Origin of the sequence: Streptomyces ovatisporus (assembly GCF_042653885.1) — a bacterium.
In the GTDB taxonomy this organism is placed as follows: domain Bacteria; phylum Actinomycetota; class Actinomycetes; order Streptomycetales; family Streptomycetaceae; genus Streptomyces; species Streptomyces ovatisporus.
On record NZ_JBHSFH010000004.1, the window covers coordinates 562,160 to 787,641 of the forward strand.

The 225,482-nt window shown below is 69.3% G+C and carries 219 protein-coding genes, 3 tRNA genes and 3 pseudogenes; 117 read left to right on the forward strand and 108 right to left on the reverse strand.

What is annotated here, in order from left to right:
• The first annotated feature begins 145 nt into the window (after nt 1–145).
• The 3 genes from ACFPA8_RS07275 (at nt 146) to cimA (ending at nt 4,743) form a co-directional block, all read left to right on the forward strand.
• Entirely contained in the window at nt 146–1,183 is a 1,038-nt protein-coding gene (locus ACFPA8_RS07275; RefSeq protein WP_386443998.1) for a 3-isopropylmalate dehydrogenase, read from the forward strand.
• A gap of 367 nt (nt 1,184–1,550) precedes the next feature.
• Nucleotides 1,551–2,654, forward strand: coding sequence for a branched-chain amino acid aminotransferase (locus tag ACFPA8_RS07280; RefSeq protein WP_386444000.1), 1,104 nt, complete (start codon nt 1,551–1,553; stop codon nt 2,652–2,654).
• Nucleotides 2,655–3,132: 478 nt separating this feature from the next.
• Nucleotides 3,133–4,743, forward strand: a complete 1,611-nt coding sequence (gene cimA / locus ACFPA8_RS07285) for a citramalate synthase (protein ID WP_386444003.1) — start codon at nt 3,133–3,135, stop codon at nt 4,741–4,743.
• A 70-nt stretch (nt 4,744–4,813) separates the two neighbouring features.
• Here the strand turns inward: cimA and ACFPA8_RS07290 are convergent, their stop codons facing one another.
• On the reverse strand, nt 4,814–6,043 hold the full coding sequence (locus ACFPA8_RS07290; RefSeq protein WP_386444006.1) for a cytochrome P450 family protein: 1,230 nt from the start codon (nt 6,041–6,043) through the stop codon (nt 4,814–4,816).
• Between the two features lie 228 nt (nt 6,044–6,271).
• Here ACFPA8_RS07290 and ACFPA8_RS07295 point away from each other — a divergent pair, with 228 nt between their 5' ends.
• The 3 genes from ACFPA8_RS07295 to ACFPA8_RS07305 all read left to right on the forward strand — a co-directional run bounded on the left by ACFPA8_RS07295 (nt 6,272) and on the right by ACFPA8_RS07305 (nt 10,861).
• Complete coding sequence (locus tag ACFPA8_RS07295) at nt 6,272–8,683, forward strand: polysaccharide lyase 8 family protein (RefSeq protein ID WP_386444009.1); 2,412 nt, start codon at nt 6,272–6,274, stop codon at nt 8,681–8,683.
• Between the two features lie 241 nt (nt 8,684–8,924).
• On the forward strand, nt 8,925–10,550 hold the full coding sequence (locus tag ACFPA8_RS07300; RefSeq protein ID WP_386444012.1) for an acyl-CoA carboxylase subunit beta: 1,626 nt from the start codon (nt 8,925–8,927) through the stop codon (nt 10,548–10,550).
• Between the two features lie 56 nt (nt 10,551–10,606).
• Complete coding sequence (locus ACFPA8_RS07305) at nt 10,607–10,861, forward strand: acyl-CoA carboxylase epsilon subunit (RefSeq protein WP_386444015.1); 255 nt, start codon at nt 10,607–10,609, stop codon at nt 10,859–10,861.
• Nucleotides 10,862–10,990: 129 nt separating this feature from the next.
• Here ACFPA8_RS07305 and ACFPA8_RS07310 read toward each other — a convergent pair whose 3' ends face one another.
• Nucleotides 10,991–11,179: a hypothetical protein gene (locus ACFPA8_RS07310; protein WP_386444018.1), complete on the reverse strand. Its 189-nt coding sequence runs from the start codon at nt 11,177–11,179 to the stop codon at nt 10,991–10,993.
• Between the two features lie 547 nt (nt 11,180–11,726).
• Here ACFPA8_RS07310 and ACFPA8_RS07315 point away from each other — a divergent pair.
• From ACFPA8_RS07315 to gltX, 10 genes are all read left to right on the forward strand, one after another.
• Nucleotides 11,727–15,386 carry a sensor histidine kinase gene (locus ACFPA8_RS07315; RefSeq protein ID WP_417801317.1) on the forward strand — a complete coding sequence of 1,220 codons (3,660 nt, stop codon included), beginning with the start codon at nt 11,727–11,729 and terminating at the stop codon, nt 15,384–15,386.
• A 9-nt stretch (nt 15,387–15,395) separates the two neighbouring features.
• Nucleotides 15,396–15,809 (forward strand): roadblock/LC7 domain-containing protein, encoded by a 414-nt coding sequence (locus ACFPA8_RS07320; RefSeq protein WP_028435354.1) that lies wholly within the window; start codon nt 15,396–15,398, stop codon nt 15,807–15,809.
• Between the two features lie 71 nt (nt 15,810–15,880).
• Complete coding sequence (locus ACFPA8_RS07325) at nt 15,881–16,291, forward strand: DUF742 domain-containing protein (RefSeq protein ID WP_045864934.1); 411 nt, start codon at nt 15,881–15,883, stop codon at nt 16,289–16,291.
• Nucleotides 16,272–16,889: a GTP-binding protein gene (locus ACFPA8_RS07330; RefSeq protein ID WP_386444024.1), complete on the forward strand. Its 618-nt coding sequence runs from the start codon at nt 16,272–16,274 to the stop codon at nt 16,887–16,889. Before ACFPA8_RS07325 ends, ACFPA8_RS07330 begins: the two co-directional genes overlap by 20 nt.
• 375 nt (nt 16,890–17,264) lie before the next feature.
• Entirely contained in the window at nt 17,265–20,327 is a 3,063-nt protein-coding gene (locus tag ACFPA8_RS07335; RefSeq protein ID WP_386444027.1) for a nitrate- and nitrite sensing domain-containing protein, read from the forward strand.
• Between the two features lie 10 nt (nt 20,328–20,337).
• Nucleotides 20,338–20,751 carry a roadblock/LC7 domain-containing protein gene (locus ACFPA8_RS07340; protein ID WP_386444030.1) on the forward strand — a complete coding sequence of 138 codons (414 nt, stop codon included), beginning with the start codon at nt 20,338–20,340 and terminating at the stop codon, nt 20,749–20,751.
• Nucleotides 20,752–20,888: 137 nt separating this feature from the next.
• Nucleotides 20,889–21,551: a DUF742 domain-containing protein gene (locus ACFPA8_RS07345; RefSeq protein WP_386444716.1), complete on the forward strand. Its 663-nt coding sequence runs from the start codon at nt 20,889–20,891 to the stop codon at nt 21,549–21,551.
• Nucleotides 21,532–22,116 carry a GTP-binding protein gene (locus ACFPA8_RS07350; RefSeq protein WP_386444033.1) on the forward strand — a complete coding sequence of 195 codons (585 nt, stop codon included), beginning with the start codon at nt 21,532–21,534 and terminating at the stop codon, nt 22,114–22,116. Before ACFPA8_RS07345 ends, ACFPA8_RS07350 begins: the two co-directional genes overlap by 20 nt.
• A gap of 165 nt (nt 22,117–22,281) precedes the next feature.
• Nucleotides 22,282–23,064, forward strand: a complete 783-nt coding sequence (locus ACFPA8_RS07355) for a fumarylacetoacetate hydrolase family protein (RefSeq protein WP_386444036.1) — start codon at nt 22,282–22,284, stop codon at nt 23,062–23,064.
• 19 nt (nt 23,065–23,083) lie between these two features.
• Nucleotides 23,084–24,589 carry a glutamate--tRNA ligase gene (gltX, locus tag ACFPA8_RS07360; protein ID WP_386444719.1) on the forward strand — a complete coding sequence of 502 codons (1,506 nt, stop codon included), beginning with the start codon at nt 23,084–23,086 and terminating at the stop codon, nt 24,587–24,589.
• 410 nt (nt 24,590–24,999) lie between these two features.
• On the opposite strand, the gene ACFPA8_RS07365 is transcribed toward gltX, so the two are convergent.
• Nucleotides 25,000–25,467: an ATP-binding protein gene (locus tag ACFPA8_RS07365; protein WP_386444039.1), complete on the reverse strand. Its 468-nt coding sequence runs from the start codon at nt 25,465–25,467 to the stop codon at nt 25,000–25,002.
• A 119-nt stretch (nt 25,468–25,586) separates the two neighbouring features.
• Here ACFPA8_RS07365 and ACFPA8_RS07370 point away from each other — a divergent pair, with 119 nt between their 5' ends.
• From ACFPA8_RS07370 to ACFPA8_RS07395, 6 genes are all read left to right on the forward strand, one after another.
• On the forward strand, nt 25,587–26,402 hold the full coding sequence (locus ACFPA8_RS07370) for a helix-turn-helix domain-containing protein (protein ID WP_386444042.1): 816 nt from the start codon (nt 25,587–25,589) through the stop codon (nt 26,400–26,402).
• Nucleotides 26,399–26,617: a DUF397 domain-containing protein gene (locus tag ACFPA8_RS07375; RefSeq protein ID WP_386444045.1), complete on the forward strand. Its 219-nt coding sequence runs from the start codon at nt 26,399–26,401 to the stop codon at nt 26,615–26,617. The genes ACFPA8_RS07370 and ACFPA8_RS07375 overlap by 4 nt, the downstream gene beginning before the upstream one ends.
• Before the next feature lie 177 nt (nt 26,618–26,794).
• A tRNA-Gln gene (locus ACFPA8_RS07380) sits at nt 26,795–26,866 on the forward strand.
• Nucleotides 26,867–26,916: 50 nt separating this feature from the next.
• Nucleotides 26,917–26,989 (forward strand) — tRNA-Glu (locus tag ACFPA8_RS07385).
• Between the two features lie 31 nt (nt 26,990–27,020).
• Nucleotides 27,021–27,093 (forward strand) — tRNA-Glu (locus tag ACFPA8_RS07390).
• 241 nt (nt 27,094–27,334) lie between these two features.
• Nucleotides 27,335–27,499: a monooxygenase family protein gene (locus ACFPA8_RS07395; protein ID WP_386444048.1), complete on the forward strand. Its 165-nt coding sequence runs from the start codon at nt 27,335–27,337 to the stop codon at nt 27,497–27,499.
• 55 nt (nt 27,500–27,554) lie between these two features.
• On the opposite strand, the gene ndgR is transcribed toward ACFPA8_RS07395, so the two are convergent.
• Nucleotides 27,555–28,274 carry an IclR family transcriptional regulator NdgR gene (ndgR, locus tag ACFPA8_RS07400; RefSeq protein ID WP_386444051.1) on the reverse strand — a complete coding sequence of 240 codons (720 nt, stop codon included), beginning with the start codon at nt 28,272–28,274 and terminating at the stop codon, nt 27,555–27,557.
• Between the two features lie 161 nt (nt 28,275–28,435).
• Here ndgR and leuC point away from each other — a divergent pair, with 161 nt between their 5' ends.
• The 4 genes from leuC to ACFPA8_RS07420 all read left to right on the forward strand — a co-directional run bounded on the left by leuC (nt 28,436) and on the right by ACFPA8_RS07420 (nt 31,639).
• Entirely contained in the window at nt 28,436–29,860 is a 1,425-nt protein-coding gene (leuC, locus tag ACFPA8_RS07405; RefSeq protein ID WP_386444054.1) for a 3-isopropylmalate dehydratase large subunit, read from the forward strand.
• Nucleotides 29,861–29,875: 15 nt separating this feature from the next.
• Entirely contained in the window at nt 29,876–30,469 is a 594-nt protein-coding gene (gene leuD / locus ACFPA8_RS07410; RefSeq protein WP_386444057.1) for a 3-isopropylmalate dehydratase small subunit, read from the forward strand.
• A gap of 136 nt (nt 30,470–30,605) precedes the next feature.
• A complete protein-coding gene (locus ACFPA8_RS07415; RefSeq protein WP_386444060.1) occupies nt 30,606–30,860 on the forward strand; it encodes an SCO5555 family protein in 255 nt (84 codons plus the stop codon).
• A 125-nt stretch (nt 30,861–30,985) separates the two neighbouring features.
• Nucleotides 30,986–31,639: an HU family DNA-binding protein gene (locus ACFPA8_RS07420; RefSeq protein ID WP_386444063.1), complete on the forward strand. Its 654-nt coding sequence runs from the start codon at nt 30,986–30,988 to the stop codon at nt 31,637–31,639.
• Between the two features lie 166 nt (nt 31,640–31,805).
• Here the strand turns inward: ACFPA8_RS07420 and ACFPA8_RS07425 are convergent, their stop codons facing one another.
• Nucleotides 31,806–32,009 carry a hypothetical protein gene (locus tag ACFPA8_RS07425; RefSeq protein ID WP_386444066.1) on the reverse strand — a complete coding sequence of 68 codons (204 nt, stop codon included), beginning with the start codon at nt 32,007–32,009 and terminating at the stop codon, nt 31,806–31,808.
• A gap of 132 nt (nt 32,010–32,141) precedes the next feature.
• Nucleotides 32,142–32,813, reverse strand: coding sequence for a 2-phospho-L-lactate guanylyltransferase (gene cofC / locus ACFPA8_RS07430; protein ID WP_386444069.1), 672 nt, complete (start codon nt 32,811–32,813; stop codon nt 32,142–32,144).
• A gap of 265 nt (nt 32,814–33,078) precedes the next feature.
• Here cofC and ACFPA8_RS07435 point away from each other — a divergent pair, with 265 nt between their 5' ends.
• The 3 genes from ACFPA8_RS07435 to ACFPA8_RS07445 all read left to right on the forward strand — a co-directional run bounded on the left by ACFPA8_RS07435 (nt 33,079) and on the right by ACFPA8_RS07445 (nt 36,333).
• A complete protein-coding gene (locus ACFPA8_RS07435; protein WP_386444072.1) occupies nt 33,079–33,984 on the forward strand; it encodes a lysophospholipid acyltransferase family protein in 906 nt (301 codons plus the stop codon).
• Nucleotides 33,981–34,982 (forward strand): NAD(P)H-dependent glycerol-3-phosphate dehydrogenase, encoded by a 1,002-nt coding sequence (locus ACFPA8_RS07440; RefSeq protein ID WP_386444075.1) that lies wholly within the window; start codon nt 33,981–33,983, stop codon nt 34,980–34,982. The genes ACFPA8_RS07435 and ACFPA8_RS07440 overlap by 4 nt, the downstream gene beginning before the upstream one ends.
• Before the next feature lie 214 nt (nt 34,983–35,196).
• Nucleotides 35,197–36,333 carry a D-alanine--D-alanine ligase family protein gene (locus ACFPA8_RS07445; RefSeq protein WP_386444078.1) on the forward strand — a complete coding sequence of 379 codons (1,137 nt, stop codon included), beginning with the start codon at nt 35,197–35,199 and terminating at the stop codon, nt 36,331–36,333.
• A gap of 27 nt (nt 36,334–36,360) precedes the next feature.
• On the opposite strand, the gene ACFPA8_RS07450 is transcribed toward ACFPA8_RS07445, so the two are convergent.
• Nucleotides 36,361–36,837, reverse strand: a complete 477-nt coding sequence (locus tag ACFPA8_RS07450; protein WP_386444081.1) for a DUF3515 domain-containing protein — start codon at nt 36,835–36,837, stop codon at nt 36,361–36,363.
• A 20-nt stretch (nt 36,838–36,857) separates the two neighbouring features.
• Nucleotides 36,858–37,091, reverse strand: a complete 234-nt coding sequence (locus tag ACFPA8_RS07455; RefSeq protein WP_386444084.1) for an Lrp/AsnC family transcriptional regulator — start codon at nt 37,089–37,091, stop codon at nt 36,858–36,860.
• 254 nt (nt 37,092–37,345) lie between these two features.
• Between ACFPA8_RS07455 and ACFPA8_RS07460 the strand changes: the two genes are divergently transcribed.
• Nucleotides 37,346–38,353: a thiamine-phosphate kinase gene (locus ACFPA8_RS07460; protein WP_386444087.1), complete on the forward strand. Its 1,008-nt coding sequence runs from the start codon at nt 37,346–37,348 to the stop codon at nt 38,351–38,353.
• Between the two features lie 96 nt (nt 38,354–38,449).
• Nucleotides 38,450–39,346 carry a bifunctional hydroxymethylpyrimidine kinase/phosphomethylpyrimidine kinase gene (gene thiD / locus ACFPA8_RS07465; RefSeq protein ID WP_386444090.1) on the forward strand — a complete coding sequence of 299 codons (897 nt, stop codon included), beginning with the start codon at nt 38,450–38,452 and terminating at the stop codon, nt 39,344–39,346.
• A gap of 186 nt (nt 39,347–39,532) precedes the next feature.
• On the opposite strand, the gene rpmB is transcribed toward thiD, so the two are convergent.
• On the reverse strand, nt 39,533–39,718 hold the full coding sequence (gene rpmB, locus ACFPA8_RS07470; RefSeq protein ID WP_386444093.1) for a 50S ribosomal protein L28: 186 nt from the start codon (nt 39,716–39,718) through the stop codon (nt 39,533–39,535).
• Nucleotides 39,719–40,010: 292 nt separating this feature from the next.
• Here rpmB and ACFPA8_RS07475 point away from each other — a divergent pair, with 292 nt between their 5' ends.
• The 9 genes from ACFPA8_RS07475 to mutM all read left to right on the forward strand — a co-directional run bounded on the left by ACFPA8_RS07475 (nt 40,011) and on the right by mutM (nt 50,603).
• A complete protein-coding gene (locus ACFPA8_RS07475) occupies nt 40,011–41,867 on the forward strand; it encodes a DAK2 domain-containing protein (protein ID WP_386444096.1) in 1,857 nt (618 codons plus the stop codon).
• 118 nt (nt 41,868–41,985) lie between these two features.
• Nucleotides 41,986–45,213, forward strand: coding sequence for a helicase-related protein (locus ACFPA8_RS07480; RefSeq protein WP_386444099.1), 3,228 nt, complete (start codon nt 41,986–41,988; stop codon nt 45,211–45,213).
• A 209-nt stretch (nt 45,214–45,422) separates the two neighbouring features.
• Nucleotides 45,423–46,022: a 16S rRNA (guanine(966)-N(2))-methyltransferase RsmD gene (rsmD, locus tag ACFPA8_RS07485; protein ID WP_386444102.1), complete on the forward strand. Its 600-nt coding sequence runs from the start codon at nt 45,423–45,425 to the stop codon at nt 46,020–46,022.
• 56 nt (nt 46,023–46,078) lie between these two features.
• Nucleotides 46,079–46,558, forward strand: coding sequence for a pantetheine-phosphate adenylyltransferase (gene coaD / locus ACFPA8_RS07490; protein ID WP_386444104.1), 480 nt, complete (start codon nt 46,079–46,081; stop codon nt 46,556–46,558).
• A 71-nt stretch (nt 46,559–46,629) separates the two neighbouring features.
• Nucleotides 46,630–47,751, forward strand: coding sequence for an ATP synthase F0 subunit B (locus tag ACFPA8_RS07495; protein ID WP_386444106.1), 1,122 nt, complete (start codon nt 46,630–46,632; stop codon nt 47,749–47,751).
• Nucleotides 47,752–47,815: 64 nt separating this feature from the next.
• Nucleotides 47,816–48,499, forward strand: a complete 684-nt coding sequence (locus tag ACFPA8_RS07500) for a YceD family protein (RefSeq protein WP_386444108.1) — start codon at nt 47,816–47,818, stop codon at nt 48,497–48,499.
• Nucleotides 48,500–48,501: 2 nt separating this feature from the next.
• Nucleotides 48,502–48,675: a 50S ribosomal protein L32 gene (gene rpmF, locus ACFPA8_RS07505; RefSeq protein WP_045864962.1), complete on the forward strand. Its 174-nt coding sequence runs from the start codon at nt 48,502–48,504 to the stop codon at nt 48,673–48,675.
• 19 nt (nt 48,676–48,694) lie between these two features.
• Nucleotides 48,695–49,552 carry a ribonuclease III gene (rnc, locus tag ACFPA8_RS07510; protein ID WP_386444112.1) on the forward strand — a complete coding sequence of 286 codons (858 nt, stop codon included), beginning with the start codon at nt 48,695–48,697 and terminating at the stop codon, nt 49,550–49,552.
• A gap of 109 nt (nt 49,553–49,661) precedes the next feature.
• Complete coding sequence (mutM, locus tag ACFPA8_RS07515; RefSeq protein ID WP_386444115.1) at nt 49,662–50,603, forward strand: bifunctional DNA-formamidopyrimidine glycosylase/DNA-(apurinic or apyrimidinic site) lyase; 942 nt, start codon at nt 49,662–49,664, stop codon at nt 50,601–50,603.
• A 292-nt stretch (nt 50,604–50,895) separates the two neighbouring features.
• Here the strand turns inward: mutM and ACFPA8_RS07520 are convergent, their stop codons facing one another.
• Nucleotides 50,896–51,690: a CAP domain-containing protein gene (locus tag ACFPA8_RS07520; RefSeq protein WP_386444117.1), complete on the reverse strand. Its 795-nt coding sequence runs from the start codon at nt 51,688–51,690 to the stop codon at nt 50,896–50,898.
• A 290-nt stretch (nt 51,691–51,980) separates the two neighbouring features.
• Between ACFPA8_RS07520 and ACFPA8_RS07525 the strand changes: the two genes are divergently transcribed.
• The 5 genes from ACFPA8_RS07525 (at nt 51,981) to ftsY (ending at nt 59,689) form a co-directional block, all read left to right on the forward strand.
• A complete protein-coding gene (locus ACFPA8_RS07525; protein WP_386444120.1) occupies nt 51,981–52,304 on the forward strand; it encodes an acylphosphatase in 324 nt (107 codons plus the stop codon).
• 303 nt (nt 52,305–52,607) lie between these two features.
• Nucleotides 52,608–52,820 carry a hypothetical protein gene (locus ACFPA8_RS07530; protein WP_045864967.1) on the forward strand — a complete coding sequence of 71 codons (213 nt, stop codon included), beginning with the start codon at nt 52,608–52,610 and terminating at the stop codon, nt 52,818–52,820.
• Between the two features lie 254 nt (nt 52,821–53,074).
• Nucleotides 53,075–56,665, forward strand: a complete 3,591-nt coding sequence (smc, locus tag ACFPA8_RS07535) for a chromosome segregation protein SMC (protein WP_386444123.1) — start codon at nt 53,075–53,077, stop codon at nt 56,663–56,665.
• A gap of 237 nt (nt 56,666–56,902) precedes the next feature.
• Nucleotides 56,903–58,327 (forward strand): sugar porter family MFS transporter, encoded by a 1,425-nt coding sequence (locus tag ACFPA8_RS07540; protein ID WP_386444125.1) that lies wholly within the window; start codon nt 56,903–56,905, stop codon nt 58,325–58,327.
• A gap of 159 nt (nt 58,328–58,486) precedes the next feature.
• Nucleotides 58,487–59,689, forward strand: a complete 1,203-nt coding sequence (gene ftsY, locus ACFPA8_RS07545) for a signal recognition particle-docking protein FtsY (RefSeq protein ID WP_386444128.1) — start codon at nt 58,487–58,489, stop codon at nt 59,687–59,689.
• 137 nt (nt 59,690–59,826) lie between these two features.
• Here ftsY and ACFPA8_RS07550 read toward each other — a convergent pair whose 3' ends face one another.
• Nucleotides 59,827–60,522: a bifunctional DNA primase/polymerase gene (locus ACFPA8_RS07550; protein WP_386444130.1), complete on the reverse strand. Its 696-nt coding sequence runs from the start codon at nt 60,520–60,522 to the stop codon at nt 59,827–59,829.
• Between the two features lie 284 nt (nt 60,523–60,806).
• Between ACFPA8_RS07550 and ACFPA8_RS07555 the strand changes: the two genes are divergently transcribed.
• From ACFPA8_RS07555 to ACFPA8_RS07580, 6 genes and pseudogenes are all read left to right on the forward strand, one after another.
• Nucleotides 60,807–62,444 (forward strand): hypothetical protein, encoded by a 1,638-nt coding sequence (locus ACFPA8_RS07555; RefSeq protein ID WP_386444133.1) that lies wholly within the window; start codon nt 60,807–60,809, stop codon nt 62,442–62,444.
• 461 nt (nt 62,445–62,905) lie between these two features.
• Nucleotides 62,906–64,210 (forward strand): ammonium transporter, encoded by a 1,305-nt coding sequence (locus ACFPA8_RS07560; protein ID WP_386444136.1) that lies wholly within the window; start codon nt 62,906–62,908, stop codon nt 64,208–64,210.
• Nucleotides 64,207–64,545 (forward strand): P-II family nitrogen regulator, encoded by a 339-nt coding sequence (locus ACFPA8_RS07565; RefSeq protein ID WP_386444139.1) that lies wholly within the window; start codon nt 64,207–64,209, stop codon nt 64,543–64,545. Before ACFPA8_RS07560 ends, ACFPA8_RS07565 begins: the two co-directional genes overlap by 4 nt.
• Before the next feature lie 223 nt (nt 64,546–64,768).
• Nucleotides 64,769–67,666: a bifunctional uridylyltransferase/uridylyl-removing protein GlnD gene (locus tag ACFPA8_RS07570; RefSeq protein ID WP_386444142.1), complete on the forward strand. Its 2,898-nt coding sequence runs from the start codon at nt 64,769–64,771 to the stop codon at nt 67,664–67,666.
• A 91-nt stretch (nt 67,667–67,757) separates the two neighbouring features.
• Nucleotides 67,758–69,311 carry a signal recognition particle protein gene (gene ffh, locus ACFPA8_RS07575; protein WP_386444145.1) on the forward strand — a complete coding sequence of 518 codons (1,554 nt, stop codon included), beginning with the start codon at nt 67,758–67,760 and terminating at the stop codon, nt 69,309–69,311.
• Nucleotides 69,312–69,331: 20 nt separating this feature from the next.
• Nucleotides 69,332–69,847, forward strand: a pseudogene (locus ACFPA8_RS07580) (GNAT family N-acetyltransferase); the annotation flags it as partial.
• Between the two features lie 271 nt (nt 69,848–70,118).
• Here the strand turns inward: ACFPA8_RS07580 and ACFPA8_RS07585 are convergent.
• The 8 genes from ACFPA8_RS07585 to yhfZ all read right to left on the reverse strand — a co-directional run bounded on the left by ACFPA8_RS07585 (nt 70,119) and on the right by yhfZ (nt 78,141).
• On the reverse strand, nt 70,119–71,396 hold the full coding sequence (locus tag ACFPA8_RS07585) for a phosphopentomutase (protein ID WP_386444148.1): 1,278 nt from the start codon (nt 71,394–71,396) through the stop codon (nt 70,119–70,121).
• Entirely contained in the window at nt 71,393–72,583 is a 1,191-nt protein-coding gene (locus ACFPA8_RS07590) for an alanine racemase (RefSeq protein ID WP_386444150.1), read from the reverse strand. Before ACFPA8_RS07590 ends, ACFPA8_RS07585 begins: the two co-directional genes overlap by 4 nt.
• Before the next feature lie 2 nt (nt 72,584–72,585).
• Complete coding sequence (locus tag ACFPA8_RS07595) at nt 72,586–73,719, reverse strand: aminotransferase class V-fold PLP-dependent enzyme (protein ID WP_386444153.1); 1,134 nt, start codon at nt 73,717–73,719, stop codon at nt 72,586–72,588.
• A gap of 1 nt (nt 73,720) precedes the next feature.
• Nucleotides 73,721–74,752 (reverse strand): phosphotriesterase family protein, encoded by a 1,032-nt coding sequence (locus ACFPA8_RS07600; protein ID WP_386444156.1) that lies wholly within the window; start codon nt 74,750–74,752, stop codon nt 73,721–73,723.
• 62 nt (nt 74,753–74,814) lie between these two features.
• Nucleotides 74,815–76,200, reverse strand: coding sequence for a YhfT family protein (locus tag ACFPA8_RS07605; RefSeq protein WP_386444159.1), 1,386 nt, complete (start codon nt 76,198–76,200; stop codon nt 74,815–74,817).
• Between the two features lie 54 nt (nt 76,201–76,254).
• A complete protein-coding gene (locus ACFPA8_RS07610) occupies nt 76,255–76,614 on the reverse strand; it encodes a DUF2620 domain-containing protein (RefSeq protein ID WP_386444162.1) in 360 nt (119 codons plus the stop codon).
• A 97-nt stretch (nt 76,615–76,711) separates the two neighbouring features.
• On the reverse strand, nt 76,712–77,116 hold the full coding sequence (locus tag ACFPA8_RS07615) for a PRD domain-containing protein (protein WP_386444165.1): 405 nt from the start codon (nt 77,114–77,116) through the stop codon (nt 76,712–76,714).
• Nucleotides 77,117–77,199: 83 nt separating this feature from the next.
• Nucleotides 77,200–78,141: a GntR family transcriptional regulator YhfZ gene (yhfZ, locus tag ACFPA8_RS07620; protein ID WP_386444168.1), complete on the reverse strand. Its 942-nt coding sequence runs from the start codon at nt 78,139–78,141 to the stop codon at nt 77,200–77,202.
• 232 nt (nt 78,142–78,373) lie between these two features.
• Here yhfZ and ACFPA8_RS07625 point away from each other — a divergent pair, with 232 nt between their 5' ends.
• The 14 genes and pseudogenes from ACFPA8_RS07625 to ACFPA8_RS07690 all read left to right on the forward strand — a co-directional run bounded on the left by ACFPA8_RS07625 (nt 78,374) and on the right by ACFPA8_RS07690 (nt 89,440).
• Nucleotides 78,374–79,057 (forward strand): hypothetical protein, encoded by a 684-nt coding sequence (locus ACFPA8_RS07625; protein WP_386444171.1) that lies wholly within the window; start codon nt 78,374–78,376, stop codon nt 79,055–79,057.
• Between the two features lie 387 nt (nt 79,058–79,444).
• On the forward strand, nt 79,445–79,888 hold the full coding sequence (gene rpsP, locus ACFPA8_RS07630) for a 30S ribosomal protein S16 (RefSeq protein WP_386444174.1): 444 nt from the start codon (nt 79,445–79,447) through the stop codon (nt 79,886–79,888).
• A gap of 2 nt (nt 79,889–79,890) precedes the next feature.
• Complete coding sequence (locus tag ACFPA8_RS07635; protein WP_028435408.1) at nt 79,891–80,130, forward strand: RNA-binding protein; 240 nt, start codon at nt 79,891–79,893, stop codon at nt 80,128–80,130.
• A 207-nt stretch (nt 80,131–80,337) separates the two neighbouring features.
• Nucleotides 80,338–80,910, forward strand: coding sequence for a ribosome maturation factor RimM (rimM, locus tag ACFPA8_RS07640; protein ID WP_386444177.1), 573 nt, complete (start codon nt 80,338–80,340; stop codon nt 80,908–80,910).
• Nucleotides 80,907–81,725, forward strand: a complete 819-nt coding sequence (gene trmD, locus ACFPA8_RS07645; RefSeq protein WP_386444180.1) for a tRNA (guanosine(37)-N1)-methyltransferase TrmD — start codon at nt 80,907–80,909, stop codon at nt 81,723–81,725. The genes rimM and trmD overlap by 4 nt, the downstream gene beginning before the upstream one ends.
• Nucleotides 81,726–81,856: 131 nt before the next feature.
• Nucleotides 81,857–82,207: a 50S ribosomal protein L19 gene (gene rplS, locus ACFPA8_RS07650; protein WP_386444183.1), complete on the forward strand. Its 351-nt coding sequence runs from the start codon at nt 81,857–81,859 to the stop codon at nt 82,205–82,207.
• Between the two features lie 43 nt (nt 82,208–82,250).
• A complete protein-coding gene (gene lepB / locus ACFPA8_RS07655; RefSeq protein WP_386444186.1) occupies nt 82,251–82,973 on the forward strand; it encodes a signal peptidase I in 723 nt (240 codons plus the stop codon).
• A gap of 409 nt (nt 82,974–83,382) precedes the next feature.
• On the forward strand, nt 83,383–84,414 hold the full coding sequence (gene lepB / locus ACFPA8_RS07660; protein WP_386444722.1) for a signal peptidase I: 1,032 nt from the start codon (nt 83,383–83,385) through the stop codon (nt 84,412–84,414).
• A complete protein-coding gene (gene lepB / locus ACFPA8_RS07665; protein ID WP_386444188.1) occupies nt 84,338–85,369 on the forward strand; it encodes a signal peptidase I in 1,032 nt (343 codons plus the stop codon). The genes lepB (ACFPA8_RS07660) and lepB (ACFPA8_RS07665) overlap by 77 nt, the downstream gene beginning before the upstream one ends.
• 78 nt (nt 85,370–85,447) lie before the next feature.
• Nucleotides 85,448–86,176, forward strand: a complete 729-nt coding sequence (gene lepB, locus ACFPA8_RS07670) for a signal peptidase I (protein WP_386444191.1) — start codon at nt 85,448–85,450, stop codon at nt 86,174–86,176.
• A 42-nt stretch (nt 86,177–86,218) separates the two neighbouring features.
• A complete protein-coding gene (locus ACFPA8_RS07675; RefSeq protein ID WP_181766143.1) occupies nt 86,219–86,542 on the forward strand; it encodes a DUF2469 domain-containing protein in 324 nt (107 codons plus the stop codon).
• 194 nt (nt 86,543–86,736) lie between these two features.
• Complete coding sequence (locus ACFPA8_RS07680; protein WP_386444194.1) at nt 86,737–87,123, forward strand: YraN family protein; 387 nt, start codon at nt 86,737–86,739, stop codon at nt 87,121–87,123.
• Nucleotides 87,123–87,953: pseudogene (locus ACFPA8_RS07685) on the forward strand (magnesium chelatase domain-containing protein); the annotation flags it as partial. The gene ACFPA8_RS07680 and the pseudogene ACFPA8_RS07685, both read left to right, overlap by 1 nt.
• On the forward strand, nt 87,890–89,440 hold the full coding sequence (locus ACFPA8_RS07690; RefSeq protein WP_386444197.1) for a recombinase family protein: 1,551 nt from the start codon (nt 87,890–87,892) through the stop codon (nt 89,438–89,440). The pseudogene ACFPA8_RS07685 and the gene ACFPA8_RS07690, both read left to right, overlap by 64 nt.
• A 165-nt stretch (nt 89,441–89,605) precedes the next feature.
• On the opposite strand, the gene ACFPA8_RS07695 is transcribed toward ACFPA8_RS07690, so the two are convergent.
• Nucleotides 89,606–89,794, reverse strand: coding sequence for a hypothetical protein (locus ACFPA8_RS07695; protein WP_386444200.1), 189 nt, complete (start codon nt 89,792–89,794; stop codon nt 89,606–89,608).
• Between the two features lie 433 nt (nt 89,795–90,227).
• Nucleotides 90,228–90,359: a hypothetical protein gene (locus ACFPA8_RS07700; RefSeq protein WP_386444203.1), complete on the reverse strand. Its 132-nt coding sequence runs from the start codon at nt 90,357–90,359 to the stop codon at nt 90,228–90,230.
• A gap of 157 nt (nt 90,360–90,516) precedes the next feature.
• Between ACFPA8_RS07700 and ACFPA8_RS07705 the strand changes: the two genes are divergently transcribed.
• Nucleotides 90,517–91,239 carry a hypothetical protein gene (locus ACFPA8_RS07705; protein ID WP_386444206.1) on the forward strand — a complete coding sequence of 241 codons (723 nt, stop codon included), beginning with the start codon at nt 90,517–90,519 and terminating at the stop codon, nt 91,237–91,239.
• A gap of 62 nt (nt 91,240–91,301) precedes the next feature.
• Here the strand turns inward: ACFPA8_RS07705 and ACFPA8_RS07710 are convergent, their stop codons facing one another.
• A complete protein-coding gene (locus tag ACFPA8_RS07710) occupies nt 91,302–91,592 on the reverse strand; it encodes a hypothetical protein (protein ID WP_386444209.1) in 291 nt (96 codons plus the stop codon).
• Nucleotides 91,593–91,685: 93 nt separating this feature from the next.
• Between ACFPA8_RS07710 and ACFPA8_RS07715 the strand changes: the two genes are divergently transcribed.
• A complete protein-coding gene (locus ACFPA8_RS07715; RefSeq protein WP_386444212.1) occupies nt 91,686–91,901 on the forward strand; it encodes a winged helix-turn-helix domain-containing protein in 216 nt (71 codons plus the stop codon).
• 54 nt (nt 91,902–91,955) lie between these two features.
• Here ACFPA8_RS07715 and ACFPA8_RS07720 read toward each other — a convergent pair whose 3' ends face one another.
• The 61 genes from ACFPA8_RS07720 to ACFPA8_RS08020 form a co-directional block, all read right to left on the reverse strand.
• The gene (locus ACFPA8_RS07720) at nt 91,956–92,273 is read right to left on the reverse strand and encodes a hypothetical protein (RefSeq protein WP_386444215.1); all 318 of its coding nucleotides are present in this window, start codon (nt 92,271–92,273) and stop codon (nt 91,956–91,958) included.
• Nucleotides 92,270–93,796, reverse strand: a complete 1,527-nt coding sequence (locus tag ACFPA8_RS07725; RefSeq protein ID WP_386444218.1) for an ATP-binding protein — start codon at nt 93,794–93,796, stop codon at nt 92,270–92,272. The genes ACFPA8_RS07720 and ACFPA8_RS07725 overlap by 4 nt, the downstream gene beginning before the upstream one ends.
• 61 nt (nt 93,797–93,857) lie before the next feature.
• Nucleotides 93,858–94,583 carry a hypothetical protein gene (locus ACFPA8_RS07730; protein ID WP_386444220.1) on the reverse strand — a complete coding sequence of 242 codons (726 nt, stop codon included), beginning with the start codon at nt 94,581–94,583 and terminating at the stop codon, nt 93,858–93,860.
• A gap of 171 nt (nt 94,584–94,754) precedes the next feature.
• Nucleotides 94,755–95,489: a helix-turn-helix domain-containing protein gene (locus tag ACFPA8_RS07735; protein ID WP_386444222.1), complete on the reverse strand. Its 735-nt coding sequence runs from the start codon at nt 95,487–95,489 to the stop codon at nt 94,755–94,757.
• Nucleotides 95,490–95,891: 402 nt separating this feature from the next.
• Entirely contained in the window at nt 95,892–96,089 is a 198-nt protein-coding gene (locus tag ACFPA8_RS07740; protein WP_386444225.1) for a hypothetical protein, read from the reverse strand.
• A 23-nt stretch (nt 96,090–96,112) separates the two neighbouring features.
• The gene (locus tag ACFPA8_RS07745) at nt 96,113–96,352 is read right to left on the reverse strand and encodes a hypothetical protein (protein ID WP_386444228.1); all 240 of its coding nucleotides are present in this window, start codon (nt 96,350–96,352) and stop codon (nt 96,113–96,115) included.
• Nucleotides 96,353–96,420: 68 nt separating this feature from the next.
• Nucleotides 96,421–96,621, reverse strand: coding sequence for a hypothetical protein (locus tag ACFPA8_RS07750; protein ID WP_386444231.1), 201 nt, complete (start codon nt 96,619–96,621; stop codon nt 96,421–96,423).
• Nucleotides 96,622–96,696: 75 nt separating this feature from the next.
• The gene (locus ACFPA8_RS07755; RefSeq protein WP_386444233.1) at nt 96,697–96,885 is read right to left on the reverse strand and encodes a hypothetical protein; all 189 of its coding nucleotides are present in this window, start codon (nt 96,883–96,885) and stop codon (nt 96,697–96,699) included.
• Between the two features lie 92 nt (nt 96,886–96,977).
• The gene (locus tag ACFPA8_RS07760) at nt 96,978–97,166 is read right to left on the reverse strand and encodes a hypothetical protein (protein ID WP_386444235.1); all 189 of its coding nucleotides are present in this window, start codon (nt 97,164–97,166) and stop codon (nt 96,978–96,980) included.
• 120 nt (nt 97,167–97,286) lie between these two features.
• Nucleotides 97,287–97,466 carry a hypothetical protein gene (locus tag ACFPA8_RS07765; protein ID WP_386444238.1) on the reverse strand — a complete coding sequence of 60 codons (180 nt, stop codon included), beginning with the start codon at nt 97,464–97,466 and terminating at the stop codon, nt 97,287–97,289.
• Nucleotides 97,467–97,752: 286 nt separating this feature from the next.
• Nucleotides 97,753–97,920, reverse strand: a complete 168-nt coding sequence (locus ACFPA8_RS07770; RefSeq protein WP_386444241.1) for a hypothetical protein — start codon at nt 97,918–97,920, stop codon at nt 97,753–97,755.
• Nucleotides 97,920–98,138 carry a hypothetical protein gene (locus tag ACFPA8_RS07775; protein WP_386444244.1) on the reverse strand — a complete coding sequence of 73 codons (219 nt, stop codon included), beginning with the start codon at nt 98,136–98,138 and terminating at the stop codon, nt 97,920–97,922. Before ACFPA8_RS07775 ends, ACFPA8_RS07770 begins: the two co-directional genes overlap by 1 nt.
• A gap of 5 nt (nt 98,139–98,143) precedes the next feature.
• Nucleotides 98,144–98,329 carry a hypothetical protein gene (locus ACFPA8_RS07780; RefSeq protein ID WP_386444247.1) on the reverse strand — a complete coding sequence of 62 codons (186 nt, stop codon included), beginning with the start codon at nt 98,327–98,329 and terminating at the stop codon, nt 98,144–98,146.
• A 56-nt stretch (nt 98,330–98,385) separates the two neighbouring features.
• Nucleotides 98,386–99,420: a hypothetical protein gene (locus ACFPA8_RS07785; RefSeq protein ID WP_386444249.1), complete on the reverse strand. Its 1,035-nt coding sequence runs from the start codon at nt 99,418–99,420 to the stop codon at nt 98,386–98,388.
• Nucleotides 99,421–99,891: 471 nt separating this feature from the next.
• Nucleotides 99,892–101,763: a DNA polymerase gene (locus ACFPA8_RS07790; protein WP_386444252.1), complete on the reverse strand. Its 1,872-nt coding sequence runs from the start codon at nt 101,761–101,763 to the stop codon at nt 99,892–99,894.
• A gap of 71 nt (nt 101,764–101,834) precedes the next feature.
• Nucleotides 101,835–103,295: a DNA primase family protein gene (locus ACFPA8_RS07795; RefSeq protein ID WP_386444255.1), complete on the reverse strand. Its 1,461-nt coding sequence runs from the start codon at nt 103,293–103,295 to the stop codon at nt 101,835–101,837.
• Nucleotides 103,280–104,332, reverse strand: coding sequence for a toprim domain-containing protein (locus ACFPA8_RS07800; protein ID WP_386444257.1), 1,053 nt, complete (start codon nt 104,330–104,332; stop codon nt 103,280–103,282). The genes ACFPA8_RS07795 and ACFPA8_RS07800 overlap by 16 nt, the downstream gene beginning before the upstream one ends.
• A gap of 90 nt (nt 104,333–104,422) precedes the next feature.
• Nucleotides 104,423–104,752, reverse strand: coding sequence for a hypothetical protein (locus ACFPA8_RS07805; RefSeq protein ID WP_386444260.1), 330 nt, complete (start codon nt 104,750–104,752; stop codon nt 104,423–104,425).
• Nucleotides 104,749–104,895 carry a hypothetical protein gene (locus tag ACFPA8_RS07810; RefSeq protein ID WP_386444263.1) on the reverse strand — a complete coding sequence of 49 codons (147 nt, stop codon included), beginning with the start codon at nt 104,893–104,895 and terminating at the stop codon, nt 104,749–104,751. Before ACFPA8_RS07810 ends, ACFPA8_RS07805 begins: the two co-directional genes overlap by 4 nt.
• A gap of 154 nt (nt 104,896–105,049) precedes the next feature.
• The gene (locus tag ACFPA8_RS07815) at nt 105,050–105,370 is read right to left on the reverse strand and encodes a hypothetical protein (protein WP_386444265.1); all 321 of its coding nucleotides are present in this window, start codon (nt 105,368–105,370) and stop codon (nt 105,050–105,052) included.
• Between the two features lie 112 nt (nt 105,371–105,482).
• On the reverse strand, nt 105,483–105,743 hold the full coding sequence (locus ACFPA8_RS07820; protein ID WP_386444268.1) for a hypothetical protein: 261 nt from the start codon (nt 105,741–105,743) through the stop codon (nt 105,483–105,485).
• A gap of 75 nt (nt 105,744–105,818) precedes the next feature.
• On the reverse strand, nt 105,819–105,986 hold the full coding sequence (locus ACFPA8_RS07825) for a hypothetical protein (RefSeq protein WP_386444270.1): 168 nt from the start codon (nt 105,984–105,986) through the stop codon (nt 105,819–105,821).
• A gap of 108 nt (nt 105,987–106,094) precedes the next feature.
• Nucleotides 106,095–106,250 (reverse strand): hypothetical protein, encoded by a 156-nt coding sequence (locus ACFPA8_RS07830; RefSeq protein ID WP_386444273.1) that lies wholly within the window; start codon nt 106,248–106,250, stop codon nt 106,095–106,097.
• A gap of 2 nt (nt 106,251–106,252) precedes the next feature.
• Nucleotides 106,253–106,579, reverse strand: coding sequence for a hypothetical protein (locus ACFPA8_RS07835; protein WP_386444276.1), 327 nt, complete (start codon nt 106,577–106,579; stop codon nt 106,253–106,255).
• A gap of 74 nt (nt 106,580–106,653) precedes the next feature.
• Entirely contained in the window at nt 106,654–106,827 is a 174-nt protein-coding gene (locus tag ACFPA8_RS07840) for a hypothetical protein (protein WP_386444279.1), read from the reverse strand.
• Between the two features lie 6 nt (nt 106,828–106,833).
• Nucleotides 106,834–107,535: a hypothetical protein gene (locus tag ACFPA8_RS07845; RefSeq protein ID WP_386444282.1), complete on the reverse strand. Its 702-nt coding sequence runs from the start codon at nt 107,533–107,535 to the stop codon at nt 106,834–106,836.
• A 130-nt stretch (nt 107,536–107,665) separates the two neighbouring features.
• A complete protein-coding gene (locus tag ACFPA8_RS07850; protein ID WP_386444285.1) occupies nt 107,666–107,818 on the reverse strand; it encodes an HNH endonuclease in 153 nt (50 codons plus the stop codon).
• 227 nt (nt 107,819–108,045) lie between these two features.
• Nucleotides 108,046–108,312: a hypothetical protein gene (locus ACFPA8_RS07855; RefSeq protein WP_386444288.1), complete on the reverse strand. Its 267-nt coding sequence runs from the start codon at nt 108,310–108,312 to the stop codon at nt 108,046–108,048.
• Nucleotides 108,309–108,542, reverse strand: coding sequence for a hypothetical protein (locus ACFPA8_RS07860; RefSeq protein ID WP_386444291.1), 234 nt, complete (start codon nt 108,540–108,542; stop codon nt 108,309–108,311). The genes ACFPA8_RS07855 and ACFPA8_RS07860 overlap by 4 nt, the downstream gene beginning before the upstream one ends.
• The gene (locus ACFPA8_RS07865; protein WP_386444293.1) at nt 108,539–108,700 is read right to left on the reverse strand and encodes a hypothetical protein; all 162 of its coding nucleotides are present in this window, start codon (nt 108,698–108,700) and stop codon (nt 108,539–108,541) included. The genes ACFPA8_RS07860 and ACFPA8_RS07865 overlap by 4 nt, the downstream gene beginning before the upstream one ends.
• Nucleotides 108,700–108,930, reverse strand: a complete 231-nt coding sequence (locus ACFPA8_RS07870; RefSeq protein ID WP_386444296.1) for a hypothetical protein — start codon at nt 108,928–108,930, stop codon at nt 108,700–108,702. The genes ACFPA8_RS07865 and ACFPA8_RS07870 overlap by 1 nt, the downstream gene beginning before the upstream one ends.
• Complete coding sequence (locus ACFPA8_RS07875; protein WP_386444299.1) at nt 108,927–109,097, reverse strand: DUF7455 domain-containing protein; 171 nt, start codon at nt 109,095–109,097, stop codon at nt 108,927–108,929. Before ACFPA8_RS07875 ends, ACFPA8_RS07870 begins: the two co-directional genes overlap by 4 nt.
• Nucleotides 109,094–109,486: a hypothetical protein gene (locus tag ACFPA8_RS07880; protein ID WP_386444302.1), complete on the reverse strand. Its 393-nt coding sequence runs from the start codon at nt 109,484–109,486 to the stop codon at nt 109,094–109,096. Before ACFPA8_RS07880 ends, ACFPA8_RS07875 begins: the two co-directional genes overlap by 4 nt.
• Nucleotides 109,483–109,662, reverse strand: a complete 180-nt coding sequence (locus ACFPA8_RS07885) for a hypothetical protein (protein WP_386444305.1) — start codon at nt 109,660–109,662, stop codon at nt 109,483–109,485. The genes ACFPA8_RS07880 and ACFPA8_RS07885 overlap by 4 nt, the downstream gene beginning before the upstream one ends.
• A gap of 71 nt (nt 109,663–109,733) precedes the next feature.
• On the reverse strand, nt 109,734–110,384 hold the full coding sequence (locus tag ACFPA8_RS07890) for a hypothetical protein (protein WP_386444308.1): 651 nt from the start codon (nt 110,382–110,384) through the stop codon (nt 109,734–109,736).
• A 61-nt stretch (nt 110,385–110,445) separates the two neighbouring features.
• Nucleotides 110,446–110,958 (reverse strand): DNA cytosine methyltransferase, encoded by a 513-nt coding sequence (locus tag ACFPA8_RS07895; RefSeq protein WP_386444311.1) that lies wholly within the window; start codon nt 110,956–110,958, stop codon nt 110,446–110,448.
• A 101-nt stretch (nt 110,959–111,059) separates the two neighbouring features.
• Nucleotides 111,060–111,944, reverse strand: a complete 885-nt coding sequence (locus ACFPA8_RS07900; protein ID WP_386444313.1) for a hypothetical protein — start codon at nt 111,942–111,944, stop codon at nt 111,060–111,062.
• Nucleotides 111,945–112,182: 238 nt separating this feature from the next.
• Complete coding sequence (locus ACFPA8_RS07905; RefSeq protein WP_386444316.1) at nt 112,183–113,196, reverse strand: hypothetical protein; 1,014 nt, start codon at nt 113,194–113,196, stop codon at nt 112,183–112,185.
• A 131-nt stretch (nt 113,197–113,327) separates the two neighbouring features.
• Complete coding sequence (locus ACFPA8_RS07910) at nt 113,328–113,909, reverse strand: deoxynucleotide monophosphate kinase family protein (RefSeq protein WP_386444319.1); 582 nt, start codon at nt 113,907–113,909, stop codon at nt 113,328–113,330.
• A 3-nt stretch (nt 113,910–113,912) separates the two neighbouring features.
• Nucleotides 113,913–114,182: a hypothetical protein gene (locus ACFPA8_RS07915; protein WP_386444322.1), complete on the reverse strand. Its 270-nt coding sequence runs from the start codon at nt 114,180–114,182 to the stop codon at nt 113,913–113,915.
• Between the two features lie 62 nt (nt 114,183–114,244).
• Nucleotides 114,245–114,448 carry a hypothetical protein gene (locus ACFPA8_RS07920; protein WP_386444324.1) on the reverse strand — a complete coding sequence of 68 codons (204 nt, stop codon included), beginning with the start codon at nt 114,446–114,448 and terminating at the stop codon, nt 114,245–114,247.
• A 273-nt stretch (nt 114,449–114,721) separates the two neighbouring features.
• Complete coding sequence (locus tag ACFPA8_RS07925) at nt 114,722–116,113, reverse strand: N-acetylmuramoyl-L-alanine amidase (RefSeq protein ID WP_386444327.1); 1,392 nt, start codon at nt 116,111–116,113, stop codon at nt 114,722–114,724.
• 205 nt (nt 116,114–116,318) lie between these two features.
• Entirely contained in the window at nt 116,319–116,843 is a 525-nt protein-coding gene (locus ACFPA8_RS07930; protein WP_386444330.1) for a hypothetical protein, read from the reverse strand.
• Nucleotides 116,844–116,852: 9 nt separating this feature from the next.
• Entirely contained in the window at nt 116,853–117,368 is a 516-nt protein-coding gene (locus ACFPA8_RS07935; RefSeq protein WP_386444333.1) for a type 1 periplasmic-binding domain-containing protein, read from the reverse strand.
• Between the two features lie 8 nt (nt 117,369–117,376).
• Nucleotides 117,377–120,118, reverse strand: a complete 2,742-nt coding sequence (locus ACFPA8_RS07940) for a hypothetical protein (RefSeq protein WP_386444336.1) — start codon at nt 120,116–120,118, stop codon at nt 117,377–117,379.
• A gap of 10 nt (nt 120,119–120,128) precedes the next feature.
• A complete protein-coding gene (locus ACFPA8_RS07945; protein ID WP_386444339.1) occupies nt 120,129–121,874 on the reverse strand; it encodes a phage tail protein in 1,746 nt (581 codons plus the stop codon).
• On the reverse strand, nt 121,874–122,161 hold the full coding sequence (locus tag ACFPA8_RS07950) for a phage tail assembly protein T (RefSeq protein ID WP_386444341.1): 288 nt from the start codon (nt 122,159–122,161) through the stop codon (nt 121,874–121,876). Before ACFPA8_RS07950 ends, ACFPA8_RS07945 begins: the two co-directional genes overlap by 1 nt.
• A 50-nt stretch (nt 122,162–122,211) precedes the next feature.
• The gene (locus ACFPA8_RS07955; RefSeq protein WP_386444344.1) at nt 122,212–122,577 is read right to left on the reverse strand and encodes a hypothetical protein; all 366 of its coding nucleotides are present in this window, start codon (nt 122,575–122,577) and stop codon (nt 122,212–122,214) included.
• A gap of 1 nt (nt 122,578) precedes the next feature.
• The gene (locus ACFPA8_RS07960; protein WP_386444346.1) at nt 122,579–122,995 is read right to left on the reverse strand and encodes a phage tail tube protein; all 417 of its coding nucleotides are present in this window, start codon (nt 122,993–122,995) and stop codon (nt 122,579–122,581) included.
• Between the two features lie 9 nt (nt 122,996–123,004).
• Nucleotides 123,005–123,406 (reverse strand): DUF3168 domain-containing protein, encoded by a 402-nt coding sequence (locus ACFPA8_RS07965; protein WP_386444348.1) that lies wholly within the window; start codon nt 123,404–123,406, stop codon nt 123,005–123,007.
• The gene (locus tag ACFPA8_RS07970; RefSeq protein ID WP_386444351.1) at nt 123,406–123,774 is read right to left on the reverse strand and encodes an HK97-gp10 family putative phage morphogenesis protein; all 369 of its coding nucleotides are present in this window, start codon (nt 123,772–123,774) and stop codon (nt 123,406–123,408) included. Before ACFPA8_RS07970 ends, ACFPA8_RS07965 begins: the two co-directional genes overlap by 1 nt.
• The gene (locus tag ACFPA8_RS07975) at nt 123,774–124,130 is read right to left on the reverse strand and encodes a head-tail adaptor protein (RefSeq protein WP_386444354.1); all 357 of its coding nucleotides are present in this window, start codon (nt 124,128–124,130) and stop codon (nt 123,774–123,776) included. Before ACFPA8_RS07975 ends, ACFPA8_RS07970 begins: the two co-directional genes overlap by 1 nt.
• Nucleotides 124,127–124,723: a hypothetical protein gene (locus ACFPA8_RS07980; protein WP_386444357.1), complete on the reverse strand. Its 597-nt coding sequence runs from the start codon at nt 124,721–124,723 to the stop codon at nt 124,127–124,129. Before ACFPA8_RS07980 ends, ACFPA8_RS07975 begins: the two co-directional genes overlap by 4 nt.
• 12 nt (nt 124,724–124,735) lie before the next feature.
• Nucleotides 124,736–124,930, reverse strand: a complete 195-nt coding sequence (locus ACFPA8_RS07985) for a hypothetical protein (RefSeq protein WP_386444359.1) — start codon at nt 124,928–124,930, stop codon at nt 124,736–124,738.
• On the reverse strand, nt 124,930–125,796 hold the full coding sequence (locus tag ACFPA8_RS07990; RefSeq protein ID WP_386444361.1) for a phage major capsid protein: 867 nt from the start codon (nt 125,794–125,796) through the stop codon (nt 124,930–124,932). Before ACFPA8_RS07990 ends, ACFPA8_RS07985 begins: the two co-directional genes overlap by 1 nt.
• A gap of 30 nt (nt 125,797–125,826) precedes the next feature.
• The gene (locus ACFPA8_RS07995) at nt 125,827–126,450 is read right to left on the reverse strand and encodes a phage scaffolding protein (RefSeq protein WP_386444364.1); all 624 of its coding nucleotides are present in this window, start codon (nt 126,448–126,450) and stop codon (nt 125,827–125,829) included.
• Between the two features lie 46 nt (nt 126,451–126,496).
• Nucleotides 126,497–127,399, reverse strand: a complete 903-nt coding sequence (locus ACFPA8_RS08000; protein ID WP_386444367.1) for a hypothetical protein — start codon at nt 127,397–127,399, stop codon at nt 126,497–126,499.
• Nucleotides 127,359–128,825, reverse strand: a complete 1,467-nt coding sequence (locus tag ACFPA8_RS08005; RefSeq protein ID WP_386444725.1) for a phage portal protein — start codon at nt 128,823–128,825, stop codon at nt 127,359–127,361. Before ACFPA8_RS08005 ends, ACFPA8_RS08000 begins: the two co-directional genes overlap by 41 nt.
• A 24-nt stretch (nt 128,826–128,849) precedes the next feature.
• Nucleotides 128,850–130,460, reverse strand: a complete 1,611-nt coding sequence (locus ACFPA8_RS08010) for a hypothetical protein (protein ID WP_386444370.1) — start codon at nt 130,458–130,460, stop codon at nt 128,850–128,852.
• Nucleotides 130,447–130,941, reverse strand: a complete 495-nt coding sequence (locus ACFPA8_RS08015; protein WP_386444373.1) for a phage terminase small subunit — start codon at nt 130,939–130,941, stop codon at nt 130,447–130,449. The genes ACFPA8_RS08010 and ACFPA8_RS08015 overlap by 14 nt, the downstream gene beginning before the upstream one ends.
• Nucleotides 130,942–131,593: 652 nt before the next feature.
• Nucleotides 131,594–131,803, reverse strand: coding sequence for a hypothetical protein (locus ACFPA8_RS08020; RefSeq protein WP_386444376.1), 210 nt, complete (start codon nt 131,801–131,803; stop codon nt 131,594–131,596).
• Between the two features lie 1,000 nt (nt 131,804–132,803).
• On the opposite strand from ACFPA8_RS08020, the pseudogene ACFPA8_RS08025 reads away from it, so the two are divergent.
• The 4 genes and pseudogenes from ACFPA8_RS08025 to ACFPA8_RS08040 all read left to right on the forward strand — a co-directional run.
• A pseudogene (locus tag ACFPA8_RS08025) lies at nt 132,804–133,694 on the forward strand (YifB family Mg chelatase-like AAA ATPase); the annotation flags it as partial.
• A 59-nt stretch (nt 133,695–133,753) separates the two neighbouring features.
• Nucleotides 133,754–135,019, forward strand: coding sequence for a DNA-processing protein DprA (dprA, locus tag ACFPA8_RS08030; RefSeq protein ID WP_386444379.1), 1,266 nt, complete (start codon nt 133,754–133,756; stop codon nt 135,017–135,019).
• Between the two features lie 291 nt (nt 135,020–135,310).
• Nucleotides 135,311–136,159, forward strand: a complete 849-nt coding sequence (gene whiG, locus ACFPA8_RS08035; protein ID WP_386444382.1) for an RNA polymerase sigma factor WhiG — start codon at nt 135,311–135,313, stop codon at nt 136,157–136,159.
• A gap of 72 nt (nt 136,160–136,231) precedes the next feature.
• Complete coding sequence (locus ACFPA8_RS08040) at nt 136,232–136,771, forward strand: TetR/AcrR family transcriptional regulator (protein WP_386444728.1); 540 nt, start codon at nt 136,232–136,234, stop codon at nt 136,769–136,771.
• Between the two features lie 77 nt (nt 136,772–136,848).
• On the opposite strand, the gene ACFPA8_RS08045 is transcribed toward ACFPA8_RS08040, so the two are convergent.
• On the reverse strand, nt 136,849–137,805 hold the full coding sequence (locus tag ACFPA8_RS08045; protein WP_386444385.1) for a murein hydrolase activator EnvC family protein: 957 nt from the start codon (nt 137,803–137,805) through the stop codon (nt 136,849–136,851).
• A gap of 450 nt (nt 137,806–138,255) precedes the next feature.
• On the opposite strand from ACFPA8_RS08045, the gene rpsB reads away from it, so the two are divergent.
• The 5 genes from rpsB (at nt 138,256) to ACFPA8_RS08070 (ending at nt 143,099) form a co-directional block, all read left to right on the forward strand.
• Nucleotides 138,256–139,161: a 30S ribosomal protein S2 gene (rpsB, locus tag ACFPA8_RS08050; protein ID WP_386444388.1), complete on the forward strand. Its 906-nt coding sequence runs from the start codon at nt 138,256–138,258 to the stop codon at nt 139,159–139,161.
• 212 nt (nt 139,162–139,373) lie between these two features.
• Nucleotides 139,374–140,210 (forward strand): translation elongation factor Ts, encoded by an 837-nt coding sequence (gene tsf, locus ACFPA8_RS08055; RefSeq protein WP_386444391.1) that lies wholly within the window; start codon nt 139,374–139,376, stop codon nt 140,208–140,210.
• Between the two features lie 170 nt (nt 140,211–140,380).
• On the forward strand, nt 140,381–141,148 hold the full coding sequence (gene pyrH, locus ACFPA8_RS08060; RefSeq protein ID WP_386444394.1) for a UMP kinase: 768 nt from the start codon (nt 140,381–140,383) through the stop codon (nt 141,146–141,148).
• Nucleotides 141,149–141,307: 159 nt separating this feature from the next.
• Nucleotides 141,308–141,865 (forward strand): ribosome recycling factor, encoded by a 558-nt coding sequence (gene frr / locus ACFPA8_RS08065; RefSeq protein WP_386444397.1) that lies wholly within the window; start codon nt 141,308–141,310, stop codon nt 141,863–141,865.
• 52 nt (nt 141,866–141,917) lie between these two features.
• A complete protein-coding gene (locus tag ACFPA8_RS08070; RefSeq protein ID WP_386444400.1) occupies nt 141,918–143,099 on the forward strand; it encodes a phosphatidate cytidylyltransferase in 1,182 nt (393 codons plus the stop codon).
• Between the two features lie 42 nt (nt 143,100–143,141).
• On the opposite strand, the gene ACFPA8_RS08075 is transcribed toward ACFPA8_RS08070, so the two are convergent.
• From ACFPA8_RS08075 to ACFPA8_RS08085, 3 genes are all read right to left on the reverse strand, one after another.
• Nucleotides 143,142–143,660, reverse strand: coding sequence for an SRPBCC family protein (locus ACFPA8_RS08075; RefSeq protein ID WP_386444403.1), 519 nt, complete (start codon nt 143,658–143,660; stop codon nt 143,142–143,144).
• Nucleotides 143,657–144,013: an ArsR/SmtB family transcription factor gene (locus tag ACFPA8_RS08080; protein WP_386444406.1), complete on the reverse strand. Its 357-nt coding sequence runs from the start codon at nt 144,011–144,013 to the stop codon at nt 143,657–143,659. The genes ACFPA8_RS08075 and ACFPA8_RS08080 overlap by 4 nt, the downstream gene beginning before the upstream one ends.
• Before the next feature lie 291 nt (nt 144,014–144,304).
• On the reverse strand, nt 144,305–145,012 hold the full coding sequence (locus tag ACFPA8_RS08085; protein WP_386444409.1) for an SMODS-associated NUDIX domain-containing protein: 708 nt from the start codon (nt 145,010–145,012) through the stop codon (nt 144,305–144,307).
• Nucleotides 145,013–145,283: 271 nt separating this feature from the next.
• Between ACFPA8_RS08085 and rlmN the strand changes: the two genes are divergently transcribed.
• The 4 genes from rlmN to ACFPA8_RS08105 all read left to right on the forward strand — a co-directional run bounded on the left by rlmN (nt 145,284) and on the right by ACFPA8_RS08105 (nt 150,483).
• Entirely contained in the window at nt 145,284–146,390 is a 1,107-nt protein-coding gene (gene rlmN, locus ACFPA8_RS08090; protein WP_386444412.1) for a dual-specificity RNA methyltransferase RlmN, read from the forward strand.
• A gap of 255 nt (nt 146,391–146,645) precedes the next feature.
• On the forward strand, nt 146,646–147,722 hold the full coding sequence (locus tag ACFPA8_RS08095) for a thiamine ABC transporter substrate-binding protein (RefSeq protein WP_386444415.1): 1,077 nt from the start codon (nt 146,646–146,648) through the stop codon (nt 147,720–147,722).
• Between the two features lie 107 nt (nt 147,723–147,829).
• Nucleotides 147,830–149,455, forward strand: a complete 1,626-nt coding sequence (locus tag ACFPA8_RS08100) for an ABC transporter permease (RefSeq protein ID WP_386444731.1) — start codon at nt 147,830–147,832, stop codon at nt 149,453–149,455.
• Entirely contained in the window at nt 149,455–150,483 is a 1,029-nt protein-coding gene (locus ACFPA8_RS08105; RefSeq protein ID WP_386444418.1) for an ABC transporter ATP-binding protein, read from the forward strand. The genes ACFPA8_RS08100 and ACFPA8_RS08105 overlap by 1 nt, the downstream gene beginning before the upstream one ends.
• Before the next feature lie 29 nt (nt 150,484–150,512).
• Here the strand turns inward: ACFPA8_RS08105 and ACFPA8_RS08110 are convergent, their stop codons facing one another.
• The 5 genes from ACFPA8_RS08110 to ACFPA8_RS08130 all read right to left on the reverse strand — a co-directional run bounded on the left by ACFPA8_RS08110 (nt 150,513) and on the right by ACFPA8_RS08130 (nt 157,393).
• Nucleotides 150,513–151,625: an LOG family protein gene (locus ACFPA8_RS08110; RefSeq protein WP_386444421.1), complete on the reverse strand. Its 1,113-nt coding sequence runs from the start codon at nt 151,623–151,625 to the stop codon at nt 150,513–150,515.
• Nucleotides 151,626–151,724: 99 nt separating this feature from the next.
• Entirely contained in the window at nt 151,725–152,996 is a 1,272-nt protein-coding gene (locus ACFPA8_RS08115) for a hypothetical protein (protein ID WP_386444424.1), read from the reverse strand.
• The gene (locus ACFPA8_RS08120; RefSeq protein ID WP_386444427.1) at nt 152,978–153,838 is read right to left on the reverse strand and encodes an ABC transporter ATP-binding protein; all 861 of its coding nucleotides are present in this window, start codon (nt 153,836–153,838) and stop codon (nt 152,978–152,980) included. Before ACFPA8_RS08120 ends, ACFPA8_RS08115 begins: the two co-directional genes overlap by 19 nt.
• A gap of 223 nt (nt 153,839–154,061) precedes the next feature.
• On the reverse strand, nt 154,062–155,711 hold the full coding sequence (locus ACFPA8_RS08125) for a thiamine pyrophosphate-binding protein (protein ID WP_386444429.1): 1,650 nt from the start codon (nt 155,709–155,711) through the stop codon (nt 154,062–154,064).
• Between the two features lie 164 nt (nt 155,712–155,875).
• The gene (locus ACFPA8_RS08130; RefSeq protein WP_386444432.1) at nt 155,876–157,393 is read right to left on the reverse strand and encodes a sodium:solute symporter family protein; all 1,518 of its coding nucleotides are present in this window, start codon (nt 157,391–157,393) and stop codon (nt 155,876–155,878) included.
• Between the two features lie 169 nt (nt 157,394–157,562).
• On the opposite strand from ACFPA8_RS08130, the gene ACFPA8_RS08135 reads away from it, so the two are divergent.
• Nucleotides 157,563–159,167 carry a PucR family transcriptional regulator gene (locus tag ACFPA8_RS08135; RefSeq protein ID WP_386444435.1) on the forward strand — a complete coding sequence of 535 codons (1,605 nt, stop codon included), beginning with the start codon at nt 157,563–157,565 and terminating at the stop codon, nt 159,165–159,167.
• A 57-nt stretch (nt 159,168–159,224) separates the two neighbouring features.
• On the opposite strand, the gene ACFPA8_RS08140 is transcribed toward ACFPA8_RS08135, so the two are convergent.
• A complete protein-coding gene (locus tag ACFPA8_RS08140) occupies nt 159,225–160,586 on the reverse strand; it encodes an aspartate aminotransferase family protein (protein WP_386444437.1) in 1,362 nt (453 codons plus the stop codon).
• A 2-nt stretch (nt 160,587–160,588) separates the two neighbouring features.
• A complete protein-coding gene (locus ACFPA8_RS08145; RefSeq protein ID WP_386444440.1) occupies nt 160,589–161,077 on the reverse strand; it encodes an Lrp/AsnC family transcriptional regulator in 489 nt (162 codons plus the stop codon).
• A 171-nt stretch (nt 161,078–161,248) separates the two neighbouring features.
• Between ACFPA8_RS08145 and ACFPA8_RS08150 the strand changes: the two genes are divergently transcribed.
• A complete protein-coding gene (locus tag ACFPA8_RS08150) occupies nt 161,249–162,682 on the forward strand; it encodes a gamma-aminobutyraldehyde dehydrogenase (protein WP_386444443.1) in 1,434 nt (477 codons plus the stop codon).
• Between the two features lie 316 nt (nt 162,683–162,998).
• On the forward strand, nt 162,999–163,385 hold the full coding sequence (locus tag ACFPA8_RS08155) for a zinc ribbon domain-containing protein (RefSeq protein WP_386444446.1): 387 nt from the start codon (nt 162,999–163,001) through the stop codon (nt 163,383–163,385).
• Nucleotides 163,386–163,537: 152 nt separating this feature from the next.
• Here ACFPA8_RS08155 and ACFPA8_RS08160 read toward each other — a convergent pair whose 3' ends face one another.
• The gene (locus tag ACFPA8_RS08160; RefSeq protein ID WP_386444734.1) at nt 163,538–164,566 is read right to left on the reverse strand and encodes an adenosine deaminase; all 1,029 of its coding nucleotides are present in this window, start codon (nt 164,564–164,566) and stop codon (nt 163,538–163,540) included.
• Between the two features lie 101 nt (nt 164,567–164,667).
• On the opposite strand from ACFPA8_RS08160, the gene ACFPA8_RS08165 reads away from it, so the two are divergent.
• From ACFPA8_RS08165 to ACFPA8_RS08205, 9 genes are all read left to right on the forward strand, one after another.
• Nucleotides 164,668–165,582, forward strand: a complete 915-nt coding sequence (locus ACFPA8_RS08165; protein ID WP_386444448.1) for a DUF4190 domain-containing protein — start codon at nt 164,668–164,670, stop codon at nt 165,580–165,582.
• 134 nt (nt 165,583–165,716) lie between these two features.
• Nucleotides 165,717–167,231 carry a gamma-aminobutyraldehyde dehydrogenase gene (locus tag ACFPA8_RS08170; RefSeq protein WP_386444451.1) on the forward strand — a complete coding sequence of 505 codons (1,515 nt, stop codon included), beginning with the start codon at nt 165,717–165,719 and terminating at the stop codon, nt 167,229–167,231.
• Nucleotides 167,232–167,388: 157 nt separating this feature from the next.
• The gene (locus ACFPA8_RS08175) at nt 167,389–168,642 is read left to right on the forward strand and encodes a polyamine ABC transporter substrate-binding protein (RefSeq protein ID WP_386444454.1); all 1,254 of its coding nucleotides are present in this window, start codon (nt 167,389–167,391) and stop codon (nt 168,640–168,642) included.
• A gap of 14 nt (nt 168,643–168,656) precedes the next feature.
• Complete coding sequence (locus ACFPA8_RS08180) at nt 168,657–169,808, forward strand: ABC transporter ATP-binding protein (RefSeq protein ID WP_386444457.1); 1,152 nt, start codon at nt 168,657–168,659, stop codon at nt 169,806–169,808.
• Nucleotides 169,805–170,767: an ABC transporter permease gene (locus ACFPA8_RS08185; protein WP_386444460.1), complete on the forward strand. Its 963-nt coding sequence runs from the start codon at nt 169,805–169,807 to the stop codon at nt 170,765–170,767. Before ACFPA8_RS08180 ends, ACFPA8_RS08185 begins: the two co-directional genes overlap by 4 nt.
• Nucleotides 170,767–171,588 carry an ABC transporter permease gene (locus ACFPA8_RS08190; protein WP_386444462.1) on the forward strand — a complete coding sequence of 274 codons (822 nt, stop codon included), beginning with the start codon at nt 170,767–170,769 and terminating at the stop codon, nt 171,586–171,588. The genes ACFPA8_RS08185 and ACFPA8_RS08190 overlap by 1 nt, the downstream gene beginning before the upstream one ends.
• Nucleotides 171,585–173,066, forward strand: coding sequence for an NAD(P)/FAD-dependent oxidoreductase (locus ACFPA8_RS08195; RefSeq protein ID WP_386444465.1), 1,482 nt, complete (start codon nt 171,585–171,587; stop codon nt 173,064–173,066). The genes ACFPA8_RS08190 and ACFPA8_RS08195 overlap by 4 nt, the downstream gene beginning before the upstream one ends.
• A 210-nt stretch (nt 173,067–173,276) precedes the next feature.
• The gene (locus ACFPA8_RS08200) at nt 173,277–173,990 is read left to right on the forward strand and encodes a C39 family peptidase (protein WP_386444468.1); all 714 of its coding nucleotides are present in this window, start codon (nt 173,277–173,279) and stop codon (nt 173,988–173,990) included.
• A 530-nt stretch (nt 173,991–174,520) separates the two neighbouring features.
• Complete coding sequence (locus ACFPA8_RS08205; RefSeq protein ID WP_386444470.1) at nt 174,521–174,985, forward strand: hypothetical protein; 465 nt, start codon at nt 174,521–174,523, stop codon at nt 174,983–174,985.
• 33 nt (nt 174,986–175,018) lie between these two features.
• Here ACFPA8_RS08205 and ACFPA8_RS08210 read toward each other — a convergent pair whose 3' ends face one another.
• A complete protein-coding gene (locus ACFPA8_RS08210; RefSeq protein WP_386444473.1) occupies nt 175,019–175,570 on the reverse strand; it encodes a phosphatase PAP2 family protein in 552 nt (183 codons plus the stop codon).
• Between the two features lie 440 nt (nt 175,571–176,010).
• Nucleotides 176,011–177,360: a 4-aminobutyrate--2-oxoglutarate transaminase gene (gene gabT / locus ACFPA8_RS08215; RefSeq protein ID WP_386444476.1), complete on the reverse strand. Its 1,350-nt coding sequence runs from the start codon at nt 177,358–177,360 to the stop codon at nt 176,011–176,013.
• 528 nt (nt 177,361–177,888) lie between these two features.
• On the opposite strand from gabT, the gene ACFPA8_RS08220 reads away from it, so the two are divergent.
• The 3 genes from ACFPA8_RS08220 (at nt 177,889) to ACFPA8_RS08230 (ending at nt 183,697) form a co-directional block, all read left to right on the forward strand.
• Complete coding sequence (locus ACFPA8_RS08220; RefSeq protein WP_386444737.1) at nt 177,889–180,063, forward strand: type IV secretory system conjugative DNA transfer family protein; 2,175 nt, start codon at nt 177,889–177,891, stop codon at nt 180,061–180,063.
• 61 nt (nt 180,064–180,124) lie between these two features.
• On the forward strand, nt 180,125–181,924 hold the full coding sequence (locus tag ACFPA8_RS08225) for a PucR family transcriptional regulator (RefSeq protein ID WP_386444479.1): 1,800 nt from the start codon (nt 180,125–180,127) through the stop codon (nt 181,922–181,924).
• Nucleotides 181,925–182,242: 318 nt separating this feature from the next.
• On the forward strand, nt 182,243–183,697 hold the full coding sequence (locus ACFPA8_RS08230; protein WP_386444482.1) for an aldehyde dehydrogenase family protein: 1,455 nt from the start codon (nt 182,243–182,245) through the stop codon (nt 183,695–183,697).
• A gap of 85 nt (nt 183,698–183,782) precedes the next feature.
• On the opposite strand, the gene ACFPA8_RS08235 is transcribed toward ACFPA8_RS08230, so the two are convergent.
• Nucleotides 183,783–184,154: a nuclear transport factor 2 family protein gene (locus ACFPA8_RS08235; RefSeq protein ID WP_386444485.1), complete on the reverse strand. Its 372-nt coding sequence runs from the start codon at nt 184,152–184,154 to the stop codon at nt 183,783–183,785.
• A gap of 130 nt (nt 184,155–184,284) precedes the next feature.
• On the opposite strand from ACFPA8_RS08235, the gene ACFPA8_RS08240 reads away from it, so the two are divergent.
• From ACFPA8_RS08240 to ACFPA8_RS08275, 8 genes are all read left to right on the forward strand, one after another.
• Nucleotides 184,285–185,052: a metallophosphoesterase gene (locus tag ACFPA8_RS08240; protein WP_386444488.1), complete on the forward strand. Its 768-nt coding sequence runs from the start codon at nt 184,285–184,287 to the stop codon at nt 185,050–185,052.
• Between the two features lie 509 nt (nt 185,053–185,561).
• A complete protein-coding gene (locus tag ACFPA8_RS08245) occupies nt 185,562–187,478 on the forward strand; it encodes an acyl-CoA dehydrogenase family protein (RefSeq protein WP_386444740.1) in 1,917 nt (638 codons plus the stop codon).
• Between the two features lie 148 nt (nt 187,479–187,626).
• Nucleotides 187,627–188,883 carry a 1-deoxy-D-xylulose-5-phosphate reductoisomerase gene (dxr, locus tag ACFPA8_RS08250; protein ID WP_386444491.1) on the forward strand — a complete coding sequence of 419 codons (1,257 nt, stop codon included), beginning with the start codon at nt 187,627–187,629 and terminating at the stop codon, nt 188,881–188,883.
• Nucleotides 188,880–190,184, forward strand: a complete 1,305-nt coding sequence (locus tag ACFPA8_RS08255) for a M50 family metallopeptidase (protein WP_386444494.1) — start codon at nt 188,880–188,882, stop codon at nt 190,182–190,184. The genes dxr and ACFPA8_RS08255 overlap by 4 nt, the downstream gene beginning before the upstream one ends.
• 187 nt (nt 190,185–190,371) lie before the next feature.
• Nucleotides 190,372–191,535, forward strand: a complete 1,164-nt coding sequence (gene ispG, locus ACFPA8_RS08260) for a flavodoxin-dependent (E)-4-hydroxy-3-methylbut-2-enyl-diphosphate synthase (RefSeq protein ID WP_386444497.1) — start codon at nt 190,372–190,374, stop codon at nt 191,533–191,535.
• Between the two features lie 152 nt (nt 191,536–191,687).
• Nucleotides 191,688–192,533 (forward strand): GNAT family N-acetyltransferase, encoded by an 846-nt coding sequence (locus ACFPA8_RS08265; RefSeq protein WP_386444500.1) that lies wholly within the window; start codon nt 191,688–191,690, stop codon nt 192,531–192,533.
• Between the two features lie 70 nt (nt 192,534–192,603).
• The gene (locus tag ACFPA8_RS08270) at nt 192,604–193,176 is read left to right on the forward strand and encodes a GNAT family N-acetyltransferase (RefSeq protein WP_386444503.1); all 573 of its coding nucleotides are present in this window, start codon (nt 192,604–192,606) and stop codon (nt 193,174–193,176) included.
• Nucleotides 193,177–193,253: 77 nt separating this feature from the next.
• The gene (locus ACFPA8_RS08275) at nt 193,254–194,963 is read left to right on the forward strand and encodes a proline--tRNA ligase (RefSeq protein WP_386444506.1); all 1,710 of its coding nucleotides are present in this window, start codon (nt 193,254–193,256) and stop codon (nt 194,961–194,963) included.
• Nucleotides 194,964–195,061: 98 nt separating this feature from the next.
• On the opposite strand, the gene ACFPA8_RS08280 is transcribed toward ACFPA8_RS08275, so the two are convergent.
• The 3 genes from ACFPA8_RS08280 to ACFPA8_RS08290 form a co-directional block, all read right to left on the reverse strand.
• Nucleotides 195,062–196,033 carry an HpcH/HpaI aldolase/citrate lyase family protein gene (locus ACFPA8_RS08280; protein WP_386444509.1) on the reverse strand — a complete coding sequence of 324 codons (972 nt, stop codon included), beginning with the start codon at nt 196,031–196,033 and terminating at the stop codon, nt 195,062–195,064.
• The gene (locus ACFPA8_RS08285; RefSeq protein ID WP_386444743.1) at nt 196,023–197,234 is read right to left on the reverse strand and encodes a CaiB/BaiF CoA transferase family protein; all 1,212 of its coding nucleotides are present in this window, start codon (nt 197,232–197,234) and stop codon (nt 196,023–196,025) included. Before ACFPA8_RS08285 ends, ACFPA8_RS08280 begins: the two co-directional genes overlap by 11 nt.
• 186 nt (nt 197,235–197,420) lie before the next feature.
• Nucleotides 197,421–198,344, reverse strand: a complete 924-nt coding sequence (locus ACFPA8_RS08290) for a LysR family transcriptional regulator (RefSeq protein ID WP_386444512.1) — start codon at nt 198,342–198,344, stop codon at nt 197,421–197,423.
• A gap of 170 nt (nt 198,345–198,514) precedes the next feature.
• On the opposite strand from ACFPA8_RS08290, the gene ACFPA8_RS08295 reads away from it, so the two are divergent.
• Nucleotides 198,515–199,921: a CitMHS family transporter gene (locus tag ACFPA8_RS08295; RefSeq protein ID WP_386444515.1), complete on the forward strand. Its 1,407-nt coding sequence runs from the start codon at nt 198,515–198,517 to the stop codon at nt 199,919–199,921.
• Nucleotides 199,922–199,969: 48 nt separating this feature from the next.
• Here ACFPA8_RS08295 and ACFPA8_RS08300 read toward each other — a convergent pair whose 3' ends face one another.
• The 3 genes from ACFPA8_RS08300 to ACFPA8_RS08310 form a co-directional block, all read right to left on the reverse strand.
• The gene (locus tag ACFPA8_RS08300) at nt 199,970–200,962 is read right to left on the reverse strand and encodes an aminoglycoside phosphotransferase family protein (protein WP_386444518.1); all 993 of its coding nucleotides are present in this window, start codon (nt 200,960–200,962) and stop codon (nt 199,970–199,972) included.
• 70 nt (nt 200,963–201,032) lie between these two features.
• Nucleotides 201,033–201,512 (reverse strand): ferritin-like domain-containing protein, encoded by a 480-nt coding sequence (locus ACFPA8_RS08305; RefSeq protein ID WP_386444520.1) that lies wholly within the window; start codon nt 201,510–201,512, stop codon nt 201,033–201,035.
• A complete protein-coding gene (locus tag ACFPA8_RS08310; protein ID WP_386444523.1) occupies nt 201,509–202,114 on the reverse strand; it encodes a hypothetical protein in 606 nt (201 codons plus the stop codon). The genes ACFPA8_RS08305 and ACFPA8_RS08310 overlap by 4 nt, the downstream gene beginning before the upstream one ends.
• Nucleotides 202,115–202,382: 268 nt before the next feature.
• Here ACFPA8_RS08310 and rimP point away from each other — a divergent pair, with 268 nt between their 5' ends.
• The 9 genes from rimP (at nt 202,383) to ACFPA8_RS08355 (ending at nt 214,347) form a co-directional block, all read left to right on the forward strand.
• On the forward strand, nt 202,383–202,931 hold the full coding sequence (gene rimP, locus ACFPA8_RS08315) for a ribosome maturation factor RimP (protein ID WP_386444524.1): 549 nt from the start codon (nt 202,383–202,385) through the stop codon (nt 202,929–202,931).
• A 2-nt stretch (nt 202,932–202,933) separates the two neighbouring features.
• Complete coding sequence (gene nusA, locus ACFPA8_RS08320) at nt 202,934–203,980, forward strand: transcription termination factor NusA (protein ID WP_386444527.1); 1,047 nt, start codon at nt 202,934–202,936, stop codon at nt 203,978–203,980.
• Nucleotides 203,981–204,041: 61 nt separating this feature from the next.
• Nucleotides 204,042–204,329 (forward strand): YlxR family protein, encoded by a 288-nt coding sequence (locus ACFPA8_RS08325; RefSeq protein WP_386444746.1) that lies wholly within the window; start codon nt 204,042–204,044, stop codon nt 204,327–204,329.
• Between the two features lie 153 nt (nt 204,330–204,482).
• On the forward strand, nt 204,483–207,539 hold the full coding sequence (gene infB, locus ACFPA8_RS08330; protein ID WP_386444530.1) for a translation initiation factor IF-2: 3,057 nt from the start codon (nt 204,483–204,485) through the stop codon (nt 207,537–207,539).
• A 113-nt stretch (nt 207,540–207,652) separates the two neighbouring features.
• On the forward strand, nt 207,653–207,949 hold the full coding sequence (locus tag ACFPA8_RS08335; protein ID WP_386444533.1) for a DUF503 domain-containing protein: 297 nt from the start codon (nt 207,653–207,655) through the stop codon (nt 207,947–207,949).
• 15 nt (nt 207,950–207,964) lie between these two features.
• Entirely contained in the window at nt 207,965–208,426 is a 462-nt protein-coding gene (rbfA, locus tag ACFPA8_RS08340; protein WP_386444536.1) for a 30S ribosome-binding factor RbfA, read from the forward strand.
• 3 nt (nt 208,427–208,429) lie between these two features.
• On the forward strand, nt 208,430–209,371 hold the full coding sequence (gene truB / locus ACFPA8_RS08345) for a tRNA pseudouridine(55) synthase TruB (protein WP_386444539.1): 942 nt from the start codon (nt 208,430–208,432) through the stop codon (nt 209,369–209,371).
• A 221-nt stretch (nt 209,372–209,592) separates the two neighbouring features.
• Complete coding sequence (locus tag ACFPA8_RS08350; protein WP_386444542.1) at nt 209,593–213,297, forward strand: trypsin-like peptidase domain-containing protein; 3,705 nt, start codon at nt 209,593–209,595, stop codon at nt 213,295–213,297.
• A gap of 81 nt (nt 213,298–213,378) precedes the next feature.
• On the forward strand, nt 213,379–214,347 hold the full coding sequence (locus tag ACFPA8_RS08355; RefSeq protein ID WP_386444545.1) for a bifunctional riboflavin kinase/FAD synthetase: 969 nt from the start codon (nt 213,379–213,381) through the stop codon (nt 214,345–214,347).
• 209 nt (nt 214,348–214,556) lie between these two features.
• On the opposite strand, the gene ACFPA8_RS08360 is transcribed toward ACFPA8_RS08355, so the two are convergent.
• From ACFPA8_RS08360 to eccE, 3 genes are all read right to left on the reverse strand, one after another.
• Nucleotides 214,557–217,643 (reverse strand): SCO5717 family growth-regulating ATPase, encoded by a 3,087-nt coding sequence (locus ACFPA8_RS08360; RefSeq protein ID WP_386444548.1) that lies wholly within the window; start codon nt 217,641–217,643, stop codon nt 214,557–214,559.
• A gap of 348 nt (nt 217,644–217,991) precedes the next feature.
• The gene (locus tag ACFPA8_RS08365; protein WP_386444749.1) at nt 217,992–218,849 is read right to left on the reverse strand and encodes a hypothetical protein; all 858 of its coding nucleotides are present in this window, start codon (nt 218,847–218,849) and stop codon (nt 217,992–217,994) included.
• A gap of 32 nt (nt 218,850–218,881) precedes the next feature.
• Entirely contained in the window at nt 218,882–220,207 is a 1,326-nt protein-coding gene (eccE, locus tag ACFPA8_RS08370) for a type VII secretion protein EccE (RefSeq protein ID WP_386444551.1), read from the reverse strand.
• Between the two features lie 557 nt (nt 220,208–220,764).
• Between eccE and eccB the strand changes: the two genes are divergently transcribed.
• The 4 genes from eccB (at nt 220,765) to mycP (ending at nt 224,831) form a co-directional block, all read left to right on the forward strand.
• Complete coding sequence (gene eccB / locus ACFPA8_RS08375; RefSeq protein ID WP_386444554.1) at nt 220,765–222,297, forward strand: type VII secretion protein EccB; 1,533 nt, start codon at nt 220,765–220,767, stop codon at nt 222,295–222,297.
• 349 nt (nt 222,298–222,646) lie between these two features.
• Nucleotides 222,647–222,958, forward strand: a complete 312-nt coding sequence (locus ACFPA8_RS08380; RefSeq protein WP_070018068.1) for a WXG100 family type VII secretion target — start codon at nt 222,647–222,649, stop codon at nt 222,956–222,958.
• Between the two features lie 89 nt (nt 222,959–223,047).
• Entirely contained in the window at nt 223,048–223,338 is a 291-nt protein-coding gene (locus tag ACFPA8_RS08385) for a WXG100 family type VII secretion target (protein WP_070010651.1), read from the forward strand.
• A gap of 221 nt (nt 223,339–223,559) precedes the next feature.
• Entirely contained in the window at nt 223,560–224,831 is a 1,272-nt protein-coding gene (gene mycP, locus ACFPA8_RS08390) for a type VII secretion-associated serine protease mycosin (RefSeq protein ID WP_386444559.1), read from the forward strand.
• Between the two features lie 102 nt (nt 224,832–224,933).
• Here mycP and ACFPA8_RS08395 read toward each other — a convergent pair whose 3' ends face one another.
• Nucleotides 224,934–225,269: a hypothetical protein gene (locus tag ACFPA8_RS08395; protein ID WP_386444562.1), complete on the reverse strand. Its 336-nt coding sequence runs from the start codon at nt 225,267–225,269 to the stop codon at nt 224,934–224,936.
• Nucleotides 225,270–225,482: the final 213 nt, after the last annotated feature.

Here is a 225,482-nt window from a genome sequence, read left to right on the forward strand (position 1 = left end):
CGCGGCTTCCCGCCGTACCGCTGACGTGTACGGCCTCTCCTCCCGCCGCCCCCTCTTCCGCCCGGGCGACGAGCCGCAGACGCCCCTCCGTCCGTGATGTGGACGGCACGTGTCATCCCCTGGGACAGCAAGTAGGGTCGCTGCCATGTCTCGCACCATCAGCCTCGCAGTGATCCCCGGTGACGGAATCGGCCAGGAAGTCGTGGCACAGGGCCTGAAGGTCCTGACGGCCGTGCTCCCTCAGGACGTGAAGCTCGAGACCAAGCAGTACGACCTGGGTGCGAAGCGCTGGCACGCCACGGGCGAGACGCTCACGGACGCCGAGCTGGAGCAGCTGCGGCAGCACGACGCGATCCTCCTCGGCGCCATCGGCGACCCGAGCGTGCCGTCCGGAGTGCTGGAGCGCGGGCTTCTCCTCAAGTTGCGCTTCGCCTTCGACCACTACGTCAACCTGCGCCCCTCCAAGCTCTTCCCGAACACGGAGACGCCGCTGGCCGGGCGTCCGGACATCGACTTCGTGGTCGTCCGTGAGGGCACGGAGGGCCCGTACGTCGGCAACGGCGGAAGCATCCGTACCGGCACTCCCGCCGAGGTCGCCAACGAGGTCAGCGTGAACACCGCGTACGGGGTCGAGCGCGTCGTGCGCGACGCCTACGCGCGGGCGCAGGCACGTCCCCGCAAGAAGCTGACGCTGGTGCACAAGAACAACGTCCTCGTGCACGCCGGGCACCTGTGGAAGAACACCTTCGACAGGGTCGGCGAGGAGTACCCCGAGGTCACCACCGACTATCTGCACGTCGACGCCGCCACGATCTTCCTCGTGAACGACCCGGCGCGCTTCGACGTGATCGTCACCGACAACCTCTTCGGCGACATCATCACCGACCTCGCCGCCGCCGTGAGCGGTGGCATCGGTCTCGCCGCCTCCGGGAACATCAACCCGGCCGGCGACTTCCCGTCCATGTTCGAGCCCGTGCACGGCTCCGCCCCCGACATCGCGGGGACCGGCAAGGCCGACCCCACGGCCACGGTGCTCTCGGTGGCCCTGCTGCTGCGGCACCTCGGTCTGGAGGCGGAGGCCGTCCGCGTCGAGGACGCCGTCACGGCTGACCTGGCCGGACGCGCGGCCGCCCGTACGACGGACGAGATCGGCGACGCACTGACCGTACGAGTAGCCGGCTAGCGCGCGTCGTTTGGATCTTCGCCAGCCCGCGAAGATCCAAACGACGTGCCCTAGAAGACCGACGAACGGCGCCGGCCGCCATGGGCGGTGCTCGCGGCGCACCGTCCCCGTCGGCGGTGCCCGTCCGAAGCGGGTGCCTGCGCGCGGCAGTGACAATCGGCCGGCCGTCGTTGCCCGGCCGCTGTGCTACGCGGGGGTCGGGGTGCCACCATCCATCCAGGGGCCGCCCACCCGGACTCTCCCTCGGGCCTCCGCGTGATAATCGAAACGTGGGGGCCGGCACAACAGGGAAAGCTCGGACGTCCTGGCAACTGAGGGCGAACGGGAGCGCGGTCCGCCACGACACACAGTGAAGGACGCGCTCATCATGACGACGCCTCGAATCGACTTCGACCTCAAGCCCTCCTCGCAGCCGCTGCCCGACGCGGAGCGCGAGGCGGTGCTGAAGAACCCGGGCTTCGGCCGTCATTTCACGGACCACATGGTCACGATCAAGTGGACCGAGGGCCGGGGGTGGCACGACGCACAGCTCCAGCCGTACGCGGCGCTGCAGCTGGACCCGGCCAACATGACGCTGCACTACGCCCAGTCCATCTTCGAAGGGCTGAAGGCATACCGGCAGCCGGACGGTTCCGTCTCCGCCTTCCGTCCGGACGCCAACGCCCGCCGCTTCCGCCGCAGCGCCCGCCGCCTGGCGATGCCGGAGCTGCCGGAGGAGACCTTCATCGAGGCGTGCGAGGTGCTCGTGCGCCAGGACAAGGCGTGGGTGCCGGGCAGCGGCGAGGAGTCGCTGTACCTGCGTCCCTTCATGATCGCCACCGAGGTCGGACTCGGCGTGCGGCCGGCCAACGAGTACCTGTTCATGCTCATCGCCTCGCCTGCCGGTTCGTACTTCCCCGGCGGCGTCCAGCCCGTGTCCGTCTGGCTCTCCCAGGAGTACGTGCGGGCCGCGCCCGGAGGCACGGGCGAGGCCAAGTGCGCGGGGAACTACGCCGCCTCCCTGGTCGCCCAGGCCGAGGCCGCCAAGCAGGGCTGCGACCAGGTGGTCTGGCTGGACGCCACCGAGCGCCGCTACATCGAGGAGATGGGCGGCATGAACCTCTACTTCGTGCACGGCTCCGGGAAGGACGCGAAGATCGTCACGCCGTCCCTCACCGGCACGCTGCTGCCCGGCATCACCCGCGACTCGCTGCTCACGCTCGCAGCCGACCTCGGGTACGGGACGGAGGAGACCCGTCTGACCGTGGACGACTGGCGGGAGGGCAACGCGGAGGGCACCATCACCGAGGTCTTCGCCTGCGGTACGGCCGCTGTGATCACTCCGGTCGGTGAGGCGAAGTGCGCGACCGGGGCCTGGAAGGTCGGCGATGGTCAGCCCGGCGCCATCACCATGCAGTTGCGCGAGGCGCTGCTCGCGGTCCAGACCGGGCACGCGGAGGACCTGCACGGCTGGATGCGGGCGCTGGCCTGACGCTGTGACGACTGTCACCGGCCCGGATGCTGTGAAGGCTGCGGCGCTGCCCCTGTTCAGGAGGGGCACGGCGCCTCGGGGGCGGCCGGGGCGGCAGTGACGGGGGGCCGGGACGGGGCGGCGGCGGGCCACGCCTGCCGCCGCCCCTGGGACACCGGGGCCGTCCGCTTTCCGCATGGTGAGACGCTTTACGTCCTCAGGGCGGGTCTGTGCAAGACTCCCCGTCGTGTCCTCGTTCGCCATGATTATCGGCAGCAGGCGCGCCGGTCCTCAGTGACCGACTGCCGCAGGCAGACACCCTCTGCGGCAGCGGCCACCGTGTCCCAGACCCGCGCGCAGACCTCTCGCACCCGCGAGGGGTTTTTTCGTTTTCCGGACCACCCCGCCGGAAACGGGCAGCGCGGAGAACCAGGAGTAACGCGGGACAAGTGGAGCCAGGCATTTCGGATCTCGCTCATCCTCAGGAGCCACAACAGCCATGACCACCGACGCCCCGGCCACACCGGACGACAGTTTCCACCTCTTCGACACCACCCTCCGCGACGGCGCCCAGCGGGAGGGCATCAACCTCACCGTCGCCGACAAGCTGACGATCGCCCGTCACCTCGACGAGTTCGGCGTCGGCTTCATCGAGGGCGGATGGCCGGGTGCGAACCCGCGCGACACCGAGTTCTTCGAGCGGGCCCGCCGGGAGATCGACTTCCGGAACGCGCAGCTCGTGGCCTTCGGCTCCACCCGCAAGGCAGGCGTGCGGGCAGCGGACGACCCGCAGGTCAGGGCGCTGCTGGAGTCGGGAGCGCCCGTGGTGACGCTCGTCGCCAAGTCGCACGACCGGCACGTCGAGCTGGCCCTGCGCACCACGCTGGAGGAGAACCTGGAGATGGTCCGCGACACCGTGACGTACCTGCGTGAGCAGGGGCGCCGCGTCTTCGTGGACTGCGAGCACTTCTTCGACGGCTACCACGCCGACGCCCGCTACGCGAAGCAGGTCGTGACCGCGGCCCACGAGGCGGGCGCCGACGTCGTCGTCCTGTGCGACACCAACGGCGGGATGCTGCCCGCACAGATCCACGCGGTCGTACGGACCGTGCTCGCCGACACGGGGGCGCGCCTGGGCATCCACGCGCAGGACGACACGGGCTGCGCCGTCGCCAACACGCTCGCCGCGGTGGACGCGGGCGCCACGCACGTGCAGTGCACCGCCAACGGCTACGGAGAGCGCGTGGGCAACGCGAATCTCTTCCCCGTCACCGCCGCCCTCCAGCTCAAGTACGGCAAGCAGGTCGTGCCGGCCGGCGCGCTGGAGGAGATGACGCGCATCTCGCACGCGATCGCCGAGGTCGTCAATCTCACCCCTTCCACGCACCAGCCGTACGTCGGTACGTCCGCCTTCGCGCACAAGGCGGGGCTGCACGCCTCCGCGATCAAGGTCGACCCGGATCTGTACCAGCACATCGACCCGGAACGCGTGGGCAACACCATGCGGATGCTCGTCTCGGACATGGCGGGCCGCGCCTCGGTGGAGCTGAAGGGCAGAGAGCTCGGCTACGACCTGGAGGGCGACCGCGATCTCGTCGGCCGCATCGTCGAGCGCGTCAAGCAGCAGGAGCTGAAGGGCTACACGTACGAGGCCGCCGACGCCTCGTTCGAGCTGCTGCTCCGCGACGAGGTGGACGGCCGCTCCCGGCGCTTCTTCCGTCTCGAATCCTGGCGCACCATCGTCGAACAGCGCCCCGACGGCGACCAGGCCAACGAGGCGACGGTCAAGCTCTGGGCGAAGGGCGAGCGGATCATCGCCACGGGTGAGGGCAACGGGCCTGTCAACGCACTGGACCGCGCGCTCCGCCGCGGGCTGGAGCGGCTCCACCCGGAACTGGCCAAGCTCTCCCTCGTCGACTACAAGGTCCGCATCCTGGAGGGCGCGCACGGCACCGACTCGACGACCCGGGTGCTGGTCTCGATGAGCGACGGCGGCGCGGAGTGGTCCACGGTCGGTGTCGCGGGCAACATCATCGCGGCCTCCTGGCAGGCGCTGGACGACGCTTACACGTACGGCCTGCTGCGGGCCGGGGTGGAGCCGCACGAGTAGTACGCCGGGGTGGCCGGTCCGCCCGGAGACGCGCCGCGCGGCCAGGACGGCGGCCACGCCTCGCCTCGTCTCAGCCTCGCAGCCGCACCGGCAGCACGCTTCTGCTGTTGCCCACGAAGCTGGGGCGGGGCGGCAACTCCTCGTCGGGGACGGCCAGTTCCAGGTGGGGATGGTGCTCGAAGAGGGCTTCGAGGGCGATCGCCGCCTCCATCCTGGCCATGGGCGCGCCCAGGCAGAAGTGCGGGCCGTGCCCGAAGGAGAGGTGCTGCCCGGGCGGGCGGGTGACGTCGAAACGGTCCGCGTCCGCGCCGTGCGCGCGGGGGTCGCGTCCGGCGCCCAGGTAGCCGGCGAGGACCGGCGTCCCCTGGCGGACGACGGTGCCGGCCAGGGAGATGTCCCGGGTGGGGTAGCGGAAGGGGAAGAAGCCGATCGGTCCGTCGTAGCGGAGCGTCTCCTCGACGACGGCTTCCCACGTGACCGTGCCCGCGAGCACCGCCTCCAGCTGCGCGCGGTGGCCGCACAGGGCCCGCACGGCATTGGTGATCAGGCTCATCGTCGTCTCGTGGCCCGCGACCGTCAACAGCAGCAGTGTGCCGGTCAGTTCCTGCTCGCTCAGCCGGTCTCCGTCCTCGTCGCGGGCGGCGACGAGGGCGCTCGTCAGGTCGTCCCGCGGATCGGCCCGGCGCGCCGCCACGACGCGTGCGAGGACCCCGGCGGTCTCCCGGTTCGCGTCGACGACCTGGGCAGGCGTCGACCTCGTGCTGAGCAGCACGCGGAAGAGCTGGTGCAGCCGGTCGCGTAACCCGACTTCCACGCCCAGGAGTTCGCAGACGACGTTCATGGGCAGCGGATACGCGAAATGCTCCCGCAAGTCGACGGTGCCGTCTTCGCCGGTGAACTCCGCGAGCCCGTCGAGCAGTTCGGCGGTCAGCCGGCGCACCCGCGGGCGCAGGCTCTCCACCCGCCGCGGGGTGAAGGCCCCGGCGACGAGGCCGCGCAACCGCCGGTGGTCCGGGCCGTCCGCCGTCGTCATCCCCTCGATGGTGGCGTAGACGGCGAGCGGCCAGCCCCGCGGTACACGGCCCTCCCGCAGGGCCTTGAAGTGACGTGCGTTCTTGGCGACTTCGGCGTGGGCCAGCAGCTCCTTGAGCTCCTCGTGCCCGGTGACGGCCACCGCCTCGACGTCTCCCGGCAGGAGGACGGGTGCCGCGGGACACCGGTCCCGCAGTTGCCTGCTGACCGCGTGCTGCGCCGCCCCCGAGGGATCCAGACGCCGCGGTGCCTCGGGTACGTCGGTCATCGTGCAACTCCTGTCGGGCTGCCGGCACGGGGTGGCCGGGATGAAGAATCCGCTCTGCGGCCTTGCGCCGCAAGGGAGTTCAGAGCCAATGCCCGCTCACCCAGGTAACCGTCGGACGGCCTCGCACGAGCCTGTGGCGGCCATTGCCGCCGCGTCCCCGCGCTGCTACACACCCCAAGACGCTCAAAGAGGTCTACGCCACTTCGAGAGGGGTCCTCAGTGCCGCACATGCCGACCTGGCCCAGACGCACGTTTCTGGCCGCCTCCGCCGCGAGTGCCCTCACCCTCGCCACGGAGGGCACCGCCTCAGCCCTCACAGCAGGCTCGTCCGCGCAACCGGCCGCCGCGGCGGACGACTTCGCCGCACTCCGGCGGCGCTGGCTCGATCTCGCGCTCGGCACCGGCTTCGACCCGGGCGCCGAGCCGTATGCCTCGCGGCTCGCCGAGACCGGCGAACAGGCCCTCGCGCTGCTGGCGGAGATGAAGCCCACCGGCGACTCGCTCTTCCCCGGCTACCCGTTCGACCCGCCTTCCGGCATCACGCAGTCCTACCAGCGGCTTGGGACGATGGCGCTGGGCTACGTGCAGCCCGGCACCGGCTGCACCGGCGACGCCCGGCTCCTCGACGCCGTCACGGCGGGCTTGGCCCACGTGCATGAGCGCGTCTACCACTCGGGCACCGAGCCGTACGGCAACTGGTGGGAGTGGCAGATCGGGAGCCCCCGCCTGCTCCTGGACATCGTCGCGATGCTCCACGACGAGATCGACGAGGCAGTACGCGCCGAATACCTCGCGGCCGTCGACCACTTCCTTCCCGAGTCCGTCTTCGACGACTACACCGGCACCTCCACCGGCGCCAACCGCGTCGACTTCTGCCGCGTCTACGCGGTCCGCGGCGTTCTCGGCGAGGCCCCCGAGAAGATCGCGCTGGCCTCCGCCTCCCTCTCGCCGGTCTTCCCCTACGTCACGGAGGGGGACGGTCTCTACGCCGACGGCTCCTTCGTGCAGCACACCTGGGTCGCGTACTCCGGTACGTACGGCTATGTGCTGCTGGACGGGCTGGGGCGGCTCTTCACGCTGCTGGACGGCACGAGCTGGGAAGTCACCGACCCCGCGCGGCAGATCATCCTCGACAGCGTGGAAAACGCGTACGCCCCGCTGCTGCACGACGGGCTGATGATGGACAGCGTCAGCGGGCGGGCGATCTCCCGCGGGGTCCTCAAGCAGGACACGAAGGGCATCAGGCAGAGCGACCATACGCGGGGCCATCAACTCATCGCCGCCGTCGCGTTGTTGGGCGGGGGAGCGAGCGAGGCCGAGCGGCGCCGCTGGAACGCGATGGTCCGGGGCTGGATCGAGCGGGACACCGAACTACCCGTGCTGACCGACCCGCAGTTCGACGTGGCCGACCTCGCCCGGCTGCACGCGGTGGCCGAGGAGGAGGGCGGTTCGACAGCACCCGAACCCGTGGGGCACCGGCTGTTTCCGGCCATGGCCCGGGCGGTGCACCGCCGGCCGGGCTGGTGCGCGAACCTCTCCATGGCGTCGGACAGGATCGCCTACTACGAGGCGGGCAACGGCGAGAATCCACGCGGCTGGCACACCGGCGCCGGAATGCTCTACTGGTGGAGCGAGCCCCGGACGCTCGGCCAGTACACCGACGACTTCTGGCCGACCGTCGACTGGTACCGCCTGCCCGGCACGACCGTCTCGACGAAGAGGCTGCCGGACAACGCCGGCGGCGAATGGGGCGAACCCAAACCCGACGCGCGCTGGGCAGGCGGCGCGACGGACGGCGAGTACGCGGCTGCCGGGCAGCACGTGCGGGGCCTCGAGAGCACGCTGACCGCCCGCAAGTCGTGGTTCTTCCTGGACGACGCGGTCGTCTGCCTCGGGGCCGGGATCGGCTGCGAGGACGGCACGGAGGTGGAGACCGTCTTCGACAACCGCAATCTGGGGGAAGGCGGCACCGCCGAACTGACCGTCGACGGTGCACGCTTCCCGCCCGCCCCGGGCCGTACGCGCACCGTCCGGCATGCGGGCTGGGCGCATCTGGCGGGCCACGGCGGCTGGATCTGGCCGGAACGGACCGCGCTGCGGCTGAAGTGCGAGGACCGCAGCGGCGCTTGGTCGGACATCAACGAGGGCAGCGTCACCGACCGGCTCACGCGCCGCTACCTGACGCTGTGGACGAGTCACGGCACCGATCCCGAAGACGCCGGGTACGTCTACCTGTTGATGCCCGGCGCGGATGCGCACCGGGTCGCCGCACGGGCTGCGCACCGGCGCTGGCTGACGGTCGACGCCAACTCCGGGGAGCAGCAGGCCGTCACGGTCGGGAGCCTGGGGCTGTCCGCCGTCAACTTCTGGCGGGCGGGCAGGGCCGGCTCGCTGACGTCCGGGGCCCCGTCGAGTGTCCTCGTGCGGCGTACGGGACGGACCGCCCGGCTGCATGTGTCGGAACCCCCCAGAACGGGGGAGCCGTTCGAGCTGACCTGGCACAGGAACGTGCGGGAGGTGCTCTCGGCCGACGAGGGCATCGAGGTGCTGGGGACGTCCCGCGGGGGCGGCGGACTGCGGCTGAGGGTGAGTCCGGGCACGGACGGCGCCACCCTGAGCTGTACGGTGCTGCTGCGCTGAGCTGGGGCGGAGGGGACGGGACGGCCCGGTCGGCCCGGTTCCGAAAAGGCTGACAGGACACCGACAAACCGCTGACGTGTGGCTGTGGGAACCCCACAGCCACACGTGCGCCCGGTGAGAGACTTCCCTGTTTGGCCGTGATGTGAAGGCGCCGTTCTGTCCAGCGCGACCATGAATCGGCCTTGGACACTGTCTGAATCTGACGAGGAAGAATCGGCTCGGCGTTTCGTAGGGTCTATACATGACCGATCAGCCCCAGCCCTCGCAGCAGGCCGTGGATTCCGTACCGGGGGACGCCCCCGCCGAGCAGGCGGCGCAGGACGCCCGCGGGCGAGTGGCCGAGCTGCACGCCCTGCGGGAACGTGCCCTGCAGGGTCCCAGCGAGAGGGCGACCGAGGCTCAGCACGCGAAGGGCAAGCTGACCGTCCGCGAGCGGATCGAACTCCTCCTGGACGAGGGGACCTTCCGCGAGGTGGAGCCGCTCCGCCGGCACCGGGCCACCGGTTTCGGCCTGGAGGAGAAGAAGCCCTACACCGACGGTGTGGTCACCGGCTGGGGCCTCGTGCACGGCCGGACGGTGTTCGTCTACGCACACGACTTCCGCATCTTCGGCGGCGCGCTGGGGGAAGCGCACGCCACGAAGATCCACAAGATCATGGATATGGCGATCTCCGCCGGAGCGCCGCTGATCTCGCTGAACGACGGGGCGGGAGCGCGTATCCAGGAGGGCGTCTCGGCGCTCGCCGGATACGGGGGGATCTTCCAGCGCAACACCAGGGCCTCGGGAGTGATTCCGCAGATCTCGGTGATGCTGGGCCCGTGTGCCGGCGGCGCCGCCTACTCGCCGGCTCTCACCGACTTCGTCTTCATGGTCCGCGACACCTCGCAGATGTTCATCACCGGGCCCGACGTGGTGCAGGCGGTGACCGGCGCGCAGGTCTCCCAGAACGGCCTCGGCGGTGCGGACGTGCACGCCGGGACCTCCGGGGTGGCCCACTTCGCGTACGACGACGAGCAGTCGTGCCTGGAAGAGGTGCGCTACCTGCTGTCGATGCTGCCGAGCAACAACCGTGAGAACCCGCCCGTCGAGGAGTGCCACGACCCGGTCGACCGGCGCGGCGAGGCACTGCTGGACCTGGTTCCCGCGGACGGCAACCGTCCGTACGACATGCGCAAGGTGATCGAGGAACTCGTCGACGACGGCGATCTGCTGGAGATCCACGAACGCTGGGCGACCAACCTCATCGTCTGCCTCGCGCGGATGGACGGACAGGTGGTGGGCGTCATCGCCAACCAGCCGCAGTCGCTGGCGGGCGTGCTGGACATCGAGGCTTCCGAGAAGGGCGCCCGCTTCGTCCAGATGTGCGACGCCTTCAACATCCCCATCCTCACGCTGCTGGACGTTCCGGGCTTCCTGCCGGGAGTGGACCAGGAGCACGGCGGCATCATCCGGCACGGCGCCAAGCTGCTCTACGCGTACTGCAACGCGACCGTGCCGCGGATCTCGGTGGTGCTGCGCAAGGCGTACGGCGGCGCGTACATCGTCATGGACTCCCAGTCCATCGGCGCCGACCTGACGTTCGCCTGGCCGACGAACGAGATCGCGGTGATGGGCGCCGAAGGCGCGGCGAACGTCATCTTCCGCCGGCAGATCAACGGCGCCGACGACCCCGAGGCGATGCGTGCCCGGATGGTCAAGGAGTACAAGGCCGAGCTGATGCACCCGTACTACGCCGCCGAACGCGGCCTGGTCGACGACGTCATCGATCCGGCGGAGACGCGGGAAGTCCTCGTCCGCTCCCTCCAGATGCTCCGCAGCAAGCACGCGGACCTGCCGTCCCGCAAGCACGGCAATCCACCGCAGTGAGTCCGCAGCAAGACCTCGACCTCAGCCGAGCCCGTCAGCAAGGGAAACGACAACTGATGCAGACCAGGGACAGAACCGGCACCACCGAAGCCGCAGTCCGCGCCGACGCCGCCCGGCTCGTGCGCGTCGAGAAGGGGCAGGCGAACGCGGAGGAACTGGCCGCCGTCACGGCCCTGTTGCTCGCCCGTGCCGCCGCCACCGCGCGCCACTCGGCGATCCCGGCCCCGCGCGAGGCGGGCCGGAGCAGGGCCGGCTGGCGGCGCCTGGAGCGCGCCCGCGGGTTCAGGGCCCCGCACAGCTGGCAGGGCTGAGAACCCGCGCGTACGGCCCGTGGAACGCGAAGGACCGGAACGCGAAGGACTGGAACGCGAACGACTGGAACGCGAAGGACGCCCCCCGGTGCACTCACGGGGGGCGTCCTGACGTTCGCTTGCGGCGCCTCAGCCGACGGGGGCGTCCTCCAGTACCGTGCGCTGGGGGTTCGCCGTCTGCGCGGGAAGCTCGTCGACAACGGCGCACAGCGCCTCCACGGCGACTGCCTCGGTGGTCAACTCGTCCGCGTCCTGGAGGTTGGCCAGGGTGGTCCGGCGCGGGTTGGCCGTGTTGCGCATGATAAGGGTGGTCTTCACTCGACCGTGCCTCTCAGTTATCCATGACTTGTCGTTTCAACGCATTCTGTAAACCAGCTTAGATTCCCGATTTCCCTCCAGTGCGTGACGCAGGCAATGCGGAGCGTGTGAGTTTCCTCACCGGAGCAGGGGCAAAAAGGGCGTACGGGACGGAAGTTGAGAACCGCCGAAGCGGACATCGGGGTGGGAAAAGGAGTTACGTGCTCCTCGACCGGTGCAGTCGCGTCGCAGAACCTTCACGATCTCCCGTGGAAAAGTCCGGAATCACGAAAAGTGCGTTCCACATGAAGTGACGGAACATCGGCGCAGCGTCACATCTCCATCCGGGTTTTCCACAGGCCTTGTTGGAGATCCGGCACTGTGCTGGAATTCCACGGACCGCCGCGGGAAACAACCGGCGCGCAGGGGCGCAGAGCAGCGCCGCGCGGCGGTCAGGGGACGCGCGCCGGTCACTCACGACCGCCAGGGGGGCCTTGGGACCCCCACGACTCGATACCGTCCCGCCGTCCCAAGCGGAGGGGCGCCTGGTCCAGAGGTTGCGACGCTAGTGCAGGGACGTTTCAAGAGGGATGGCAGCGCTGCCGGTGACTTGGAGCCGCGCGGAATGACCGACCGCGGCTCCTCGCCCCAGCGCGCCCAGCAGAGCGGCCCCACGGCCGCCGTGCACGAGGACGACGGCGCGGCGATGAACCGTACGGGCAGCGGATCGAGCGGTGAGGGAACCGCCCCCGAGCGCGTCAGAACGCCGCCGGGGCCCGGCTCCCGTGTTGCGCTGCGCAACTGGCGCATCAGCACCCGCCTCGTCTCGCTGCTCGCGCTTCCTGTCGTGGCGGCGACCACCCTGGGAGCCCTGCGTATTCAGGACTCCCTGGGCAACGTCGACCAGCTCGACAACATGAAGCTGCTCACGGAGATGACGGAGCAGGCGACCGAACTCGCCTCCGCGCTCCAGGAGGAGCGTGACCGCTCGGCCGGCCCCCTGATCGCCACGGGCGACCAGAAGGACGACACGGTCGTCGGCCCCCGTCAGAAGACGGACCAGTCCTTCCAGGCGTTCAAGGAAGCGACGTCCGACATCGACGGCAGCGACAAGGTGATGGCGGGCGTCCAGTCCACCGTGCTCGACATCACCCGTCAGGTGACGGCGATCAAGGAGGTCCGCGAGCGGGCGTACGACAACCCCTCGTCGGTCTCCCAGACGGTCAACAGCTACAACCAGCTGATCGATTCGCTGCTCTCCCTGTCCCAGGACATGGCGCAGGCCACCAACAACTCCGAGATGATCCAGAGCACGCGTGCGCTGGCGGCGTTCTCCACCGCCAAGGAGCACGCGTCCATACAGCGGGCGATCATCTCCGCCGGTCTGGCCCGCAAGGGCGGTCCCGATCTCTCCGAGAGCGACCGCCTGTTCGGCAAGACCGCGGCCGAGAGCGAGGACGCCTCCCTCGGCAGCTTCAACCAGATCTACGGCGAGGAGCGTGCCGTCGAGCTGACGAAGCCCCTCGACGGCGGCGTCGTCAACATCACGCTGGCGGACAAGTACCGCGACCGCGTGCTGAACAACCCCGACGGCATCAAGAGCGAGACCCGCTCGTACCCCGACTGGTACGACCAGGACCGCTCCAAGATCGACGAGATGGCCAAGATCGAGTCCGCGCTCCTCTCGCAGATGGAGCAGCAGGCCCGCGAGCTGCGCTCGGACGCGCAGCGCGAAGCCATCCTCAACGGCGCGATCATCCTGCTCGTCCCGGGCATCTCGCTCGTCGGCGCGTTCGTCGTGGCCCGCTCCATGGTCCGCTCGCTGCGCAGGCTCCAGGACACCGCCCAGGACGTCGCCCGCAAGCGGCTCCCCGAGCTGGTCAAGCAGATGTCCGAGGCCGAGCCCCAGGACGTCGACACCTCGGTCGAGTCCGTGGGTGTGCACAGCCGGGACGAGATCGGCCGTGTGGCGTCCGCGTTCGACGACGTCCACCGCGAGGCCGTCCGGCTCGCGGGCGAGCAGGCCCTGCTCCGGGGCAACGTCAACGCGATGTTCACCAACCTCTCGCGCCGCAGCCAGGGCCTCATCCAGCGTCAGCTCTCGCTCATCTCCGAACTGGAGTCCCGCGAGGCCGACCCGGACCAGCTCTCGTCGCTCTTCAAGCTGGACCACCTCGCGACCCGTATGCGGCGCAACGGTGAGAATCTCCTCGTCCTCGCGGGCGAGGAGCCGGGCCGCCGCTGGACCAGGCCCGTTCCGCTCGTGGACGTGCTCCGCGCCGCGGCCTCCGAGGTGGAGCAGTACGAGCGCATCGAGCTGAACTCCGTGCCCGCCACGGAGGTCGCCGGACGCGTCGTCAACGACCTCGTGCACCTGCTGGCCGAGCTGCTGGAGAACGCGACCTCGTTCTCCTCGCCGCAGACGAAGGTCAAGGTCACCGGTCACGCCCTGCCCGACGGACGTGTACTGGTGGAGATCCACGACACCGGCATCGGTCTCTCCCCGGAGGACCTCTCCGCGATCAACGAGCGGCTGGCCAGCCCGCCGACGGTGGACGTCTCGGTCTCCCGCCGCATGGGCCTGTTCGTGGTCGGCCGTCTCTCCCTGCGGCACGGCATCCGCATCCAGCTGCGCCCGTCCGACTCGGGCGGCACGACCGCACTGGTCATGCTCCCCGTCGACGTGGCGCAGGGCGGCGCGCAGCCGCCGCAGCCCGGCAAGGCCAAGTCGACGGCCGGCAACGGGGCGGCCGCGCCGAAGGGCAGCGGTCTCGCCGCGGCCCTGCAGCGCGGCCCCGCGGGCGGTCCCGGCGGTGCGTCCAAGCTGGGTCAGGCGCGTCCGGTCGGCGGCGGCGAGGCCCGTCCCGAACTGCCCGGCGCCGGAACCCCCGCGGGTGCGGGAGCCGGCTCGGGCGACAACGGCACACCGACGACCGACTTCTTCAGCGACAGCGGCGCGGGCAACGGCAAGTCCCGCAGCGGCCCGCCCGCCGCTCCGCCCCTCAACCGCCAGGTTCCGCCGCTGCCCCAACGTCCCGGTCCGGCCGGGCAGTTGACGGGCGGGGGCAACGCCGGAGGCCAAGGCGGCCAGGCGGGTCCGGGCGGCCCCGGTGGTCCGGGCGGTCCGCGCGACACGGGCGAGTTCAGCGGGCCCGACGACTGGAAGAGCTGGGACAGCCAGTCCACGGGCGAGTACGCCGCACCGCAGCCCGGCCAGGACACCGGCGAGCGCCCGCAGCCGCCTTCCGGGGCGGGGCAGTTCGCCCGTCCTCCGCAGCCTTCGGAGACGGGGCAGTTCGCCCGTCCCCCGCAGCCCTCGGACACGGGTGAGTTCCAGCGTCCGCAGCCGGGCGGCCCGGCGGACACCTCGCAGTTCGCCCGTCCCGACGACTGGAACCAGCCGCGTCCCAGCTGGGCGGCCGCTTCGGGCCCCGGCGAGGACGGCCCGCGCGGGCACGACGAGCCCGACGTCGCCGACACCGGCGAGTTCGCCCGCCCCGGGTACACCGGCGCCTCCAGCGGCGGTCAGGGCGCCGCCCCCGGCAGGGAGCGGCAGGAGCAGAACTCGCAGGACACAGGCGAGTACGCACAGCCCGACAGCCCGGCACAGGGCGACCAGGGCCCCGCATACGACCCGGACTTCGGCATACCCGCGGTTCCGCCGGCAGCCGCCGACGCACCGACGCCGATCTTCGAGGCCATCGAGTCCCACTGGTTCCGTGCCGCTTCCTCGACGCCTCCTCCCGCACCCCGCGGGGACAGGCACGAGGGGGCGCCGGAGCCCTCGCACCAGGCACCCGCACCGCGGCCCGGCCAGCCGGCCTCCGCCGTACCGCCGATGCCGCAGCGTCAGACCGCTCGGGGCACCGCCGAGAGCGCGTCTGCGAATTCCGCCCACGCCACCGGGGAGGCGCAGAGCAGCGCCGACCCGGGTGCGCACTGGGGTGCCTCTCCCAACGACGAGCGCTGGCGGAGGGCCGAACAGGTCCGCCAGCCCGCCGCCGGGGGAGTCACCACTTCGGGTCTGCCGCGTCGCGTGCCCCGCGCCAACCTTGTCGCGGGTACCGCGCAGCAGCAGTCCTCCGCCCAATCCGGTCCGCAGGTCTCCCGTGCACCCGACGACGTCCGTGGCCGGCTGACCAACCTACGCCGCGGCATCCAGCAGGGCCGGCAGGCCGGTACGACGAACGGCCGCGGCATTGGCCCCACTTACCAGCAGGAGCGTTAGTTGAGTCCGATGAGCCAGGCGGCGCAGAATCTGAACTGGTTGATCACCAACTTCGTGGACAACACCCCAGGTGTGTCGCACACGGTGGTGGTCTCCGCGGACGGCCTCCTTCTGGCCATGTCCGAGGGCTTCCCGCGCGACCGCGCCGATCAGTTGGCGGCGGTCGCCTCCGGGCTGACCTCACTGACCGCGGGTGCCTCCCGCATCTTCGAAGGGGGCCCCGTCAACCAGACCGTGGTGGAGATGGAGCGGGGGTTCCTCTTCATCATGTCCATCTCGGACGGCTCCTCACTCGCCGTCCTCGCACACCCGGAGGCCGACATCGGTCTCATCGGTTACGAGATGGCACTGCTGGTCGACCGTGCAGGAACCGTCCTCACCCCTGACGTACGCGCTGAACTTCAGGGGAGCATCCTCAACTGATCCGAACAGCCGCCTCATGAGCCACCTCAGACCGTTAGCCGACCCGACCTCATGCCTCGCTCGGAGGAGCCATGACCCCGCCAGCCACGCCCGGCCCGTACGGTGCCCCATACCAGCACGCACCGTACGGAGGTGAGGGCGACCAGCCGCTGGTGCGCCCCTACGCCATGACGGGCGGCCGTACAAGGCCGCGCTACCAGCTTGCGATCGAGGCGCTGGTGAGCACGAGCGCCGACCCGATGCAGCTGCAGGGTCTGCTCCCCGAGCATCAGCGAATCTGCCATCTGTGCCGTGAGGTCAAGTCGGTGGCGGAGGTCTCCGCTCTGCTCGCGATACCGCTGGGTGTGGCCCGGATCCTGGTCGCCGACCTCGCCGAGGCCGGCATGGTGGCCATCCATCAGCCCGGTGGCGGTTCCGAACCCGGTGGTGCTCCAGATGTGACCTTGCTCGAAAGGGTGCTCAGTGGACTTCGCAAGCTCTAGCCCGCAGACGACGGGGCAGACCATGGGTTACGGAGCCCCTGCGGCCGGCCGTTCGACGACTTCCGCGAAAATCGTGGTCGCCGGTGGCTTCGGTGTGGGCAAGACGACCTTCGTGGGTGCCGTGTCGGAGATCAATCCGCTCCGTACGGAAGCGGTGATGACTTCGGCGTCGGCGGGGATCGACGACCTGACCCACACCGGTGGGAAGACCACCACCACGGTGGCCATGGACTTCGGTCGTATCACTCTCGACGACGACCTGATCCTGTACCTGTTCGGTACGCCGGGGCAGGACCGTTTCTGGTTCATGTGGGACGACCTGGTCCGCGGCGCGATCGGTGCCGTCGTGCTGGTCGACACCCGCCGCCTGGCGGACTGCTTCCCCGCGGTCGACTACTTCGAGAACTCCGGACTGCCGTTCATCATCGCGCTGAACGGCTTCGACGGTCACCAGCCCTATGGGCCGGAGGAGGTCCGCGAGGCCCTCCAGATCGGTCCGGACACTCCCATCATCGTCACCGACGCCCGGCACCGCGCCGAGGCGAAGAGCGCCCTGATCACTCTGGTCGAGCACGCCCTGCTCGCCCGCCTGAAGTGAACAGCGGAGCCAACTAGACGTACTGTCCGTCGAGTTGATGGCACAGCCGGTAACGCTGCACGCAGCGTCCGGCTGTGTTCTTCGCCATGCCCTGTCCCGAATTCATAACGTTTCGACAGTGAATTACGGCTTCGTGAACACGGCTGGCGAGCAGAAAACTTCACTCTGCTCACAAAACTTGACCGCAATGTCGCACTCGGCCCTTTATGTCCCATTTTTGGAGCCTGTCGGCGACTCGTACCCGCCTCAACCAACTGTTTGGCTGACTCTCCCCTGACGTGCTGAAATGCGCTGAACTCAGCAGTAGCGAGTGGCACGACGGGACCCGCGTAACGTCCGATGTCGGACAGCGTGGTCCAAGAGGTGAGGAGTCGCGTGAGGCGAAGCAAGACGGGCGCTGCGACACAGGCGAGCCAGGAATCCCGGGGCAACTTCACACCGCCGTCCCGGGGCACGGCTACCTCTGATCTGCCCGCCGGCGGCAACGGAAGCCGCCTGGCGCTGCGGAACTGGCGCGTGAGAACCCGCCTCTACGCGATCCTCCTGATCCCCGTGATCGTCGGTCTGGTCTTCGGCGGCTTCCGGGTGCAGGACTCCGTCGGGACCTGGAGCGAGGCGGACGAGGCCCAGCGCACCGCCGAACTCGTCCGCGCCGCCGCCACCTACGGCAACGCCCTCATCGACGAGCGCGACCGCACCGCCGAACCCCTCCTCGCGGGCCGCCGGAACGATCCGGCAGTCGAGCGCGTGCGCACCGTCACGGACCGCGCCAAGCAGGACTTCGACCGCGCCGTGGCGGCGATGCCCGCCAAGCCCGGACTGAAGCGCCGCCTGGCCACCTTCCGCAAGGAGGAGCCCAAGCTCGGGGAACTGCGCAAGGCGGCCTATACCGACCGCATGGGCGGCGTGCGTACCGAAGAGGGGTACGTCACCATCCAGCACCCGCTGATGGAGTTCGCCAACGAACTCGGCTTCGGTACGGGCAACATCACCTCGTACGGCCGCACCGTCTACTCGATCTCCCTGGGCAAGGCGGCGCAGTCCCTGGAACGCTCCATAGCGATGCACATCCTCGTCAGCCCCGGACCGTCCAAGGAGGACCGGAAGCGGCAGTTCACCGCGCTGACCTCCTACGCCTACCTCGAGCGCATCGCCATGGAGGAGTACGTCGGTGGGGGCCGCCCCGAGGACATCGCACTGCTGAAGCGCGAGAAGGCCGAGGCCGAGGCGGAGGGCAGGAAGCTGGCGGCGGCCGAGAAGGCGAAGGTCCAGGCCGCGGGCGAGCAGTACGTCGCACCGCCCCCCGCGGAGGAGGCGATACCCGCGATCGTCTCCGGCGCCGGCGCGCGGGCGCTGAAGGCGAAGGGCATCACCCCGAAGAGCTGGTTCGCCACCAGCACCGGCAAGTTCGACGCCTACCGCGCCGTGGAGAAGCAGCTCGCGGACCAGGCCGTGGAGGAGACGGAGCAGATCTCCTCGGACGCCCGGCAGGACGCCCTCGTCAACGCTCTCATCGTGCTGGTCTCGCTGCTGCTCGCCTTCGTCGTCGCGGGCATGATGGCCCGCTCGATGAGCCGCAGCATGCGGAACCTGCGCAACGCCGCCTTCGGAGTCGCCGAGCAGCGTCTGCCCTCCCTCGTCGACCAGCTCTCCCGTACGGACCCGGGGCGCGTCGACACGAGGGTCGCCCCCATCCCGATCGACAGCCGCGACGAGATAGGCGAGGTCGCGCGGGCCTTCGACCAGGTGCACCGCGAAGCGGTACGTCTCGCGGCCGAGCAGGCGCTGCTGCGAGGAAACGTCAATGCGATCTTCACGAACCTCTCCAGCCGCAACCAGGGCCTCATCGAGCGCCAACTCGGCCTGATCTCCGACCTGGAGAACAACGAGGCCGACCCGGACCAGCTGGAGAGCCTCTTCCGCCTCGACCACCTGGCCACACGCATGAGGCGCAACGGTGAGAACCTTCTCGTCCTCGCGGGCGAGGAGCCCGGCCGCCGCTGGAACGAGCCGGTGCCGCTCGTCGACATCCTCCGGGCCGCCTCGTCCGAGGTGGAGCACTACGAACGCATCGAGCTCTCCGGCATCCCGGAGAGCGAGATCCACGGTCAGGTAGTCAACGACCTGGTGCATCTGCTGGCCGAACTCCTCGAGAACGCCACCACGTTCTCCTCCCCGCAGAGCAAGGTCCACGTCACCGCGACCCGGCTCCCCGACGGCCGGGTCGTCATCGAGATCCACGACAAGGGCATCGGCCTGACCGCCGAGGACTTCGCCGACATCAACCACAAACTGGCCGACCCGCCGACGGTGGACGCCAGTCTGGCCAAGCGCATGGGCCTGTTCGTCGTCGGCCGTCTCGCCGACCGGCACGGCATCCGCGTGCAGCTGCGTCCTTCCGGCGAACAGGCGGGTACGACCTGCCTGGTGATGCTGCCCGAGGCGATCACCCGCGGCGGCGGAGGCGAGGAGGACGCCTTCGAGGACTTCACCGTCTCCCGCATCATGCCGGAGCAGCCCGGGCCCCCGCAGCAGCAGTACGGACAGCTGGCCGGTGCCCGTTCCGCAGCCGAACTCGGCTTCGACGACGGCAGCTACCGGATCCCCGACGACGTCTCCTCACTCGACCCCGCCGGGCGGCCCCTGCCGGGGGACGACCGCCGCGACGCCCCCCGGGAACAGCCCGGCCGGCACCGGGCCGTCGGCCCGGGGCAGGGCCGCGAGGAGCGTCAGGATGAGCACGCCGCCCCGGACCGTCGGCCGCCGCTGCCGTCCGCGCCCCCCTGGTACGAGCAACAGCCGTACGGGCGGCCCGAGTTCGGTCGGGAGCCCCCTCCCGGGCGCCGGCCTGCCTACGAGCCGTACGAGCAGCCGGAACCCGGCCCGGAACCCGGCCGGCCCGGTGAAGCGCCTTCCCGCGGGGGCCAGTACGCTCCCCCGGAAGCACAAGCGGAATCTGCACCCGGCGTTCACGGGAACGGCCGCAACGGCGTAGGCTTCGACCGGCCGGGTCCCGCCCCGAGTGACTTCCGCTCCACTACCGGCGCAGGTCTTCCGCGTCGTGAGTCGGCGCGGCAGGTGCAAGAGGGCGGACCGGAGGCGCAACACCAGGAGTACCAGCGTCAAACGGAATCCTCCGGGAGTTGGCACTCGGCCAACGACGAGCGCTGGAGCCGGGCGGGCCGGCTGCGCGAACCGCAGTCCGGTGGTACCACTTCATCCGGCCTTCCCAGGCGGGTGCCCAAGGCCAATCTGGTCGAGGGCACCGCCGAAGCACCCACGCAGGGAGGCCCCGCGGTCTCCCGTGCGCCTGAGGACGTCCGTGGCAGGCTGAGTAACCTGCACCGCGGCGTCCGCAGGGGGCGCAATGCGGGTGACGGCCCCCAGAATGACCGACAGGGCTACGGCCCCGGCAGCACCTACGATCAGGAGCGTTAGTGTGAGCCCGATGAGCCAGGCGGCGCAGAACCTGAACTGGTTGATCACCAACTTCGTGGACAACACCCCTGGTGTGTCCCACACGGTGGTGGTCTCCGCGGACGGGCTTCTGCTCGCGATGTCCGAGGGCTTCCCGCGCGACCGCGCCGACCAGTTGGCGGCGGTCGCCTCCGGGCTGACCTCACTCACCGCCGGAGCCTCCCGCATCTTCGAGGGCGGCATGGTGAACCAGACAGTGGTGGAGATGGAGAGAGGGTTCCTTTTCATCATGTCCATCTCCGACGGTTCCGCCCTGGCGGTCCTCGCCCATCCCGACGCCGACATCGGTCTCGTCGGCTATGAGATGGCACTTCTCGTCGATCGCGCGGGTACGGTTCTCACCCCGGATCTCCGTGCTGAACTGCAAGGCAGCCTGCTCAACTAATTCTCAACCAGTAGTCAGGCAGTGCGCGTTGCGCCTCCGCGCCATAAGGTGCTTGTGATGCGGTGCTCACTGATGGAGCTGGAGCAGACGGAATGATGTGGCAAGCACGTCCGTGAGTCGGAGGAGGAAACGTGACAATGCCCCCAGGCGGCCCGTCGTCGTACGGCAGTGGTCATGAGAACGCGCGCCCGAAGCGGTTCAACTTCCCCTCGACGCCCAGCAGGCACGTAGGTGCCCAGTCGCGCGACGAGCCGCAGCAGCCGCCGCGCCAGCAGCAGCCGCCCCAGCCGCCCCCGCAGCGGCAGGAGCCGCCGCAGTTCGACCAGGGACTGTACGGCGGCAGCCGCGACCAGTCGTACGGCAGGGGGCAGTACGACCAGGGCCCGCCGCCCCGCATCCAGCCCGTACAGCCCGCTCCGCGCACCGACGCGGGGAGTTACAACGGTCGCACAGAGCAGCAGCCGCTGGTGCGCCCGTACGCGATGACCGGCGGCCGTACCAGGCCGCGCTACCAGCTCGCCATCGAGGCGCTGGTGCACACTTCTGCCGAACCCGCCCGTCTCCAGGGCCAGTTGCCGGAGCATCAGCGGATCTGCCGGCTGTGCTACGAGATCAAATCGGTAGCTGAGATCTCGGCACTTCTCTCCATCCCCCTGGGCGTCGCCCGTATCCTCGTCGCCGACCTGGCCGAGGCCGGACTCGTCGCCATCCACCAGCCCGGCGGCGAGGACACCAACGCCGACGGCCAGCCAGACGTGACACTGCTCGAAAGGGTGCTCAGTGGACTTCGGAAGCTCTAGCGGCGGCGCTGCTGCCCGTTCCACCACTTCCGCGAAAATCGTGGTCGCCGGTGGCTTCGGTGTGGGCAAGACGACCTTCGTGGGTGCCGTGTCGGAGATCAATCCGCTGCGCACGGAAGCCGTGATGACCTCGGCCTCCGCCGGGATCGACGACCTGACCCACACCGCCGACAAGACCACCACCACGGTGGCCATGGACTTCGGTCGTATCACTCTCGACCAGGACCTGATCCTGTACCTGTTCGGTACGCCGGGGCAGGACCGTTTCTGGTTCATGTGGGACGACCTGGTCCGCGGCGCGATCGGTGCCGTCGTGCTGGTCGACACCCGCCGCCTGGCGGACTGCTTCCCCGCGGTCGACTACTTCGAGAACTCCGGACTGCCCTTCGTCATCGCGCTGAACGGCTTCGACGGCCACCAGCCGTACACCCCCGAAGAGGTACGCGAGGCCCTCCAGATCGGCCCGGACGCCCCGATCATCACCACCGACGCGCGCCACCGCTCGGACGCCAAGAGCGCCCTGATCACGCTGGTCGAGCACGCGCTGATGGCGCGCCTGCGCTAGCGCCCTGCCGGAGAGCACCGGAGGACGACGAGAGCCGGACCTTGCGGTCCGGCTCTCCTCATGCGCACGCCCCACGGGGACGGGCCCGAGGCGGTCTCCGCCTGCCCGCGTGGCATACGCTGGACCGTCGTCACCCACGCCTCACCTGAAGGGCAACCCGAACCCGTGCGCATCGCAAGATTCTCCCTCGACGGAAACGTCGCCTTCGGCGTCGTGGAAGGGGACGCGGAGACCGAAGGCGGCCCCGTCCTCGACATCATCAAGGGCCACCCCTTCGCAGAGTTCGAGCGCTCGGGCCAGAAGCTCCCCATGGACAAGGTGCGGCTGCTGCCGCCCGTGCTGCCCAACAAGATCGTCGCCGTCGGCCGCAACTACGCCGAGCACGTCAAGGAGATGGGCAACGAGGTCCCGGACACGCCGGTGGTCTTCTTCAAGCCCTCCACCTCCGTGTGCGGCCCGCACGACCCGGTCGGATACCCGTCCTTCTCCTCCGAGGTGCACTACGAGGCCGAACTGGCCGTCGTCATCGGCCGGTTGTGCAAGGACGTCCCCCGGGAACGTGTCAAGGACGTCATCCTCGGCTACACCTGCGGCAACGACATCACCGCCCGCGACGTCCAGCGCGCGGAGCCGCAGTGGGCACGTGCGAAGGGCTTCGACGCCTCCTGCCCGCTGGGCCCCTGGGTCGAGACCGAACTGGACGCCTCGGACCTCGGCGTGATGTGCACCGTCAACGGCGAACAGCGGCAGCTCGGCCGTACGAGCGAGATGATCCGTTCCGTCGAGGACCTGGTCGTTCACATCACGGAGGCCATGACGCTGCTCCCCGGCGACGTCATCCTGACCGGCACCCCGGCGGGCGTGGGTCCCCTGAACATCGGCGACGAGGTCGCCGTCACCATCGAAGGCATCGGCACTCTCACCAACAAGGTGGTCAAGCGTGACTGACGCGACCGCGACTCCGTCCATGACCGAGCCGAAGGACGTCCGCGTACGGTTCTGCCCCTCCCCGACGGGCAACCCCCACGTCGGGCTCATCCGTACCGCGCTGTTCAACTGGGCGTTCGCACGCCACCACGGCGGCACCCTCGTCTTCCGTATCGAGGACACCGACGCGGCCCGCGACTCCGAGGAGTCCTACGAGCAGCTGCTGGACGCCATGCGCTGGCTCGGCATCGACTGGGACGAGGGCCCCGCACCGTTCGACGAGGCATCCGGCGGCAGCGGCGGCCCGCACGGCCCGTACCGCCAGTCGCAGCGCACCGAGATCTACGCCGACGTCGCCGCCAGGCTTCAGGAGGCCGGGTTCGCCTACCCGTGCTACTGCACGGCCGACGAGCTGGAGGTACGCCGCGAGGCGGCCCGCAAGGAGGGCCGGCCCTCCGGCTACGACGGCAAGTGCCGCGAGCTGACGCCCGAGCAGATCGCCGCCTTCGAGGCGGAGGGACGCACCCATATCGTGCGCTTCCGCATGCCCGACGAGCCGATCACCTTCACCGACCTCGTGCGCGGCGAGCTGACGTTCGCTCCGGAGAACGTCACCGACTACGGCATCGTGCGGGCCAACGGCGCACCGCTGTACACGCTCGTGAACCCCGTCGACGACGCGCTCATGGAGATCACGCACGTGCTGCGCGGCGAGGACCTGCTCTCCTCCACTCCGCGACAGATCGCCCTCTACCGTGCCCTCGCACAGCTCGGCGTCGGCAACGGCTCGACTCCCGCCTTCGGGCATCTCCCGTACGTCATGGGCGAGGGCAACAAGAAGCTCTCCAAGCGCGACCCGCAGGCATCGCTCAACCTCTACCGCGAGCGTGGCTTCCTGCCCCAGGGCCTGCTCAACTACCTTTCCCTGCTGGGCTGGTCGATCGCCGAGGACCGCGACATCTTCACCCTCGACGAGATGATCGCCGCCTTCGACATCACCGACGTCAACGCCAACCCGGCCCGCTTCGACCTGAAGAAGTGCGAGGCCATCAACGCCACGCATCTGCGCGAGCTTCCTGCGGCGGAGTTCGTCTCGGCCTGCGAGCCGTGGCTGCGCGCGCCGTACGCGCCGTGGCCGCCGGAGTCCTTCGACCGGGCGGCGTTCGAGGAGCTGGCCCCGCTCGCCCAGACCCGCCTCACGGTCCTCTCCGACATCACCGCGAACGTCGACTTCCTCTTCCTGGACGAGCCGGTGGAGGACGAGGCGTCCTGGGCGAAGGCGATGAAGCCGGGCGCGGAGAACGTGCTGCGCTCGGCCCGTACGAAGCTCGCAGAGGCGGTCTGGAAGGCCGAGGCGCTCAAGGAGGCGGTCCTGGCGGCCGGCGAGGAGCACGGCCTGAAGCTCGGCAAGGCCCAGGCACCGGTACGCGTCGCCGTCACGGGACACACGGTCGGCCTCCCGCTCTTCGAGTCCCTCGAACTCCTCGGCCGCGAGCGGACGTTGGCGCGCGTGGACGCGGCGCTGACGAAGCTGGGCGCGGTGTGACGGGAGCCGACTGACACCGCACCAGGAAAAGCCCGGGAGCACCGCTCCCGGGCCCCTCACTCCCTCGGCGGCGGCAGTCGCAAGCCTGCCCGGCGTTGCTGCCGGAGAACGGCGTCGTACCCTCCCGCCTCCGTCAGTTCGCCGACGCTGCCGTGGAACGCGACCTTCCCCCGCTTGAACACGGTCGCCGTCGTGCATGCCTCCGCGACGTCTACGCGCCGAACCCCACGCGACCTGTCGAAAGCGGCCGATGGTTCAGTAACGAGCGGTACGGAGCATCTGCCTTCGTCATCGTGGACCCCCAGCCACAACCAATGCATCCCCGGCCCACCATACGCATCGCACGTCGAACCCCGCAGCGGCGAACCGAGTGCCGGGAACGGGGAACGCGCCTGCAAGGCGCTCTGAAGTCAACCTCCGTCGACCCCACGTGAGGACTCCGAACCGACCAGCAGACGGGCCCAGATGGTCTTGCCGACCAGTCGGTCCGTTACGCCCCACGCATCCGCGAACGCGGCGACGAGCGCGAGCCCGCGCCCCGACTCGGCAAGAACGATGTCCGCCGGACGAGCGGCAGCCGGGTGCGGGCGCCCGTCGCCGGCGTCCGAGACCTCCACCGTGACGGCCTTCTCCAGGTCGTACGTGAGCCGCAGCTCGACCAGTCGCCCCGGCACGTGTCCGTGCCGTACGGCGTTCGTCACCAACTCCGATACGACCAGCGCCGAGTCGGCGGCCCCGCATCCCCCGATGCCCCAATCCGTCAGTGCGGCACGGGCGGCGTGTCGCGCGGCTGCGACCGTACGGGGAACGGACGGGAACCTCCGCCACCAGACGACGGACGCGAGCGCGGGGGCCGTCTCATCACTTTCCGAGTTCATGTGACCAGAGTCGGCCCGCGCGACTACTTTCGGTAGTGATCGCATGTCGACGGCGGTGGACGGTGACCTTCGGCCTCGCGAAGTTGAGGACCGTTGAGTCCGGTTGAGGTGGTGGCGTGATGACCCAGGGCAAGAAGACCGCTTCTCCTGCGGGCCGGTACTTCGCCGAAGTGCTGCGTCTCCTGCGCAGTTCGGCAGGGCTGTCCCAGAACGAGCTCGGCGCTCGCATGAGTTACACGGGCGCGGCGGTGAGCGCCGTCGAGACCGGGGCCAAACCCGCCACCGACGAGTTCGTGGAAGCGGCGGAGAAGGCGCTCGACGCCGGCGGCGTCCTCCGCGCGGCAAGCAAGTACCTGCGTCTGGAACGGTATCCCGAACACTTCCAGGGCTTCGTGCAGTTGGAGCAGGAGGCGCTGAGTGTGACGTCTTTCTGCACGCAGGTAGTCGAAGGGCTCCTGCAGACCGAGGACTACGCCAGGGCTCTCCTCCGCACGGGTTTCCCGCCGCTGGAGGAGGAACAGGTTCAGCAGCTGACAGCAGCGCGCATGGAGCGAGCCGGCCTGCTCGAACGTAAACCGGTATGCGTGATCGACGTGATCCTCGAAGAGGCGGTCCTTCGACGGCAGCTGGGAGGCCGGGAGGTCATGGAACGGCAGTACGAGCACATCCTGTCGTGTGCAGCGTCGCCCAATGTGAATGTCCAGGTCATGCCTGCGAGTTGCGGCGATCATGCGGGACTCTTCGGGCCGCTGAAGCTGATCGAGACACCGGAGAACGAGAGGATCGCCTACTTCGAGGCCAACGGGAAAAGCACCCTGGTTTCCGACCCGGGGGAAGTGGGTTCATATGCCCGCCGCTGTGCCATGATCAGTCGGCAGGCCCTGCGTCCAAGAGAATCCCTTGAGCTGATCGAGCAGTTGGCGGGACATCGATGACTGAGCCGACCTGGCGGAAGAGCAGCTACAGCGATGCGAGCGGCGGCGACTGCGTAGAGGTGGCCGCATCTTCGGACGCTGTCCGCGTTCGCGATTCCAAGCGGGTCACCGGCCCCGCGCTCGCGCTCGCTCCCGACTCGTGGGAGGCGTTCGTAGGCGGTCTGAAGCGGGGACCCGCAGGCGGCTCCGGGGCCCGGTCAGCCGGGTCCCGATGACCCCGTGACACAGGCCACAGCCGCCCCCGAAACCGGAGCCCCGGCCGACAGGAACCCGTTTTGGAGCCCGGTCCGCGATCAGGTACTGTTCTTCCTGTCGCCGGACGAGGCGGAGCCGCGAGGCCCGATCGCACGGCGGTCACCCGGACAAAATCCCCACAGGGGGTTGCGTTTTGGTGGGCTATGGTGTAATTGGCAGCACGACTGATTCTGGTTCAGTTAGTCTAGGTTCGAGTCCTGGTAGCCCAGCGCGATCTTGGTGAAGCAAGCTCCATACGCTGCAAGTTGGCAAGATCGAGGCCCCCGTTGTGTAGCGGCCTAGCACGCCGCCCTCTCAAGGCGGTAGCGCCGGTTCGAATCCGGTCGGGGGTACGGGTCCGTGTTCGTTGCGGACCAGGCTGGGGCCCCCGTTGTGTAGCGGCCTAGCACGCCGCCCTCTCAAGGCGGTAGCGCCGGTTCGAATCCGGTCGGGGGTACTCGATCAGGAAAGCCCCCCGGGAAAACCCGGGGGGCTTTTCCGCGCTCCGGCGGCCGAGGCGATCTGCTCAACCCTCCGTGCTGAACCGCCTGTTGGACTCCTCGGCCTCCGCGAGTTCGGCGTCCTCCAGTACTGGACGTCCGAGGAGGCGCTCTTCGCGTACGCGTCGGCGGCGGACAAGGCGCACCGTCCGACCTGGATCAGGGCTACAACCGCCGGGCGCGCGACGGCGTGCGGCGGTGGGCATCTGGCACGAGACGTACGCCGTGCCTGCGGGCCGTTACGAGGCGGTGTACGTGAACATGCCGCCGTACGGCCTCGGCTCGGCGCGCGGCACCGAGCCGGTGGGCAGGCGCGTTGAACGGGCTGCGGAGCGGATGTCGTCCGGCGGCGTGGAGGGGTGACGGCGGGGGCTCGGGGGACGGGCAGGCGGGGGCCCGCCCGTGAGGGCGGCGCCGCTCAGCCAGTCGTCCTGCGCAGTGCGTCGCTCAACCGCGCCGCCGCGTCGACGATCGCCTGCGCGTGCATGCGGCCCGGGTGCCGCGTCAGACGCTCGATCGGCCCGGAGACCGAGACGGCGGCGACCACGCGGTTCGACGGGCCGCGCACCGGTGCGGACACGGAGGCCACTCCCGGTTCGCGCTCGCCCACGGACTGTGCCCAGCCCCGGCGCCGTACGCCTGAGAGCGCCGTCGCCGTGAAGCGGGCGCCCTGCAGTCCGCGGTGGAGGCGCTCCGGCTCCTCCCATGCCATGAGGACCTGTGCGGCAGAGCCCGCCTTCATCGGGAGCGTCGAGCCGACCGGGACGGTGTCCCGCAGCCCGGACAGCCGCTCGGCGGCGGCCACGCAGATCCGCATGTCGCCCTGGCGCCGGTAGAGCTGCGCGCTCTCGCCCGTCACGTCCCGCAGGTGCGTGAGGACCGGACCGGCCGAGGCGAGGAGTCGGTCCTCGCCTGCTGCGGCGGCGAGTTCGCCGAGGCGGGGACCGAGGATGAAGCGCCCTTGTATGTCCCGGGCGACCATGCGGTGATGCTCCAGCGCCACCGCGAGCCTGTGTGCCGTGGGCCGGGCGAGGCCGGTGGCTCCGACCAGCCCGGCGAGGGTGGCCGGACCGGACTCCAGAGCGCTCAATACCAGAGCCGCCTTGTCGAGAACGCCGACGCCGCTAGAGTTGTCCATGCGTCGATACTCGCGTCTCAGAGTGTGAAACGCAAGTTCCTTTTTCGACGGCACCCGCCACTCTGGATGGGCGAAGCGCACCGGCTCCGGGGGGCCGCAGACCCGGTGCGCCACTGGATCTCGACATGTGGTCGGCGGCGCGGCCGGCCGGAGGGAAAGCGATGGGACGGACACTCGCGGAGAAGGTCTGGGACGACCATGTCGTCAGGCGCGCGGAAGGCGAGCCCGACCTGCTCTTCATCGACCTGCATCTGCTGCATGAGGTGACCAGCCCCCAGGCCTTCGACGGACTCCGCCAGAACGGCCGTGAGGTGCGCCGTACGGACCTGACCATCGCCACCGAGGACCACAACACCCCGACCCTCGACATCGACAAGCCGATCGCCGACCCGGTCTCGCGCACGCAGCTGGAGACGCTGCGCAAGAACTGCGCGGACTTCGGCGTACGTCTGCACCCGCTGGGCGACGACGAGCAGGGCGTCGTGCATGTCGTCGGCCCGCAGCTGGGCCTGACCCAGCCGGGCATGACGGTCGTCTGCGGCGACTCCCACACCTCGACGCACGGGGCCTTCGGGGCCCTCGCGTTCGGCATCGGCACCAGCCAGGTCGAGCACGTGCTGGCCACCCAGACGCTGCCGATGGCGCCGTTCAGGACGATGGCGATCACGGTCGACGGCGAACTGCCCGACGACGTCACCGCCAAGGACCTGATCCTGGCGGTCATCGCGAAGATCGGCACCGGCGGCGGCCAGGGCTACGTCATCGAGTACCGCGGCGAGGCCGTCGAGAAGCTGTCGATGGAAGCGCGGATGACCATCTGCAACATGTCCATCGAGGCCGGCGCGCGGGCCGGGATGATCGCCCCGGACGCGACGACGTTCGAGTACGTGCGGGGCCGCGACCACGCGCCCCGGGGCGCCGACTGGGACGCGGCCGTGGAGTACTGGAAGACGCTGCGCACCGACGACGACGCGGTCTTCGATCACGAAGTCGTCATCGACGCCACGGAGTTGGCGCCCTTCGTGACGTGGGGGACCAACCCCGGTCAGGGCGCGCCGCTGTCCGAGTCGGTCCCGGACCCGGCCTCCTTCGAGGACGAGGGGGCGAAGCTCGCCGCCGAGAAGGCCCTGGAATACATGGGGTTGACCGCGGGGCAGCCGCTGCGCGAGGTCCCCGTCGACACCGTCTTCGTCGGCTCCTGCACCAACGGCCGTATCGAGGACCTGCGTTCGGCCGCGGCCGTCCTCGAAGGACGCCAAGTCGCCGACGGCATGCGGATGCTGGTCGTCCCCGGTTCCGTACGCGTCGCGCTGCAGGCCGTCGCGGAGGGGCTGGACAAGGTCTTCACCGCGGCCGGGGCCGAATGGCGGCACGCGGGGTGTTCGATGTGCCTGGGCATGAACCCTGACCAGCTCAAGCCCGGTGAGCGCGCCGCGTCCACCTCCAACCGCAACTTCGAGGGCAGGCAGGGCAAGGGCGGCCGTACGCATCTGGTCTCGCCGCAGGTCGCCGCCGCCACGGCGGTGCTGGGGCACCTTGCTTCACCGGCCGACCTGTCCGGCGTACGCGAACCCGCCGGCGTCTGAGGAGGACGAATCACCATGGAAGCCTTCACGACCCACACGGGACGCGTCGTCCCGCTGCGCCGCAGCAACGTCGACACCGACCAGATCATCCCGGCCCACTGGCTGAAGAAGGTCACGCGGGACGGATTCGAGGACGGACTCTTCGAGGCGTGGCGGAAGAACCCCGATTTCGTGCTCAACGACGAGGCGCACAAGGGCGGTACGGTCCTCGTCGCCGGCGAGGACTTCGGTACCGGCTCCTCGCGTGAGCACGCCGTCTGGGCGCTGCAGAACTACGGCTTCAAGGCCGTGATCTCTCCGCGTTTCGCGGACATCTTCCGCGGCAACTCCCTGAAGAACGGCCTCCTCACGGTCGTACTGCCGCAGCAGACGGTGGAAGCGCTCTGGGAGCTCGCTGAGTCGGATCCGAGCGTCGAGGTGACAGTCGACCTGGTCGCGCGAAAGGTGCTCGCACCGGGCGTCGAGGCGGCCTTCGACCTGGATGAGAACGCCCGTTGGCGACTGCTCGAAGGGCTCGACGACATCAGCCTCACGCTGAAGGACGAGGACTCCATCGCCGCCTACGAGGCCCGGCGTCCCGCCTTCAAGCCCCTCACGCAGCAGTTGTGAACCGGAGCTGACCGGAGCCCGCGTGGCACGGCACAACAACGAACCCTCTCGCGCCCCCCGCACGCAAGGCGGGGGGCGCCTCCACGTGTTGGGGACTCGTTATGCGACAACTCACCCCAGATGGCACAATCGGTGCATGGAACGCGACGGTCAACTCGATCTCTACGACCGGCTCGCCGCCCGCTTGAAAGAGGCGCACGCAAGGGTGCGCACACTGCAAGTCCCCGAGGGCGTACGGGTGGCGCTGACGCGCAAGCTGCTCGTCATCACCGCGGCCTCGAAGCACGATCTCGCCGACGCTGAGCGGCGTGTGGACCGCCTCATGACGGATATCGACGAGGGACGCTTCCCCGAGGAACAGGCAGGCAAGCGCGCTGACGGAACTCGATGAAGGGCGAGTTCGTTGCGGCACAAGGGTGATTCGCCCGTTTCATGTTTGATTCGCGGTATATATCTGCCTAGCGTGCGAAAAAGCTTGAACACATTCGTTCCTGCAATAGTTCCGAAGGGGAAGACGTGAACAAGGCGCAGCTCGTCGAAGCAATCCAGGACAAGCTCGGTGGACGGCAGCAGGCCGCGGAAGCGGTGGATGTCGTGCTGGACGCGATCGTCCGCTCCGTGGTGGCGGGGGAGCGGGTCTCGGTCACCGGGTTCGGCTCTTTCGAGAAGGTGGACCGCCCCGCGCGGTACGCCCGGAACCCGCAGACCGGTGAGCGCGTGCGGGTGAGGAAGACCTCGGTGCCCCGCTTCCGTGCGGGCGCCGGTTTCAAGGAACTGGTCAGCGGGGCGAAGAAGCTTCCGAAGAACGACGTCGCCGTGAAGAAGGCCCCCAAGGGCAGCCTGATGGGCGGCACTTCCACGAAGAAGGCCGCGGCGAAGCGGGCGGGAGCGAAGAAGTCGACGGCGAAGAAGACCACGGCGCAGCGCGGCGCGGCGAAGAAGACGGCAGCGAAGACCACCGCCAAGCGGACGCCGGCGAAGAAGACCGCGGCGAAGAAGGCCACGGCGAAGAAGTCGGCGGCGAAGAAGGCGACGGCCAAGAAGTCCACCGCGAAGAAGGCCACGGGCAAGAAGTCGACCACCAAGAAGGCGCCGGCAAGGAAGGCCCCGGGCCGCCGCACCGCCGCCCGCAAGTCCACCGCCAAAAGGGCCACCGCGCGCAAGCGCTGAGCACCACAAGACCCGCAGCGCCGGGCCGGACTCCCGCCGGGGAGTCCGGCCCGGCGGGCGTTTCGGCACTCAATCCGGAGCCGCGCTCGCGGACTTCGCGTGCAGCTCCGCCCGGGGATCCGGCAGGGCGCCGGTCACGGTGGCGCTGGAGCCGTGAAGCACAGAGTCAGAGGGTCTGCAAGGTCACGAAGGTGACGCGCCGCTCGTCGCCGGACCCCTCGACCTCGATGCGTACGCGCTGCCCCGACCGCAGCAGGCGCAGCCCCCCGGCGTCGAATGCGGCGGTGTCGAACGGGAGCGGAGTGCCGTCGTCGAGCAGCACGCTCCCGCTGCGCGTCTCGGGATCGAAGGTGTACGAGGTGGCCTGCATGGCAGGAAGCCTAGGCCCTGTCCGACACCTCGCGTCTGGTGCTGTGGCCGGGAAGGTGTGCCGGGAAGCGCGCGGCGTCCGCCGCGAGCGTCGGACGGCGCCATGTGCCGGACGGGCCCGAGGCCGGCGCACTCACGCAGTGTTGACGGGCGAGGGACCGGTTCCGCGGCACAGTGCCTCAGCCGTGTGCGGGCCCACGCCGAGGGCCACGGCAGCCGCCAGGTCCGCCTCCGTGTCGACGTCCTGCCGCACGCTGACCGCGTCGCTGACGAAGAGCTCCGTCGCCCCCGAAGAGGCGTGCCGGGCCCGCGAACGGAGCCCGAAGTGCGGGGCGAGCAGCTGACCGGGCATGGCGGACAGCAGCGTGGTGCCCGTACCTGCGGCGTCGGCGAGGAACGCGCGGGGCGTGCGTGCCGCGGCCTCCAGCACGCGCGAGAGCTCGCCGGGCCGCAGGGCGGGCAGATCGGCGTTGAGGGCCGCCAGCGCCGCTTCAGGGCGGATTCCGCGCACGGCGGTGGCACCGTGTGCCAGTGCGGGGTTGAGACCCGCGTCGGGGGCGTCGGGCACGATGCGCGCGCCGAGGGCGGCCAGCGCTTCCGCCGCCTGCCCGTCGTTGGTGACAACTGCCACATCGCGTACGGCCGTACAGGCCAGGGCGGCGCTCACCGTGTCCTGGGCGAAGGCCAGCGCGAGCTGCGCGCGTGCCGAGGCGCCCGCCGTCGGGGCGAGCCTGCTCTTGGCGCGCGCCAACGGCTTCAGCGGCATCAGGAGGGTCCAGGCCGGGGGCGTCGCATGCGGCTCCATCACCTCATTCTCACCTGCCGCCGACCGGGCTTCGCAGGCCCCGGGCTACGGTTGCGGGACAGACGCAGACAGACCGTGCGCTCGACACGGTGGGGGGTGCGGGGTGAGACTTGCCCCTCGCGCGCTGGGGGAACCCACGCCGCCGCGATGGGGCAGGCCCAGCCGTAGTGCAGAGGGCCCCGTGCCCGCTCCGCGGGAGGCCACTGCCTCGCCGCCGCCGGGACCCACGTGGCTGTTCGAACAGGCAAGAGGAGATGGTGTCCGGGTGTCCCGCCGCAGAATCGGCTTCTGGTACCGCCTTGCCGCGGTTTTGCTGAAACCGCCGCTCGTGCTGTTCTTCAAGCGGGACTGGCGCGGAATGGAACATATTCCGGAAAGCGGCGGATTTATCACGGTCGTCAATCACAACTCGGCCCTGGACCCGCTTTCCTATGCACACTTCCAGTACAACACCGGACGGGTCCCGCGGTTTCTTGCGAAGGTCGGCCTGTTCAGGAGCGGGTTCGTCGGGGCGGCCATGCGCGGCACCGGGCAGATCCCGGTCTTCCGCGAGTCCAAGGACGCCATAGGGGCCTTCCGTGCCGCCGTCGAAGCCATCAACAAGGGCGAGTGCGTGGCGTTCTACCCGGAGGGCACGCTCACCAGGGATCCCCGTATGTGGCCCATGAAGGGAAAGACGGGCGCCGCGAGGGTCGCGCTGGAGACGAGGGTGCCGGTCATTCCCGTCGCGCAGTGGGGCGCGAATCTCGCCGTTCCGCCTTATCCGAAGCGCGGCGACATCAAGTTCTTTCCGCGCAAGACACTCATCGTGCAGGCCGGACCGCCCATCGATCTCTCGGAGTTCTACGGCAAGGAGGCGACCGCCGCGGTGCTGCGGGAGGTCACCGAGCGGATCATGGACGAAATCACCGCGCAGTTGGCCGACATCCGTGGAGAGGCCCCGCCGGCGGAGCGTCTCGACCACCGCCGGGCGGCAGCCTCGAGCGGCCCCGAGCGGCTTCCCCGGCAGGAGAGCGACGGACGGACGCACGCGCAGCGCGAAGAGCAGCCACAGGACGGGAACAAGAACGGCCGGAGCGAGAAGAGCGGCCGAGGGGACAGGACGGACCGGAACGGCAGGTCCGCGCAGCCGGACGCGGCGCCCCCGGCGGCCGAGGGGGAGAACGCGTGACGAAAGCCGCCGTATTCGGCACCGGTTCCTGGGGCACCGCCTTCGCGATGGTGCTCGCCGACGCGGGCTGCGAGGTGACGCTCTGGGGGCGACGGGCCGAACTGGCCGAAGCGGTCAACACCCGCCGCGAGAACCCCGACTACCTTCCCGGAACCGAGCTCCCCGCGGCCGTCACCGCCACCACGGACGCCGCGGAGGCAGCTCACGGCGCGGAGTTCACTGTGCTCGCGGTGCCGTCGCAGACACTGCGCGGCAACCTCGCGCGATGGACGCCGCTGCTGCATCCGGAGACGGTGCTGGTCTCCCTGATGAAGGGCGTCGAACTCGGCACGGCCAAGCGGATGAGCGAGGTCGTCGAAGAGGTCGCGGGCGTGGACCCGTCGCGCGTCGCCGTGCTGACGGGCCCCAACCTCGCCAGGGAGATCGCTGCGAGGCAGCCCGCGGCCTCAGTGGTCGCCTGCGCGGACGAGGGCGTGGCCCAGCGCCTGCAGGCCGCCTGCCACACCCCGTACTTCCGCCCGTACACCAACACCGACGTCGTCGGCTGCGAACTCGGCGGCGCCGTCAAGAACGTGATCGCGCTGGCGGTCGGCATCGCCGACGGAATGGCACTCGGGGACAACGCGAAGGCTTCTCTGATCACGCGCGGTCTCGCCGAGACCGCGCGGCTCGGGTCGGCGATGGGCGCGGACGCCCGGACCTTCGCGGGACTCGCCGGCATGGGGGACCTGGTGGCCACCTGCTCCTCGCCGCTCTCGCGCAACCACACCTTCGGCACGAATCTCGGCCGCGGCATGACTCTCCAGGAGACGATCGCCGTCACACGTCAGACAGCGGAAGGTGTCAAGTCGTGCGAGTCCGTACGTGAACTGGCCCGGCGGCACGGCGTGGAGATGCCGATCACGGAGACGGTCGTCGGCATCGTCCACGACGGCAAGCCACCGCTCGTCGCCCTCAAGGAACTGATGTCGCGCAGCGCGAAGGCCGAACGCGTCTGAGCCGCTTGCGGGGTCGTCGTACCGCGACCCCGCAACTGCGGGCGCACACCGCGCCCCGGCCCCTGCCGCCCCTCGATCTCCCGGCCTCCCCGGGCGCGTTCACCGGTCGGCCCGTACAGGGGCCGTACGGCGGGCCCGGGGCGGAGGCCGGTGCCGCGCCACAGGCGCCCGGGACCCTGACGGGTCAAGGGCCAGACGGTACAGTCGGTCCGATATGAGCAGCCAGAGCCCCTCACGCAAGCCCCGTGTCGCCGTCGTGTTCGGCGGGCGAAGCTCCGAGCACGCGATCTCGGTCGTCACAGCAGGAGCCGTACTCGCCGCCATCGACCGTGAGAAGTACGAGGTGCTGCCCATCGGCATCACCACCGACGGCCGCTGGGCGCTGACCGCCGACGAACCCGAGCGGATGGCCATCGAGAACCGCAGACTGCCCAGCGTCTCCGAACTGGCCGACACCACGACGGGCGGCGTGCTCCTGCCGCTCGAACCGGGCAACCGCGAGGTGACGTACCACGAGCCGGGTTCGGTGCCCAAGGCCCTGGGCGAGGTGGACGTCGTCTTCCCCGTGCTGCACGGCCCGTACGGCGAAGACGGCACGCTGCAGGGGCTGCTGGAGATGTCGGGCGTGCCCTATGTCGGTGCGGGAGTGCTCGCGTCGGCGGTCGGCATGGACAAGGAGTACATGAAGCGGGTCTTCGCCACCTTCGGGCTGCCCGTCGGACCGTACGTCACGATCCGTCCCCGGGACTGGAAGGCGGACCCCGGAGGGGCACGCAAGCGGATCCTGGACCTGGCGGGCGAGCACGGCTGGCCGCTGTTCGTGAAGCCGGCGCGTGCGGGCTCGTCGATGGGCATCACCAAGGTCCACGACATCGGGGGACTGGACGATGCCATCACCGAAGCCCAGCGGCACGACCCGAAGGTGGTCGTCGAATCGCTGCTCAGCGGGCGTGAGATCGAGTGCGGCGTGCTGGAGTTCGAGGACGGTCCGCGGGCGAGCGTCCCCGCCGAGATCCCGCCGGTGAGCGCCCACGACTTCTACGACTTCGAGGCGAAGTACATCGACTCCGCCTCCGGGATCGTGCCCGCGCCGCTCACTCCCGAGGAGACGGCGAGGGTCCAGGAGCTGGCCGTGTGCGCCTTCGAGGCCGCCTCCTGCGAAGGGCTCGTCCGGGCGGACTTCTTCCGCACCGAGGACGGGGAGTTCGTCATCAACGAGATCAACACGATGCCCGGCTTCACGCCCATCTCGATGTATCCGCGGATGTGGCAGAAGAGCGGCGTCAGCTATGCCGAACTGGTGGACCGGCTCATCCAGGCCGCGCTGCGGCGCGAGACCGGACTGCGCTGACAGGCCGGGGCCGCGGGTGACCGGGAGTCAGTGGTGCTCGGGCACCGAAGTGCGTACGGACTTCGCGAGGTCCGGGAGCGCGTCGATCTCGGGCGCGTGATCTTCGGGGACCGTCAACTCGACGTTCGCAGCACGGCCGATGGTGGTGAAGCGGTAGCCCTCTTCGCGCTTCTCCAGCAGCCAGGAGACGCCGTTGACTTCCACCGCCTCCGCCGTGGGGTTGTAGTGTTCACTGCCGGGCGAGAGCTTCTCGGGGCGCGGCACTCCACAGCGCAGTTCGATGGCCGGATCGCCCCACGCCGCGGTGTACTTCGAGGCCGGGTCGAGTGTGATCCGCTCCTGCCCGTCCACGTGCTCCGGCAGCCGGTCGTGCAGCGACCGACACGTCGCGGCGGCCTTGCCGGAAGGGCTCGGGGCTGCCGGCCCCTCCTCGCCCGAGCAGCCCGCGACGGCCAGCGCGGCGACGGCGACGGCGAACGGCACCCGGCAGCGAGAGGTGTTCACCGGGCGAGCATACGGGGGAGCTACAGATGAACGATCGGGCAGGTCAGCGTGCGCGTGATGCCGTCCACCTTCTGGATCTTGGCGACGACCATGCGCCCGAGCTCGTCGACACTGTCGGCCTGTGCACGCACGATCACGTCGTACGGACCCGTCACGTCCTCCGCGTGCAGGATGCCCGGAAGCTTGGCGATGAAGTCGGCGACGGTCGATGCCTTGCCGACCTCGGTCTGGATCAGGATGTACGCCTGTACCACGGAACCTCCAGGGCGGCTACGAGGATCATGGAGGGAAGGGGGACGCCACGGTACCGCGTCGCCGCTACCGCGCGGGAGACCCGCGGCACTGTCGGTAACGGCGGACCGCTTCCGCGGAGTCCCCGTACGGCGCCGGCACGGGCGGAGCCGAGCGGCGGCGAGGTCGTCGCCGCAGAGCGCGATACCGGGGGCGGGGACGGAGTACGCGGGGACGGAAGGATCACGCAGAAGGTGACAGGCGAAGGGGCGGAGCGATGCATCTGAGCGGGGACTACCACGGAGGCCGTGCACGGACGCCCGGCACCGTCGGAGAGCTCGGAGAGTTCGGCCTGATCAGGGAGTTGACGTCCCGCCTCACGACGACACCCGCCGTCCGTATCGGTCCGGGCGACGACGCCGCAGTGGTCGCGGCACCGGACCGCAGAGTCGTCGCGACGACCGACATCCTGCTGGAGGGGCGGCACTTCAGGCGTGACTGGTCCACCGCGTACGACGTCGGACGCAAGGCCGCCGCGGAGAACCTCGCCGACATCGCAGCGATGGGAGCGTTCCCCACGGCGCTGCTGCTCGGACTCGTCGTGCCCGCGGAACTTCCCGCGAACTGGCCCATGGAGCTCATGGACGGCATCCGCGACGAGGCGCAGGTCGCCTCGGCGGCGGTCGTCGGGGGCGACGTCGTGCGCGGCTCGACGATCACCGTCTCCATCACCGCTCTCGGGGACATGCGCACCAGGGAACCGGTGACCCGCTCCGGCGCGAGGCCCGGCGACATCGTGGCCTTCACCGGCTGGCTGGGCTGGTCCGCGGCCGGGCACGCGGTGCTCTCCCGTGGCTTCCGCTCGCCGCGCGCCTTCGTCGAGGCACACCGCAGGCCCGAACCGCCGTACCACGCGGGGCCCGCAGCCGCGGCGCTCGGCGCCACCGCGATGACCGACGTCAGCGACGGTCTCGTCGCAGACCTCGGCCACATCGCCGAAGCCAGCAAGGTCCGCATCGACCTCCGCTCGGCCGACCTGGACGTGCCCGCCCAGATGTCGGACATCGGGCAGGCAGTCGGCGTGGACCCGCTGCACTGGGTGCTGACGGGCGGCGAGGACCACGCACTGGTGGCCACGTTCCCTCCGGACGCGAAACTCCCCGCGCGCTGGCGGAAGATCGGCGACGTGCTCGCTCCGGCAGCTCAGCCGCAGGTGACGGTGGACGGCGCGGCATGGGAGAAGGCAGGCGGCTGGGACCACTTCGGCAGCGAGGAAGAGGGCTGAACGTGCCCGCGCCGGTGCGTCTTCGGCGTCAGCGCTGAGGTACGCGGGACGGAACCGGGCTCGGGCGCCTCGCGTGCACCGGGCTACCGTCTACGCATGGACACAGCCGCACAACCGTCCCCGCAAGGGCAGCCGGACCAGTCCGGACGGTCCGCTTCCGCGGCGCCGCCCCGCGTGCTGACGGTCGCGGGATCCGACTCGGGCGGCGGCGCGGGCATCCAGGCGGACCTGAAGACGATGCTGGCGCTCGGCACCCACGGCATGAGTGTGGTCGCTGCCGTCACCGCCCAGAACTCCCTCGGCGTGCAGGGCTATTGGGAACTGCCGGCGGAGTCCGTACGCGCCCAGTACCGCAGCGTCGTCGACGACATCGGCGTGCAGGCAGTCAAGACGGGGATGCTGGCTTCGGCGGAACTGGTCGAGACGGTGGCCGGGCTGCTCGCCGGAACGGACGTGCCCGTGGTCGTCGATCCGGTGGGCGTCTCGAAGCACGGCGACTCCCTGCTCGCCGAGGACGCGGTGGCATCCGTCCGTACCCGGCTGCTGCCCACGGCGACGGTCGTCACGCCCAACCTGGACGAGGTCACGCAGTTGACGGGCGTACGGGTCTCCGGCGAGGCCGGGATGCGGGAAGCCGCGGCGGCGCTGCTGTCCTGCGGACCGCGCTGGGCTCTCGTCAAAGGAGGACATCTGTCCCAGGCGTCCTCCGCGGACGGCGGCATCCCTCAGGACGAAGCCGTCGACTTCCTCACGGACGGCACCGAGGAGCACTGGCTGCGCGCCCCCCGCTACGACAACCGCCACACGCACGGCACCGGCTGCACACTGGCCAGCGCCCTCGCCGCGCTGCTGGCGTGCGGACGGACCGTGCCGGAGGCGGCTGCGGGGGCGAAGGAGTACGTCACAGGAGCGATCGCCGCCGGATTCCCGCTGGGGGGCGGGCTCGGCCCTGTGGACCACGGGTGGCGGCTCCGTACACGCGGAGAGCGGTGAGAACAGGCGGGAGCCGTTCCTCACGGTGCTGTCGGCCGACGGCCTCGGGCGCCGGTCCGGACATCTGCGTGCGGGCGGGGACGGGCGTGCGGGCGGAGACCGGCGTCCGTTTCCGGCATGCACAGAGCCGGTCCGTCACATCGACGGACCGGCTCTGGGAACAGCCTGCTAGGTGGCCGCGCTGCGTCAGCGCGAGACCTTGCCGGCCTTGATGCACGAGGTGCAGGCGTTGAGGCGCTTCGGCGTCCCGTTGATCACTGCACGCACGCGCTGGATGTTCGGGTTCCAGCGGCGCGGGGTGCGGCGGTGAGAGTGGGAGATGCTGTTGCCGAAGCCCGGCCCCTTGCCGCAGACGTCGCAGTTGGCAGCCACGGGTCACTCCAAAGACTTCAGATGCATGTACGGAAAATCCCAGCGTCGCAGGCACGTGATCGACCGGCACTGCCAGGGAGGTAATGAGGCCCGATACTCATCAGGCAACCGGAGCAGCATACAACGCCTGCTCACGAACAGCGAAACCAGCACTGACCGGTCGGCACCCCCACCAGGTCCGGCCACTGCTCGGGGCTCCGCTCCGGCTGCTGCCCTAGCCTTCGGACGGCGCCGACGACAGCCGTCCCCGCCGCCGTTCGCCGTCACCGGTCCACTCGCAGGAGGTCCTCACGTGCAACAGCCGTTCGACTCCACGGTGGTACGGGCCTGGGCCACGCTCGCCGTGGACGCCCTCGGCGAGGGCCGCGCGGAGCTCGACTCCATCAACGTCTTCCCCGTCGCGGACGGCGACACCGGCACCAACCTCCTCCGGACCGTGGCTGCGGCTGCCGAGGGGCTGGAGGAGGCGGACGGTGCCTCCGGCGGCCCGGCGGCCCCGGCGCTGCGTGCCCTGGGGCGGGCGGCTCTGATCGGTGCATGCGGCAACTCCGGGACGATCCTGGCGCAGCTGCTGCGCGGCATGGCGGAGGTCTACGGGGAGGCGCAGCGCGGAGGGTCCCCGGGGACGCCCGGCACGGGGGGCGCGAGGCGTTCCGAAGACGCCCCCGGCGGGCGGCTGTTGGCCGCCGCGCTGCGGCGCGCCGCGGAGTCCGCCTACGAGGCGGTGGCCCGTCCCGTCGAGGGGACGATGCTGACCGTGGCGCGTGCCGCCGCCGACGCCGCAGAGCGCGCGGTCGCCGAACATGTGGACACCGACGGCGTGGACGCGAGAACCGACGGCGTGGACGCCGACAGCGTGGACCCCGGTCCCGCTGTGGTCGCCCGCGCCGCCCACGACGCTGCTCGCGTCGCACTGTCGGCGACGACGGGACAGCTCGACGCCCTGCGCCGTGCCGGGGTCGTCGATGCCGGGGGTAGCGGCCTCGTCGCGGTGCTGGGCGCGCTTGCGGACGCGCTGTCGGACCCGGCCGCCGGATCACGTCCCCGCAGTGCACTCGTGCCGAGTGACGCCCACGACGTGCAAGCTCCGGCCACTGCGGGCGCTCCGGACCGGGACCCGGCATACGAGGTGATGTATCTCCTCGAAGCAGACGACGCCACGGTGGCCGCCCTGCGCGAACGGCTGGACGGTCTCGGCGACTCGCTCGTAGTCGGCGGCGGGGACGGCCTCTGGAGCGTGCACGTGCACGTCGACGACGCCGGGGCGGCTGTCGAAGCAGGCGTCGAGGCAGGTCGTCCGCACCGCATCCGCATCACCCACCTCGCAGCGGCGTCGGCGGCCGGAGCGGTCGGGGGGTGCGCCCCCGGGGACCCGACGGAGCACCGGTCGGGCAGTGCGGACGAAGCAGCAGGCAAAGACGGCGGGGCCGGCGGGACCCGCAGTGGCGGCGCGGACAGCGCGGGAGCCGGTCTGCCGGGCGGTCCGCACGGGCGCGCTGTCGTCGCCGTCGTCCACGGGGACGGACTGGCGGGGCTGTGCGAGGAGGCCGGCGCGCTCGTCGTACGCGCCGGTCAGGCCCTCGACAGCGAGGGGCTGCCCGCGGCAGTGCACGCGACCGGCGCCGCGGAGGTCGTACTGCTGCCCAACGACGCCGAACTGCACGCCGCCGCCTCCCGCGCGGCGCGCGAGGCCCGTGAATCCCCGGTAGGCATACGTGTGGCGGTCGTCCCCACCCGCGCCGCCGTACAGGGCATAGCCGCCCTCGCGGTGCACGATCCGGAGCGCCGCTTCGACGAGGACGTCGTCGCCATGACCTCGGCTGCCGGAGCCACCCGCTACGGCGAGGTGGCCGTCGCGGAGTGCAGGTCGTGGACCATGGCAGGCGTCTGCGAGGCAGGGGATGTGCTCGGGCTGGTGGAAGGCGACGTCGCAGTGATCGGTTCCGACATCGCCGCCACAGCGGAAGAGGTGCTGGAGCGGATGCTCGCCGCGGGCGGCGAACTGGTCACGCTGGTCGTCGGGGAGCAGGCCCCCGGGGGACTGGCCGCCCGGCTGGAGGAGCGCGTGCGCGGCGGCCATCTCGGCGTCGACACCGTGGTCTACGAAGGCGGGCAGCAGTGCGCGCCGCTGCTGATCGGGGTGGAGTAGCGGGGTGGAATGAGAGCGGGCCCCGCGCCGGTCTCCCGACAGGCATGTCCGCGGCGCCGGCGGAGTGCCGTCCGTGGGGCGTCCGTACGTTGCTCGATGCCGTGGTCCTGTCACCGTCATGGTGTGCAATGGGAGCGTGCCAGCGCTCGACGAATCACTGAAGAAGATCCTTGGCGGCAACACCGCGAAGGTGATGGCCGAACACCTGGGCCTGGAGACGGTCGGGGACCTCCTCCACCACTATCCGCGGCGTTACGAGGAGCGCGGTCAGCTGACGCGCCTCGCGGATCTGCCGCTGGACGAGCACGTGACGGTGGTGGCCCAGGTCGCCAAGGCCACCGTGCACAAGTTCAACCGCGGCCGGGGGCAGCGGCTCGAAGTCGTACTCACGGACGGCAGCGGGCAGTTGCGGCTGGTCTTCTTCGGACGTGGCATCTTCAAGCCGCAGAAGGACCTGTTGCCCGGACGTCGCGGGATGTTCGCGGGGAAGGTGGGCGTCTTCAACGGCCGTCTGCAGCTCGCGCATCCGCAGTACGAACTCCTGGGTTCGGAGGGCGGGGCCGAGGAGGTCGACGCCTTCGCCAACAGGCTGATGCCGATCTATCCGGCCGTCGCACAGCTGGCGTCCTGGAAGATCGCCAAGTCGGTCCAGACAGTGCTCGCGTCCATGGAGTCGACGGGCTGGGACGCGCTCGTGGACCCGCTGCCCCCCGCCATCCGCGAGGAACAGCGGCTCATTCCGCTGCCCGGCGCCTTCGAGAAGGTGCACCGTCCGCACACGAAAGCCGATGTGGCCGAGGCCCGCGCCCGGTTGAAGTGGGACGAGGCGTTCGTACTCCAGGTCGCCCTCGCCCGCCGGCGGATGGCGGACTCCCAGCTGCCCGCCGTGCCCCGCGCCCACGTGCAGGACGGCTTGCTGGACGCCTTCGACGCCAAGCTGCCCTTCACCCTCACCGAAGGGCAACGGCACGTCAGCGGCGAGATCTTCGCGGATCTGGCCACCGGACATCCCATGCACCGGCTGCTCCAGGGCGAGGTCGGTTCCGGCAAGGCGCAGCCGCTGGACGCCCTCGTGCTCACCCCGGGTGGCTTCCGCGCGATGGGGACGATCGGCGTCGGGGACGAAGTGGTCACGCCTTCCGGCGAGTTGGCCCCCGTGGAGGGCGTCTTCCCGCAGGGGGAGCGCGAGGTGTGGCGGCTGATCCTCTCGGACGGCAGCAGCGTCGAGTGCGACGACGAACACCTGTGGCTGGTGGGCACCGGCGCCGCTCCCCGCCTCCCGGGCGGGTCCGGAGGCGCTCCGGCGTCCGGCCGTGCGGAGCCTTCGGTGCTGACCACGCGGGAGATCAGATACGACCTGACCAGGCGGGACGGCTCCCCGAAGTGGTGGCTCCCCGAGCCCGTACCGGTCGATCTCGGTGCTCCGGCGGACGTGCCCGCCGACCCGTACGAGACGGGCTTGCAGCTGGGACGGCAGGACGCGCAAGGGGGTGTGCCGCGGTCCTTCAAGGAAACCTCCGTGAAGGACAGGTTCGCCGTGCTGCAGGGACTGCTGGAGGGACTTCCGCCCGTCCCGGCCGAGGCCGGGACGGGGGACGAGGAGGGCTCGTCACGCAGTCGGCCGGGCAGCCCGCCGGGCGGAATCGCGGTGCGCTCCTCGTCACGGCCGCTCGCGGAGGACGTCGCATGGCTGGTGCGCTCGCTGAGCGGCCACGCGAGTGTCGCACCGGCGGGGCCGGTACGCGGCGCGGGCGGCGCCCTCGACGTGCGCGTGCAACTGCCGCCGCAGTACGCCCCGTTCCGGTACACGGATCTCCGGTACACGGAGCAATCGGACGGACGGCCGCAGGGCGGGGAGCGCGCGGTCGCGGGGCGCGCCGTCGTCGGCGTCGAACCTGCCGGACGGAAGCAGGTGCAGTGCATCAGCGTCCGTCACCCCAGCAGGGCCTACATCACGGACAACTTCACGGTCACGCACAACACGATGGTCGCGCTGCGCGCCATGCTCACCGTCGTCGACTGCGGCGGTCAGGCCGCCATGCTGGCGCCGACCGAGGTGCTCGCACAGCAGCACCACCGGTCGGTGACGGAGATGATGGGCGAGCTGGCAGAGGGCGGCATGCTGGGCGGCGCCGAGCAGGGTACGAAGGTCGTACTGCTCACCGGATCGATGGGGGCGGCGGCCCGCCGACGGGCACTGCTGGACCTGGCCACCGGGGAAGCCGGCATCGTCATCGGCACGCACGCGCTGATCGAGGACAAGGTCCAGTTCCATGATCTGGGGCTCGTGGTCGTCGACGAGCAGCACCGCTTCGGTGTCGAGCAGCGTGACGCCCTGCGCTCCAAGGGCAGACAGCCCCCGCACCTGCTGGTGATGACGGCGACGCCGATCCCGCGCACCGTCGCGATGACGGTCTTCGGCGATCTGGAGACCTCCGTGCTGGACCAGCTCCCCGCAGGCCGTTCCCCCATCGCCACCCATGTCGTCCCCGCCCGGGACAAGCCGCACTTCCTCGCCCGGACCTGGGAGCGCGTACGGGAGGAGACGGAAGCCGGACACCAGACCTACGTGGTCTGCCCCCGCATCGGTGACGAGGAGGAGGCAGCGGGCGGAGGGACGAAGCGCCGGAAGAGCGCGGGGGGCGAAGAAGCAGCGGGCGCCGACGAGGGCGACGACCGCGACTACGGCGCCGACGGCGGGGACGCGGGGGACGGGGCGGATGCGGACAAGCGTCCCCCGCTGGCCGTCCTGGACATCGCCGCGCAGCTGGGCGACGGCCCGCTCGCGGGGCTGCGCGTGGAGGCCCTGCACGGGCGCATGCAGCCGGACGCCAAGGACGAGGTGATGCGCCGCTTCGCTGCGGGAGAGGTGGACGTCCTTGTGGCGACGACCGTCATCGAGGTCGGCGTCAACGTTCCCAACGCAACGGTCATGGTCATCATGGACGCCGACCGGTTCGGTGTCTCCCAGCTCCACCAGTTGCGCGGCCGCGTGGGCCGCGGTTCGGCCGCCGGCCTGTGCCTGCTGGTCACCGAGGCACCGGAGGCGGGGCCGGCGCGGGCCCGCCTCGATGCCGTCGCCGGCACGCTGGACGGCTTCGAGCTGTCCCGTATCGACCTGGAGCAGCGCCGCGAGGGCGATGTGCTGGGTCAGGCACAGTCGGGCGTCCGCTCGTCCCTGCGGATGCTCGCCGTCATCGAGGACGAGGAGATCATCGAGGCCGCCCGGGCGGCGGCGACGGCTCTTGTCGCCGACGACCCGGAGCTGGAGCGGATGCCGGAGCTGCGCACGGCGCTGTCGGCGCTGCTGGACGAGGAGCGCGAGGACTACCTCGACAAAGGCTGAGCGGCAGGGGAGCGGGTCACCCGCTGTCGCGGCGGCCATGGACCTCGGAGAACGCCGGGGCCACCGCCGCACCTGCCGCGGGGCACCGGGACAGCGAGCATGGGATCCTCGGTTCCGGGCAGCGGATCGCGGTGACCGCCTCGTACCGCCCGCCCGCCCGGTATCCGAGGGCACCACGACCGCCCGGCAGAGGAGAGGAATCCGCCACAATGACCCGCGTGATCGCAGGCGCCGTCGGCGGACGGCGGCTGACCGTGCCGCCGGGCCAGGGCACCCGTCCCACCTCCGACCGGGCCCGCGAGGGGATGTTCTCCAGCTGGGAGGCCCAGCTGGGCGGTGCCGCCGCCTGGCAGGGCTCACGGGTGCTGGACCTGTTCGGCGGCTCCGGCGCCGTGGGCCTGGAGGCGCTCTCCCGCGGAGCGGCGCACGTGCTCCTCGTCGAATCGGACGCCCGGGCCGCCCGCACCATCCGGCAGAACGTGAAGGCCCTGGGGCTGCCGGGCGCCGAGGTCCGCCACGCGAAAGCGGAACAGGCCCTGGCGGGGCCCGCTCCGGAGGTCCCCTACGACCTCGTCTTCCTCGACCCTCCCTACGCCGTGACCGACGGACATGTACGGGAGATCCTGCTCACACTCCGGTCCGGCGACTGGCTGAGCGACGAAGCACTCGCCACCGTGGAGCGGAGTACCCGGGGCGGCGAATTCCGCTGGCCCGAGGGCTTCGAGGGGCTGCGGTCACGTCGCTACGGCGAGGGGACGCTCTGGTACGGTCGCGCCGCCGTACGCGGAGCCACCCCCGCGTCATGCTGACTTCTTCCGGGGCCGCCTCGCCGGCCCCAGATCGTTCGGAGAGCGAGGAAACACCAGTGCGTCGCGCAGTCTGTCCGGGATCCTTCGACCCCATCACCAACGGACACCTCGACATCATCGCCCGCGCCTCCAAGCTCTACGACTCGGTCTACGTGGCGGTGATGATCAACAACTCGAAGCGGGGCCTCTTCTCCGTGGACGAGCGGATAGACCTCATCCACGAGGTGACCGCGGCCTTCGGCAACGTACGCGTCGAAGCCTTCCACGGCCTGCTCGTGGACTTCTGCAAGGACCGGGACATCCCCGCCATCGTCAAGGGGCTGCGGGCCGTCTCCGACTTCGACTACGAACTGCAGATGGCGCAGATGAACAACGGCCTCTCCGGCGTCGAGACGCTCTTCGTGCCGACCAACCCCACGTACAGCTTCCTCTCCTCCAGCCTGGTCAAGGAGGTCGCCACCTGGGGCGGCGACGTCTCCCACCTCGTGCCGGAACCCGTCCAGCGCGCCCTGGCCGCACGCCTCGCCAAGCCCTGAGACGCAGCCCTCAGTGCTGCCTTCGGGCATCCGCTGTCGGGTTGAGCGCGACTGGCCGTAAAGTCACCTCCGTGGACGTTCAGCAGAAACTCGACGAGATCGTGACGGCCGTGGACAGCGCACGCGCGATGCCCATGTCGGCGTCTTGCGTGGTGAACCGCGCCGAACTGCTCGCCAAACTCGAAGAAGTGCGCGAGGCCCTCCCCGGCTCGCTCGCTCAGGCAGAGCAACTCCTCGGCGGCCGGGAGCAGATGGTCGCCGAAGCACAGGCCGAGGCGCAGCGCATCATCGAGTCGGGGCACGCGGAGCGCGGCTCGCTGGTCTCCGGCACCGAGGTCGTACGCCAGGCGCAGGCGGAGGCGGAGCAGATCCTCGCGCAGGCCCGGCAGGAGGCCGCGGAGATCCGCGCGGAGGCGGACGACTACGTCGACAGCAAGCTCGCCAACTTCGAGGTCGTCCTCAGCAAGACCATCGGCTCCGTCGAGCGGGGCCGCGAGAAGCTGCTCGGCAGCGGTCCCGGCTCCGAGGAGTGGAACGAGGAGTACGCCGAGGACGCACCCGAGCGGTCCACCGACCCGCGCGAGCTGCGGGACCGCGCCGACAACTACGTCGACGTCCGGCTCGGCGCCGTCTCGGCCGTGCTCACCAAGACCCTCGAAGCGGTCGGCAGGGGCCGTTCGAAGCTGCTGGGCCACCGGCCCTCCGACGAGCTCGGCGCGCACATGGCGGCCCAGGACGCCGCCGAGCAGGGCGTGCACACCAGCGACGCCGACTACATGGCCGACCTCGCCGCTGCCGGACAGCAGGGACCTCACGCGCCGGCACCGGTCGGCCCGGCCGGCGGGCCCGGTCAGCATCCCCATCACGGGGTCTCGCCGGAGCAGCCCGGGTATCAGCCCGTTGCGGCGGCCGCAGCCGACCCGTACGCGGTCCAGGCCCAGCAGGACCCCTACTACGGCGGCCAGGACGCTGCCGCGTACCAGCAGCAGTACGCCTACTACGGTCAGCAGCCCGACCCGTACTACGCACAGCAGCAGCCGGAGCTCCAGCAGCACTACGGGCAGCAGCACCAACAGCAACAGCACCAGCCGCAGCTGGACGAGACGAGCTTCTTCGACACGAGCATGATCGATCTGGACCAGGTCCGTGAGTACGAAGCGCGCTACGGCCAGGGCTACGGGCAGGGCAGCTGAGACTCGATTGGGTCGCGGCCGGACGGTCCAGTATCCTGGCTCTTCGGTCATGCGTACATCGGCGATGACTGCTGCCCGGTTCTCCCCGGGCGGCGAGCCCCACCGTAGAAAGCAGGAAGCCCTGAACGCCCGCCTCGACCCCCGTGCTCCTCTCGTGTTCGACACACGTGAACTGGGGCGGCGTCCTGGTGCGATGAAGGAGCTGTCCCGCTCGGTGAAGTCTCCCGGTGGTCTCGGCGTCGAGTTCATCGGGGTGCCGGACGACGCGACGATCGAAGTGGAGCTCCGCCTGGAGTCGGTCATGGAGGGTGTGCTCGTCACAGGCACCGCCCGTGCACCGCTCAAGGGGGAGTGCGTAAGGTGTCTGGAGCCGCTGGAGCAGGAAAGCACGGCGGATTTCCAGGAGCTGTTCTCCTACCCCGACGCCGACGACCGGAGCCGCCCCGCTGCGGATACCGGCGACGACGCCGAGGAGGAGGACACCTTCTCCCTCGAGGGCGACTATCTCGACCTCGAACCCGTGCTGCGGGACGCGGTGGTTCTCTCACTGCCCCTGCAGCCGGTGTGCCGGGACGACTGTCCGGGACTGTGCCCCGATTGCGGAGCGCGCCTGGCGGACGACCCGCAGCACGCGCATGAAGACGCCGTCGACATCCGTTGGGCGGCACTGCAGGGACTCGCCGGGACCATGAAGGACGGCGAGAACGACATGCCCCGCAAAGCCGGGGACGACTCACAGGAGAAGTAGCCGTGGCTGTTCCGAAGCGGAAGATGTCGCGCAGCAACACGCGCCACCGCCGGTCGCAGTGGAAGGCTGCGGTCCCCACCCTGGTGAAGTGCGAGCGCTGCACTGAGCCGAAGCAGCAGCACATCGCGTGCCCGAACTGCGGCACCTACAACAAGCGTCAGGTCCTCGAGGTCTGATCGGCTGGTGACAGGCTTCATGTCAGACGCCCGAACCCCCGGCAGCGCTCACCGTCGCGACGGGAGCGAGTCGGCGGCACCGGCGGCGGATCTGGTGGATGCGGCCTCGTCCCACACGCTTCTGGAAGGGCGGCTCGGGTACTCCCTCGAGTCCGCCCTTCTGGTGCGTGCGCTGACGCACCGGTCGTACGCGTACGAGAACGGCGGGCTGCCGACCAACGAGCGCCTCGAATTCCTCGGCGACTCCGTCCTCGGACTGGTGGTCACCGACACCCTTTACCGCCTCCACCCGGACCTGCCGGAGGGCCAGCTCGCGAAGCTGCGGGCCGCCGTGGTCAACTCCCGCGCCCTCGCGGGCGTCGCGCGCGACCTGGACCTGGGTGCGTTCATCCAGCTGGGCCGCGGCGAGGAGGGTACCGGCGGCAGGGACAAGGCATCGATCCTGGCCGACACCCTCGAGGCCGTGATCGGCGCCGTCTACCTCGACAAGGGGCTCGACGCCGCGGCTGAGCTCATCCACCGCCTCTTCGACCCGCTCATCGAGCACTCCTCGAACCTCGGTGCCGGCCTCGACTGGAAGACCAGCCTTCAGGAGCTCACGGCCGCCGAGGGCCTGGGCGTACCGGAGTACCTGGTCACCGAGACGGGCCCGGACCACGAGAAGGTCTTCACGGCTGCTGCCCGCGTCGGTGGTGTCGCGTACGGCACCGGCACCGGCCGCAGCAAGAAGGAAGCCGAGCAGCAGGCGGCGGAGACGGCCTGGCGGGCCATCCGGGCCGAGGCGGACAAGGCCGCGGCCTCGTCCTCGCAGTCCTCACAGTCCTCGCCGTCCTCGTCCCCCGAGGCGGATGCAGCGGCTGCATCGCCGGGCGCCTGACCTGCACCATCGCACGCAGACGGTCCTGCGGGCCCGGCCCGGACGGGCGGGCCCGCAGTCCGTTGCGGCATGGCCTACGCCCTGTCCCGGCCCCTTGCGAGGAGAATCCGTGCCCGAGCTGCCCGAGGTCGAAGTGGTCCGCCGTGGGCTGGAGCGCTGGGCTGCAGGCCGCGAAATCACCGACGTGGAGGTGCTCCACCCCCGCGCCGTGCGTCGGCACGCCGCCGGCGGGGCCGACTTCGCCGCACGGCTCAGAGGCCACCGGTTCGGTACGGCCAGGCGCAGGGGGAAGTACCTCTGGCTCCCCCTCGACCCCGGCTTCTGCGTCCTGGCCCATCTCGGAATGAGCGGTCAGCTCCTCATACAGCCGGGCGACGCACCCGACGAGAAGCATCTGCGCATCCGCATCACCTTCGAGGACGCGGCGGCGGGGGAGTTGCGCTTCGTCGACCAGCGCACGTTCGGCGGTCTCTCGCTGCACCCGGAGATCCCCGCTCTCCACCCCGGGCAGCAGCCACCCGCGGACGGCTCGGCCGAGACCCTCCCCGATGTGATCGCCCACATCGCCCGCGACCCCCTGGACCCCGCCTTCGACGAGGCGGCCTTCCACGATGCGCTGCGCCGCCGTCGCTCGACGATCAAGCGCGCGCTGCTCGACCAGTCGCTGATCAGCGGAGTCGGCAACATCTACGCGGACGAGGCGCTGTGGCGCGCCGGACTGCACTACGAGCGGCCGACCGCCTCCCTGACCAGGCGCCGCACCGTCGAGCTGCTCGGTCATGTCCGCGACGTCATGAACGCCGCGCTCGCTGTCGGCGGCACCAGCTTCGACAGCCTCTACGTCGACGTCAACGGCGAGTCCGGCTACTTCGACCGCTCGCTGGACGCCTACGGACGCGAGGACGAGCCGTGCCGCCGCTGCGGAACGCTCATGCGGAGGCGGCCCTGGATGAACCGGTCCAGCTACTTCTGCCCGCGCTGTCAGCCCGCGCCCCGTACTCGGCGTGCAGTCACTGCCCCGCCGGGCACGGGACGAGAGCGTCAGACCTGACTCCGGCTGATCGTCGGCTGCCGACGTACCTCTGTGTTTGCCGGATTCGGCGGCGGTGACCGCCGCAACCGCTCTGGGGGCGTATCTCGGGTGTCCTCCCCACGAGGGACGGGCATCATGGCCGATGACCTCGGCCGAGCCGCCCGCCAGAGCTCTCGCCTGGGCCGCGGAGGCCACCGGTTCAGCCGCCCGTCACGGAACGGCCCGCCGTGGACAGCTCCGTATCGGGCCCGGACACAGAACGGCCCCGATACGGCCGATGGGCTGTATCGGGGCTCTGATCCGTGCTTTCTCAGTAGCCGAAGTTCTGAGTCCACCAGGGGCCGTCGTCGCCCGAGAGGTAGGCGCCGACACCCAGCGTGCGGTACTCGCAGTTGAGGATGTTGGCCTTGTGCGCAGGACTGTCCATCCAGTCCTCCATGACCTCCTCGGCGTCTGTCTGACCGCGGGCGATGTTCTCTCCGCCCAGGTCCAGAATGCCGGCCTCCTCGGCCCGGTCCCAGGGGCCGGAACCGTCGGGGGCGATGTGGCTGAAGAAGCCCTGGATCGCCATGTCCCTGGCGAAGTCGCCGGCCATGCTGATGAGGTCGCGGTCGGCCTTCACGGGCTTGCAGCCCGCGTCCTCGCGCTCCTCGTTGACCAGTGACAGGACCTCGGCCTCGGCCACCTCCGTCGGGGTCGACGGAGAAGAGCCCCCGCCGGAGCCCGAACCTGAGCCGGAACCCGACCCGGAACCGTTGCCGTTGCCCTTGCCGTTGTCGCTCCCGCCGCCGGGGTTGCCGCCGCCCGGTTCGGACGGCTGCGAGTTGTCGCCGCCGGGGTTGCCGCCGCCCGGTTCGGACGGCTGCGAACCGCCCGGCTCCTGGGGCTGCTCGGGGCTCGGGGAGTCCGGGGGAACCGCGCCGCCTTCGCCGTTTCCGCTGCCGTCACCGCCCGGGACCTCGGAGCCGCCCGAGGGGGAAGGCACGGAGGGAAGTTCGGACGTGTCGGGGGGGCCACCGGCCTCGATGTCGCTGTACTGCGTACCCGAGCCCCCGCCGGGCTGCGGAACCACGGTCGAAGCGACGGCCACAGCTCCCATGGCCATCGCCGCGGACGCTCCCAGAAGTCCCGCCCGTGCCGACAACCCGCCGCCTCGCGAGGGAGGGGGGATCGGCCTGCGGTGCGAGCCGCGCTGCCGAGGATCGACGTCGTATGTGACGGCGGGGGGCTCGGGAGCGTGGGATACACGTCTGTGACGGCCCATCTCTGAAGTCCTCACAATGTTTTCGGCTTCCCAGCCTCATCCGTTCGGGTGAAGCTCGTTGGGGCGGACTTTAACGCATGACAGAGGGGACGCATGTGCCGACCGAGGAAATGTCCGGATAGCCTCCGCTCATGACGGCGGGTAATACGAAGGCGGATGACAATAACGCGGCGCCGGGCGCGGCCGTGCGGATGACCGCGTGGGTGCGGGGGCGCGTGCAGGGGGTCGGCTTCCGGTGGTTCACACGGGCCGCGGCTCTGCGTATCGGCGGCGTGGAGGGATTCGTGATCAATCTGAGGGACGGCAGGGTCCAAGTCGTCGCCGAGGGAGGGCGAATGGAGTGCGAGCAGCTTCTGGAATGGCTGCGCGCCGGAGACACGCCCGGGCGGGTCTCCGGAGTCACGGAGATATGGGACCGGCCGCGCGGCGGCTATGACGGCTTCGCGATTCGATGATCCAAAGCGGTTGCCATTCGCCGTCCACCGTGCAAGGCTGCCGCAACGAGTGGTTGTTAGTGATCTTCACGCCCCCCGCGGGCCGCCGCCTCCGGCGCAGGAACGCCGTCGAGTCAGGGCCGCCCAGGGCCGCGGGGCGTGATCGTGTTGACCGTCAAACCTTTTGGTGAGAAGCTGGAAGTCCCCCGCAACCGGACTGTTCGATCCGGAAAATAACTTCAGAACTGGTACTCGCGGGCGCGAAATTTCCCTCACGACCAACAACCACTCGTGTTGGTCACTCAGTGTGGAGGACCATCGATCATGGCAAAGGCGCTTCTCGGTTACGTCGGCGGCTCAGACCCCCGAGTCCTCTCCGAGATGCGACGGCTGCAGCAGCGTGTCCAGGACCTGGAATCCGAGCTCGTACGGATGCAGGCCGAGAACGACGCTCTGTCCGCCGCCGCACGGCATCAGGACTCGATGCTCGAAAGCATCGACATCGACGTACACCAGGCGGAACCCGCGCTGACCTGACCCACGGTCACGATCGGCGTAGGCTGCCGCTCATATCATTCTGCGAGGGACGCTTCGGCGTCCCTTCGTTGTTTGCCGAGTGGCCTTGCTCTTCCTCATCACTGCTTGTGCCGTTGGCTGTTGGGCGCTGCGCTTACCGACTGATGTGCCCTCCACCCACCTCGGCGAAACCGAATGGCTCAACGTGACTTCGGCGCGCTGCGTCGCCGGACCCGGGGCCGTGTGACAGGGCAAGTGGACTAGAGTCCGACGGCGTGCACCTGAAGAGCCTGACACTGCGGGGATTCAAGTCCTTCGCCTCCGCCACGACGCTGCGCTTCGAGCCCGGCATCACGTGCGTCGTCGGTCCCAACGGCTCGGGCAAGTCCAACGTGGTCGACGCCCTGTCGTGGGTGATGGGGGAGCAGGGCGCCAAGTCGCTGCGCGGCGGCAAGATGGAGGACGTCATCTTCGCCGGCACGACCGGGCGTCCGCCGCTCGGCCGTGCCGAAGTCTCGCTCACCATCAACAACAACGACGGTGCCCTGCCCATCGACTACTCCGAGGTCACCATCACGCGGATCATGTTCCGCAACGGTGGCAGCGAGTATCAGATCAACGGCGACACGTGCCGACTCCTGGACATCCAGGAGCTGTTGTCGGACTCCGGCATCGGCCGTGAGATGCACGTCATCGTCGGTCAGGGTCAGCTCGACGGCGTGCTGCACGCCGATCCGATGGGGCGCCGTGCCTTCATCGAGGAGGCCGCAGGTGTCCTCAAGCACCGCAAGCGCAAGGAGAAGGCGCTGCGGAAGCTGGACGCCATGCAGGCCAACCTCGCCCGCGTGCAGGATCTGACCGACGAGCTGCGGCGCCAGCTCAAGCCGCTCGGCCGGCAGGCGGCGGTCGCGCGCAAGGCGCAGGTGATCCAGGCCGATCTGCGGGACGCGCGGCTGCGGTTGCTGGCCGACGATCTCGTCACGCTGAGGGAAGCGCTGAAGTCGGAGGTCGCCGACGAGGCCGCACTCAAGGAGCGCAAGGACGCCGTAGAGGCCCGCCTGAAGGAGGCCCTGCGCCGGGAGGCCGACCTGGAGCAGCAGGTGCGGACGCTGACGCCCCGCCTGGAACGCGCCCAGCAGACCTGGTATGAGCTCTCCCAGCTGGCCGAACGCGTACGCGGCACGATCGGCCTCGCCGACCAGCGCGTCCAGCACGCCAAGGCTGCGCCTGTCGAGGAGCGCCGTGGCCGCGACCCCGAGGACATGGAGCGCGAGGCGGCCCGCATCCGCGAACAGGAGGCGGAGCTGGAAGCCGCTCTGGAAGCCGCCGAGCGGGCCCTGGACGACACCGTCGCGCACCGCGCGGAGCTGGAACGGCAGCTGCACGAGGAGGAGCGCCGTCTCAAGGACGTGGCGCGAACGATCGCGGACCGCCGCGAAGGGCTGGCCCGGCTGCACGGACAGGTCAACGCCGCCCGCAGCAGGGCGTCCTCGGCACAGTCGGAGATCGACCGGCTGACCGCCGCACGGGACGAGGCGCAGGAGCGCGCGGCGGCGGCCCGTGAGGAGTACGAAGCCCTCCAGGCGGAGGTCGACGGACTGGACCAGGACGACGAAGAGCTCGCCGGGCAGCACGAGACCGCCAAACGTGAACTGGCCGACGCGGAGGCCGCGCTCTCCGCGGCCCGCGAGGCCGTCACCACCGTGGAGCGTGAGCGGGCGGCCACATCCGCCCGCCACGAGGCGCTCGCGCTCGGGCTGCGCCGCAAGGACGGCACGGGAGCGCTGCTCGCTGCGACCGACCGGCTGACCGGGCTTCTCGGGCCTGCCGCCGAACTCCTCACCGTGACACCCGGGTTCGAGGTGCCGCTCGCGGCGGCTCTGGGAGTGGCGGCGGACGCCGTTGCTGTCGCCGACACCTCGGCCGCCGCCGACGCGCTGCGTCTCCTGCGCAAGGACGACGCGGGCCGTGCGGCCCTGCTCCTGGGCTCCGGCGCGGGAGAAGCGCTCCGGAGCCAGAGCTCCGAGGCAGCCCACGTGGGGCCGCAGGACGAGGAAGGTCCCCGCGCAGCCGCGCAGTTCGTACGGGGCCCGGAGGCGCTGATGCCCGCCGTCCGCACCCTGCTGCGGGACTTGCTGCTCGTGGAGACCCTGGAGGACGCAGAGGAGCTCGTCAGGTCGCGTCCGGGCGTCGTGGCTGTGACTGCCGAAGGCGACCTGCTGGGTGCGCACTTCGCGCAGGGGGGTTCGGCCGGTGCGCCCAGCCTCCTGGAGGCACAGGCGGCCGTGGACGAGGCCGCGGCGAAGCTCGGGGAGCTGGCCGGGCGGCACACGGAGCTGAGCGAGGAGCAGGAGCGGGCCAGGACGCGCCGGCGCGAATGCGCCGCACGCGTCGAGGAGCTCGGGGCGCGGCGCAGCGCGGCGGACAAGGAGAAGTCGCACGTCGCCGGCCGGCTCGGGACGCTGAGCGGACAGGCGCGGGGAGCGGCCGGGGAGGCCGAACGTACCGCTGCGGCGGTCGCAAAGGCCGAGGCGGCGCTCGTACGGGCGAACGAGGAGGCCGAGGAGCTCGCCGAGCGGCTGGCCGTCGCGGAGGAGGCGCAGGACGAGGCCGACGACGAGCCGGACACGTCCCTGCGGGACCGGCTCTCGGCCGACGGTGCCAACGCCCGGCAGACGGAGATGGAGGCGCGGCTTCAGGTCCGCACCCACGAGGAGCGGGTCAAGTCGCTTGCCGGGCGGGCGGATTCACTCGATCGTGCGGCGCGTGCAGAGCGTGAGGCGCGGGCCCGTGCCGAACAGCGGCGTGCCCGGATGCGCCACGAGGCCGAAGTGGCCGGAGCTGTGGCCTCCGGGACGCGTCAGCTGCTGGCGCACGTCGAGGCGTCCCTCAGCCGCGCCGAGGAGGAGCGTGAAGCGGCCGGGCACGCCAAGAGCGAGCGCGAAAGGGCGCTGGTCGCCGAGCGGAACGAGGGGCGCGAACTCAAGGACGAGCTCGACAAGCTGACCGACTCGATGCACCGCGGTGAAGTGCTGGGCGCCGAGAAGCGCATGCGCATCGAGCAGCTGGAGACGAAGGCGCTGGAGGAGCTGGGGGTCGAGCCCGCGGGGCTGGTCGGCGACTACGGCCCGGATCAGCTCGTACCGCCGTCGCCGCCCGCCGAGGGCGAGGAACTGCCGGAGGACCCGGAGCACCCGCGGAACAAGCCGGTGCCCTTCGTCCGCGCCGAGCAGGAGAAGCGACTGAAGGCGGCGGAGCGCGCTTACCAGAAGCTGGGGAAGATCAACCCGCTGGCGCTGGAGGAGTTCGCGGCGCTGGAGGAGCGTCACCAGTTCCTCAGTGAACAGCTGGAGGACCTGAAGAAGACCCGGACCGACCTGCTTCAGGTCGTGAAGGAGGTCGACGAGCGGGTCGAGCAGGTCTTCACCGAGGCGTTCCACGACACGGCGCGTGAGTTCGAGGGCGTCTTCTCACGGCTCTTCCCGGGAGGTGAAGGGCGCCTCGTGCTGACCGACCCGGACAACATGCTCACCACCGGGGTCGACGTCGAGGCGCGGCCCCCGGGGAAGAAGGTCAAGCGGCTCTCGCTGCTCTCCGGCGGAGAGCGCTCGCTGACGGCGGTGGCGATGCTGGTGTCGATCTTCAAGGCGCGGCCGAGCCCGTTCTACGTCATGGACGAGGTCGAAGCGGCTCTCGACGACACGAACCTGCAGCGGCTGATCCGGATCATGGAAGAGCTGAAGGACAGCTCGCAGCTGATCGTGATCACCCACCAGAAGCGGACGATGGAGGTCGCCGACGCGCTGTACGGCGTCTCCATGCAGGGTGACGGCGTCTCCAAGGTCATCAGCCAGCGCCTCAGTTGAGGGCTGAACGCACCATCTCTTCACACCTTGAACAACCTTGGTGGGGCCAGTGCGCGCCAGTGCAGGAGAACTCAATTTCCGCGCAACTCTTGACTTCGAAACATGAAGTCATAGTCTCTGCAGCGTCACTTTTACCTTCAAGTGGTGGTGCGTGCGCCCTCCGTTCGCGCGCTCGCCCACCCCGAAGGCGACGCAATCCCGAACCCGGCTGAGGCGCCGGGCAGCGCAGGAGAGATCTTGACCAGCACCCCTCAAGCGGCGCCGCCGTCGGCAGGCGGGCAGACCGCCCCGCTCGGACGCGTCGTCTTCATCGCAGCATCGGCCGCCATGGGCGGCTTCCTCTTCGGCTACGACAGCTCTGTGATCAACGGAGCCGTCGAGGCCGTCAGAGGCCGCTTCGACATCGGTTCGGCCCTGCTGGCGCAGGTCATCGCCGCCGCGCTGATCGGCAGCGCGATCGGCGCCACCGTCGCGGGCCGTCTCGCCGACCGAATAGGGCGCATCCGCGTCATGCAGACAGCTGCGGTGATCTTCACGGTGAGCGCCGTCGGTTCGGCGCTGCCGTTCGCGCTGTGGGACCTGGCCCTGTGGCGGGTGCTCGGCGGTGTGGCCATCGGCATGGCCTCGGTGATCGGCCCGGCCTACATCGCGGAGGTCTCCCCGCCGGCGTACCGCGGGCGGCTCGCCTCGTTCCAGCAGGGCGCCATCGTGCTCGGCATCGCCGTCTCCCAGCTGGTCAACTACGCGATCCTCACCCTCGCCGACGGTGACCAGCGCGGTGAACTCGCCGGTCTGGAGGCGTGGCAGTGGATGCTCGGGGTCATGGTGATCCCGTCCGTCGCCTACTTCCTGCTGTCCTTCGTGATCCCCGAGTCGCCGCGCTTCCTGATCTCCGCCGGGAAGCACGCCGAGGCCCGGAAGGTGCTCGGCAGCGTCGAGGGCGAGCACGAGCGGATCGACGAGCGCGTCGACGAGATCGAGTACGGGATGCGCAGCGAGCACAAGTCCACGTTCAGGGACCTGCTCGGCGGGCGCTTCGGCTTCCTGCCGATCGTCTGGGTCGGCATCGGGCTGTCCGTCTTCCAGCAACTGGTCGGCATCAACGTGGTGTTCTACTACTCGTCGACGCTGTGGCAGTCCGTGGGCATCAACCCGGAGAGCTCGTTCTTCTACTCCTTCACGACCTCGATCGTGAACATCATCGGCACTGTCATCGCGATGACGCTGGTGGACAAGATCGGCCGCAAACCGCTCGGGCTCATCGGCTCGGTGGGCATGACGATCTCGCTCGCACTGGTGGCCTGGGCGTTCTCCGCCCGTACCGGTTCCGGCGACAACGTCTCGCTGCCGGACACAGAAGGCGCGGTGGCCCTCGTCGGTGCCCACACCTTCACGCTCTTCTTCGCGCTCTCCTGGGGCGTGGTCGTCTGGGTGCTGCTCGGTGAGATCTTCCCGAACAAGATCCGCGCCGCCGGTCTCGGAGTCGCGGCGGCCGCGCAGTGGGTCGCCAACTGGGCCATCACGGCCAGCTTCCCGAGCCTCTCCGACTGGAACCTGTCGGGCACGTACGTCATCTACACGGGCTTCGCCCTGCTCTCGATCCCGTTCCTGCTCAAGTGGGTCCCGGAACCGAAGGGCAAGGCGTTGGAGGAGATGGGTTAATCCGAACCCCGCCACCCGCTCCTCTGCACGGTCGCTGCCCCGGTCTCCGCATCCGAGTCCGGGGCAGAGGCCGTACGGGAGCCGGCGGCGTGCCGTAACGCGATACGGCCGTGGCGGCGTTGCCGCGCACGGTTGACGTTGCCGGATACTGGACGGGCTATGGAAATCGTCATCCTCGTTGCAGTCATCGCCGTGGTCGTGCTGGTCGCGATCAGCGGGCTCGTGGTCAGCGGCCGTAAGAAGAAGGCCGGACCAGCCGAGAAGTCCGCCGCCTCCCAGGCCACCAAGGCGCCGCCCGCCGAACCACATGTGGGGGAGGAGGCCGAGGGCGCCCCGGAAGCGCCGCGCAGAACGATCGAAGAGGTCGGCCTTCCCACTGCGGAGGCACCCGCGCCGCCCGCACCCGCCGCCCCCGAGATCGAGACCCCGGAGCCGACGGCAGGGAGGCTCGTACGGCTGCGCTCCAGGCTCTCCCGGTCCCAGAACACGCTGGGCAAGGGTCTCCTCACGCTGCTCTCGCGCGAGCATCTCGACGAGGCGACGTGGGAGGAGATCGAGGACACCCTGCTGACCGCGGACGTCGGCGTGACGCCCACCCAGGAGCTGGTCGAGCGGTTGCGGGAGCGCGTCAGAGTGCTCGGCACCCGCACGCCGGAGGAGCTTCGCTCCCTGCTGCGTGAAGAGCTGGTCACCCTGGTCGGACCGGACATGGACCGTACGGTCCACACCGAGACCCGCGGCGCGGTCGAGCGGCCGGGCGTGGTGCTGGTGGTCGGGGTGAACGGGACCGGCAAGACGACCACGACCGGGAAGCTCGCCCGGGTGCTCGTCGCCGACGGCAGGTCAGTGGTGCTCGGAGCCGCCGACACCTTCCGCGCCGCCGCCGCCGACCAGTTGCAGACGTGGGGCCGGCGGGTCGGGGCGTACACCGTCCGGGGACCCGAGGGCGGCGACCCGGCTTCGGTGGCCTTCGACGCGGTCAAGGAGGGCACCGACGAGGGGGCCGACGTCGTGCTCATCGACACGGCGGGACGGCTGCACACCAAGACCGGACTCATGGACGAGCTGGGCAAGGTCAAGCGGGTCGTCGAGAAGCAGGGCCCGGTCGACGAGGTGCTCCTCGTGCTGGACGCCACCACCGGACAGAACGGGCTCGTCCAGGCCCGGGTGTTCGCCGAGGTCGTGGACATCACCGGCATCGTGCTGACCAAGCTGGACGGCACCGCAAAGGGCGGCATCGTCGTCGCCGTGCAGCGTGACCTGGGCGTCCCGGTGAAACTCGTCGGGCTCGGGGAGGGCGCGGACGACCTGGCGCCATTCGAGCCGGAGGCGTTCGTCGACGCACTGATCGGCGGGGAGTGAACCTCCGGTGGGCCTTCGCCCTCCTGCCGTGAACGAACTGCGGACAAGCGCAGAGCCGAGCGCCCCGCCCCACGGTGCAGATGGGGCGGGGCGCGCTTCGGACCGCCGGGCGGGCGGCTCCGACGCCGGCGCCGGCGTCAGGCGGCCGACCGGTGGCAGACGTAGGCGAGCGTGCCCAGCAGGAGCCGGGCCTGCGGCGGAGAGCCCGTGCACTCCAGCGTCGGCGGACGGAGCCAGCGCACCGGACCGTGACCTCCGAGGTCGGAGGGCGGCGCGGTGACGTACTCGCCCTCACCGACACCGCGCAGGTCGAGCCCGGCGTCGTCCCAGCCCATCCGGTAGAGGAGTTCGGGGAGTTCGGCTGCCGCACCCGGAGCGACGAAGAACCACGCCCGGCCGTGCGGGGCGAGGGCGACCGGGCCGAGGGGCAGGCCCATGCGCTCCAGGCGTACGAGTGCGCGGTGCCCCGCGGATTCGGCGATCTCGATCACGTCGAAGTTCCGCCCGGTCGGAAGGAGCAGTGCGGCGCCGGGCACCTGCGCCCACGCCCCGCTCGCCTCGTCGAGGGTCGCGCCGGCGGGTACCTCGAGGGACGCGTCCAGAGGATGCGCTCCGGGCGCGGGGCAGACGGAGGCCCCGCACGAGCACTCCGTACGGCCGCCGGCCGTACGCGCGGCGCGGGCGCCGGGGACCACGGACCAGCCCCACAGACCGGTGTACTCCGCGACGGCGGTCGCGGCCGAGGCGCGGCTGCGTCGCCGTCCGCCCGGGCGCAGCTGATGGAGTTCGCGGATGCCGCTGAGACCGCCGATGGCGCCGATCGTGAAGCCCATGCTCCCTCCAACGGGTCCTGCCTGCCGATGGTTACGAGGGTGCTGCGCACAGTGACGGCCCCCGCGTATGCCGAGCCGCTCCCCGCATGGCACGACCCTGCGTCAAGTGAAGCGTGTGCAGCGGCCAAGGGGTTCATTCGAAGGGGTGGCGAATGGTGGCGTTTCTGAGGACGGGGTCGCCTGTACAGTGATCGCGGGGTTACTTTCGGTACACACGCGGGTGGCGTAACTTCGCCTCGTGCGTATGCCGGAGGCATGGCGTCGGTGGGGCGGTGAGGGGCCAGATGGGGGCATTACCGGTGAGCGAGGGCGACAAGCTCCCGAACGGGCAGCTGGGCTCGTGGTTTCAGCGCAGCGGTTGGTCCAAGGGTGAGCTCGCGCGTCAAGTCAACCGGCGGGCCCGGCAGTTGGGCGCCCATCACATCAGCACCGACACCTCCCGCGTTCGACGCTGGCTGGACGGCGAGCAGCCGCGCGAGCCGATTCCGCGGATCCTCTCCGAACTCTTCTCCGAGCGCTTCGGCTGCGTCGTCGGGGTCGAGGACCTGGGCCTGCGGCCGGAGCGGAAGTCGCCCGCGGCATCCGGTGTGGATCTGCCGTGGGCGGGGCCCCAGACGGTGTCGATGATCAACGAGTTCTCGCGTGGCGATCTGATGCTGGGGCGCCGCGGATTCCTCGGGAACTCCCTGTCGGTCTCGGCGGGGCCCGCGCTGATCGAGCCCATGCAGCGCTGGCTGGTGCCGAGTCCGGCGACGCCGGGCGGTACGGGCGGCAGCGGTCCCGGCGACGAGGGCCGGGACGCGGCTCCGGACGCCTCGCCGGGAGGTGCGCATGTACTCGCCATGCCGGGTACGGCGGCCGGGGACGGCAGTAGCGCGAGCGGCGCCGCGGACGAATCCGGAGCTCCGAGTGGTTCTGGAGGTGCGGCCCACAGGCGCGCGGCGAAGCTCTCGCTCCCGGAGGTGGAGCTGCTCGAGCAGACGACGGTGATGTTCCGGCAGTGGGACGCGCAGTGCGGGGGCGGGCTGCGCCGCAAGGCGGTCGTCGGTCAGCTGCACGAGGTGACGGACCTGCTGCAGGAGCAGCACACGGAGGCCGTGGGCAGGCGCCTGTTCCGCGTCACGGCCGAACTGGCCGAGCTGGCGGGCTGGATGAGCTTCGACGTCGGTCTCCAGCCCACCGCCCAGAAGTACTTCGTCCTCGCTCTGCACGCCGCCAAGGAGGCGGGAGACCGTCCCTTCGGCTCGTACGTGCTCAGCAAGATGGGCCGCCAGATGATCCATCTCGGGCGCCCGGAGGACGCGTTGGAGCTCGTCCACCTCGCGCAGTACGGCAGCAGGGAGGGTGCGACGGCCCGTACGCAGGCGATGCTGTCGGCCATGGAGGCGCGCGCCTACGCGAACATGGGCCAGCCCGGCAAGTGCAGGCGTGCGGTGCGCATGGCCGAGGAGACCTTCGAGGACGTCGGGGCGGGTGACCGCGACCCCGACTGGATCCGTTTCTTCTCGGAGGCCGAACTGAACGCGGAGATCGCGCATTCGTACCGCGACCTCGCCTACTCCTCCGGCCGCAGCCCGACGTACGCGTCGATGGCCCGCCCGGCGATGGAGCGGGCGGTGGAGCTCTTCGGACTGGAGTCCGCGGAGACGGACGGGGGCGGACACCGGCGTTCGTACGCGCTGAACCTCCTCGGCATGGCGAGCGTGCACCTGCTCCAGAAGGAGCCGGAGCACGGCGCGTTCCGTACCGGTGAGGCGTTCGACGTGGCGAAGCGGCTCCGTTCCGAGCGGGTCAACAACCGGCTGCGCAGGACGGCTGCCTGGGCGGCGAGGGACTTCGGCGAGGTCGCGGAGGTCGTGCAGCTGGGCGAGCGGCTTGCCGCGGAACTGCCGGGGGACGAGGACGTCGCCGTGGCCGGCTGAGTGCATGACCGGCTGAGCGCATGACCGGCTGACTGGATGACCGGCTGAGCGCATGACCGGCTGAACGGACGGCGGCGGCCGGACAGTTCGACCGCAGAGTGACCGAGCGACGGCAGCAGGCCGGCCGGCCGGTTCGGACGCCCCTGTGCCGGATCCCCTCGACCACCGGCCACGCTCCGCACCCAGAAAACCCGACTGGGCTCCCCCGACGCCAAGTCGTACGGATGCGGTGCGTGGCCGGTTCTTTCCGTTCGAAGAGCGGACTTCCGCTGTGGGGGCGTGAGAGTAACTGGACGGCAGTCCCGTCCACAGTGGTTCATGCAGGCGTAACACTGCCGCGCGGATCGTCACCACAGCGAAACACCTGGCGGCATCAGCGGAAACGGAGCCTCGGGAGCCTTCGTGCATCCCCGGCCCATCCCGTTCACCCGCACGGGTCGTTACCTGAGGAGTCGTCCACATTGAACGGCGCGGATACCGCTTTCGTAATGCTCAGCGCGTTCCTGGTCATGCTGATGACACCCGGCCTCGCCTTCTTCTACGGCGGAATGGTCAGGGTCAAGAGCGCGCTCAACATGCTGATGATGTCCTTCATCTCCCTGGGCATCCTGAGCGTCCTGTGGGTGCTCTACGGCTACTCCCTGGCGTTCGGCCCCGACACGGGCGGCGTCATCGGGAACCTCGACTTCGTCGGCCTGAAGGGCATCTCGGTCGAGACGCTGACCGAGAAGGGCGGCATTCCAGTCCTCGCCTTCGCCCTCTTCCAGATGATGTTCGCCATCCTTACGCCCGCACTGATGAGCGGTGCGCTCGCGGACCGCGTGAAATTCGGTGCCTGGGCCGTCTTCATCGCGGTGTGGGCGACGCTCGTCTACTTCCCGGTCGCCCACTGGGTGTGGGCCGAGGGCGGCTGGCTCTTCGAGCTCGGCGTCATCGACTTCGCCGGCGGCACGGCCGTCCACATCAACGCCGGTGTCGGCGCGCTCGCCGCCGTGCTCGTCGTGGGCAAGCGCATCGGCTTCAAGAAGGAACCCATGCGTCCGCACAGCATTCCGCTGGTGGTGCTCGGTGCGGCGCTGCTGTGGTTCGGCTGGTTCGGCTTCAACGCGGGGTCGGCCCTCGCCGCCGACGGCACGGCCGCCACCATGGCCATGAACACGCAGCTCGCCACCGGTGCGGCGGTTCTCGGATGGCTCCTGTACGAGCGCATCCGGCACGGCGCGTTCACGACTCTGGGTGCGGCTTCCGGAGCCATCGCCGGGCTCGTCGCGATCACGCCGGCCGGGGCGAACGTCAACGCACCGGGGGCGCTCGCGATCGGCGTGGTCGCCGGGGCAGTGTGCTCCTGGGCGGTCAGCATGAAGTTCAAGCTGGGCTTCGACGATTCGCTCGACGTCGTCGGCGTCCACCTCGTCGGCGGTGTGATCGGCACGCTGATGGTCGGGTTCCTGGCCATCGACGGTGACGGCGGCCTGGCCCAGTTCGGCAAGCAGGCCACCGGGGCCTTCGCGGTGATGGGTTACTCCTTCGTGGTGGCCTGGATCATCGCCAAGCTGATCCATGTGACGATCGGCTTCCGCGCCGATGAGGACGACGAGACGAGCGGGCTCGACAGGGCCTACCACGCGGAGACCGCCTACGACTTCAGCGCAGTCGGCGGCTCCTCGTCCTCGGCCCGTCCCGCCCCGGCGGCCCACGGCGCCGGCGGACAGCAGGAATCAGTGGCGACGCCCGGTCAGCTCTCCGACAAGAAGGTGGACGCATGAAGCTCATCACCGCGGTCATCAAGCCGCACCAGCTGGAGGACGTGAAGGAGGCGCTGCGCGCCTTCGGCGTGCAGGGGCTGACCGTCACCGAGGCCAGTGGTTACGGACGTCAGCGCGGCCACACCGAGGTCTACAGGGGCGCGGAGTACACCGTCGACCTGGTGCCCAAGGTGCGGATCGAGGTGCTGGCCGAGGACGAGGACGCAGAGGAACTGCTCGAAGTCGTCGTCAAGTCGGCCCGTACCGGAAAGATCGGTGACGGCAAGGTCTGGACGGTGCCGGTCGAGACCGCAGTCCGGGTGCGCACAGGCGAACGCGGACCGGACGCGCTCTAGGGCACGTCGTTTGGGCTTCGTGGGCTCGCGACGCCCGGCCCGCCCATCTGCTGCGTTGTCGGAGTCGCCCGAGTACGCCCAGTACGAGGGCGATCCTCCGCCTGGCATCTGGACGTACCGGACGCCGCTCGCCGACCCACGAAGATCCAAACGACGCACCCTAGACGTTCCTCACGCCCTTTCCAGCAGTAAGCCGCCCAGTACGGAGGAGCCGGGACCGCACATGGCCGAACAAGCCGGGATCACACGAGCGGCTGCCGGGACCGGCGCCGGACCCCACGCCGGAGCGGGCGGTTACGCGGCGGCACGGCTGCGCCTCCTCAACGGTGCCCACAGCAGTGGGCCCGGCGAGGAGGCCCGGCCGCGTGCCGGGGCGGTGTCCGGACCCGCCCGGCGTGAGGAACTCGCACACATCACCGACCAGTGGCTGGGCGGACTGCTGGGTCCCGTGGATCCGGGCGTCGCACTCGTGGCCGTCGGCGGCTACGGCCGGGGTGAGCTGTCCCCGCGCAGCGACCTGGACATCCTGCTCCTGCATGACGGAAGCAGAGCCAAGGGCGAGATCGCTCAGCTCGCGGACCGTGTCTGGTATCCCGTCTGGGATCTCGGCATCGCCCTCGATCACTCCGTGCGGACGCCTTCCGAGGTACGCGCCGTCGCCCAGCAGGACCTCAAGGTCCAACTGGGGCTGCTGGACGCACGGCATGTGGCGGGCGACGAGGCGCTGACGGCGGGGCTGCGGGCGGAGGTTCTCGCAAGGTGGCGTGCGGAGGCGCACAAGCGCCTGCCCGAAGTACGGGAACTCGCCGAAGAACGGACGCACACACACGGCGAATTGCGCTTCCTGCTCGAACCGGATCTGAAGGAGGCACGGGGCGGTCTGCGGGACGCGACCCTGTTGCGCGCCGTAGCGGCGTCCTGGCTGGCGGACGCACCGCGCGGCGGGCTGGCGGAGGCACGCCGGACATTGCTGGACGTCCGCGACGCGCTGCACCTGGGCACTGGCCGGGCGACCGACAGGCTGGCACAGCAGGACCAGAATCAGGTCGCAGCGGCGCTCGGACTGCTCGACGCCGACGTCCTGCTGCGGCAGGTGTACGAAGCGGCGCGCACCATCGCGTACGCGAACGACGTGACCTGGCGTGAGGTGGGCCGCGTCCTGCGTGGGCGCGCGGGCCGGGCGTCCCGGCTGCGCGGGCTGCTGGGCGGCGGTGGCCGTGGCGCCGCCGACCAGGGACGTACGCCGCTCGCGGAAGGTGTCGTCGAACACGACGGCGAGGCCGTGCTCGCGCGCACTGCCCGGCCGGAGCGGGACCCAGTGCTGCCGCTGCGTGCTGCCGCGGCGGCGGCACAGGCACAACTTCCGCTCGCACTGCCGGCCGTGCGGCGGATGGCCGAGGCGGTCCGTGGCACGGACAGTGCGCGCGGCAGCCGTTCGGCGGCCGGGCGGTCCGCGGGGGTGGGCGGACCGGTGTCGTCGAGGTCTGCTGGGCCGTCGGGTTCGTCTGGCTTGTCCGGCTCGTCTGGGGCGTCGGGTTCGTCGAGGACACTGTCCGTGCCGTGGCCTGCCGAGGCACGTGAGGAGTTCGTCAGTCTGCTCGGCGCGGGGGAAGCGACTGTTCCCGTGTGGGAGGCACTTGAGGCGGAAGGGCTCATCGCACGGCTGCTGCCGGACTGGGAGCGCGTCCGCTGCCGTCCGCAGCGCAATCCGGTACACCGGTTCACCGTCGACCGTCACCTCGTCGAGACAGCAGTGTGCGCGTCCGCGCTGACCCGGCGCGTACAACGGCCCGACCTGCTGCTGGTGGGGGCTCTGCTGCACGACATCGGCAAGGGCTGGCCCGGGGACCACTCCGTCGTGGGGGAGACCATCGCCCGCGACATGGCGTACCGCATCGGATTCGACGCACCCGACGTGGAGGTCCTGGCGACGCTCGTCCGCCACCACCTGCTGCTGGTCGAGACGGCGACCCGGCGGGACCTGGACGACCCGGCGACTGTCCGCTCCGTCGCCGACACTGTCGGCAGCCTCGGCACCCTTGAACTGCTGCACGCGCTGACAGAGGCCGATGCGCGCGCCACCGGGCCCGCGGCGTGGTCGGCATGGCGCAGCACGCTCGTCGCCGACCTGGTCAAACGGGTGGCAGGGGTACTGGCGGGGGAGGCCGTCGAGGAGCACACCGAGCCGTACGTGCCCACAGCCGAGGCGGAGCGGCTGGCGGCCGAAGCGTGGCGTACCCACGGGCCCGTACTCACGCTGCACGGCAGCCCGGAAGCGCCGTCCGAGGATTCGCGCGGACAGAGGGCCGCAGCCGCAGCCGCAGCCGCAGCCGCAGCCGCAGCCGGAGCGGAGGCGGGAGGTCCCGGCGCGGGCGGTGCGACGGAGCACAGTCGGCAGGACACGGAGAACGCCACGCACGACGCGGGGGTGAAGCGCCAGGACCCGGTCGGTGTCGAACTGCTCGTCGCTGTCCCCGCACCACCTGCGCCGGACGATCCGACTTCCGCACCGGGCACGTCCCGCCCGTACGCGATGGGCGTTCTGCCCGCGGTGGCCGGGGTCCTCGCCCTTCACCGTCTCACTGTCCGTGCTGCCGACCTGCGGGTGCTGCGACTGCCGGGCTCTGCGAGCGAGCCGGGGGCGGAAGCGTCCGTACTGCTGCTGTCGTGGCGGGTGGCCACCGAATACGGCTCTCTGCCGCTCGCGACGAGGCTCCGCGCCGACCTCGCGCGTGCCCTCGACGGTTCGCTCGACATCGCTGCCCGTCTCGCCGAACGTGAAGCCGCTTACCGCAGGCCGCGCCGGCGTGCCAGCCACGCGCCGCCTCCCCGGGTGAGCGTCGCGCCGGCCGGCTCCGAAGTGGCCACTGTGCTGGAGGTTCGCGCACAGGACGCCCACGGGCTGCTGTACCGCATCGGCAGAGCTCTGGAGGGCGCGGGCGTGGTGGTGCGCAGTGCGCACGTCAGCACGCTCGGCTCCAACGCGGTGGACGCGTTCTACGTCACGGGAGCCGACGGCGCACCCCTCCCGCCGGCGGAAGCGGCAGGGCTCGCCCGTGACCTGGAGCGGGAGCTGGGACGTGAACGGGCCGCTGCGGCCGGGCCTGCGCCGGGTCGCTGACCGGACCTGACCGGAGTCCGCGCGGACGGATACCCTGGGAGGCCGACTCCGACTGAACCCAGTACCCAGACGCGAAGGATCCGCGACCGCCGTGTTCGACACTCTCTCCGATCGCCTCGCAGCGACCTTCAAGAACCTACGGGGCAAGGGCCGCTTGTCCGAGGCGGACATCGACGCCACGGCGCGCGAGATCCGCATCGCCCTGCTGGAGGCGGATGTCGCCCTCCCCGTCGTCCGCGCCTTCATCAAGCAGGTCAAGGAGCGCGCTGCCGGTGCCGAGGTCTCGCAGGCACTGAACCCCGCACAGCAGGTCATCAAGATCGTCAACGAGGAGCTGATCGGCATCCTCGGCGGCGAGACCCGCCGTCTGAGGTACGCGAAGAACCCGCCGACCGTCATCATGCTCGCCGGTCTGCAGGGCTCCGGTAAGACGACTCTCGCCGGCAAGCTCGGCCGCTGGCTGAAGCAGCAGGGCCACGCCCCGCTGCTCGTCGCCTGTGACCTCCAGCGCCCGAACGCCGTCAACCAGCTGTCCGTCGTCGCGGAGCGGGCAGGCGTGGCCGTCTACGCACCGGAACCGGGCAACGGTGTGGGCGACCCGGTCAAGGTCGCCGAGGACTCCGTGGGGTACGCCCGCGACAAGCACCACGACGTGGTCGTCGTCGACACCGCCGGACGTCTCGGCATCGACGAGGAACTCATGCGGCAGGCCGCCGACATCCGGGACGCGGTCAGCCCCGACGAGATCCTCTTCGTCGTCGACGCGATGATCGGTCAGGACGCGGTCACCACCGCGGAGGCGTTCCGGGACGGCGTCGGGTTCGACGGCGTGGTGCTCTCGAAGCTCGACGGTGACGCGCGGGGCGGTGCCGCCCTCTCCGTGGCGCAGGTCACGGGCAAGCAGATCATGTTCGCCTCCAACGGCGAGAAGCTGGACGACTTCGACGCGTTCCACCCGGACCGCATGGCGTCCCGCATCCTCGGCATGGGCGACATGCTCACGCTGATCGAGAAGGCGGAGCAGACCTTCAGCCAGCAAGAGGCCGAGAAGATGGCCGCGAAGCTGCAGAAGGGGCCCAAGGAGTTCACGCTCGACGACTTCCTGGCGCAGATGGAGCAGGTCCGCAAGATGGGCTCGATCTCCAAGCTGCTCGGGATGATGCCCGGCATGGGCCAGATGAAGGACCAGATCAACGACCTCGACGAGCGCGAGGTCGACCGTACGGCCGCGATCATCAAGTCGATGACACCGGCCGAGCGTGCCGAGCCCACCATGATCAACGGTTCGCGCCGTGCACGTATCGCGCGGGGCTCCGGTGTGGACGTCAGCGCTGTGAAGAATCTGGTCGAACGCTTCTTCGAGGCGCGCAAGATGATGTCCCGCATGGCCCAGGGCGGCGGCATGCCGGGGATGCCCGGGATCCCGGGCATGGGCGGCGGTGCCGGCAAGAAGAAGAAGCAGCAGAAGAAGGCCAAGGGCAAGCGCCAGTCGGGCAACCCGATGAAGCGCAAGCAGGAGGAGCAGGCTGCCGCGCAGCGCAAGGCCGCCGGTCAGGGCGGTGCCTTCGGCGGTGCCGGCACCGGGCAGGGCGACGGGGACTTCGAGCTGCCTCAGGAGTTCAAGGACATGCTGCCCCCGAAGTGAACCATCGGGCGCGGGGGCGGATGATGTCGTTCATGCGCGTATACATCCGGCCCCCGCAGCCCGGCGACGAAGCTGTCTACCGTGAGGCGGTCCTCCGCTCCGCCGAGCACCTCAGCCCCTGGAATCCGGTCGAGCCGGACGGTCTCCCCGATCTGCTGCGTCGTCAGGGCCCCGCACTCCGCAGCTTCATGATCTTCGACGAAGAGGACGGCGGGCTGGTCGGTCGCGTCAACGTCGCCAACATCGTTCGTGCGCGCTTCTGCAACGGAGCGCTCGGTTACGACAGTTACGTTCCGTACGCCGGCACCGGACGCATGACCGAGGGCATGCGCCTGATCGTCGACCGGTGTTTCGACAGTGCGCCGGAGGGGCTGGGTCTGCACCGGCTGGAGATCAACGTCCAGCCGGAGAACGACCGCTCGATCGCCATGGCGCGCCGCCTCGGCTTCCGGCACGAGGGGTTCTCGCCGAGGATGCTCTTCCTCAACGACGCCTGGCGGGACCACGAACGCTTCGCCATGACGGCCGAGGAGTGGCAGACGCCCGAGCTGGGCCTCGTCGAGAAGCGGGTCACCGGTGAGGAGCGGGCCACGCGGCAGGAGCAGCGCCAGCGCCAGGGCCAGGGGAGGTCCTGACGGGCCGCCGCCGGGCGGGCGGCCCAGCCCGTCCGGCTTCCCGGCGTCGGGCAGGGTCCCCGCCGCAGACCGGTACTTGCTCCCTGTCGGGCGACTGTGCGGTGGGCGACTGTGCCGCGGGTGGCCGGGCGGTCGCCCGTGCAGTGCTCTCCGCGTCCCGCGTGCGGCTGCGTCAGGCAGGCAGCGGCGTACCGGCGGCGAGCCCGCCCGGATCGAGGCCCAGGAAGCGGGCAGCTGTGGCACCCACGTCGGCCAGGCCGTCCGCGTCGGCGAGGATCTCTGTCCGCGCGGCGTCCGGGCGGTGGATGAGAACCGGTACGTACTCACGGGTGTGGCAGGCGTGTCCGATCGTCGGATCGTTCCCGTGGTCCGCCGTGACGATCAGGCGGTCGCCGGGACGGCTCAACTCCTCGATCAGCGCGCCCAGTCCGACGTCCACCTGTTCGAGCACGGCCCCGTAGCGCAGGGCGTCCTGCTGGTGGCCTGCCAGGTCTGTCTCCTGAACGTTGGCCACCACCAGCGCTCCCTGCGCGCCCGGCCGCTCTGCGCCGGAACGGCCGCACCCAGCGGAGGAGCTGCCGAGCGCCGAGAGCGTGTGGGCCAGCACCTCGTCCGTCCGCACTGCCGGGAGACGCACCGCCGTCCCACAGGCCAGGATGTCGGCCGCCTTGCCGACGAGCGTCACCTCGGCACCCGCGCGCGCCGCCAGCTCCGGCAACTGACGTGCGTGGTCCATCGGGGCGCCCAAGTGCTGCACCCGCAGACCGCCGTTGCGGTAGAAGCCGGTCGCCGGGGTGTCCAGCCCCACAGCGCCGCCGTCGCCGGTCCGGACGTACGACGGCAGCGGCCGGTCCGCGTGGCCGCCCACCGCGATGACCCTGGCGACGGGGGCCACAGTGCGGACGGTACGGGCGAGAGCGAGGATCTCCTCGAAGGGCAGGTCCTCAAGGCGCCCGGAGACGTTCCAGTTGATGCCGGGGTCGGCCTCCAGGTTGTCGTGCACGAGCACACGGCCGTCGACCACCACCGGCGGCTCACCGTCGAGCAGTTCGACCGAATGACCTGCCTCTTCGAGGACCGCGGTCACCTCCGGCAGGAACCGGCCGAGGTTCGCGACAGTGACCTGGCTGAAGTCGGCTCCCGTCATGGTCTGGTGGCCCGCGTAGGTGTCTGCTCCGGGGTAGCCGAGGCCCGCGCGGGCGACGGCCACCGGCAGCTTTGTGAGCCTGGCGAGATCCGGGTGCGGGTGCAGCAGACCGAGGCCCAGTTCACCGAGCACGGGCAGGTGCAGCGCTGCGCCGCGTTCGCTGCGGCAGTGATCGAGGAGGTGGCCCAGGGTGTCCGCGGCCCTGTCGCCAGGGCGGAGGTCACCCGCGTCGGGCATGGCGCCGATCCCGAGGCCGTCCACGACGACGATGACCGTTCTGCTCGCCGGAAGTCCGCCCCTCACAGGGTCCCTCCCAGCGGCTCGTACAGTCCCGTCAGTTTCGGTGCGCCGGAGGACAGCCCGGAGACGACTGCGACGTTGCTGCGCGTGACGAAGATCTGGGTGCGGAACGCGAGCACTGCCGTGTCACCTGCGCGTACATCTGCCGGGGCGGATTCCCCCGCGTTCGTCTGACCGGGAGCAGGTGCGGAGAGCAGCCGGTAGTAGTCGATGTTCTCAGCAGGCATGTCCTGCACGCGCAGTCGTGTGCCTGTGCGGTACAGCAGCGCGTCCCTGATGTCTGCACGCGGGTAGAAGCCGCCGCCGTGCAGTGCGGGACGGCCGTCGGCGAGCGTGTGGGAGACCTCGGTGACGTAGACGTAGGCCGGACGCTCGGGCTGGTCCTGGTCGACCGCGTGCAGCGGCGTCGTACCGGTGAGCGCGTGGCCCGGTTCTCCGTGCGTCGCGCCGAATTCCGCCAGCAAGGGCAGACTCGCGACGCAGGTGGCGCTCGGTGCACTGAGCTTGAGGTCGGTGTGGCCGCGGCCCGTCAACTGCGCGTGTGCCTTCCGGAGCAGGGCGAACGTCGCTGTCGGCTGCGGAGTACCCGTCCGGGGATCGCAGAGCACGCACGGGAAGCCGGTCACACCGGCGATCCGGATGCCGGGCAGCGCCTCGGCTTCAGCAGCGAACGCGTCCAGCTGCTGGAGCGGGACGCCGCCGTCCTGCCCCGGATAGACGGACTCCGGCGCGGCCTCCAAACGGACGAGCACGTCCTGGACGATGTTCTGCCGGACGGCCTCTGCTGAGACGGCCCGTGCGTTGTCGGCGTCGAAGACGGTCACGGCCGCGGGGCGCCAGGCCAGCACTTCCGGCAGCGCACGCCGGGGCACCTGGACCAGGTGACCCACGTTGCCGGGCCGCGCTCCGGCAGAGTGCAGCGCACGTGCCTCCGGTGCGTCGATGGCCGCGGCCTCCGGCAGGTGACGGGCAACCGCCCGGATGAGTTCCGGGTTGCGGCCGAGCTGTTTGACCACGAACCACAGGCTGAGTCCGAGCCGCCGGGCCTCGCCGGCCAGCAGTTCGGCGTTCGCCTCCACGGTGTCGCGGTCGATGACGTAGGTGTCCGGCGGGATCGCGCCCTTGTCGTGCAGTACGGCAGCTGCCTCGGCCAGCTCGGGGTTGCGGACGAGGACGGTGTCGAGGAACAAGGTCAGCCCTTCCGGACGGCGGACAGATCGTGCGCGGCGTAGAGGTCTTCGAGGGCACGCCGGAGGATGTGCGTCACGAGGTCCGCTCCTGCCCGCATGGGGTTGATCCGTACGGTCCAGTCGGCCAGCTCCGGTGCGTCGTCCAGCGACGAGCTGGACATGCGGTAGAAGAGCGGCGCGATCTCGTACCGCGAGTTGGAGCCGACCGGGTAGGGAGCGGCCCCGTGACGCGCTGCGAACGCGGGCAGTTCACGGGCGACGGGGTGTTCCAGGCGCACCAGCAGACAGCGGTCCTGAGCGTTGGCGATGCGCACCTCGGCCACCCCGGGGACCTCACCTGCCTGAAGGCGCTGGGCGACCTCGGCGCCGGTGCGTGACTGAAGTGCCCACATGACGGGCACGTGCGTCAGCGCGCGCAGGGCGTCGAGCGCCTGGTGCCCCTGGACCTGACCGCCTCCCGAGTAGTTGTCGGCTTGCACCCGTTCGATCAGGTCGCGGGAGCCGACGACTGCGCCGACGCCCTCGGGGCCGTGCAGCTTGAAGAGGGAGAAGCAGGAGGCGCTTGCGCCCAGTTGGACACCGCAGGACGGCACGCGGAAGACGGAGTAGTTGTCGTCGACCACTGTGCGTACGCCGGCCGCCCGGCAGGCCGCGAGGACCTCGCCCGGGGAGTAGGAGTCGGTGAGGCGCTGCCGGGTGTGCTGTACGTACGCGTGGCGGAAGCGGTCGCTGGACAGGGCCCGGTCCAGCTCCTCCCGGTCGTTGAAATCGGCCTCCACCGTGCGTACGCCCAGGCCGCGCAGCGTGACCTGCGTGGTGCGGTAGACCGGCGCCTTGTGGATGAGCAGCTCCTCCCCTGGAGTGACTGCCGCGGAAAGTGCGGCACGGATCGCCCCTGTGCCCGCGCCCTGCACCAGTGCCGCCGATTCCGTACCGAAGAACTCGGCCAACACTGCTTCCACGCGTGCAGTCGTACGAGGTCTGCCCAGGTCCGGTACGACACCGACATCCGGCTCGAACAGCTGTTGTCCCTCGAAGTGGCGTGCCGTGCACTCCATCAGCCGGAACTGCTGCTGGACCGCCTCGTCCAGCAGAACGGTGGGGAGCGGGAACGTCTGCGGCAGTTGCACGTTCATCTCACAGCTCCTTGTCGTCCGTGCGATCCCTAAGGCTGTGTCCGCCTGTAAGGAAGCGCAGCGGATTGCGGCGCGTCAGCAGATCGATCAGGTCGTCGTCGGCTCCCGCAGCCCTCACCCGCGGGAGGAACGACCGGAAGAGGTGGCCGTATCCCGGGCCGCCCTCGCTGCGCAGATAGCCGAACCGTGACACGTCGCAGCTGAGCAGCACTCTGTCCGCGTGGCCGGCCTCCAGCAGGGCCAGCAGCAGCCGCAGTCGCGTCCCATCGCTCTGATAGCTCTCCTTGCCGATGGTGTCGAAGGAGACGTACGCGCCGGCCGCTGCCAGTTCGCGGTGGACTGCGGAGTCGTCGAGCAGGTCCTGATGCCCGATGCCGAGCCGGTGCGGTGGCAGGCCCGCCTTGGTGAGCAGTTCCAGTTGCGCGAGGCCACCGCGCCCCAACTGCGCGTGAGTGGCCACGGACAGGCCTGTCTCCACAGCTGCACGGGCAGCCGCGGAGAGCGTGCGGACCTCCGCACTGCTCGGTTCGTCACCGTGGCTGCCGACCTCGCCGACGACACCTGGGAGCACGTTTGTCGAGTCGATGCCGTCCTGGATGTCCTGCACGAGCAGGTCGACGAGTTCGGACTCGCTCAGGGACTCGACACCGGGCGGGTGGAACCGCTCGTAGTACCAGCCTGTTGCCGCGACCACACCGACCCCCGACCGTTCGGAGATCTCGCCGAGCGCCTTCACATCGCGCCCCATGCCGCGACAGGTCAGTTCCACGACGAGCGAGAGCCCGTACTCGCCGTGGAGCTCCGCCAGTTCGGCCGCGACAGGCTCAAGATGATCAGGCCCCAGCACAGCAGTGGTGTCGGTCTCGCGCGAGAGGTCGAGAGCGAGATGCTCGTGTGCGAGAACCGGCCCGTCCACGAGCACAGGCGACAGCTCTCCCGTGACGGTGCGCAGCGGTGCGGCCGGGGCCGCCTGCGCCGACGGCCCGGTCGTGACGGAGGACGGAGAAAGTCGGGGACGGTGCGGCTCGTGCATGGTGCTCGTGCCTTCCTGAAGGCCGACGGACGCGCTCGGCCGGGACGCGGACGCCTGCCCGTTCAGCTCTTGACCGGGGTGAACAGGTCCAGCCAGTGCAGAAGATTGAGCAGCACACCGCCCGCCAGTACCGCGGCGGGCGCGGCCGCCATCCGCACCACGACTCGTCCCATCGCCTCGTTCAGCAGGTAGAGACCGCCCACGATCAGGATGCCGAGCCCGCCGCCCATCGTGTTGGCGGCAAGCAGAGAACCGAACAGGATGGCCAGCCACAGGCTCTCGCTGATCGCGTTGCGCAGATGCTCGGACGAGTCGCGTACGGACGGCAGCCTGCCGAGCACCTTCCCGATCCACGACAGCGCCAGAACTTCCACGGCGAATATCGCGGCACCCGCGAGGAGAGCCAGCCACGGACTGGGCAGCAGGTAACCGACCGGGTAGACGAACGTGAATCCGGCTATGGCGTACGCGCCGGAGGCGAGCGCCGTGGTGGCGATCAGTGGGATAAAGCCGAAGACGCGGTAGAAGTCCACCTGGGCGGCGCCCGAGTAGTCGCCGTCGGCTATCAGGAAGCTCGTCGCCTCTCCGCCGCCGAAGACGTGCATCTGCGCGAGCAGGCAGACGCCTGCGCCGAGCACCATGAAGATCGGAAGGTGACGACGCAGCCGGGCCGCGCTCGCACTGAACAGCGACTGCATCGGGTCGTCGTCCGCATCGTTCTGCTGCGACGCGGCACCCTCCTGCGAGCCCTTCTCCGATGTGGCCTTCTCCGCCCGTTCCGCGCGCCGTTGACGCATGTCCTTGGCCACGGCGAAGCCGATCAGCGTCACCACTCCGACCGCCATGGCCGGAGCGCCCGGGAAGACGTCGGGCCAGAGCTTCATCGTCACGATCACCAGCGCCAGTTCCACCACCCCGGCCACGGCACCGCGGAGCTTGCCGAACTGCCGGGTGATGGCGAGCACAGGGAAGAGCGTGAAGAGGAAGAGGATCGGCGTCGACATCTCCTGCATGGCGGTGAGGAAGTCGACGGGCAGGTCGTGCGCGACCTCGTTGGCGCCGTTGAGCCCGAAGATGATCACGGCACCCCACGCACCGCCCAGCAGCGGGGCTATCCACTTCTTCGGCGAGAGGATGCCGAGCACGTCGGTCGGCAGGAAGAGCAGCCAGGGATTGAGCACTCCGGTGGAGAGCGCCATCGGCGCCCCCAGCCCGAAGATGAACCCGGCGGACAGTCCGAAGGAGACAGCGGTGGTGGCGTTGCGCGTGCTGTTGCCCTGGATGAAGTCCAGCATGAAGGGCCGTACGCCGTCGTTGAACACGGCCAGCGCCATATGGGATATGAGGGCCGTCAGTGCACACAGGACGACGACGGTGACCTGCTGTGCCAGCGAGAGGTCGAGACTGTGCTTGCCCGCGCTCACCGCGCCGGCCAGAAGGGTGCTCACAGGGCTGCTCCTTTGGACCTGGTCGAGCGGTCAGAAGGCTCGGGCGGCCGGTGGTCAGGCTGCGCGTGCTGCGATGGCATGGGCGATCACGGGTGTGGTGGCGGAGATCTGGTCCATGCCGAAGCCGAAGACCTTCTTGCCGCTGTCGAGAAGTTCGGCGACGTCCTCCTCGGTGGGGACGCGTCGCCCGAAGGTGTGGCACGTGCCGCTGCCCAGCACTCCGAGCAGCACTCCCAGGGAGGCACCGGCGCCGGTGTGACAGGTGCCCAGGTAGTAGTCGGCCTGGCCGGCGCGTAGCTTCATCGCCGCCTCCATGTCGTTGGAGACGGTGACCTCAAGCCCGCCGATGCCCAGTTCGCCGAGGGCTTCGGCGACTTGGGCCTTGCCGACGCCACCGGTGAGGATCTTCGTCACGGCGGATCTCCTTTCTGCTGTACGCGGCTTCGCTGCTGGTGTGCGCCGGTCCAGCGCCGATGCGGTGCTGTGTGTCGCCGGGCGCAGCGGCCCGGCGTCAGCCGTCGGTATGCTCCGGCGCCGCCTGTCCCACCGGAGACCGCCGGTCGAGCACTGCCAGGTGCAGCGCCAGGAAGCCGACTTCGGAGGAGGGCAGGGAGGCTCCGAGCGTCCGTTCGGCCCGTGCGGTGATCTGCTGCGCCGCCTCGACGGCAGCGGGTACTTCGGCGAGTTCGGCGGCGATGTCCCCTTCCGCAGGGGACTCCTCGATCGACTCACCGTTCTGCGCCCTGTTGAGCGCCATCATCAGATGACTGGTGAGCATCCCCGCCGTCTCCTCGGTGACGCTGCGGCCCTCCTCGGCCAGGGCCTCCAGCTCCACCCGGACGAAGTCGGCCACGTCCGCGCGTACTTGACCGCTCTCACGGAACAGCCGAATCCGAAGGGCCAGCTTCTCCTCCATGGCATGTCCTTCCGCGGGCGCTCTCACCAGGCATGACAATAACCAGGATTCTGGTTTTTGAGGACCCCCGGTGCTGTGCTTTCTCAGTACTGCGGTACGCGTTCGCCCCGCAGCACCTCTCCCTGCACCCGCGTCACGAGTCCGAAATCCAGCGAGGACCGCACTGTTCCGAGGGCGTCCCCCTCGCCTGTGCGCCCGATCAGGGCGGCGCTCGAGTTGCGCTGTGCGAGCTCGCGGACGATCTCCTCCCGCAGGGGCACCACTTCGACGTCGGGGCCGAGGTGGTCGCTCACCTCGTCGAGGTTCCACACCGTCGCGTCCACGCGGTCCCGGGCGAAGAGCCCGCGCAGCTGCATGTACGACGACTCCACCCATTCGACGTCCTCACGGCCTGCGAACGCACGGGCAGTCAGCATCCGGAGGTCCTCGGAAGAGGAGTCGACCGCGACGCGGAGCCGCTTCGCCTCCAGTGAGACGCCGCGCCGGAGCAGCAGTCCGTGCGATCCCACGTACGTTCCCGGCCCCAAGTCGGCGACCAGTTCCACGGGGTGGTCGGCGGTGAGCCGGTCCGCGGCGAAGCGGGACAGGACGACGAGGTCCGCCTTGCGTTCGAGGAGCGCCGCGAGCCGCGTGGAGGCGCCTCGCATGAAGGTGACGGCGAACGGTGCTCCCGCCTCCTCGAAGGCGGCCTTGAGCCCCGTCGCGAGGCCCTCGTAGCGGTGCGAGTACGGCAGCGGCATCGCCGCGAGGAGCGTGCCGAGGCCGGCCAGCCGCCAGAGGGCGGCGCGGTCGGCCCGTATGAGGAACGTACCGAGGTGTCCGCGCGCCTTCGTCTCGACGGCGCCTGCCTCCTCCAGCAGTTGCAGCCCTGCCTGGACGGTTCCGTTGCCCACCTTCAGCTCGCCCGCGAAGTCGCGCAGTCTCGGGAGGCGGCTCTGGGGGGCGTGATTCAGCAGCAACGCGGCCAGTTGACGGGCGGCCATGCCGTTACGAGTCAGGAAACGCTCGTCGGCGTGGTGAGGCATGGGCGGATAGTAATCAGAATCCCGGATATTGCCAATGACCAGGGGATACCCCGGTTGGTGGGGCTCCGGGCTATGTCGGTATGGTCACCCAGGTGTACCGATCGCTACCGACCGGGTCTATCCGGAGGTAGGTCCGGGTTGTGTCGGCTGTGTGGATTCTCCACGATTCCGTCACGACCGCCCGCTCGGAGAGACTCGGCGGGGACTGACCGGTACGTGCAAATTATTTAGGTTGCCCCGGAATCGGAACACTGAGGCGGTCCGACTCGTTGAGCACGACGTGAGCACGACACCACCAGTCCTCGCCGCCGAGCTGGCAGCTGCTTGGGCCGACATTCAAAGGCACCACTCCGAGCTGCCTGACCTCGCTGCCCCCGAATCACTGATCGGAGAGTCCTCGTCCGCATGCGGTAGCGGACTCTCCTTCGAGCGGCTGCTGCACGAGGCCGTTCACGGCATCGCCGCCGCGCGCGGCATCCGTGACACGTCCCGCGCGGGCCGCTACCACAACCGCAGATTCCTCGCGATCGCCGAGGAACTGGGCCTGGTACACCCCGAGGAGCCACACCCGAGCAGCGGATTCTCGCTCGTGAGCCCCTCTCCCGACACGAGACGGCGCTACCGCCCCACGAGCGAGCGCCTGCAGCGGGCGTTGAAGGCATACAGCGCGGCGACGGAGACCGACACCGGAAGCAGCTTCCGCGGGCCGGCCGCCCGGCACGGCTCGTCCGGGGGCGGCGTGCGGGTCAAGGCCGTATGCGACTGCGGGCGGAACGTCCGCGTCGTGCCTTCGGTCCTGGCGCAGGCCCCGATCATGTGCGGAGCGTGCGGCAAGCAGTTCCGCATTCCGGACCCGGCGGGCGAGTCGGTCCCCGCAGCCGACAGAGTTCAGGCAGTCGCTGCGGCCGTCGGCTGACCGAAGGCTCCGGCGGCGTGCGTGTGCGCCTCGCTGGAGCGGCCCGAGGTGAGGGCGGCGAGTGGTCTCTCCATGCCGGGAGGCCCGGTGGGCCGGAGCGGCGCGCGGGCCTCCCGACATGCTGCTGACCGAACCGGCTCTGGAGCATCCGCAGTCTGTCGGCGATGTCACCGGAGACCGCCGGGCAGCGGCCGCGAACGGGGTGGGGGCCCCACAGGGCAGGTTCGGCCACCCGGGTCAGATGTGGCATCATGGGCGGCTGTACTCGACAGTCGCACAGGACCCCTCTCTCCTCCGACTGACGCGTCCATCGGACATCCGGGTACCGCAACCCCACGTGGCCACCCGTCGTGTCCACCCACGTCAAGACCAGGAGACACCACAGCAGTGGCAGTCAAGATCAAGCTGAAGCGACTGGGCAAGATCCGTTCCCCGCACTACCGCATCATCGTGGCCGACTCCCGTACGCGCCGCGACGGCCGTGCGATCGAGGAGATCGGGCTCTACCACCCGGTGCAGAACCCTTCGCGCATCGAGGTCGACTCGGAGCGCGTCCAGTACTGGCTGGGTGTCGGCGCGCAGCCCACCGAGCCGGTCGCGGCCATCCTCAAGGTCACCGGTGACTGGCAGAAGTTCAAGGGTCTGCCCGCCCCCGAGCCGATGAAGGTCGCCGAGCCCAAGGCGGACAAGAAGGCCCTCTTCGAGGCTGCCGCCAAGGAGTCGGCGGACGAGCCCAAGGGTGAGGCGATCACCCCGAAGGCCAAGAAGTCCGACAAGAAGGCGGACGAGGCCGAGAAGGCCGAGTCCTCCAACGAGTCGACCGGGGCCTGAGCATGCTCGAGGAGGCCCTCGAGCACTTGGTGAAGGGCATCGTCGACAACCCCGACGAGGTGCAGGTCGAGTCCCGCACCCTGCGTCGTGGCCGGGTGCTGGAGGTCCGGGTCCACCCCGACGACCTCGGCAAGGTCATCGGTCGCAGCGGCCGCACGGCTCGCGCCCTGCGTACCGTCGTCAGCGCCCTCGGCGGCCGTGGTGTCCGCGTCGACCTCGTCGACGTCGACCAGGTCCGCTGAGCGGCCCCGAAGCAGTACCGGCACGGGCCGGAGACGGCAACTGGCCGTCTCCGGCCCGTGTTCGTGCAGGGGCGGCGCCGACTCGCGCTGCGTCCGCCGGTCAGCCCGCCCGTACAGGAGCGGAGCTGTGGAGGAGCTGGACGTACCGACGCCCCGGCCGCGGCGGACAGTTGGACATTACGAACGGGTAAGCACGGAGAGGGCACAGTGCAGCTAGTCGTCGCACGCATCGGCCGCGCCCACGGCATCAAGGGCGAAGTCACCGTGGAAGTACGCACGGACGAGCCGGAGTCGAGGCTCGGCCCGGGCACCGTGCTGGCCACCGACCCGTCCGGCACCGGACCGCTGACCATCGAGCGCGGACGGGTCCACAGCGGCCGGCTCCTGCTGCGCTTCGAGGGCGTGAACGACCGCAGTGCGGCAGAGGCGCTGCGCAACACCTTGCTCATCGCCGAGGTCGATCCGGACGAACGCCCGGAGGACCCCGAGGAGTTCTACGATCACCAGTTGATCGATCTCGACGTGGTGACCCTCGGCGGAACAGCCGTCGGCAGGGTCGAGGAAGTGGCACACCCGCCCGGGCAGGACCTGCTGGTCGTCAGGCGGGAGAACGGCAGTGAGGCGCTGATCCCGTTCGTCGCCGAGATCGTGCCTGAGATCGACCTGCAAGCCCAGCGCATCCTCGTCGACCCGCCCCCCGGACTGCTCGACGAAAGCGACGCGGAGTCCGGGGGGACCCGGGACGGCGCGACGTCCGAGGGTGAGGACGACGCGCGGTGAGGATCGACGTCGTCACCATCTTCCCCGAGTACCTGGAACCGCTGAACGTCTCCCTCGTCGGCAAAGCCCGCGCCTGCGGCCTGCTCGACGTACGGGTGCACGATCTGCGCCGGTGGACCCACGACAAGCACCACACCGTGGACGACACCCCCTACGGCGGCGGTCCGGGCATGGTCATGAAGCCCGAACCGTGGGGCGAGGCTCTCGACGAGGTCATCGCGTCCGCCGCAGCGGAGGCGGCGTCCCCCGTGCTGATCGTGCCCACCCCCAGCGGGCGCCCCTTCGACCAGGAGCTGGCGGTCGAACTCTCCGCGCGCCCGTGGCTCGTCTTCACCCCCGCGCGGTACGAGGGCATCGACCGACGCGTCATCGACGAGTACGCCGAACACCTGGACGTACGCGAGGTCTCCATCGGCGACTACGTACTCGCAGGAGGCGAGGCCCCCGTCCTGGTGATGGTCGAGGCCATCGCCCGTCTGGTGCCCGGAGTGCTCGGCAACGCGGAGTCACACCGTGACGACTCCTTCGCGGCAGGGGCGATGGCCGACCTGCTGGAGGGACCCGTCTACACGAAGCCGCCGGAGTGGCGGGGCCGCGGCATCCCGGATGTGCTGCTCAGCGGGCATCACGGCCGCATCGCCCGCTGGCGCAGGGATCAGGCCCTGGCCCGTACGAGCGCCAACCGGCCCGATCTCATCGCCCGGTGCGACCCTGCGGCGCTGGACAAGAAGGACCGCGCGACGCTCACGGAACTCGGATGGAGCCAGGGCGAGGACGGCCGATTTTGGCCGACCGGGGCACACGTGGAAGAATGAGCGGCTGCCCCACTCCCGGCGCGCGACCCTGCCACAGGGGGACCGACGCCCGCACGGAAGTGGTGCTCCCCAATCATCATTACGATCATTCCGCTGATGACCTGTGGCATCGGCGAGGAAAGCAGACGGTCATGTCGCAGCTTCTCGACCACGTGGACGCAGCCTCCGTCCGGGACGACCTCCCGGCGTTCCGCCCCGGTGACACGGTCAACGTGCACGTGCGAGTCATCGAGGGCAACCGCTCCCGTGTCCAGCAGTTCAAGGGCGTCGTCATCCGCCGCCAGGGCGCGGGCGTCCGTGAGACGTTCACTGTCCGCAAGGTCAGCTTCGGCGTCGGCGTGGAGCGCACTTTCCCCGTGCACACCCCGATCGTGGAGAAGATCGAGGTCGTGACCCGCGGTGACGTCCGCCGCGCCAAGCTGTACTACCTGCGCGAGCTCCGCGGCAAGGCCGCCAAGATCAAGGAGAAGCGCGAGAACTGATCGCCCTGTCGGCAGTCCGTCGGGCAGCTAGGCTTGCTGTTCGATGACCACCGACGCACAGCAGCAGGACGACGCGGAGCGCGACCGTGTCTCAGCCCCCGTGAAGCAGGGGCGGAGACGCTGGTCACGCTCCGCTCGCCTGTATGCGGGTGCGGCGTTGCTGCTCAGCGTCCTCTTGCTGGTCAGCGCTTTCGTGGTGCAGCCTTTTCTGATCCCCTCTTCCTCGATGGCCCCCACCCTCAAGGTCGGGGACCGCATTCTGGTCAACAAGCTGGCCTACCGAATCGGCAACTCTCCGGGCCGCGGAGACGTTGTGGTCTTTGACGGCAGGGAGTCTTTCGTCCAGGAGGAGGGGCCGGGCGGCAGTCCGGTAACCGGCTTTGTGCGCAAGGCCGGTGCTGCGGTCGGTCTGATGAGGCCGGAGGAGACGGACTACGTCAAGCGTGTGATCGGCGTCGGCGGGGACCGGGTCCGCTGCTGCGACAAGCGGGGAAGGATCGAGGTAAACGGTGTTCCGCTCGACGAGGACTACCTGCATGAGGGTGATGAGCCTTCAGCAGTACCGTTCGATATCGAAGTACCGCAAGGGCGGTTGTGGGTGATGGGGGATCACCGTTCCGATTCCAGCGACTCCCGGGCCCACCTCGGCGACCCCGGCGGCGGAACCGTGCCCGTGGAGCGGGTGATCGGCCGGGCCGACGGGATCGGATGGCCGATGAAGCACTGGGGGTCGGTACAGAGCGCTGAGGCAGGTGCCCATGGCTGACCGCGCGGGTCCCGTCCACGAAGGCCGCCAGGGTCCAGGCGGGCGGAACCGTTACGACTACGGTGTGCCGAGCGACGGCGACGGCAATCCCTTCGCCCGTCCCGGCCCCAACCCCAACGGTGCGAACGGCACGAACAATTACGGCGGAAACGGATACAGCCGCAACGGCTACGGAGGGAACGGCGCCGCTGTCCCCAACGGCGCCCACGGCGGCTCCGGTTACTCCGGTGAGTACGACTACAGCGAACCGTTCGACTACTTCGGTACCTCGGCAGAGGCAGCCCCACCGCCCTACAGCCCGGCAGCAGCCGGCGGGGCGGTCACAACCCGGGCCCCCGGCATGGTCGGGGCGCCGGGGGGCTTCGATCAGCCACCCGGCCCCATGCCTCCCAACATCACCGGCGAGACGATGCCGCTGGGCGTCGTCAACGCGCGCGCGGCCACACTGGCGGGCCGTGAGACCCGGGACGAACGGCTGGGAATCCCCACCGGGCCCAGCGGCGGCCGGGCGGAGCGGCGGCTGGCCGCGAGGCGGGCGAAGCGGCGCAGAAGGCTGTCGATCACCAAAGAGATACCGATCCTCGTGGTCGTCGCTCTCGCCATCGCGCTGGTGCTGAAGACGTTCCTCGTCCAGGCGTTCGTCATCCCGTCCGGCTCGATGGAGAACACCATCCGTGTCGGGGACCGGGTGCTGGTCGACAAACTGACCCCGTGGTTCGGGACCAAGCCCCAGCGTGGCGACGTCGTCGTCTTCAAGGACCCGGGCGGCTGGCTGCCCGCGAGTGAGCAGCGCAAGGAAGATCCCGTCGGGGTCAAGCAGGGCAAGCAGTTCCTGACGTTCATCGGGCTTCTTCCCTCGGACAGCGAGCAGGACCTGATCAAACGTGTGGTCGGAGTCGGTGGCGACAAGGTCAAGTGCTGCGACGCGGCCGGCAAGGTGACGGTCAACGGCAAGCCGATCGAGGAGCCGTACCTGTTCCCGGGCAACAAGCCCTCGCAGATCAAATTCGACGTCAACGTGCCGAACGGTCGCGTGTTCGTGCTGGGGGACCACCGTTCCCGGTCCGCCGACTCCCGCTTCCACCTCCGCGACAAGGGCGACGGCGCCGTTCCCGAAGAGATGGTCGTCGGACGTGCCGTGGTCATCGCGTGGCCGTTCGACCACTGGGGCAAGTTGGAGGAGACCGACGCGTACTCTTCCGTCCCGCAGGCCGAGGGTGGTCTGACACCCCGACAGGCCGCGGGCGACAACCGTGTGACGCAATATCCGATCCCTGCGGAACTCCCGCTCGTTATGGGTGTGGTGGGCCTGTCCCGGCTGTCGGGCAGGCGGCAGTGGATTCTGAGGAGTGATTGTGGGGGACTTGGCGGTCGGCGCTCGTTCCGGTTCCGGCGAGGGCGAGAACAAGGGCGACGGTGGAACGGAAGGCAAGCGCCCTGACGCACCCGGTTCCGGCCCCGAAGTACAGATCGCGGCGCGCGACGCGCCGTCGACCGCAGAGAGAGGCAGTGACATCAGCGTGAGCGCGGGTGCGGAAGACGGCACCAGAAGTGAGCCCGGACGCACAAGCGGTGGCGGCAGGCAGCGGTCGTTCTGGCGGGAGTTGCCGCTGCTGATCGGTATCGCGCTGGTTCTCGCGCTGTTGATCAAGACGTTTCTGGTGCAGGCGTTCTCTATCCCGTCGAACTCGATGCAGAACACGCTGCAAGTCGGGGACCGGGTACTCGTCGACAAGCTGACGCCGTGGTTCGGTTCCGAGCCCGAGCGCGGAGAGATCGTCGTATTCCACGACCCGGGCGGCTGGCTGAGCGAATCACCGGTGCCCGAGCCGAGCGGCGTCGGAGGCGCGGTGCAGGAAGCACTCAGCTTCGTCGGGCTGATGCCTTCCGCCGCCGAGCAGGACCTGATCAAGCGTGTGATCGCCGTGGGCGGCGACACCGTCCAGTGCAGCCGGGGCGGGCAGGTCGAGGTCAACGGCAAGCCGCTGGACGAGACGTACCTCTTCCCGGGCAACACCCCCTGTGACGACAAGCCGTTCGGACCGGTCGAGGTGCCCGAGGGCCGACTGTGGATGATGGGCGACCACCGGCAGGACTCCCTCGACTCCCGTTTCCACCAGAAGGTCGACGGCGGAACCGTCCCGGCCGACAAGGTCGTGGGCCGGGCAGTCGTCGTCGCCTGGCCGCTGACGCGCTGGTCGACGCTTCCGGTGCCCGAGACCTTCGAGCAGAAGGGACTCTCCGCCAAGGCGGCTGTCGAGAGTGCCCCGGCAGCCCTCGGTCTGGCGGGTGCCGTGCCGCTCGTGCTGTGGCGCCGGCGCAGGCGGTTGAACGCCGATGCGAACGCCGATGTGAACGTCGCAGTGAGCGGCGAGCCGTCGGTCAGGGGGGAATGAACATCCCGGTACGCGGAGTCCTGTACCACGGGTAAGGTGCGCCCAAATCGTTGTGGCGAGCTGACCGGGAGTGCGGGAATGGGCAACGCTGGACGTACCGACACAAGTCACGGCCGCCTCGGACACGTGCTGTCGGGGCTGGTCGTGGCCGTCGGGTGTGTGCTCTTCCTGGGAGCCTTCGCCTGGGGTGCTGTGCTTTACCAGCCGTACACCGTGCCGACGAACTCCATGGACCCCACCGTCAAGGCGGGAGACCGGGTCCTGGCCGAGCGGATAGACGGCGACGAGGTGCGACGCGGTGATGTCGTCGTCTTCCAGGACTCTGTCTGGGGTTCGGTCCCGATGGTCAAGCGCGTCGTGGGCACCGGCGGCGACAAGGTCACCTGCTGCACCGAGCAGGGACAGTTGTCCGTCAACGGCAAGACGGTCGACGAGCCGTACCTCAAGGACACCGGGCCGGATTCCCAGCCCCCCTTCAAGAAGACGACGGTGCCTGAGGGCAGGCTCTTCCTCCTCGGTGATCACCGTATGGATTCGGTCGACTCCCGTGTGCACATGACGGACGGCGATCACGGAGCCGTACCCAGGTCCGCCGTCAACGCACGGGTCGACGCCGTCGCCTGGCCGATGAGCGGGCTGGGGATGCTTGCGCGCCCTGGTGGGTTCTCCTCGCTGCCGGGCGGAACGTCCACCCCGGGGCCACTCGCGCCGCTGGTCGTCGCCATCGTCGTGGGGGCGCTGATGATCCTGGGCGGTGCAGCGTACGGCCCGATCGCGCGGCGGGCAGGACGGGGCGCACGCGGCTGACGCACAATGGGGGAGACGCACCGCTGAAGGGGAAAACACGCCATGAGCGCCGAGGACCTCGAAAAGTACGAGACCGAGATGGAGCTGAAGCTCTACCGGGAGTACCGGGACGTCGTCGGTCTCTTCAAGTACGTGATCGAGACCGAGAGGCGTTTCTACCTCACCAACGACTACGAGATGCAGGTGCACTCGGTACAGGGTGAGGTCTTCTTCGAGGTGTCGATGGCGGACGCGTGGGTGTGGGACATGTACCGGCCCGCCCGATTCGTCAAGCAGGTGCGTGTGCTGACCTTCAAGGACGTGAACATCGAGGAGCTGAACAAGAGCGAACTCGATCTGCCGGAAGGTTCCGGCTTCAAGAGCTGAGCCCGTGACGTTCCGCGTTCTCCCCTCCCTCCCGGCCTTCTTTTCACGCAGCCCGATTCAGCGGCTGTGAACCATGTGCTCTTCACTCGGCGGAGTCAAGAGCTTCTCCACAGCCCAAGGGTTATCCACAGAAATCCATCCGTTTCTCCGATGCTGGTCTGCGTCCGTCACAGTCGGTGACGGAGGTGGTGCGGATGAGCGCACGCAAAGCACTCGGCCGGTACGGCGAGGACGTGGCTGCACGGAGGCTCCGTGCAGCCGGAATGGCGGTCCTCGAGCGGAACTGGCGCTGTGTGGAGGGGGAACTGGACATCGTCGCGCGTGACCGGGACGCGCTGGTGATCTGCGAAGTCAAGACGCGGCGGGCAGGGCGCGGCGGTGGAACCTTCGAGCACCCGATGGCGGCCGTCACCCCTGCGAAGTCTGCCCGGCTGAGACGGCTCGCCTCCCGTTGGCTGACGGAGCGCTGGATCACGCGGTACGGGCAGCCGCCCCGCGGGGGTGTGCGCATCGATCTGGTCGGTGTGCTGCTGCCGGACCGCGGAGCGCCGATGGTCCAGCACGCACGGGGGATCGCCTGATGGGGTTCGCCCGTACGTGCTCGGTGGCCCTGGTCGGGGTGGAGGGCGTCGTCGTCGAGGTGCAGGCCGACCTCGAGCCGGGCGTCGCCACCTTCACGCTGGTGGGGCTGCCCGACAAGAGCCTGAGCGAGAGCCGCGACCGCGTACGGGCAGCGGTGGTCAACTCGGGTGCGGACTGGCCGCAGAAGAAGCTCACCGTCGGCCTCAGCCCTGCCGCAGTACCGAAAAGCGGCAGCGGATTCGATCTCGCAGTTGCATGCGCCGTACTGGGGGCGGCGGAGCGGATCGATCCCCGCACCCTCACTGATCTGATGATGATCGGTGAACTGGGACTCGACGGCCGGGTCCGCCCGGTGCGGGGAGTGCTTCCCGCCGTGCTGGCCGCCGTGGAGGCGGGATGCCGGCAGGTCGTGGTGCCTGAGGAGACGGTTCCGGAGGCGTCCCTGGTGCCCGACGTCTCCGTCCTGGGCGTACGGAGTCTGGGCCGGCTGATCGCCCTCCTCAACGACGAGCCGTTGCCGGACGAGGTCCCCGGTCAGCTCTCGGAGGGCATGGCCGCGGGGGGAGACAGATGCGGGCCGGGGCCGGCCGTCCCCGGCACCGGCTGGGGAGGCGGATTCGGCAGACCCGCGGCGCGGCCGGTGGACATGGCAGAAGTCGCGGGGCAGAGCAGCGCACGCCGGGCCTTGGAGGTGGCGGCCGCCGGCCGGCACCACATCTTCCTGAAGGGTCCGCCCGGCGCGGGTGCGGAGCGTAGTATGTACGTATGGAACAGGGACCCAAGCGTGCAGCCATCTACTGCCGTCTCAGCCGCGATGACGACAGCAGTACCAGTATCGCCACTCAGGAAGAGGACGGACGCGCTCTGTGCCGCCTGAGAGGCTGGGAGGTGGCGCTCGTCGCCGTAGACGTGAACGTATCCGGCAGTATCCGCCCCGAGGACCGGGAGGGCTTCCGGCAGATCCTCGATGCCGCGGGGCAGCTTGACGTCGTCGTGGCGCGCAGCGTGGACCGGTACAGCCGCAACACGGGACACTTCGCTCAGCTCGTGGAGACGCTGGACGCGCACGGGATAGCGCCCACCGACACGCAGGGCCTCGTCGACCTCACGACGCCCTACGGCCGCTTCGTCACACAGATCATGGTCGCCTTCGCCGAGTTGGAGCGTGGCACGATCCAGCAGCGCATCCTTCGATCCCGCGTGGAGCTCCGCTCTGCCGGCAAGTGGCTCGGGGGCGCTGCGCCCTACGGCTTCCGGCTCGTCCCGCATACCGAGGGCGGGAAGCGGCTGGAGATCGACCCCAAGCCTGCGGCCGTGCTGCGGGAGGTCGCTCGTCGCGTGTCCGCTGGGGTGACCCTGTCCAGCGAAGTTGACCGCCTCAACCGAACGGGCGTCCTCTCGCCGGCCGACTACCGCAAAGCCCTCCGTGGGGAGCTCCCGCCCCCGTTCCCGGGCTACGCGCGCTGGTCCTATCCGCCGCTGTATGAACACCTGCGCAGTGAGGTACTGCGGGGCTACCGCGTACAGGGCAAGAGAGGGGTCAGGAAGGCCGTCAGGGACGCCTCTGGCGCGCCCGTGCGCGTCGGCCCGCCCCTGCTGTCGGACGGTGAATGGGAGGCCCTACAGCGGGCGTTGAACGCCGCCGCACAGACCAACCGGCGCCCCCGTACGAAGGCGTCCCTGCTGCTGCACGTCGCCCGCTGCGGCCTGTGCGGGGAGACGCTGTACCGAAACGCCAAGCTGCAGCGCGGTAAGGATGCGTCCTTCTACGCCTGCCGTGCGGCGAAGGCTCCCGTTACCGGCCCGAAGTGCCCGGGTGTGGCCGTCTCAGCAGCGCGGCTCGAATCCCACGTGTCCGACTGGTTCCTCTCCACCCGCGGGGACCTGCACTATCTGCGCCGCACCCTCACCAGCGGAACCTCTGCACCCGCAGTGGACGAGCTCCGCGCGGACGTGGAGGAGTTGGCGGCGACCCTTCCGGGTCTGCGGGGTACCGCGAAGGACGCCGTCCTGCGGCAGTTGGAGGCGCGTCAGGCGGCGCTGGACGAGGCTGTGCGCGTGGTGGTGGAAGAGCCCCGCTGGGAGGTTGAGCGGACGGGGCAGACGATCGCGCAGCGCTGGGAGGCTGCGGACACGGCAGAGCGGCGCTTGATGCTGCTGTCGCACGGCGTACAGGCGGTTGTGGCGCCGGCGGAGGGTCGTGTATGGAATCCGTCCCGCGTAGCGCTGCGGGGGGAGGACCCGATGCAGGACGAGTTGGATGCGATCATGCGGGAGGTCGAGGCGGAGGACTACATGGGTCCGCTGAACGCGTAGAGAAGCCCCGCTGGTCGCTACTGGGGAGAGGCGACCAACGGGGCCAATGCGGGAACTCTACGGGCGTACGGGGTACTTGGCAACCCATCGGGGCAAGGCGGACGCAGTAAAGCCCCCGCCATCCGGCACGGGGGTCCGGACGACGGGGGCGGTATGCGTCGGTGGCTACTGCGCCAGCGAGTAGGCGAGCCAGACGAGGGTCCCCACGATCAGAACCGCGTATGCAACCCGAGAGGCCCACAGGAGCTGGGGCGGGGTCGGATCGCCTGCCTGCTTGCGGTGGTGCGACTCTACGTAGCCCTCCAATTCTTGCCGGGCCATCAGGTCGCCGTAATCGGGGAAACGCCTGCCCATGATCACTTCCTAGCTGCCCGAAGTATTGCCGCAACCACCCTACCGGCGACCAGAAGGGGGGCCGGGGCAGCGACCATGCAGCCTCCGCCGCCGCTCTTGTGCTTGGGGCGGTCCGTGTAGTCCTTGGGGTAGTCCTGAGCCATGCTGCTCCTCAGTTGTGGGGGTTGCTGATGACGCTGAGCCATACGACCAGCGGGAGGGACAGCACGACCGCGAGCGCGAACAGGGGGCCGGCGTACTTACCGACGGTGCGAGGCGTCACGCTGGCGCTCCCATGCACGTCGCTGGTTCGGCGTGGCGGGAAGTAGGTCTTCCTCGTACGCCCACCCGACGGAGCCGTAAGGCGTCTCGATGCCGTACAGGACCGGATGCGGGGGTTTGATTATGGTCACCTTGCCGACCCGATCTCGGCGCTCCTCGTAGACGAAGGTCTCTAGTCCGAAGAGTGCGCCTCCCGCTGGTGCTTCGCCAGCAGTACCCGAGCGTCCGTCGCCTCGGACCAGTCCGCCACCTTCATTGCGTTGATCTCTCTCGCCCGTAGTTGTTCGCATTCGGCACATCCCATGCTGTGCTCACCTCGTGGAGTCTCTTGACGCTTAGTCAACGCCCGGTAGCTCTGCGGGTCTACGCCTTGCGCTGGTGCGTCTGGGACGCCGTGTACTAGTGTCCCAAGTGGCCCAAACGTCCTGGGGGTTGTCTTGAATCAAGCTCTGTTAACTGCTATGGAGTCTGCTGATGTAAGGCCACGTCATCTGGCGGACGCCGCAGGTGTGACGGCTAAGACAGTGGAGCGCTGGATTGCCGACCCCGCACGCGCACCTCATAGAGTGATCCGGGAGAAGGTAGCGGCACACCTTGGAGTGAGTGCAGACGTGTTGTGGCCAAAGAGCCTGCGATCGACGGTGAAGACGGGGCCGGACAGGGAGATCGTCACCGCGTACCCGTATCGCAACGCCTGTCCGACGTCGGTGTGGTCCTCTCTGATCGACGGGGCGCAGGGCGACATCGTGTTCGCCGGGTATACCAACTACTTCCTCTGGCAGGAGCAGCCCGCGCTCGCGGATCGGCTGCGACGCAAGTGCAAGAGCGGGACGCGGGTGCGGTTCCTGGTGGGCGACCCCGAGTCGGAGGTCACACGCAACAGGGAAACCGTGGAGGCTGTACCGCTCACCGTGGGCACGCGCATCCGTATCACGCTGGACGCGCTGGAGAAGATGCGACGTGACGACCCGTGTGAGGGGCTTGAGGCCCGCTTCTCGGACCAGCACATCGCTCTCAGCGTGTTCGGATTCGATGATGAGATGTTGGTGACGCCACACCTCAGTTCGCTCCTCGGGCACGATTCTCCTATGTTCCACCTGCGTCGCCTCGGGGACGACGGCCTGTTCGATCGGTTCTCCGGCCACGTCAAGGCCCTCTGGTCCGGCGGACGCCCCGTGTGGTGAGCACGAATAGGCTCCCGACGTCCAGCGCGGGGGATGCCAGACGCCGGGAGCAGTGCGGGGGCCTACTCAACTATGGGCAGTCGCTCGCCGCGGGCATGTGCGACGGCCAGGGCAGCGCTCAGGGCCTCACAAAGCCGGGCCGCAGCGAACCGCACGGTCTTCTCGTCGCCTCCGTCCGGCCCGATCGCGTCGCGTGCCAGGCTGAGCACCTTCTCCGCATCCTCGATGGCCTGTGCTTCCATGGCGTCCGCCAGTGCCGTGACGATGCTGTCTCCTCCTACTGGTGTATAGCCGGACCTGCCTCCCGGCTCGCCGAAAGGCAGGCGTCGTAGCCCTGAGATCTGCTGTGCCATGATCCCTCCCTGTCACTGCACCATACTGCGCTATACCGCTGTACAGCGCTACCTAAACGGGCGGGCAGCTCCGGGGCGCAGCACGATCAGTGCATGACGGGACCCCAGTACGAGTGGGAGCGGGTGGCAGGCGCCATCGAGGCGGACATTCGGGCTGGCAGGCTGCCGAAGGGCGCGAGGCTGCCGGGGGAGCGGGAGCTGGCGGAGCTGCACGGGTGCGCGGTGGGGACGGCCCGGCGTGCGGTACGGGCGCTGCGCGAGCGGGAGAAAGTGGTGACGCTGCCGGCGAAGGGGACGTACGTGCTGTAGCCCGGACGCACGAAAGGCCCCACCTCCCGGTGTGGGAAGGCGGGGCCTTGGGTGTTACTTGCGCTGTTCCTTGTTCAGCATCTTACGAGCGACCAGCCAAAGGGCCAGAACACTCGGCGCGGCAATCGCCACGGTCAACAGCAGGGCCACGAGCACCCCGCCGAGTAGGACGTATGTCGCCAGCTCTGCCGGCGTGATGGTGCGTCTCGCTGCCGGGGCCTGCTGCGCCACCTGCGCCAGCGCTGCCGCCTGGACGGCGTTGGACTCCGCGAGGCGCTGTGTGGTCTGCAGGCTCAGCGCGAGGTAGTCCGGTTGGTGCGCGGCTCTCGCGACTTCGATCTCTGCTCGCTGCAGGGGCGTAAGCTCGTTCACGCCTCCACCCCTTCCATGACGAGCGCCACGCGCCCACGGCCCACGACCTCGATGCGCTTCTCCGCGATCAGCTCGTCCCGCAGTTGGTACACGCGGGGCTGGCTGAGGTCGAGGAACTTCATCAGGTCCTTGTAGTGCGCGCCCTCCGGGCCGGCAGAGCGCAGTGCGAAGACGAGCTTGTCCTTGCTGCTCATCTCCGCGTCCGAGGGGACGAACTCCACGGTCGGCGCGTGCGCGACCGGTTCCCGGGGTGCCGGGTTGGCCTTGCCGGGCTCGATGTCGCGGAACACGGCCTCGTCGATGAACGGGAGCTTGTACACGTCGGGCGTACGGTGCTTGGCATCGCGAAGCAGGCACCACCCGACACCGGGCAGCCGGTGAGGCGCCCAGCCGTCCTTTACGCCGTCCTCGAAGACGATGCGAGACTCTGAGGCACGCTCCATAAGCAGCGCCACCACGGCGGAGAACTGGCTCCGCAGCTCGGTCGGCAAGTTCTCATCCGTCGGGAACTGCGTGGCGAGCCAGATGAACACGCCGAAGGCACGGGCCTGTTCGATCAGTGTCACGAGCTGCTTGAGCTGCTTGACTGTCAGCTCGCGCACCGGTGCTGCGCCCTCGTCGATCATGATGATGCGGACGGGGTGCGTGCGGGATGTTGGCCACGTGGATGTTCCCAGCAGCTTCATCTCCCGAGCACGCCACTCCAGTTCCTCCGACAGCAGCTGCTCGATGCGCTCGACACAGCCGTCTGCGTCGATGACGCGGTGCACGGCCAGGCCGTCGTAATGCTGGGATTCCACGCCCTTCTTCAGATCCCATACCTCAAGCTCCGCATCCTCAGCGAGGATTACGGGGAGCGAGAGGACGCGCTGCGCGCTGCTCTTGCCGGAGCCGGATGCGCCGACTATGAGGATACGCTGACAGAGGTTCAGCGTCGTCCACTCGCCGAACTCGTTAGGAGCCAGGCGGTGCGGGTCCTTGATGCTGACGCGACCCTGGGGGACGTCCAGAGGGAGCACCTTCGGCAGGACGCCGCGGGTACTGATGCGGAGCACGCCTCGGTTCTGTGTCGCGCCTTCGACCAGGCGGGTACTGCCCTTGCGTAGGGCCAGCCCGGTTTCTATGGCGGTGAGCTTGTCCTGGACGTAGTCGGCGGTGAGCTTGCCGCCGTAGGCGACGTGGATGTCCACACCGACCTTGGTGCGCTGTACCTTGCCGCGCTTCAGACCTACCAGCTGGCGGTTCTCGGTCATCTTCCGCCAGCGCTCCTTCTGCAGGCGCAGGGCCAGGCGGATGCCGATGCCCATGCGCGCTGCCCAGAGCGTGATCCGGAAATAGCGTACGACCCGGGCCGTGAGCCGGCCCATGAGCTTGCCGACCACCTTGCCCGTGCCCTTGCGGGCCTTGCGGCTCTTGAGCATGAGCCATCCGAGGGTGATCACGGTGACCACGCCCCAGGGCCCGAGCAGTTCGGCCAGTCCGAGGACGACCGACACTGCGGTACTCTCTTCGCTGTTGTCCATGGGGCTTCCTCCCTTGGATGACAGACCCCCGCTCGGCTGCTACCGGACGGGGGTCACTTGTTTAGTTGTCGTCGGCGAGAGCGGCGCGGATGTCCTGTCGCAGCCCGAATGCGGGGCCGAACCTTCCGCTGTCCAGCACCGCATGCACGCGCTCGATGGTGGCCTCCGCGGCAACGGCCCGGTCGTAGAAGCCCTCCGCGATGTCGTCGCTGGTTCGGCTCTCCAGCTCGGCGCGCAGGCGCTCGATGGTGGCCTCAGCGTCAAACCGGGCCGTGATCTCGCTGTTGGCCAAGTCGGTCGCTGCTGCCAGCTCACCACTCACCCGATCCACCTCCCGCCCCAGTGCCTCGCCAAGGCCGGTGGCTGTGTCGAGGTCGGTGCGGAGACGGTCAACGGTGTTCGTCGCCGTCTCCACCAGCTCGTCATACGCCGCTGTCTTACGTGTCAGCTCAGCGCGCATCCGGGCATTGTCAGTCGCGCGGTTCGCGGCGTTGGACTGCCATGCTGTTGCCAGCTTTGCCGCCTTCTCGTAGCGAGCGGTGACCCTGCTGTTCTCCGCATCCGCCACGGCCATGGCGGCGTCGGCCTGTTCCCGCCAGTACGCGCAGTCGGGCAGTCCCGCCGACACAGCGTCGATCCAACGGAACCCGGGGTTCGCCTTCTCGTACATCGCCGCCGCGTACCTCTCGCGCCGGTCGTCGGCACGGAGGCTTTCGGCATCCCGTCGCGGGTCATTCCGGGGGCGGCCCCGCTGCTCACTGTCGCGCCGGTCGCTGTTGCTGTCCATGATCTCTCCTCGTACTACAGGTGTTGTATACTACCCGGTAACTTATTCCACTCCGACGCCCGAACCTCACGCACGCCCACGCGTTATGCGCACCCGCGCGTAGGGGGACTAGAAGTAGAAGATCAGTAGAACTGCCAGAAGCCCCGTGTCGTCGGGGCTTCTGACGGGGTGTTACACGGACGTCGTGACGAGCTGCTTGACGCCGGCCTTGGCGAACTCCTTACGCCACCTGTTGATCTGAGCGGTGGAATACCCCGTCTCGGCGGCAACCTGCTTGATCGTCTTGGTGCCCGGGTAGGCGTACGCTTCTTCGGCGATGCGGATGGCGTCGACGCGAGACATCTGCTGTGTCTCATCGGCAGGCGGTGAGACAACGGTCGGTGTCTCATGAGACACAGCGGGTGTCTCATCGAATGCCTCAAGCACCGGGGCGATAGTCTCGCGCAATTCGGTGACAGTCTCATCCTCGACGCGTGAGACATCGTGAGACGCAGCGGGGTGTATCACTGCGTGCTCAGCGACGGGTGAGACTGTCTCATGAGACGCCGCGTGAGCTGCGGGAACAAGCAGTTCGAGCAGCAGGAGCACTATCACCGGGATGAGTGATACACCCGCGATGATCTCCTTTTCGACGCCGCCTGTCTCATGAGACAGCATGTGTGATGTCACGTTCGTCGCACCCATGAGGATAGACGCGGGGAACACTGCTGATACACGCCGCGAGCGCAGTGCGGCAATCATGAGACAGTCAACCGAGATAGGCATGGCACCCGCGATACCACTCGGGGTGCCCACCATCTCGGCCAGGTTCTTGCCGGCCTCGAAGCTGATGAGCGTGGCCATCACGAGGGCCGTGCTCCGTAGTAGGCCGAACTCCTTGATGCTCTGCACGATCTTGCGTCCCATCGTGATGCCCTCCCTCTCAGTCTTGGTCGTTCTTGCTGACGTACTTCGGCTTCCGTACGTACACCCGCGCGCTCGGCACGGGCGTTGTCCTTGACCCCCGGCGGAGATCGAGTGTCCGCTGTACGCGGAGCTTGCGGTTCGACTGCTTCGGCATAGCTACCTCCCGTAGGGCCGTGCCAACGCACCGCGGGGATCGCGATGCGCTGGACCGGGGTTGCGGGTGGTTCAGCGGCGGGATGCGCCCCGCGCCAGCGCCGCTATCGTGATCAGAATCGGGATCATGAGAACTGCAATGGCTTCCATGTCGTGCCCCCTCTCGTCAGTACACGCTGCGCTCAAGCGCGTCCGGGTCCTGCGGTTCCTTGTCGCCGGGCGACCAGTTCGGGTCGCGGTCGTCGTCCATCAGTCGTCCATGTAGCTGTAGCGCCACTCGCCCCGGCTGGCCTGCTGCGCCCGGTTGGCCCGCTTGACGCTGGCCTCAGCCGACTTGCGGCCCCGGACCTTGCAGACGTTCTCGCGGAAGTCGCTGCGCTTGCGCTGTGCACGGCTCGGGTTGACGCGCTGTCGGTAGACGATGAACCACTGCTCATCCTGCTTCATGGAGGCTTCCTCTCCGTAGGCTGCTACCTACTGACGCCGTACCCCATCGGACCGGGGTCCGGCGCCACTTCCCACGGGCTGTACCCGTAGTCCTTGGGGTCGTTGCCCGCCCCCAGATCACCCGGCCCGTAGACCGCGATGGTTACAGGCGCCGGCTTGGCTGCTGCCGTGTCGTCGTGGGTGACGAGGGCGAGCCCACCGATTACGGCGAGAGTGGTGACGAGGAGTGCGGCGCAGTCGCCTGCGAGTGTTTTGCGTGTCATGGTGCCCTCCCTCTGTAAGTCCACGGCGAACGCCCCCGGAGGGGCGCCACCGGTAGGCCGGCAGTGGGTCAGACGTCCTCGATGATGAGGACTACGCGGGGCTCCTCGGGGTCCATCACCGTTGCGACCTCCAGGGGGGCGCCCTCTCGATCCGTCGTTTCCCAGCGGGTTATCGGGAACAGCCCGAACTGGCGCAGCACGGAACGGGCCTCGATCCGCGTAAGGCTGTGGGATCGGCGAAGCTCTTCACCCTGGTACACGGTTGCCATGATCTTCTCCTCTGCTGTCTGCTCTTACGTGCCCCGCCCGGGAACGATCCGGGTACGCCTGCCGGGGCTGTTGGTCTACGCTTTGGCCTTGCTGTGGGTGGTTACCTCGGAGACACGCACCACCCGCCATGCGCCGGACGTGACCTCGGAGTCCTTCTCCATCGCGGTGACGGCCTCGGCTTCGGTGTCGTAGTTGTCTCCGAGGATCTTCCAGCCCCCGGCGGTACCCTTCCATCGAAGCTCGTACTTCTCGGTGTAGTTCATCTCGCTATTCCCCTCTCGCTGTGCTGCCCCTCTTACGTGCCCCGGACCCGATTCGATCGGGCACCGTCGCGGCGTTGCCGGGGCTGTTGCTCTCAGTTGATCCAGTTGTGTACGTCCACCCAGGCGTTCCGCTGGGCATCGAACACGGATGCTGTCAGGCGCTCCGGTCGGTGAAGGAAGCGCTCATACTTGGTGAACTGGTAGATAGTGCCGTTGATCTGCCGGTTCCATGTGCATCCATGTTCGTCGGAGGCCGTGACCTCCGGTGCGCTGATTCGCATCTCGCTGTCCTCTCTCGCTGTTGCTCTTGCGTGCCCCGGACCCGATTCGATCGGGCACCGTCGCGGCGTGGCCGGGGCGGGTGTTACCAACTGCCAGTGCCGAACTCTTGTCGGCGCTGTTCACCGAGGGGTGATGGACCAGCCCGTCGGGTAGACCTGGGTGATGATTTTTGACACCGGGTTGAGTACCTCGTAGTAGAGGACCCGCCCGTCGGTGCCGACGGCCCGAGAGACGACATCGCCTCGGGCGATTCGTCCGTCGGGGGTGGCGGCCGTGATGTATGTGTGGAGAGCGACCATGATGGCCTCCGGTGTAGTGGTGTGAATTAGAAGCTGTTGGTAGCCCAGTTAGACCGACACCCGAAGCTGTCGGCCACACTGGAACACCAGCGGATCTTGCTGTAGCAGCGGCTTCGCTGCCTGCTCTATTGAGTTCTCAAGTGGTGTCTGCTCGGTTCCCCGGGTTGGTTACCGTCTCCCCTGCTGACTCCTTCAGTATGCACCTCCGACCAGTCGGAGTGCAACCCCGATCGGTCGGTAAGTCCATGATTCTTTTCGAACCCCTACTCATCCCGGGATGAGTAGATCACTTCGGCCACTCTTCGCCGCACCCAAGGCGCTTGTCGTCGCCGCACTTCACGTGCAGTGCCTTACCGGTGGCGGCGGTCTTGTCCTTGACTCCGAACGGCACTTGGTTGGGGTGCCCGCACTTCTTCGGGTCGATGTCTGCGCTGTACCGGTCCTTGCGTGCCATCAGGGCATCCTCTCGACTGCTCTACGGGCCACGGCGGCGATGTCCGCAGTGGTTTCGTTCGGGTAGCTCTGGGCCTTCGCGATGAGCCGGGAGCCGAAGAAGTCTCGGAGTTCCCGGATCTCGATGGTGAAGAAGCCGAAGTGCTGCTCCACGATGCGATACCAGAGCGACGCCCCCAGGGCGGGGGCGCCTGCTTGGACGATGTCGTAGGAGTCCATGCCCGTCAACCCCGGTGCGCGGAGGCGAATCCGGCGAGCAGGGCCTGCGTTGCCGTGACCGTGTGGCGGACCGTGCTGACCACCCGACCGGCCTGGACGGTTTCGATCTCGTAAGCGATGCCCCCCTCGACCAGCGTCCCGCGGACGGTCGCGCCGGTGACGGTGTTCAGGGTGAAGTTCTGCTTGTGCATGGTCTCTCTCCTCTGTGAGTTCGCTGTTGGTGAGTGGGGGGTGAGATTGGAAGTGGTCAGCCTGCGAGCAATCCGAGCTCTACGGCGCGGGACTTGCTCGTCCACGTGCACACAATGTCGAGCTCTTCGTTGATGTGCTTGAACTCGACGTAGCAGCCGTGGTGCTTCACGAATACGTGCTGGTCGTTCTCCTCGATCGCGGCGAGCAGGGCGACGCCCTTGGCGGTCAGCTCGCGCGACTTGCGCTCGTCCTTGCGGACGCCGTACGCGGCAACCCACTGGTTCGCGAACGTCTTCTTGCCCTCGTTCCAGGCAGACTTGACGACCTGAGCCGTCGTGCCCATGTCCTCGGCGATGGCAGCAGGGTCCTTGAGCACCCAAGTGCTCGTGTCTTCACCCTTGCGGTTCCGCCGGCGCCGGTACTCCGTCCCGAAGTTGCGGTTTCCGTCGATACCGGCAGCACGACGGAGGACGTCGGCGCGCTGCTGAGAGCGCATGTTGTTGAGGAGGTCGTGTACGCGCTGCTGGTCCTGGGTGCGGGGCTTCGGAGTGTTCCGCTCCGCGCTGTCGGATAGTTCCTCAGAGAGGGTCCGTCCGGACTCCTGCGGGGCGTCCAGCGAGACGACGGGTTGTGCAGCGATGCGAGCACGCCAAGCTGTCTCGGCGCTGAGACGGTTGCTGCCGAAGAGGTCTTCAGACTGGGACAGTTCCTCGGCGGCGAACACGTCGCCCCCCGCCTGGCGCACGGCGCGCTCCCAGGTGCGGATCACGCCGTCCGAGAGGTCGTACACGACACCCTTGTTGGCCTCGACGCGGCGAGCCTGTGCGATGGCGTCGGAGATGTGCTTGTCGGCGAACTTGCTGAAGGCTCCGGCAGTCGAACCCGTGAACTTGGAGAAGCACAGCAGAACAGCGACCTTGGCTTCCGAGGCGTAGTCGTCGGCCTGGGACTCGTCCAGGTGGCCGTTCACCGACGCGGCGTCGCGGGCGACGTAGTAGATGCGGGGGGTCAGTTCCTTGACGATCTCGCCGGCCGCCTCGATGTCTCCGGCGACTGCGTCTGCGATCTGGGCTTCGGTGATGTTCAGCATGGCGTCTCTCCTTGTGATGCGTAGTCATGCAGCGGGTGCGTGTGGGGTGTTGGGGGTTTGAGTGACAGTCAGTAGCGGCGGCCCGAGGCCCGTTCCCGGCTACCGGGCGTGCCCGGATGTTCGTCGGTTTCGCTACTTCCGCTGTTGAGTTGGAGGTCAGAGCCGACAAAGCCCCCGTAGCTCTAGGCCCGGGGGCTTGCCGCTCTGAGGTCCATTAGCGACCGATTCGCTTGAAGCCGCAACGGTTGTACTGCGCTGCGTAACAATGACGGAGGTGCATAGATTTGCGGGTCGTTCGTGTGCAGCCTTGGCCAGTGGTGGTCTCGACCACGGCGAACCCGCGTGTTCGAAGGCAGAGCAAAGCCCGGCGGGAACGCTGGAACGGCCCCGCCGGGTCGGAGGATCGTTACAAGCGAGGGCTACTCATCCCGGGATGAGTAGGTCCCCGCTACTGGTCTACGCGGGTAGGGATCATGAAACCTCGTACCCCTTGGGGGTGGCCCAGGCGCGCCCCAAGATCTCGGGAGTTGCCGTGATGTCGACGCCGAAGAGGGTGAAGTTCATGTGGTTAGCGATCTCTCGCCCGATTTCGTCCGCTTCAGCCTTCGGAGCAGAGGCGATCGTCTCGTCATGGATGGCGAGACGCAGGTACGGCGTAAGGCCGGCCTGGTCCATGCCGACGAGCGCCTGCCCAAGGCAGTCGCGTGCGGTGGACTGGACCACGGCGTTGGTGGCGCTGTACGCCCTGTCACGGTCGATCACCAGGCGGCGACCGGTGGCGGAGCGGACGACCATCGAGTTGACGAACGCCTCGTTCTGGAGTCGCTTACCGAATCTCTTGATCTCCGGGTACGCCTTGTGGTAACCGAGCACGGCCTGCTCTGCCTCGGCGAAGGAGATGCCGGCCTGCCTCGCGATCGTGGCGGCCCCACCTCCGTAGACGACGCCGAAGTTGATCGTCTTGGCGATCTGGCGCTGCTCAGGGGTGTAGTTGTCGCCCCAGATGAGCCGCGCCGTCGCGCCGTGCAGGTCGGGGTCGGCCGACAGAACCTGTTTCATGGCCCGTACATCTGCCAGGGCTGCCAGCACGCGGAGCTCTACACCGTCGAAGTCCGTGCTGATGAACACCTCTCCGGGCTCGGCCAGGAAGCAGCGGCGGATCATCTTGTCGCCCTTGGGGAGCGTCTGCACGGCCGGGTTGGTGACCGACATGCGCCCCGTGCGGGCAGCCATGGTCTGAATGTTGGGGTGAATCCTCCCGTTCATGTCGGCGCGTGCCAGGAAGTTCTCGGCGTAGGTGGACTGCCACTTGCCGGCGCGTTTGGCCTTGAGGACTGCGACGGCGAGGGGGTGCGGCTCCCGCTGGTGCAGTCGCTCGCCGGACTTGAAGTCGACGTCCGCGAGGTATGACAGGACTTCCTTGTCCACCTTCAAGGCGCCGTTGTCGGTGCGGAGCGGGGCCGACTCCCCGGGGAGGATCAGCGTCTCGCCGTCCGCAAGGAACACGTCCGCGAGCTGCCGGGGGCTGCCGATCTTCTCGACGCCGAAGCTCCGAGCGATCTGTGTCTGATCTTCACACTCCCTCCCCAAACGGTCGTGCAGATCGCGGGTGTAGTCGACGTCAAGGACCATGCCGCGCTGTGACATGGTGGCGCAGATGCGGGAGAGGTCGTGTTCGTAGCTGACGAGCAGTTCGGAGACGCCGAGTACCTGCAACTGCCGCCGCAGGACGGGAAGTAGACGGCTCGTCAGGATGACGTCGCCGCCGGCGTACGAGACGTAGGTGGGGTGGAAGAGGTCAATACCGGCCCAGCCCGTTCCCTTCGTCAGCTTCAGCGAGCGGAACACGGCCGTCAGGTCGCCCTGTGTGTCCGGGGCGGACGGGTCGATGTAGTACGCACTGAGCGGCTTCAGACCGGAACCGATCCCGCCTTCTTGTACCTGCCGGGGGTCGATGAGCTTGGCGAGGATCTGTGTGTCCCACGTCTTGCGCATCATGGCCCCGAGGTCCAGCCCCAGATGGATGGTGAACGCCAGCAGGTCGAACGCCGCGTTGTGTGCGACGAGCTCCGGCAGGCGCAGCATCGCGTCCCGAGCGGCAGCCTTGAACGGTGCGCCCAGTTCAGTCGGGATGACCCACGCTTCTTCTGCGGTGCCGAACTGGATCAGGCGCACGTAGTCGGGATCGCCGCACAGTACGTCCAGACCCTTGCCCTCGGAGTCCACGGCGACGACGCCGCGCTGTCGCGCAACCCATGCCATGAAGTCGGTGAGGTCGGCCTCCGTGGTGGCCATGCGGACGGGCCAGTCCTTGCCGCACACGGGGAAGGTGAAGTTCTTCATGAGCTCTCTCCTGCGGGTAGACAGCAAAAGGGGCCGACCGTGGTGGCCGACCCCTTCTGTGTGGTGGTGTCTTACGCGTTGGCGCCCATCTGCCCAGGCGAGACCTGCGGCGTAGTGGGCGGTGTCTCCAGACGGATACCGTCGAACACGGTCCGGTTGTTCACGCGTCGCTCAGCGACCTTGCCGGAGTTGAGTAGGTGGCGCTTCACGGCGCTCGGTGCGTACTTGTTCGTGTTGTCGCCGATGTCCGAGCGCCACTGCTTCAACGCAATGTTGAATTCCCGCGTCGGCGTGAGCGCCCCGTCCTCGTACTCGAAGATCTCCCCGAGCAGATCCTTCAGGGGGTCGACCTCCTCCTTGTGCATCTCGGTCGCGGCGATGACGGCGAGCGGGGTGACCGAGCGAATGTGCTTCGCCTGGTAGTACCGCTTCGCACCCTCAACAACCCACGCCGCTACACCCTCGCGCTCGGGCCCCTGAATCGTGGGCTCAAGCTCCGGGTCCACCCTGTCCGCGAAGCTCTGCCCGAAGAGGATCGGGTATGTCCTCGCCCACAGTGCAGCTCCGCCGGCCGCGAACTCGGGCAGGTGGTTGGTCGCGAGTACGAGGTTGAAGCGCGGGGTGAAGGTGAACGTCCTGCCGTGCAGGTGCCGGGTCACAATGCCGTCCCCGCCGGAGTGAGACTTCAGTAGGGCCGTGTTCATCGCCGCTCCCTGCTCGCCTTCTTGAGCGACGATCATGCGCGCCTTCCGCATGCGGGCGATATCCTCCGTGTGTGCGCCCTTCCCGCGGCCCCGCTCGTACATCGTGAACTCGACGTCCATGATCAGTTCCTTGCCGAAGCACGCCTGCATGGTGCGGATCGTCGTGCCCTTGCCGTTCCGGCCGTGCTCGCCGTACCAGACGCCGAGGGCGTGATCCCGAGTCTCCCCGGTGATGCACATCCCGAGCCACGTCTGGAAGAACTCCTGCAGCTCGGGCTCGTTGGGGAACACCTCGTCAAGGAACTTCATGAACCGGGGGGCCTTCGCTCCCGGCACGTAGTCGACGGGTGCGCACTGCGTCAGCAGGTCCGCGGGGTCGTGCTCCTTCAGCTCCCCCGTCCGCAGGTCCACCGTGCCGTTTTGGAACGTCAGAAGGTGCGGATGGGCATCGAGCTCATCGACGTGTACGCGGAACTCGCGCAGCTTCATCATCTCGTCGACCATGTACTTGCGCTCGCGGTTGACCTTCATCTTCCCGGCCGTGGCAAGCACCCAGTCGATGCCCGTGCCCGCCGAGGGGCCGTGCTTCAGCAGGAATTCCGCGGCGTCGGTGAGCATCTGGAAGGCGAGGGAATCGTCAGGCTGAGACTCCCACACCTTGCCGTCCCACTTGTGCCAGCCGATCCCGGGGACGTACATCAGCTCCTTCCGGAACTGCTCGGCGACGAACCGCGCTACCTCTACATGCTTGACATCCTCCTTGGGCTGGCTGATGCCCATGGCGACCTGCACCTGCCGCCAGTACTTCTGCTTCAGCTCGGCGTCCATACGACCCTCTCCTTCGTCAGTGATGCGTACTTGTCTGCGCGCCACTGCTGGACGCGTGCGGGATCGTGCTTGAGCTCCCCGTCCCAGCGCAGCTTCTTCGCCTTGCTCAACGCGTCCCGGAGCTCGTCCGCGAACGTCTCCGGACGAGTCTCCTGCCACAGGGCGACGTCGCTCTTGTCGCCGAGATCCGGCACCACCATGCGGTGCACTTCCTGGGCGCCAGCACCGATCAGAGCCGAGGCGATGCCCTTGACGAACAGATCGCCGGCCGTGTCGTTGTCCCCAGCGATGACGATGCGTCGCTCTCCGGCACCGGCCACGATCTCGGCAGCCAGGCCCGGGACTCGGGCGAGCTGGGCACCCCGCACCAAAACGGACGAGACGCCCGCTGAGCGCACTGCGAGAGCGTCCCCGGGGCCTTCTGTCAGAACGATGCTCTTAGGCCGTACAGGGCCCGGGAAGACGCCGTAACGCGCCCAGTGCTGGCCCTCTGGGTTGGCCAGGGACAGCCACCTTCCGGGGCACTGCCCGGACAGGTCCCGCCCCTGCAGCCCGCGGGCTACGCCCTCGAAGTCCCGCATCGGGACGATGAGTCGAGGGAAGCGCTCGAAGCTGTACGACGTGAACTGAAACCCGCCGTTGTGGTCGAACCCCAAACCGATCTCGGCGCCCTGCTTGGGGGAGATGCCGAAGCGTCGCTGCGCGTACCCGGCGGCAGGGGTGTCGAGGTAGGCGAGACGTTCCAGGTACCGCCGCAGCAACAGCACGGGCGCGCCGGATACGGGCACCGCGCGCTCGGATGACTGCAGGTTGGTTTCGCCGGTGACGTCGAAGAACGCAGCCCAGGTGAGCCCCGCAGCCTTGACCACGGCGCTGTTCGCGCACCCGCGACGGCAGGTGATGCCCACCTTGCGGTTCTCGTGCACGATCAGCTTGAGCGACGGCGCGCCGTCGTTGTGAGCCGGGCAGCGCATGAGATACCCGTCGTGATCGGGCTCCACGGCCTCGAAGTTCTTCAGCAGCTCGTCGATGTGCATGGTGCCTCCCTTCGAGGCGCAGGGGGTGAGATTGGAAGTCCCTGGGCACCCCGAAAGCCCGCCCCTCCTGATGGAGAGACGGGCAGGGGGTCAGCGCGTGAGTGCCTTGATGATGCGGGCGAAGGTTTCCAGGTCGGTGATCACGTAGCCGTTACTAACGTTGCTGTTACGACGCTTGACCACAGCAGCCCCGTACTCGCGGCCGGCGTTCCGAGCCTCGCGGAGCGCTTGGCGGACGAAGTCAGCGAGGTCGATGGACTTCACATTCTTGGCTTCGAGAACCCAGTCCTCTTCGACGTGAATATCCCCCTGGTCGAGCCGACCCATCTGCACGACGCGGCGTGCGGCGAGGCCCTGCTCTTGGAGGTACCGCACGATCTCGGTTTCCCAGGCGGTACCCTTTCGCTTGGCTGCGCTCACTCGATCACCTCCGCAATCAGGGCCGGCGTGATCCAGTCGGCGTACGTGCTCGGCGCCCACGGCCACTCGGTCGGCGGGTCGTCGTCGGGATAGGGGCGGATGCGGCGGTAGTGCGCCTCGTTCAGGTCTGGGTCGTAAGCCACTGGACAGCAGCTCCCTTCGCCACGGCGTCGCCGATGGCTTGTGCTACGCGGGGCCAAGCGGGGTCCGACCGCAGAGAGGGGGCCACGGTGATCGTGACCCCTGCGCTCTGCCGGCGGATGTCCCCGAGGCCCGGAAGGTTGCCGGGACGGAGGATCACGCGCCCCTCATCTCCTCGATGTCCAGGCCGTTCTTCTCGGCGTAGCCCGCTTCGAGAAGTTGCACATGCTCGCTGCCGATGTACTCCCGGCGGAAGCTCGCACGCTTCACGAATCCGCTCTCCACGCCGGTGGGCCAGACCACCAGGACGGGCAGGATGCGGCGGGTAATCGGGGCGACTTCCATCGTGATATCGACGATGACGTAGTGAGACTGTCGGATGCGGTTGCCCGTGCGGGACCCGTTGAGAATCCTGTCGCCCCGGGCGAGGTCATTGCCTTCCATGTCGCACACGACCTTACGAACGCTGCTGCTCATTTCTCTCCTCGTTCTGCGATGAAGTCGTAAATGCTGTAGGCCACGGCGGCGACAGAGACGGCGATGCTCCCGGCGACCAGAACGACGGCCATGAGGTTGTCGGCGAGGGCGCTCACTCTTCGCCGTCTTCCGTCGTGGAGGGCACGCCGTACTCCAGCCGATCCATGAGCCGGTTGAAGATGCTCAGCGCCGCAGTCTCGGCACCCTCGGGCGTCCACTCGCGTGCGATGAACTCGTCACAGAGCCGGTCCAGGAGGACGAACTCCGAGGCGAGGTGGCCCATGGTGCGGTCGACGGATGCCTGAATGGCCTCCTCGGTGATCTCGTCCTCAAGGCCGGCGGTCACCGCGTCGAACTGCTCGTTGATGTCCACGGTCTCTCCCTTCGCGGGCCGGACGGCCCTGGTACCACCGAAGGCCCCGTACTCCGGAGAGCACGGGGCTAGGGGTCATCGTTCGTCAAGCAGGCGCATTCCGGCAATCAGCGTGCCAGCACACGCGGCGGCGATGCCCGCTCCGGCGAGTGCTTCGGGCACCTGGTCGGCCAGCACCGCGAGCGTCGCGAGGAGCGCCACGGGCACGGACAGCAGTGCGGCCCCGATCAGTTTGCGAACCATGTTGATCTCCTTAGTTCTTGTGCGTCGTCTTACCGCTCGGGCTCCGCCGATCAGGCTCCTGCGGCGCGCTCGGGCGGGGCCGGGGTTGGCGCTGGATTTGGCGGGGCATCAGTCCACGCTCCCGAAGGTCGACACGATGTCCACGGCAACGTCCTTGTAGCCGGCCTGCTCGATGGCCGTGCGGATCACGTCCGCTACCTGCTCCGACTCCATGCGGTCGGGCAGCTCCCGGACGCACACGTTGATGTCCGCGTGAATGGGCATGGTTACTCCGTCTCTCGGCAGCAGGTGGGGCACGTCGGAAGAACTCCCAGCGGATCGCCGGAGGCGTCTTCGTTGCGGAGCGCTGCGTGTAGGTCTTCCATCGGCACGTGCTTCTTTTGGACGTTCACGAGGGCGCGCACCCTGCTCAGCGCGGATCGGTACCACTCGCGATTTGCCTGCGTGTTCCACTGGAGTTGGCGGTAGTTCCGCTCGCGTTCCTCCGCGTTCCACTTCTGCCGCCGGACCTCGTGCAGCAGCTCGTCACGCGACATGCGGGCGTACGGCGCGTAGGCACGCTTCTGATCCTCGGTCCAGTCCTGCTCGGGCATGGCGCCTCCCGATGTTGAGTTGTCGCTCCTACCACCTCAAGCCCCGACCCTCCGGAGAGGATCGGGGCACAAGGTCACGCGTACTCGGGGTCGCCCGCGGGCTCGTCGTCCAGCAGGACGCCCCGCACCCGACGCTCATGCAGCAGCGCCAGGCGGTAGCGGGGAGCGAGGTTCCAGAGGGGCTGGGTGACGTAGCCGTCATCGGCGAACGTGAGGGCTACGACGAAGTGGGCCACGTCGTTGTTCATGGTTGGTTAGCTCGCAATCTCGTCGTTGAGGGTGCCGGTGACAGCCAGGGCGACTTCGCGCTTCTCGATCAGCTCGCCCGTGTCCGGGTCGTCGTACGACCGGTACACCTTGGAGAAGGAGACGACGACCGGTTCGCCGGCCTCCGTGATCTCCGCCGTGAAGCCGTCGATCATCTTGAGGACGTCCCACGAGTAGGACTGGAAGCGGACCTTGCCGAACTCCTGATCCTGCGCCGGGGTGAAGTCGACGGAGATGTTCGGGGCAGGGCCCTCCTTGGCCTTGGCGCGCTGCTTGAGCTCGTAGAGGTTGAACTCGCCGCAGCCGCACTCCTCGCCCACGGTGCCCTCGGCGGTACCCTTCAGGTAGACCTTGAAGTTGCACTTGTGGTGCGGGCGACCGTTCTTCCAGAGAATGCCGGCGGCCTGCACGTCGCGAGCGGAGTCGACGACGCCTTCGACGTCGTAGTCCGTCGTGATGACGTGCTCGACCTCGTTGCCGTTCGGGCCCTTGACCTTGCGGACGTCCCCGCCGTACAGCTCGGAGACCTTCGAAAGGGTGTTGTGGTCCTGGGACTGGAAGCGCCACGTGTTCAGGCTCTTCGGGCCTGCCGCCGTGACCATGCCGGAGGTCATCTTGGCCACCGGGGGCTCGTACTTGCTGACGCTGGCCTGGCGCTCACCGTTGAAAATGCTGTCGAAGACGCCCATGCGATCTCTCCTCATGAAGTGGGAATGGAGAAGGCCGAGGACGGGGGTCCAGCAGCGCAGTCTTCGCGCGCACTGTCCGGCCCGTCGTCGGCCTCGTACTGAGAAGGGGGTGAGATTGGAAGTGGTCGCCTCAGAAGGTCGCGGCCCACTCGGCGTAGGAGCGGTTACCGCGCTCGCCGTTGCAGCCCGAACATGCCGCGGCCACGTTGCTGCGGCAGTCCCGTCCACCAGCGGAGAGTGGCCTCACATGCTCGATCTCTGTCGCGGCCTCGTCGCAGTACATGCAGCGATGGCCCCACGCGGCGAAGACGTCCGCCCTTCTGTAATCGGGCCGGCGAACGATGCGCCGCGGGGCCCGAGGGAACACCCTTGGGGGTCGCACGTTTGCCTCCCGTTGGAGCAGGGGGTTGGGTCTGCTCCGCTGGTGAGGGGGTGAGATTGGAAGCGGACATGAAAAAGCCCCGCCCCCGGCGGTGAGGCCAGGGGGCGGGGCTACAGCGAGACGGCGGGTCAGCCTGCGTTGAAGGACGAGATGATCTCACCGGGCGCGCCGTCGTCGTGGACGCGCGTGATCGTGACGTTGGAGCCGTCTTCCCGGGCCCCGGGGTACGCCATGTCGACCCATTCGTAAGTGTCGCCATCTCCGTCCGTGAAGGACTCACGATCGTCAACCTTCGTGACCATCGCCCTGGCGGCCTCTTCGCTTTCAGCGCGGACAAGAACGGCGTCGTACTCGTCGTAAGTGGTGCCGCTGATCTTTGCGAGGTACAGCTTCATCTCTTCTCTCCCTGCTGTCGATACAAATGCGGAACGAACCACACGGCAAACCCCACCAGCGCCCCCACGCCGGCGGCCTTGTGCACCGGGCCCCCGTGCACGCCCAGGACGGGCCGGAGGTAGTTGCACAGGGCGGTGTCGTTGCGTCGGCGGACGGTGATCGTCTCCATTACGGCGAAGGCGGTGACCCAGGCTCCCCAGGCCACCGCCCACTTGCGGCGAGGTGTCACGGCAGTACGCGGCCTTCGACTTCAGCAAGGGCGCGGTTGGCGCAGTCGGCCATCAGCGACACGACGGCGTCCCACTCCTCGCTGTCCGCTCCGAGCTGGTCCTGTAGCCAGGCGTACAGCCCCTCTGCCTGTTCTAGGTCCATCTGCTGTTCGTCCATCACTCGCCCCTCTCGCTGGCGTCGGCCATGCGGCGGAGCTTGGCGGCAGCGAGGGCGCGGGCCTCTGTTCCGATGTTGCTGTGCGCCAGCTCGTCAGCAGCCTCGCGCAGGGCTTCGGCGCGGACAGCAGCGCGCTCCTCTTCCAGTTCCACGATGCGTTCGGCCATCTCCCGCGCACCCCAGCCCTGGTAGATGGTCTCGATCCGGTCTTCCCGCTGTGCGCTGTTCATCTCTCTCCCACCTCCGTCAGCAGCCATCCGGCCGCACTGAGCTTGTCGGCGTGCTTGGTGCTGTGGTGCCCGCACAGGACGAGCTGCCCCTTGCCGGGCAGGGTCCATTTGCGGGTTCCGGCCTCGGAGCCGGATGCTGCGGCGTCGCAGCGAGAGGTGAGGTTCACGAGAGGTCTCCGTTCGCGATACGGCGGACGATGTCGATGACTCCTCGTTCAGCGAAGTCCTCCACGGCCGCGACCAGGCGGGCCACCCGCGCTGTCAGCTCCTTGTTCGCCGCCAGCAGCTCCGCGTTCCTCTTGTCCGTCTCCCGCAGCGCGCCCACGGCAGCGTCACGGCGAGTGCGGAGATCCTGTGCCTCCGCTGACGCGTCGACCAGCAGCTTGCGGCGGGCCTCGGAGACCTGCTGAGCGGCGTCGCGTTCTTGGGCTGTCTTCTCCAGTTCGGTGCGGAGTCGGGCGTTCTCGTCTTCCCCGTCGACAACCCAGGTAGCGAGGTCGCGCGCACCTTCGTGGTACAGGTCCTCGATGCGGTCGCCTCTCGCTGTGTCGCTCATCGCAGGTCCATCCCTTCAACTTCGGTGATCATCCGGTCCACGAAGCATGCGTGGCGCCGCTTCTCACGCTCGAACTCGGGGGAGTCGTCCTCGAACACGTACTCGTCCAGCAGGCCGTACTCGTCCAGTACCTCGCTGAATCGCTTGCGCAGGTAGCGCTCGGCGTCGGGGCTCATCGCTCTCTCCTTCGTAGGGGTCCTCCTACGCACCCAAAGCCCGACCCCCGTGAAGGGATCGGGCGTGGGTGTTACGCAGCGGCGTCCTGGTCCTGGTCCTCGTTGGCGACGAGCGCCTGGTCCAGGAGGAGACCGAAGGCGAAGTACGCCTGACGTGGTACGACGCCGTTACCAATCGCATGCAGTTGGTCGGCCCGGCTTAGACCTTCTGTGTCCGTAACCCACCCGTCGGGCATCCCCATCAGCCATTCAGCGAATCGGGCGGAGAGTCGGCGTCCACCTCGTGGGCCTACCTCCGTGGGTATGGGGGCGGGGCGCCCTATCCACGCTTCCTGTCGGCGAATGGCCGGCTCGTACTCAGCCCAGTCTTGAACCAGATCCTCGCCGGGGGGCGGGATCAGGTAAGACACTTCGTCGTCCAGGGTAGGACCGTGCCCGCCGGCCTTGCGCTTGTCCGGGTGCTGTGCCGCGCCGTTGCGGCCAAGGTTCGCGGTGGGCGTCTTCAACAGAACGACCTGAGTTTCCAGGCGTGACCAGTTCTTCGGGTTATCGAGGCGGCCGTGCCCGTTGGCGGACGACGTGCGCGGGGTCCCGAAGAACTTGACGGGCTCGGGGAGCGTCAAGGCCACCTCGTTCAACGGCCTGCTGTTCTTGCCGTGCTGGTTCGAAGCTCCCGACTTCCAGTCGCGGGCAGTCGGAGTCGGCAGTAGATGAACCACCATGCCCGGCAGCGCGTCGTACTCGCCCTTACTGTTCCGCTGATTCGGCCCCCCGTGGGGCCCGTCAGACGCCTTCGGTGTGGGGAACAGCGGGAGTGGCGAGCCCGAACCATCGGTTCCGGTGGTGTGCGGCTCCGACGTCGGAAGCTCGTAGAGTCGTCCACCGGAGGTCATACCCGATTTCGGCCAGGTCTTCGGCGACAACGGAGAGCCCTCGCGTCCGGATGACGGCAACGTTCTCCAGGAACACGAGTCGGGGTCGAAGTGCCCCAACAGCTTCAGCGACGTTCTTCCAGATCCCCGAGCGCTTCCCATTGATACCCTCCCGCTTTCCGGCGTTGCTGATGTCCTGGCAGGGAAACCCTGCGGTGATGACGTCGATGTGCCCGGCAAGCTGCTGCCAGTCGTAATCGGTGATGTCGCCGATGTTCACCGCGTCTGGGAACCGGTCGGCGAGGATCTTGCAGGCGTGCTTGGTGACTTCGGCTACGTGGGTGACGTGGCCGCCGGTCAGCGGCTCCACTGCCATGCCGATGCCGCCGTATCCGGCACAGAGTTCGAGAATTCGGGGTTGCATCGTCCCTCCGGGGAATAGGTGGTGATACCCCGAAGGGCCCGACCCCCGTGAAGGGATCGGGCGGGGGTCCACCAGCGGAGGCTAGTGATGGGACAGGGGTGTTACTTCGCCCGCCTCTCCGTGCCGGTAACCCGACGCTTCGGGGCGTTCTTGGCGATGGGCTTGCCGATCACGTCGTCCTTCATGCCGGAGATGCGGGAACGGCCCCAGCCTTCGCCCTCCCACTGGCGCACCGTGTGGAAGAAGGCCAGCGCGGAGAGGAAGACGCCGTGCAACTCCTCGTTGACGCGGGCTGGCTTGGCTGCCCACTTCTCGGAGGTGACGTGGACGACCAGGCCGCCATCGAAGGTCGGCATGGGGCGGGTGGACCCGTCGGGGCTGATGACCCTGTCTGCGTAGGCGTAGGCGGAGAGCTGCAGGGCGACGTCCGGGTAGGTGTTCTTGCCGGTCTTCCAGTCGCTCATCAGGCGGATGGCTTCGCCCTGCTGGTCGAGCTTGCCGGTCTCCGGGTCGACCTTGACCAGGAGTTCGGCGTCGTAGCTGCCGGCGTATCCGTGGGTGTCGGACCAGGCGACATCTTCAGCGGAGACCAGCTCGGGCTGGACGGCAGACAGGAACTCGTCGAAGTGCTTGACGTACGGCTCCATCAGCGTGCTGACGGGTCCGAGCTCTTCGCCGCGGATCATGCGCTCGAAGAGGTCGTGCGCCTCGCTGCCCTTCTCGGCGGCCTGCTTGGTGTAGCGCTTGGCGGCGTCCTTGACGTACGTCACGGCCCCTTCGCGGTCGCGCTTGACCATGCGCTGTAGGTCGCCCTCGGTGGTCATGTCCGCCGCGAGCTCGGCGGCGAGCTTGGCGTTCCAGGGGCCCAGGAAGCCTTTCGGGAACATGTTGAGGACGCTCGTAACGCCGGGGACCGTGATGCTGTGGTCGTCCGGGGACTGGTAGAACCTGCTGCCGCCGATGAATGTGGTGCTGACCGTGCCCATGGGGCTCCCTTCCAGGGTGTGTTGCTGTCACCTGGAAGGGGGTGAGACTGGAAGTGGTCCGGCTCCGCCGGGGCATGCAGCATTTTCTTGCACGGGAACAAACCCCTATACACACGTAAGGGGGTTTACTCCCATGCAGGTTTTTCTTGCATGCCTGGCGCTCCGCGCTGGGGCCCTTCGGACACACGAAAGCCCCCGTCCGGTGATGGCCGGACGGGGGCGTGTGGGGGGGGGGGGGTTAGAGGGTTTCGGCGACGATCTGCTTGGCGGTGGTGACGGCTTCTTCTGCGGCTTCGCGGAGCTCCTTGCGGGCGTCCTCGGGGAGCTCGGGGATCAGGGGGACCAGCGCTTCCGCTGCCTTGATGTCCCGGCGGAGCTGCCCCACGAAGGTGTTGGCCGTGGCCTCCGGGTTGGCCGGCAGTTCCTCCTGCTGCTTCTGGTCCAGCCCGAGCTTCTGCTCCAGCTCGGCAACCTTCTTCTCATCGCCGTTTTTACGGGCACGCTCCAAGGCGCGCTCCAAGCGGCGCTTGGTGTTGCGGCCCATGAGGGGGAGTGGCTGGCCGACGTCCTTGTAGAGGGCCCGTACGGCGCGGGAGGGTGTCTCGTCGGGGTAGGCGTCCAGCGCCATGGGGAAGTGCTTGGTGGCGAGCTCGGGCTCCGTGTCGAGGTTATCCAGGAAGTTGACCAGGACTTCCGACCACTGGTTCCAGACGGAGACCATGAGCGCTTCGACCACGTCCTGTGCGTCGTCCTCGCTCATGTCGGGGTGGGCTTCCCGGTAGTGCTTGCCGGCGATGGCGTACGCCGCTTTAGCTGCGTCGCGTGCGGCTTGGGTGTTGCTGAACAGGTCGGGCACGCCCTTGCGGTTGACGATGCTCAGGCGTAGATCGAGGATGCGGCGCGCCATGCGCTTGGAGAAGTCCAGGGCCTTGGCCTGGTTGTCGAAGCCCTCCGTCATGGCTTCGCCGATTTCTGCGACGAGCTGCGGGACACCTTCGATCTTTGTGTAGTCCGTGACCTCGGGAAGAGCGACGGGGGTGAGCAGCCCCTCTTCGCGGAGGGGGGTACCGGCCTCTTCGAGCTCTTCGTTGTACCGCTTCTTCTTCGTCTTCGAGCGTAGGGCGTCGATGAGCCTCTGCGTGGCGGCGCTGATGTCGCGGGCCTCTTCGTGCTGGCCGGCCGCGACGAGGGAGCGCACGCGCTCGATGTCGCCCTGGATCTGTTCTTCGGTTTCCTGAAGTCGAGTAGCCATGGTGTGTCCGTCCGGTCTGGGAGGTGGTCTACCGCCTACCCTACCCGCGAGTCGGGACCCCGGCAAGCCGGACACGAGAAAAGCCCCCACGGCCGGAGCCATGGGGGCAACTCATCCCGGGAAGGGTAGAGCTACATTCCGAGCACCACCCGCCGCACGTCCTCTTCGAGGTCGGCGATGGTCCCGGCGTTGCAGATGTCTCGATCTGTCTTGTATTTGGCGAGTTCCGTCTCGGACACGTGGGTGTCGACGGCGTCCAGGCCCTCGGTGATGCGGCAGGGACGGGTGACGGAAACGGTCATGAAGCCCCGCGCCTCCAGTGCCCTCACCTCGTTCAGAAACCTGACGTCAGTGAAGACAGCGGGCTTTCCGGCGCTGAAGGCTTCGTACGCCTTCTGTTCTCCCTTCAGCAGCCAGAAGTCCGGCTGCTGTGCGCGCACGGCGACGCCGAGGCCCTGAAGGAAGCGGCGGACCTCGGGGTATTCGTCCTTGGCGCCCTCCCAGCCGTCAGCCTCTACGGCGTCAGAGAGTCGGTACGGGTCGCCATCCGTCCAGAGCATGTCCGGGATCGACGGATTCGCTGCCAGCGCCATCTCCTTCAGCGCATCCGCGAACGCCACGCGGACGTAGCCGTGGCGATCCACGAGGTAGTTCGCGATGGTGTCCTTGCCGGAGCGGGCGCGACCCAAGAGGGCGATGTCGGGAAGTGTCATGGGTCAGTCCTCCACGTCCGGGTCGATCTGCTGCGCAGCGAGCAGGCGACCGTCGTACATCCCGCTGTTGTAGGGACGGGTGTACGCCTCGTCCCGGATCTCCTGCGCTGCCTCGCGGCGGACGGCAGAGATGAGGTCGTCCAGGAGTTCGGTCATGCGCTCGTACTGATCGCCGTAGAAGGCGTTGTACTCGCTGAAGAACTGGGCGCTGGCGCAGCCCACGTCCGGGCGCCACACGGGCTCGCCGTTCACGTACTTCCATCCGTTTGCCATGGCCTCTCCCTCGCCGATGGTGTGTTGCTGTCACCAAGCCGGGGGTGAGATTGGAAGTGGTCCTACTTCTCGGTGCTCTCGCTGCTCTTCTTCACCTTCGCTGCACGCTCCGCGACGAGGGCCACGACGCCCGCAAGGACCGCTGTGACGGCAGCCTCTACGGTGCTCGGGTCCACGCCCGGGAGGTAGCGCGCGAGGTACGCTGCGGCTGCCACGGCAGCGGGCTTGACGAGGGCGGATGCGGCTGTCTTCAGGGCTGCGATCATGTGTCTCCTCTGTGGGGTCCGGGAGCCAAGGTGATGTGCTCCGCTGTGTGGCTGACCTGCCACCGGGTGTGCTCGTGGAGTTGGGACTGCATGGCGTCAAGGCGGCCGTGGATACGGGCCAGGCCCTCAGTCACGGTCTCGGTCATCTCGGTTCGGGTGGCTTCTGCCTCTTGCCGGGCTCCCCGCGCGCGAGCGGCAAGGTACGCGGGGCCGGCGGTGATGAGCGCTGCTCCTACCACCCCGAGAGCGGTGATCGTCTCGGGGGCCATGGCGTCAGTTCTTCCCGTCCTGAGTCTCGGCGACGGAGAGCACCCGACGCCACCCACCAGCGGAGAAGACGCGCCCCTTCGTGGTGGTCGTGTAGTCGAGTTGTTCCCGGTAGAACTTGTGCACCGCATCCGCCGTGGACTGGCCGTACTTGCCGTCGACCTTGAGGTTCGGCGAGATGAAGCGGTTGAGCATCCGCTGCAGGAAGTCGACGTGCCAGTTCTCGTCGCCGTAGCGGAGTTCCGGCATGTAGCCCTCGACCTTCTGCCACTCCAGCACGCGCGTGGGTTTGACGTCGTCGGCGTAGGCCATGCGTCCGAGGACATCGGCGGCGTAGTCACCGCCAGTGGTGGCGGAGTCCGCGGACTTGCCGGCTGCGAGGGCGTTCTTCACGCCGGTGAGGCCCGCGTTGTAGGCGGCTACGCCGGCAGGCAGACCGACGGCCTTGATGTTGTCCGCGAGCAGCTTGGCGGCCTTCTCCGCCTGCGCCTGTACGTCCTTGTCGAAGCCGGCCGGAACCTTCCACCAACGGTCGTCCTGCTGCCACACCCCGTGTCCGTGTCCGCCGTCGCCGACCTTGTTCACCAGGTTGGTTTCCCGGCTGCCGACTGCGAGAAGCAGGCCGGCGGGGAGGCCGTGCTTCTTCTCCACGGCGGGGATGAACGGCCAGTCCTTCAGCGCGCGCTCAGCCTGCGCCTTCACCGTTGCCGCGGACTCGCGGGACTTCGGCGTGATGGTGCCGGGCTTGGGCTCGGGCTTGGGGTCCGGCTTGGGCGTGGTGGGCTTGCCGTCGAGGCGTGCCTGCACGTCGCGGCGGAAGTCGTGCATGTCGAAGTCGCCCTTGCCCTGGACCGGGCCCTTCGGGTCGATCTTGCGGGTCGTGCCTTCCTTGTGGCCGATCACGCTGTTCGCGGTCCAGCCGTGGAAGCGGCAGATCGCGGCGGCCCAGCGCACGGCGGCGTCGTACTGCTTGGAGGGGTAGACGTCGCGGCCGTTGCCCAGGTTCTCGATCTCTATGCCGTACGTACGCGCGTTGGCGTCCACGGTCTCGGGACCGGCGGGGCGTGGGTGCGTCTTGGCCTCGTTGAGCATCGCGTTGAAGGCGTTCGCGGGGAAGCTCCCGGCGTGATTGGCACGGCCGGCGCTCATCATCGTCGCCGTGCCGTCCTTGGCAAGGTGCGTGTGGCAGAGCGGCCCCGGGAGGGCGGACGTGCCGTTGTAGCAGAGGGAGACGCTGTTGCGGCCGGCAGTGTGGTGGATCACGACACCGTTGACGTTGCCCCAAGCACCCTTGTGGTTGCGGTTGTGGGTGCGCCAACCGCTGTAGCGCTCGGAGACCTTGACGCCCTCCTTCTTCAGAGCGGCGACGAACTGTGAGGCTGTCATGGGCTTGGCCATGAGACTCCTTCGTGTCTCATGAGACAGGCGCCTGTCTCATGAGTGAGGTCGATGAGACAGGGCGATGTATCACCGGGTGTCTCACGCGGGTATGAGAGGGCCCTGCGCCTCGAATGAGACACAGGGCCGGGTGTCTCACTGCGGATGCGTGAGACATGAGGGGGTATATCAGGTGTGAATCAGCAGGTGGGAGGGTGTGTCATCGTCACGCAAGGCGTTGGACGCGCGCCCATGAGCCACGACCGAGACGACAGAAGGTCGTGGACGAGGCGTACTGCCCCCACTCGTACGACAACACGCCGGGGAAGTCGCCTGTCTCAAGCAGGCCCTCTTCGTGGATGTGGTTCAGGCTCTCGTTGCCGGCTGGGCGGTAGCCGAACGCGAGCGGTGTGGTGACTACGTCCGGGACCGTGGTCCGGATGTTGATTGGGTTGTCGTCCGTGGCGCCGAAGTGCGGCCCGCTCACACCCCTGCGCTTGGTCACCGACGAGGCGAAAGGCACGCCCCAGCCTCCTTGGAACTGCGCCCCGGTCGCGCCCCCGGCGAAAAGGCTGAACTCTACGAGATACGTGGCGTTCGCCTCGACCTCGAACCACAGATCCGGGTCCGGGAGCATTTCCGGGGAGGACGCCCGGTCCAGGTTCGTGAGCTTGTACGCGTAGCGCGGGAGCGAGTCGAAGAAGAGCTGCGAGGTGGTGATCTCGCCGTCTGCCCATGGGCGGTACTGCATGCGGCCCCCCTATCCGACTCTGGTACAGCGACCCCACGAGGCCATGCCCCGGCGGGTGAACGTGGCGCTGGTTGTGGTCTGCGCCCACTCCAAGGCCAGAGTCCCCGCGTCGGTGGTGAAGACGGTTCCGGCTTCGGTGATGTGCTGCAGGTTGGTGTTGGCGCCACGGATTCCGTATTCAACGATGGTGGCCATGCCGTGACACCCGGACCGCGCGGTGATGTTGTTGTCGGATGTGGCTGTCGACCCGGGGCCGAACACCCCGCGGAGGCCGTCCGAAGCGGTGGGGGCGCTCCATCTTGTTCGGGGGCGCTGTGCGGTTGCGGTCGCTCCCAGGAAGAGGCAGAACTCGACAACGTAGACGGCGTTCGCTTCGAGGGGGAACTGCAAGACAGGATCGGCGGAGAGCGTGGATGTGGTCCGGTCCAGGTTCGTTTCGCAGTAGACGAACTGCGGCAGCGACGCGGAGATGCGCGCGGCCGTGATCCTTTGGCCGGCGAGCCAGCCGGGGTACTGAGTGGCCATGTGTCTCCTTACAGGGCGACGATCGGGCGGGGTTCGAGACCGACGATCGCTCCGGCACTGTGCGCCTTAGTGACGCCGTTCACGCCGCGAGTGACTGTGAAGGTCTGGGGGGATGTCCCGCTGATCGCGGTGACGGTCATGGTCTCGCCTGTTACGTGGATGTCGAAGGGGAGATCCGCGGGGTCAGTCGTCCATGCGGGGCCGCTCGTCGTCGCGACGAACAGTGTGGTCGCGCCCGTCGTGACATCTGCGTCGAGCTGGCTGCCCTCGGTGTCGGTGTTGCCCCCCACCAGCGGAACCGTGTACGGCCCCGCGGGGGAGCAGTTGAGCGTGACGAGCCACTTGTGGCGGCCAATCGTCTCCTCGTACCCCTGCACGATCAGGTCGATATCGTCCGGGGCCAGCCATGCTGGCGGGTTGGCGATGGTGATGCGGTCGCCGAGGCGCAGGGACAGCCACGACTCGATCAGATGGGGGGCTGCTGCAAGGTTGAGCTCCAGCGTGGGGTACCGCGCGGAGTCCCAGGTGCCCAGGTGTAGGCGCCACCCTGCGTGGTCTCCGCACTGCGTGTCGCTGTGCAGGTTGAGTGTTACGTCCTCGTCGTAGACGCCCACACCGAGCGGTGGGGGCGCCGTGGAGAGGGGGCCGTCTTCGCGTACGACTCGGTAGAAGCCCCCGTCGGACCTGGATACCGTGACGTCGTTTCGGGTGGCCTGGTCGTCGTCGACCGGGGTGAGTCCCGGGGGAATGTCCCCTCGGCGTGTGTAGTCCAGCTCCATCCGGGGCGCCTGGTTGTACATGCTGCGGTGCGTGCGGAACAGGAGCGCAAGCTCGCTGATGTCCTCGGTAAGAATCCCGCCGTCAACTGCAACGGCGTCTTGCATGACGTCCACCAGAGCCTCGTTGGGCTGGTTGCCCAGGGCGGGTGTGTCAGCAGCGTCGCCGATTACGGAGAGAGACACGCCGGCTTCGAGGGCCAGTCGTTCAAGGCGTACACCGGTGAGCTCGCCGGAGAAGCCCGGCCCGCCCACGGGGTACTCGTAGGGGGTAGCAGTGGAGTGCACAGAGATATGGCCTATAGCCAGGCCGTCCAAGCCCTTGAAGGTGTTGCGTACCTCGGAGACCATGCCGACCGTGCCGGTCCCGCTGAACGACGCGCGCAGGAACTCGGTGCCTACCGGCCCTCCGTACACCTTGTAGCTCCAGGAGCTGCCGGACTGCGACGCGCATACGGCGATGCGGGTCCAGTTACCGAGCCAGCCACCTTGGTCCGTGACGGCGAATCCGCCGAGGTCCGTGGTGCTCTCGCCGTCGGCGTCCTTCGCCCACAGGTGGATGCTTTCGCCGTTGACGCCCAGCTCAACGAGGAGAATGGACCAGGGGGTCGCCCCGGTCGTCTTGACCCAGAAGAGGTTCTGAGCGGAGCTCGGCGCGGAGTCCAGCTTGAAATAGCACTCTGCGCGCCAGGCGCCTGTTGCCGCTGGCGGGACCTCTGCGCGCATGACCGCGCCGTCGCCGACGGTCGGTACGGGAGCCGAGCCGGGCAGTCCGGACGCCGCGGAGAAGGAGAAGCCCGACGTGCGCATAGGCTGCGCACCCGGGATGGGGGAGAACACCTTCTGTTCGGTGCTGCTCTGCACATCCTCCATGGGCCAGTACGCCACCACGTCGGAGGCATTGGTGACGCGCCGCCGGATGGGGGACTCCAGTGGCTTGGCGCCCTGTCCAAGACGGCGAAGGAGACCGCCGGCCTCCACACTGATCCACGAGTCGTTGCCGGAGGGGTCCCAGTGGGACGGCCACGACGCCACCTCTCCCGTGAAGCGGTAAGCAGTGGTGAGTGGGTCCATGGCGCCGTTGACCTGGGCGGTGCCGCTGATCGTCCAGAGGCGCCCCGTGGCGTCGGTCCAGTTGGTAGCTCCGGGAGGTACGGCGCCCATGTCCAGGTCGACCACGGTGGTGGCGGTGTCGACGTTGCGCACAGTGAGCCGGTGGATCGTGCCTTCGTTCATGTTTACGTAGGTTCCGCCGGTGTCCGCGGTGCCCAGGGTGAGGGCGCCCGTGCTGCTGCGGATCGTGGTACCTCCGGCAACCTCTTCCTCGAACAGCGCCGTCCAGGGGCCGCTCATGGATGTCGAGTAGGCGAGGCCGTGGGCGTACGAGCCCCCGAGGTCCGCGACCACGACACCTTGCAGGGCGACGCGGTTGGGCAGGCCCGTCGCGTCGGCCAACACGTAGTATTCGGTGCCGTCGGCGCCGTACCACTGGAATGCGAGCTGTGTGCCGTAGCGGAAGAGCGACCACGAGACGGTGCTCGGGGTGCCCTTCATGGCGATCACGTGGACGGTTTCGGGGTCCGTCCAGTCATCGACCTCGACCTCAACCTTGACGTCGATCCAGTTTGAGATGTTCAGTGCGGCGTCGCTGGGGGTGCTGGCGTACCCGTCGTCGCCGTCGCCGGGGGGCAGCTGCAGGTGCCCGACGGTGTCTCCGGGGAAGATGACGCGGACAGGGGTGTTGCGTCCGATCTTCCCGTAGAGCGGGCTGTAGGGGTTGCGGGGGCTGTACTTACCCGAGCGGTTGTCCAGCAGGAAGGTGCACTTGGAGGGGTCGGCCGTGGAGCTCTCGTCCGCACGCCCGCGCGTGATGATCAGGTCCTCGCGCAGGTAGACGTCATCGGTGATGTCCGCCCACTCGCCGTTGAGGTTCAGCTCAACGCGGGTGTCCAGCGGGTCGTTCGGGAACGCCACGGCCTACCTCCTAGGTGAACGCCTTCTGTACGTTGCCGCGCCCATCGACGCGGACCCACTTCTTGATCAGTCGCTTCATCTCGTCGTCGCCACCCCGGACGTCCAGGACGATCGTCTGCGGCTCGGACTTCCCGGCGCGGATGACTCCGGAGACCTCTGCGGTCATGCCGGGCAAGTCGGACGTCAGCCCGCCGAGCTGCTTGCGCAGGTACGGGGTCTGGCGGTCGATGCCCTTCATGAAGCCCGCGATGACGGACTGACCAGCGGGGGTCAGGATTCGGGCATCCAGCGGAGCCGGGCCCTTCCAGTCCCTCAGCTTGCGCGTCAGGCTCCCGAGCTTGTCCTTGACCTTCCGGAACATGCTCGCGATACCGTCAACGAATCCGCCGACTAGGGAGCGACCAGCGCCGTAGAGCTTGCTGCCGATCCCGGACAGTGCGTCCTTGGCCTTGCCGGGTAGGGACTTCACCGCGCTGACAACGCGCTTGACGCCGGACTTCGCGGCGCTGAGCATGCTCGAACCGGCCGCGTAGACCTTGGCGTAGACCCGGCTGCCCAGGGAGGACAGTGCACCCGCGGCCTTACCCGGAAGCCCCCTGATCCAGGAGACAACCCTGCCGACCATGCGGGCCACCCAGCTGACAGCACGCTGGTACAGGGACACGCACTTCGCGATGATGCCTGCGACCCATCGGGAGACTGCGCCGATGGTCCGTCGCGGGAGGCTGGTGACCCAACGGACGATGGCGTTGATCAGGTCGGGGATGATGCTGTGTCCGACCAGGACGTCATACAGCCAGGCGAACGCGCTGATGACGTTCTGGACCCACTTGCGGACCGTGGAGTAGGTGGATGTCAGGAAGCGGATGAACTTCGCCGTCTCCATCAGCAGCCACTTGATGAAGCTGCCGAGATCTTCTAGAGCCAGTTTGGTGTCCTTGGGGTTCTGCCCCAGGATGCGGAAGAACCCTCCGATACCCTCACCGATCTTACGGATCATGCTGGAGAAGCCCTTGAAGGTCTCCTGAGAGCCCATGAGCATGTCTTCGATACCCGTGATGATCGCCTTGAAGGCGTCCATGAAGCCCTTGTTCAGCACCGGGATGACGGGTTCGAGCGCACCGAAGATCCCCTGGAACTCGTTTTCCAGGCTCTTGAACGTCTTCCCGATCTGACCCAACGCCTTGGTGAAGGCGGGGATGAGGGGCTTTGCAGCGTCCTTCAGGATGCCGCCGACGGTGCTCTTCAGCTTGCTCGCGGCTTTCTTGACGGCTGGCTCGTCCTTCAGCAGGACGGCGCCTAGGCCGATGATGCCTATGCCTGTGGCGGAGACGACAAGGCCGGAGAGTGCTGCGGCGAGGAACGGGGCGAGGGTGTGCGCGATGGCGGAGGCGAGCGCCAGGGCTACGACGCCGACGATGGGGTTGGAGCTGATGGATCGGCTTGCAAACGACAGGGCCCCGGAGAGGCCGCTTGCGATGGTACTGCCGGCTCTTCGTAGGCCGGAGCCGATCCCTGCTGCGATGCGGCGACCGAAGCCCCGTCCTTGTCCGTCGGCGTCGCCTGCTCGGAAGGCGTTGCGGATGCCTCTCAGGCCCTGCTGGAAGTGGTGCAGCATGCGGCCAGCGGAGAAGTCCGCAGTACGGCGCATGTTGTCGCCCATGGTGCGGACGGCGCGTTGCGCGTTGCGGGCGCCGGCGCGGAGTCGGTCGGTGTCGATACCGAGGTGGATCAGCATGGTGTTGAGGGTTGCCATCAGCCCTCCTTTCTCTTGACGGCCCCGCCCAGCGCGGCGTTCGCCTGCGCGACCTTCTGGAAGAGCTCTTCTGGCGTGAGGGGGCGCTTGTCCCACTTGGGGATGAAGTCCTGCGCGGTGTACTCGCGGCCCTTGCCGCCTCTGTTGGCGTTGGCGATGGTGGCGGCGATAATGCCGGTGTGGATGTCTGCGCGGGGGGGGCCAAGAGGGCCTGTGACCTTCTCGTAGACCTGCCACTCGGTGAGCTCACGCGAAGAGGTCCGGGCCAGCAGCTCCCGGACCGTCATACCGAGGTGTGCGGCCAGGCGGAAGTAAAACTGCCGCTCAGGCCGCGCCCTCATTTCCCCAGGAGCTCTTCCTGGTCTTCGTTGCTCATGCCGGACAGTCGCATGGCGACGTCGCAGACTCGCTGCAGGGCCTGGGCGTTCTTCTGCCCGAGGCGCTTGATAGCGGCGCCCTGGAAGAGACGCTTGCCGTTCTCGTCCACGATGCACGCGGAAGCGAGGCGAGCACGGTAGTCCTCAAGGGCCTTCTCGGAGGAGAGACGGTCACCCTTGGAGTCCACGAAGCCCGCTTCGAAGCGGTCGCGTTCGGACCCCGACATGCCCTGGACCCGGACCGTACCTCCCCACTCGGGCACCTCAACGTCTTCGGTGCCCAGGTCGTCAGCAGAGAGAATGTCGTCGGCGGAGAGGTACGTCATGTCAGGCTCCCGGGGTGAGGGTGGGCTTGCCGGAGACCTGGAAGGAGGCTTCGGCGGTGAGCTTGCCGTCGTGCGGCGCTTCGGGGGCGAAACCCGTCATGACTGCCGTGAAGGTCCAGTCGCCGAGGGTGCCCGGCCACACGATCTTGTAGTTCTTGGGGTCGGCGTCGTCCATGTGCTCAACAAGAGCATCGTGAACGGTCGGGTCGTAGTTGAGCTCGATGCTCAGCTCCCCGCCGTTCTTGAGGCCGCCGATGAACTCCTGCCACCCCTCCGTGCTTCCGTGTGAGGTGACGTCCAGCGTCTCCCGCTCGATAGCCGGGGGCGTGATGTTGGTGACGTGCGCCACGGTGGTGTAGGAACCGGGCGTGACGCTCTCCACCTGGAATTGCGTGCCGAAGGCGTCCTTACCTGCCATCGGTCCTCCTTAGATCTTGGTGAGCCACACGCGGTAACGCACGTTGATGTGGCGAATGTCGGGGTTGGGGTCGCCCACCGTGTCGGCGGACTCGAAGGCGATCGAGACGTTCTGCCAGCCGATGACCGGGAGGGTCTGCCGGTCCAGGACGGCGTCTAGCGCCTCCAAGATCTGAGCGGCCTCCTTGTTGCCCTCGTACTCCGACCAGATGTGCAGCACTAGGTAGGAGTCCAGGCCACGGTCCGTGTGGGAGTCCGAGGCGTGCTCGGTGATGCTCCCGAGCGTCACGTACGGCAGGGGCCGGTCGGAGGGCACCCGGTCGTATACGCCGGTGACCAGCGACATGAACGCGGAGTCGCCCTTCAGGGCGGTGATCACGGCCTTCTGCAGGGGCCACAGGGCGGTAGCCATCAGCGGCCTCCCATGCGTCGGTTGATCTCCCGCGCGAGGGCGCGTTCGCCGGTACGTCGGTGGATCTGCGCTGCCGGCCCGAGGTAGGGCTGGTCCGGCATGCTGGACGTGCCCTTCTCTACGTAGTAGGCGTACTCGCGGGCAGAGCCCCACACGCCCACCCAGGCGTTCCCGCTGGTGTAGTTCACGCGGGACTCGATCTGCTTTCGCAGCTTTCCGGTGTCGACGGGGGCGAGGCGCTTGGCCGTGGCCTTCAGCTCGTCCGCCCAGGTGTCGATCGCGTCCCTGCGGGCCAGGTCGGCAAGCGTGGGTAGACCGCGAATGCGGCGGAGAATGTCGCGCATGCCGGAGATTCGGGTACGAGCCATCACACACCCCCCGTGTCGGGCTGGCGTGCGGTGCAATCCAGGCGCAGATAGGTACCGGCCCCGGAGGGCTCGTACACGGACAGCACTAGAAGCGTCAGGCCCGCTCGGCGGAGCTGGTCACCGAAGCGGACGTCGGTACCCGGCTCGATGTACACAACGTGCGTGAGGCGCGACATGGCCTGGTCAGCCTGCGCCTGTAGGGCCGCTTGCCGATCGCCGGCGGAGGGCTGCGAGAGCCGTGCGCGTACCGACGCCAACAGGGACCAGGATGTTTCCCAGCCCCCGCCCCCGTCGTCCACGCGCTGCTCCCGCCAGATCTCCACAGTGCTGTTCAGCAGTCGGGAGACTCGGCTCATCGCAGCCTCACCACCCCGGCACCCCCGCCGAAGCGGGCACGCAGCCGGCCCCGGAGGTAGTCCGGGAGTTCGGCCTCTGTGTGGAGCGGGGTGTTGTAGGAGTACACGGCGGAGTAGTCGCCGATGCGCTCCGATACCAGCGGAGGTGCGGCAAGCCCGGCGTCCTCCGGGGAGGTGCGCAGCCCCACCAGGGATTTGGCGGCGAGACGGCACACGAGGTCCACGATGTCCGCGGGGACCGTCGGCAGCCCGTGTGTGTAGGTCACGGTCACTTCCGGGGGGGTGCAGCCGGACTGCCAACCGGCATCGCGGAGCAGCGCCCCGGATCGCAGCGTCCAGTCCGAGACGGCCACGCCGTCGACCAGGACAGCGGAGACCGTCGAGACCGGCGGACCCGGGAGAGGCAGACGCAGGTCGCGTCCGCCTTCCAGAACGACGGTGTCGGTAGTCTCGCTGATCGGGCAGCCGGCGGCTTCGCGGACGGTGGCGGATGCGGTGTCAAGGAACGTGGCGAGCGCCAGCTCCTCGGAGAGGGCCACCGTGACCCCACGGGCCTCCATGTCGGCCTGTGTGGCGAGAGGGGTCAGCGCCATGGGGTCACCTCCTTACTCGGCGGCAGGCTTGGGCTTGCGGGGGGCACGCTTACGGGGAGCGGGCTTCTTCTCGGGTTCGGCCTTGGGTTCGGGACTCTTGGCCTCGGCTACGTAGGCGTAGCCCCGGGTTCCGTCGCCCACCAGACCGGTGGCGACGTCATCCGGGACGTACGTCGGGTAGCCGTTGGGCCCCGTCACGACAGCCATTACGGAGTGGTGTCGTCCGTCCAGACGTGGACGCCGGCCGCGCGCACGACCTTGCCGCCGTAGACGTGCAGGCCGCGGAGACGGTCCGCGAACTTGTCCTGGGCGCGCATGGCCTCGGTCTTCTCGACCTGGGAGACGTAGGCGAGCGACGGGCGGTGCAGCGCCAGGGCCTGCGCCGTGGCGGTCGTCGGCAGGTTCTCCGAGACGTAGATCTCGAAGCCCAGCAGGCGGCCCACGGACGCGTCACGCAGCCCTGCGGAGCTGCCGGAGGTGTCCACGTTCATGATTCGGCTGGACGCGTCCAGCAGGACCGCCTCGAATTCGGCGTTGATGACCAGGACACGGCCGGCCTGCGGGACGTACAGCTTGTTCATGGCCTTACGCAGGTCCCGGATGACGTTCAGGGCGTCGTCACCGGAGGCCAGGGCGGAGGTGACGGTGTCCGTAAGGACCGTGGCGCCGGTCACTGCGGTGGACAGCAGGAACCGATCGGCGTCCTGCGCCAGGGCCTCACCAGCGGAGCGGGTGAACGGCTCCAGAGTGCCGGCGACCTGGACCCGGTCGATGTCGTCCACGTAGAAGTCGAAGGACTTCTCCTTATCGACGACGAGGTCCTGCGAAGAGGTCGAGATGGCCTCGGCGGCCGTGGTGCGGGGGAGCGGGGCACCAACGGTGCCGCCGTTGCCTTCGCCGATGGTGTAGTCGCGGACCGCGACGTCGGTCATGCCGGTGATCTTGACGGTGTTGCCGTGCGCGAGGTTGCCCTCATACTCGCGGTTGGCGAGCGCGACGGCGACAGTGGAGGCGTGGAAGTTCTCCATGATGGAGGCATTCCAGATCTCAGGAATGAAGTTCGTGACAGCCACGGTGGCGTGTCCTCTCAGATACGGGGTCGGTTACTGGCCGGACAGAAGGTTGTTCAGGCGTCCGTCCTTGCGGGCCTGGTCGATCTGTGCGGCGCTCATCCCGGCGAGGTCGCTGCGGGAGAGTTGGGAGGGGCCCGACGCCTTGCGCGCTGCGCCACCGTCTCCGGTGCCCTGGAATCGCCGGACCGTTGCGGCGGCGAGGTGGGGCTTGCTGGTGAGCAGGGACTCGATCGCGTCGGCGATCTCCTCTGCGTCGACGTCGCCGTTCTCGTCGACCTCGAACTTTGAGGCGTCGATGAACGCGTGCACGTCCGCCGGGTCCGCGAGCTTGCCGGTGGCAGCCGCGCGGAGCTCGGACTTCAGGATGCGGGCGTTGGCCTTGGCCGTTGCCTCGCGGGCCGCCTCGGCGCGCACGGCGTCAAGGTCGGGGGTCTCGGTGGCCGCCTTGGGGGCGGTGAGTTCGGCGAGTCTGGCTTCCAGCTCGCGTCGCTTGTCGCGTTCGGCCTTCATGCGCTCCTTCATGGAGTCGAGCGCTTTCTTGCCGGCGTCTCCGAGCTGGTCCGCACCAGCGGGGTCCGTCTCGGGGGCCTCGGGGGTCTCGGTCGGGACGTCCTCGACCGGAGCCTCGTCGGGGGTGATGTTCTCTTCGGACATGCGTGAGCCTCCATTGCGGGGGTTCGGGGTGTGCTGGGCGTTGCGCTCAGCGGAGATATCCGTTGCGGTACAGCAGGCGGATCGCTTCCTCGCGGCTCTCGGCAATCTCGTAGATCGCTTCAGGCATGAGGCGAGGGGGTTTCTTGTTCTTGCGCCGGCCGGTGCCCTGGTAGGTGGCCTGGACTTCACGGCCGTGCATCTCGATCTTCGTCATGCCCTTGCGGGCGTTGACCACGGAGGAGGTGCGTGCCCCGTCCTCGATCGCCTGGGCACCTGCCTCGCCGAACGCCTTGCGGCGCTCCGCTGGTGACATGGCGGCGACGATGTCTTCGGGATCGGGGACGACGGGGGTGTGTTTGCGGGTGACGGGCTCCATCGTGCAGTCACAGCGCGGGTGGCGTAGGAAGCCGGTGGAGGTGCCGTACTCGCGTCCCGCGAGGATGATGCAGCGGGCGCAGGAAGGGAGTTGGAGGGTGCGCACGTAGGCGCGGACCTTGCGGTTCGCGACCATCGAGACTTGGTCGGCCTGTCGGCCGGTGTCGGCGACGACCGTGCGGGTGGCCAGATCCAGGAAGGCGCCCCCGGTGGCGTGGGCCTCCGCGGAGGACCGGCCGGAGCGGAGCGCCCGTATCGCCGTTGGGATCGCCTGTGCGAGCAGGCCCATGAGGTTCCGCCCGTCCGGCGTCTGCGAGGCGAACTGCTCGGAGACGATCTCAGGGGCGTCTTCAGCGTCGGGCCCCAGCAGCTCGCGCATGAAGGTGTGCGTGCCCTGCGCGGAGTGGAGTTGACCGGCCTGGACCATGGCCGTGACCCGGGGGAGGAGTTCCCCCCAGTCACGCGCCACGGCCTCGGGACGGACCTTGGACCACTCGGCTAGGACGCTGCGGGCGACGCTGTCAGCGAGGCGTTCACGCTGCTTCTGGTGCCGCCGGGCTCGAAGGCTTGTCATCGTCGGCCTCCGTCTGCGCCTGGCGCGGGTCGTGCGCCATCATCTGCGTGAGAGCGCCCATGGGGTCTGCCTGAAGCTCGCGGTCTCGCATGGCGAGGACGTTGACGAGCTCGGCGGGGGAAAGGCCGTAGGTGAGCGCCAGGTACTCGAAGGGGAAGCCGATCTGCCGCAGCTTGAGAATGGCGTCGGCGGTCTGCGCCTGCGAGCGGGAGGCAGCGTCGGCCCACAGGACCGTGCCGCCGGAGATGGCCTTGGCCTTGGCCTCGTTGCCCTGCGCGAGGGCGATCAGGCGGTACATCTCCCGGAGGGCCTGGCCGAACCAGACCTGCTTCTCCTGAACCCTCTTCACGAGACCAGTTTCCGCGGCGATCAGAGCGTCACCGCTCAGGTTGGCCATTTTGCCGATCAAGTAGTGCTGCGGCGTCCTGGTCTGTGCGGCGATGTGGCCTACGGCAACTTCGATGATGTCCGTGTACGCGTTGAGGTTGGTCGCCGTCCACTCGTCGATACTCACGTTCTCGCCTGTGAGGTGCATGACGCGGTCGATCGCGAAGCGATCCATGTCCACGGGGCGCTCGCCCACGACTTCGCCGGCCTCGTTGAGGAGCGGGATCATGGGGCGCTCTCCGCCGAGGATGATCCGGGCGGGGAAGGCCGCGATGTCCGTGGCGGTGAAGAGCTGGCTCCACAGCAGGTTCACGGCGTCCTGCATGGCGATGACGCCCGTGACGTCGCTGATGGGGTCGTGCGTCAGGCGGGGCCGGTTGGGAAGCTCCACCATGGGGACGACCCCGAGCGGATTTGGCTGCCAGGCGTCTTCCACGGTGCGCAGCGACCAGCGGGACGCCTGCTCGGCTTCGCGTACGGCGACGGACTTGTCCGGCGTTCCCAGCGGGGCCCTCTCGAACTTGAACATCTCATCCGGCAGGTACAGCGTGGCGTACTCGACTTCACCGTCCGACCAGCGCTTGAGAGCAGCGCGGCGCTTGCGTCGGGAGCCGGGCTCGTAGAGAACGATGCACTGTGACGCGTCCTCGAACGTCACCTCGGGCGTCTGTTCGTCGTCCGGGTTGCCCCAGACCAGTACGAAGCTGCGTCCGGAGTTCACGGCGCCGAGGAAGCCAAGCTGACTGTCTGCGTCAAGGCCGTTGGCCTGCCACACGCGCCAGGACTCTTCGTCGGCCTTGTCCGCGCCTGCGGGCTGGATACCGTTGGCGGTGAGGCGTTCTACCGGGCTGTCGCTCACGATCTGCACCCAGTTGTCGGCAAAGCCCTTGTATCGGTCGGCGTGGAACTTGCGGAACTGGTCGGAGGCGTACTTAAGGGGCTGGTCGCCGCCGTAGTACGCCTCGTTCCGGTCGATGTCGGGGCGCCGATTCATCAGCTCACGTTCGAGGACGTCAACCAAGGCAAGGGCCTGCTCCATGGTGGCCACGGGGACCCCTTCCTGTCAGGTGCCGTAGTAGTAGTTCTTCTTCGCGCTCGCCTTGCCGGCGGCGATGATGTCCCCTGCGGCCTCGTGCGCGAGGATCGACGTCACGCACATGTCGATCTTCTGGCTCTGGCTGGCCTTGCGGAGGACGTACCGCTCCTGCGGACGGGCAGCAGCGCGGGCGTTCTTCACGTGCTCCGTGGTGATGGAGCACCCGTCGTGAGAGAAGGTTGTGGCGGCCTTGGCGATGTCCGTCTTCAGCCGCTCACAGGCGGCGTGCATCTGGACGACGCGGCGCGTCTGCCAGCGGATGACCTTGCGCTCGCCGTAGCGGTCCGCCCAGTTGTCGACCTCGGTCTCCCAGTACGGCGGGTCCGCGTAGAGAACGGCGACGTCGTAGCGGCGCATGAGCTCGTCAAGCGCGGCGTCCACTTCGAGGCGCGGAACCTGGCCCCCGTAGTCCGCCGGGTTCCAGATCGTCGGCAGCCGGTTGGGGCCGTAGGTCGGCGTGAACTGGTACCCCGTCATCGTCTCGGCGCGGAAGCCGGTCCAGTCGTCCAGGTCGGAACCGTCGAAGCCCAGCACGATGCGGGTACGCGGCTTGACCTCGCGGGGCGCCTCGCGGGCGTCCCACTGTGCGCCGTCTACCCAGGCGTTCGTGCCAGCGACGATGCGGTTGCCGAAGAACCGCTCCGCCTGTGACGGGTCGGTCTCCATCAGCTCCGCGGCTTCGCCCTCGATTGCGTCGAGGTCGATGTGCGTACTCCCGGCGTACACGACCGCGTGGATCTTGCGGCGCTGCGCCTTGTCCTTGTAGGAGAGGCCAGCAGGCGCCTGCGGGAAGAACTTGAAGACGTCGACGGTCTTGCTCTCGTGCGTCTTGCGGGCCGTGGAGACCTCGCTGGGGTCCCAAGGGTTTGTGGTCTCCATCGAGCGACCGCCCATGCCGGCGAGACCACGGCGCATCGTCTCAGCGACCCTGACCATCTTGTTGGTCTCGGTGTAGATGCCGGTCTCGTCCTGCAGGGCGAAGGTGATCGGGTTGCCCAGGCGGGACGTGGCGGAGGATGTGACCTTGTCAATCCGGCCCATGTCGCCAACGCGGATGAACTCCTCGCCGACGCGCATGAGATCGACCAGGGGGCCGTTCTTGATCATCGACTGGAGGGGGCGGAAGACGTTCGCAACCTGCTGCTCGGAGGTGGCCAGGAGTTGAATCAGCGGGGTCGTCTGCGGGACGGCCATCGGCTCGCCCGGCTCGTAGATGTAGCGCCACCCGCACTCGCAGCCGAACTCGGCGCAGTCGTAGAACTCACCGCCCCCGGCGAATCCGTCGAACACGGTGGGGCCAGCGGCCTCAGCGAGGGTGATGGTGGCGCCCCACGGGCCCTTGCCCGTCTTCTGCGGCATGATGATCTGGGATCGGCGATAGTGGAACGCCGTGGACTTCTGGCCGGCCTGGGCTGTGGGCTTCACGCGGTAGTGGTTCGCGGTGCACCAGAGCTGCCAGGGGTACAGTTCCATCGGCTGGCCCTGGGCGCTGCCGTCGGGGACGACGCAGTGCGCCTCAATCCAGTCGATCGTGACCCAGAGGGTCGGGAAGTCGACTACGAACTCATCGGTCGCCATCGGGGCGCACCACCTTCAGTCGGTTACGTGCCGAGGAACGGCGCGGTGCCGGGGCGGTGGACCCCCCTTCGGCGGGAGTAGCGGGCTGGGGCTGCTCGATCTTCCAGCGGTTGCGAAGCATGCCCTGCACGGACAGGCCCAGCGAGTCGAGGTACTGCCGGACGACCTTCTGCAGCTCGTTGGACGTCTTGGGCAGCTCAGCCTCAGTCAGCTTGCGGACGAACATGGCCACCTCGATCTGCTGACCAAGGCGCTCCCACATAACGGCCTGGGGGCGCGCCCACATGTCGAGCCACAGCTCTTCCTCGCGGGCGCGCATCTCGGGCTTGCCGTGCGGCAGCAGGGGCCAGGCGGGTGCGGGACCGGGGCGACCCTCGGCGGGGAGCAGCGACCAGCCGGCGGCGTCGGTCTTGCGCTCGCGGCGCAGGGCGTTGGGGTCGGGCGGGGGGCCGGAAACGGAGCGTGCTCCTCCACGGGCCATGGCGGCGGCCTCCCTTCAAGGGGCGCGAGGTAACGGTTGGGTCTCAATGGGACCCTTTGAACCCGACAGACCGGACAGAGCCCTCCCCCGCGTTCGATGTCCCCTAAGCGGAGGGGGTCCCTCCCCTGCCCCGGCCGGCCGGAGCAGCCCGCTTCGCTGCATCAGTGAAGATCAACGACCATGCTGTTGAGTGCTGATCACGAATCGAATGATCAACGATCAAGAGCATGTGATCACAGCGCAGGCACCATGGGCGCGGGCGTGGGGCGGTGCGTGCACCACTAGCACAGGTGCTAGCTACCGCGTGTGTCTCTGTGTGTACGCCGTGAGTGACACGACCAGCACAGGGCTTGCAGGTTGGTGGGGTCCAGGCCACGCGGACCATTGGGCCCGAGGCCATCCACGTGATCCACGCATGAAGAGGGGGGCCTCAAGATCCGGGGGGTGTCTGCGTGAGAAGCGTCCTCGCAGTAGGGCCGCTCCCTGCGGATGCGCACCGATAGCGTGCGCCACGCCTGGCTGCTATGCCCTCGGCTCTTGGTGGTGCGGCGCCACCGTGCCTCGGCCGCCTCAGCGTGTGCGGTGCACTTGCCGCCGGGCGTCAGCTCCGGGCAACCAGGCACACTGCAGACGGACAGTGCGCGCCGGCGGGTCACAGCGGCAGCGCAGCGGGAAGCTGCGCCTCGCAGTCCGGACAGAGACGCGATTCGATCTCGATGGGGGAGGCTACGAGCAGTGGCGTCAGGTGGTTGCACGTACCCTTGAGGAACACGGGGCCGGGATCACCGTACGTGGAGACGTCGACCCATTCCCAGCGGGGGTCCAGTTCTTCGAGATCGTCCGTGTCGTCCCACTCGTCCATGTGAATCACCCTCCCGCCACCTCAAGGTACAGCCCCAGCGCAGCGGTGATGGCGACGAGCCACAACAGCAGCGGGGAGTTCTTCTTACGCCGGCGGGGCGCAGCACGCTTGGCCATGGCCTTACCCCTTCACCAGCGGAGTCTTCACGGGAGTCTTCTCAGGAGTCTTCGGTCGCCCCTTCACCAGCGGAGTCTTCACGCCGAGAGGGGCGGGCACTGTGCGGGGACAGCGGGGCACACTGTGTAGCGTCTGCTCCGCTGGTGGAGGGGGATCAGCGGGAGTGCGCTGACAGCGAGGGTGCGCTGTGTAGCGTCTGCTCCGCTGGTGAGGTGGGGCAGCGAGGGGCGCAGCGTTCCGCTGGCTCTTTGACGCCCGACTGTACGAGCCTCGCTGTGTGGCGCCACGCTCCGGCGCTTATCTCCGGCTGCTGCGCTGTCTAGCCTCAGCGGTGGAGGCCAGCACCGCACGCTTCCCCCGTTAGGGTCGCGGCGTGCGTGGTTACAAAAACACCAGCGGGCAGAGCGACGGGGTTTTCAGTCCCGCCGGTAGGGCGTATCAGGCCCTCGGTTGCCCCACTCAAGGGGCTGCTCTGCTCCGCTGGTGAGTTGGTGTGGGCATCGCGCACCCGGCTTCCTAAAGCCGGACCATGCCCGCTGTGCGCCGGCAGGCGCGACAGACAGAGGAGAGCCCGCCCGGCTCGACCGTGGGAGAGAGGGCACGGGAGCCTGGGCGGGCTGGAGAGGGTGCGCTTCGTCCGCCTGCTAGGTGAACTGTGGTGCGGGAGCGATCTTCCCTCTACTTACTAGGGGGTGAGATTGGAAGTGGTCGAGCCGCCTGAGGGCGTCCGTCCTGCCTCGGGCGGGCCTGCAGTTTTTTCTTGCATGGGAGTAAACCCCCTTACGCGTGTAAGGGGGTTGGTACATTGCAGGTTTTTTCTTGCAGGCTTGGCGCTACCGCGCTGGGGGCTTGTCCGGGGGCGCCGTGCATCCATCGCTGTGTACCCCCCGGGGCGGGGAAGACCATGCTCGCGGAGCGGCTCCCCGGGCTGCTGCCCCCGCTGACGTCGCAGCAGTCCCTGGAGGTGACGGCGGTCCACTCCGTGGCCGGAGCGCTGCCCCCCGGACAGCCGTTGCTCACGCGCTCGCCGTACTGCGCGCCGCACCATTCCGCCACCATGGCTTCGTTGATCGGCGGCGGGTCGGGCCTGCCGCGGCCCGGCGCCGTGTCCTTGGCCCACCACGGCGTGCTCTTCGTGGACGAGGCCGCAGAGTGCAGCGGCAGGGTGCTCGATGCGATGCGGCAACCGCTTGAGTCCGGCCACGTCGTGATCGCGCGCACCTCCGGTGTGATGCGGATGCCCGCGCGTTTCCTGCTGGTGCTCGCCGCCAACCCGTGCCCCTGTGGCAGATACGGCATGAAAAGCGGGGAGTGCGAGTGCAGGCCCTCGGCCATCAGGCGTTACCAGGCGAGGCTTTCCGGCCCTCTGATGGACCGCGTCGACCTGCGCGTCCCGGTGAACCCGCTCTCCCGCTCGGAGTTGGCGGGACTGCACGGAGCCTCCGAGTCGACAGCGGTGATCGCGCAGCGCGTCCTGGCCGCGAGGGAGCGGGCAGCCGAGCGCTACGCGGAAACACCCTGGACAGCCAACAGCGACGTGCCCGGGCACGAACTGCGGACGCGGTGGCCTGCGGAACCCGGGGCGCTCGGCAAGGCCGAGGGGGAGATGGAGCGCGGGCTTCTCACCGCGCGCGGACTGGACCGCGTGCTGCGAGTCGCGTGGACCGTCGCCGACTTGGCGGGCCATGACCGTCCGACAGCCGAGGACGTCGAGTGCGCGCTGGAGCTCCGTACCGGGGTCCGGCACGGCTCGGCGCAGCCCACACGTGCGTAGGCGACGTCGGCGAACGGACGGCTTGGAGGGACCGCATGAGGTGGGAGGGGGAGAGATCTGTGTCGACCGGACACACACACGGAGACGAGGATCTCGCCGGGCATGTGCGCTCTGGGGAGGAGCGGAACGCCCACGAGCGCCGTGACTCCTGCTCCGGTGACGGCGACCGCGGCGGCGGCCGGTGGGATCGTGAGGGCCGGAACGACACCGATGACGAGGAGCGGCTGGCGCGCGTCGCCCTCACCCGGATCGTCGAACCCGGGGACGAGACGGCGGGGAGGTGGCTGCGCACCTATGGGCCGCAGGAGGTGCTCGCTGCGCTCCGGTCCGACGGGCGCCCGCTGCCGGGGGTCGGTGAACAGCGCTGGGCCGGGCTCCGCTCCCGAACGCGCCGGGCCTGCCCCGAGGGGGACTTGGCCGCCGTCGACGCCGTGGGGGGCCGCTTCCTGTGCCCCGGCGACCGGGAATGGCCGGGACAGCTGGACGCTCTGGGAGTCACCCGGCCCATCGGGCTCTTTGTGCGGGGAGCACCCTACCTGCGGTTCTGGGCGCTGCGTTCGGTCGCCGTCGTCGGAGCCCGTGCCTGTACGGAGTACGGCGTGCACGTCGCCGCGGTGCTGAGCGCCGGGCTGGCCGAACGCGGCTGGACAGTGGTCTCGGGTGCTGCCTACGGCATCGACGGGGCGGCACACCGTGGAGCTCTCGCCGCCGGCGGTGCGACCATCGGTGTGCTCGCCTGCGGCGTGGATGTGGCATACCCGCCGGGCCACGGCGAGTTGATCCGGCGTATCGGCGAACAAGGGCTGCTGCTGGCCGAGTTGCCGCCCCACGACCACCCGACGCGCAGCCGGTTCGTCCTGCGCAACCGAGTGATCGCCGCGCTGACCCGGGGGACCGTCGTCGTGGAGGCGGCACTGCGCAGCGGCTCGCTGTCGACGGCGCGGCACGCGCGGCGGCTCGGCCGGCTCGTCATGGGCGTTCCGGGGCCGGTCACTTCGGGACTCTCCGCCGGGGTCAACGAGCTCCTGCGCGAGGAGGGGTGTGTGATCACTGACGCTGCCGAAGTCATCGAACTCGTCGGAAGCATCGGAGAGCTGGCGCCCGCAAGACGGGGACCGTCGGTGCCCCGCGACGTATTGCCCGGAGAGGCCGCGCTCGTACTCGACGCACTGCCCGGCCGCGGCGCGGCCGACTCCACACAGGTGGCACAGACGGCCGGCATCACCCCCGAGGCCGTGCTGGTGCGGCTCAAGGAGCTGTGCGCGCTCGGCTTTGTCGAACGTATGGGCAGTCGCTGGAAGTTGAGTCGTCCGGGGCTTCCCTAGAGCTGGCACCCCATCGAGTGATGAGGCGGTCCTTGACCTGCGGCTATCGAATGAAAGGGTGATCCGTATGGTCTTGTTCCGCTTCGCCCGCCTTTCAGGGTCGGTGTCTGACGCTGTCGCCGGAGTAACTCCCCGGTGCGGGGAGCGGAACGTATCTGCGCATCCTGAAGCGCGCGCTCATCGCATATTGCGACCGTGCGGTCACGCTACGCTCACACATTCCAAGGAAGAGGCACCAGGTCACGCTGCTTCTGCGTGACGACCACTCAGCAGAACGGCTCAAGGCGACGAATGCCCCAGCACATCCCCGGGCCTGACCGGGCGGCCACCGCCGAAGCCGCACCGGCCACAGCCGAGAACACCGGGCCCGGCGCCGATCACAGTCCGCTCCACGAGCTGTGGCGGTCGTACAAGGCCACGGGAGACGAAGCACTGCGGGAACAGCTGATCCTGCACTACTCCCCGCTCGTCAAATACGTGGCGGGGCGTGTGAGCGTCGGCCTGCCTCCCAACGTGGAGCAGGCGGATTTCGTCTCCTCGGGTGTCTTCGGCCTCATCGACGCCATCGAGAAGTTCGACCCTGAGCGTTCCATCAAGTTCGAGACGTACGCGATCACCCGCATCCGCGGCGCCATGATCGACGAACTCCGTGCCCTGGACTGGATTCCCCGCTCGGTGAGGCAGAAGGCACGCGCCGTCGAGCGCGCCTACGCCTCGCTGGAGGCGACCCTGCGCCGCAGCCCCTCGGAGTCCGAGGTCGCAGCGGAGATGGGCATTCCCCTGGAGGAACTGCACGGCGTCTTCAGCCAGTTGTCGTTGGCGAACGTCGTCGCCCTGGAGGAACTCCTGCACGTCGGCGGTGAAGGCGGCGCAGGGCTCAGCCTGATGGACACGCTGGAGGACACAGCTGCCGACAACCCCGTCGAGGTCGCCGAGGGACGTGAACTGCGCCAGCTGCTCGCCCGTGCCATCAACACCCTTCCGGACCGCGAGAAGACGGTGGTCACCCTCTACTACTACGAGGGGCTCACCCTGGCCGAGATCGGACAGGTGCTGGGCGTCACCGAGAGCCGTGTGAGCCAGATCCACACCAAGTCGGTGCTCCAGCTTCGGGCAAAGCTGGCCGACGTCGGTCGCTGAACCGGGACCTCCGTCCGTAAGGTGGTGGGCGTGCCCAGGATTCGAGCGGCCTCCGTGGCCGAGCACCGGACCATGCAGCGCGGCGCCCTGCTGGACGCTGCCCGCGCCCTGTTGTCCGAAGGCGGTACGGAAGCGCTGACGTTCCCCGCCCTCGCGCAGCGCACCGGACTTGCGCGCTCCTCGGTCTACGAGTACTTCCGCTCCCGGGCCGCAGTCGTCGAGGAACTCTGCGCTGCCGACTTCCCGGTCTGGGCAGCAGAAGTCGAATCGGCGATGGCGGAGAAGGAGCCGCCCGAAGAGAAGATCGAAGCGTATGTACGGACACAGTTGGCGCTCGTCTCCGACCGCCGCCACCGGGCTGTGGTCGCGATCTCGGCCGGTGAACTGGACGCGGGTGCCAGGGAGCGGATCCGCGCTGCTCACGGCGGTCTGATCGCCATGGTCGTCGAGGCTCTCGGAACGCTCGGTCACGAGCAGCCGCGGCTGACCGCCATGCTGCTCCAAGGAGTCGTCGACGCAGCGGTCCGGCGCATCGAACTCGGCGCGGCAGAGGACCCCCAGCAGATCACCGAGACGGCAGTCGCCATGGCGCTGAGCGGGGTCCGCGGCTGATCTGCCGGCAACGGCCGGACGCAGCGCACCTGCACGTGACCCGCAAGCTGCCCCGCGGCGTGCCCGTAGTGCCGATGTCAGGGAGGGCGCTTCGACGAGCCCGCCCGGCACGCTCGGCTCAGGCGCCGACGGGCCAGCAGTGCCGCCCCTGCCAGCGCCAGAGTCAGGACGACCCCGCCGGCGCCGACCGGACCGGCCACGGCTGAGGTGTTCACCGCCTCCGCCCGGTTCGGTCCAGTCGGCGTGCCCCCGGTGGTCTCAGAAGTTCCGTTCCGGCTGTGGCGGTCGGGCGTCGCGGCACGGCCGCCGGGTACGGGCGTCCCGTAGAAGGGGAGCAGCCTCGACGGGCCGTTGTGCAGCAGGCCGGGCGGCAGCAGCGAGAGCGGGTCGAGGTAACGCTCGTCCCGTCGAGCGCCCCAGTGGAGGCAGCCGTCGTGACAGTGGGAGGCGTTCTCCGCGACGGTCGCCACGACTTGACCGGCCCGCACCTTCTCGCCCTCGCGTACCGAAGCGCGCACCGGCTCGTAGGTGGTGCGGACAGGCGGATCACCGGTACCCGACAGTTCGATCGACAGCACTCCGCGCCCGGCGACTGTGCCCGAGAAGGAGACCCGCCCGTCACCGACCGAGCGAACGGGCCGGCCTCGTCCTGCTGCGAGATCCACACCGCGGTGCCCGGAGGCCCAGGGTGAGGGCGGCGGCTCCCAGGCACGCTTCACCTCCGGCCTGGTACTCGCCGTGCCCGGCTTCCCCGACACTGGCCAGACGCGTTCGCCCCGCCGAGCGGTGCCACCGCTTCCCGGCTGCCGGACGGGGCGCTGCGCGGTACGGCTTCGTTCGTCCTCGTACGGCGAGGTCCTGACCTGCTTTCCTTGGCGGACCGGCTCCGCCCACGCCTGCCGGGCGTCCGTCGCCGAAGCGCCGATCAAGACCGCGACCGCCACGGACGCCACGAAGAGACGGAGCCGTCCGAGCGCGCCGTCACGGACCGAGTTCGCGCCGTCCTTGCACCAGCACCACCACCCCGCTGTCATCCGCCCCACTCCCTCGGGCTCGCTCACCGTCTGCGGAGCCGACGGCGGGCAACCGCGGCCCTCGCCGAGTCCGAGTGCAGACGATCGCGCATTGTGACCAAGCGAGGGGAGGAAGCCCGATTTCTGTGGACAACCTGGAAGTTGTGGACGGTGCGCTCACTCGTTGGAGGGGTGGCGCTGCCGATACAGGAGGGGCGCCGTCCCGCCCGTCGCGCAGGCGCCCGATCGAGGGAGCAGGGCGCCTCACCGGTCCCGTACACTTCTGGTGGCGGCCCGGACCAACGGGCTGACTTCGCACGCCTCGCCACTCTCAGCGGTGGCAGCGCGACTCGGTCCCTGAAGGGCCTTCTCACAGGGCTTCTTCCGGGCACAGCGCGACAGAGGCGTCAGGCAAGCGATGGCCGTCCCGGCCGTCGCTGACGACAACCGAGTAAACCGAGGAGAACGGCCATGGCCGTCGTCACGATGCGGGAGCTGCTGGAGAGCGGCGTCCACTTCGGGCACCAGACCCGCCGCTGGAACCCGAAGATGAAGCGCTTCATCTTCACCGAGCGCAACGGCATTTACATCATCGACCTGCTCCAGTCGCTGTCGTACATCGACCGCGCCTACGAGTTCGTCAAGGAGACCGTCGCACACGGCGGCTCCATCATGTTCGTCGGCACCAAGAAGCAGGCCCAGGAGGCCATCGCCGAGCAGGCCACCCGCGTGGGCATGCCCTACGTGAACCAGCGCTGGCTCGGCGGCATGCTGACGAACTTCTCGACCGTCTACAAGCGGCTGCAGCGGCTGAAGGAACTGGAGCAGATCGACTTCGAGGATGTGGCCGCCTCCGGCCTCACCAAGAAGGAGCTTCTGGTCCTCTCCCGCGAGAAGGCGAAGCTGGAGAAGACTCTCGGCGGTATCCGCGAGATGCAGAAGGTGCCCAGCGCCGTCTGGATCGTGGACACCAAGAAGGAGCACATCGCGGTCGGCGAGGCCCGGAAGCTCAACATTCCGGTCGTCGCGATCCTGGACACCAACTGCGACCCGGACGAGGTCGACTACAAGATCCCGGGCAACGACGACGCGATCCGCTCCGTCACCCTGCTCACCCGTGTGATCGCCGACGCCGCCGCCGAGGGCCTCATCGCCCGTTCCGGCGCCGCCGAGGCGGCCAAGGGCGGCGACAAGGCCGCCGAGCCGCTGGCCGAGTGGGAGCGCGAGCTCCTCGAGGGTGAGAAGGGCGAGAAGGCTGAGGCCCCGGCGAAGGACGCCGAGGCTCCGGCCGAGGACAAGGCCGCCGACTCCGAGGCCAAGGCCGAGGAGAAGCCGGCGGAGGAATCCGCCGAGCCGAAGGCTGCCGAGCAGGCTTGACCCTCGCGGGGTGGCGGCGAAGCAAGCCTTCGCCGCCACCCACGTGCACCAGCCTCAACGGCCTCATGAGGAGAGACGCACAGCCTGCGACTCCGCCTCGCCCACACCACAGGGTGGAGGCGTCTCATCCGGCCGGCTCAGACCTCAAGACGGACGAGCCCCGCGACTGCGCCGAGCGCGGCACGGGGCCTGGTCACAGAAGGAAACCCAGTATGGCGAACTACACCGCCGCCGACGTCAAGAAGCTCCGGGAGCTCACCGGCGCCGGCATGATGGACTGCAAGAAGGCGCTGGACGAGGCCGAAGGCAGCGTCGACAAGGCCGTTGAGATCCTGCGCGTCAAGGGCCAGAAGGGCGTCGCCAAGCGTGAGAGCCGCACCGCTTCGAACGGTGCCGTCGTGGCCCGCCTCGCGGACGACAACACCTCCGGCGTGCTCCTCGAGCTGAAGTGCGAGACCGACTTCGTGGCGAAGGGCGAGAAGTTCCTCGCCGTCGCGGAGGCCGTCGCCGCCCACGTCGCCGCCACCTCCCCGGCCGACACCCCGGCGCTGCTCGCCTCGGAGATCGAGCCGGGCAAGACCGTGCAGGCGTACGTCGACGAGGCCAACGCCAACCTCGGCGAGAAGATCGTCCTGGACCGCTTCGCCCAGTTCTTTGGCGACTTCGTCGCCTCCTACCTGCACCGCACCAGCCCGGACCTGCCCCCGCAGGTGGGCGTCCTGGTGCAGCTGGACAAGGAGAACGCGGAGATCGCCAAGGACGTCGCGCAGCACATCGCCGCCTTCGCCCCCAAGTTCCTCTCCCGCGAGGACATCCCGGCCGACACGGTGGAGAACGAGCGCCGCATCGCCGAGGAGACCGCGCGCGAGGAGGGCAAGCCCGAGCAGGCGCTGCCCAAGATCGTCGAGGGCCGGGTCAACGGGTTCTTCAAGGAGAACTCCCTGCTCGACCAGCCCTTCGCGAAGGACAACAAGAAGAGCGTCCAGAAGGTTCTGGACGAAGCCGGGGTCACGCTGAAGCACTTCGCCCGCTTCCGCGTCGGCGCCTGACGCCCCCACCTTCAAATGCATGCCGGTCGCACGGACCACTGGACCACGTATCCGGCACGCGCCCGCTAAGGTCGGGAACAGGGCAGTTGTGACGAGGAGGCCATTGCCGCATCGAGGACCGCGAGGATCCGACGGCAGTGGCCTCCTTCGTATGTGCACGAGGAGAACGCATGGGTAAGGACAGCGGCAGCAACGGCACAGGCAGGGGCCGAGACGGCCGAAAACGTTTCCTGCTGAAGCTTTCCGGCGAGGCGTTCGCCGGCGGCGGGGGGCTGGGTGTCGACCCCGACGTCGTGCACAAGATGGCGCACGAGATCGCATCGGTCGTACGCGACGGCGCCGAGCTCGCCGTCGTCATCGGTGGCGGCAACTTCTTCCGCGGCGCCGAGCTGCAGCAGCGGGGCATGGACCGTGCCCGGTCCGACTACATGGGCATGCTCGGTACGGTCATGAACTGCCTCGCCCTGCAGGACTTCCTGGAGAAGGAAGGCATCGACTCCCGCGTCCAGACGGCCATCACCATGGGCCAGGTCGCGGAGCCGTACATCCCGCTGCGCGCGGTGCGGCACTTGGAGAAGGGCCGGGTCGTCATCTTCGGCGCCGGCATGGGCATGCCCTACTTCTCGACGGACACGACCGCCGCTCAGCGCGCGCTGGAGATCCACGCCGAGGCGTTGCTGATGGGTAAGAACGGCGTCGACGGTGTCTACGACTCCGACCCGGCGAAGAACCCCGATGCGGTGAAGTTCGACGCCCTCGAGTACGGCGAAGTCATCACCCGCGATCTGAAGGTCGCCGACGCCACGGCCGTCACCCTCTGCCGTGACAACAAACTGCCGATCCTCGTCTTCGAGCTTCTCGCCGAGGGCAATATCGCGAGGGCCGTGAAGGGTGAGAAGATCGGCACCCTGGTGAGCAACCAGGGTACGAGGGGCTGACGTTCGCCCCCGGCGGGCTGCGTTGCATACTCGGCGTCCTCGGCAACTCGGCGCCGTCGCAACGGTCCTGTACGGGGATGGACAACTGCCTGCCGGTCGGACACCGTGCAGGAAACAGGGCTGTTCCGCAGAGCTCATTCACCGAATCAGGAGCACGTGGTGATCGAAGAGACCCTCCTCGAGGCCGAGGAGAAGATGGAGAAGGCGGTCGTGGTCGCCAAGGAGGACTTCGCGGCGATCCGCACCGGCCGGGCCCACCCGGCGATGTTCAACAAGATCGTGGCCGAGTACTACGGCGCGATGACCCCGATCAACCAGCTCGCGTCGTTCTCGGTGCCGGAGCCGCGGATGGCGGTGGTCACCCCGTTCGACAAGAGCTCCCTGCGCAACATCGAGCAGGCGATCCGTGACTCGGACCTGGGCGTCAACCCGTCGAACGACGGCAATATCATCCGGGTGACGTTCCCGGAGCTGACAGAGGAACGCCGCAAGGAGTACATCAAGGTCGCCAAGAACAAGGGCGAGGACGCGAAGATCTCGATCCGCAGCGTCCGGCGCAAGGCCAAGGAGTCCATCGACAAGGCCATCAAGGACGGCGACGTCGGTGAGGACGAGGGCCGCCGTGCGGAGAAGGAACTCGACGACACCACCGCCAAGTACGTGACGCAGGTGGACGAGCTGCTCAAGCACAAGGAAGCCGAGCTGCTCGAGGTCTGAACGTCACCCGCTGGTGTTTCCGTGATCCGTCCGAGGTCTGAGGCTGCAATCTGTGAACGACTCATCCTGGGGAGCCCCGCCGCCCCGCGCAGGATTCCGGGGAGCACCCGGTCAGGGAAGCGTCCCGGGCGCCGTTCCGGGAGGTGCCTTTCCGCGCGGCGCGGGTGAAGCTCCCGCGCACGAGAGCGGTGTGTCGCAGACTCGGCCCATGCCCATCGTCTCCGACCCGGGTGGTCACGGCAGCGGTCACGGCCACGGCAGATCCGGCTCAGGCGGTTCCCACGGCTCCGGCGGAGCCGGCGGGTCCGCGTCGTCCTCCGGCGGTTCCGGCGGCTCCGCCGGCGACAGCAGGGATCCGTACGGTCAACGGCCCGCTTCGGAGTCCTCCGACCCGGGCCCTGCCCCGAGGGGAGGCAAGAAGCGCGCGGGCCGTGATCTGCGTGCCGCCATAGGAGTCGGCGTCAGCCTGGGCGTCGTCATCCTCGCCTCCCTCTTCTTCTACAAGCCGGTGTTCCTCGGCGTCATCGTCGTCGCTGTCGTCGTAGGCCTGTGGGAGCTCACCTCGCGGCTCACCGAGCGCAAGGAGATCCGGGCCCCGCTGGTGCCACTCGCGGTGGGCGGCGCCGCGATGGTCATTGCCGGCTACGTACGGGGCCCGGAGGGCGCGTGGATCGCCATGGCCCTCACTTCCCTCGCGGTGCTCGTCTGGCGCATGACGGAGTCGCCGCACGAATACCTGCGGGATGTGACCGCAGCCGTCTTCGCCACCTTCTACGTGCCGTTCCTGGCCACGTTCGTCGCGCTGATGCTCGCCGCCGACGACGGGCCGTGGCGTGTGCTCACCTTCCTGCTGCTGACGGTCGTCAGCGACACGGGGGCGTACGCGGTGGGGTGGCGTTTCGGCACGCACAAGCTCGCCCCCAGCATCAGCCCCGGCAAGACCAGGGAAGGGCTGGGCGGAGCCATCGCCTTCGCCATGGCGGCGGGGGCACTGTGCATGCAGTTCCTGATCGAGGACGGCAGTTGGTGGCAGGGCCTGCTGCTCGGGCTGGTGGTCGCCGTCAGCGCCACACTGGGCGACCTCGGCGAGTCCATGATGAAGCGCGACCTGGGCATCAAGGACATGGGCACGCTGCTGCCGGGCCACGGCGGCATCATGGACCGCCTGGACTCTCTGCTGCCGACGGCACCGGTCGTGTGGCTGCTGTTCGTGGTCTTCGTCGGCAACGGCTGACGTGGTGCCCGAAGGGCCTTGGCCGGTGCTCCCTCGGGCCGGTCACTCCGGCGCGTGGTCTGCCGCCTCCTTCGCCAGTGCGTCGTAGTAGCCCTTCATTCCCGGGTAGTAGTCGTCGAACTCCGGCATCGGCTCGGCGCGTACTGCTGCGGTGAGCCGGTCGAGGTAGTACTCCCAGCCAGGGCCCGTCTCGCCGACTCCGGACGTATCGGTGAGGTGCTGCACGAAGCGAAGGTGCGTGACGCCTTCCCGCTCGGTGAGCTGTGCCTCCAGGTGCCATGTGCCGTACTCGTCGACCGCCGACACCGAGAGATGATAGGGCGGCTCGCACGCCTCGATCTTCATCTGCATCTCCGGGCTTCCCTCTTCGGCGGCCATCGTGACGCTGATCGTCCGTCCCGCACCCGGACTGCCGGCCCAGGGGCCGAACCACCGTGCTGTGCGTTCGGATTCGGTGAGCGAGTCCCAGACGTCGGTGATCGGTGCCTGGAAAGTGCGGGTCAGGACGAGGTCGGGGCCGGTTTCGGTGCGATCGAGGGCACCGTTGGGCTTCGGCGTCATGCGGGCTTCTCCTTGGATTCGTCGAGCGGACTCATCCGTCTCGTCCGCTCTCTCCGGGTGCGGTGAACTTCCGTCTCGAGCGCGTCGAAACGCTGCTCCCAGCGGTTTGCGAACTGATCGAGCCAGCGACTGAGCTCGATCAGCGGTGTGGGGTCGATGCTGTAGACCCGCTCACGGCCACGCTCCTCGGCGACGACGAGACCCGCCTCGCGGAGCACTCGGAGATGCCGGCTCACAGCGGGGCGGCTGACGGTGAAGTGCTCCGTGATCTCGCTGACGGTGCGCGGCCGTGCGTGCAGCAGCACGAGGATCTCCTGCCGGACCGGGTCTGCCAGAGCAGCGGGGGCTCTCATGGTGAAAGGGTAACCGATCGGTTACCTATTTCCCAGGGGCAACTGCTGGACGGCGAAAAGCTCGATCAGACTCGAGAGCCTGAGGACTCAACTGACAAGAGGGGAGGCGGCGGCGGGGTCGGTCGGCGCTGCCGCTATAAGCAGCCACCTCGGGGTGAGTCTCGAAGACCAAGGGCTCACTTCGGGCTATTGCGGGCAGGCGAGGTGCTGCCCGAGTCGCAGCAAGCTTACGAGCCCCTGCTCTCCCTCACCCCGAGGCAGTTCCAGCTCAAGGCCGTTCCGTCGCCTTTGCTACAAGATCCGCAAGCTGTGGGCTGCAATTTCAATGGTCTGAGGCTGTCCAGGTATTGCACCTCGGCGTTTGATCTGATGCGAGGGGACCCATGCAACATCTGGATTCGTGGTCGCCATCAATTCACGAAGTGCTCTTTCTTGCTGTTGATTGGGGACAAGCTCGTATATGTCCGCGACCAGGATTTCCAGCGACTCGGCCCACTCGCTGTATCGAATTGAGTCCACATCACGTCTGAGGTAGTTGTGCATGATGTGGGGAAAGTCGTGGGCAGGCAGGATTTCAGTTGCAAGCAGCTCCTCCTGAAATTCACGCCAGGGAGAATCTTCACGGCCTGACCTGGATTCGAACCAGCGGAAGAATTGACCGAGTCGCTTTCCTGGTACGTGCACACGAAGGTCCCCGTAGCTCACAGCATCAAGGGGGATCAGATCGTCATCGGTTACGCCCATTTCGGACAGAACTGCGCTGCCTTGCGGGGAGACCTTGTGGACACCGCCTACAGGCTGGAAGTGATTTCGATACCGTGAGCCACGGATCAAGAGATACTTTCCATCCAGGTAGATCTTGAACAAGTATGCGGTGGATACTCTGATGGATCTGTTTCTGTAGCGCAGTGAATACCACAGGATTCTTAAGCTGCCCCAATTCTGGGCAATCTCGTCGGCGACCGGCACGAGGAGTCCTACGCTCAGGCCGGCGGTCATGTTGACGACTGTGGAATTTGTTATGAAGAAGCTTGCGACTCCTGCTGAGACGGCCATGAATGCGTAAATGGCAAGTCGTAGCAAAATCACTCCTACCGAGGTAGTGGAACTCGTGGATCTTGAGGAGTTGACGGCTGACCCGAGTGGGTTCCGAATTGGATCGCGCTAATCGTACGAGGTGGACCATCGTCGACAGTCGGCGACGGTGGCTGACTGCCTCGGACCTCTCTGACCAGGGGCACCCAAGTGGATCTGCGACACTGGTGAAGTTATGCCTGCACCCGGAGAACTCACCTTCGTCGCGCCCCGCGGAGCCGCCAGGCCGCCGCGGCATCTTGCCGATCTCGCCCCCGAGGAGCGTCGCGCGGCGGTCGCCGAGATGGGCGAGAAGCCCTTCCGCGCCAAGCAGCTCTCGCAGCACTACTTCTCGCGGCTTGCCCACGACCCCGCCGAGTGGACGGACATTCCCGCCGGTGCCCGCGGCAGGCTGGCCGCGGAGCTGCTGCCCGATCTGATGAAGGTCGTCCGCCACGTGAGCTGCGACGACGACACCACCCGCAAGACGCTGTGGAAGCTGCACGACGGCACTCTCGTCGAGTCCGTGCTGATGCGCTATCCGGACCGGGTCACCATGTGCATCAGTTCGCAGGCCGGCTGCGGCATGAACTGCCCGTTCTGTGCGACCGGACAGGCGGGGCTCGACCGCAATCTGTCGACGGCCGAGATCGTGCATCAGATCGTGGACGGTGTACGGGCTCTGCGCGACGGTGAGGTTCCGGGCGGCCCGGCGCGGCTGTCCAACATCGTCTTCATGGGCATGGGCGAGCCGCTGGCCAACTACAAGCGTGTGGTCGGTGCGATCAAGCGCCTGACCGACCCGGAGCCCGACGGTCTCGGACTGTCGCAGCGCGGCATCACCGTCTCGACGGTGGGTCTGGTCCCGGCGATGCTGCGCTTCGCTGACGAAGGCTTCAAATGCCGTCTCGCCGTTTCGCTGCACGCGCCGGACGACGAACTGCGCGACACCCTGGTGCCCGTCAACACACGGTGGAAGGTCCGTGAAGTGCTGGACGCGGCGTGGGAGTACGCTGCCAAGTCCGCTCGGCGCGTGTCCATCGAGTATGCGCTGATCAAGGACATCAACGACCAGGCGTGGCGCGCCGATCTGCTCGGCCGCTTGCTCAAGGGCAAGCCCGTGCACGTCAACCTCATCCCGCTCAACCCCACACCGGGCTCCAAGTGGACGGCGTCGCGTCCTGAGGACGAAGCCGCGTTCGTACGGGCGCTGGAGGTACACGGGGTGCCGGTGACCGTGCGGGACACCCGGGGGCAGGAGATCGACGGAGCGTGCGGACAGTTGGCCGCCACGGAGCGCTGAAGGACGCATCTGCCCGCCAGATCCCGCGACGGTGGGAAGCGGTGACGGCGGGCGCGCCGACGTCCGGTCAGGGTCCGACTGGTAGCCTGCGGAAGGTCTTGTCGTAGGCATATCAACCGCCGACAGGATTCAGATCAACAACAGCCGACAGGGGAGCGCGTACAGCGCTGAGAGTGCGGACGCACGTACGAAGACGTGCAGCCGCAGACCCTCGAACCTCGCCCGGGTCATGCCGGGTAGGAAGTCGATGAGCCGATGAGCACGCACGCCCTGCGCACAACTGCCGCCGTGACCGCCTTGATCGCCCTCGCGGGCACCTCGACTGCCTGCAGCAGTTCCGACTCGGGCGGCGAGGACAGCAAGACCGTCACTCTCGTCACGCATGACTCGTTCGCGGCTTCGAAGTCCGTGCTGAAGGATTTCACCGATCGGACCGGCTACCGCGTCAAGGTCCTCCGAGGCGGGGACGCCGGTGCCGCCGTGAACCAGACGGTCCTCAACAAGGGGAATCCGCAAGGAGACGTCTTCTTCGGGGTCGACAACACCCTCCTCTCCCGGCCCCTCGACAAGGGCGTCTTCGAGCCGTACGAGGCCGAAGGACTCGGGAAGGTCCCCCGCGAACTCCAACTCGACCGGGGCAAGCACCGGGTCACTCCCGTCGACTCCGGTGAGATCTGCGTCAACTACGACCGGGGGTACTTCGAGAAGCGCAAGCTGGACCCGCCTGAGAGTCTGGCCGATCTCGCAGAGCCCGAGTACAAGGACCTGCTGGTCACTTCCAACGCCGCAACGTCCTCACCGGGCCTGGGTTTTCTGCTGGCCACCGTCGACGAGTACGGCGACGGCTGGCAGGGCTACTGGAAGAAGCTGAAGGCCAACGGTGTCGAGGTCGTCGACGGCTGGGAGCAGGCGTACAACGACCGGTTCAGCGGATCGAACGGCGGAAAGGGCAAGGGCGACCGGCCTCTTGTCGTCTCCTACGCTTCCAGTCCGCCCGCAGAGGTCATGGGGAAGAAGCCGCTGCCGGCACAGGCGCCCACCGGGATCGCCGAGAAGACCTGCTTCCGGCAGACGGAGTTCGCGGGTCTCTTGGCAGGAGCGCGCAATTCCAAGGGCGGCAAGGCGCTGCTGGACTTCATGCTGAGCAAGACCTTCCAGGAGGATCTGCCACTGCAGATGTTCGTCAACCCGGTCCGGAAGGACGCCGAGTTGCCGGAGCTGTTCACGAAGTACGGGGTGTCCGTCGACGACGCGGCGACCATGGCGCCGTCGAAGATCGCCGAACACCGCGAACAGTGGGTCAAGGCGTGGACGTCTCTCGTCGTGAAGTAACTCCGGCCGAGAACCGCAGGGACAGCGCGACTGCCGGAGCGGAGCAGCACGCAGAGCACCGGATCCGGCTGCGTCGTCGCCTCCGCAGTGCGCTGCCGGTCTCCCTGATGGTGGTGCCCGTCGCCTTCTTCGGCCTGCTGTTCGCCTATCCCGTGGCTGCGATCGTCGGCCGGGGCCTGCGGGCGTCCGGGCAGTGGCATCTCGACCGGCTCGGACATGTGCTGACCGACCCCGGCGTGCTGGACGTGCTGTGGTTCACGGTGTGGCAGGCAGCGGCATCCACTGTCTGTACGCTCGCGCTCGCCCTGCCCGGGGCGTACGTCTTCGCGCGGCTCGACTTCCCCGGAAAGCAGTTGCTGCGCGCTGTCGTGACGGTGCCGTTCGTGCTGCCGACGGTGGTGGTCGGCTCGGCCTTCCTCGCCCTGCTGGGACGGGGCGGTGCACTGGACGAGTGGTTCGGCGTGCGGCTGGACACCAGCGTGTGGGCGATTCTCCTCGCCCACGTCTTCATCAACTACGCGGTCGTCATCCGGACGGTGGGCGGTCTGTGGTCGCAGCTCGATCCACGGCAGGAGGAGGCAGCCCGTGTGCTGGGCGCGGGCCGTCTCGCCGCATGGGTCCGTGTGACCCTCCCCGCGTTGGCACCGTCGATCGCGGCGGCGGCACTGATCGTCTTCCTCTTCACCTTCACCTCCTTCGGCGTGATCCAGGTACTGGGCGGACCGCGATACGCGACTCTGGAGGTCGAGATCTACCGGCAGACCGCGGCGCTGCTGGATCTGCCGACAGCAGCGGTGCTCACGCTGCTGCAGTTCGCGGCTGTCACCGCGCTGCTCGCCGCGCACGCCAGGACCGTACGCAAGAGGCGCGCGTCGCTGAGCATGGTGCCTGCGACCCAGACGGCACGGCGTCCGCAGAGCGGCGGTCAGTGGGCGCTGCTGGTGGCGGTCCTGACAGTGGTCGCACTGCTGGTGCTCGTGCCTCTCGGCATCCTGGTGGAACGCTCGCTCGACGGCCCTGACGGCTACGGACTGCAGCACTTTCGCGCGCTCGGGTCCGTTTCCAGCAGCGGCACGTTCACCGTTGCCCCGGCCGCTGCGATCGGCAACTCTCTGGCGTACGCGGCTGTCGCCACACTGATCGCTCTGTTCGTCGGCGGACTCGCCGCCGCAGCGCTGACTCTGCGCGGCGCAGGCCGTACGACGGAGCGGCTGGTACGGGGTTTCGACTCCATGCTGATGCTGCCGCTCGGCACCTCCGCCGTCACCGTCGGTTTCGGCTTCCTCATCGCCCTCGACGAACCGCCTCTGGACCTGAGGGCGTCCTGGATCATCGTTCCGCTCGCGCAGTCACTGGTAGCGATCCCTTTCGTCGTACGCACGACGCTGCCGGTGCTGCGTGCAGTCGACGCGCGGCTGCGCGAGGCGGCTGCTGTGCTGGGCGCCTCGCCGATCCGCGCATGGCGCGAGGTGGACCTTCCCCTCGTGCGCCGGGCCGTGCTCGTGGCTGCAGGTTTCGCCTTCGCCGTCTCGCTCGGAGAGTTCGGTGCGACGGTCTTCATCGCACGGCCCGACGCCCCCACGCTTCCCGTCGCCGTCGCACGTTTCCTCGGCCGGGCGGGAGAGGTCAACTACGGGCAGGCGATGGCCATGAGCACCATTCTGATGCTGGTCTGCACGTGCACTCTGCTGGCGCTGGAGCGCATACGTACCGACCGTTCGGGAGAGTTCTGATGCTGCGACTGGACGGTGTGACTGTCAGCTTCGGCGGTGTGCGAGCGCTGGACGCGGTGGACCTTGAGGTCGCCGACCACGAGACGGTGTGCGTTCTGGGACCCAGTGGCAGCGGCAAGTCGACGCTGCTGCGCGTCGTCGCCGGCCTGCAGGAGCCCGACGAGGGCCGGATACGGCTCTCGGGGCAGGACCAGACACTTGTTCCGCCGCACAAGCGCGGGGTCGGCCTGATGTTCCAGGACCACCAGTTGTTCCCTCAGCGCGATGTCGGAGGCAACGTCGCATTCGGCCTGCGGATGCGGCGCGCATCGAGGCCGGAGACCGCGGAGCGTGTCGCCGAACTGCTCAGCATGGTCGGACTTCCCGGCGCACAGAGGCGCGCGGTCGCCACTCTTTCCGGTGGGGAACAACAGCGCGTCGCCCTCGCTCGTGCTCTCGCTCCGCAGCCTGACCTGCTGATGCTGGACGAGCCCCTCGGCCAGCTCGACCGCGGACTGCGCGAGCGGCTGGTCGTCGAACTGCGCGCGCTGTTCAGCCGGTTGGGCAGCACAGTTCTCGCCGTCACGCACGACCAGGGTGAAGCCTTCGTCCTGGCGGACCGGGTGGTGGTGATGAACGAGGGACGCGTCGCACAGTCAGGGACACCTCTGGAGGTCTGGCAGCAGCCGGCCTCGGAGTTCGTCGCCCGCTTTCTCGGATTCGACAATGTCGTCGACGCGACAGTGCATGGCGACACCGCAGGCACACCTTGGGGCAAGCTCCCTGTGCCGGACGGCACTCCCGCAGGTGCGTGCAAGCTGCTCGTACGTCCGACCGGGGTGCGGATGACCGCGGTCGAGGACGGGTTGCCCTGCACGGTCGAGGCCCGCACCTTCCGCGGTGGCGACGCAGCAGCCGTGACACTGCTGCTGCAGCCTCGCCGGGGGCCTCGTCTTGAAGCATCCTGCGCGCTGCGGGAGGCACCGGAGGCAGGGGTGTCGGTGGGCGTCGCCTTCGACGAGCAGGAAGTGGTCCGGATAGGTGGCTGATTGATCGGTGCCGGGCTCGGGGAACGGCGTCAGCCGGTCTCCTTAGTGTCCCCGCCGGACAGTCGGGCCAGTGTCGCCGGCACTTCCTCGACGTCGTCGACCAGGGCGATGCAGGACGCCATCGGCCGCTCGTGCGCCAGCGACTGCAGCAGAGGCCAGCAGGGCAGCTTGCGGGTCCAGTGCTCCTCGTCGACCAGCACCATCGGGGTGGGAGCACCACGCGACTGGTAGTAGTTGGGCGTCGCGTTGTCGAAGATCTCCTGAACCGTCCCCGCCGCACCCGGAAGGAACACGACACCCGCGTTGGACCGCGCCAGCAGCCCGTCCTCGCGGACTGCGTTGACGAAGTACTTCGCGATGTGCTGGGCGAACGCGTTGGGCGGTTCGTGTCCGTAGAACCATGTCGGGATGCCGACCGACGTGCCGCCAGCGGGCCAGCCCTCCCGCACAGCGAATGCCGCGCGTGCCCACGTGCCCACCGACTCCTCGAAGGACGGCGCGGCCGAAAGCATCTCCAGTGCCTTCTCCAGCATGCCGTCATCGAAATCCGCGGCGTAGGCACCCAGGTTCGCCGCCTCCATCGCTCCCGGGCCGCCTCCCGTGGCGACAGTGAGACCGTCGCGGGCGAGCGCACGGCCGAGGCGCGCCGCGCCTGCGTACGCATCGGTGCCGCGCGCGAGTCTGTGCCCTCCCATGACGCCGACGACCCGGGCACCCACGAGGTGTTCGTCCAGCGCATCGGAGATGGCGTCGTCGTGCACGGCGCGGAGCATCGAGGAGAAGACGTCCCCGTCGTTCTTCGTCCGCTGGAACCAGGCGTACGAGCGGGCGTCCGGTGTCTGGTGGTACCCCTGCCGCAGTCCGGAGAAGAGCTCCTCCGGGGAGTACAGACGTCCCCGGTAGGGGTTGAACGGCATCTGCGGTACGGGCGGGAAGACGAGGCCTCCCTTCTCCTGCACGCTGACGACTGCCTCGGAGGACATCGCACAGCCGAGAAACACCGCACCGTCGGACTCTGCGGAGATCAGTTCAGCCGTACGTTCGCGCAGATCGACGGACTGCACGCGCCAGCCGCTGAGGCAGCCCGTCGCCTCGACGACGTCGTCGAACTCTTCGAGGCTCTCTATCTCGTGGTCGAGCATTCAGTCAGGGTAGGTGCTCGGCAGCGGTGCGGACTCAGGACTGCGGAAAGGAGCCGGGACCGCCGAACGGACCGGCGGCCCCGTCCTGTTCAGCAGCACTCACGACATCAGAGGCAGAGCGGCGAGCTGTCCCACGGCCCAGGTGAGCGAGCCCAGTACGACTGCCAGCACGCACAGTCGAAGGGCGACCGCTCCCCGCAGTACACGCCGGGGCGCGCCGAGCCGGACGAGGGCGGCGTTGGCCGAGGAGCGGAAGGCGCGTGATTCGGCTGCGGCAGTCAGCGCGCTGGCAGTCACACAGAACACCACGAGGGCCGTACCGAGAATCGTCAGCGGTCCGAGGAGACGCGCCCCGTCCTCCGGAGTCCTGGCGTACAGCTCGCCCGCAGCCAGCGCGCCCGCGGCGACAGCGCACAGGACGCCCAGGGGCCGGCCGAGTCGCCCGGCTTCCCGTTGCAGAACACGGCCGGACAGCAGTCGCACGGCGCCGGGCCGGCCCACGGCCAGAAGACGCCCGCACAGTTGAGTGAGGCCGGGGCCGGCGAGCACCAGTCCCACCGCGGTCAGCATCCAGCCGCCCAGCACACCCGGTGCGCTGTTGGAGAGGACGCTCGACAGGGGCAGCGGCTTGGGGGACCGGCTCGCGTACGTCTCCATGGCCAGTCCCGCGGCGATCAGCGCAGTGCCCCACGGCAGGGTGGCTGTCGCCGGAAGCGGGCCGTGCACTGTGCGGAACGCCGGCCCGTCACGGTCGGCTGCCGCCCCGGCCGGGGTCAGCGCCTCGGTGCCGCCGTCGGCTCCGCCTGCGCCGGCAGAGGCTGTCACGCTGCCCCCGCCCGGGGCGGCAGCCACTGCAGGAGTCATGCGCGGACGTGTCGCCAGCGCCGCAGCGCCCCCGGCCACCAGCGGCGGCAGCCCCAGCAGCACGAGGGTCGCTGCGACGGGCAACGGCTGTTCGGCCGCCAGGAGCCCCACCGCGGCGCCGTCGAACGGCAGGGCGGCCAATTGGCCGCGCAGATGCAGGTAGACGACCAGTGCGATGCCACTGCCCAGCAGTGCGGACATCACGGTCGAAAGAGCGGCGAGCAGGTGGATGCGGGCGGGACCGACCCCTGCGACGTCCAGCGCGGACCTCGATCGCGATCCGGGCTCCGTACGCGCGACCGCCGCGGCGAACTGCACGGCTGCTGCGAGCGGTACGGAGCACCAGACGAGCCTCACCAGAGAAGTGCCGGAATCCTGCGGATGAGCAAGGGCATGGCTCAGCGCGGCCAGCAGGAGGAAGGCCACGACTGCCGTCGCACAGGCAACGAGCAGGCGCCGCAGCAGCGTGAGGGGGGAACCCCCGCGGACTAGACGGAGAGCGAGCACGCGGCACCCTTGGAGTCTTCGCCGTCCGAGTTGCTGTCGCCGGAGGCCATGCCGTCCGCGCCGCCGTCCTCGTCCGTTCCGTCGGGGGCTTCACGGCCAGGGCCGGGGGAGACCAGACCGTTGAGCCGTCCGTCGACCAGTGTGAGGTTGCGGTCGACGAGCGTCGGTCCTGCCGCGTCCGCTGCAGACGGGTCGTCGGAGGTGACCTTCGGCAGCATCACTGCAGGGTCGTGCGTGGTCAGCACGACGGTGATGTTGTGCGATCGTGCGGCAGTCGTGAGGGTGCGCAGCACCTGTGCCCGCTCCACCTGGTGCAGCGGTGCCGTGGGCTCGTCGGCGAAGACGATCGCCGGTGCCGGGGCGAGTGCGCGGGCGATGGCGACGCGCTGCCGCTCGGACTGCAGGAGGGCGGAGGGGCGCTTTCGTGCACAGTCCCCGACGTCCAGTCTGTCGAGCCATTCGACGGCGGCCTTGCGGGCGGCACGGTGGCCGACGCCGCCCAGCAGCAGTGGCATCGCGGCGTTCTCCCAGGCGGTCAGCTCCGGGATCAGCTGCGGCTCGCTGCCGACCCATCCGAAGCGGTCCCGGCGCAGTCGTTCACGGGCACTTCGGCTGAGCGTGTGCATCGGCACGCTGTTGAACCAGATCTCCCCGGAGTGGGGCGTCAGTTGACCGGAGAGGCAGCTGAGCAGTGTCGACTTGCCACTGCCCCGTGGTCCGGTGACGGAGACGATCTCGCCTGCCTGAACGCCGATGGAGACGCCTTGCAGGGCGGGAGAGCCGCCGTACGAGTAGTGCAGTCCGCGTGCCCAGAGCACGTCGTTGTCCGGCGGTGCTGCCACCGAGGGCACCTCCACTCATGCTGGTCCCTGCCGGTCCCTGGGTCCTCTGGACGGGTGAACGAAGGCCCGGGACATCGGTCACAGGCACCGTAAGGAGAGCCGGGCACGCATCCGGCGCCATCCGGCGGGGCACGGCCCAGATTCCTCCGAACGGGCCCGCAGACGGCCCCATGGCCCGGACGGGACGCACACCGGGTGCCTGCGGGCACGTGACGCGGCGCTGTCAGGGCTGTTCGGACAGATGGGTCGGGGCGAACATCCTCAGCACTGCGGGGAGTACGACCACCGACGGCCCCGGCGCGGCCAGTGCCTTCGACAGGTCGGCGCGGAGCCGGTCGGGCGAGGTGCGTACCGCCGGGACTCCGAAGGATTCCGCCAAGGCCACGAAGTCGGGCCGGACCAGGTCGGTGCCGACTGTTTCGCCGAAGGCGTCCGTCATGTACTCGCGGAGGATGCCGTAGCCGCCGTCGTCGACGATCAGCCAGGTCACGGGGAGTTCGTGCTGGCGGGCAGCGGCCAGTTCGGCGAGGGAGTACATCGCGCCGCCGTCTCCCGACACGGCGAGCACCGGGGTGCTGCGCTCCGCGTCTGCGGCCGCGGCGCCCAGCGCGGCGGGAAAGCCGTATCCGAGACCGCCCGCGCCCTGGGCGGAGTGCATGGCTCCGGAGCGCGGGTCGAAGGCGGACCATGCCCAGTAGGTGAGGATCGTCATGTCCCAGAAGCTCGGGGAGCTGTCCGGGAGTGCGGCCCGTACGGACGTGAGGACGTCCTGTTCGAGTTCGAGGCCCTGTCCGTCGATGCGGGCCCGTACGCGCTCGAGCAGAGCGGAGACCTCGGCTGCCGCATCGCCCCGGGGCCGTGGGGTGACTGCCGCGACGAGTGCTTCGAGCGCCTGCCGTGCGTCGGCGTGGATGCCCAGCGCCGGATGGTTGGCCTCCAGTTTGCCCAGGTCGGCCTCGATGTGGATGACACGGCCGCGGGGGGCCAAGGTGTAGTAGTTGGACGAGAGTTCACCGAGTCCGGAACCGACGACCAGCAGCACGTCGGCGTCCGCGAGGAACTCGGTCGTGCAGCGGTCCTCCAGCCAGGACCCCAGTGACAGCCTGTGCTCGCAGGGGAAGGCGCCCTTCCCGCCGAAGGTGGTGGCCACGGGAGCGTCCAGCTGTTCCGCCAGGGCGAGGAGCTGCGGCTGCGCTCCGGCCCGTACGACACCTCCGCCCGCCAGCACTGCCGGACGGTTGGCCGAGTCGAGCAGTGCGGCTGCTGCCGCGGTGAGTTCAGGGCGTGCGTGCAGAGGCCGGGGGACGTACGTGCCGCTCTCGGCCAGGGCGTCGGGAGCCGGGACGTCGGTCGGTGAGAGCAGTACGTCCTGGGGAATCTCGACCCACACGGGTCCGGAGGGCGCTTCGAGGGCGCTGCACCAGGCAGCGGCCAGCGCGGACGGGATCTGGGAGGCCGCGCGGACTGTGTGGACGGACTTGACGACATCGCGGAACGACGCCTGCTGGTCACGGAGTTCGTGCAGGTAGCCCTTGCGTCCGCCGCCCAGGCCGGCGGCGGGGACCTGGCTGCTGATGCCCACCACCGGTGCGGAGGCCGCCGCCGACTCCTGCAGAGCGGCAAGCGACATCAGGGCCCCCGGGCCCGTGGAGACCAGCAGCGGTGTGGGACTGCCCGTCAGCCGGGCGTGTGCGTCGGCGGCGAAGCCCGCGTTGTTCTCCATCCGCAGACCCACATAGGAGAGGGCGGAGCGGCGGAGGGCGTCGAAGACACCCAGCGCGTGCTGGCCCGGCAGCCCGAAGACTGTGCCGGCACCGAGAGCGGAAAGAGACTCGGCGACGAGATCGCCCCCGGTGCGGACTGCTGTGGTCATGCTGCGGATGGCGCCTTTCGTCAGGGCCGGCCGTGGGCCGGGTGGTGTTCTTTCGGACTCGTCGCCACTCCGGCTGTCGCACTGCCGTGGAGTGGGCGCGTGGCACTGCCCGGCAGCGCCTACTGGCCGGCTGACTTCCGGACTCGGGCCGGGAACAAGCCGGTTCAGACTCCGGACGGGGCGTCCCGGCCCGTCGCGGGCTGTTCGCCCGCGAGCCGGGCGCGCCACGCGGCCAGTACCACCGGATCGGTCGGCCTGCTGAGCAGACTCACCACGAGGTGGGTGAGCAGGGAGGCCAACAGCCCATAGTAGATGGGCTCGTTGGCGAGGATGCCCTTCCAGGCCATCACCGCTACGACGGTCACACCCCCGACGACGGTGGCCGACAGTGCGCCGGTGGCGGTGCCGCGCTTCCAGACCAGTCCGCCCAGGATCGGCACCAACAGCCCGCCCACGAGCAGGTTGTAGGCGACAGTGAGCGCTTCGACCACGTCGTTCAGCGCGATCGAGATGACGACGACTGTCGCCCCCATGAGGAGGATGAAGACCCGGTTGCCGCGTATCTCGTCGTGTGTGTTTCCGGCTGTTCCTTCGCCGGCTCCGCCGGTCTCGTCGGCGGTCGATGGGTGCACAGCCGTGTCGGTCCGGGTCCCCTTGCGGTGAATTCGCGTCCAGATGTCGTTGTTGGCGACCGTCGCGCACGCGATCAGTGCTCCGGAGGAGGTGGACATCACCGCGGAGAGAGCTGCCGCCAGCACGAGTCCCTTGACCCCGATGGGCAGCGCGTCGCCGACGATGGTGGCGAAAGCCGCGTCAGGGCTGTCGAGCTTCGGGTAGAGCGCTTTGGTGGCCGTGCCGACAGCGGCGCCTGCGATCGCGTACACCAGGCAGTAGACCCCGGCGACGGCTCCGCCGTTGCGGGCCACCTTGTCGCTGCGGGCCGTGAAGACGCGCTGCCAGATGTCCTGGCCGATCAGCATGCCGAACGAGTAGACGAGCACGTAGGTGAAGACCGTCTGTACCCCGATGTTCATGGGCGAGAAGTAGTCGTCCGGCAGTTGTTCGCGCATGCCGTCGATGCCGCCGGCCTTGTAGACGGCGATGGGCAGCAGCAGAAGCAGGACGCCGACCGACTTCACGACGAACTGCGCCATGTCCGTCAGCGTGACCGACCACATGCCGCCGAGCGTCGAGTACGCCACCACGATGCCGCCGCCCAGGACGATCGCCAGCGACCTGTCCAGGCCGAAGATGACGTCGAAGATCGTCGCGTAGGCGATCGTCGAGGTGACCGCGAGCATGAGGGTGTACGCCCACATCACCATCCCGGAGATCACCGAGGACGAGTCCCCGTAGCGCAGGTCGAGCATCTGGCCGACTGTGTAGACCTTCAGCCTGGATATGCGCGCGGAGAAGAACAGGCTCAGTGCCAGCAGACCGAAACCGATCGTGAACACCAGCCACGCACCGGAGAGCCCGTACTCGTAGCCCAGCCCGACGCCGCCGATGGTGGAGGCTCCGCCGAGGACGATGGCGGCCATCGTGCCGGAGTAGAGGGAGGGGCCGAGCCGGCGTCCCGCGACGAGGAAGTCGCTCTTGGACTTGGCGCGGCGCATCCCCCACCAGCCGACCGCGAGCATGCCTGCGAGGTAGGTGATGATCACTGCGTAGTCGACGGCCATGGGGCGCTCCTCGAGCTGAGGGTGGGGAGAGGGATGAGGAGGGGGGAAGGGGACGGGCGGTGCGGAGGTTCGAGCGGTGAGCCTAAGTGCCGTCAAGGCGGCCGTGAAGTGTACGTTTTCTCCACTGAGCAGCTTCGGAGTGTATGAATCGTCCCTAGGGGTGCTCGCTGTGGAAGAGCTGATTCCGCCCACCGTGCCCGTCCCGCTGTCCGTGCTGACGGACGACCCGGAGCTCGGCATGCGGCAGGTCGCGGGGCCGGAGCACCCGGAGACGCTGGTGTACGCGGTGCACACCAGTGAGATGGCCGACCCGCTGCCGTATCTGCTGGGCGGCGAGCTGCTGTTGAGCGCGGGTGTGCACTGTCCGGCTGCTCCGGACAGCACGGCCGGCGTCGCCACGGACAGCGCCGTCGGCACTGGCGTGGACAGTGCGGCCGTTCCCGGACAGCGGGACGGAGACGGATCAGCGGAAGAGCACTGGAAGCGCTATGTCACCCGCTCCGTCGAAGCGGGGGCGGCGGCGCTCGGATTCGGCATCGCCCCCGTCCACGACCGGGTTCCCGCGGCGCTCGTACGCGCCTGCGACCGGCAGGGTCTGCCACTGGTCGAGGTGCCGGAGGGCACGCCGTTCACCGCGGTGGCCCGGACCGTCTGGCAGGCGATCACGCAGCGGCGTCACCAGGCACTGCGGCGGCTGAGCGAGGCACAGCGGACGCTCGCCGCAGCAGCTGCGGGGCCCAACCCCGTCCCCGCAGTGCTCGGTCAGCTCGCACAGCGGCTCGACGCGTGGGCAGTTCTGCTGACTGCCGACGGGCGCGAGCTGACCAGGGCGGGAAGCCCGCCGTCCGAGGAGGTCCGGTCCGAACTGGCCGCGCTGACCGGACGGCTGCGTCCCGGACCCTCATCCGTGGCCGCTGACGTCGGGGATCTGCACCTGAGCGTCTACGGCCTGGGGGGACGGAAGCCGCTCGCACTCGGGGTGTGCGCTCCGCACCGGGGCCCGGTCGACGGTTCCATCGCCGCGGTCGCCGTCGTACTGCTGTCACTGCTCACCGAACGGCGAGCCGTTGCCGTGGAGGAGCAGCGCTCAGCCGCTCTCGTACGGCTCATGCTGGGCGCCCCCGTGAAGGAGGCGGCTCGGCTGCTGAACGGAGGGCAGCAGCGGTGGGTGGTGGTGCACGGGCGTCGCCGGGGAGGCCGTGCGGGGCGTAGCCCTGCCGGCGACGGCAACTGCTCCGGCGACAGCGGACGCACGGACGACCCGTTCACCGCAGCCGCTCTCGCGGCGGCACTCGGCACCACCCTCGTCGACCTGGCGGGCGACGAACTGCGGGCACTGGTGCCCGCCGGTGACGGGCGGGTGCAGCCGCAGCAGGGCTGGGCGCTGGGCGTCAGCGCTCCCGTGCCCGTCGAGGAGCTGGGCCATGGCGACGCCGAGGCGGCCAGGGCGCTGCGCCGGGCGCTCGCCGAGCGGCGCCCAGTCGTGAGGCAGCGCGACGGGAACACCGCGGATGTGGCCTCGCTCGTCGCTCCGGAGGACGGCAGAGCACTGGCCCGTGCACGCCTCGCACCGCTCGACGGGCACCCGGAACTGGTGGAGACGCTGCGCATGTGGCTCTCCCTGCACGGCAGCTGGGACCGTACCGCGGTGGCTCTGGAGGTGCACCGCAACACTGTCCGGCAGCGCATGGCCCGCATCGGGCGGCTGCTCGGTCAGGACCTGACCGAGCAGGACGTCCGCATGGAGCTGTGGTTCGCCCTCAAGTGGCGTTGACCGGGCCGCTGTTCCGCTGAGCCGTCACCGGGTCGAACCGTGGTGTCGGCGGCGTGGTCAGAGCTTCGTCCAGGCCTCGGACAGCACCGACCGGAGGATCTGCTCCGCCTCGTCGAAGGTCTCCTGGTCGGAGATGAGCGGCGGCGCCAGCTGCACGACCGGGTCGCCGCGGTCGTCCGCACGGCAGTAGAGACCCGCGTCGAAGAGCGCCTTGGACAGGAAGCCGTAGAGGACGCGCTCCGACTCCTCCTCGGTGAAGGTCTCCTTGGTCGCCTTGTCCTTGACCAGTTCGATGCCGTAGAAGAACCCGTTGCCCCGTACGTCGCCGACGATCGGCAGATCCAGCAGCCTGCTCAGCGTCGCCCTGAACGCGTCCTCGTTGTCGAGGACGTGCTGGTTGAGGCCTTCGCGCTCGAAGATGTCGAGATTGGCCAGCGCGACCGCCGCCGAGACCGGGTGGCCGCCGAAGGTGTAGCCGTGCAGGAAGGTGTTGTCGCCCTTCCAGAACGGTTCGGCGATCCGGTCGGAGATGACGGCCGCGCCGATCGGCGAGTACCCCGAAGTCATGCCCTTGGCGCAGGTGATGATGTCCGGCACGTATCCGAACTTCTCGCAGGCGAACAGCGTCCCGAGACGTCCGAAGGCGCAGATGACCTCGTCGGAGACCAGCAGTACGTCGTACTGGTCGCAGATCTCGCGCACCCGCTGGAAGTAGCCGGGCGGCGGCGGGAAGCAGCCGCCGGCGTTCTGCACCGGCTCGAGGAAGACGGCGGCCACGGTCTCCGGCCCCTCGAAGAGGATCTGCTGCTCGATCTGGTCCGCTGCCCACCGGCCGAACGCCTCGGGGTCGTCGCCGTGTACGGGCGCGCGGTAGATGTTGGTGTTGGGCACCTTGTGCGCGCCGGGGACGAGCGGCTCGAACGGCGCCTTCAACGCGGGGAGTCCGGTGATGGACAGCGCTCCGTGCGGGGTGCCGTGGTAGGCGACCGTGCGGGAGATGACCTTGTACTTCCCGGGGTTCCCGGTGAGCTTGTGGAACTGCTTGGCGAGCTTCCACGCCGTCTCGACGGCCTCGCCGCCGCCCGTGGTGAAGAAGATCTTGTTCAGATCGCCCGGCGCGTGATGGGCGAGGCGCTCGGCGAGTTCGACCGCTTTGGGGTGGGCGTAGGACCAGATGGGGAAGAAACCAAGGTCCTGTGCCTGCTTGTTGGCCGCCTCGGCCAGTTCGGTGCGGCCGTGTCCGGCCTGGACGACGAACAGCCCGGCGAGACCGTCGAGGTAGCGCTTGCCGTTCGTGTCGTAGATGTGGGTGCCCTCGCCGCGGACGATGGTGGGGACGGGAGCGTTCTCGTACGACGACATGCGGGTGAAGTGCATCCACAGGTGGTCGTTTGCGGTCTTGGAGAGATCCTTGCTCACGGTTATCGAGTTCCCCAGGTGTAGGTCTGCTTTCGCAGCTTGAGGTAGACGAAGCTCTCGGTGGAGCGCACGCCGGGCAGCGAGCGGATCCGCTTGGTGATCATCTCGAGAAGGTGTTCGTCGTCCTGGCAGACGATCTCGACGAGCAGGTCGAACGAACCGGCGGTGATGACGACGTAGTCGACTTCATCGATCTCGGTGAGGGCGTCGGCTACGGACTCGAGGTCGCCTTCGATGTTGATCCCGACCATCGCCTGCCGCAGGAAACCGACGGTGAGAGGATCGGTCACGGCGACGATCTGCATGACACCCTGGTCCTGGAGTTTCTGGACCCTCTGCCGCACGGCGGCCTCTGACAGGCCCACGGCCTTGCCGATCGCGGCATACGGACGTCGCCCGTCCTCCTGGAGCTGTTCGATGATCGCCAGCGAAACATCGTCGAGCGAGCGGATGCCGTTGGTCTTCTTCGCGTCTCGAGCCACGCACGACACTGTGCATGAGACCTCCTCCGCTTTGCAACCCATAAGCAATGCAATCCGAAGCGAAAGAGCCTCACAAGAACAGAATTCGTCGTACCCGGTGTGGTGGTGTATCGAAAGCGTTGTGCTGCTGGTTAGGCTTGCCATCTCACCCAATGGACAACGGAGCAGGAGGGGTGCGAAGTGACCACCGAGCTGCGTCGGCTGCGCAACTACATCGACGGGGAGTTCCGGGACGCCGCTGACGGCCGGACCACGGACGTGGTCAATCCGGCCACGGGCGAGGTGTACGCCACCGCCCCGCTTTCCGCGGCCGCTGACGTCGACGCCGCGATGGCCGCCGCGGAGAAGGCGTTTCCGGCCTGGCGTGACGCGACGCCGGCGACGCGCCAGAAGGCGATCCTCAAGATTGCGGACGCACTCGAGGCGCGTGCCGACGAACTGCTGGCCGCCGAGTGCGAGAACTGCGGCAAGCCGCTGGAGCTGACCCGGCAGGAGGAACTGCCGATGATGCTCGACCAGATCCGCTTCTTCGCCGGTGCCGCACGGATGCTGGAGGGCAAGTCCGCCGGCGAGTACATGGAGGGGCTCACCTCGTTCGTACGCCGCGAACCGGTCGGCGTCTGCGCCCAGGTCGCGCCGTGGAACTATCCGGCGATGATGGCGGTCTGGAAGTTCGCGCCGGCGCTGGCCGCGGGCAACACCGTCGTGCTCAAGCCGTCGGACACGACGCCCGCCTCCACCGTCTTCATGGCCGAGGTGATGGGCGAGGTGCTGCCCAAGGGCGTCTTCAACGTCATCTGCGGTGACCGGGACACCGGGCGCCTCATGGTCGAGCACAAGACCCCCGCCATGGCCTCGATCACCGGTTCGGTGCGTGCCGGCATGGAGGTCGCGGGCGGCGCCGCCAAGGACGTCAAGCGGGTCCACCTCGAGTTGGGCGGCAAGGCGCCCTGCATCGTCTTCGACGACGCCGACATCGCGAGCGCCGTCGAGGGCATCCGGGACGGCGGCTTCTTCAACGCCGGGCAGGACTGCACCGCGGCGACGCGCGTGCTCGTACAGGAAGGCGTGTACGAGCAGTTCGTCTCGGCGCTCGCCAAGGCCGCCGCCGACGTGAAGACCGGCGACCTCAGCGACGACGACTGCTTCTACGGGCCGCTGAACAACCCGACCCACCTGGAGAAGGTGACGGGCTTCATCGACCGCCTCCCCGCCCACGCCAAGGTCGAGTCGGGGGGCGAACGCGTCGGCGACAAGGGGTACTTCTACGCGCCGACCGTCGTCTCCGGACTCCGCCAGGACGACGAGATCATCCAGAACGAGGTCTTCGGGCCGGTCATCACGGTCCAGAAGTTCACGGACGAGGACCAGGCCGTGACGTGGGCCAACGACGTGGAGTACGCGCTGGCCTCGTCCGTGTGGACGACCAACCACGGGCGTGCGATGCGGCTTTCGAAGTCGCTCGACTTCGGCTGCGTGTGGATCAACACCCACATCCCGCTCGTCGCGGAGATGCCGCACGGCGGATTCAAGAAGTCCGGGTACGGCAAGGACCTCTCGATGTACGGGCTGGAGGACTACACGCGCGTCAAGCACGTGATGACGGCTCTCTGACGCCCGCTGCCGCAGCGGGACGGGCCGCCTGAAGGTCCGGGACGCCTGAACGTCGTGGGCCCCGGGGACGCAGCCGCGCTCCGGGGCCCACGCGCACGTCCGGGGAGGCCGGCCACGTCGGAGTCCGGACGCCGCCGGGCCGCCGGGCCCGCGTGCTGTCGCAGCACCAGGGGCCGCTGCCGGACTCGTGCGCGGAAGCGGAACGAGGGGCTCTGCCCGGTTGGGGCCGTCTCGTTACACCGTTCGCTTGACGGGTGCTATGTGCCTGGTGGTTGGCTACGAAGGACACGTGTAGGCACTCGGAAACGGAGCCCCCGTGCTGATCTTCGGCACTTCCTCAAAGATGGTTCAGCTCGCCATGCTGAATCTGCTGTGCAGCTTCTGCGGCAACCCTTCGGCTCACTCCTTGCGCAAGCGGGTCACGAAGTTCTCGCTGTTCTTCATTCCGCTGTTCCCGATCATGCCTGCGAAGCACTATCTGCAGTGCACGTTCTGCGGTGCCGCGAGCGAGACGACCAAGGAGAACGCGGACCAGCTCGTCGCCCAGGGCGGCGGCCAGCCGCAGCCCCAGCAGGGCTACGGACAGATGCCGCAGCAGGGCAATCCCTTCGCGGGGCAGCAGCCCTACGGCGGGCAGGCCCCGGGGCAGGTACAGGGCGGTCCCCAGGCCGGGCAGCCGCCGCAGAATCCGTACCAGTCCTGATCAGCCCGGGGCGGCGCGGACACGACGGGGCCGAGTGCGGAGCCGTCACCGGTCCCGTCCCGTCGTGATGCTCACCGGCGGACGCGCTGTGCACGGACGTTGTGCACGGACGTACTCCCGCGCATCGCGGAGCAGGCGGCAGGCGCGTGCCGTTACGCCTGCCGCTGCCACGAGGTGAGGTAGGCGTCGATCTCGTCCTCGAGCTCGGCCTTGCCCGGCTTGTCCATGAACGACGCCCGTACCGCGTTCCTGGCCAGCGCGGCGATGCCCGCGGCGTCGAGGCTCAGCAGCCGGGCGGCGATGGCGTACTCGGTGTTGAGGTCCGTGCTGAACATGGGCGGATCGTCGCTGTTGACGGTGACCAGGACGCCGGCCTCGACCATCTCCCGTAGGGGATGTGCCTCCAGGTCGTCCACTGCGCGGGTGGCGACGTTGGAGGTGGGGCAGACCTCGAGCGGGATCTGGTGCTCCGCGAGGTGATGCAGGAGCTGCGGGTCCTGTACGGCGCTCGTGCCGTGGCCGATCCGCTCGGCGCGCAGCGACCCGAGTGCGTCCCAGACGGTCTCCGGCCCGGTCGTCTCGCCTGCGTGGGGCACGCTGTGCAGCCCCGAGGCGATGGCCCGGTCGAAATACGGCTTGAACTGCGGGCGCGGGACGCCGATCTCGGGGCCGCCCAGCCCGAAGGCGATCAGCCCGTCGGGCGGCGTCCCGGTGGCTATGCGCGTGGTCTCCTCCGCTGCGGGGAGCCCTGCCTCGCCGGGGATGTCGAAGATCCAGCGGAGTACGACCCCGAGTTCCCGCTCCGCTGCGTGCCGTGCGTCCTCGATGGCCTCCAGGAAGGCGGCGGCGGGGATTCCGCGGCTGGTGGAGCTGAACGGGGTGACGGTCAGCTCGGCGTAGCGGACCTGCTGCCGTGCCAGGTCGCGGGCAACCTCGTAGGTCAGGAGCCGTACGTCCTCGGCGTCGCGCAGCAGGTCGACGACGGAGAGATAGACCTCGATGAAGTGCGCGAAGTCCGTGAAGGTGAAGAACTCCCTCAACGCTGCGGGGTCCCGGGGGACCTGGGAGTCGGGGTGCCTGGCGGCGAGCTCGGCGACGATGCGCGGAGAGGCCGAGCCGACGTGGTGCACGTGCAGTTCGGCCTTGGGCAGCCCGGCGATGAAAGCGGTGAGGTCGGACAACGAGAGCCTCCAGTCGGAAGGGAGCCGGATCATCGTATGCGGGCTGTCCTCACGGGCGAATAGCATGCGCTGAGGGACGAGAAACCCCAGGAGGGGAACACATGGCAGACGAAACCGGACAGGCAGGGCGGTCCGGCGACGGGCAGCACGATCCGTGGGCGCCTCCTGACGACGGGGTCTCGCTCGGCAAGACCGGCAGGTCCGGGAAGGGGGAGGGAACCGGCGACGGGGCGCAGCGGCAGGGCGAACAGCAGGGCCCCGGCGGCCAGGGCCGGCAGCACTGGCCGGTCGCCGAGCAGCCGACGATCACGTCGAACAGCGGCGCGGTCCCCCCTCCTCCGGTGCCCCCGGCTCCGGGACCGGCGGCGCAGCCGGGCCCGGGCGGCCGGGCGGGCGGCCCCCCTTCCCCTTACGGGGCGTCGTCGCCGTACGGGGCGGGTCCCGGGCACGGGCCTGGTCCGTCCGGTCCGCATGCGGGCCCGGCGCAGGGGCCGCACGGCGGATACGGCTACGCGCAGGGGCAGGGCCAGCCGTACGGTCAGGCGCCCGGAGCCGCCTACGGCTACCCGACCCCGGCGTCCTCGCCCTACGGGTACGGCCCGGGGCCCGGCCAGGTCCCCGCGGGGTACGGCTGGCAGGGCGCTCCGCTGCCCAACGGCAGGTCGGTCGGGGCGATGGTCCTCGGCATCATCAGCATGGTCGTGGTCGCGACCTGCTGGGGCAGCTTCGTCAGCATCATCACGTCGCCCATCGCGCTGGGCCTCGGCCTTTCGGCGCGCCGGGGCGTCGACCGCGGCGAGTTGGGCGGACGGGCTCAGGCAGTCGCCGGGTTCGTGATGGGGATCATCGGGACGGTGCTCTCAGCGATCATCATCGCGATCATCGTGCTGATGTTCACGGTCTTCCGGGAGGACCTGGAGAACTCCGATCCGCAGCCGGGCTCGGACGGTACGTCCATCGATGCGAGACACATGGTGACGCTGGTGGCGGACAGCGCTGCGGATAGTAGGGCTTAAGTTCGTACCGGTTGCCGATTCCGTGGCTTAACCAAATGGCAACGACGGAATCACTTGTTGAATCAGAGTCGTCCTGTCAGGATCGGCGTTCAAACATTGGCTGACGCCGCATCGCCATAGGCAGGGAGAGCTCGATGGTCCAGCGCTTCGACGTGTCCTCACGCTTCGCAGCGGGCGTGCAGTTCACCGCGGGGCAGTTCCGGACGGGGAACTCCGGGCGTACGCACGCGATCGTCGACCCCGCGACCGGCAAGGAGGTCCTCGGCTACGAACTGGCGGGACCGGCCGACGTCGACGAGGCGGTCGAGGCGGCCCACCGCGCTTGGCCTGAATGGGCCGGCGCGACACCGGGCGAGCGTTCCGACGCGATGCACCGCTGGGCTGCCGTACTCCGGGAGCGCACGGAGGACTTCGTGTACGCGGAGTCGCTCCAGTGCGGCAAGCCGCTGAAGCTCTCCGAGGAGTTCGACGTACCCGGCTCGTTCGACAACGTGTCCTTCTTCGCGGGCGCCGCGCGGCAGCTTCCGGGCGTCGCGGCCGGCGAGTACAGCGGTGACCACACGTCGTACGTGCGCCGCGAACCGCTCGGAGTCATCGGTTCCGTCGCGCCCTGGAACTACCCGCTCCAGATGGCCGCGTGGAAGATCCTCCCGGCCGTCGCCGCCGGCAACACCATCGTCCTCAAGCCCTCCGAACTGACCCCGCTGACCTCGCTGATGTTCGCCGAGGCGGCATGCGACGCCGGCATCCCGGACGGTGTGATCAACATCGTCACCGGCGCCGGAGCGGACGTGGGGGAGACCCTGGTGTCCCACCCCCGCGTCGCCATGACGTCCTTCACCGGTTCCACAGCCGTGGGCAGGCGGGTCGCGGAGCTCGCCACCGGCAGCGTCAAGCGGCTCCATCTGGAGCTGGGCGGCAAGGCGCCGTTCGTCGTCTTCGACGACGCGGACGTGCGCGCCGCCGTGCACGGGGCCGTCGCCGGAGCGTTGATCAACTCGGGGCAGGACTGCACAGCGGCGACGCGCGCCTACGTGCAGCGCCCGCTGTACGAGGAGTTCGTCGGCGGTGTCGCGGAGCTCATGCGCAGCGTCCGTGTCGGCGACCCCTTCGCGCCCGGGACCGACCTGGGCCCGCTGATCTCGCACGCGCACCGCGACCGGGTCGCCGGTTTCGTGGAGCGGGCGCGCTCCTGCGCCACGGTCGTCACGGGCGGCGAGGCTCCCGGCGGCGAGCTGGCGAAGGGTGCGTACTACCTGCCCACCCTGATCACGGACGCGCCGCAGGACAGCGAGATCGTCCAGCAGGAGGTCTTCGGGCCGGTGCTGACCGTGCTGCCCTTCGACGGTGACGACGAGGGCATCGCACTGGCCAACGACACCCCGTACGGACTGGCCGCCTCCGCGTGGAGCCGGGACGTCCTCCGTACGGGCCGAGCAGAACGCGAGATCCAGGCGGGCTGTGTCTGGATCAACGACCACATCCCGATCATCAGCGAGATGCCGCACGGCGGCCACAAGGCCTCCGGTTTCGGCAAGGACATGTCCGCGTATTCCTTCGAGGAGTACACGCAGCTCAAGCACGTCATGTACGACATCACCGGTGAGGCGCGCAAGGACTGGCACCGCACCGTCTTCGGAGACCGCTGAGTCCGGCGGTCCGCCTGCCGCCCCGCCCGCTTTCCCCGCTCTGCCTGCTCGACGCGCACGACCGCACTGCCACCGCACCGCCAGCCCAGTCCGACCGTCCCACCGCTCTGACGAACCGCACCTCCTTCCCTGTCCCTTCGCCGGAAGGCAGCCCCCGATGGACCTGGACCCGCAGCTGTACGAAGGCCTGCCCGACCCTGTGCGCAAGGCGTGGGAGCGGAGCATGACGAGTGGACGCGCCGCGATGAGCCGTCGGCGCCTCCTCCGGCTGGGCACCCTGGCCGCGGGCGGTGCGGCGCTCACCGCATGCGGCATTCCGCCCGCGGAGGGCAGCCGCGGTGGGAACGACCCCGAGGACACGCCCGACTACTCGAAGAAGGAGAAGGTCCTCAACTTCGCCAACTGGCCGCTCTACATCGACGTCGACGAGAAGAACAAGAAGAAGCGCCCCACGCTGGACCGTTTCGAGCGGCAGAGCGGCATCAAGGTCAAGTACGTCGAGGACATCAACGACAACAACGAGTTCTACGGCAAGATCAAGCCGCAGCTCGCCGCGGGCCAGGACACCGGACGTGACTTGATCTGCCTGACCGACTGGATGGCGGGACGTGTCATACGGCAGGGCTGGGCCCAGCGCCTGGACCCGGCCCGGCTGCCCCACGCGGTGGCCAACCTGGAGGACCGTTTCCGTACGGCCGCGCAGGACCCGGGCCGGCAGTACAGCTACCCGTGGGCCGGTACGGCCTGTGTGGTCGCGTACAACAAGAAGGCCACAGGCGGAAAGAAGGTCACCAGCGTCACCCAGCTTCTCGAGGACGAGTCGCTGAAGGGCAAGGTGTCCATGCTCAGCGAGATGACCGACACGGTCGGGCTGACGATGCTCGACACCGGCATCGACCCGGGGAAGTTCACGGACGACGACTTCGACAAGGTCATCGCCCGCATGCAGAAGGCCGTCGACGGCAAGCAGCTCCGGCGCTTCAGCGGCAACGACTACCTGGACGAACTGAACTCCGGCGACATCGCCGCCTGTCTGGCCTGGGCCGGCGACATCGTCCAGCTGAAGCTGGACAACCCCGACATCGAGTTCGCGCTGCCCGAGAGCGGCTACCTCTTCGGCACGGACGACCTGCTCGTCCCCGCGAAGGCACGTCACCAGGCCAACGCCGAGGCCCTGATCGATTACTACTACCAGCCGAAGGTGGCCGCCGAGCTGGCCGCCTGGGTCAACTACATCTGTCCGGTCTCCGGGGCCAAGGCCGAGATGGAGAAGATCGACAAGGACATCGCCTCGGACCCGCTGATCTTCCCGGACGCCGAGATGGTCGAGCGAGGGAAGAACTTCCGGCCCATGTCGGCCGGCGAACACGCCCGCTACGAGAACAAGTTCGCCAAGCTCATAGGCGCCTAGGCGAGGAAACGGTCATGACGATCACGCTTTCCGGAGTCAGCAAGGTCTTCGGCGACTTCACCGCCGTCCACCCGCTGGACCTCACCATTCCCGAGGGTTCCTTCTTCGCCCTCCTCGGCGCCTCGGGCTGCGGCAAGACCACGACGCTGCGCATGATCGCGGGGCTGGAGGAGCCGACGGGCGGCAGCATCCGCCTCGGCGACGACGACATCACCGGGCTCCCCCCGCACAAGCGGCCCGTGAACACCGTCTTCCAGAACTACGCCCTCTTCCCGCACCTGGACGTCGCCGAGAACGTCGCGTTCGGGCTCCGCCGCCGCGGCATCACCTCCGTGCGGAAACAGGTCGAGGAGACGCTGGAGCTCGTCGAACTGGGCCCCCTGGCCAAGCGGAAGCCGCGCCAGCTCTCCGGCGGCCAGCAGCAACGCGTCGCGCTCGCCCGCGCGTTGATCAACCGCCCGCAGGTGCTGCTCCTGGACGAGCCGCTCGGCGCCCTCGACCTCAAACTGCGCCGCCAGATGCAGCTTGAGCTCAAGCGCATCCAGACAGAGGTCGGCATCACCTTCGTCCACGTCACGCACGACCAGGAGGAGGCCATGACGATGGCCGACACCGTGGCCGTGATGAACGGGGGCCGCGTCGTACAGCTCGGCGCTCCCCACGAGCTGTACGAGAACCCACGCTCGACCTTCGTCGCGAACTTCCTCGGCACCTCCAACCTCATCGAGGCGGAGATCGTGGCGGTCGAGGGAGAGGACCTGCGGCTGAAGGCCGTCGGCGCCGATTCCGTCCTCCGGCTGCCCGCGGAGCGCTGCGCGGTGGAGGAACCGCGGGCCGGCGGCAAGGTGCTCGTCGGCGTACGTCCCGAGAAGATCTCCCTCACCCACGCCGCCGACGCCGATACCTCCGACGCCACCGGGGCGATCCCCGAGGGCAGCAACCTGCTGACCGGGCGCATCCGCGACGCCGGCTACCTCGGTGTCTCCCTGCAGTACGTCATCGACAGCCCCGTCTGCCCGGAGTTCAGCGTCTACGAGCAGAACGTCGAGCGTGACACCCGGCTGACACCCGGTACCGAAGTCGTCCTGCACTGGCGGCCGTCGCACACCTTCGCCCTGGACGCCGCCCAGGACGCGGACGCCGGAACGGTGGAGGAGGCGCTGTGACCGCCCCGAGCGTTCCCGCCCCCGCCGGCACGGCTCCGCCCACAGATCGGCCGTCCCCGGAGACCGGCTCCTCCGGGGACGGCCCGGAGACCCGCCCCCGGCGGCGCCTCACGCCCTACTGGCTGCTGCTGCCGGCGGGGCTCTGGCTCGCCGTCTTCTTCGTCGCGCCGTTCTTCTACCAGGCATCGACGTCCGTGCAGAGCGGCTCCCTCGAGGAAGGCTTCCGCGTCACCTGGGCCTTCTCCAACTACTCCGACGCGCTCGCCACTTACGGCCCGCACTTCCTCCGCTCGTTCCTCTACGCCGCCATCGCCACCCTGCTCTGCCTGCTCATCGGCTACCCCCTGGCGTACATGATCGCCTTCCGCGCCGGCCGCTGGCGGGGACTGCTGCTGGTGATGGTGATCGCGCCGTTCTTCACCAGCTTCCTCATCCGCACCCTCGCCTGGAAGACGATCCTCTCGGACGGCGGCCCGGTGGTGGGCGTACTGGAGTCGCTGCACGTCCTGGACGTCACCAGCCAGCTCGGCCTGACAGGCGACGACCGGCTGCTGGCGACCCCGCTGGCAGTCGTGTGCGGACTGACGTACAACTTCCTGCCGTTCATGATCCTGCCGCTCTACAGCTCCCTGGAGCGCATCGACCTCTCCCTGCACGAAGCCGCCCGCGACCTGTACGCCGAACCGGCGACCGTCTTCCGCAAGGTGACCTTCCCGCTCTCACTGCCGGGCGTCGTCGCGGGGACGCTGCTCACCTTCATCCCGGCCTCCGGCGACTACATCAACGCGCAGTTGCTGGGATCGCCGAACACACAGATGGTCGGCAACGCCATCCAGAAGCAGTTCCTCAACGTGCTGGACTACCCGGCCGCGGCTGCCATGTCCTTCATCCTCATGGCGATCATCCTCGTCGTCGTCACCGTCTACATGCGCAGGGCAGGAACGGAGGAACTGGTCTGATGGCTGCCCACTCCCCGGGTCTCGCCCCCGTGCGCTGGCTGCGCCGCAACGCCGTCGTACTGGCGGGACTGGCCGCACTGGTCTACCTGCTGCTGCCGAACGTCGTGGTGATGCTCTTCTCCTTCAACAAGCCGGCGGGACGCTTCAACTACGAATGGCGCGACTTCTCCACCGACGCCTGGACCGACCCCTGCGGAGTCGCGGACATGTGCGGCTCCCTCGGCCTCAGCCTGCAGATCGCTCTGCTGTCCACGCTGTTCGCCACGGCCTTCGGTACGTTCGCCGCCTTCGCACTCGCCCGCTACCGCTTCCGCGGCAAGGGCACCGGCAATGCGCTGATCTTCCTGCCGATGGCGATGCCGGAGGTCGTGATGGGCGCCTCCCTCGGCACCCTCTTCCTCAACACGCGCGTCGACTTCGGGTTCGTGACGATCCTGATCGCGCACATCATGTTCTGCCTGAGCTTCGTCGTGGTCGCCGTGAAGGCCCGGGTGATGAGCATGGACCCGCGGCTGGAGGAGGCTGCACGCGATCTGTACGCGGGGCCGCTCCAGACGTTCCTGAGGGTCACCCTGCCGCTGGCAGCCCCCGGCATCGCGGCAGGCGCGATGCTGAGTTTCGCGCTGTCCTTCGACGACTTCATCATCACCCAGTTCAACGCCGGACCGTCCACGGTCACGTTCCCGATGTTCGTCTGGGGAGCCGCTCAGCGGGGTGTTCCGGTGCAGGTGAACGTCATCGGCACCGCCATGTTCCTCATCGCGGTCGCCATCGTGCTCGTCGGCCAGCTCACCGCCGGCCGCCGCAGGGGCCGGCCATGACGACACAGCGCGGCGGCGACGGCACGGAAGCAGGCCCGGCCGTCGTCGCCGACGCTGCGACACGCGCCCTGGCGGGCGCCCGTCCGGTGCCGTTCTGGCTGGACGATCCCGAGCACCGTCCCGACGCGCTGCCCGCCCTCACCGGCGACGAGGAGTGCGACCTGCTCGTCGTCGGCGGCGGCTACAGCGGCCTGTGGACGGCCCTGATCGCCAAGGAGCGCGACCCCGGCCGGGACGTCGTGCTCGTCGAGGCCAAGGAGATCGGCTGGGCCGCGTCGGGACGGAACGGCGGGTTCTGCGACTCGTCCCTCACGCACGGCTTCGCGAACGGACTGGCCCGCTGGCCCGAGGAGTTCACCACCCTCGAACGTCTCGGACAGCGCAATCTCGACGCCATAGAACACGCCGTCGCGCGCTACGGGATCGACTGCGACTTCGAACGCACCGGCGAGATCGAACTGGCCACCCAGCCGCACCAGGTCGCCGAGCTGCGCGAGGCCGCGGAACAGGCGAGACGTCTCGGACTGGACGCGGACGGCTGTGACGTGGGGGAGGAGAACGTGACCTTCCTCGACCGCGACGCGGTACGCGCCGAGGTGGACTCCCCGTCCTTCCTCGCGGGGCTCTGGTTCCGCCGCGGCGTGGCGATGCTCAATCCCGCGAGGCTCGCCTGGGGACTCAAGCGCGCCTGCGTCGGGGCAGGCGTGCGCATCTACGAGAACACCCCGGCCCGTCAACTCGCCTCCGACGCCGCCTCGGTGGCGGTACGCACCCCCTACGGCCGGGTCCGCGCCCGGCAAGCCGCGCTCGGCACCAACGCCTTCCCGTCCCTGCTGCGGCGGGTCCGGCCGTACATCGCCCCCGTCTACGACTACGCCCTCATGACCGAGCCGTTGAGCGAGGAGCAGCGTGCCTCCGTGGGCTGGCGGAACCGGCAGGGGCTGGCCGACAGCGCCAACCACTTCCACTACTTCCGGCTCACCAGTGACGACCGCATCCTGTGGGGCGGCTACGACGTCCTGTACCACTACGGCAGCAAGATCGCCGCTGAGTACGACCAGCGGCCGGAGACGTTCCGCAAGCTGGCCGGTCATTTCTTCGACGCCTTCCCGCAGTTGGCAGGGCTGCGTTTCACTCACGCGTGGGGCGGCGTCATCGACACCTGTTCCCGTTTCTCGCCGTTCTTCGGCACGGCCCACGGCGGGCGCGTCAGCTATGCGGCCGGTTACACGGGGCTCGGCGTCGGGGCGACACGGTTCGGTGCGGAGGTGATGCTCGACCTGCTGAGCGGCGAGCAGACCGAGCGTACGCAGCTGGAGTTCGTCCGCAGCAAGCCGCTGCCGTTCCCGCCGGAGCCCTTCCGGTGGGCGGGCATCGCGCTGACGCAGTGGTCGCTGGCACGGGCGGACGCCCGCGGGGGCCGCCGCAATCTGTGGCTCAAGGCGATGGACGCGGCCGGAATGGGCTTCGACAGCTGAACTCCCACGGACCGCCCGGGGACTCGCCTCCGACGCCTCGACGGGAGTTGACGGGTCCTCAACCGGGGCCTGGTACAGGCAGATCGAGTACGCAGCCGGTTCTGGCAACGTCACTGGTCGGGCCTGTGAAACACGCGTAGACCCCCTGCCCTTCGCACCCTCCGTGATGGCATGCTCACCTCAATACCCCCCCCCACGGAGGAGAACTGCATGCGCATCAGATCCATGGCGGTGACCGTGGCACTGACGGCCACCGGGCTGCTCGCCGCCCCCGGCGTGGCGAACGCGGACGCGGACGCGTCCCGCAAGGCCGTCGTCTCGCAGGTCGTCGCCGAGCCAGGGGGGTCGGCAGCCCCCGTCGAGGTGACGGAGAAGGGCTCCCGGGCGCACACCCGGGCCACGGAGACCAAGGCCGCCAAGACCCTCGAAGTCGACTACCAGGTGCAGGAGACCGGCTACTGGTGCGGTCCGGCCGCCACGCGCATCGCCCTCTCCGCGCGCATGGGACCGCCGAGCCAGGCCGATCTCGCGGCCCAGTTGGGGACGACGGAGAACGGGACGGACGACATCAGCCAGGTCACGTCCGTACTGAACGCGAACCTCGGCACCGGCTGGTACGAGTCGAAGTACATGCCGGACGACCCGCCCTCGCAGGCGCAGAAGGACCTGCTGTGGCAGGACATCGTCCTCGACATCGACAACAACTATCCGCTGGTGACGAACATCGTCGCGCCTCCCGGCAACCAGCCGCCCGGCTATCCCTCGGATCAGACGATCTACCACTACTTCACGGTCATCGGGTACGACGACGCGAACAAGACCGTGCTGATAGCCGACCCGGCGTCGTTCTCGGGCAACCAGATCTACTGGCTCTCCTTCGACCAGCTCGCGAGCCTCATACCGCCGAAGGGCTACGCCGCCTGACGCGTCTCCGTCCGTTCCCGTGAGGACGGTCGGACGGTCCGCCGCGCACCCGCAGAGCGGGGGCGCGGCGGACCGCTCTCTCCCGCGATCGCCTCGCTTGCCGGTGGGCAGCGTCCGCACCCCCCCCGCGTGACCGATCCCCGTACGCCCCGAACACCCCGTCGACCGGCGGTACTTCCGACCGGCGGCCCGCCCTCGCGGACGGCCGCGGGTGCTTCGGCCCGGCGGAACTTCTCCGCTCCGCCGTGTGGCCGGCGGGGACTGACTGCACGGGCAGGAGGGCAGGCTCTCCCTCGCACATTCCCGAACGGGTGTGTACCTCGGGCACAAGCAGGCTCGGCCACGCACGGACGCACACGGGCACGGCAGGAACTGCCAGGCGGAACGTGCCGCGTGCGCGACTCGCAAGCGCGCCCACCGCGGCGCGGCGCGGATCACGCCCGCACGCGGGACGACCCGGGCAAGTGACGCAGGAATCCGGCAGGTTCCGCCTCTCCCTTGTGACACACGTGCACGGGGAGAGGGGGACCATGACTGGTACGGCCGGGAAACCGGGAGCCGTGGAGTGGCTGGCGTCGGCGGCCGACGATCCACAGGCATGCAGGGCGGAGTGGGAACGCAGCCCGCTGGGAGTCGTGCTGCTTCCCGCAGGGCGGATGTGGGACGTGCTGATGGTCGGCGGGCTGCTGGGCTATCCGGCGCTGGACGCGCTCACCGGCTGCCCGGAGAGGCCCGGGCCCGTACTGGCCGACTTCGGGCAGGCCCGGATCGGCTTCTTCGTGCCGCCGGGGACGGCCGCACGCTGGGCGGACACGGGCGTACGGTGCGCGGGGCGCGGCACGTGGATCGTCGCACCGTGTCCGGGCCGGGCCTCGGGAGGTGCGCGCTGGCTGGTCCCGCCGGACGGGTCGGGGACGCTCAACGACCCGGTGGTGCTGGAGATCGCGCTGCAGGACGCGGCGGCGAGGGTCGGGCGGAGGGGCAGCCGGGGCTGAAGCAACCGGCGTGATCCCGTGCGCGGTCAGCGGTCAGCGGTCCGGGCGCGCGGTCGCCGTCCCGGGCCCCGGGGCGTCCGGTGGGTCGCCGTCGGCATGCTCCGGACCGTCCTGCGGGGCCTGCGCGGCGCGGGACCGGAGCCCGCGCCGGACGGCCGCCGTCGCCGAGGCCAGCAGCACCCAGCTCAGGCACCAGCTGGCCAGCACGTCGAGCGGCCAGTGGTAGCCGCGCCAGACGAGACCGGCGCTGCACAGGGCGGTGAGCAGCGCCGCAGCGGACGGCAGCGGCCAGCGCGGGAGCCGTCGTACGGACAGGCACAGCAGCAGCGCCGCGCCGCCGAAGGCGACGGCCGCTGTGGCGGTGTGACCGGACGGGTAGTAGTTGACGCCGCCCAGCGGCCCCGGCCTGCCCAGCCACACCTTGACCAGGGTGACGATCACGGCGACGCACCCCAGCGCCGCGAGCGCGCACACGGGCGCCAGCCAGCGCCGCACCCCTGCGCCCGCTGCCGCGTACACGGCGGCGGCGACGAGCACAGGAACCGCGACGGCCAGGTTGCCCAGGTCCGCACAGAGTTCGGCCACGGCGGTGGGAGGGGAGGTGCGCCGCAGTACGGCGCCGAGCCGGGCGTCCAGAGCCAGCAGCGGTCCGTCGACGGCGACCTGCCAGGTGACGAGCGCGAAGAGGACGCAGCACAGCGCGCATACGGCGAGGTGAATGGCCGACCGCCCCGGAACAGGGGGGAGAGTTCCGGAGCGGTCGTATCGACCGGCTTTCCGCGGGCCCCGGGGGGTGTGGGACGGGCGGTCTCCCGATCGGTGAGGAGCGTGCGCCAGGGCACGACCGGGCTCGTCTTGGGGAGAGACGGGCTCGGGCCAGGAGTCCGAAGTGGAGTTCCGGAGCACCCGGCGATTGCTGAAACCGTACGGCAGGCCGGCGAGGCCGGACAGCCGGATTACGCTCCGGCCATCGGCCTCGCACAGATTCTTCACGCCGAACGCTTTCTGCAAGGTCCCGGCCGTTGTCAGAGGGCTGCCAGGGCGTTCTCCAGCACGTCCAGGCCCTCCGTGAGCAGCGCCTCGTCGATCACCAGGGGCGGCAGGAAACGCATGACGTTCCCGTACGTGCCGGTGGTGAGCACCAGCAGACCGTCCTGGTGGCACGCCTTGGCGAGCGCGGCCGTCACCTGGGGGTCGGGCTCCTTGCCGCCGGGCTTGACGAGTTCGATGGCGAGCATCGCGCCGCGGCCGCGGACGTCACCGATGACGTCGTACTGTCCGGCGAGCTTCTGCAGCCGCGGCTTCATGATCTCTTCGATGCGCTTGGCCCGGGCGGCCAGGTCCAGCTCGCGCATCGTCTCGATGGCGCCGAGGGCGGCGGCACACGCGACGGGGTTGCCGCCGTAGGTGCCGCCGAGGCCGCCGGAGTGCGCGGCGTCCATGATCTCCGAGCGGCCGGTGACGGCGGCCAGGGGCATACCGCCCGCGATGCCTTTCGCGGTGGTGATGAGGTCCGGGACGATGCCCTCGTCCTCGCAGGCGAACCACTGGCCGGTGCGGCAGAAGCCGGACTGGATCTCGTCCGCGACGAAGACGATGCCGTTGTCCTTGGCGAACTGGGCGATGCGCGGCAGGAAGCCCTTCGCCGGCTCGATGAAGCCGCCCTCGCCGAGCACGGGCTCGATCAGGATCGCCGCCGTGTTCTCCGCGCCGACCTGCTTGCTGATCTGGTCGATCGCCTGGGCCGCGGCCTCTTCGGCGCAGTTCTCGGGACCGGTCAGCCAGCGGTAGGGGTAGGCGACGGGGACGCGGTAGACCTCGGGGGCGAACGGGCCGAAGCCGTGCTTGTAGGGCATGTTCTTCGACGTGAGCGCCATCGTCAGGTTCGTACGGCCGTGGTAGCCGTGGTCGAAGACGACGATCGCCTGGCGGCGGGTGTACGTCCGCGCGATCTTGACGGCGTTCTCCACCGCCTCGGCGCCGGAGTTGAACAGCGCGCTCTTCTTGGCGTGATCGCCGGGAGTCAGCTCGGCGAGCTGCTCGCAGACCTCGACGTAGGGCTCGTACGGCGTCACCATCACACACGTGTGGGTGAAGGCCTCCAGCTGTGCGGTCGCGCGCCGGACCACGGCCTCGGCGCTGTTGCCCACGCCCGTCACGGCGATCCCGGAGCCGAAGTCGATGAAGGAGTTGCCGTCCACGTCCTCCAGGACGCCGCCGCCCGCGCGCTTGGCGAAGACGGGCATCACGGTGCCGATCCCGTCGGCGACCGCCGCCTGCTTGCGGGCCATCAGCTCCTGGGACTTCGGACCGGGAACGGACGTGACGACGCGACGCTCCTGGGGGAGGGCCGGGCCACCGGTCATTTCCGTCATAGCGCTCTCTTTCGGGGCGAAGGGGCCTGCACGTCTCTCGCAGGCTAGAGGCACGGACAAGGGGGAGACATGCACCGGTGCGGAGAAGTCACGGTGTCGTGTTGGCCGTCACGGACATAGGCACGGCGCCGCCCGGCCGGTCCGTCCCGTGGGGCTGAGGGGCGGAGCCGGAGGAGGCGGGGCGGCAGAGGGTTCGAGAGCGCCCCTCGCCGCGGCTCCTCGCGGGGCGGGAGGAGGACGTACGCCTTGCCGTGTGCAGCCGATTCGTCTCTCGGCGTGAGCCAACTCCCTCCGTCGGCGGCTAGATTGGGAACAGGGAGCGGCAACGTACGGGCCGGGCAAGGGTAGAGGCGGCACATGGACATGGAGTCTCCGCGTCGGAGGCAGAGTTCGGACAGTTCACACGGCCCGGACTGGGGACCGGCACAGGCCGGCTCCGAGGGGCCGGGGGCGCCCGGAGCCGGGACGGAGAGCGGGCTGCCCCGGCAGCAGGGAGCGCTGCGGAAGGGCGAGGCGGAGCCGCTGCCGATGCCGCGGCGGAGTCCCGCCGCCGCGCGACCGGGCCCGCCGTCAGCGCCGCCGTCAGTGCCGCCGTCCGTCCCGTCCGTTCCGCCCGGGCAGGCGCCGGCACCTGCCGCCGCATCCTCGCTGGCGGACTGGCTGCGCACTCCGCGCCCCGATGCCGAGCCGGGCATCTGGCGGTACGGCTACCGGCCGCTGCCGCCCCCCGACCCCGACCGCATCCCGGCGCGTCAGTTGCTCAGCGGCGCCGTGGTCTCCTTCCTCATCGGCTGGCTGATCTGGTCGCTGCTCTACAACGGCTACCTCGGTGCGTACTGGCTCTGGCCGATGCTCGCCCTCACCCCCGAGTCGTGGCGCGAGGCCGGCGGCGAGCAGATGATCTACGTGTGGGTGACCTACGCCTACTACGCCCTCGTCATCGGAGCCATCGCTGTCGTCTTCGGCCGGCTGGGACGCTGGCCGGAAGTATTCCGGCGCGCACGGGCACGCCTGACCCGTACGGCCGCGCCGGACGCCGGGGCGCGCGGGGCCGCCCGGACGCCCCAGCCCGTGCCCCCTCCGCCCCCCGAGCACGACCCCGTCGAATGGCCGGAACTGCGCGTCGACGGCGCCGTGGAGGCAGCGGAGCGGCTCGCGGGGGAGGTGCGCGGCGGCCGCATGAACGACGTGGACCATGCGCGTATCCGCCGCGCCTGGGAGTCCGTGCGGGCACGGCCGGGGCGTCTGGCCCCCTTCGTCGACACGGTCCTCGCGCACGGCGCCGCGGCCTGCGCCCACCCCTCGGGCCAGCGGGGCCTGCCGCAGCGCCGAGCCGCCCGTCACGATCTCCGCCTGCGGCAGGTGCGCATCGGCACCGCGGCCGACACCGAGCGCAATCCGCACCAGTACCGCGGAGCCGGTGTGGCGCTGGAGCCGTCCCTGCTCGGTACGTCCGCGCTGACCGTCGGACCGCCCGCGTCCGGGAAGACGGAGCGGGTCGTGCGCCCGGTGACGGAGTCGCTGTGCCTTCAGGCCCTCGCGGGGCAGGCTGCCGTCGTCGTGGTGACTGCGCACGGGGCCCGGCTGGCTCCCGACGAGTCCTTCGACGCAGTCGTACGGGTGGGACACCCGGACTCCCGTCACGGCCTCGACCTCTACGGGGGCACGAGCGATCCCGACGAGGCGGCGGGGATGCTCGCCGAAGCCCTCGTCGGCGACCTGGCCGGGACCCTCCCGGGCGGCGACAGCCGTCGGGCGGCCACGACGCTCGCCCAGCTGATCGGCCCGTACCGCGCCGCGCACGGCTGCTTCCCCGCCGTGCCGCAGCTGCGTGAACTGCTGGACGGGTCCCCCTCCGCCCTGAGCACGCTGCGCGCCGCGCTGGAAGAGGCGGCCGAGGGCGCGCAGCTGCGCGAACTGGACGCCCACGAACGGCAGTCGGGGCGCTCCGACGACCCGCGCCCGCTGCTCGCCGACCGCATCGCCCTGCTGGACCGGCCCGCCTTCGCCGGCTTCTTCCAGCCAGAGGGCGGCGGAGGCCCGGGCGGCTCCCCGTCCGAGGGCCCGCGGCCCTTTTCGCTGCGTGCGCTGGAACGTCCGCTGCGCGTCCGTATCGACCTCCCGGAACGGGGGCACGCGGAAGCCTCACGGATCCTCGCGCGGCTCGTTCTCGCGCAGTTCACCGAGTGCGCGGCCGCGCGGGGGGACCAGTCCCTCTTCGCCGGGCTCGTACTCGACGACGCGTCCCAGACCGTCACTCCGCAGTCCCTGCGCGGGCTCCAGCGTCTGCGCTCCGCGCACGCCGGTGTGCTTCTCACCCTGCGCGGCCTGGACGACGTACCGCAGTCCCTGCGCGGCTCGCTGCTCGGTGCGGTCGGCTGCCGGATGGTCTGCGCGGGGGTCACGCCGTGGGACGCCGAGCACTTCGCCGAGGTGTGGGGCAAGGAGTGGGTGGAGACCCGCGACGTCACCAACCGCCAGCTGGTCTCCGACGAGCCCTTCACGCGGGTCATGCACGCCGTGCGCAGGCTGGCCACGGGCAGGCACGTCACCGCCGAGTCCGTGACCGTGCGGAAGGTGCAGCGCGAGCGCTGGTCCGCCTCGGAACTGGCGAACGATCTGCCGCCCGGACACGCTGTGTTGTCACTGATGACTGTCGGTGGGGAGCGGACTCCGCCGATTCTGGCGAAGCTGGGGGAGTGACTTCGGGAATGACTTCGGGAATGACCGGAATGACCCGGGCCACTGTACGGTGAGCTTTGTTATGCCACCGACACTCGCCTCGCTCGTACAGCACTCCGCGCTGCGGCTGGCGGTGCTCACCGGGCAGGACCGGCTGGACACCTCCGTGCGCTGGGCACATGCGAGCGAACTGGCCGACCCCACACCGTATCTGGAGGGCGGCGAACTCCTGCTCGTCACCGCGCTGAAGCTGGACGCCGAGGACCGCGACGCCATGCGGGAGTACGTGGGACGGCTGGCCGGCAAGGGCGTCGTGGGCCTCGGATTCGCAGCCGGCGTGAACTACGAGAAGGTGCCCGCGGCACTCGTCGACGCGTGCCGCGAGGCGGACCTGCCGCTGCTCGAAGTGCCGCGCCGCACCCCCTTCATCGCGATCAGCAAAGCCGTCTCCGCCGCCATCGCCGCCGAGCAGTACCGCGCCGTCACCGCCGGGTTCGACGCGCAGCGGGAGATGACCAGAGCGGCGCTCTCCCAGGACGGTCCTTCGGCCCTGCTGGCCAAACTCGCCTCACAGGTGGCGGGTTGGGCCGCACTGTACGACGCCTCGGGGGCCATGGTGGCCACTGCGCCGAACTGGGCCCTCCGCCGCGCCGCACGGTTCGTGGGCGACGCGGAACGGCTGCGGGACAGGCCCGCGCCCGCGAGTGCCGTGGTCAGCGGAGCCGAGGAGGGCGACGACCGGGTCGAACTCCAGTCGGTCGGCGGCGGACGCCGCGCCAGGGCGGTGCTCGCCGTGGGCACCGCGGCGCCGCTCGGCACCGCGGAGCGCTACGCGGTGCACTCCGCCGTCGCCCTGCTGACCCTCACGATGGAGCGTTCGCGGGCACTCCAGGAGGCCGAACAGCGGCTGGGAGCCGCCGTGATGAGGATGCTGCTCTCCGGTGAGCCCGACCACGCCCGCGCGGTGGCCGGAAGCCTCTACGGCGGGCTGCTGGACGCCCCCATGCGTGTCCTGGTGGCGGAGCCGGCGTCCGCATCCGCCGCCCGTGGACGCGGCAGCGTGCACGGTTCCGGTGGGGCGGGTGCGAGCAGCGCCGCAGTCGGCGGACACGGCGCGTCCGGCGTGCCGGGCGACGGCGCGGCAGGCGGCCCGGGCGCCCCCCATCTTCCTCTCGTCACCCTCACCGAGGACTCCCCGGTGCCCCTGGCCGCCCCGGACGGCAGCGCCGACGACCTCACCCGCCCTCTCGACCAGTTCGCCGATCTCGCCGAGACGGCTGCGTCGCGCAGCGGAGAGGCCGTGCTCGTCGTGCCGGACGGCAACCGCCTCGTCGTGCTCGCGTCCGACGGGGGATCGGCGTTCGCCGCCTGCGCGCAGTACGCGGCGTCGTTCGCCAAGGCGCTGGAGGCGTCCGGCGCCGGGGGTGGACCCCACTCCAACGGCACGGGTCCGGCCGTGGAGGACGCCCTGTTCATCGGTGTCTCGGCGCCCGCGGGTCTCTCCGCGGCGGCGGTCGCCTTCAAGCAGGCCGTGCAGGCACTGTCGGTCGCTCGCCGCCGCGGTGCACCGCTCGTCGAGCACGAGGACGTGGCCGCAGGGTCGGTGCTCCCGCTGCTCGCCGACGACGCAGTGCGGGCGTTCGCCGACGGCCTGCTGCGCTCGCTCCGCGATCACGACGCGAACGGCAGGGGGGACCTGGTGGCCTCCCTCCGTGCCTGGCTCTCCAGACACGGACAGTGGGACGCCGCCGCTGCGGACCTGGGTGTTCACCGCCACACCTTGCGCTACCGGATGCGCCGCGTCGAGGAGATCCTGGGCCGCTCGCTCGACGACCCGGACGTCCGTATGGAGTTGTGGCTCGCGCTGAAGGCCACGGGCTGACTCCGAAGCCCTGCCGGGACGCCCTCGCGGGCCGGTCCGCCCCGTCCGCGCCGCTCCGCTCGTTCCCTCGGCCGGGCCCCTCCGGAACAGCGACCGCGTCCCGGGGGAGGCGGATCAGACGGAGCCGCCGCCCTGCCCGTGCCAATACGGCGTGCGCGAAGGACGAAGTCTGCCGCGCCGGACAAGAAACGCCCCCTTGCCCAAGCCCTACCGTGGGCGGGGGAGGGCAACGGGTGCCGTCGGCGCCTGCCGTCGGTCCGGCATCCGCCGCTTTCCCGCTCACGACCATCCACACCCTTCCGGAAGGGCGGCCCCGCAGTGACGACAGCGACTTCCCCGCAAGCGTTCTGGCTCGCCGGCCGCAAGGCCACCGGCGGCGACACGCTCGATGTCACCTCCCCCTGGGACGGGCGGCTCGTGGGAAGCATCAGCCTTCCCACCGCCGACCAGGTCGAGGAGGCCGTGGCCGCCGCTGCAGCCGTAGCCGACGAGTTCTCCGCGACCCCCGCGCACGTACGGGCCGCCGCCCTCGACCATGTCGTGGGACGACTCAAGGAGCGCGCGGAGGAGATCGCCACGCTGATCTCCGCGGAGAACGGCAAGCCCATGAAGTGGGCGCGCGGCGAGGTCGGACGGTGCGTGTCGGTCTTCCGCTGGGCCGCCGACGAGGCCCGCCGCTTCAACGGGGGAGAGGCCCAGCGCCTGGACTCCGACGCGGGCGGCGCCGGACGGCTCGCCCTCACGCGGCGCTTCCCCTACGGTCCCGTCCTGGGCATCGCGCCCTTCAACTTCCCGCTCAACCTCTGCGCGCACAAGGTCGCACCCGCGCTCGCCGTGGGGACGCCGATCATCCTCAAGCCGGCGCCCGCAACGCCGCTGTCCGGTCTGCTGATCGGAGAGCTCCTCGCGGAGACCGACCTGCCCGACGGTTCGTGGTCCGTGCTGCCCGTACCGAACGAGCGCATGCCGGAGCTGGTCCAGGACGAGCGGCTGCCGATCATCTCCTTCACCGGTTCCGCCCCGGTCGGCTGGTCGATCCTCGACTCCGCCCCCCGCAAGCGCGTCACCCTCGAACTGGGCGGCAACGGGGCGGCGATCGTGCTGGGCGACTTCGACTCCGAGGCCGACCTCGACTGGGCGGCGCAGCGCATCGCGACCTTCTCCAACTACCAGGGCGGACAGTCCTGCATCTCGGTGCAGCGTGTGATCGCGGACGCCTCGGTCTACGACCGGCTGGTGCCCAAGGTCGTCACCGCCGTGGAGGCTCTGCGCACGGGCGACCCGTCCGACCCGGCGACGGACGTGGGCCCGCTGGTCAGCGAGGACGCGGCGAAGCGTGTGCAGTCCTGGGTCGACGAGGCGGTCTCGAAGGGGGCGAAGCTGCTGACGGGCGGCGAGCGCGAGGGCGCGACCTACGCGCCGACCGTGCTGGAGAACGTCCCGGCGGACACGCAGCTCGGCTGCGAGGAGGCGTTCGGTCCGGTCATGTCGTTCACGAGGGTCGACGGCGAGGCAGAGGCATTCGCAGCCGCCAACGACTCCAAGTACGGCCTCCAGGCAGGTCTGTTCACGCACGACATCCAGGCCGCATTCCGTGCGCACCGCGCCCTGGAGATGGGCGGCGTGGTCGTCGGCGACGTGCCCTCCTACCGGGCCGACCAGATGCCCTACGGCGGCGTGAAGCAGTCCGGCGTGGGCCGCGAGGGCGTCCGCTTCGCGATGGAGGACTACACGTACGAGCGTGTGATGGTCCTGACCGGTCTGGAGCTCTGAGCGGCAGCACGTCCGGACAGCCGGACGTGAGGACCGGCGGATGCCGGCGGCGCGTGGGGGCGCCGCCGGCCTCCGCCTCCTGTGTTCAGATCGCCGCGAGGTCCCCGGCGAAGACGACCATCTGATCGATGCGTCCGTCCCGCAGGTGCACCATGTCGGTGCCGGTCAGCAGCAGCCGTCCCGCTTCGTTGTGGTAGCTCCAGCTGTAACGCGCCCACTCTCCGGGGGCGTCCACCACGGTCGTACGGGTCACGGTGCCCGGCCCTTCCGGATGGGCGCGGAGCTCGGTGATGAAGTTCTCCACCGTCTCGACGCCGACGCTGCGTCCCAGCGGGCCCCAGAAGACGACGTCCGACGTCAGAGCGCGGGCGAGCAGTTCGGTCACATAGGCCGGGCTCGAAGCGTTGAAGGCGGCAAGGAAAAGATCTACAGCGTCTTCGCTGGGTTCGGCCTGCATCCCTCTGTCCTACCAGAAGGACGCCCCCGGTAAAGACCCCGTAGCCGGCAACCCGCGCAGGCCGATCCGCCACGGAACGAGCCCCCGCGCACCGGCAGTCCGGCCCCGGCCGGCTGGAAGGAGTGAGCAGTTGTTCGTCTTCGCGCACATCAGCGACACGCATATCGGACAGGACCGCGGTGACGGGGGCTCCCGCGCGCGGGAGCGCACGGAGCGGGTGCTGCGAGTCCTCGACGGCCTCCCCGGTGAACTGGACGCCGTGATCCTCACCGGCGACATCACCGACCGGGGAACGCCCGAGGAGTACGAGGAGGCCGCGAAGCTGCTCGACGGGTCCCGCCACACCCCGCTGCACTGTCCCGGCAACCACGACGCGCGGGGTCCCTACCGCGCCGCTCTCCTCGGGGGAGACCCCGCCGACGCGTCACCCGTGGACCAGTTGCACGTACTCCCCGGAGCCACTTTCGCGATGTGCGACAGCAGCGTCCCGGGACGCGGTGAGGGCTACCTCGGCGACGCCACTCTCGCGTGGCTCGACGACGCGCTCGCGGGTGCGCGGAAGGACAGGCCTGCCTTCGTCTGCTTCCACCACCCGCCGCTGCCGCTGCACGGTCAGTACGTCGACCCGATCCGGCAGTTCGGCGAGGACCGCCTCGCCGCCGTCGTCGGGCGGCACCCGCACGTGGCGGCGCTGCTTTGCGGGCACAGCCACACCCCCGCCGTGACCACCTTCGCAGGACTTCCACTCGTGGCGGCGCCGGGTGTCGTCTCCAGCCTGCGCATGCCGTGGGAGGGCGAGGAGGACGGGCCCCTCGACTACGCGCTGCCGCCCATGCTCACCTACCACATCCTCGACGACGAGGGCCGCCTGACCAGCCACTTCCGCGCGGTGCCCTGAAAGACGGGAATCCCGCACCTGCCGCGGGTCAGGCCGGGCAACTTGATCAGCGGTACGGGGTGATGTGCTCCGGACGTCCCTACGCGGTCACCTGGGAGGGGGGCGAGGTGGCACGCGCTCGGGAGGTCCTGGCCGACGTGGCGCGGCGCCGCGGATTCACGACCACGGTGACGCCGGTGGAGCGCCCTGCCATTCGCTGCGCATCGACGCGCCACGTGGACAACGTCCAGCGCCCGCGCCCCGGCTCCGTGGTCGTACAGGCCGTGGACAGCCGTGGACAGGCCGTGGAGGAGCGGGCAACAGGGCGGCCGTCCGGGACGCGGTCCCGGGAGTGGGGCCGCCGGGCCGGCGGCCCGCCGGGTACTCCGAGCGCGGGCGCGTGCGGATGCTCCCTGGGCCGGGTGCGCCGAGGCTGGTAGGCAACGGATGAATTGGGTACATACGAGCGAGTAGCACCGGCCGGTAGTGCACGGCGATCCCTGTCCCTACCACGCGGCGAGATGAGTGAGATGACTGTCTCCGAGCGCGAAGCCCGAGAAGTAGCCGAGGCCGCACGCGAACAGGACTGGCGCAAGCCCAGCTTCGCCAAGGAAATGTTCCTGGGCCGCTTCCGGCTGGATCTGATCCACCCCCATCCCGAACCGCCGGCGGAGGACGTCCGGCGAGGCGAGGATTTCCTGGCCAAGCTCCGCGACTTCTGCGAGACCTCCGTCGACGGCGCCCGGATCGAGCGTGAGGACCGCATTCCCGACGAGGTGATCGCCGGGCTGAAGGACCTCGGCGCCCTCGGCATGAAGGTCGGCCCCGAGTACGGCGGCCTCGGCCTGACGCAGGTCTACTACAACAAGGCACTCGCGATGGTCAGCTCCGCGAGCCCGGCCGTCGGGGCACTGCTCTCCGCGCACCAGTCGATCGGGGTGCCGCAGCCGCTGAAGATGTTCGGCACCCAGGAGCAGAAGGACACCTTTCTGCCCCGCTGCGCCCGCACCGACATCTCGGCCTTCCTCCTCACGGAGCCGGACGTCGGCTCCGACCCCGCGCGGCTCGCGACGACGGCCCTGCCGGACGGCGACGACTACGTCATCGACGGCGTGAAGCTGTGGACGACCAACGGCGTCGTCGCCGACCTCCTGGTGGTCATGGCCCGCGTCCCGAAGTCGGACGGTCACCGGGGCGGCATCACCGCCTTCGTCGTGGAGGGCGCCTCGGAGGGCATCACCGTCGAGAACCGCAACACCTTCATGGGCCTGCGCGGTCTGGAGAACGGCGTCACCCGTCTCCACCAGGTGCGGGTTCCCGCGGCCAACCGCATCGGCAAGGAGGGCGAAGGACTCAAGATCGCTCTCACCACGCTGAACACGGGACGGCTCTCGCTGCCCGCCACCTGTGTGGGCGCCGGCAAGTGGTGTCTGAAGATCGCACGCGAGTGGGGCGAGGCGCGCGTGCAGTGGGGCCGCCCGGTCGCCGAGCACGAGGCGGTCGGCAGCAAGATGTCCTTCATCGCGGCGACGACGTATGCGCTGGAGGCCGTCGTCGACCTCTCCAGCCAGATGGCCGACGAGGAGCGCAACGACATCCGCATCGAGGCCGCGCTGGCGAAGCTGTACGGCAGCGAGATGGCGTGGCAGATGGCCGACGAGCTCGTCCAGATCCGCGGCGGACGGGGCTACGAGACGGCCGAGTCCCTCGCGGCCCGCGGCGAGCGGGGCGTCCCCGCGGAGCAGCTGCTGCGCGATCTGCGAATCAACCGCATCTTCGAGGGATCGACGGAGATCATGCATCTCCTCATCGCGCGGGAAGCGGTCGACGCGCACCTCTCGGTCGCCGGTGATCTCATCGATCCGGACAAGACGCTCTCCGACAAGGGCCGTGCAGCAGTCTCGGCGGGCGGCTTCTACGCCCGCTGGCTGCCGAGACTCGTCGCAGGCGCGGGCCAGCTGCCCGGCGCGTACGCCGACTTCGGGCAGCTCGCCGAGCATCTGCGGTACGTGGAGCGCACCTCGCGCAAACTGGCCCGCTCGACCTTCTACGCCATGTCCCGCTGGCAGGGGCGGATGGAGACCAAGCAGGGCTTCCTCGGCCGCATCGTGGACATCGGCGCCGAACTGTTCGCGATGAGCGCCGTCTGCGTACGGGCCGAGAAGGCCCGCCGCGATGCGCTGAGCAGCTCGGTCGAGGACGGTAAGGCCGCGTACCAGCTCGCGGACGTCTTCTGCAGGCAGTCGCGGGTGCGTGTGGAGGAGCTGTTCGGGCGGCTGTGGCACAACACGGACGACCTGGACCGCAAGGTCGTGCGCAACATCCTCGACGGCGCCTACACGTGGCTCGAGGAGGGCGTCGTCGACGCCTCGGCCGAGGGACCGTGGATCTCCGAGGCCCTGCCGGGACCGTCCAAGAAGGAGAACGTGCACCGCCGCATCCGCTGAGGGGCGTGAAGCGGCGGTGAGGGGGCGGGCGCCCGGTGCTGAGCAACGAACGCCGGGCGCCCGCGCCGTGCAGGTGGGCGCGTCCGATGTGCGGGTGCGGGCCACGGGCGGTGACCCCGTCGTGTTCAAGTGCCGTCAGAATGGGGCCATGACGGAAACCCTCGCCGACCCGCACCTGCGTTCGCCCGGTCCCGTGGACGTGGACGTGCTGGCAGGCCCACGCGACATCGTGATCCTCGGTTCGACCGGCTCCATCGGCACCCAGGCGGTCGATGTCGTACTGAGCAATCCCGGCCGCTTCCGCGTGACCGGACTGTCCGCCGCGGGCGGCCGGGTGAAGCTGCTGGCCGGGCAGGCCCACCGGCTCCAGGTGCGCACGGTCGCCGTCGCACGTGAGGACATGGTGGGCCAGCTGCGTGAGGCGCTGCGCGCCGAGTACGGGCCGGGGGAGCCGATCCCCGAAGTGCTCGCAGGCCCCGACGCCGCCGCCGAGCTCGCTGCGAGCGAGTGCCACACCGTGCTGAACGGGATCACGGGTTCCATCGGGCTCGCCCCCACCCTCGCTGCGCTGGAGGCGGGGCGGATGCTGGCACTGGCCAACAAGGAGTCGCTGATCGTCGGCGGACCGCTGGTCAAGGCGCTCGCCCGGCCGGGGCAGATCGTCCCCGTGGACTCCGAGCACTCGGCGCTCTTCCAGGCGCTGATGAGCGGCACGCACGCCGAGGTGCGCAAGCTGCTCGTCACCGCTTCCGGCGGACCGTTCCGCGGCCGCACGAAGGCCGAACTGGAGGGCGTCACGCCGCAGGAGGCACTCGCACACCCCACCTGGGACATGGGCCCGGTGATCACCGTGAACTCGGCGACACTCGTCAACAAGGGGCTGGAGGTCATCGAGGCCCACCTGCTCTACGACGTGCCCTTCGACCGCATCGAGGTCGTTGTCCACCCGCAGTCCGCTGTTCACTCGATGGTGGAGTACACCGACGGTTCGACGCTCGCGCAGTGCGGCCCCCCGGACATGCGGCTGCCGATCGCACTGGGAATCGGATGGCCGCACCGCGTACCCGAGGCCGGCCCGGTCTTCGACTGGTCGCGCGCCATGTCGTGGGAGTTCTTCCCGCTGGACGCCGAGGCGTTCCCGGCAGTGCCGCTCGCGTTCCAGGTGGGGCGCTCGGGCGGCACGGCACCGGCCGTCTACAACGCCGCGAACGAGGAGTGCGTGGAGGCGTTCTTGGAAGGAAGGCTGCCGTTCTCGGGCATCGTGGATACGGTTGCCGCTGTGGTCGAGGAGCACGGGACGCCGCGCGCAACCGCGTTGACGCTCGCCGATGTCCTCGACGCAGAGACCTGGGCGCGTCGGCGCGCCCGTGAACTGGCGACGGCAGCAGCGGAGGCCCGCGCATGACGACCCTCATGACGATTCTCGGCATAGTCGTCTTCGTTGTCGGTCTGCTCTTCTCCATCGCCTGGCACGAGCTGGGGCATCTCTCCACGGCGAAGATGTTCGGCATCCGCGTGCCGCAGTACATGGTGGGCTTCGGCCCGACGATCTTCTCCCGCCGCAGGGGCGAGACCGAATACGGCGTGAAGGCGGTGCCACTCGGCGGCTACATCCGCATGATCGGGATGTTCCCGCCCGGCGAGGACGGCACGCTCCGCGCGCGGTCGACCTCCCCGTTCCGCGGGATGATCGAGGACGCGCGGGCGGCGGCGTTCGAGGAGCTCAAGCCCGGCGACGAGAAGCGGCTCTTCTACACGCGCGCCCCCTGGAAGCGCGTCATCGTGATGTTCGCCGGGCCGTTCATGAACCTGATCCTGGCGGTCGTGATCTTCCTCGTGGTGCTGATGTCGTTCGGCATCAACACCCAGACCACCACGGTCTCCTCCGTCTCCAAGTGCGTGATCCCCGCATCCGCGAAGAGCGACAAGTGCCCTGCCGGCGCGAAGGATTCACCCGCCAAGGCAGCCGGGATGCTGCCGGGCGACAAGATCGTCGCCTTCGACGGCAAGCGCGTCACCCAGTGGGAGACTCTCCAGCAGCAGATCCGCGACACCACGGGCCCGGCCACCATCACGGTCGAGAGGGACGGTGCCCGCAAGACGCTTCAGGCGGACCTGATCTCGAACAAGGTCGCCAAGTCCGACGGACGCGGCAGCTACGTCGAGGACGAATACGTCACGGCGGGCTTCCTCGGCTTCACGCCGGCCAGCGGTGTGGTCCAGCAGTCCTTCCCGCAGTCCGTCGACCGGATGGGCGACATGATGGCGTCCGGCGTGGAAGCGCTCGTCGCACTCCCCTCGAAGGTCCCCGACCTGTGGAACGCGGCCTTCGACGGAGCGGAGCGCAAGCAGGACTCCCCGATGGGCGTCGTGGGCGCCGCCCGGGTGGGCGGCGAGGTCTTCTCCCTCGACATCCCGCCCACACAGCGGGTCGCGACGATGCTCTTCCTCGTCGCGGGCTTCAACCTCTCGCTCTTCCTCTTCAACATGCTGCCGCTGCTGCCGCTGGACGGCGGCCACATCGCGGGGGCGATGTGGGAGTCCGTGCGACGTGCCTTCGCGAAGGTCTTCCGGCGGCCCGATCCGGGGCCGTTCGACGTGGCGAAGCTGATGCCCGTCGCGTATGTGGTGGCCGGAATCTTCATCTGCTTCACGCTGCTCGTCCTGGTCGCGGACGTGGTCAATCCCGTGAGACTCGCGGGGTAGTACGTCCGGGGGGCAGCCGGACGAGGACATACAGGGGCACCCGGGCCCGCTTCGTGCCCGGGTGCCATGCTTTGGGGGGATACGGCCTCGGGATGTGCTCGTACGGGTGAAGGTGTCGTAATCTCAGGAGCCGGAGCCCGTCGATCTATCGGGACTTCTCGATCCATACCTTGGGGTTGCACGCCTGATGACAGCGACAGCGATTTCGCTCGGAATGCCGGACGTACCGACCAAACTCGTCGACCGCCGCACCAGCCGGAAGATCCAGGTCGGCCCGGTGGCAGTGGGCGGTGACGCGCCTGTGTCCGTCCAGTCGATGACGACGACGCGCACCTCGGACGTGGGTGCGACGCTCCAGCAGATCGCCGAACTGACCGCCTCGGGCTGTCAGATCGTCCGCGTCGCCTGTCCCACGCAGGACGACGCGGACGCGCTGTCGACCATCGCGCGCAAGTCGCAGATCCCCGTGATCGCGGACATCCACTTCCAGCCCAAGTACGTCTTCGCCGCCATCGACGCGGGCTGTGCCGCGGTGCGGGTGAACCCCGGCAACATCAAGCAGTTCGACGACAAGGTCAGGGAGATCGCGAACGCCGCCTCCGCCGCCGGCACACCCATCCGCATCGGCGTCAACGCCGGCTCGCTCGACAAGCGGCTGCTGCAGAAGTACGGCAAGGCGACCCCTGAGGCGCTCGTCGAGTCGGCGCTGTGGGAGTGCTCCCTCTTCGAGGAGCACGGCTTCCGTGACATCAAGATCTCGGTCAAGCACAACGACCCCGTCGTCATGATCAACGCCTACCGTCAGCTCGCCGCACAGTGCGACTATCCGCTGCACCTGGGCGTCACCGAGGCGGGACCGGCCTTCCAGGGCACGATCAAGTCCGCCGTGGCCTTCGGCGCGCTGCTCTCCGAGGGCATCGGCGACACCATCCGCGTCTCGCTGTCCGCGCCCCCGGCCGAAGAGTGCAAGGTGGGCATCCAGATCCTGGAGTCGCTCGGACTCCGGCAGCGCCGACTGGAGATCGTCTCCTGCCCCTCCTGCGGCCGTGCCCAGGTGGACGTCTACAAGCTGGCGGACGAGGTCACCGCCGGCCTCGAAGGCATGGAGGTCCCGCTGCGGGTCGCCGTCATGGGCTGTGTCGTCAACGGCCCCGGCGAGGCACGCGAGGCGGATCTCGGCGTCGCCTCCGGAAACGGCAAGGGCCAGATCTTCGTCAAGGGCGAGGTCATCAAGACCGTCCCCGAATCCAAGATCGTCGAGACGCTCATCGACGAGGCGATGAAGATCGCCGAGCGGATGGAGAAGGACGGCGTGGCCTCCGGCGAGCCCCAGGTCGCAGTCAGCGGCTGATCCGGGCGTCCGGACGCCGGTACGGCGCAAGGCCGCCGGGGAGGGGCCGGATCTCTGCGGGAAGCGCTCTGCCCGGCCGGGGTACGCTCGGTGCACGTCCCCTCTCCCCATCCCCGTGCCCTCGGGGCCGTCACGGTGAGGCAGCAGACACCTTGTTGACCACCACATCCACCAGGGTTGTCGACCCCGGCGAGCTCGACGACGTCCTCGCGGTGCTCGGCCGTGAGCCCGTCAACAACGCCTTCATCGCCTCGCGCGTGCACGCCGCCGGCCTCGACGCCGTGCGCCTCGGCGGCGAGATGTGGGGCTGGTACCAGCGGGGGCGCCTCAAGTCGCTCTGCTACGCGGGCGCGAATCTCGTGCCGCTGTGCGCTTGCCCCGAAGCCGTACGTGCCTTCGCCGAGCGGGCACGTCGGCAGGGTCGGCGCTGCTCGTCCATCGTGGGTCCGGCGGAGCCCACTGCGGCGCTGTGGTCGTACCTGGAACCGCACTGGGGGCCGGCCCGCGACGTGCGCCGGCGTCAGCCGCTGATGGTCACCGAAGAGGTGCCGCGCGACGTGAAGCCGGATCCGCTGGTGCGCCGTATCCGCAAGGACGAGATGGACCTCGTCCTGCCCGCCTGCGTGGCGATGTTCACCGAGGAGGTCGGCGTCTCGCCGCTCGCGGGGGACGGCGGCCTCGTCTACCAGTCACGTGTCGCCGAACTCGTCGGCTCGGGCCGCTCGTTCGCCCGCGTGGAGAACGGCGAGGTCGTCTTCAAGGCGGAGATCGGCGCCGCCACCCCGCACGCCTGCCAGATCCAGGGGGTCTGGGTGGCGCCCGCACATCGCGGCCAGGGCCTCTCGGAGAGCGGCATGGCGGCCGTCCTGCGATACGCGCTGAACGAGGTCGCCCCCGTCGCGAGCCTCTACGTCAACGACTTCAACGACGCGGCACGGGCGACCTACCGGAGAGTGGGTTTCCGCGAGGTGGGTGCGTTCATGAGCGTGCTCTTCTGACGTCCGCGGGCCCGCGCACACCTGGGTCACGCTGTACGGACGCCCTCCGCCTGCCTAGTAGCCTCCCGGCATGCTGCATTCTGCCGGGGGACCTCAGCCCCAGGACCCCCGCGGGGCCGTCATCCGCCCCCTGGACCTCGAAGCACACGTGGACGAGGCGCTGGCCGTGCAGGCCGTCGCGTTCGGGCTGGGCGACGACGAGATCGCCGTGCGGCGCCACATCGTGCTGCGGCACCTGCGTACGCCGGGCGCGCGCGCCCTGGGCGCGTGGTCGGGCGAGGGGCGGCTGGTGGGTTTCGTGTACGGAATGCCCAACGACCGCACGCACTGGTGGTCCTCGGTCGTCTCCGGATACCTCCGCGAGGCAGGCTTCGAGGGCTGGCTGGACGACGCCTTCGTCATCACCGAACTCCACGTGCACCCGCTCTACCAGCAGCGCGGCATCGGACGACGCCTGATCACCCTGCTCACCGACGAGGCGGGCGAACCGCGCTCGCTGCTCTCGGCCATCGACACCGACAGCCCCGCCCGCGCCCTCTACCACCGGCTCGGCTACCGGGACCTCGCGCGCGGGGTGCACTTCCCCAGCGCCCCCAGCCCGTACGCCGTGATGGGGGCGTGGCTGCCGCTCCGGCGGCGATGAGGAATCGCATTTCCGTGCCGTGTGCGGCGCCGGATAGGCTCCTCCCACTCAATTCACACCACCGCACGGAGAATTCCATGGCTGCCCGAGTCCAGCGTTTGTCCCGGTCGATGCTGAAGACACTGCGCGACGACCCGGCCGACGCCGAGACCGTCAGCCACAAGCTGCTGGTGCGCGCGGGCTACGTGCGTCGCACTGCCGCGGGCATCTGGACGTGGCTGCCGCTCGGCCTCCAGGTCCTGGAGAACGTCACGCGCGTGGTGCGTGAGGAGATGGACGCCTCCGGTGCCCAGGAGGTGCTGCTCCCGGCGCTGCTGCCGAAGGAGCCGTACGAGATCTCGGGACGGTACGAGGAGTACGGCGACCTGCTCTTCCGCCTCAAGGACCGCAAGGGCGCGGACTATCTGCTCGGTCCCACGCACGAAGAGATCTTCACGCAGGTCGTCAAGGACCAGTGCACGTCCTACAAGGACCTGCCCGTCACGCTCTACCAGATCCAGACGAAGTACCGGGACGAGGCCCGGCCCCGCTCGGGCATCCTGCGCGGCCGTGAGTTCACCATGAAGGACGCCTACAGCTTCGACCTGAGCGACGAGGGCCTCGCCGAGTCCTACCAACGGCAGCGTGAGGCGTACACCCGGATCTTCGAGCGTCTGGGCCTCGACTACCGCATCGTCTCGGCCGTCAGCGGCGCCATGGGCGGCTCGGCGTCCGAGGAGTTCCTCGCTCCGGCCGCCGCCGGCGAGGACACCTACGCCCAGTGCCCCTCCTGCGGTTTCGCCGCGAACACCGAGGCCCTGACGGTCGCCGTCGTGCCCGCGCCGGCCGTGGACCACCCGGAGACCGAGGAGCTGGACACCCCGGACACACCGACGATCGAGACGCTCGCCGAGCACTTGGGCGTCCCCGCATCGGCCACGCTCAAGAACCTCCTCGTGAAGGTCGACGGCGAGATCGTCGCGGTGGGCGTCCCGGGGAACCGTGAGGTGGACCTGGGCAAGCTCGCCGAGCATCTCGCCCCCGCCGAGGTCGAGTTGGTCACGGCCGAGGACTTCGTCGGCAGGCCCGATCTCGTACGAGGCTATGTCGGTCCGCAGAACGGCATGGCCGGCAAGGCGTTCCGCTACATCGCCGACCCGCGCGTCGCCCCCGGCACGGCATGGATCACGGGCGCCAACAAGGCGGACAAGCACGCGCGGTACGTCGTGTGCGGCCGCGACTTCGAGGTGGACGACTATCTGGACGTCGTGGTCGTGGAGCCGGGGGACCCCTGCCCGTCCTGCGGTTCGGGCATCGAGCTCGGCAGGGCGATCGAAATCGGCCACATCTTCCAGCTGGGCCGGAAGTACGCCGACGCGTTCGAACTCGATGTGCTCGGCCAGAACGGCAAGCCGACTCGCGTGACGATGGGATCGTACGGCATCGGCGTCACCCGCGCTGTCGCCGCGCTCGCCGAGCAGACCGCGGACGAGCAAGGACTGTGCTGGCCGCGGGAGATCGCTCCTGCCGACGTCCACGTCGTCGCGGCAGGCAAGGCGATGCAGACGGAACTCGCCCTGGAGGTCGCCGAACAGCTCGGGGCGGCCGGTACCCGCGTGCTGGTCGACGACCGCGCGGGCGTCTCACCGGGCGTGAAGTTCACCGACGCCGAACTCCTCGGCGTCCCCACGATCCTCATCGTGGGCCGCGGCGCGAAGGACGGACTGGTCGAACTGAAGGACCGCCGCACCGGGGAGCGCGAGGAACTGCCGGTCGCGGACGCGGTGTCGCGCCTCTCCGGCAGCTGACGGACGCATCAGAGCTGTGGCCGTCCGGGCCGGCGGAACGAACTGCCGGTCTGGACGGCGCTCAGCGCAACGGGACGTGCGGCGGGCGGAACACGGCCTCATGCAGAGGGGCCGCGCGCCGTCCGCCTTCTGCGCTGCTCCAGGTCGAGCGTCTGCTGAGCCGTCGTCGCCATGGCTTCGTCGACCATCCGCCCCTCGAAGGTCACCGCACCGGCGCCCCTGAGCTGCGCTTCCCGTACCGTGGCCACCAGACGCCTGCAGCGGTCGAGTTCGTCGGCGCCGGGGGAGAAGACCTCGTTGATGACGGGCACGTGCGAGGGGTGGATCGCCATCATCCCCGTGTAGCCGAGGGAGCGGTTCTGCTCCGCGAAGTGCCGCAGCCCGTCGAGGTCGTCGATGTGCGTCCACAAGCCGGTCACGGGATGCGGGGCTCCCGACGCCCGGACGTCCAGCAGTACGCGTGAACGCAGTGCGAGAGTCTCCGAGCCCTCGGGGCTCCAGCGGTAGCCGACGGCGCGTTCGACGTCGCCTCCCGCGCCGGTGAGCGCACCGAGGTAGGCGACGCGGGATGCTGCCGCGCCGATCTCGTAGGCGCTGCGCAGTGACAGAGCGCTCTCCAGGAGCGGCACCAGGGCGATGCTCCCGAGGGGGAGATCCTCCTCGCGTTCGCACCAGCTCAGGAGCCGGTCTGCGAACCGTACGTCCTCCTCGTCGCTCACCTTGGGCAGGAGTACGCCTGCGAGGCCGGGACCTGCGACTGCCCGGAGTTCCTCCGCCGCAGTCCAACTCCCCAGCGGGTTGATGCGCACGAACAGTGCCATCCGCCCGGTGCTTTCCGAGCTCTCGGCCCGGGAGGCGACGGCTTCGCCCACCTCGGCGCAAGCTGCCGGTTTGTCCGCCTCAGCCACCGCGTCCTCCAGATCGAGGATCGCCGCGTCTGCTCCCGAGGCCTCGGCCTTGGGCAGCCACTCCGTCCGGTTGCCCGGCACGAACAGCAGAGAGCGCAAGGGGAGCCGGCTGTCCCCGGCGTGGTCTGTGCGGCTGCCGGGCGCACGGGTCTCAGACGACACCCTGCTGCTCCAGATCCGTCAGTTCCCCGTCGTCGAGGCCCAGCCACTGCTGGTAGACGAGGCGGTTGTCCTGGCCGAGTTCCGGGCCTGTGCGCCACACCTTTCCGGGCTGCTGCCGGAAGTGCGGGATGACGGCCTGCATCCGCACCGGCCCCAGCCGCGGATCCTCGACGGTGACGATGTCCTCGCGTTCGGCGTACACCGGATCTGCGGCGATGTCCGCCGCGTCGAACACGCGGGAAGCCACCACCTCGCAGCGCTCGAACTGCTCCAGACATTCGGCCGTCGACCTCTGTGCGACCCATGCGCGCAGTGCGTCGTCGAGTCGCCCGCGCCCGGCCTGCTGCTGTTCGACCGTGGCGAACTCCTCCTCCGGCAGCCCGAGGAGACGTACGACGTTGAGCACGGACCGCAGCGTCGCCGAGGTGACGGTGATCCACTCGTCGTCCCCGGAGCGGTAGGTGTTGATCACCGCCGCGGGCGCGATCGCCAGCTGATTGCCCGACCGCTGCGGCACCGTTCCCAGCTGGTCGTGCACGATGACCTGCCACTCGACGAGTCTGAAGAGCGGCTCGAAGAGCGCGAGGTCGATCCACTCGCCGTCGAAGTCCGGTTCCCGCTCCCGTCGGTGGAGCGCGGCCAGCACCGCGTACGCGCCCATCAGCCCGTTGACGGCGTCCCCGTGGGAGAAACCCGTGTGCACCGGAGGACCGTCGGGGAAGCCCGTCAGATGCACCACTCCGCTGCGGGCCTCGCCCATCTTCCCGAAGCCCGGCTGATCGGCCTGCGAGGAGGTCGCTCCGTAGCCGGAGATCTGCAGCATGACGGCCTTCGGGTTCAGGCGGTGGACCGCGTCCCAGTCCAGGCCCCACTCGCGGAGACGTCCTGGGCGGAAGGTGACGATCACGACGTCCGCCCAGGCGACGAGCCGGTGGGCGAGTCCGCGTCCGCGATCCTGACGGAGATCGAGGGTGACCGACCGCTTGTTGCGCCCGGCCACCTTGAACCACAGAGGGACCCCGTCGCGCTGCGGGCCCATCGAACGGGCCGCGTCCCCCGTGCCGGGCGGCTCGACGTGGACGACGTCGGCACCCTGGTCCGCGAGCATCGAGCCGGCCAGAGGCCCTGCCACGACATGGGCGAACTCGACCACTTTCAGGCCGGACAGCTGCCCCTGTCCGCCGCTCGCGTGGTGCTCCATCGGCACGACGGTCTCTCCCTTGTTCGGCTCGCTGAGGCTGTGCCCGCGCCGTCGCAGGCCACGGGGCCTTCAGCGTCCCCGAGGGGAGAAATGCCTGTCCAGCAAGAAAGGACCATCAATCGATGCGCTTTTTGCATGGTCGTCCGGATGGGACGATGCCCCGGCTCAGACGCGCGCCGAGGGCGTTCAGGCCCAGCTGACGCCCTCGGGCAGCTGCCCGCCCTCGTCCCGGAGAGCGTCGAGCGTCTCCAGGAAGCGGTGCGCGGCGAGCGGCACCGTGCGTCGCGTCCGCATGACGACGTCCAGGCGGCGGTGGACGACGGGCCGCACCAGCGGACGCGACACGAACGGCCCCGATCCCAGAAGGGGCAGGACGAGCGCGGGCATCGCCGAGACGCCCAGCCCCGCAGCCACCAGCCCGCCGACAGTAGCCACGTTCCCGGCCTCCGCTGCCGGCGCGATCCGGGCGTCGATCTGGGCGAACGTGGCATCGGCCAGCCGCCGCACGCTGGAGTCCCGGCCGACCGCGAGGTAGGGGTGTCCGGCCAGCTCCTCCCACGAGACCTCCTTCTGCCCGGCGAGAGTGTGCTCCGGAGGCAGCACGGCGACGAACCGGTCCCGTGCCAGCGGCCGGTGCTCCAACTGGCCCGAGGGTTCGCCGAAGGTGGTGATCGCGAAGTCCGCGTCCCCGGCCAGGACCCGGTCCAGGACGGACCGTTCGAGGCCGTCCATGATCCGCATCGCCACCTGCGGACGCTGTCTGCGGAACCCCGAGATCACTTGCGGCAGCAGCACTGCCGCCACCGAGGGCAGTGTCGCCACCGCCACCGTCCCCGACTCCCCGAGAAGGAAGCGCTGCAGCTCCTTCATGCCCGCCCTGTGGGCGTTCACGATCTGGTCCGCGATGCGCAGCGCTTCCACTCCGGCCGCCGTCAACTGCACGTTCCGGGTGTCCCGTTCGAGCAGTTGCGTGCCGAGAAGCCGCTCCAGGTCGGCGACCGCACGGCTCAACGACGACTGGGAGACGTGCAGCTCGGCGGCCGCGGCAGTGAAGCTCGCGGCTCGCGCCACGGCCGCGAACGCGGACAGCTGTCGGAGGGTGGCATCCATGACCGCGGAGCATAGATGTCACCTGGGCTACTGATGCGCATGTCGCATAAATGAATCCCGGTTCGATGCTGGACACCGATCCGACGCGCCTCCGAAACTGCCGGGCAATGCGGCAGCGGTCCCCGCCACGTACGCCGCCGGCCGGTACCGAAAGAGGAGAGCGAGAGATCATGCTGGCAGCGCTGGGCTTTTCCACGATCGGTCTCTTCCTGGTGCTCACCATGACCAGGCGGCTGTCCGTCCTCGTCGCGCTGGTGCTGCTGCCCGTGATGGCGGCGCTGGCCGGAGGCTTCGCGGGGCGGCTCGGCGACATGATTCTCGAGGGCCTGACGACGGTGGCCCCCACCGGCATCATGATCGCTTTCGCCTATCTCTTCTTCAGCCTGATGGTGGACGCGGGCCTCTTCGACCCCCTCATCCGCGGCATACTCCGGTTCGGCCGCCGTGACCCGCTGCGGATATGCATGGGCACGGCCGTGCTCACCATGTGCGTGGCCCTCGACGGCGACGGAGCCTCCACCTTCCTCATCACCGTCTCCGCCCTGCTGCCCGTCTACCGGCGGCTGGGCATGCGTCCCCTGGTCCTGAGCGGAATCATCTGCCTGGGGGCCGGTGTGATGAACATGATCCCCTGGGGCGGGCCGACCGTACGGGCAGCGGCGGCGCTGAAGCTGGACACCTCCGAGGTCTTCCTGCCCGTGCTTCCGGCCATGGGGTGCGGCATCGCGTGGGTGCTGATCGCCTCCTACCTCATCGGACGGCGGGAGCGGAACCGTCTGGGCCGTCTCGGCGCTCCGCCGGCCACGGACGCGGGGAGCGTGGACGCCGCGGGCGGGGTCCCGGCCGAGCCCCCGGCAGCGCCCGCCGAAGCGGACGGCGGGCCGGCGCAGCCCTCTCCCGCCACGTCCACCGCGGGGGACGGACCCGGCGCCGCGCTCGCCGTCGCCGGGCACCCCCGCACCTGGCTGACCGTCTTCAACCTGGTGCTCACGCTGACGCTGCTGGTCGCCCTGGTGTTCCAAGTCATGCCGCTGGAAGTCCTGTTCGTCATCGGCTTCGCCGTCGCGCTCCTCGTCAACCACCCCAGGTGGGAGGACCAGCAGGCGCTGCTCGACCGGCACGGCAAGAACGTCGTCCTGGTCACCACCATGATCTTCGCGGCGGGCGTTCTCACCGGTGTACTGACCGAGACCAAGATGATCGACGAGATGGCGCAGTCCCTCGTCTCCGTCATACCGCCGTCCCTCGGCGGACACCTGCCGGGCATCGTCGCCGTCACCGGGATGCCCCTGAGCCTCGCCCTCACCCCCGACGCCTACTACTTCGGCGTCCTGCCCGTGCTCTCCGAGACCGCGGGCGGATTCGGAACCGGGCGGGCCGAGATCGCCAGGGCCGCCGTCCTCGGCCAGATGACGACGGGTTTCCCCCTCAGCCCGCTCACGGCCTCGACCTTCATCCTGGTCGGCATGACGGGCGTCCAGCTCGGGGAGCACCAGCGCTTCATCTTCGGCTGGGCCTTCGGCACCACGATCGTCATGACCGTCGCCGCGCTCCTCACGGGAGCCATCGGCCTCTGAAGCCCGCACGTCCGCTCGGACGGTGACCAGACCGGGCCGCAGGCGGCGTCAGAGCCACCCGGCGAACTCCAGCAGCAGCTCCCCGTCCTCGCGCTGACCGCATCGCATGTGCCGTACGCCCGACTCGACAGCCCGGTAGAGCGCCCACCCCCGCAACCGTTCGCGGTCCACCTCCAGGCCGTCGGCGAGCTTGTTCAGACGCCTCCGCGTCGCCGCGGCGGCACCGGGGGAGGCCACGAGGTCGTGCAGCCTGTCCCGTACGAGCCGCGCCAGGTCGTAGGTGCGCTCACCGAGCAGCGGGTCGGGGCCCGCCGCCAGCCACGGTGCACGTCCGGAATCCGACGCGAGTACGGCCCCCTGGCGGAAGTCGCCGTGCAGCAGCACTTCTTCCGGCTGATCGGCCAGCAATCCGTCCCGCAACTCCAGCGCCTCGTCCCGCAGCGGGCGCACCGCCTCCGGTGCGGACGACCGGAGGAAAGCGCTGCTTGCGGCGGTGTGCTCCGCGAGCGTGGTGAGGCCGCCGGTCCCGCCGGCTCCGTCGCGACTCCCACCCTCGGCACGCGCCTCGCCCCGGGGCGTCACCCACAGCCTGCGCACCGCGGAGGCGGCCTCGAGCATCGCCTTCGCCTCCGGCAGCGACCGAAGGGACGTCTCACAGTGCAGCCGTTCCAGCAGCAGTGCGCCCTCGCCGACGTCCGAGCGCAGCAGGCGCACCGCACCACCGCCGTCCCAGAACTCCAAGGCGGCGCGTTCCCTCGCGGTGCGCTCCTGCGCTCCCGCCAGGTACGGAGCGAGCAGTTTCAGCGCCGCGGGGGTCCCGTCCGCCTGGCGCACGAGCGTCACGAGACTGCTCCTGCCTCCTGGGGAGACGACCCGCTCCGGTGTCAGCTCCCAACGGTCGAGCATCCGCCCGAGCAGCTCGGACAGCCCGTCGAGCCACTGCTCACCGGCCCTGCCCGTCTGCTCGCCGACGTGGCCGTGCTGCGAGCGGAGGGAACGCACAAGCCGCTGCGGGGGGTCGAGAGGCAGTGCAGAAGGCATGCGGTGAAGTCGGCCTTTCGAAGCGGTGGTCGGGACGTTCCGTCACCGGCACCCCGACGACTGCGGACGGTCAGAGCGGACCCGACGCCGCGCCGTCCGCGGGTGAGCCCGAGGGAGCCGCGTCCTCGCCGTCGGAACGCTCGGTGAGACCAGGGAAGGCTACGCCGCTGCCCCGCCAACGTGCCGACCGGACCGCCGCCTCACGCAACGCGCCCGCCGCCTCGCGCCTGCGAGCGCCCTCGCCGGCCCGTACGAGATCCGCGTACGCACCGGCCAGCCGGTCCTCCAGCTCCGCCGCGAGCCGCACCGCCGCGGCGCTGTCGGGCACCGCGAAGGGCAAGGCGTAGGCAGCGGCGGCGGGTTCGGGCTCGGCGCCCAGGTCGCGTGCCTCACGCCGCAGCGCGTCCCGCCGCGCACGGTGCGCGTCGTGCGCCTGGCGGGCTTCGTCCTGCCGTTCCTCGCTGATGCGCCCGCCCACGACGCCGTAGCCGTAGACGGTGGCGTGCTCCGCGGCGAGTGCTGCCTGCACGGCGTCGACCAGCTTCTTCATGCGCCGTCGTCCTCCCCGTCCTGCTCGTCCGCTCCCAGCAGATACGCGTGGACGGCGCCTGCGGCGGCAACCGAGGCCAGAAGCCGGGCGAGTTCCGGCGGCGCCTCGGTCAGCGCCGCGTTCCGCTCGTCCGCTGTACGCCGTTCCGCGTCCCCCAGAGCGGCGAGGGCCGCCTTCTCCTCGCGGGGCACGGCGGCGGGATCTTTGCGGTCCTCGCGGTCCTTGGGGTCCTCGCCGTCCCTGCCGCCCTCGCCGTCCTCGCGGTGTTCCTTGCCCCCGGGTCCCTTGCTCCCGGACCCCCTGCCTGCGAGAACCTCCGCGTGCCGGAGCGTCACCGCGTGCAGGGGACGCAGCCGGTCCGCGAGTCCGGAGTGCGCGGCGATGGTCGCCTCGTAGCGCGCCGCCAGCGCGCGGCTCTGTCCGGCCGTCTTCTTCCGCAGCCGCTGTTCCCTGCGAGCTGTCTGTGCGTCGTCCTCGCTGCCGGAGCCGTCCGAACACCCGGTGGCGGTGCCCAGCACCGCGAGGGGACCGAGCGCGCTCAGCGTCCCGGCCAGCATCGACCGTCTGCGCGGTCCGGCTGCCGGTGACGGCGTGAGCGGCATGGAGGCACTCCTTGGAACACGAGGCGTCGCTCGAACATCTGCGGTGAGCACCGCACACGGTGATCATCGCCACGCGAGCGTACCCGCGTGCGGTCGAACGCACCGCCGGGCCGCCCTTGTTGCCCCATGCGTACCCGAACGTTCCTGACTTCCCGCGCGGATCCCCCATCTGGTCGGCGGTGCGCGCGGCAGACGTTAGGCTTGGGACGGCGAACGCCCCCCTGTCACGAGGCCCTACAACAGCACACGCGGCCGAGGAGTCACCCGGATGAGCACCACCCAGAGCGAGAGGCTGCGCGGGCTGCTGGAACCGCTCGTCGGCAAGAAGGGGCTGGACCTCGAAGAGGTCGAGGTGACCCCCGCCGGCAAGCGTCGCGTCCTCCGAGTCGTGGTCGACTCCGACGACGGAGTCCGCCTGGACACCTGCGCGGAGCTGAGCCGGTCGCTCTCGGCCGTGCTGGACGAGACGGACGTCATGGGCGGCAATCCCTACGTCCTGGAAGTGACCTCCCCCGGCGCCGACCGCCCCCTGACCGAGCAGCGGCACTACCGCCGGGCCTCGGGTCGGCTGATCAAGGCGAATCTCACCGAGGCCGCCGGGGGCGGCGAGGTCACCGCCCGTATCACGGCCGTGGACGACGAAGGCGTCGATCTCGAGGTGCCCGGCGTGAAGGGCCGCAAGCCCACCCGGCGCAGGCTGGCCTTCGGCGACATCGCCAAGGCCCGGGTCGAGATCGAGTTCAATCGCAAGGCCGCCGAGAGCACAGTGCAGGACGGGTCCGCGGCCGCCGACGAGGAAGGCAAGGAGGAGGCGTAGCCGTGGACATCGACATGAGTGCCCTGCGCGGGCTGGTGAGGGAGAAGGAGATCTCCCTCGATCTGCTGATCGAGGCGATCGAGTCCGCTCTCCTCATCGCCTATCACCGCACCGAGGGCAGCCGCCGTGACGCGCGTGTGGAGCTGGACCGCAAGACCGGACACGTGACGGTGTGGGCGAAGGAGAGCCCGTCCGAGCTGGAGGAGGGTGCGGAACCCCGCGAGTTCGACGACACCCCCAGCGGCTTCGGCCGGATCGCCGCCACCACTGCCAAGCAGGTCATCCTGCAGAGGCTGCGGGACGCCGAGGAGGAAGTCACCTTCGGCGAGTACGCGGGCCGCGAGGGCGACATCGTCGCGGGCGTCGTCCAGCAGGGCAAGGACCCCAAGAGCGTGCTGGTCGACATCGGCAAACTGGAGGCCATCCTCCCGCCGCAGGAACAGGTGCCCGGAGAGGACTACTCGCACGGCACCCGTCTGCGTACGTACGTGGTCCGGGTCGCCAAGGGCGTGCGCGGACCCTCCGTGACGCTTTCGCGCACCCATCCGAATCTCGTCAAGAAGCTCTTCGAGCTGGAGGTGCCCGAGATCGCCGACGGATCGGTCGAGATCGCCGCCATCGCCCGGGAGGCCGGCCACCGTACGAAGATCGCCGTACGCTCCACACGCTCCGGGCTGAACGCCAAGGGCGCCTGTATCGGCCCGATGGGCGGCCGGGTCCGCAACGTCATGGCGGAGCTGCACGGTGAGAAGATCGACATCGTCGACTGGTCGGACGATCCGGCGGACCTGGTCGCTCACGCGCTCTCCCCGGCACGTGTGAATCAAGTCGAGATCGTCGATCTCGCCGCACGCTCGGCCAGGGTCACGGTGCCCGATTACCAGCTGTCCCTGGCCATCGGCAAGGAAGGGCAGAACGCCCGCCTCGCCGCCCGGCTGACGGGCTGGCGCATCGATATCCGCCCGGACACCGCGGACACTGCGGACGCCGGCGAGACCGTCTCCGCAGAGCCCGAATCAGCCTCCGGACACGCTGCCGAGCAGGGCTGAAACCATAAGGGTGCCGCTTACCCCCGAAGGGGTGCAGCGGTACGGGGAGGTAGACTTGGCGGTGTCTGGCCGGACGCAAGTCCGAGCATGCCCACAGCGCACTTGCGTGGGCTGTCGGAAGCGCTCGGACAAACCCGATCTGCTGCGCGTGGTGCTGACCGCGGGCCGGTGCGTCCCCGATCTTCGGGGTACGCTGCCCGGCCGGGGCGCGTATCTGCATCCCGCGTCTGCGTGCTTCGAGCAGGCCGTGCGCCGAAGGGCGTTCAACCGGGCCTTCAGAGGCCCGGGCCCGTTCGACGTGGCGGAGCTGCACCGGCAGGTGGAGCAGATCGAGCAGACGAAACCGTAAGACAGTCCGTTCGGAACCCTCCGTTCGGAGAGGTACCTCGCGAGTCGGAAGTAGGTCGAGATTGCGATGAGCACTCGATGAGTACGCGTGAGTACGCCCATGCATAAGTAGCGAAGGTCCGGCGGATGAGCCCCCCGGACCGTAAGGAGCGAAGTGGCTAAGGTCCGGGTATATGAGCTCGCGAAGGAGCTCGGAGTCGAGAGCAAGGTCGTCATGGCCAAGCTCAACGAACTGGGCGAGTTCGTCCGCTCGGCGTCCTCGACAATCGAGGCGCCGGTGGTTCGCAAGCTGACAGACGCCTTCGACGCGGGCGGCGGTGCCGGTGGCGGCACCGCCAAGAAGTCCGCGGCGAAACCGGCGGCGCCGAAGAAGGCAGCCGCCAAGCCCGCAGCCCCCAAGCCGGGCGGTGCGGCCAAGACAGGCGCGGGAAGCGCCAAGCCTGCCAAGGCGCAGGCACCCAAGCCCGGCGCTCCGGCGCCGGCGCCGGAAGCGCCGGTAACTCCCGCTCGGCCCGCCGCAGGCGAGGCCGGGGGTCCTGTCACGCCGGCGGCTCCCGCCGCGGAGGGTCCCAAGCCGGGTGCCCCCAAGCCGGGGCCGGCGAAGCCGGAGTTCACCGCGCCCGCGGCGGCGGAAGCCGCCAAGCCGGGTGCGGCGGCTCCGAAGCCGGGGCAGGCTCCGAAGCCGGGCCAGGCACCCCGGCCCGGTCAGAGCCAGGGCCAGGGCGGACGCGGCGGTCAGGGCGGCGCGCGTCCCGGCCAGGGTGCGCCGAAGCCGGGTGCCCGGCCCTCGGGTCCGCGTCCGGGCAACAACCCCTTCACGTCCGGTGGTTCGACCGGTATGGCGCGTCCGCAGGCGCCGCGTCCCGGCGGTGCGCCCAAGCCGGGTCAGCCCCCGAAGCCCGGGCAGGGCCAGGGCGGCCCGCGTCCGCAGGCTCCGGGCGGCCGTGCGACTCCGGGCAACATGCCGCGACCGCAGGGCGGCGGCCAGGGTGGTCCGCGTCCCGGCGGTGGCGGCGGCAACCGCCCCAACCCCGGCATGATGCCGCAGCGCCCCGCTGCTGCTCCCCGTCCGGGTCCGGGCCGCGGTGGCCCGGGTGGCGGTCCTCGTCCCGGTGGTGGCGGCGGTGGCCGTCCCGGCGGTGGCGGCGGCGGCTTCGGCGGTCGTCCCGGTGGTGGCGGCGGTGGCCGTCCCGGCGGTGGCGGCGGCGGCTTCGGCGGTCGTCCCGGCGGCGGTGGCCGTCCCGGTTTCGCCGGACGTCCCGGCGGCCCCGGCGGCCGTGGCGGAACGCAGGGTGCCTTCGGACGTCCCGGCGGTCCGGCGCGTCGTGGCCGCAAGTCGAAGCGGCAGCGCCGTCAGGAGTACGAGCAGATGCAGGCGCCGTCGGTCGGCGGCGTGATGCTGCCGCGCGGCAAGGGCGAGACCGTACGGCTCTCCCGCGGCGCGTCGCTCACCGACTTCGCGGAGAAGATCAACGCCAACCCGGCGTCGCTGGTCCAGGTGATGTTCAACCTGGGCGAAATGGTCACCGCGACGCAGTCCGTCTCCGACGAGACGCTGAGCCTGCTCGGCGAGGAGATGAACTACGTCGTCCAGATCGTCAGCCCGGAGGAGGAGGACCGCGAGCTTCTCGAGTCCTTCGACATCGAGTTCGGCGAGGACGAGGGCGGCGAGAGGGCGCTCATGCCGCGTCCGCCGGTGGTGACCGTCATGGGTCACGTCGACCACGGTAAGACGCGGCTGCTCGACGCGATCCGCAAGACCAACGTCATCGCGGGCGAGGCCGGCGGCATCACCCAGCACATCGGCGCCTACCAGGCATCGACCGAGGTGAACGACGAGGAGCGCAAGCTCACCTTCATCGACACCCCCGGTCACGAGGCGTTCACCGCCATGCGTGCGCGCGGTGCCAAGTCGACCGACATCGCGATTCTCGTGGTGGCGGCCAACGACGGCGTCATGCCGCAGACGATCGAGGCGCTGAACCACGCCAAGGCGGCAGAGGTGCCGATCGTCGTCGCGGTCAACAAGATCGACGTCGAGGGTGCCGACCCGACCAAGGTGCGCGGTCAGCTGACCGAGTACGGCCTGGTGGCCGAGGAGTACGGCGGCGACACCATGTTCGTCGACATCTCCGCGAAGCAGGGCGAGAACATCGACGCGCTGCTCGAAGCGGTCGTACTGACCGCGGACGCCGCGCTCGACCTGCGGGCCAACCCGGAGCAGGACGCACAGGGCATCGCGATCGAGGCCCACCTCGACCGCGGCCGTGGCGCCGTGGCGACGGTGCTGGTCCAGCGGGGCACCCTGCGGGTCGGCGACACGATGGTCGTGGGCGACGCCTACGGCAGGGTCCGGGCGATGCTCGACGACAAGGGCGAGAACATCAAGGAAGCGGGTCCCGCGACCCCCGTCCTGGTCCTGGGTCTGACCAACGTCCCGGGCGCAGGCGACAACTTCCTCGTGGTCGAGGAGGACCGTACGGCCCGTCAGATCGCCGAGAAGCGTGCAGCCCGCGAGCGCAACGCCGCATTCGCCAAGCGCACCCGCAGGGTCTCCCTGGAGGACCTGGACAAGGTGCTCAAGGCGGGCGAGGTGCAGCAGCTCAACCTCATCATCAAGGGCGACGCCTCCGGTTCGGTCGAGGCCCTGGAGTCCTCGCTGCTGCAGCTGGACGTCGGCGACGAGGTCGACCTGCGCATCCTGCACCGCGGCGTCGGTGCGGTCACCGAGACCGACATCGACCTGGCGACGGGCTCGGACGCCATCGTCATCGGCTTCAACGTCCGCGCCGAGGGGCGTGCGACGCAGATGGCCGAGCGCGAGGGCGTCGACGTCCGCTACTACTCGGTGATCTACCAGGTCATCGAGGAGATCGAGGCAGCCCTCAAGGGCATGCTCAAGCCGGAGTACGAAGAGGTCGAGCTCGGTACGGCGGAGATCCGCGAGGTCTTCCGCTCCTCCAAGCTCGGCAACATCGCGGGTGTCCTCATCCGGTCCGGCGAGGTCAAGCGGAACACCAAGGCCCGCCTGCTGCGCGACGGCAAGGTCGTCGCGGAGAGCCTCAACATCGAGGGGCTGCGCCGCTTCAAGGACGACGTCACCGAGATCCGTGAAGGTTTCGAGGGTGGTATCAACCTCGGCAACTACAACGACATCAAGATCGATGACGTCATCGCGACGTACGAGATGCGGGAGAAGCCCCGCAGCTGACGCTGCGGACACGCCCAACTCGCCGTACGCGCCGAGCGCATGAGCCGGTCCGGGGCCGGTCGGCGGAGGAAACTCCGTCGATCGGCCCCGGCGGCATCTCGTACGATCACCGCGTGTATGTGGGGACTCTCTCGATCGACCTGTTGCTGGGCGACGTCCGTTCGCTCAAGCAGAAGCGCTCCGTCGTCCGGCCCATCGTCGCCGAGCTGCAGCGGAAGTACGCGGTGAGCGTGGCGGAAGTGGCCGACCAGGACCTTCACCGCCGCACCAGGCTCGGTCTGGCCGCGGTGTCGGGGGACGCGGGGCATGTGACCGATGTACTGGACCGGTGCGAGCGGCTCGTGGCCGCCCGGCCGGAGGTGGAACTGCTGGCGGTACGGCGGCGCTTCCACGGAGAAGATGACGATTAGCAAGGAGACGGACCAGTGGCCGACAATGCACGGGCTAAGAGGCTGGCAGACCTCATCCGTGAGGTGGTCGCGGAAAAGCTGCACCGGGGTATCAAGGACCCGCGGCTCGGCACACATGTGACCGTCACGGACACCCGCGTCACCGGGGACCTGCGGGAGGCGACCGTCTTCTACACGGTCTACGGGGACGACGAGGTCCGCAAGGCAGCTGCCGCCGGGCTGGAGAGCGCGAAGGGCGTGCTGCGTACGGCGGTCGGGGCGGCGGCAGGTGTCAAGCACACGCCGAGCCTCACCTTCGTCGCCGACGCCCTTCCCGAGAACGCCCGTACGATCGACGATCTGCTGGCACGCGCCAAGGCATCCGACGAGGAGGTCCGCAAGGCCTCCTCGGGTGCGGACTACGCGGGCGGGGCCGACCCCTACCGCAAGCCGGGCGAGGACCAGCAGGACGAGGACCAGCCGGACGAGGACGAATGACCTGTGGCACGTAAGAAGGACAACGGACCGGGCGGGCTCGTCGTCGTCGACAAGCCCGCCGGTTTCACGTCGCACGACGTAGTGGCGAAGCTGCGGGGCATCGCCCGCACGCGGCGGGTCGGGCACGCCGGCACGCTGGATCCGATGGCCACCGGAGTGCTCGTCATCGGTGTCGAGAAAGCGACACGGCTGCTGGGGCATCTGGCCCTCACGGAGAAGGAGTACGTCGCGACGGTGCGCCTCGGGCAGAGCACCGTGACGGACGACGCCGAGGGCGAGGTCACCGTTGCGAAGGACGCCTCCGGCATCGCCCGTGAGGCGGTCGATGCGGCGGTCGCGCAGCTCACGGGTGACATCCGGCAGGTGCCGTCCAAGGTCAGCGCGGTCAAGGTCGACGGCAAGCGTTCCTACCAACGGGTGCGCGAGGGCGAGGAGTTCCAGCTTGCCGCCCGCCCGGTCACCGTCTCCGCCTTCGACGTGCACGACGTGCGCGAGCAGCAGGCCGAGGACGGCACACAGGTCACCGATCTGCTGGTGTCGGTGGTGTGTTCCTCCGGCACGTATGTGCGCGCGCTCGCGCGTGACCTGGGCAGCGAACTGGGCACGGGCGGACATCTGACGGCGCTGCGGCGTACGCGGGTCGGACCGTACCGGCTCGAGGACGCCCGCACGCTGGAGGAGCTGCAGGGGGAGGTCGACGGTGGTGCCGCCCTCTCGGTGCTGCCGCTCCACGAGGCCGCGGCTGCGGCGTTCCACCGCTGGGACGTCGATGAGGAGCAAGCCCGTCTGATCGGCAACGGGGCGCAACTGCGCATGCCCGTCGGAGAGTTCAGGGCTGAGGGGGACGATCCGGTGCCCGTTGCCGTCTTCGGTCCGGACGGCCGCTTCGTGGCGCTCGTCGAGGAGCGCAAGGGGCGAGCGAAGAGCCTGGCCGTCTTCGTGTAGAGGAGGCACGGCCCGCACGCACGCCCCGTGGGCCCCGTTCACTCCAATGGCCGGGCGCTCGGTGCGAGCCGACGGCGTGGCGGGGGGCGCGTTCCCTGCATGGCCTGCCCCGCTGATCAACTCCCGTCTACCGTCAGGGAATCGGGGGAGGATCCAGCAGGTTCGGGCGAGTTGGACGGTGCGTGATGGGAGCGGGAGCGGTGCTTGCGGAGCCCGTATCGGTGAGGATCTGCGATCTGGCCGGGCGGCCCCGGGGCAGCGGCTTCTTCGCCGACCACAGCGGCACGGTGATCACGAGTCACGAGGCCGTGGACGGTCTCGGCCGCCTCGTCGTGCACGCCCCCGACGGACGGAGCCATCTGGCAAAGGCTCACGAGATCATTCCGCTCCCGGAACGGGACCTGGCGCTGATCCGTACGGAGGGCCTGCGCGCCGCTCCACTGGTCATCGGGGACGGACAATCCCGGGCGGCGGGAACAGCCGTACGGCTGCGCACAGGCCACACCCCCGCTCGGCCCTCGTCATCCGGGGCCGGGTGCTGGACGGACGCGCAGCTGGCCGGGAAGACCTGCGTCACCTACACCTCGACGGACCGCTTCTACACGCTGAACGGCGTGATGGAGCTGGCGATGCCGGAGGCCGCGGCAGTCGAACTGCACCTGAGCAGCAGGGCGTCGGGATCCCCGGTCGTCGACGCGGCGACAGGAGCGGTGCTGGGCGTGCTGGGCACCGCACTGCACACGCCGGACCGGACGGCTTGCTTCGCGGTGCCCCTGATCGACGTCGAACTGTGGGAGAGCGAAGGGGAGTTGCAGGACGTCCTGGCGCGCAACGCGGAGACCGTGCCCGGATACGGTCCCGACCTCAACCCCGCGGGGGTACTCGCCCTGACGGAGGAGTCGCTCAAGCCCGTCGCGGAACGCGCGCGGCTGCATGTGCGCCGGCCCCGAGTGGCCGACGCGCTGCGCCGGTTCCCCAGCAGCGACGCTTCGGTCGTCGCCCTCGTGGGGAGGCCGGGCACGGGGCGCAGCACGGAACTGGCCGCCCTCGCCGCCCAGTGCTCCGGCGACGCGACTCCTGCTGTGTGGCTGCGCGGCGCCGCACTCCGGGCGGGCGACGGCAGCGTACGGGAGGCAGTGGGACGGGCGTTGGCGGAGGCCGCACGCACCGTCGCCGCAGGTTCTGGCGTGTCGTGCGCGAGTGGTGCGCGCGGTCTCCGCCTCCCGGCCGGGGAGGAGAGCGCTTGGGAGCGCGCGCCGAGTGCGGACGTCGTGGCACGGCTGGCGCGGGACGGCCGGCGCCCCCTCCTGGTACTTCTGGACGCGCCGGAGGAGATGCCCGCCGCGCTCTTCCAGGAGTTGAGGCAGTGGATCACCGGCACCGCGAGCTGGCTACGGGCGTCAGGCGCGCGGATGGTGCTCGCGTGCGGTCCCGAACTGTGGGAGCAGGCAGGCGAGTTCTTCCCCCGCACGATGCTCCATGCCGGGCAGCCGGAAGCGGGAGCCGCAGTCGCCGACGCAACGGAGGGGTCGGCGCTGCCGCCGTGCGTACGGCTCGGTCCCCTGCCCTCCGGGGCGGCGGCTCAGGCCCGCGAACGGTACGGACTCGACGAGTACGCCCTGGCCGAGAGCGACAGAGGGCATCCGCTGGCGATGCGGATGCTGGCCGAAGTGCGGGCCGCACTGGGCGTCGACGCCCGCAAACAGCGACACGGCGCCACCGGTGTGACCGACGACACCGGCATCGCCGGCGCTCCCGCCGGCACCTGCGGGGCTCCCGGAGAGGGCCTGTCCGCCCAGTGCGACGCGCCTGTGCCGCCGCCGGCCCACCGCTCCGAGTTGTTCTCGGCGCACCTCGACCTGACAGCGTTGCGCATCGCCCGCCGCGTGGCCGTCGCACAGGGCCGTACCGAACACAGCGGTGACGTACGGCGGCTGGCCGCACGGGCTGCGGGCGCACTGCACGAGGCGGCACGCCGCTGTCTGGGCATGGGCCGGGGCGCGGTCGCCCGCGCCGACCTCGCGGAGGTCTTCCCGCAGACCGGCGGCTGGGCTTCGGCAGTGCTCACCGAGGGAGTGCTGGAGCCGGCGGGGAACGGATTCCGGTTCGCCGACGAAGAGTTCGCCGACTGGCTCCAGGGACGCCACCTCGACCTGGACGCGTCGCTCGCGGCACTCGTGCACAGTCAGGACGGAACCACGGCGGCTGTCACCGTCCCCCGCCACCGCATCGGACCAGTCGTGCAGGCTCTGCTGCTGTGCTCCGAATCGGCAGGCCCGGAATCGCTGCAGCAGCGACTTCTGCCGCTGACCGCCGTCTGCTTCGCGGAAGGCAGACCGGAGGGCTCCTGGTGGGCCTCGCGACTGCTGCTGGAGACACTGCTGCGCGTGCCGGACGCCCAGCCGTACAGCCGTGTGCTGCGCGCACTGGCCGAGCACATCGGCGTGGACGGCCGGACCGGTGTGTTCGGGCCCTGGTTCTGGCGGAGGGTCGGGCTGCCGGCGGCCCGGAAGACCGAGCTGCTGCGTCTGATGCTCCCTGCCGACCCACCGCACGGTACGGACGACGACCACGGGCCTGAGCGCTTTCTGGACGTGGTGGGCGACCTGCTGGCCGCCGAGCCCAGAGCCGTACAGCCGCTGCTGTGCGCCTGGTTCACCGACCGCCGGAAGCTCGACTGCCGAGCCGACGCCGGTTGTGGCCCTTCACCCACTGTGGCCTCCGCAGCACAGGCATTGCTGTACGCGCACCGTGCAGCAGCTCCCGGGCAGTTGCTGGACCTGCTGATCGACGCCTGCCATCCCCACGCAGACGAACTGCTCGGAGAAGTCGCACAGGACGAACCGACTGAACTGTGCCGTGCAGTGGAGCGCTGGGCGGCCGACGACCGCAGCCTCCGACGGGTCGCCGCCGCCGAATACGGGCTGCGGCTGGCCGTCGGTCCTGCCCGCACCGGCAGTGACGGCGAGGCAGCGCGACGAACGTCCCTGCAGCATGCCGCCATGGCACTGTTGGAGCGCCCGGCCGAACAGTCCCTGCACGAATACGCCCTCGCACTGCTCCTGCGTGTCGACGACGACTGGGAGCGGCATCTGGACGCGGCGCTCGACAAGCTGGCCGCCACCGGTGCTCCGGTGCTCTCCGATGCGCTCACCGCGGCCCTTCGCGAACGGTCTGAAGCTGTGCTGGCCGCGTTCCGCAGACGTCTCTGCCAACCGGGCAGTGGCACACACCACCTGGTGGGGGCACTGGCGAACGTCCGCGACCCCGATCTGGCACGGCCGACGGCGGAGCTCGTACGCGAGTACGCCGAGCTGCGGCCGGAACGGGCAGGTGAGCCGCTGGCCGCCTTCGTACGCCTCCGGCTCACGCACCGCGGCGGGGGCCGCGCCGGGCTGGAGACGCTGGTGGACGCACTGCTGACCTCGCCGTACGGCTCGCTGCGGGCGAGTCTCGCCCGCATGCTCGCCGCCGTCCCGGAGGACCCGGTGCGGGACGAGTTGCTGGACGTGCTGCTCCTGGGCGAGTGCGACCTGGACGTACTGGACGCCGCCCTGGCGGGGGCTCTGGAGGCGGCAGCCCACAGCGGTACCGCGGACGAGCCCGAGGGGGAGCGGCCGGCGGCACCGGATGCGGAGGATCGTCCCGGGGCGAGCGAGCCGTTCTGTGCCGGACAGGGTCAGGGAGAGCTCGTACGGCGTCTCGGCCTGCTGATGGCCCGTACGCCCGAGGGCGCGGCCTGCTACGACCGCCGACTGACCGGTCTGGCGCGCGAGCGGCCGGACTTCGGCCGGCTTCTGCGGTCCTGGGCGGCAGCAGAACCGGCCGCGTGGACAGCCGTCGCCGGAGCTGTTCCCGGGGCGTGGACGGCTGTGGCAGGACCGGGAGTACGCGGCGCGAGCGAGGCCCTGGCCGACTGCGTGTAGACGCGGGTCCGGTGCGGGTGCTGCTCAGCGGCATGGCACCCTTGGACCGGCGAAACCATCGGCATCGGCGAGGAGCAGGACGTGCAGCGCTGGCGTGGCTTGGAGGACATCCCGGAGGGCTGGGGGCGCAGCGTCGTCACCATCGGCTCGTACGACGGGGTGCACCGGGGGCACCAGCTGATCATCGGCAGGACGGTGGCACGCGCCCGTGAACTCGGCGTGCCCGCAGTGGTCGTCACCTTCGATCCGCATCCCAGCGAGGTCGTACGGCCGGGCAGCCACCCGCCGCTGCTGGCGCCGCACTCGAGGCGCGCCGAACTCATGGCCGAGCTGGGTGTGGACGCGGTACTCGTACTGCCGTTCACAGCCGAGTTCTCCCAGCTCTCAGCCGCCGACTTCGTGGTCAAGGTCCTGGTCGACAAGTTGCACGCCCGCAGCGTCGTGGAGGGACCCAACTTCCGCTTCGGACACAGGGCGGCAGGTGATGTCGCGTTCCTCGCCGGGCTGGGGACGACCTACGACTACGACGTCGTGGTCGTCGATCTCTACGAACGGGGCACGGCGGGTGACGGCGAGCCCTTCTCCTCGACGCTGGTCCGGCGGCTCGTCGGCGAGGGTGACGTGCGGGGCGCCGCCGAAGTCCTCGGACGTCCGCACCGCGTCGAGGGCGTGGTGGTGCGCGGCGCACAGCGTGGCCGTGAACTCGGCTACCCCACTGCGAATGTGGAGACCGTGCCGCACACCGCTGTCCCTGCCGACGGCGTCTACGCGGGTTGGCTGACGGCTGACGGCGAGCGGATGCCGGCAGCGATCTCGGTGGGCACCAACCCGCAGTTCAACGGCACCGAGCGCACTGTCGAGGCGTACGCGATCGACCGCGTGGATCTCGATCTGTACGGGAAGCACGTCGCCGTCGACTTCCTGGAGTACATCCGCGGGCAGGAGAAGTTCGACACCCTTCAGGCCTTCCTGGAGCGGATGGCAGGGGACGTCGACCGCTGCCGGGACCTGGTCGCCCAGGCCGGGGACGGCCCGGCGGCCTCGGTCTGACCGTGGCCCGGGCCTCTGGCGCCGCGAGCGGCCGGGAGAGACCGGGGAAGACCGCGAGCCCCCGGGAGAGACCGGGAGAGACACAGCCCTGGACGGTACGAGAGGGCCGGTCCGATGATCCGGACCGGCCCTCTCGTCGTCGTCCTCTGCGGGTTTCCTCGTAGTCCGAGCGGGCCCCCAGTCGCCACCGGCGCCCTCCGTCCCTCCGCTTATCCCTGCGGGGGGACCTGCCCCGGCTGTTGCTGCCAGCCACCCTGCTGCGGGTAGGGCGGTTGCTGCTGTTGCGGCGGCACTTGGCCGGGTTGCTGGGCGTACGGCTGCGGCGGCACCTGCCCGGGCTGTTGCGCGTACGGCTGCTGCGGTGGGTACCCCTGCTGAGGTCCGGGCATCGGCGGAGGCATCTGGGCGGGCGGGTTGTTGCCGTTGCCCTGCCAAAGGCCCTGCTCCTGCTGCTGGCGTGCGAAGTCCTCGGCGATGAGTGCCGAGAGGGTGAAGTAGGCCTCCCGGGTCTTGGGCCGCATCATGTCCAGCTCCAACTCGGCACCTGCGGAGAGGTGTTCGTCGAAGGGAATGGTCACGACGGCCCGGCAGCGTGTCTGGAAGTGCGACACGATGTCCTCGACCTTGATCATCTTGCCGGTTTCACGGACACCCGAGATCACCGTGATGCTTCGCTGCACAAGGTCCCCGTAGCCGTGGGCCGAGAGCCAGTCCAGCGTGGTGCTCGCACTGCTCGCGCCGTCCACGGACGGCGTGGAGATGACGACCAACTGGTCGGCCAGATCGAGCACTCCGCGCATCGCCGAGTAGAGCAGACCCGTACCCGAGTCGGTGAGGATGATCGGATACTGCTTGCCGAGAACGTCGATGACACGGCGGTAGTCGTCGTCGTTGAAGGTGGTCGAGACCGCCGGGTCCACGTCGTTGGCCAGGATCTCCAGCCCGGAGGCCGCCTGTGAGGTGAACCGGCGGACGTCCATGTAGCTGTTGACGTAGGGGATCGCCGACACGAGGTCGCGGATGGTCGCGCCCGTCTCACGGCGCACTCGGCGGCCGAGCGTTCCCGCGTCCGGGTTGGCGTCGATGGCGATGACCTTGTCCTGCCGCTCGGTTGCGAGCGTCGACCCGAGGGCGGTGGTGGTCGTCGTCTTGCCGACTCCGCCCTTCAGGCTGATCACCGCGATGCGGTAGCAGGACAGGACGGGGGTGCGGATCAGATCCAGCTTCCGCTGCCGCTCCGCCTCCTCCTTCTTCGACCCGAACCGGAACTTGCCGCCGAGAGCGGGGTTCTGGGAGCGCGGCTTCTTGCGGTTGTTGACCAGCCGGTCGGACGACAGCTCCACCGCCGCGGTGTAACCCAGCGGATTGCCGCCCTGGCTCTGACGGCGTGCGTCCTCGCCGGGCATGTGGCCCGCTCCCGCGCCGGGGTCGCCGGCGGACGGCTGCGGGCCGTGGGGCACCGGGCCTGCGGGACCCTGCTGTCCGGGCTGCGCGTACCCGTACCCGGGCTGGGGCTGGCCGGGCTGGTGCTGTTGGGGGTAGCCGTAACCGGTCTGGGGTGGTTGGGCGTTGGGGGTGGCGGGTTGCTGGCCGTGTGGGGCTTGCTGTCCGGGTTGGGGGTGTTGTGTCTGGGGTGGCTGCTGTGTGGGCTGGTGCTGTTGGGGGTAGCCGTAGCCGGGCTGTGGTGCGGGTTGCTGTTGCTGTTGCGGGGGAAGCGGCTGACCTTGCTGCCAGGCTGCACCCTGCTGGGGCTGGCCGGGCTGGGGCTGGCCGGGCTGGTGCTGTTGGGGGTAGCCGTAACCGGTCTGGGGTGGTTGGGCGTTGGGGGTGGCGGGTTGCTGGCCGTGTGGGGCTTGCTGTCCGGGTTGGGGGTGTTGTGTCTGGGGTGGCTGCTGTGTGGGCTGGTGCTGTTGGGGGTAGCCGTAGCCGGGCTGTGCTGCGGGTTGCTGTTGCTGCTGTGGGGGAAGCGGCTGACCTTGCTGCCAGGCTGCACCCTGCTGGGGCTGGCCGGGCTGCTGCTGCGGTGCGTTCTGCCCCTGCTGGAACTGCCCTTGCTGGTGTCCGGGCTGAGGCTGCTGCTGCCCCGGCTGGGGGTACCCGTATCCGCCCTGCTGCGGCAGGGAAAGAATGGTGGTCCCGTCCGCCGGCATCGGCGCAGGGGTGGGAGTCGTGTCCGCAGAGTCCGCCTCTGCGGCGGGGCGTTCCGCGGCGGCCGCCGGCTGGGCCTCCGAAGCACTCTGCGCTTCGGGCCGGGGCTCGGCGGGCGGGAAGTCCGGTGGCAGGGGCGGCAGTTCGGCAGCCTGTGCCGGGACGCCTCCGCTGCCCGTCGTCGGTGGCCAGGGCGCCGTCTGCGCGGGAGACGAAGATGCGTCCGGTGTGCCGCCGTCCGACGCGAAGGCATCGGCGGCCGCGTCCGAAGCGTCGTCGACGGACCCCTCGCTCGCCACTGAGCTGTCAGTGAGGCCGGCCGGCACATCGTCGTTGGCGCCCGCGTCGCTCTCCGGGCTCCGCGGGTCGCCCGGAGCCGAGGGGACCTCCGGCTCCACGGACGGTTCTGTCTCTCCGGCCTGTTCGCCGGAGGGCGGACGGTGGTCCTCTGCCGCTTCCGTCTCCCCGGGTTCACTGCCCGCATCCGCGCTGTGTGCGAACTCGCCGGTTCCCCCGGTTCCGCCGGTACCGGAGTCGTCGGTCGACGGCGGAGCTGAAGCAGCGAAGGGATCGAAAGCGTCCGAACTCCCCGGAGTCGCTGAGGAGCCGGTGTCGTCCCGGGCCGATCCCATGCTGCCTTCGGACGGCCGCTCGAATTCCCCCGTACGCCCGGGGCCGTCCTGCGCGGGAGGTTCGGTCTGCGGGAAGCCGGGCGGATGGGCGGACGCGTCCGGGCTGCCCCACAGATCGGCCGCGGGAGTGCCGGGCACCCCGAGCGAGAAGTCCTGCTGGGCATCGGGTTCCTGCACCGGAGGTGCCGGGGTGGTGACCGGCGGAGGGGCCGGGAACTGCGACGGCTCGGATGCGACAGGCGCGACAGGCTGCTCGGGCGGCGTACCCGGCAGCGGCTGCGGAGGCCCGGCGACCGGAGGCGGCGGACTCATCGGACCGCTCGGATTGTCACCCACGCCGGGGGTGTTGGGGGCCGCTGCGCTGTCGGCGTCCTGCGTGTACCAGGCCGGAGGCGTGTAGTCGATGGTGAACTGGCCCGTCGATTCGTTGTCCTGCTCGGGCGCTGAATCCGCATCGAACCGATCGGTATCGGGCGCCGTCCTGCCCCAGCGGATCTCGTCCCGATCGCTGCTCACAATGCCTCCTGCTGTGTGGTCGCACACCCCGTTTGTCGCGCACGGCCCAGCCTAGTCAACACGACTTCGGGCACGGCACTGCGGCCCCGTCCGCACACCGTGCCCGGAGGCCGTCTCTGTCGATACGACCCGACTCAACCAGTCGAAGGTCTCGGTCCAGTCTCGGAGCGCTGGGTTCTGGGGTCAACTCCGCTTGTCGCAGGCCCTCTCACCGCTCCTGAATCCCGGCCGAAGCTCCGCTGTCGCGGGCCTCCGGGACAGCGGAGAAATCACGGGCTGCCGTCTCACTGTGTGGATGCCGCCGACGGCCTTCGGGCTGCCGGCGGCGCTCCCGCGACCCCGTCGCGTTCAGTCGAGACGCCGTGCACTGCCGAGCAGTCCGGCCTCGGCGTCGGTCGGCGTGGTCAGGGAGTAGTACCGGTCCTTCCGCGTGCACCACAGAGTGACGCCGTCACCGAGCGTCGAGAGGGTGTCCGTCTCCTCCCGCGGCAGACGCATCGTCCGTGACAGGTGCGCGGCCTCGTCCGGAGACACACGCTGGATGCCCACGAGGGAGGAGGTCTGCAGCAGCCGCGGAGCGGCCGGGCTCAGGTAGGGCAGCAGCGTCACGACGGACTGCCACGGTGCCGAACTGACCCGTCCGCGCGGCGGTTTCATGCCGCAGTCGCGAATGATGATCACCGGGCTGCTCACGGAAGGCCCGAGTGACGGCACATGGCCGACCTCGTACATGGTGATGCACTGCTGCTCGGCGCCGGCCGCCCGCACCAGCGAGGTCCATACGTGCGCGCGCCCGGTCTCCACGGCCACCCGTGCCCCTGTGCCCGCCGCACGCAGGGCCAGAACCTGCGCCGTCCACAGACCGCCGATCAGCAGCACGTCGTAGGCCGTGCGCCGGCTGAGTCCGAGGACGGCCGGCTGCTTCTGCGCGTCGGTGCCGATGACGATGCCGTCATCACCCAACGGCACGCCGACGGCGGCGAGTTCGTCGAGGGACACCTTGTGCCGGAGATGACGCGGACCGCGCAGGCCGAACCCGGGGCGGCGCGGACGCGTCGAATCCTGGTCGGCCTCGTCGTTGCGGCCGAAGACGGGGATCATCCCCGTGTCGTTCGGGGTCGCGACGTGACGCGGCTGTACCGCCGGTCCGCCGTCCTGACCGAGGCCGCCCTGCGGTTGCTGACGGCCCAGGCCCGCACCGGGCATACCGGTCTGGCGGGGCATCATCGGGGTGGACATCAGCTGGTGCCTCCGAGCGGCAGAGTGGCGAGCACACCGGGCACCTGCTCCCGGTCCAGCGGGACGAGGCCGGTCTTCGCCCGGCTCGCCGTGCGCTGCAGTTCGCGGCGCGCTGTGGACAGGTCGTCCTCGCTGCGAGTGACGATGCGCACGTGCCCGGCGACGGACGCCGAACGGCCGTCGCCCCGCCCGAGGGTCAGGCTGAAGACGGACGTGAAGACGCGCAGCGAGGTGAGTATCGACGCCAGGTGCGCCGAGCTCACGGCGTTCGGACCCACCTGGGGCCAGCGGCTGATCCAGTACGTGGCATGCCAGCGGTCGTCGCAGCGCCAGCCGCGCACGGATTCCTCCGTACGCCGCTGAGCGGAACGTCCGTCCGGTGAAGTCGGATTGTTGGCCCGGGGGTTGAGACAGGTGGAGGTGGCGAGCGCCTGGACGACATCCGTCTCGTTGAGTACGGAGGCACTGAACCCGGCGCCTTCGAGCCTGCTCGCGAGCTGATCGGCAGCGCGCACCAGCGAGCGCTGCGCGCCCCCGAGTCCGCCTCCACGGGCCTCGACCGCCTCCGGCGTCAGCTCGGGCGTGAGCTTCAGCGCGACCCACGTCATCCGGAGCGAGGGGATGCCCGCGGCCTCCTGCAGCATCCCGTACGACCGGGCCACCACGGACTGTTCGGGCAGATGCGGCGCAGGAGCAGGCTGGGTGTGCTGGACGACCTGGACGGATTCCAGCCGGATGTCGTCCGTCGTCAGCGCGTCGTGCAGAACGTCGAGCGGCAGGGGGTGCTCGACGCGGCCCATGCGCCCCGGCTTGAGCGGAGCGTCCTTGCCCTCGACGGCGATCAGCGCCGTCAGGAACGTACCGTCGCCGACCATCCCGACCGCGCGGTCCTCACGCGTCACATAGGTGGACGTCTGAATCGCAGGGTCGCACTCGACGACCGGCGCGAGACTGGGGTCGGTGCCCGGCGGAACCGGGTACTTCTCGCCGCGCTTGCGCCGCCGCAGCGACCGCTTCAGCTCGTACCACTCGGACAGCGGGTGCTGCCGCCGGCGTACGAGCGCGAAGAGCATCAGCAGGCCGGCGACCACGGCGGCAGGCACCAGCAGCCACTTCTGCGAGAACCAGGCGACGACCAGAAGGCCCGCCGCGATCTCGATGAGAATCAGCTGCTGCAGCCGCACCGGGCCGAAACTGCCCGGCTTGCTGCTCAGCCGGAGCGTCGCGGTCGTCGGTGCCGGCGATGCTGCCGGGCCCTGTTGCTCCTCGTCGCGCTGCGACGGGACGCGCCGGTCCCGTGACCGGCTGCGGGTGGCGCTCGTCATCCCCCGTACTTCCCCTTCGAGGTGTCATCTGCTCGGCTGCTGACCTCAGTCGCCGCTTCCGCGTACGGTGCGCCGTCGCACTGATCGCCGGACGAGTTCCGGCCGCACGGCGCTTTCCGTCCGCGTTTCTGCGTCATGCTTTCGGTGAATTCCCGCTTCGGCGATTCGCCGCCGCGGCGTCTGCGGTCGCCCCCTGCTGTGCCGTCGTTCGCCGGTCACGTGTGCCCTGCGCCGGCCCCGGCACCGTATGCGGGCCGGACCGGCCTGCACCGCAACGGAAACCGGCCGGGTCAGGATACTCACCGCGAACGCGGTCCCGCATGCGACTGACAGCAGAGGCCGTGAGGGCATTGTGCGGATACCGCGACCTACCCCGCCACCCGGGCGTTTGCGTACGCACGGTGGGGCGGCATAGTAGTGCCGCCGGGGGAGGCGGACTTGGGGGCGGCGCGGAGCCGGATGCGGCGGCGCAGGCAGTGCCCCGGACACGGAACACCACCAAGACACCACCAGCACCGGGTATTTCACCAGCACGGGAACGGGAGAGACGGGGACCGATGGCGACGCGGCGGGACGAGCTCAGCGCCCACACCTTCGCGCGGAAGCGCATGCTTGCGGCTTTTCTGCAGCCGGAATCGAGAGTCTCGGACGAGGAGGCGCCGCGTCCGGTGAGGGCGATGATGCCCAGTGCCGTAATGGGCATCGTGCTCGTCGCGGGCTTCGTCGCATGGGGCGCCATCGCCCCCAGCGCGCCGCCCGGTTGGGACAAGCCCGGCGAGCACATCATCGTCGACAGCGATTCCACGACGCGGTACGTCGTCCTCCAGAAGAACAAGAACAGCAAGAAGCAGTTGCACCCCGTCATGAACTTCGCGTCCGCCAAACTCGTGCTGGACAAAGGCAAGGGCGAAGTCATAGAGGTCTCGGGCAAGGACATCGACGAAAGCCCGATCGCCCGTGGCGCCACCATCGGCATTCCGTACGCGCCCGACCGGTTGCCGAGCAAGGCCGATGCCGAGGCGCCCAAGGAGTGGGCGGTCTGCGAGAAGCCCGGCGGCCGAGGCGAGCCTCAGCAGGGGGTGTTCGTACTGGGCGGGCGCGACAAGGACAAGCTCAAGAACAAGTACCGGCTGGGTGACGGGGAAGCGCTGTACGTCAAGGACAGCAAGACGGGCGACCAATACCTGGTGGACGGCACCGGCACGAAGATGCTGCTGCATGGGCGCAACCGGAACGATGCCCGGTTCCAGCGAGAGCGCCTTCTTCTCACGAGGCTTGTGCTGCGCAAGCCCGAAGAGCCCCAGACGGTCTCCAGCCAGTGGCTGGAGACGCTCAACGACGGGGACAACCTCACCTACCCGGACCTGGAGGCGGAGGCGGGGACTCCGGCGTCGTTCGCTGGCGCTGAGCAACTTCCCGCGGAAGCCCGTGAGGTCGGAATGGTGCTGAAGTCCAGCGCAGCAGGCGCTTCGTATTACTACGTGGTACTGAAAGACAGAGTGCAGCGGACCTCCGCACTCGTCGCGAATCTCGCCATGGGCGGAGCGGATCTCGGACAGAAGAAGCCGATCTCCGTGAGCGAGATTCAGGCGGCGAACGCCGGAGCCACGACCAAGGAGGACTCCGGCGGCCGGGGCTGGCCGGACGACGTGCTCAATCCCGTGAACCGAGTGGCTCAGGGCATCGACGGAACCTCCCGCACCGTTTCCTGCAGCGTCTACACCGGAAGGACGGCCGGCGGCGGTACTCCCAAACTGGCGGCCTGGGCGGGACCCGAGTACCCCGCCAACATCGTGGACGGTGCGGCGAGTGCGTACGTGAGCTCCGGTTCCGGGCTCCTCTACCAGGAGTTGAGTGGACGGGGCGGCGGAGGGGCCCGCTTCCTGCTGACCGACTCGGGCCTCCGCTATGCCCTTCCGACGGGAGGCGGAGGCAACCAGGGGGGCGCCGGAGCCAGTGAGGACAGCCCCACGGCGCGGCTGGGGTACGAGAAATCCAAGATCGCCCCGGTGCCGCAGAGTTGGTCGTCGCTGCTCCCGAAGGGCCCGACGCTCGACTCCGACAGCGCATCCCAGGAGCAGGGACTGTAGGGAGAGAGAGTCGGCAGTTCCATGCATCGGCCCCCGGTCTGACGGGTAGGGGGTAACTCTCGCCGTACGTGCGGGAGTTACGTCTCTCTCGGGGGCTGGGGTTCCGGGTGCCGATCGGGGCCCGTCGGGCCGATTTCGCAAAGCACCGGCCACGGTGGGGTAACAAGTCGGTCGCGGCAGTGTGTTGACCACGTGACAGTAATGGCATGCGAACGGCTGTGTCGGTGGGGCAGGATAGTGTTCTCACGGTGTCAGCTGACGGCCCGTTCTGTACGTGGCGTAGGGTGACCCACCAGCCCGATCCGGGCTGCTGAGACGTTCACAGGATGAGCATGGGGGAAGGTGCGCCATGGCAGGACAGTTTCGGGTAACAGAGGACGAGCTCCGAGCTCTGTCGTCGAAGATCAGCGAGGTCAACAGCTCCGTCCAGGGTGAGGTCAAGCGCCTCGACGGTGTGATCAGCCAGATCGCCGGCGGCTGGCAGGGCCAGGCCGCCAGTGCTTACCACCGGCTGCAGCAGCAGTGGAACGAGGATGCTCGCAAGATGAACAACATCCTCAACGACATCAAGGAAGCCGTCGACTCCACGCGTCAGAACTACTCGGCGACGGAAGAGCAGCAGAACTCCGAGGTCAGCAAGATCATGTCGGACTTCGGCTGATCAAGAGCCACTCGGCCGATCAACCGGCGTCCGCGCCGTACGAGTTCACAGCTACTACTACCGAAGAATCGCTGAAGGAGGAGTCGTAAGTGTCCGGAATTCTCGTTAATTTCCAGACGGTGACGCAGGCTTCGCAGGACGTGAGGTCCACTGCCGGCCGCATCAAGAGCCAGCTCGACGACCTTGAGGCCATGGTCAAGCGCGTCGCCAACACCTGGGAGGGCTCCGCTCAGGAGGGCTACCAGGCCAAGCAGCGCCAGTGGGACCAGACCGCGGACCACCTGCACCAGGTCCTGCTCAAGATCTCGACCGCGCTGCAGAACTCGGCGGACAACTACCAGTCCACCGAGAAGAGCAACGCGAACGTCTGGGGCAACTGAGCAACCGGCAGCGCCCGTTCGGGAGTGGGCCGGCCATTTTCGATGGCCGGCCCACTCCTGCCGTTGCGTCAGGGCGTATGACCGGGCCGGGCAGGCACGTCGGCACGGCCGGCGTCCCCGGGGGGAGAATCACGATGGCCATGGCTGCCACATCGAACGGTAAAGACCTCAAGGCGGGGGCCGAGTCACCGAGGCCCCCGAGAACCCGCTGCGTCCAGCGGATGTCCGTCGTGCTCGCAGCGCTGAGTCTGAGCGCGGTCGGTTCCGTCGCACCGGCCACCGCCGACTCCGCCGCACCGTCCCGGGGCGGCGGCCCGTCCGAGGAACGCACCCAGGACGGCAGGACCCCGGACTTCGGTCTGGACAGCGGCGAATGCAAGTTCGGCGGGAAGAACATCAAGAGCACGCCGTGGTCGCTCCAGCGTGTACTCCTCGACGAGTTGTGGAGCGAGGCGACCGGCAAGGGCGTCACAGTCGCCGTCATCGACACGGGTGTCGACAAGGGGAATCCCCAGATCCGTCCCGCGCTCAAGGCGGGCGGAGACGACTTCGTCGGCAAGACGAACGGCACGGCGGACACCAACGGCCACGGGACCCGGGTCGCCGGCATCATCGCCGCCCAGGAAGCGGAGAACACCGGATTCTCCGGTATCGCGCCGGACGCGAAAATACTGCCGCTCCGCTACACCGGTGGTGACGACCCGGAGAAGCAGGGCAACTCGGAGACGATGTCGAAGGCGATCCGGTACGCCGCGTCCAAGAACGTCCAAGTCATCAACATCTCCTCCGACACCGTCGCGAAGAAGCCCAATGCGGGACTGGAAGCCGCCGTCCGGTACGCCGTCGGGAAGGACATCCTCGTGGTGGCCGCCGCCGGGAACGACGGTGCGGACGGGAAGTCGGAGAACACCTACCCTGCGGCGTACGACGGCGTTCTCGCCGTCGGCGCGTCCGACCGCAACAACGAGCGGGCCTTCTTCTCCCAGTCCGGGCGCTTCGTGGATGTTGCGGCGCCCGGCGTCGGCATGGTCTCCACCGTGCCCAAGGGCGGGCAGTGCCCCGCTGACGGCACCTCGTTCTCCGCACCGTACGTCGCCGGCGTGGCCGCTTTGATGTACGAGAAGTACCCGGACTGGAGCGCCCAGGAGATCTCCGCCCGCCTCGCCCAGACGGCCGACAGGCCCGGCACCGGGCCGGATACGGAACTCGGTTGGGGCGTAGTCGATCCCGTCGCCGCACTGACCGGTGACGACCAGGCGCAGTCCAGGCCCGTCCCCGACAAGGCGAAGCAGAAGAGGCACGTCACGCCTATGAAGCTCACCGTCGGCGAGAGCAGGACGGAACGCACACAGCGCATCTCTGTCTATGTCATGACGGCCGGCACCGTACTGACGCTTCTCATCGGCGGCACTGCCATCGCAGCCCGCGACCACCGCCGCAAGCGCTCCGCCGCGAGTGCCACGGCGGACGCCACAACCTCGACGAGGCAATAGGGCGGCAGGGGGAGAGGAGACGGGGGCCGCTGGGGGCCGGGTCAGTGACCCGTGGACGCAGGGCCCCCGGCGGCCGTTCCCACGGCCCGTGATCCGGCTGCCTCAGAGGCTCCTGATCACCTTGACCGCGTCGGCGAGCGACACTTCCGGCACCTGCTTGCGCAGCTCCTTCACGGCGGGGACCTCGCCCTTCTGGTCCCTCACCTGACGCAGGGCGTCGCTGTCGACGTGCCGGCGGATAGCGTCGACGGAGGGGAAGCGCTGCTTCTGCCGGGCCTGCCGCTTGTGGCGGATCGTCGCATCGGTGATGGCAGCAAGGATGACGAAGGCGCCGCCGACCGCGACGAGCGCGTCGGAGGGCTCGGCCGCGTCGGTGAGCACGAGCACGAGCCAGACACACGCCGCGACCGCCAGAAGGCCCAGGAAGATCATCAGCATGGTTCTGTTCAGGGACTGTGGACTCGAGGAAGATCCACCCGATGCCTTGTCCCGAGGCTGGTCGTTCACTGGGCCGCCCTTCTGTCATGCCGTTCGGTGGTGTGCGCACCGCGGTAGGGGAAGTGCCCATCATGCCCTGCGGTGCCGTGGAGCGGTCGCGGAGGGCGTGGAGCGATGCGGACCGGAGCTCCTCGCTGCCCCCTCACCTGCCCG

Bases quoted from the DNA above. Each gene is read 5' to 3' on its own strand.
- ACFPA8_RS07275 (WP_386443998.1), top strand. From the start codon at position 146: ATGTCTCGCACCATCAGCCTCGCAGTGATCCCCGGTGACGGAATCGGC.
- ACFPA8_RS07280 (WP_386444000.1), top strand. From the start codon at position 1,551: ATGACGACGCCTCGAATCGACTTCGACCTCAAGCCCTCCTCGCAGCCG.
- cimA (WP_386444003.1), top strand. From the start codon at position 3,133: ATGACCACCGACGCCCCGGCCACACCGGACGACAGTTTCCACCTCTTC.
- ACFPA8_RS07290 (WP_386444006.1), bottom strand. From the start codon at position 6,043: ATGACCGACGTACCCGAGGCACCGCGGCGTCTGGATCCCTCGGGGGCG.
- ACFPA8_RS07295 (WP_386444009.1), top strand. From the start codon at position 6,272: ATGCCGACCTGGCCCAGACGCACGTTTCTGGCCGCCTCCGCCGCGAGT.
- ACFPA8_RS07300 (WP_386444012.1), top strand. From the start codon at position 8,925: ATGACCGATCAGCCCCAGCCCTCGCAGCAGGCCGTGGATTCCGTACCG.
- ACFPA8_RS07305 (WP_386444015.1), top strand. From the start codon at position 10,607: ATGCAGACCAGGGACAGAACCGGCACCACCGAAGCCGCAGTCCGCGCC.
- ACFPA8_RS07320 (WP_028435354.1), top strand. From the start codon at position 15,396: ATGAGCCAGGCGGCGCAGAATCTGAACTGGTTGATCACCAACTTCGTG.
- ACFPA8_RS07325 (WP_045864934.1), top strand. From the start codon at position 15,881: ATGACCCCGCCAGCCACGCCCGGCCCGTACGGTGCCCCATACCAGCAC.
- ACFPA8_RS07340 (WP_386444030.1), top strand. From the start codon at position 20,338: ATGAGCCAGGCGGCGCAGAACCTGAACTGGTTGATCACCAACTTCGTG.
- ACFPA8_RS07345 (WP_386444716.1), top strand. From the start codon at position 20,889: ATGCCCCCAGGCGGCCCGTCGTCGTACGGCAGTGGTCATGAGAACGCG.
- gltX (WP_386444719.1), top strand. From the start codon at position 23,084: ATGACCGAGCCGAAGGACGTCCGCGTACGGTTCTGCCCCTCCCCGACG.
- ACFPA8_RS07365 (WP_386444039.1), bottom strand. From the start codon at position 25,467: ATGAACTCGGAAAGTGATGAGACGGCCCCCGCGCTCGCGTCCGTCGTC.
- ACFPA8_RS07370 (WP_386444042.1), top strand. From the start codon at position 25,587: ATGACCCAGGGCAAGAAGACCGCTTCTCCTGCGGGCCGGTACTTCGCC.
- ACFPA8_RS07375 (WP_386444045.1), top strand. From the start codon at position 26,399: ATGACTGAGCCGACCTGGCGGAAGAGCAGCTACAGCGATGCGAGCGGC.
- ndgR (WP_386444051.1), bottom strand. From the start codon at position 28,274: ATGGACAACTCTAGCGGCGTCGGCGTTCTCGACAAGGCGGCTCTGGTA.
- leuC (WP_386444054.1), top strand. From the start codon at position 28,436: ATGGGACGGACACTCGCGGAGAAGGTCTGGGACGACCATGTCGTCAGG.
- leuD (WP_386444057.1), top strand. From the start codon at position 29,876: ATGGAAGCCTTCACGACCCACACGGGACGCGTCGTCCCGCTGCGCCGC.
- ACFPA8_RS07415 (WP_386444060.1), top strand. From the start codon at position 30,606: ATGGAACGCGACGGTCAACTCGATCTCTACGACCGGCTCGCCGCCCGC.
- ACFPA8_RS07425 (WP_386444066.1), bottom strand. From the start codon at position 32,009: ATGCAGGCCACCTCGTACACCTTCGATCCCGAGACGCGCAGCGGGAGC.
- cofC (WP_386444069.1), bottom strand. From the start codon at position 32,813: ATGGAGCCGCATGCGACGCCCCCGGCCTGGACCCTCCTGATGCCGCTG.
- ACFPA8_RS07445 (WP_386444078.1), top strand. From the start codon at position 35,197: ATGAGCAGCCAGAGCCCCTCACGCAAGCCCCGTGTCGCCGTCGTGTTC.
- ACFPA8_RS07460 (WP_386444087.1), top strand. From the start codon at position 37,346: ATGCATCTGAGCGGGGACTACCACGGAGGCCGTGCACGGACGCCCGGC.
- thiD (WP_386444090.1), top strand. From the start codon at position 38,450: ATGGACACAGCCGCACAACCGTCCCCGCAAGGGCAGCCGGACCAGTCC.
- ACFPA8_RS07480 (WP_386444099.1), top strand. From the start codon at position 41,986: ATGGTGTGCAATGGGAGCGTGCCAGCGCTCGACGAATCACTGAAGAAG.
- rsmD (WP_386444102.1), top strand. From the start codon at position 45,423: ATGACCCGCGTGATCGCAGGCGCCGTCGGCGGACGGCGGCTGACCGTG.
- ACFPA8_RS07500 (WP_386444108.1), top strand. From the start codon at position 47,816: ATGACTGCTGCCCGGTTCTCCCCGGGCGGCGAGCCCCACCGTAGAAAG.
- rnc (WP_386444112.1), top strand. From the start codon at position 48,695: ATGTCAGACGCCCGAACCCCCGGCAGCGCTCACCGTCGCGACGGGAGC.
- ACFPA8_RS07520 (WP_386444117.1), bottom strand. From the start codon at position 51,690: ATGGCCATGGGAGCTGTGGCCGTCGCTTCGACCGTGGTTCCGCAGCCC.
- ACFPA8_RS07525 (WP_386444120.1), top strand. From the start codon at position 51,981: ATGACGGCGGGTAATACGAAGGCGGATGACAATAACGCGGCGCCGGGC.
- ACFPA8_RS07530 (WP_045864967.1), top strand. From the start codon at position 52,608: ATGGCAAAGGCGCTTCTCGGTTACGTCGGCGGCTCAGACCCCCGAGTC.
- ftsY (WP_386444128.1), top strand. From the start codon at position 58,487: ATGGAAATCGTCATCCTCGTTGCAGTCATCGCCGTGGTCGTGCTGGTC.
- ACFPA8_RS07550 (WP_386444130.1), bottom strand. From the start codon at position 60,522: ATGGGCTTCACGATCGGCGCCATCGGCGGTCTCAGCGGCATCCGCGAA.
- ACFPA8_RS07555 (WP_386444133.1), top strand. From the start codon at position 60,807: ATGGGGGCATTACCGGTGAGCGAGGGCGACAAGCTCCCGAACGGGCAG.
- ACFPA8_RS07565 (WP_386444139.1), top strand. From the start codon at position 64,207: ATGAAGCTCATCACCGCGGTCATCAAGCCGCACCAGCTGGAGGACGTG.
- ACFPA8_RS07570 (WP_386444142.1), top strand. From the start codon at position 64,769: ATGGCCGAACAAGCCGGGATCACACGAGCGGCTGCCGGGACCGGCGCC.
- ACFPA8_RS07595 (WP_386444153.1), bottom strand. From the start codon at position 73,719: ATGAACGTGCAACTGCCGCAGACGTTCCCGCTCCCCACCGTTCTGCTG.
- ACFPA8_RS07600 (WP_386444156.1), bottom strand. From the start codon at position 74,752: ATGCACGAGCCGCACCGTCCCCGACTTTCTCCGTCCTCCGTCACGACC.
- ACFPA8_RS07615 (WP_386444165.1), bottom strand. From the start codon at position 77,116: ATGGAGGAGAAGCTGGCCCTTCGGATTCGGCTGTTCCGTGAGAGCGGT.
- yhfZ (WP_386444168.1), bottom strand. From the start codon at position 78,141: ATGCCTCACCACGCCGACGAGCGTTTCCTGACTCGTAACGGCATGGCC.
- ACFPA8_RS07635 (WP_028435408.1), top strand. From the start codon at position 79,891: ATGCTCGAGGAGGCCCTCGAGCACTTGGTGAAGGGCATCGTCGACAAC.
- rplS (WP_386444183.1), top strand. From the start codon at position 81,857: ATGTCGCAGCTTCTCGACCACGTGGACGCAGCCTCCGTCCGGGACGAC.
- lepB (WP_386444186.1), top strand. From the start codon at position 82,251: ATGACCACCGACGCACAGCAGCAGGACGACGCGGAGCGCGACCGTGTC.
- lepB (WP_386444722.1), top strand. From the start codon at position 83,383: ATGCCGCTGGGCGTCGTCAACGCGCGCGCGGCCACACTGGCGGGCCGT.
- lepB (WP_386444191.1), top strand. From the start codon at position 85,448: ATGGGCAACGCTGGACGTACCGACACAAGTCACGGCCGCCTCGGACAC.
- ACFPA8_RS07675 (WP_181766143.1), top strand. From the start codon at position 86,219: ATGAGCGCCGAGGACCTCGAAAAGTACGAGACCGAGATGGAGCTGAAG.
- ACFPA8_RS07680 (WP_386444194.1), top strand. From the start codon at position 86,737: ATGAGCGCACGCAAAGCACTCGGCCGGTACGGCGAGGACGTGGCTGCA.
- ACFPA8_RS07690 (WP_386444197.1), top strand. From the start codon at position 87,890: ATGGAACAGGGACCCAAGCGTGCAGCCATCTACTGCCGTCTCAGCCGC.
- ACFPA8_RS07695 (WP_386444200.1), bottom strand. From the start codon at position 89,794: ATGGGCAGGCGTTTCCCCGATTACGGCGACCTGATGGCCCGGCAAGAA.
- ACFPA8_RS07700 (WP_386444203.1), bottom strand. From the start codon at position 90,359: ATGGGATGTGCCGAATGCGAACAACTACGGGCGAGAGAGATCAACGCA.
- ACFPA8_RS07705 (WP_386444206.1), top strand. From the start codon at position 90,517: ATGGAGTCTGCTGATGTAAGGCCACGTCATCTGGCGGACGCCGCAGGT.
- ACFPA8_RS07710 (WP_386444209.1), bottom strand. From the start codon at position 91,592: ATGGCACAGCAGATCTCAGGGCTACGACGCCTGCCTTTCGGCGAGCCG.
- ACFPA8_RS07715 (WP_386444212.1), top strand. From the start codon at position 91,686: ATGACGGGACCCCAGTACGAGTGGGAGCGGGTGGCAGGCGCCATCGAG.
- ACFPA8_RS07725 (WP_386444218.1), bottom strand. From the start codon at position 93,796: ATGGACAACAGCGAAGAGAGTACCGCAGTGTCGGTCGTCCTCGGACTG.
- ACFPA8_RS07730 (WP_386444220.1), bottom strand. From the start codon at position 94,583: ATGGACAGCAACAGCGACCGGCGCGACAGTGAGCAGCGGGGCCGCCCC.
- ACFPA8_RS07735 (WP_386444222.1), bottom strand. From the start codon at position 95,489: ATGGGACGCAAGATCGTGCAGAGCATCAAGGAGTTCGGCCTACTACGG.
- ACFPA8_RS07740 (WP_386444225.1), bottom strand. From the start codon at position 96,089: ATGAAGCAGGATGAGCAGTGGTTCATCGTCTACCGACAGCGCGTCAAC.
- ACFPA8_RS07745 (WP_386444228.1), bottom strand. From the start codon at position 96,352: ATGACACGCAAAACACTCGCAGGCGACTGCGCCGCACTCCTCGTCACC.
- ACFPA8_RS07750 (WP_386444231.1), bottom strand. From the start codon at position 96,621: ATGGCAACCGTGTACCAGGGTGAAGAGCTTCGCCGATCCCACAGCCTT.
- ACFPA8_RS07755 (WP_386444233.1), bottom strand. From the start codon at position 96,885: ATGAACTACACCGAGAAGTACGAGCTTCGATGGAAGGGTACCGCCGGG.
- ACFPA8_RS07760 (WP_386444235.1), bottom strand. From the start codon at position 97,166: ATGCGAATCAGCGCACCGGAGGTCACGGCCTCCGACGAACATGGATGC.
- ACFPA8_RS07765 (WP_386444238.1), bottom strand. From the start codon at position 97,466: ATGGTCGCTCTCCACACATACATCACGGCCGCCACCCCCGACGGACGA.
- ACFPA8_RS07770 (WP_386444241.1), bottom strand. From the start codon at position 97,920: ATGGCACGCAAGGACCGGTACAGCGCAGACATCGACCCGAAGAAGTGC.
- ACFPA8_RS07775 (WP_386444244.1), bottom strand. From the start codon at position 98,138: ATGGACTCCTACGACATCGTCCAAGCAGGCGCCCCCGCCCTGGGGGCG.
- ACFPA8_RS07780 (WP_386444247.1), bottom strand. From the start codon at position 98,329: ATGCACAAGCAGAACTTCACCCTGAACACCGTCACCGGCGCGACCGTC.
- ACFPA8_RS07785 (WP_386444249.1), bottom strand. From the start codon at position 99,420: ATGCTGAACATCACCGAAGCCCAGATCGCAGACGCAGTCGCCGGAGAC.
- ACFPA8_RS07790 (WP_386444252.1), bottom strand. From the start codon at position 101,763: ATGAAGAACTTCACCTTCCCCGTGTGCGGCAAGGACTGGCCCGTCCGC.
- ACFPA8_RS07795 (WP_386444255.1), bottom strand. From the start codon at position 103,295: ATGGACGCCGAGCTGAAGCAGAAGTACTGGCGGCAGGTGCAGGTCGCC.
- ACFPA8_RS07800 (WP_386444257.1), bottom strand. From the start codon at position 104,332: ATGCACATCGACGAGCTGCTGAAGAACTTCGAGGCCGTGGAGCCCGAT.
- ACFPA8_RS07815 (WP_386444265.1), bottom strand. From the start codon at position 105,370: ATGAGCAGCAGCGTTCGTAAGGTCGTGTGCGACATGGAAGGCAATGAC.
- ACFPA8_RS07825 (WP_386444270.1), bottom strand. From the start codon at position 105,986: ATGGTTCGCAAACTGATCGGGGCCGCACTGCTGTCCGTGCCCGTGGCG.
- ACFPA8_RS07830 (WP_386444273.1), bottom strand. From the start codon at position 106,250: ATGCCCATTCACGCGGACATCAACGTGTGCGTCCGGGAGCTGCCCGAC.
- ACFPA8_RS07835 (WP_386444276.1), bottom strand. From the start codon at position 106,579: ATGCCCGAGCAGGACTGGACCGAGGATCAGAAGCGTGCCTACGCGCCG.
- ACFPA8_RS07840 (WP_386444279.1), bottom strand. From the start codon at position 106,827: ATGAACAACGACGTGGCCCACTTCGTCGTAGCCCTCACGTTCGCCGAT.
- ACFPA8_RS07845 (WP_386444282.1), bottom strand. From the start codon at position 107,535: ATGGGCGTCTTCGACAGCATTTTCAACGGTGAGCGCCAGGCCAGCGTC.
- ACFPA8_RS07850 (WP_386444285.1), bottom strand. From the start codon at position 107,818: ATGTACTGCGACGAGGCCGCGACAGAGATCGAGCATGTGAGGCCACTC.
- ACFPA8_RS07855 (WP_386444288.1), bottom strand. From the start codon at position 108,312: ATGAAGCTGTACCTCGCAAAGATCAGCGGCACCACTTACGACGAGTAC.
- ACFPA8_RS07865 (WP_386444293.1), bottom strand. From the start codon at position 108,700: ATGGACGAACAGCAGATGGACCTAGAACAGGCAGAGGGGCTGTACGCC.
- ACFPA8_RS07870 (WP_386444296.1), bottom strand. From the start codon at position 108,930: ATGAACAGCGCACAGCGGGAAGACCGGATCGAGACCATCTACCAGGGC.
- ACFPA8_RS07880 (WP_386444302.1), bottom strand. From the start codon at position 109,486: ATGAGCGACACAGCGAGAGGCGACCGCATCGAGGACCTGTACCACGAA.
- ACFPA8_RS07885 (WP_386444305.1), bottom strand. From the start codon at position 109,662: ATGAGCCCCGACGCCGAGCGCTACCTGCGCAAGCGATTCAGCGAGGTA.
- ACFPA8_RS07890 (WP_386444308.1), bottom strand. From the start codon at position 110,384: ATGGTGGTTCATCTACTGCCGACTCCGACTGCCCGCGACTGGAAGTCG.
- ACFPA8_RS07895 (WP_386444311.1), bottom strand. From the start codon at position 110,958: ATGCAACCCCGAATTCTCGAACTCTGTGCCGGATACGGCGGCATCGGC.
- ACFPA8_RS07900 (WP_386444313.1), bottom strand. From the start codon at position 111,944: ATGGGCACGGTCAGCACCACATTCATCGGCGGCAGCAGGTTCTACCAG.
- ACFPA8_RS07905 (WP_386444316.1), bottom strand. From the start codon at position 113,196: ATGGCTACTCGACTTCAGGAAACCGAAGAACAGATCCAGGGCGACATC.
- ACFPA8_RS07910 (WP_386444319.1), bottom strand. From the start codon at position 113,909: ATGACACTTCCCGACATCGCCCTCTTGGGTCGCGCCCGCTCCGGCAAG.
- ACFPA8_RS07915 (WP_386444322.1), bottom strand. From the start codon at position 114,182: ATGGCAAACGGATGGAAGTACGTGAACGGCGAGCCCGTGTGGCGCCCG.
- ACFPA8_RS07920 (WP_386444324.1), bottom strand. From the start codon at position 114,448: ATGATCGCAGCCCTGAAGACAGCCGCATCCGCCCTCGTCAAGCCCGCT.
- ACFPA8_RS07925 (WP_386444327.1), bottom strand. From the start codon at position 116,113: ATGGCCAAGCCCATGACAGCCTCACAGTTCGTCGCCGCTCTGAAGAAG.
- ACFPA8_RS07930 (WP_386444330.1), bottom strand. From the start codon at position 116,843: ATGCAGTACCGCCCATGGGCAGACGGCGAGATCACCACCTCGCAGCTC.
- ACFPA8_RS07935 (WP_386444333.1), bottom strand. From the start codon at position 117,368: ATGGCCACTCAGTACCCCGGCTGGCTCGCCGGCCAAAGGATCACGGCC.
- ACFPA8_RS07945 (WP_386444339.1), bottom strand. From the start codon at position 121,874: ATGGCAACCCTCAACACCATGCTGATCCACCTCGGTATCGACACCGAC.
- ACFPA8_RS07950 (WP_386444341.1), bottom strand. From the start codon at position 122,161: ATGACGGTCCGGGAGCTGCTGGCCCGGACCTCTTCGCGTGAGCTCACC.
- ACFPA8_RS07955 (WP_386444344.1), bottom strand. From the start codon at position 122,577: ATGACGTACCTCTCCGCCGACGACATTCTCTCTGCTGACGACCTGGGC.
- ACFPA8_RS07960 (WP_386444346.1), bottom strand. From the start codon at position 122,995: ATGGCAGGTAAGGACGCCTTCGGCACGCAATTCCAGGTGGAGAGCGTC.
- ACFPA8_RS07965 (WP_386444348.1), bottom strand. From the start codon at position 123,406: ATGGCTACCGCCCTGTGGCCCCTGCAGAAGGCCGTGATCACCGCCCTG.
- ACFPA8_RS07970 (WP_386444351.1), bottom strand. From the start codon at position 123,774: ATGGCTCGTACCCGAATCTCCGGCATGCGCGACATTCTCCGCCGCATT.
- ACFPA8_RS07975 (WP_386444354.1), bottom strand. From the start codon at position 124,130: ATGAGCCGAGTCTCCCGACTGCTGAACAGCACTGTGGAGATCTGGCGG.
- ACFPA8_RS07980 (WP_386444357.1), bottom strand. From the start codon at position 124,723: ATGGCGCTGACCCCTCTCGCCACACAGGCCGACATGGAGGCCCGTGGG.
- ACFPA8_RS07985 (WP_386444359.1), bottom strand. From the start codon at position 124,930: ATGGCTGTCGTGACGGGGCCCAACGGCTACCCGACGTACGTCCCGGAT.
- ACFPA8_RS07995 (WP_386444364.1), bottom strand. From the start codon at position 126,450: ATGTCCGAAGAGAACATCACCCCCGACGAGGCTCCGGTCGAGGACGTC.
- ACFPA8_RS08000 (WP_386444367.1), bottom strand. From the start codon at position 127,399: ATGACAAGCCTTCGAGCCCGGCGGCACCAGAAGCAGCGTGAACGCCTC.
- ACFPA8_RS08005 (WP_386444725.1), bottom strand. From the start codon at position 128,825: ATGGAGCAGGCCCTTGCCTTGGTTGACGTCCTCGAACGTGAGCTGATG.
- ACFPA8_RS08010 (WP_386444370.1), bottom strand. From the start codon at position 130,460: ATGGCGACCGATGAGTTCGTAGTCGACTTCCCGACCCTCTGGGTCACG.
- ACFPA8_RS08015 (WP_386444373.1), bottom strand. From the start codon at position 130,941: ATGGCCCGTGGAGGAGCACGCTCCGTTTCCGGCCCCCCGCCCGACCCC.
- ACFPA8_RS08020 (WP_386444376.1), bottom strand. From the start codon at position 131,803: ATGGACGAGTGGGACGACACGGACGATCTCGAAGAACTGGACCCCCGC.
- whiG (WP_386444382.1), top strand. From the start codon at position 135,311: ATGCCCCAGCACATCCCCGGGCCTGACCGGGCGGCCACCGCCGAAGCC.
- ACFPA8_RS08040 (WP_386444728.1), top strand. From the start codon at position 136,232: ATGCAGCGCGGCGCCCTGCTGGACGCTGCCCGCGCCCTGTTGTCCGAA.
- ACFPA8_RS08045 (WP_386444385.1), bottom strand. From the start codon at position 137,805: ATGACAGCGGGGTGGTGGTGCTGGTGCAAGGACGGCGCGAACTCGGTC.
- rpsB (WP_386444388.1), top strand. From the start codon at position 138,256: ATGGCCGTCGTCACGATGCGGGAGCTGCTGGAGAGCGGCGTCCACTTC.
- tsf (WP_386444391.1), top strand. From the start codon at position 139,374: ATGGCGAACTACACCGCCGCCGACGTCAAGAAGCTCCGGGAGCTCACC.
- pyrH (WP_386444394.1), top strand. From the start codon at position 140,381: ATGGGTAAGGACAGCGGCAGCAACGGCACAGGCAGGGGCCGAGACGGC.
- ACFPA8_RS08075 (WP_386444403.1), bottom strand. From the start codon at position 143,660: ATGACGCCGAAGCCCAACGGTGCCCTCGATCGCACCGAAACCGGCCCC.
- ACFPA8_RS08080 (WP_386444406.1), bottom strand. From the start codon at position 144,013: ATGAGAGCCCCCGCTGCTCTGGCAGACCCGGTCCGGCAGGAGATCCTC.
- ACFPA8_RS08085 (WP_386444409.1), bottom strand. From the start codon at position 145,012: ATGACCGCCGGCCTGAGCGTAGGACTCCTCGTGCCGGTCGCCGACGAG.
- rlmN (WP_386444412.1), top strand. From the start codon at position 145,284: ATGCCTGCACCCGGAGAACTCACCTTCGTCGCGCCCCGCGGAGCCGCC.
- ACFPA8_RS08095 (WP_386444415.1), top strand. From the start codon at position 146,646: ATGAGCACGCACGCCCTGCGCACAACTGCCGCCGTGACCGCCTTGATC.
- ACFPA8_RS08100 (WP_386444731.1), top strand. From the start codon at position 147,830: ATGGTGGTGCCCGTCGCCTTCTTCGGCCTGCTGTTCGCCTATCCCGTG.
- ACFPA8_RS08105 (WP_386444418.1), top strand. From the start codon at position 149,455: ATGCTGCGACTGGACGGTGTGACTGTCAGCTTCGGCGGTGTGCGAGCG.
- ACFPA8_RS08110 (WP_386444421.1), bottom strand. From the start codon at position 151,625: ATGCTCGACCACGAGATAGAGAGCCTCGAAGAGTTCGACGACGTCGTC.
- ACFPA8_RS08125 (WP_386444429.1), bottom strand. From the start codon at position 155,711: ATGACCACAGCAGTCCGCACCGGGGGCGATCTCGTCGCCGAGTCTCTT.
- ACFPA8_RS08130 (WP_386444432.1), bottom strand. From the start codon at position 157,393: ATGGCCGTCGACTACGCAGTGATCATCACCTACCTCGCAGGCATGCTC.
- ACFPA8_RS08165 (WP_386444448.1), top strand. From the start codon at position 164,668: ATGGCAGACGAAACCGGACAGGCAGGGCGGTCCGGCGACGGGCAGCAC.
- ACFPA8_RS08170 (WP_386444451.1), top strand. From the start codon at position 165,717: ATGGTCCAGCGCTTCGACGTGTCCTCACGCTTCGCAGCGGGCGTGCAG.
- ACFPA8_RS08175 (WP_386444454.1), top strand. From the start codon at position 167,389: ATGGACCTGGACCCGCAGCTGTACGAAGGCCTGCCCGACCCTGTGCGC.
- ACFPA8_RS08180 (WP_386444457.1), top strand. From the start codon at position 168,657: ATGACGATCACGCTTTCCGGAGTCAGCAAGGTCTTCGGCGACTTCACC.
- ACFPA8_RS08190 (WP_386444462.1), top strand. From the start codon at position 170,767: ATGGCTGCCCACTCCCCGGGTCTCGCCCCCGTGCGCTGGCTGCGCCGC.
- ACFPA8_RS08195 (WP_386444465.1), top strand. From the start codon at position 171,585: ATGACGACACAGCGCGGCGGCGACGGCACGGAAGCAGGCCCGGCCGTC.
- ACFPA8_RS08200 (WP_386444468.1), top strand. From the start codon at position 173,277: ATGCGCATCAGATCCATGGCGGTGACCGTGGCACTGACGGCCACCGGG.
- ACFPA8_RS08205 (WP_386444470.1), top strand. From the start codon at position 174,521: ATGACTGGTACGGCCGGGAAACCGGGAGCCGTGGAGTGGCTGGCGTCG.
- gabT (WP_386444476.1), bottom strand. From the start codon at position 177,360: ATGACGGAAATGACCGGTGGCCCGGCCCTCCCCCAGGAGCGTCGCGTC.
- ACFPA8_RS08220 (WP_386444737.1), top strand. From the start codon at position 177,889: ATGCCGCGGCGGAGTCCCGCCGCCGCGCGACCGGGCCCGCCGTCAGCG.
- ACFPA8_RS08225 (WP_386444479.1), top strand. From the start codon at position 180,125: ATGCCACCGACACTCGCCTCGCTCGTACAGCACTCCGCGCTGCGGCTG.
- ACFPA8_RS08235 (WP_386444485.1), bottom strand. From the start codon at position 184,154: ATGCAGGCCGAACCCAGCGAAGACGCTGTAGATCTTTTCCTTGCCGCC.
- ACFPA8_RS08245 (WP_386444740.1), top strand. From the start codon at position 185,562: ATGACTGTCTCCGAGCGCGAAGCCCGAGAAGTAGCCGAGGCCGCACGC.
- dxr (WP_386444491.1), top strand. From the start codon at position 187,627: ATGACGGAAACCCTCGCCGACCCGCACCTGCGTTCGCCCGGTCCCGTG.
- ACFPA8_RS08255 (WP_386444494.1), top strand. From the start codon at position 188,880: ATGACGACCCTCATGACGATTCTCGGCATAGTCGTCTTCGTTGTCGGT.
- ispG (WP_386444497.1), top strand. From the start codon at position 190,372: ATGACAGCGACAGCGATTTCGCTCGGAATGCCGGACGTACCGACCAAA.
- ACFPA8_RS08270 (WP_386444503.1), top strand. From the start codon at position 192,604: ATGCTGCATTCTGCCGGGGGACCTCAGCCCCAGGACCCCCGCGGGGCC.
- ACFPA8_RS08275 (WP_386444506.1), top strand. From the start codon at position 193,254: ATGGCTGCCCGAGTCCAGCGTTTGTCCCGGTCGATGCTGAAGACACTG.
- ACFPA8_RS08285 (WP_386444743.1), bottom strand. From the start codon at position 197,234: ATGGAGCACCACGCGAGCGGCGGACAGGGGCAGCTGTCCGGCCTGAAA.
- ACFPA8_RS08290 (WP_386444512.1), bottom strand. From the start codon at position 198,344: ATGGATGCCACCCTCCGACAGCTGTCCGCGTTCGCGGCCGTGGCGCGA.
- ACFPA8_RS08295 (WP_386444515.1), top strand. From the start codon at position 198,515: ATGCTGGCAGCGCTGGGCTTTTCCACGATCGGTCTCTTCCTGGTGCTC.
- ACFPA8_RS08300 (WP_386444518.1), bottom strand. From the start codon at position 200,962: ATGCCTTCTGCACTGCCTCTCGACCCCCCGCAGCGGCTTGTGCGTTCC.
- ACFPA8_RS08305 (WP_386444520.1), bottom strand. From the start codon at position 201,512: ATGAAGAAGCTGGTCGACGCCGTGCAGGCAGCACTCGCCGCGGAGCAC.
- ACFPA8_RS08310 (WP_386444523.1), bottom strand. From the start codon at position 202,114: ATGCCGCTCACGCCGTCACCGGCAGCCGGACCGCGCAGACGGTCGATG.
- rimP (WP_386444524.1), top strand. From the start codon at position 202,383: ATGAGCACCACCCAGAGCGAGAGGCTGCGCGGGCTGCTGGAACCGCTC.
- ACFPA8_RS08365 (WP_386444749.1), bottom strand. From the start codon at position 218,849: ATGCCCGGTGCGGGCCTGGGCCGTCAGCAACCGCAGGGCGGCCTCGGT.
- eccE (WP_386444551.1), bottom strand. From the start codon at position 220,207: ATGACGAGCGCCACCCGCAGCCGGTCACGGGACCGGCGCGTCCCGTCG.
- eccB (WP_386444554.1), top strand. From the start codon at position 220,765: ATGGCGACGCGGCGGGACGAGCTCAGCGCCCACACCTTCGCGCGGAAG.
- ACFPA8_RS08380 (WP_070018068.1), top strand. From the start codon at position 222,647: ATGGCAGGACAGTTTCGGGTAACAGAGGACGAGCTCCGAGCTCTGTCG.
- mycP (WP_386444559.1), top strand. From the start codon at position 223,560: ATGTCCGTCGTGCTCGCAGCGCTGAGTCTGAGCGCGGTCGGTTCCGTC.
- ACFPA8_RS08395 (WP_386444562.1), bottom strand. From the start codon at position 225,269: ATGCTGATGATCTTCCTGGGCCTTCTGGCGGTCGCGGCGTGTGTCTGG.